At 64.1% G+C, this 230686-nt stretch carries 178 protein-coding genes, 5 tRNA genes, 11 pseudogenes and 2 riboswitches (1 of these 196 only partly in view); of the genes and pseudogenes, 128 read left to right on the top strand and 66 right to left on the bottom strand.

Features of this window, described 5'->3' with window-relative positions; translation table 11 throughout:
• Together guaB and CKV91_RS09105 are read left to right on the top strand one after the other, a co-directional pair.
• Positions 1 to 194 carry the 3' portion of an IMP dehydrogenase gene (gene guaB / locus CKV91_RS09110; protein WP_021104251.1) on the top strand. The gene continues 1312 nt to the left of window position 1, outside the view, so the window shows 194 of its 1506 coding nt (coding positions 1313–1506); the start codon falls outside the window, past its left edge; its stop codon occupies positions 192 to 194.
• 94 nt (positions 195 to 288) lie between these two features.
• Positions 289 to 1392: a GuaB3 family IMP dehydrogenase-related protein gene (locus CKV91_RS09105; RefSeq protein ID WP_023034259.1), complete on the top strand. Its 1104-nt coding sequence runs from the start codon at positions 289 to 291 to the stop codon at positions 1390 to 1392.
• Between the two features lie 8 nt (positions 1393 to 1400).
• Here the strand turns inward: CKV91_RS09105 and cysE are convergent, their stop codons facing one another.
• Complete coding sequence (gene cysE, locus CKV91_RS09100; RefSeq protein ID WP_231933866.1) at positions 1401 to 1892, bottom strand: serine O-acetyltransferase; 492 nt, start codon at positions 1890 to 1892, stop codon at positions 1401 to 1403.
• Between the two features lie 298 nt (positions 1893 to 2190).
• On the opposite strand from cysE, the gene guaA reads away from it, so the two are divergent.
• Complete coding sequence (gene guaA, locus CKV91_RS09095; protein ID WP_021104254.1) at positions 2191 to 3744, top strand: glutamine-hydrolyzing GMP synthase; 1554 nt, start codon at positions 2191 to 2193, stop codon at positions 3742 to 3744.
• A gap of 150 nt (positions 3745 to 3894) precedes the next feature.
• Here the strand turns inward: guaA and CKV91_RS09090 are convergent, their stop codons facing one another.
• From CKV91_RS09090 to CKV91_RS09445, 6 genes are all read right to left on the bottom strand, one after another.
• The gene (locus CKV91_RS09090; protein ID WP_021104255.1) at positions 3895 to 4167 is read right to left on the bottom strand and encodes a PspC domain-containing protein; all 273 of its coding nucleotides are present in this window, start codon (positions 4165 to 4167) and stop codon (positions 3895 to 3897) included.
• Between the two features lie 184 nt (positions 4168 to 4351).
• Entirely contained in the window at positions 4352 to 4615 is a 264-nt protein-coding gene (locus CKV91_RS09085) for a GlsB/YeaQ/YmgE family stress response membrane protein (RefSeq protein WP_021104256.1), read from the bottom strand.
• Between the two features lie 237 nt (positions 4616 to 4852).
• Positions 4853 to 5512, bottom strand: coding sequence for a methionine ABC transporter permease (locus CKV91_RS09080; RefSeq protein ID WP_021105742.1), 660 nt, complete (start codon positions 5510 to 5512; stop codon positions 4853 to 4855).
• Positions 5505 to 6563: a methionine ABC transporter ATP-binding protein gene (locus CKV91_RS09075; protein ID WP_021104259.1), complete on the bottom strand. Its 1059-nt coding sequence runs from the start codon at positions 6561 to 6563 to the stop codon at positions 5505 to 5507. Before CKV91_RS09075 ends, CKV91_RS09080 begins: the two co-directional genes overlap by 8 nt.
• Before the next feature lie 121 nt (positions 6564 to 6684).
• A complete protein-coding gene (locus CKV91_RS09070; protein ID WP_021104260.1) occupies positions 6685 to 7626 on the bottom strand; it encodes a MetQ/NlpA family ABC transporter substrate-binding protein in 942 nt (313 codons plus the stop codon).
• A 243-nt stretch (positions 7627 to 7869) separates the two neighbouring features.
• Positions 7870 to 8019, bottom strand: a complete 150-nt coding sequence (locus tag CKV91_RS09445) for a hypothetical protein (RefSeq protein ID WP_155942656.1) — start codon at positions 8017 to 8019, stop codon at positions 7870 to 7872.
• Positions 8004 to 8115, bottom strand: a riboswitch (SAM riboswitch). It overlaps the preceding gene by 16 nt.
• Before the next feature lie 455 nt (positions 8116 to 8570).
• On the opposite strand from CKV91_RS09445, the gene pcrA reads away from it, so the two are divergent.
• On the top strand, positions 8571 to 11012 hold the full coding sequence (pcrA, locus tag CKV91_RS09065) for a DNA helicase PcrA (protein ID WP_021105741.1): 2442 nt from the start codon (positions 8571 to 8573) through the stop codon (positions 11010 to 11012).
• Positions 11013 to 11109: 97 nt separating this feature from the next.
• Here the strand turns inward: pcrA and CKV91_RS09060 are convergent, their stop codons facing one another.
• A complete protein-coding gene (locus CKV91_RS09060) occupies positions 11110 to 12261 on the bottom strand; it encodes a M23 family metallopeptidase (RefSeq protein ID WP_021104263.1) in 1152 nt (383 codons plus the stop codon).
• A gap of 474 nt (positions 12262 to 12735) precedes the next feature.
• Between CKV91_RS09060 and sucC the strand changes: the two genes are divergently transcribed.
• Positions 12736 to 13911, top strand: a complete 1176-nt coding sequence (gene sucC / locus CKV91_RS09055; protein ID WP_021104264.1) for an ADP-forming succinate--CoA ligase subunit beta — start codon at positions 12736 to 12738, stop codon at positions 13909 to 13911.
• A 2-nt stretch (positions 13912 to 13913) separates the two neighbouring features.
• Positions 13914 to 14807, top strand: coding sequence for a succinate--CoA ligase subunit alpha (sucD, locus tag CKV91_RS09050; RefSeq protein WP_021105740.1), 894 nt, complete (start codon positions 13914 to 13916; stop codon positions 14805 to 14807).
• 622 nt (positions 14808 to 15429) lie between these two features.
• On the opposite strand, the gene CKV91_RS09045 is transcribed toward sucD, so the two are convergent.
• Positions 15430 to 17292 carry a hypothetical protein gene (locus CKV91_RS09045; RefSeq protein WP_157738780.1) on the bottom strand — a complete coding sequence of 621 codons (1863 nt, stop codon included), beginning with the start codon at positions 17290 to 17292 and terminating at the stop codon, positions 15430 to 15432.
• A gap of 113 nt (positions 17293 to 17405) precedes the next feature.
• Here CKV91_RS09045 and CKV91_RS09040 point away from each other — a divergent pair, with 113 nt between their 5' ends.
• The 7 genes and pseudogenes from CKV91_RS09040 (at position 17406) to purH (ending at position 25951) form a co-directional block, all read left to right on the top strand.
• A complete protein-coding gene (locus CKV91_RS09040; RefSeq protein ID WP_155944895.1) occupies positions 17406 to 19304 on the top strand; it encodes a cell division protein PerM in 1899 nt (632 codons plus the stop codon).
• 288 nt (positions 19305 to 19592) lie between these two features.
• Positions 19593 to 19721, top strand: a riboswitch (FMN riboswitch).
• Between the two features lie 258 nt (positions 19722 to 19979).
• A pseudogene (gene ribD, locus CKV91_RS09035) lies at positions 19980 to 20957 on the top strand (bifunctional diaminohydroxyphosphoribosylaminopyrimidine deaminase/5-amino-6-(5-phosphoribosylamino)uracil reductase RibD); the annotation flags it as partial.
• Between the two features lie 124 nt (positions 20958 to 21081).
• Positions 21082 to 21711 carry a riboflavin synthase gene (locus CKV91_RS09030; protein ID WP_036957489.1) on the top strand — a complete coding sequence of 210 codons (630 nt, stop codon included), beginning with the start codon at positions 21082 to 21084 and terminating at the stop codon, positions 21709 to 21711.
• The gene (gene ribB, locus CKV91_RS09025; RefSeq protein ID WP_021104271.1) at positions 21708 to 23027 is read left to right on the top strand and encodes a 3,4-dihydroxy-2-butanone-4-phosphate synthase; all 1320 of its coding nucleotides are present in this window, start codon (positions 21708 to 21710) and stop codon (positions 23025 to 23027) included. The genes CKV91_RS09030 and ribB overlap by 4 nt, the downstream gene beginning before the upstream one ends.
• Positions 23024 to 23521 (top strand): 6,7-dimethyl-8-ribityllumazine synthase, encoded by a 498-nt coding sequence (ribH, locus tag CKV91_RS09020; RefSeq protein ID WP_021104272.1) that lies wholly within the window; start codon positions 23024 to 23026, stop codon positions 23519 to 23521. Before ribB ends, ribH begins: the two co-directional genes overlap by 4 nt.
• A gap of 259 nt (positions 23522 to 23780) precedes the next feature.
• Complete coding sequence (gene purN, locus CKV91_RS09015; RefSeq protein WP_021104273.1) at positions 23781 to 24347, top strand: phosphoribosylglycinamide formyltransferase; 567 nt, start codon at positions 23781 to 23783, stop codon at positions 24345 to 24347.
• 56 nt (positions 24348 to 24403) lie between these two features.
• Positions 24404 to 25951 (top strand): bifunctional phosphoribosylaminoimidazolecarboxamide formyltransferase/IMP cyclohydrolase, encoded by a 1548-nt coding sequence (gene purH / locus CKV91_RS09010; protein ID WP_021104274.1) that lies wholly within the window; start codon positions 24404 to 24406, stop codon positions 25949 to 25951.
• A gap of 97 nt (positions 25952 to 26048) precedes the next feature.
• Here purH and CKV91_RS09900 read toward each other — a convergent pair whose 3' ends face one another.
• Together CKV91_RS09900 and CKV91_RS09000 are read right to left on the bottom strand one after the other, a co-directional pair.
• Positions 26049 to 26630, bottom strand: coding sequence for a hypothetical protein (locus CKV91_RS09900; protein WP_231933752.1), 582 nt, complete (start codon positions 26628 to 26630; stop codon positions 26049 to 26051).
• Between the two features lie 134 nt (positions 26631 to 26764).
• Entirely contained in the window at positions 26765 to 29185 is a 2421-nt protein-coding gene (locus tag CKV91_RS09000; protein ID WP_157738778.1) for an alkaline phosphatase family protein, read from the bottom strand.
• 99 nt (positions 29186 to 29284) lie between these two features.
• Here CKV91_RS09000 and CKV91_RS08995 point away from each other — a divergent pair, with 99 nt between their 5' ends.
• Both CKV91_RS08995 and CKV91_RS08990 read left to right on the top strand, forming a co-directional pair.
• Positions 29285 to 30442 (top strand): hypothetical protein, encoded by a 1158-nt coding sequence (locus tag CKV91_RS08995; RefSeq protein WP_155944894.1) that lies wholly within the window; start codon positions 29285 to 29287, stop codon positions 30440 to 30442.
• 69 nt (positions 30443 to 30511) lie between these two features.
• On the top strand, positions 30512 to 30946 hold the full coding sequence (locus tag CKV91_RS08990) for a response regulator (RefSeq protein ID WP_411430993.1): 435 nt from the start codon (positions 30512 to 30514) through the stop codon (positions 30944 to 30946).
• 390 nt (positions 30947 to 31336) lie between these two features.
• Here the strand turns inward: CKV91_RS08990 and CKV91_RS08985 are convergent, their stop codons facing one another.
• From CKV91_RS08985 to CKV91_RS08975, 3 genes are all read right to left on the bottom strand, one after another.
• Positions 31337 to 32032: an A24 family peptidase gene (locus CKV91_RS08985; protein WP_021105729.1), complete on the bottom strand. Its 696-nt coding sequence runs from the start codon at positions 32030 to 32032 to the stop codon at positions 31337 to 31339.
• Between the two features lie 3 nt (positions 32033 to 32035).
• The gene (locus tag CKV91_RS08980) at positions 32036 to 32500 is read right to left on the bottom strand and encodes a hypothetical protein (protein ID WP_021105728.1); all 465 of its coding nucleotides are present in this window, start codon (positions 32498 to 32500) and stop codon (positions 32036 to 32038) included.
• A gap of 348 nt (positions 32501 to 32848) precedes the next feature.
• The gene (locus CKV91_RS08975; protein ID WP_021105727.1) at positions 32849 to 33991 is read right to left on the bottom strand and encodes a sunset domain-containing protein; all 1143 of its coding nucleotides are present in this window, start codon (positions 33989 to 33991) and stop codon (positions 32849 to 32851) included.
• Between the two features lie 155 nt (positions 33992 to 34146).
• Here CKV91_RS08975 and CKV91_RS08970 point away from each other — a divergent pair, with 155 nt between their 5' ends.
• A complete protein-coding gene (locus CKV91_RS08970; protein ID WP_021105726.1) occupies positions 34147 to 34659 on the top strand; it encodes a peptidylprolyl isomerase in 513 nt (170 codons plus the stop codon).
• Between the two features lie 90 nt (positions 34660 to 34749).
• Here CKV91_RS08970 and CKV91_RS08965 read toward each other — a convergent pair whose 3' ends face one another.
• Positions 34750 to 36498, bottom strand: coding sequence for a DEDD exonuclease domain-containing protein (locus tag CKV91_RS08965; protein ID WP_065860464.1), 1749 nt, complete (start codon positions 36496 to 36498; stop codon positions 34750 to 34752).
• 217 nt (positions 36499 to 36715) lie between these two features.
• On the opposite strand from CKV91_RS08965, the gene CKV91_RS08960 reads away from it, so the two are divergent.
• From CKV91_RS08960 to CKV91_RS08940, 5 genes and pseudogenes are all read left to right on the top strand, one after another.
• A complete protein-coding gene (locus CKV91_RS08960; RefSeq protein ID WP_021104286.1) occupies positions 36716 to 37744 on the top strand; it encodes an ROK family glucokinase in 1029 nt (342 codons plus the stop codon).
• Between the two features lie 126 nt (positions 37745 to 37870).
• Positions 37871 to 38611 (top strand): annotated as a pseudogene (locus CKV91_RS08955) (lysophospholipid acyltransferase family protein); the annotation flags it as partial.
• Positions 38612 to 38838: 227 nt separating this feature from the next.
• Complete coding sequence (locus CKV91_RS08950; RefSeq protein WP_152332742.1) at positions 38839 to 39486, top strand: lysophospholipid acyltransferase family protein; 648 nt, start codon at positions 38839 to 38841, stop codon at positions 39484 to 39486.
• 264 nt (positions 39487 to 39750) lie between these two features.
• Positions 39751 to 40920 (top strand): 3-deoxy-7-phosphoheptulonate synthase, encoded by a 1170-nt coding sequence (locus CKV91_RS08945; RefSeq protein WP_051167265.1) that lies wholly within the window; start codon positions 39751 to 39753, stop codon positions 40918 to 40920.
• Positions 40921 to 41061: 141 nt separating this feature from the next.
• The gene (locus CKV91_RS08940; RefSeq protein WP_021104290.1) at positions 41062 to 41709 is read left to right on the top strand and encodes an MBL fold metallo-hydrolase; all 648 of its coding nucleotides are present in this window, start codon (positions 41062 to 41064) and stop codon (positions 41707 to 41709) included.
• 134 nt (positions 41710 to 41843) lie between these two features.
• On the opposite strand, the gene CKV91_RS08935 is transcribed toward CKV91_RS08940, so the two are convergent.
• The 4 genes and pseudogenes from CKV91_RS08935 to CKV91_RS08920 all read right to left on the bottom strand — a co-directional run bounded on the left by CKV91_RS08935 (position 41844) and on the right by CKV91_RS08920 (position 48959).
• Positions 41844 to 42755 carry a DMT family transporter gene (locus CKV91_RS08935; protein ID WP_036978029.1) on the bottom strand — a complete coding sequence of 304 codons (912 nt, stop codon included), beginning with the start codon at positions 42753 to 42755 and terminating at the stop codon, positions 41844 to 41846.
• 968 nt (positions 42756 to 43723) lie between these two features.
• Positions 43724 to 44821 (bottom strand): annotated as a pseudogene (locus CKV91_RS09895) (protein kinase domain-containing protein); the annotation flags it as partial.
• 524 nt (positions 44822 to 45345) lie between these two features.
• Positions 45346 to 46449: a polyprenyl synthetase family protein gene (locus tag CKV91_RS08925; protein WP_021104293.1), complete on the bottom strand. Its 1104-nt coding sequence runs from the start codon at positions 46447 to 46449 to the stop codon at positions 45346 to 45348.
• Between the two features lie 287 nt (positions 46450 to 46736).
• Positions 46737 to 48959 carry a HelD family protein gene (locus tag CKV91_RS08920; RefSeq protein WP_197691392.1) on the bottom strand — a complete coding sequence of 741 codons (2223 nt, stop codon included), beginning with the start codon at positions 48957 to 48959 and terminating at the stop codon, positions 46737 to 46739.
• A 450-nt stretch (positions 48960 to 49409) separates the two neighbouring features.
• On the opposite strand from CKV91_RS08920, the gene CKV91_RS08915 reads away from it, so the two are divergent.
• Positions 49410 to 49829 (top strand): Hsp20/alpha crystallin family protein, encoded by a 420-nt coding sequence (locus CKV91_RS08915; protein WP_021105719.1) that lies wholly within the window; start codon positions 49410 to 49412, stop codon positions 49827 to 49829.
• Between the two features lie 283 nt (positions 49830 to 50112).
• Here the strand turns inward: CKV91_RS08915 and gcvP are convergent, their stop codons facing one another.
• From gcvP to gcvT, 3 genes are all read right to left on the bottom strand, one after another.
• Positions 50113 to 53121, bottom strand: a complete 3009-nt coding sequence (gcvP, locus tag CKV91_RS08910; protein WP_021105718.1) for an aminomethyl-transferring glycine dehydrogenase — start codon at positions 53119 to 53121, stop codon at positions 50113 to 50115.
• Between the two features lie 44 nt (positions 53122 to 53165).
• On the bottom strand, positions 53166 to 53540 hold the full coding sequence (gene gcvH, locus CKV91_RS08905; protein ID WP_021105717.1) for a glycine cleavage system protein GcvH: 375 nt from the start codon (positions 53538 to 53540) through the stop codon (positions 53166 to 53168).
• A gap of 184 nt (positions 53541 to 53724) precedes the next feature.
• A complete protein-coding gene (gene gcvT, locus CKV91_RS08900; RefSeq protein WP_021104300.1) occupies positions 53725 to 54852 on the bottom strand; it encodes a glycine cleavage system aminomethyltransferase GcvT in 1128 nt (375 codons plus the stop codon).
• A gap of 271 nt (positions 54853 to 55123) precedes the next feature.
• Here gcvT and CKV91_RS08895 point away from each other — a divergent pair, with 271 nt between their 5' ends.
• On the top strand, positions 55124 to 55591 hold the full coding sequence (locus CKV91_RS08895) for a DUF3040 domain-containing protein (RefSeq protein WP_065860468.1): 468 nt from the start codon (positions 55124 to 55126) through the stop codon (positions 55589 to 55591).
• A gap of 387 nt (positions 55592 to 55978) precedes the next feature.
• Here the strand turns inward: CKV91_RS08895 and CKV91_RS08890 are convergent, their stop codons facing one another.
• The 3 genes from CKV91_RS08890 to CKV91_RS08880 are packed head-to-tail and all read right to left on the bottom strand — an operon-like array spanning position 55979 to position 60451.
• Positions 55979 to 58234, bottom strand: a complete 2256-nt coding sequence (locus CKV91_RS08890; RefSeq protein ID WP_095141029.1) for a transglutaminase TgpA family protein — start codon at positions 58232 to 58234, stop codon at positions 55979 to 55981.
• Complete coding sequence (locus tag CKV91_RS08885; RefSeq protein ID WP_065860469.1) at positions 58231 to 59526, bottom strand: DUF58 domain-containing protein; 1296 nt, start codon at positions 59524 to 59526, stop codon at positions 58231 to 58233. The genes CKV91_RS08890 and CKV91_RS08885 overlap by 4 nt, the downstream gene beginning before the upstream one ends.
• A 4-nt stretch (positions 59527 to 59530) precedes the next feature.
• On the bottom strand, positions 59531 to 60451 hold the full coding sequence (locus CKV91_RS08880; protein ID WP_036903176.1) for an AAA family ATPase: 921 nt from the start codon (positions 60449 to 60451) through the stop codon (positions 59531 to 59533).
• 211 nt (positions 60452 to 60662) lie between these two features.
• On the opposite strand from CKV91_RS08880, the gene mraZ reads away from it, so the two are divergent.
• The 20 genes from mraZ to pyk all read left to right on the top strand — a co-directional run bounded on the left by mraZ (position 60663) and on the right by pyk (position 82730).
• Positions 60663 to 61091, top strand: a complete 429-nt coding sequence (gene mraZ, locus CKV91_RS08875; RefSeq protein ID WP_023034219.1) for a division/cell wall cluster transcriptional repressor MraZ — start codon at positions 60663 to 60665, stop codon at positions 61089 to 61091.
• A 472-nt stretch (positions 61092 to 61563) separates the two neighbouring features.
• The gene (gene rsmH / locus CKV91_RS08870; protein WP_231933865.1) at positions 61564 to 62517 is read left to right on the top strand and encodes a 16S rRNA (cytosine(1402)-N(4))-methyltransferase RsmH; all 954 of its coding nucleotides are present in this window, start codon (positions 61564 to 61566) and stop codon (positions 62515 to 62517) included.
• On the top strand, positions 62514 to 62987 hold the full coding sequence (gene ftsL, locus CKV91_RS08865; RefSeq protein ID WP_065860470.1) for a cell division protein FtsL: 474 nt from the start codon (positions 62514 to 62516) through the stop codon (positions 62985 to 62987). Before rsmH ends, ftsL begins: the two co-directional genes overlap by 4 nt.
• 122 nt (positions 62988 to 63109) lie before the next feature.
• Positions 63110 to 64927 carry a peptidoglycan D,D-transpeptidase FtsI family protein gene (locus CKV91_RS08860; protein WP_065860590.1) on the top strand — a complete coding sequence of 606 codons (1818 nt, stop codon included), beginning with the start codon at positions 63110 to 63112 and terminating at the stop codon, positions 64925 to 64927.
• A gap of 83 nt (positions 64928 to 65010) precedes the next feature.
• Positions 65011 to 66555: a UDP-N-acetylmuramoyl-L-alanyl-D-glutamate--2,6-diaminopimelate ligase gene (locus CKV91_RS08855; protein ID WP_095141112.1), complete on the top strand. Its 1545-nt coding sequence runs from the start codon at positions 65011 to 65013 to the stop codon at positions 66553 to 66555.
• Positions 66552 to 68021 (top strand): UDP-N-acetylmuramoyl-tripeptide--D-alanyl-D-alanine ligase, encoded by a 1470-nt coding sequence (locus CKV91_RS08850; RefSeq protein WP_021105713.1) that lies wholly within the window; start codon positions 66552 to 66554, stop codon positions 68019 to 68021. The genes CKV91_RS08855 and CKV91_RS08850 overlap by 4 nt, the downstream gene beginning before the upstream one ends.
• The gene (gene mraY, locus CKV91_RS08845; protein ID WP_021105712.1) at positions 68018 to 69103 is read left to right on the top strand and encodes a phospho-N-acetylmuramoyl-pentapeptide-transferase; all 1086 of its coding nucleotides are present in this window, start codon (positions 68018 to 68020) and stop codon (positions 69101 to 69103) included. Before CKV91_RS08850 ends, mraY begins: the two co-directional genes overlap by 4 nt.
• Positions 69085 to 70587, top strand: a complete 1503-nt coding sequence (gene murD / locus CKV91_RS08840; protein ID WP_036957488.1) for a UDP-N-acetylmuramoyl-L-alanine--D-glutamate ligase — start codon at positions 69085 to 69087, stop codon at positions 70585 to 70587. The genes mraY and murD overlap by 19 nt, the downstream gene beginning before the upstream one ends.
• Before the next feature lie 134 nt (positions 70588 to 70721).
• Positions 70722 to 71894, top strand: a complete 1173-nt coding sequence (ftsW, locus tag CKV91_RS08835) for a putative lipid II flippase FtsW (protein ID WP_036978061.1) — start codon at positions 70722 to 70724, stop codon at positions 71892 to 71894.
• 34 nt (positions 71895 to 71928) lie between these two features.
• A complete protein-coding gene (gene murG / locus CKV91_RS08830; RefSeq protein WP_021104316.1) occupies positions 71929 to 73044 on the top strand; it encodes an undecaprenyldiphospho-muramoylpentapeptide beta-N-acetylglucosaminyltransferase in 1116 nt (371 codons plus the stop codon).
• Positions 73041 to 74456, top strand: a complete 1416-nt coding sequence (gene murC / locus CKV91_RS08825) for a UDP-N-acetylmuramate--L-alanine ligase (RefSeq protein ID WP_021104317.1) — start codon at positions 73041 to 73043, stop codon at positions 74454 to 74456. The genes murG and murC overlap by 4 nt, the downstream gene beginning before the upstream one ends.
• The gene (locus CKV91_RS08820; RefSeq protein ID WP_021104318.1) at positions 74453 to 75172 is read left to right on the top strand and encodes a cell division protein FtsQ/DivIB; all 720 of its coding nucleotides are present in this window, start codon (positions 74453 to 74455) and stop codon (positions 75170 to 75172) included. Before murC ends, CKV91_RS08820 begins: the two co-directional genes overlap by 4 nt.
• A 299-nt stretch (positions 75173 to 75471) precedes the next feature.
• The gene (gene ftsZ / locus CKV91_RS08815; RefSeq protein WP_021104319.1) at positions 75472 to 76644 is read left to right on the top strand and encodes a cell division protein FtsZ; all 1173 of its coding nucleotides are present in this window, start codon (positions 75472 to 75474) and stop codon (positions 76642 to 76644) included.
• A 349-nt stretch (positions 76645 to 76993) separates the two neighbouring features.
• Positions 76994 to 77503: a cell division protein SepF gene (locus CKV91_RS08810; RefSeq protein ID WP_021104320.1), complete on the top strand. Its 510-nt coding sequence runs from the start codon at positions 76994 to 76996 to the stop codon at positions 77501 to 77503.
• 59 nt (positions 77504 to 77562) lie between these two features.
• Positions 77563 to 77850, top strand: a complete 288-nt coding sequence (locus CKV91_RS08805) for a YggT family protein (protein ID WP_021104321.1) — start codon at positions 77563 to 77565, stop codon at positions 77848 to 77850.
• Between the two features lie 93 nt (positions 77851 to 77943).
• Positions 77944 to 78930, top strand: a complete 987-nt coding sequence (locus CKV91_RS08800; RefSeq protein WP_065860471.1) for a DivIVA domain-containing protein — start codon at positions 77944 to 77946, stop codon at positions 78928 to 78930.
• 243 nt (positions 78931 to 79173) lie between these two features.
• Positions 79174 to 79596 carry a TraR/DksA family transcriptional regulator gene (locus CKV91_RS08795; RefSeq protein WP_036978071.1) on the top strand — a complete coding sequence of 141 codons (423 nt, stop codon included), beginning with the start codon at positions 79174 to 79176 and terminating at the stop codon, positions 79594 to 79596.
• The gene (locus tag CKV91_RS08790; protein WP_051167270.1) at positions 79569 to 80177 is read left to right on the top strand and encodes a signal peptidase II; all 609 of its coding nucleotides are present in this window, start codon (positions 79569 to 79571) and stop codon (positions 80175 to 80177) included. Before CKV91_RS08795 ends, CKV91_RS08790 begins: the two co-directional genes overlap by 28 nt.
• Positions 80146 to 81069: an RluA family pseudouridine synthase gene (locus tag CKV91_RS08785; RefSeq protein WP_021104326.1), complete on the top strand. Its 924-nt coding sequence runs from the start codon at positions 80146 to 80148 to the stop codon at positions 81067 to 81069. The genes CKV91_RS08790 and CKV91_RS08785 overlap by 32 nt, the downstream gene beginning before the upstream one ends.
• Before the next feature lie 284 nt (positions 81070 to 81353).
• Positions 81354 to 82730: a pyruvate kinase gene (gene pyk / locus CKV91_RS08780; RefSeq protein WP_036978068.1), complete on the top strand. Its 1377-nt coding sequence runs from the start codon at positions 81354 to 81356 to the stop codon at positions 82728 to 82730.
• 964 nt (positions 82731 to 83694) lie between these two features.
• On the opposite strand, the gene CKV91_RS08775 is transcribed toward pyk, so the two are convergent.
• Positions 83695 to 83780: transfer RNA gene (locus CKV91_RS08775), tRNA-Leu, on the bottom strand.
• A 308-nt stretch (positions 83781 to 84088) separates the two neighbouring features.
• On the opposite strand from CKV91_RS08775, the gene CKV91_RS08770 reads away from it, so the two are divergent.
• The gene (locus CKV91_RS08770; protein ID WP_021104328.1) at positions 84089 to 84715 is read left to right on the top strand and encodes an ANTAR domain-containing response regulator; all 627 of its coding nucleotides are present in this window, start codon (positions 84089 to 84091) and stop codon (positions 84713 to 84715) included.
• A 15-nt stretch (positions 84716 to 84730) separates the two neighbouring features.
• Here CKV91_RS08770 and CKV91_RS08765 read toward each other — a convergent pair whose 3' ends face one another.
• Positions 84731 to 85153 carry a PaaI family thioesterase gene (locus tag CKV91_RS08765; protein WP_021104329.1) on the bottom strand — a complete coding sequence of 141 codons (423 nt, stop codon included), beginning with the start codon at positions 85151 to 85153 and terminating at the stop codon, positions 84731 to 84733.
• A 1756-nt stretch (positions 85154 to 86909) separates the two neighbouring features.
• Here CKV91_RS08765 and polA point away from each other — a divergent pair.
• On the top strand, positions 86910 to 89579 hold the full coding sequence (gene polA, locus CKV91_RS08760) for a DNA polymerase I (RefSeq protein ID WP_021104330.1): 2670 nt from the start codon (positions 86910 to 86912) through the stop codon (positions 89577 to 89579).
• 469 nt (positions 89580 to 90048) lie between these two features.
• Here the strand turns inward: polA and CKV91_RS08755 are convergent, their stop codons facing one another.
• Both CKV91_RS08755 and CKV91_RS08750 read right to left on the bottom strand, forming a co-directional pair.
• Positions 90049 to 90873: an endonuclease domain-containing protein gene (locus tag CKV91_RS08755; protein ID WP_021104331.1), complete on the bottom strand. Its 825-nt coding sequence runs from the start codon at positions 90871 to 90873 to the stop codon at positions 90049 to 90051.
• 819 nt (positions 90874 to 91692) lie between these two features.
• Entirely contained in the window at positions 91693 to 94536 is a 2844-nt protein-coding gene (locus tag CKV91_RS08750) for an FAD-binding and (Fe-S)-binding domain-containing protein (protein ID WP_065860473.1), read from the bottom strand.
• 656 nt (positions 94537 to 95192) lie between these two features.
• Here CKV91_RS08750 and rpsA point away from each other — a divergent pair.
• The 4 genes from rpsA (at position 95193) to CKV91_RS08725 (ending at position 101984) form a co-directional block, all read left to right on the top strand.
• Positions 95193 to 96695: a 30S ribosomal protein S1 gene (gene rpsA, locus CKV91_RS08745; protein WP_021104333.1), complete on the top strand. Its 1503-nt coding sequence runs from the start codon at positions 95193 to 95195 to the stop codon at positions 96693 to 96695.
• 962 nt (positions 96696 to 97657) lie between these two features.
• Entirely contained in the window at positions 97658 to 98275 is a 618-nt protein-coding gene (gene coaE / locus CKV91_RS08735; protein ID WP_021105704.1) for a dephospho-CoA kinase, read from the top strand.
• Between the two features lie 47 nt (positions 98276 to 98322).
• A complete protein-coding gene (gene uvrB / locus CKV91_RS08730) occupies positions 98323 to 100422 on the top strand; it encodes an excinuclease ABC subunit UvrB (RefSeq protein ID WP_021104335.1) in 2100 nt (699 codons plus the stop codon).
• Between the two features lie 575 nt (positions 100423 to 100997).
• Entirely contained in the window at positions 100998 to 101984 is a 987-nt protein-coding gene (locus tag CKV91_RS08725) for a TerC/Alx family metal homeostasis membrane protein (RefSeq protein ID WP_021104336.1), read from the top strand.
• Positions 101985 to 102131: 147 nt separating this feature from the next.
• Here CKV91_RS08725 and CKV91_RS08720 read toward each other — a convergent pair whose 3' ends face one another.
• Positions 102132 to 102773: a maleylpyruvate isomerase family mycothiol-dependent enzyme gene (locus tag CKV91_RS08720; RefSeq protein WP_036957482.1), complete on the bottom strand. Its 642-nt coding sequence runs from the start codon at positions 102771 to 102773 to the stop codon at positions 102132 to 102134.
• A 1666-nt stretch (positions 102774 to 104439) separates the two neighbouring features.
• Here CKV91_RS08720 and uvrA point away from each other — a divergent pair.
• Positions 104440 to 107274 (top strand): annotated as a pseudogene (uvrA, locus tag CKV91_RS08715) (excinuclease ABC subunit UvrA); the annotation flags it as partial.
• A gap of 499 nt (positions 107275 to 107773) precedes the next feature.
• Here uvrA and CKV91_RS08710 read toward each other — a convergent pair.
• Positions 107774 to 108520, bottom strand: a complete 747-nt coding sequence (locus CKV91_RS08710; protein ID WP_065860474.1) for a histidine phosphatase family protein — start codon at positions 108518 to 108520, stop codon at positions 107774 to 107776.
• Between the two features lie 276 nt (positions 108521 to 108796).
• On the opposite strand from CKV91_RS08710, the pseudogene CKV91_RS08705 reads away from it, so the two are divergent.
• The 19 genes and pseudogenes from CKV91_RS08705 to metG form a co-directional block, all read left to right on the top strand.
• Positions 108797 to 110186 (top strand): annotated as a pseudogene (locus CKV91_RS08705) (hypothetical protein); the annotation flags it as partial.
• A gap of 372 nt (positions 110187 to 110558) precedes the next feature.
• A complete protein-coding gene (locus tag CKV91_RS08700; protein ID WP_065860476.1) occupies positions 110559 to 110744 on the top strand; it encodes a hypothetical protein in 186 nt (61 codons plus the stop codon).
• Between the two features lie 10 nt (positions 110745 to 110754).
• Positions 110755 to 111600, top strand: a complete 846-nt coding sequence (locus CKV91_RS08695) for a hypothetical protein (RefSeq protein WP_157738776.1) — start codon at positions 110755 to 110757, stop codon at positions 111598 to 111600.
• Between the two features lie 307 nt (positions 111601 to 111907).
• Positions 111908 to 113914: an excinuclease ABC subunit UvrC gene (gene uvrC, locus CKV91_RS08690; protein WP_021104346.1), complete on the top strand. Its 2007-nt coding sequence runs from the start codon at positions 111908 to 111910 to the stop codon at positions 113912 to 113914.
• A 118-nt stretch (positions 113915 to 114032) separates the two neighbouring features.
• Positions 114033 to 114929 (top strand): RNase adapter RapZ, encoded by an 897-nt coding sequence (gene rapZ / locus CKV91_RS08685; RefSeq protein WP_021104347.1) that lies wholly within the window; start codon positions 114033 to 114035, stop codon positions 114927 to 114929.
• A gap of 101 nt (positions 114930 to 115030) precedes the next feature.
• Positions 115031 to 115978 (top strand): gluconeogenesis factor YvcK family protein, encoded by a 948-nt coding sequence (locus CKV91_RS08680; RefSeq protein ID WP_036957477.1) that lies wholly within the window; start codon positions 115031 to 115033, stop codon positions 115976 to 115978.
• Between the two features lie 122 nt (positions 115979 to 116100).
• Positions 116101 to 117084, top strand: coding sequence for a DNA-binding protein WhiA (gene whiA / locus CKV91_RS08675; RefSeq protein ID WP_021104350.1), 984 nt, complete (start codon positions 116101 to 116103; stop codon positions 117082 to 117084).
• Between the two features lie 181 nt (positions 117085 to 117265).
• Positions 117266 to 118273, top strand: coding sequence for a type I glyceraldehyde-3-phosphate dehydrogenase (gene gap, locus CKV91_RS08670; protein WP_021104351.1), 1008 nt, complete (start codon positions 117266 to 117268; stop codon positions 118271 to 118273).
• Positions 118274 to 118558: 285 nt separating this feature from the next.
• Positions 118559 to 119767 (top strand): phosphoglycerate kinase, encoded by a 1209-nt coding sequence (locus CKV91_RS08665; protein WP_065860478.1) that lies wholly within the window; start codon positions 118559 to 118561, stop codon positions 119765 to 119767.
• A complete protein-coding gene (gene tpiA, locus CKV91_RS08660) occupies positions 119767 to 120546 on the top strand; it encodes a triose-phosphate isomerase (protein WP_021104353.1) in 780 nt (259 codons plus the stop codon). The genes CKV91_RS08665 and tpiA overlap by 1 nt, the downstream gene beginning before the upstream one ends.
• Before the next feature lie 273 nt (positions 120547 to 120819).
• On the top strand, positions 120820 to 121077 hold the full coding sequence (secG, locus tag CKV91_RS08655) for a preprotein translocase subunit SecG (RefSeq protein WP_021104354.1): 258 nt from the start codon (positions 120820 to 120822) through the stop codon (positions 121075 to 121077).
• Positions 121078 to 121375: 298 nt separating this feature from the next.
• A complete protein-coding gene (locus CKV91_RS08650) occupies positions 121376 to 121684 on the top strand; it encodes an RNA polymerase-binding protein RbpA (RefSeq protein WP_231933864.1) in 309 nt (102 codons plus the stop codon).
• Complete coding sequence (locus tag CKV91_RS08645; RefSeq protein WP_394370466.1) at positions 121681 to 123141, top strand: bifunctional folylpolyglutamate synthase/dihydrofolate synthase; 1461 nt, start codon at positions 121681 to 121683, stop codon at positions 123139 to 123141. Before CKV91_RS08650 ends, CKV91_RS08645 begins: the two co-directional genes overlap by 4 nt.
• 550 nt (positions 123142 to 123691) lie before the next feature.
• Entirely contained in the window at positions 123692 to 124117 is a 426-nt protein-coding gene (gene ndk, locus CKV91_RS08640; RefSeq protein WP_065860481.1) for a nucleoside-diphosphate kinase, read from the top strand.
• 378 nt (positions 124118 to 124495) lie between these two features.
• Entirely contained in the window at positions 124496 to 126442 is a 1947-nt protein-coding gene (locus tag CKV91_RS08635) for a TIGR03960 family B12-binding radical SAM protein (protein WP_411791886.1), read from the top strand.
• Positions 126443 to 127078: 636 nt separating this feature from the next.
• A complete protein-coding gene (locus CKV91_RS08630; protein WP_036957462.1) occupies positions 127079 to 127843 on the top strand; it encodes a TIGR03936 family radical SAM-associated protein in 765 nt (254 codons plus the stop codon).
• Between the two features lie 2098 nt (positions 127844 to 129941).
• Complete coding sequence (locus CKV91_RS08625) at positions 129942 to 132494, top strand: Rne/Rng family ribonuclease (protein WP_231933863.1); 2553 nt, start codon at positions 129942 to 129944, stop codon at positions 132492 to 132494.
• Between the two features lie 530 nt (positions 132495 to 133024).
• A pseudogene (locus CKV91_RS10130) lies at positions 133025 to 133484 on the top strand (ribonuclease H family protein); the annotation flags it as partial.
• 1237 nt (positions 133485 to 134721) lie between these two features.
• On the top strand, positions 134722 to 136512 hold the full coding sequence (gene metG / locus CKV91_RS08615; protein WP_021104363.1) for a methionine--tRNA ligase: 1791 nt from the start codon (positions 134722 to 134724) through the stop codon (positions 136510 to 136512).
• Between the two features lie 250 nt (positions 136513 to 136762).
• Here metG and ortB read toward each other — a convergent pair whose 3' ends face one another.
• Both ortB and ortA read right to left on the bottom strand, forming a co-directional pair.
• On the bottom strand, positions 136763 to 138169 hold the full coding sequence (ortB, locus tag CKV91_RS08610) for a 2-amino-4-oxopentanoate thiolase subunit OrtB (protein WP_036957474.1): 1407 nt from the start codon (positions 138167 to 138169) through the stop codon (positions 136763 to 136765).
• A gap of 1 nt (position 138170) precedes the next feature.
• Complete coding sequence (gene ortA / locus CKV91_RS08605) at positions 138171 to 138503, bottom strand: 2-amino-4-oxopentanoate thiolase subunit OrtA (RefSeq protein WP_231933746.1); 333 nt, start codon at positions 138501 to 138503, stop codon at positions 138171 to 138173.
• A gap of 165 nt (positions 138504 to 138668) precedes the next feature.
• Between ortA and CKV91_RS08600 the strand changes: the two genes are divergently transcribed.
• From CKV91_RS08600 to bioD, 3 genes are all read left to right on the top strand, one after another.
• Positions 138669 to 139154, top strand: coding sequence for an Lrp/AsnC family transcriptional regulator (locus CKV91_RS08600; protein WP_036957461.1), 486 nt, complete (start codon positions 138669 to 138671; stop codon positions 139152 to 139154).
• Positions 139155 to 139507: 353 nt separating this feature from the next.
• A complete protein-coding gene (locus CKV91_RS08595) occupies positions 139508 to 140824 on the top strand; it encodes an adenosylmethionine--8-amino-7-oxononanoate transaminase (protein ID WP_036957460.1) in 1317 nt (438 codons plus the stop codon).
• Positions 140825 to 140941: 117 nt separating this feature from the next.
• On the top strand, positions 140942 to 141619 hold the full coding sequence (gene bioD / locus CKV91_RS08590; RefSeq protein ID WP_021104370.1) for a dethiobiotin synthase: 678 nt from the start codon (positions 140942 to 140944) through the stop codon (positions 141617 to 141619).
• A gap of 196 nt (positions 141620 to 141815) precedes the next feature.
• On the opposite strand, the gene CKV91_RS08585 is transcribed toward bioD, so the two are convergent.
• The 5 genes from CKV91_RS08585 to CKV91_RS08565 form a co-directional block, all read right to left on the bottom strand.
• The gene (locus tag CKV91_RS08585) at positions 141816 to 142412 is read right to left on the bottom strand and encodes a uridine kinase family protein (protein ID WP_021105691.1); all 597 of its coding nucleotides are present in this window, start codon (positions 142410 to 142412) and stop codon (positions 141816 to 141818) included.
• 246 nt (positions 142413 to 142658) lie between these two features.
• Positions 142659 to 144320, bottom strand: coding sequence for a phospho-sugar mutase (locus CKV91_RS08580; protein ID WP_065860482.1), 1662 nt, complete (start codon positions 144318 to 144320; stop codon positions 142659 to 142661).
• Between the two features lie 32 nt (positions 144321 to 144352).
• Positions 144353 to 145162 (bottom strand): purine-nucleoside phosphorylase, encoded by an 810-nt coding sequence (locus CKV91_RS08575; protein ID WP_021105689.1) that lies wholly within the window; start codon positions 145160 to 145162, stop codon positions 144353 to 144355.
• 61 nt (positions 145163 to 145223) lie between these two features.
• Positions 145224 to 145946 (bottom strand): hypothetical protein, encoded by a 723-nt coding sequence (locus CKV91_RS08570; protein WP_021105688.1) that lies wholly within the window; start codon positions 145944 to 145946, stop codon positions 145224 to 145226.
• 38 nt (positions 145947 to 145984) lie between these two features.
• On the bottom strand, positions 145985 to 147760 hold the full coding sequence (locus CKV91_RS08565) for an ATP-binding protein (RefSeq protein ID WP_021104376.1): 1776 nt from the start codon (positions 147758 to 147760) through the stop codon (positions 145985 to 145987).
• 91 nt (positions 147761 to 147851) lie between these two features.
• Between CKV91_RS08565 and CKV91_RS09885 the strand changes: the two are divergent.
• From CKV91_RS09885 to CKV91_RS08540, 5 genes and pseudogenes are all read left to right on the top strand, one after another.
• Positions 147852 to 147941 (top strand): annotated as a pseudogene (locus CKV91_RS09885) (NUDIX hydrolase); the annotation flags it as partial.
• A gap of 117 nt (positions 147942 to 148058) precedes the next feature.
• A pseudogene (locus CKV91_RS08555) lies at positions 148059 to 148539 on the top strand (NUDIX domain-containing protein).
• Between the two features lie 111 nt (positions 148540 to 148650).
• Complete coding sequence (locus CKV91_RS08550) at positions 148651 to 149454, top strand: hydroxymethylpyrimidine/phosphomethylpyrimidine kinase (RefSeq protein ID WP_021104379.1); 804 nt, start codon at positions 148651 to 148653, stop codon at positions 149452 to 149454.
• A 204-nt stretch (positions 149455 to 149658) separates the two neighbouring features.
• Positions 149659 to 150879 carry an arginine deiminase gene (locus CKV91_RS08545; RefSeq protein ID WP_021105687.1) on the top strand — a complete coding sequence of 407 codons (1221 nt, stop codon included), beginning with the start codon at positions 149659 to 149661 and terminating at the stop codon, positions 150877 to 150879.
• A 782-nt stretch (positions 150880 to 151661) separates the two neighbouring features.
• Positions 151662 to 151904 (top strand): hypothetical protein, encoded by a 243-nt coding sequence (locus tag CKV91_RS08540; protein WP_157738774.1) that lies wholly within the window; start codon positions 151662 to 151664, stop codon positions 151902 to 151904.
• A 539-nt stretch (positions 151905 to 152443) separates the two neighbouring features.
• Here the strand turns inward: CKV91_RS08540 and CKV91_RS08535 are convergent.
• From CKV91_RS08535 to CKV91_RS08525, 3 genes are read right to left on the bottom strand one after another with little or no spacing between them, the layout of a single operon-like run.
• Positions 152444 to 153058: a Maf family protein gene (locus CKV91_RS08535; RefSeq protein WP_021104382.1), complete on the bottom strand. Its 615-nt coding sequence runs from the start codon at positions 153056 to 153058 to the stop codon at positions 152444 to 152446.
• A complete protein-coding gene (locus CKV91_RS08530) occupies positions 153058 to 153288 on the bottom strand; it encodes an acyl-CoA carboxylase epsilon subunit (RefSeq protein WP_021105685.1) in 231 nt (76 codons plus the stop codon). The genes CKV91_RS08535 and CKV91_RS08530 overlap by 1 nt, the downstream gene beginning before the upstream one ends.
• Positions 153285 to 154862, bottom strand: coding sequence for an acyl-CoA carboxylase subunit beta (locus tag CKV91_RS08525; protein WP_021105684.1), 1578 nt, complete (start codon positions 154860 to 154862; stop codon positions 153285 to 153287). The genes CKV91_RS08530 and CKV91_RS08525 overlap by 4 nt, the downstream gene beginning before the upstream one ends.
• A gap of 1028 nt (positions 154863 to 155890) precedes the next feature.
• Here CKV91_RS08525 and CKV91_RS09880 point away from each other — a divergent pair.
• Together CKV91_RS09880 and CKV91_RS09875 are read left to right on the top strand one after the other, a co-directional pair.
• Positions 155891 to 156166 (top strand): annotated as a pseudogene (locus CKV91_RS09880) (biotin--[acetyl-CoA-carboxylase] ligase); the annotation flags it as partial.
• 348 nt (positions 156167 to 156514) lie between these two features.
• Positions 156515 to 156955, top strand: a pseudogene (locus CKV91_RS09875) (biotin--[acetyl-CoA-carboxylase] ligase); the annotation flags it as partial.
• Between the two features lie 151 nt (positions 156956 to 157106).
• Here the strand turns inward: CKV91_RS09875 and CKV91_RS08510 are convergent.
• The 3 genes from CKV91_RS08510 to CKV91_RS08500 all read right to left on the bottom strand — a co-directional run bounded on the left by CKV91_RS08510 (position 157107) and on the right by CKV91_RS08500 (position 160202).
• Positions 157107 to 157751: an ABC transporter ATP-binding protein gene (locus CKV91_RS08510; protein WP_036957467.1), complete on the bottom strand. Its 645-nt coding sequence runs from the start codon at positions 157749 to 157751 to the stop codon at positions 157107 to 157109.
• Positions 157752 to 157753: 2 nt separating this feature from the next.
• A complete protein-coding gene (locus CKV91_RS08505; protein ID WP_021105682.1) occupies positions 157754 to 159787 on the bottom strand; it encodes a hypothetical protein in 2034 nt (677 codons plus the stop codon).
• A gap of 112 nt (positions 159788 to 159899) precedes the next feature.
• Complete coding sequence (locus CKV91_RS08500) at positions 159900 to 160202, bottom strand: lactococcin 972 family bacteriocin (protein ID WP_021104389.1); 303 nt, start codon at positions 160200 to 160202, stop codon at positions 159900 to 159902.
• Positions 160203 to 160480: 278 nt separating this feature from the next.
• Here CKV91_RS08500 and CKV91_RS08495 point away from each other — a divergent pair, with 278 nt between their 5' ends.
• The 3 genes from CKV91_RS08495 to purE all read left to right on the top strand — a co-directional run bounded on the left by CKV91_RS08495 (position 160481) and on the right by purE (position 163291).
• Complete coding sequence (locus CKV91_RS08495) at positions 160481 to 161197, top strand: Type 1 glutamine amidotransferase-like domain-containing protein (protein WP_021105681.1); 717 nt, start codon at positions 160481 to 160483, stop codon at positions 161195 to 161197.
• Positions 161198 to 161520: 323 nt separating this feature from the next.
• Positions 161521 to 162732, top strand: coding sequence for a 5-(carboxyamino)imidazole ribonucleotide synthase (locus CKV91_RS08490; protein ID WP_411430990.1), 1212 nt, complete (start codon positions 161521 to 161523; stop codon positions 162730 to 162732).
• 85 nt (positions 162733 to 162817) lie between these two features.
• The gene (gene purE / locus CKV91_RS08485; RefSeq protein WP_036957465.1) at positions 162818 to 163291 is read left to right on the top strand and encodes a 5-(carboxyamino)imidazole ribonucleotide mutase; all 474 of its coding nucleotides are present in this window, start codon (positions 162818 to 162820) and stop codon (positions 163289 to 163291) included.
• 430 nt (positions 163292 to 163721) lie between these two features.
• Here the strand turns inward: purE and CKV91_RS10150 are convergent, their stop codons facing one another.
• Positions 163722 to 165146: an LCP family glycopolymer transferase gene (locus CKV91_RS10150; protein WP_459208475.1), complete on the bottom strand. Its 1425-nt coding sequence runs from the start codon at positions 165144 to 165146 to the stop codon at positions 163722 to 163724.
• 267 nt (positions 165147 to 165413) lie between these two features.
• On the opposite strand from CKV91_RS10150, the gene CKV91_RS08475 reads away from it, so the two are divergent.
• Positions 165414 to 166433: a glycosyltransferase family 2 protein gene (locus tag CKV91_RS08475; protein ID WP_036957447.1), complete on the top strand. Its 1020-nt coding sequence runs from the start codon at positions 165414 to 165416 to the stop codon at positions 166431 to 166433.
• 47 nt (positions 166434 to 166480) lie between these two features.
• Here CKV91_RS08475 and CKV91_RS08470 read toward each other — a convergent pair whose 3' ends face one another.
• Positions 166481 to 167269, bottom strand: coding sequence for a TIGR03089 family protein (locus CKV91_RS08470; protein WP_155944889.1), 789 nt, complete (start codon positions 167267 to 167269; stop codon positions 166481 to 166483).
• A gap of 68 nt (positions 167270 to 167337) precedes the next feature.
• Between CKV91_RS08470 and CKV91_RS08465 the strand changes: the two genes are divergently transcribed.
• The 3 genes from CKV91_RS08465 to CKV91_RS08455 all read left to right on the top strand — a co-directional run bounded on the left by CKV91_RS08465 (position 167338) and on the right by CKV91_RS08455 (position 169539).
• Positions 167338 to 168414 (top strand): mannose-1-phosphate guanylyltransferase, encoded by a 1077-nt coding sequence (locus tag CKV91_RS08465; protein WP_021104396.1) that lies wholly within the window; start codon positions 167338 to 167340, stop codon positions 168412 to 168414.
• The gene (locus tag CKV91_RS08460; RefSeq protein ID WP_021104397.1) at positions 168411 to 169121 is read left to right on the top strand and encodes a hypothetical protein; all 711 of its coding nucleotides are present in this window, start codon (positions 168411 to 168413) and stop codon (positions 169119 to 169121) included. The genes CKV91_RS08465 and CKV91_RS08460 overlap by 4 nt, the downstream gene beginning before the upstream one ends.
• A 205-nt stretch (positions 169122 to 169326) precedes the next feature.
• Positions 169327 to 169539: a WhiB family transcriptional regulator gene (locus tag CKV91_RS08455; RefSeq protein WP_197691390.1), complete on the top strand. Its 213-nt coding sequence runs from the start codon at positions 169327 to 169329 to the stop codon at positions 169537 to 169539.
• A 135-nt stretch (positions 169540 to 169674) separates the two neighbouring features.
• On the opposite strand, the gene CKV91_RS08450 is transcribed toward CKV91_RS08455, so the two are convergent.
• Positions 169675 to 170100, bottom strand: a complete 426-nt coding sequence (locus CKV91_RS08450; protein ID WP_036957446.1) for a metallopeptidase family protein — start codon at positions 170098 to 170100, stop codon at positions 169675 to 169677.
• 152 nt (positions 170101 to 170252) lie between these two features.
• Here CKV91_RS08450 and CKV91_RS08445 point away from each other — a divergent pair, with 152 nt between their 5' ends.
• Genes CKV91_RS08445 through aroQ form a run of 4 tightly spaced genes read left to right on the top strand, consistent with a single transcriptional unit; the run spans position 170253 to position 172442 of the window.
• On the top strand, positions 170253 to 170612 hold the full coding sequence (locus CKV91_RS08445; RefSeq protein ID WP_021105674.1) for a DUF3499 domain-containing protein: 360 nt from the start codon (positions 170253 to 170255) through the stop codon (positions 170610 to 170612).
• Between the two features lie 38 nt (positions 170613 to 170650).
• Positions 170651 to 170932 (top strand): Trm112 family protein, encoded by a 282-nt coding sequence (locus CKV91_RS08440; protein WP_021105673.1) that lies wholly within the window; start codon positions 170651 to 170653, stop codon positions 170930 to 170932.
• 8 nt (positions 170933 to 170940) lie between these two features.
• Positions 170941 to 172005 carry a phosphoheptose isomerase family protein gene (locus CKV91_RS08435; RefSeq protein WP_021105672.1) on the top strand — a complete coding sequence of 355 codons (1065 nt, stop codon included), beginning with the start codon at positions 170941 to 170943 and terminating at the stop codon, positions 172003 to 172005.
• Positions 172002 to 172442 carry a type II 3-dehydroquinate dehydratase gene (aroQ, locus tag CKV91_RS08430; protein WP_036957444.1) on the top strand — a complete coding sequence of 147 codons (441 nt, stop codon included), beginning with the start codon at positions 172002 to 172004 and terminating at the stop codon, positions 172440 to 172442. Before CKV91_RS08435 ends, aroQ begins: the two co-directional genes overlap by 4 nt.
• A gap of 185 nt (positions 172443 to 172627) precedes the next feature.
• Here the strand turns inward: aroQ and CKV91_RS08425 are convergent, their stop codons facing one another.
• Positions 172628 to 172876, bottom strand: coding sequence for a DUF3039 domain-containing protein (locus CKV91_RS08425; protein ID WP_021105670.1), 249 nt, complete (start codon positions 172874 to 172876; stop codon positions 172628 to 172630).
• A gap of 97 nt (positions 172877 to 172973) precedes the next feature.
• Between CKV91_RS08425 and CKV91_RS08420 the strand changes: the two genes are divergently transcribed.
• Both CKV91_RS08420 and malQ read left to right on the top strand, forming a co-directional pair.
• Entirely contained in the window at positions 172974 to 173888 is a 915-nt protein-coding gene (locus CKV91_RS08420) for an RDD family protein (RefSeq protein ID WP_021104406.1), read from the top strand.
• 83 nt (positions 173889 to 173971) lie between these two features.
• A complete protein-coding gene (malQ, locus tag CKV91_RS08415) occupies positions 173972 to 176122 on the top strand; it encodes a 4-alpha-glucanotransferase (protein WP_021105669.1) in 2151 nt (716 codons plus the stop codon).
• Between the two features lie 210 nt (positions 176123 to 176332).
• Here malQ and CKV91_RS08410 read toward each other — a convergent pair whose 3' ends face one another.
• Complete coding sequence (locus CKV91_RS08410) at positions 176333 to 176608, bottom strand: HU family DNA-binding protein (protein ID WP_021104408.1); 276 nt, start codon at positions 176606 to 176608, stop codon at positions 176333 to 176335.
• 179 nt (positions 176609 to 176787) lie between these two features.
• Positions 176788 to 178122, bottom strand: a complete 1335-nt coding sequence (locus CKV91_RS08405) for a nicotinate phosphoribosyltransferase (protein ID WP_021105668.1) — start codon at positions 178120 to 178122, stop codon at positions 176788 to 176790.
• Positions 178123 to 178274: 152 nt separating this feature from the next.
• Between CKV91_RS08405 and clpS the strand changes: the two genes are divergently transcribed.
• Together clpS and CKV91_RS08395 are read left to right on the top strand one after the other, a co-directional pair.
• Complete coding sequence (gene clpS / locus CKV91_RS08400) at positions 178275 to 178568, top strand: ATP-dependent Clp protease adapter ClpS (RefSeq protein WP_021104410.1); 294 nt, start codon at positions 178275 to 178277, stop codon at positions 178566 to 178568.
• Between the two features lie 67 nt (positions 178569 to 178635).
• Positions 178636 to 179313, top strand: a complete 678-nt coding sequence (locus tag CKV91_RS08395; protein WP_155944888.1) for a DUF2017 family protein — start codon at positions 178636 to 178638, stop codon at positions 179311 to 179313.
• A gap of 147 nt (positions 179314 to 179460) precedes the next feature.
• Here CKV91_RS08395 and CKV91_RS08390 read toward each other — a convergent pair whose 3' ends face one another.
• The 3 genes from CKV91_RS08390 to CKV91_RS10025 form a co-directional block, all read right to left on the bottom strand.
• Positions 179461 to 180051: a NifU family protein gene (locus tag CKV91_RS08390; protein WP_021105665.1), complete on the bottom strand. Its 591-nt coding sequence runs from the start codon at positions 180049 to 180051 to the stop codon at positions 179461 to 179463.
• A complete protein-coding gene (gene feoB, locus CKV91_RS08385) occupies positions 180051 to 181937 on the bottom strand; it encodes a ferrous iron transport protein B (RefSeq protein WP_065860593.1) in 1887 nt (628 codons plus the stop codon). The genes CKV91_RS08390 and feoB overlap by 1 nt, the downstream gene beginning before the upstream one ends.
• 235 nt (positions 181938 to 182172) lie before the next feature.
• Positions 182173 to 182493: a FeoA family protein gene (locus CKV91_RS10025; protein ID WP_023034128.1), complete on the bottom strand. Its 321-nt coding sequence runs from the start codon at positions 182491 to 182493 to the stop codon at positions 182173 to 182175.
• Between the two features lie 242 nt (positions 182494 to 182735).
• Here CKV91_RS10025 and murI point away from each other — a divergent pair, with 242 nt between their 5' ends.
• From murI to CKV91_RS08245, 25 genes are all read left to right on the top strand, one after another.
• Positions 182736 to 183569 carry a glutamate racemase gene (gene murI / locus CKV91_RS08375; RefSeq protein WP_065860595.1) on the top strand — a complete coding sequence of 278 codons (834 nt, stop codon included), beginning with the start codon at positions 182736 to 182738 and terminating at the stop codon, positions 183567 to 183569.
• A 184-nt stretch (positions 183570 to 183753) separates the two neighbouring features.
• Positions 183754 to 184512, top strand: a complete 759-nt coding sequence (rph, locus tag CKV91_RS08370) for a ribonuclease PH (RefSeq protein ID WP_065860596.1) — start codon at positions 183754 to 183756, stop codon at positions 184510 to 184512.
• Complete coding sequence (gene rdgB / locus CKV91_RS08365; protein WP_065860485.1) at positions 184509 to 185123, top strand: RdgB/HAM1 family non-canonical purine NTP pyrophosphatase; 615 nt, start codon at positions 184509 to 184511, stop codon at positions 185121 to 185123. Before rph ends, rdgB begins: the two co-directional genes overlap by 4 nt.
• Before the next feature lies 1 nt (position 185124).
• Positions 185125 to 185937 carry a thymidylate synthase gene (locus CKV91_RS08360; RefSeq protein WP_065860486.1) on the top strand — a complete coding sequence of 271 codons (813 nt, stop codon included), beginning with the start codon at positions 185125 to 185127 and terminating at the stop codon, positions 185935 to 185937.
• 21 nt (positions 185938 to 185958) lie between these two features.
• Positions 185959 to 186432, top strand: a complete 474-nt coding sequence (locus CKV91_RS08355; RefSeq protein WP_016665918.1) for a dihydrofolate reductase — start codon at positions 185959 to 185961, stop codon at positions 186430 to 186432.
• Positions 186429 to 187841 carry a DNA polymerase IV gene (locus tag CKV91_RS08350; protein WP_065860487.1) on the top strand — a complete coding sequence of 471 codons (1413 nt, stop codon included), beginning with the start codon at positions 186429 to 186431 and terminating at the stop codon, positions 187839 to 187841. The genes CKV91_RS08355 and CKV91_RS08350 overlap by 4 nt, the downstream gene beginning before the upstream one ends.
• 346 nt (positions 187842 to 188187) lie before the next feature.
• Positions 188188 to 189108 carry a prenyltransferase/squalene oxidase repeat-containing protein gene (locus CKV91_RS08345; protein WP_065860488.1) on the top strand — a complete coding sequence of 307 codons (921 nt, stop codon included), beginning with the start codon at positions 188188 to 188190 and terminating at the stop codon, positions 189106 to 189108.
• Positions 189109 to 190565: 1457 nt separating this feature from the next.
• Positions 190566 to 190775 carry a hypothetical protein gene (locus CKV91_RS09865; protein ID WP_231933744.1) on the top strand — a complete coding sequence of 70 codons (210 nt, stop codon included), beginning with the start codon at positions 190566 to 190568 and terminating at the stop codon, positions 190773 to 190775.
• Positions 190776 to 190860: 85 nt separating this feature from the next.
• Positions 190861 to 192645 carry a hypothetical protein gene (locus CKV91_RS09860; protein WP_231933869.1) on the top strand — a complete coding sequence of 595 codons (1785 nt, stop codon included), beginning with the start codon at positions 190861 to 190863 and terminating at the stop codon, positions 192643 to 192645.
• Positions 192646 to 192705: 60 nt separating this feature from the next.
• Entirely contained in the window at positions 192706 to 193260 is a 555-nt protein-coding gene (locus tag CKV91_RS08320) for a hypothetical protein (protein WP_065860490.1), read from the top strand.
• Between the two features lie 232 nt (positions 193261 to 193492).
• Positions 193493 to 194389: a hypothetical protein gene (locus CKV91_RS08315; protein ID WP_231933742.1), complete on the top strand. Its 897-nt coding sequence runs from the start codon at positions 193493 to 193495 to the stop codon at positions 194387 to 194389.
• Positions 194386 to 195402: an energy-coupling factor transporter transmembrane component T family protein gene (locus CKV91_RS08310; RefSeq protein WP_065860492.1), complete on the top strand. Its 1017-nt coding sequence runs from the start codon at positions 194386 to 194388 to the stop codon at positions 195400 to 195402. The genes CKV91_RS08315 and CKV91_RS08310 overlap by 4 nt, the downstream gene beginning before the upstream one ends.
• Positions 195389 to 196861: an ATP-binding cassette domain-containing protein gene (locus tag CKV91_RS09600; protein ID WP_157738772.1), complete on the top strand. Its 1473-nt coding sequence runs from the start codon at positions 195389 to 195391 to the stop codon at positions 196859 to 196861. Before CKV91_RS08310 ends, CKV91_RS09600 begins: the two co-directional genes overlap by 14 nt.
• Complete coding sequence (locus CKV91_RS08300; RefSeq protein ID WP_065860493.1) at positions 196845 to 197732, top strand: ECF transporter S component family protein; 888 nt, start codon at positions 196845 to 196847, stop codon at positions 197730 to 197732. Before CKV91_RS09600 ends, CKV91_RS08300 begins: the two co-directional genes overlap by 17 nt.
• Positions 197733 to 197746: 14 nt before the next feature.
• Positions 197747 to 198862 (top strand): AAA family ATPase, encoded by a 1116-nt coding sequence (locus CKV91_RS08295; RefSeq protein WP_411791890.1) that lies wholly within the window; start codon positions 197747 to 197749, stop codon positions 198860 to 198862.
• Between the two features lie 2 nt (positions 198863 to 198864).
• The gene (locus CKV91_RS08290) at positions 198865 to 199752 is read left to right on the top strand and encodes a DUF58 domain-containing protein (protein ID WP_065860494.1); all 888 of its coding nucleotides are present in this window, start codon (positions 198865 to 198867) and stop codon (positions 199750 to 199752) included.
• Entirely contained in the window at positions 199736 to 200242 is a 507-nt protein-coding gene (locus tag CKV91_RS08285; protein ID WP_016665906.1) for a hypothetical protein, read from the top strand. Before CKV91_RS08290 ends, CKV91_RS08285 begins: the two co-directional genes overlap by 17 nt.
• Positions 200233 to 201204 (top strand): vWA domain-containing protein, encoded by a 972-nt coding sequence (locus CKV91_RS08280; protein WP_065860495.1) that lies wholly within the window; start codon positions 200233 to 200235, stop codon positions 201202 to 201204. The genes CKV91_RS08285 and CKV91_RS08280 overlap by 10 nt, the downstream gene beginning before the upstream one ends.
• Positions 201201 to 202151, top strand: coding sequence for a VWA domain-containing protein (locus CKV91_RS08275; protein WP_065860496.1), 951 nt, complete (start codon positions 201201 to 201203; stop codon positions 202149 to 202151). Before CKV91_RS08280 ends, CKV91_RS08275 begins: the two co-directional genes overlap by 4 nt.
• Positions 202148 to 202957, top strand: a complete 810-nt coding sequence (locus CKV91_RS08270; protein WP_231933740.1) for a tetratricopeptide repeat protein — start codon at positions 202148 to 202150, stop codon at positions 202955 to 202957. Before CKV91_RS08275 ends, CKV91_RS08270 begins: the two co-directional genes overlap by 4 nt.
• Positions 202958 to 203289: 332 nt before the next feature.
• The gene (locus CKV91_RS08265; protein ID WP_065860600.1) at positions 203290 to 205464 is read left to right on the top strand and encodes a PKD domain-containing protein; all 2175 of its coding nucleotides are present in this window, start codon (positions 203290 to 203292) and stop codon (positions 205462 to 205464) included.
• Positions 205461 to 206018, top strand: a complete 558-nt coding sequence (locus tag CKV91_RS08260; RefSeq protein WP_065860497.1) for an adhesin — start codon at positions 205461 to 205463, stop codon at positions 206016 to 206018. Before CKV91_RS08265 ends, CKV91_RS08260 begins: the two co-directional genes overlap by 4 nt.
• Positions 206019 to 206211: 193 nt before the next feature.
• Positions 206212 to 206784, top strand: coding sequence for a hypothetical protein (locus CKV91_RS08255; RefSeq protein ID WP_065860498.1), 573 nt, complete (start codon positions 206212 to 206214; stop codon positions 206782 to 206784).
• A gap of 316 nt (positions 206785 to 207100) precedes the next feature.
• Positions 207101 to 207679: a hypothetical protein gene (locus CKV91_RS08250; protein WP_065860499.1), complete on the top strand. Its 579-nt coding sequence runs from the start codon at positions 207101 to 207103 to the stop codon at positions 207677 to 207679.
• 45 nt (positions 207680 to 207724) lie between these two features.
• Entirely contained in the window at positions 207725 to 208306 is a 582-nt protein-coding gene (locus CKV91_RS08245; protein ID WP_065860500.1) for a hypothetical protein, read from the top strand.
• 37 nt (positions 208307 to 208343) lie between these two features.
• On the opposite strand, the gene CKV91_RS08240 is transcribed toward CKV91_RS08245, so the two are convergent.
• Positions 208344 to 210257 carry an alpha/beta hydrolase gene (locus tag CKV91_RS08240; protein WP_065860601.1) on the bottom strand — a complete coding sequence of 638 codons (1914 nt, stop codon included), beginning with the start codon at positions 210255 to 210257 and terminating at the stop codon, positions 208344 to 208346.
• Between the two features lie 162 nt (positions 210258 to 210419).
• Between CKV91_RS08240 and dcuC the strand changes: the two genes are divergently transcribed.
• Positions 210420 to 211787, top strand: a complete 1368-nt coding sequence (gene dcuC / locus CKV91_RS08235; RefSeq protein ID WP_065860501.1) for a C4-dicarboxylate transporter DcuC — start codon at positions 210420 to 210422, stop codon at positions 211785 to 211787.
• A gap of 66 nt (positions 211788 to 211853) precedes the next feature.
• Positions 211854 to 212717 (top strand): MurR/RpiR family transcriptional regulator, encoded by an 864-nt coding sequence (locus tag CKV91_RS08230; RefSeq protein ID WP_065860502.1) that lies wholly within the window; start codon positions 211854 to 211856, stop codon positions 212715 to 212717.
• Here CKV91_RS08230 and CKV91_RS08225 read toward each other — a convergent pair.
• The 4 genes and pseudogenes from CKV91_RS08225 to CKV91_RS08215 all read right to left on the bottom strand — a co-directional run bounded on the left by CKV91_RS08225 (position 212707) and on the right by CKV91_RS08215 (position 215617).
• Positions 212707 to 213867, bottom strand: a complete 1161-nt coding sequence (locus CKV91_RS08225; RefSeq protein WP_231933861.1) for a lyase family protein — start codon at positions 213865 to 213867, stop codon at positions 212707 to 212709. The two genes, CKV91_RS08230 and CKV91_RS08225, sit on opposite strands and share 11 nt — an antisense overlap.
• Positions 213868 to 214071, bottom strand: a pseudogene (locus CKV91_RS09855) (lyase family protein); the annotation flags it as partial.
• Positions 214072 to 214994: 923 nt separating this feature from the next.
• Positions 214995 to 215079, bottom strand: a tRNA-Leu gene (locus CKV91_RS08220).
• Between the two features lie 52 nt (positions 215080 to 215131).
• Positions 215132 to 215617 carry a peroxiredoxin gene (locus CKV91_RS08215; protein WP_065860504.1) on the bottom strand — a complete coding sequence of 162 codons (486 nt, stop codon included), beginning with the start codon at positions 215615 to 215617 and terminating at the stop codon, positions 215132 to 215134.
• A gap of 88 nt (positions 215618 to 215705) precedes the next feature.
• Between CKV91_RS08215 and CKV91_RS08210 the strand changes: the two genes are divergently transcribed.
• On the top strand, positions 215706 to 216245 hold the full coding sequence (locus tag CKV91_RS08210) for a DUF3618 domain-containing protein (protein ID WP_065860505.1): 540 nt from the start codon (positions 215706 to 215708) through the stop codon (positions 216243 to 216245).
• A 199-nt stretch (positions 216246 to 216444) separates the two neighbouring features.
• Here CKV91_RS08210 and CKV91_RS08205 read toward each other — a convergent pair whose 3' ends face one another.
• The 6 genes from CKV91_RS08205 to CKV91_RS08180 form a co-directional block, all read right to left on the bottom strand.
• Positions 216445 to 217347 (bottom strand): carbohydrate ABC transporter permease, encoded by a 903-nt coding sequence (locus tag CKV91_RS08205; RefSeq protein WP_410171443.1) that lies wholly within the window; start codon positions 217345 to 217347, stop codon positions 216445 to 216447.
• A complete protein-coding gene (locus CKV91_RS08200; RefSeq protein WP_023034101.1) occupies positions 217344 to 218378 on the bottom strand; it encodes a carbohydrate ABC transporter permease in 1035 nt (344 codons plus the stop codon). The genes CKV91_RS08205 and CKV91_RS08200 overlap by 4 nt, the downstream gene beginning before the upstream one ends.
• A gap of 95 nt (positions 218379 to 218473) precedes the next feature.
• Complete coding sequence (locus CKV91_RS08195; protein ID WP_065860506.1) at positions 218474 to 219784, bottom strand: ABC transporter substrate-binding protein; 1311 nt, start codon at positions 219782 to 219784, stop codon at positions 218474 to 218476.
• A 336-nt stretch (positions 219785 to 220120) separates the two neighbouring features.
• Positions 220121 to 220193: transfer RNA gene (locus CKV91_RS08190), tRNA-Lys, on the bottom strand.
• 111 nt (positions 220194 to 220304) lie between these two features.
• Entirely contained in the window at positions 220305 to 221033 is a 729-nt protein-coding gene (locus CKV91_RS08185) for a type 1 glutamine amidotransferase (RefSeq protein ID WP_021104604.1), read from the bottom strand.
• A complete protein-coding gene (locus CKV91_RS08180) occupies positions 221030 to 222184 on the bottom strand; it encodes a Mur ligase family protein (protein WP_036903075.1) in 1155 nt (384 codons plus the stop codon). Before CKV91_RS08180 ends, CKV91_RS08185 begins: the two co-directional genes overlap by 4 nt.
• A gap of 443 nt (positions 222185 to 222627) precedes the next feature.
• Between CKV91_RS08180 and CKV91_RS08175 the strand changes: the two genes are divergently transcribed.
• Positions 222628 to 223197: a hypothetical protein gene (locus CKV91_RS08175; protein WP_065860603.1), complete on the top strand. Its 570-nt coding sequence runs from the start codon at positions 222628 to 222630 to the stop codon at positions 223195 to 223197.
• 267 nt (positions 223198 to 223464) lie between these two features.
• Here the strand turns inward: CKV91_RS08175 and CKV91_RS08170 are convergent.
• Both CKV91_RS08170 and orn read right to left on the bottom strand, forming a co-directional pair.
• Positions 223465 to 223537: transfer RNA gene (locus tag CKV91_RS08170), tRNA-His, on the bottom strand.
• A gap of 321 nt (positions 223538 to 223858) precedes the next feature.
• Positions 223859 to 224464 (bottom strand): oligoribonuclease, encoded by a 606-nt coding sequence (gene orn / locus CKV91_RS08165; RefSeq protein WP_065860507.1) that lies wholly within the window; start codon positions 224462 to 224464, stop codon positions 223859 to 223861.
• A 176-nt stretch (positions 224465 to 224640) separates the two neighbouring features.
• Here orn and CKV91_RS08160 point away from each other — a divergent pair.
• From CKV91_RS08160 to CKV91_RS08140, 5 genes are all read left to right on the top strand, one after another.
• A tRNA-Arg gene (locus CKV91_RS08160) sits at positions 224641 to 224716 on the top strand.
• 117 nt (positions 224717 to 224833) lie between these two features.
• Positions 224834 to 226147, top strand: coding sequence for a PrsW family intramembrane metalloprotease (locus tag CKV91_RS08155; RefSeq protein ID WP_095141108.1), 1314 nt, complete (start codon positions 224834 to 224836; stop codon positions 226145 to 226147).
• A gap of 274 nt (positions 226148 to 226421) precedes the next feature.
• Entirely contained in the window at positions 226422 to 228281 is a 1860-nt protein-coding gene (locus CKV91_RS08150; RefSeq protein WP_095141020.1) for a GTPase family protein, read from the top strand.
• Complete coding sequence (locus CKV91_RS08145) at positions 228281 to 229915, top strand: GTPase (RefSeq protein ID WP_065860510.1); 1635 nt, start codon at positions 228281 to 228283, stop codon at positions 229913 to 229915. Before CKV91_RS08150 ends, CKV91_RS08145 begins: the two co-directional genes overlap by 1 nt.
• Positions 229916 to 230109: 194 nt before the next feature.
• Entirely contained in the window at positions 230110 to 230595 is a 486-nt protein-coding gene (locus CKV91_RS08140; protein WP_065860511.1) for a single-stranded DNA-binding protein, read from the top strand.
• Positions 230596 to 230686 lie beyond the last annotated feature (91 nt).

The raw sequence follows: 230686 nt of genomic DNA, 5'->3' as shown, positions 1-230686 counted from the left end.
GTGGTCCGCTGGGTTCGGTCGTCTACCAGCTGGTCGGCGGTCTGCGCCAGGCGATGTTCTACACCGGATCGGAGACGGTCGACGACCTGCACCGCAACGGACACTTCGTGCGCATCACCTCGGCGGGACTGCGGGAGTCCCATCCGCACGACATCCAGATGATCGCAGAGGCCCCCAACTACTCCGGACGGTGAAGTGTGCACGTCAGACGATGACGCCCCCCCGGAACCTGACTGAGAACGACCAGCAACATGGCCTCCACCGAGGGGCCCGGCAAACAGAGGAATCATGTACGACTTCGAACGAAGCAAACGCGCCACGCACGCATACGGACTCGACGACATCGCGATCGTGCCATCCCGCCGCACTCGCGACACGGACCGGGTGAACCTGGACTGGAAGATCGACGCCCTCACCTTCGACTTCCCGATCATGGCCGCCCCGATGGACTCGGTGATGAGTCCGAGCACCGTCATCGAGTTCGGGAAACTGGGCGGACTGGGGGTGCTCAACCTCGAAGGCCTGTGGACCCGCTACGAGGACCCGCAGCCGCTGTTCGACGAGCTTGCCGAGATGGGGGACGACGTACGCACCACCCGCCGCATGCAGGAGATCTACTCCGAGCCCATCAAACCCGAACTCATCAAGGCCCGCATCGGTGAGATCCGCGCGGCGGACGTCCCGGTCGCCGCCGCCCTCTCACCCAAGAACACGGCTCGGTTCGCCGACACCGTTGTCGCGTCGGGAGTGGACTTCTTCGTCATCCGCGGCACGACGGTCTCCGCCGAGCACGTCTCCGACAGCCCCGACGTGCTCGACCTGCGAAAGTTCATCTACGAGCTGGACGTGCCGGTCATCGTCGGTGGCTGTGCCTCCTACCAGACGGCCCTGCACCTCATGCGTACCGGTGCGGCCGGAGTGCTCGTCGGCTTCGGTGGCGGCGCAGCACACACCACCCGTCAGGTGCTGGGCGTCGAGGTGCCGATGGCCTCGGCCATCGCCGACGTGGCGGAGGCGCGTCGTGACTACATGGACGAGTCGGGCGGTCGCTACGTCCACCTCATCGCCGACGGTTCGGTAGGACGATCCGGCGACATCGCCAAGGCCATTGCCTGCGGTGCCGACGCCGTCATGGTCGGTTCCCCGCTGGCCCGCGCCACCGAGGCCCCCGGCAAGGGCTGGCACTGGGGTGCCGAGGCCTGGCACGGGTCCCTGCCGCGTGGTGAGCGGGTGCACTTCGACACCGTCGGAACCCTGGAGGAGGTCGTCACGGGCCCTTCGCACATTCCCGACGGGACGATGAACCTCGTCGGTGGTCTGCGTCAGGCCATGGCGACCACCGGCTACTCCGACGTCAAGGAGTTCCAGCGCATCGAGCTGGTCGTGCGCTGAAAGTGCCCTCAGGCGACGACGTCACCCTTGTGCACCGCAGGTGACCCCACGACGACGGTGCCCGGAGGCACGTCCTTGACGACCAGGGCGTTGGCCCCGATCCTGGCGTCGTCGCCCACCGTGATGTTGCCGATGATCTTGGCTCCGGCACCCAACAGCACCCGGTCGCCGATCGTCGGGTGGCGCTTGACCTGGCCACGGGAGCGTCCCCCCAGGGTCACCTGGTGGTACATGAGCACGTCGTCGCCCACGACCGCCGTCTCGCCGATGACGACTCCCATGCCGTGATCGATGAAGAAGCGCCGACCGATCGTCGCCCCGGGATGGATCTCGATTCCGGTGATGCTCCGGCTCACCTGCGACATGATCCGGGCCAGGGGACGCAGCAGGGGGTATCGCACCCAGATGGCATGGGCCACGCGATGTGCCCAGATGGCATGGACACCTTGATAGCTCAGTGCCACCAGAACCTTGGAGGTGGCTGCCGGGTCCTCGCGCATGGCTGCGTCGAGGTCTTCGGACAGACGACTGAGAACGCGTCTGATGGGCTCGAGTCGGTTGGTCACTGGATCACCTGGGTCCTTCCGGGCATCGCTGCAATGGGATGACGAGGTCGGCTGACGAATTGGCAGGTCATGGGCAGGCCTTCGCCCACACGAACCTTATACGGCATTCATCGAGAAGGAACATTACGTCCGTCCCGCGAGCCTGCGTCGCCACGAGTGTGTCTCCCGCGAGCGTGTGCCCATGGCGAGGGGGAATGTGAGCAAACGGCCGTCACCCCATACAATTCGCGATATGGAACAACCCCACGACCTCGTGCTCGTCGTCGACTACGGCGCCCAGTACTCCCAGCTCATCGCCCGACGCGTTCGTGAGGCGTCGGTGTATTCCGAGATCGTCCCGCACACCATGCCGGTGGACGACATGCTCGCCAAGAACCCCACGGCGGTGATCCTCTCCGGCGGACCTTCCTCGGTGTACGCCGACAACGCCCCGAGCGTGGATGCTGCCCTCTTCACGGCCGGGGTGCCGGTGATGGGCATCTGCTACGGTTTCCAGCTCATGGCCCAGGGACTCGGCGGCGAGGTGGCCCACACCGGAACCTCCGAGTACGGACGCACCAGTCTGACCATCGACGACTCCGGATGTCTGCTCGCCCAGATTCCACACAGCATCAATGTGTGGATGAGCCACGGCGACTCGGTGACCCGCGCCCCCGAGGGCTTCCGGGTGCTGGCCAGCACCGCTGGGGCCCCGGTGGCTGCCTTCGAGAACCTTGACCGCAAACTCGTCGGTGTGCAGTGGCACCCCGAGGTGCACCACAGCGAGTCCGGCCAGGACGTCCTGGAGCACTTCCTCCGCGACGTCGCAGGGTGCCGTGCCGACTGGACTGCCGCCAACATCGTGGACGAGCAGGTGGCCAGGATCCGGGAACAGGTGGGGGATCGACGGGTCATCTGCGCACTTTCCGGCGGCGTCGACTCCGCCGTGGCCGCCGCGTTGGTGCAGCGAGCCGTCGGTGACCAGCTCACCTGCGTCTTCGTCGACCATGGACTGCTGCGCCAGGGGGAGGCCGACCAGGTGAAGAACGAGTTCGTCGCCTCCACCGGTGCCGAGCTCGTCGTCGCCGACGAGGAGGAGAGGTTCCTCACCGCTCTGGACGGGGTGAGTGAGCCCGAGCGCAAACGCAAGATCATCGGGCGCGAGTTCATTCGTACCTTTGAGGACGTCGCCCGTCGTCTCAACGACGACGAACCGATCGACTTCCTCGTCCAGGGCACCCTGTACCCCGACGTCGTCGAGTCCGGCGGCGGTGAGGGGGCCGCCAACATCAAGAGTCACCACAATGTCGGTGGGCTTCCCGAGGACCTGCAGTTCTCGCTGGTGGAGCCATTGCGCACCCTGTTCAAGGACGAGGTGCGCGCCGTGGGCCTGGAGCTCGGTCTGCCCGAGCAGATCGTCTGGCGTCAGCCGTTCCCCGGGCCGGGGCTGGCCATCCGCATCATCGGTGAGGTGACCAAGGATCGGCTGGAACTGTTGCGCACCGCCGACGCCATTGCCCGTGAGGAACTCACGGCTGCTGGCCTGGACCGTGACATCTGGCAGTGTCCCGTGGTCCTGCTGGCCGACGTCCACTCCGTCGGGGTGCAGGGTGACGGCCGTACCTACGGTTCACCGATCGTCCTGCGCCCGATCACCAGTGAGGACGCCATGACCGCCGACTGGGCGCGGGTGCCCTACGACGTCCTGGAGCGTATCTCCACAGGTATCACCAACGCCTGCCCGCAGGTCAACCGTGTCGTCCTCGACGTCACCAGCAAGCCGCCGGCGACGATCGAGTGGGAGTGACCGGTGGGGTAGCCCCTTGTCTCCACCCGACTCCTGTCACTATTACCCGGATCGGTGACGACAGGAGCCACCTGGGCCATATTGATGAAGGTTGGGCCCCTGCCACATGGCAGGGGCCCACAGGTGTCAGCTGTCATTCGTGGGTGTGGATCAGCGATGGTCCTGGTAGGGATCGAAGACGTTGGGGTTGGCTGTGCCGTTGCTCCACTGCTGGTTGTTCCACTGGTTTCGTGGTGGCATGTTCTCGTCGGACGGCATGATCATCCAGGCGATGAGGTAGAGAATTGGTCCGGCACCGGCGAACAGCACCAGAGCAGCAGTGATGATCCGCACCAGGGTGACGTCATAGCCGTAGGTGTCGGCGATCCCGGCACACACCCCGCCGACCATCTTGTTACTGGTGTTCCTGACAAGTTTGCTCATGGGCGTGCATTCCTTCCGACGCGGCTGCAGTCTTGGCATTCATGATACCCGGGTGCCGAAGGGGACGTCTGCTGCGCAGTGCGGCAACAAGTAGTGGTGCCCAGGTGATTCCGGTCGGACAGCACGAGAGCCGGTGACCAGAAAGGTCTGGTCGCCGGCTCTGCGGTCAAAGATCAGAGGTGTGTCAGGAGGCCTTGTTCTTGGTGATGGCCCCGTAGATCCATAGCACGATGAGCGAGCCGACGATGGACAGCAACCACGTCTTGAGGCTCCAGAACCTGTCGAGCTGAACGTGGAAGATGGCCTTGCCGATGAAGCCGCCGAGCATGGCGCCGACAACACCGAGGATGAGGGTGGCGAACCATCCGCCTCCCTGCTCTCCGGGCATGATGGCTTTGGCGATGGCTCCGGCAATGAGTCCGAGGACGATCCATGCAATGATTCCCATGCGTATTACCATACTTGGCTCAGATCAAGGCAGCGGCTTTGTTGCCACTGTCAGGAGACATATTTCTTCGGTGGCGCAAAATTGCACCAACAATGAGCGAACGGGAATATCCTGCCCCGCGTTGGAAAAGGCATCACGGTGTGGATCGGTGGAGGGGACTGCGTTCCGTCAACATATTGACACAGTGGCAGTGGCGCCGGTGACCGAGCCGTCACCGACGCCATCGCGCCCGGGTTCTCACCGACGCAGGGCTCGGCGAGCCAACCAGTTGCCCAGGAATTGTGCGAACTGCACGAGGATGATGATCGTGACGACGGCAACCAGGGTCACCGACCAGTCGAACTTCTGGTAGCCGTAGGTGATGGCGAACTGACCCAGACCGCCACCACCAATGGCACCGGCAATTGCCGTCATGTCGACAATGGCGATGAGCACGTAGGTGTAGCCCAGGATGAGCGGCCCCAACGCCTCCCGCACGACGACGTCGAAGAGGATGCGCCACGGCCCGGTCCCCATGGATCGAGCCGCCTCGACGACCCCGGGATCCACCGTCACGAGATTCTGCTCGACGATACGGCTCATGGCGAAAGTGGCGGCGATGCACAGCGGGAAGGTGGCCGCCTGCACACCGATCGTGGTGCCGATGACCTTGAGGGTGAGTGGGGCGATCGCCGTCATGAAGATGATGAACGGGATCGGACGGATGATGTTGACGATGACGTTGAGCACGAGGTTCACCGGACGGTTGGCCAGCACACCGTTGCGACGCGTCGCATAGAGGAAGATGCCCAGCACCAGACCGAGGAGTCCACCGATGAGCAGGGTCACCAGAGCCATGAAGAGAGTCTGACCGATGGACTCGAGGTAGATCGGCTTGAGGTAGGTCCAGTCAGTCATGGATGTCAGCCTCCTGTGCGGGGGTGGAGCGTGCTGTGTGGCTGATCGCCGAGAGTTCGTCGGTGGCCCTGGCAACGTCGTCGTCGGGGCCAGTGAGGGCAACGGTGTAATTGCCCAGGGCGCCGTCGCGGGTCTCGATGACGCCACCGTGGACGATCTTGAAGCTCACGCCGTCGGCCAGCTTGGCCAGGGTTGCGCCGAACACTGCGCCATCCACGGAGGTGACGTCGACCAGCTTTGCGCCGGGATTCTCCTCGCGCAGTCTCGCGGCCTGCTGCTCGGTGGGATGTTGTCCCACGATCGTCGAGACGAATCGGCGGGTTGTCTCGGACTGTGGTTGGGCGAAGATCTCACCAGTGGTTCCGGTCTCCACCAGGTGGCCGTGGTCGAGCACCGCCACGTTCTGGGCGATGCTGCGCACGACCTCCATCTCATGGGTGATGACGACGATCGTCACCCCCATTCGTTCGTTGACCTCTTGCAGCAGCTGCAGCACGTCGGCAGTCGTCTCTGGGTCCAGGGCAGAGGTGGATTCGTCGGCCAGCAGGATGGACGGGCGGGTGGCCAGGGCGCGTGCGATGCCCACCCGCTGTTTCTGACCACCGGAGAGCTGGTCAGGATGCACCCAAGCCTTGTCGATGAGCCCGACGAAGTTGAGCAGCTCGGTGACCCTGGCCTTCTCGTCGGCCTTCTTCCAGCCAGCGAGCTTGAGGGGGTAGGCGACGTTGTCGTAGATGGTGCGGGAGTTGAAGAGGTTGAACTGCTGGAACACCATCCCTATGTCGGCACGCAGGGGGCGTAGTTTCTTCTCCGTCAGGCCGGAGATGTCGGTTCCGTCGACGATCACCGAACCGGAGGAAGGGTGCTCCAGGCCATTGATGAGTCGCACCAGGGTGGACTTGCCGGCTCCAGAGTGGCCGATGACTGCCGAGATCGTTGCGCGACCGATGTCCAGGCTGATGTCCTCAAGAGCCTGAACAGTGCCCGAACGGGTCTGGAAGATCTTCGACACGTGGTCAAATCTGATGTGTACGTCGTGTGCGGCAGTCATGGATTCTTCTCCAACTGGGGCGAGTCCGGGGGCAGTTCCTGCTCGTGGTTGCCCGGACGCGCCAAGGTGGGGTGGGCAGACGCGATGACGGCACCGATGGTGGATCGGTGCCGTCAAGGAGTCACTTCCTGGCTTTTTTGATGTCAGCCTGCAGGCCGTCCGTGATGTGCTGCAGTTCGGCCTGGCTGCGATCTTTCACGAGCACCGCGGAGTTGTTGGAGTCCTTGAGGACGGCCTTGGCAACCTCGGGGTCGTGCCAGATCTTGATGGCCTTGAGCAGCGTCTCGTTGTTCTTGTCCTCGGGGCGGGCAGCGAAGACGTTGATGTAGGGAGCAGCGTTGTCCGACTTGGCAGAGTCGGCGAACAGTGCAGCCTTGGGGTCGATGCCGGCGTCGTTGGCGAAGTTGTTGTTGATGACGGCGCCGTCCACCGAGGGCAGCGAGGTGACGGTCTGTGCGGCATCCACCGGGGTCACCTTGACCTTGGAGGCCGAGGCATCGATGTCGGCGGGAGTCGACAGGGGAGAGCCACCATCGTTGAGCTTGATGAGACCTGCCGACTGCAGTAGCAGCAGGGCGCGTCCTTGGTTGGTGGCGTCATTGGGGATCGCGATGTTGCCGCCCGAAGGGATCTGGGAGAGCTTGTCGTGGGTCTTGGAGTGCAGCCCGAGCGGGACGATGTAGGTGGCCTCCAGCGGGATGAGGCTGTCGTTGTTCTCGACGTTGTAGTTGGCGAGGAAGAAGATGTGCTGGAAGTAGTTGAGATCCAGCTGTTTCTGCGACAGTGCCCGGTTGGGCTGATTGTAGTCGTTGAAGGTGACGGGCTCGATGTTGATGCCCTGCTCGGCGGCCTTCTTCTTGTAGATGGGCCAGAATGAGGCGCCTGCCTCGGTGGTACCGATCCTCACCGTGGGGTTGGCGGACTCGTCGGCGTTGGACCTGCCCTTCGTCGTCCAGGTGATGATGCCGGCGATGAGCGCGATGGCGACGATGATGACGCCAATGACGACGCCCTTGGACGGGCGATTGTTGGGCTTGTCGGGGAGTGGCTGGGCGGTGGTCATGGTGATGCTCCTGAAATGATGTGCCTGGTGCGTCCCGGATCGATCCGGACAATGACGACGAATGAGGCGTGAAGTGAGACGAGGATTGTGCGTGGGTCGGATGCTCCGACTCGGTATCGTCCTTATGAACTCAGGCCATGATCGACGCACCGGGCCATCGAGGACATCTCGACGGGGGGCGTCAAAGTGACGATCTGGCCGCTGGCTCCGTGGTCCCGCTGGAGTGGACGACGATGTATCCGTTCAGCGGGTGCCGGTCATTCGTGACGGGCGCATCATCATGGCGGACATCTCGACGGCGCACTGGTGGGCGTCTGCGAGGTGGCGAAGGATCGCTGCCATGGTTCCTGCTCCTGTGTATGAGGTGCTCTTGAGCACTGTCGCGCTTGTCATGCCTTCCTGACACAACCAGGTCGTCACACGGGGCACCCTGCTCTCGCGAGGGGTTGCCGTCCGGCAAGCCGTGGCTTGTCGCCGGATCTCAAGACCTTGATGGCAGATTATGGGGCAGTGTCGACGATGTCAACCCGCCCGAGTCGGCATGATGGCATGAACGAGATGCCACGCTGCGTCCTGCGTCGTGCGGTCCTCATGCCGTGGTGAGAACTCTCACCTCGTCCGAGGCTCTGCGGAATGTGGTCGGTGATGATGTCCACGCCCTGATTTCTGCGGTCACATCCGTGCGGGAGGACAGCTGGGCCTGGCGGGTGTGTCCGCCTGGAGGGCGCATTCCGCGGTACTGAATTGTCTCACCCTTGCGCATAGAGTTACTGACCATGAGTGAGCCTGATCTGTCTGCCTTCTTCGCCCCCCGGCCCTCTGCGGAGTCGGCCCATCCCGGGGGCGACCAGTCAGGTCCGGGGCGGGATGGGCTGGATCGGTACAGAGCTAATCGATATGGGGCCGATCGCCCTGTCGATGCTGATCGTCCTGTCGATCCGGGGATGCTGCCCTCCGACGTGGCACGTACTGGCATGGGTCGAGCAGTGGATGCCCATGAACTCCTGGACGACCTCAACCCACCCCAGCGGGAAGCCGTGTTGCACTCGGGTTCGCCGGTGCTCGTCGTCGCTGGTGCTGGTTCCGGCAAGACGCGGGTGCTCACTCGTCGGATCGCCCACCTGGTCACTCAGCGTGGGGTGCACCCGGGGTCGATCCTTGCCATCACCTTCACCAACAAGGCCGCTGCCGAGATGAAGGGGCGGGTGGTGGACCTCGTCGGGAACCGTGCTCGAGCCATGTGGGTGTCCACCTTCCACTCCAGCGCGGTGCGTATCCTGCGTTCGGACGCCGACAAGTTGGGACTGTCGCGGAATTTCTCCATCTATGACGACACCGACGCCAAACGACTCATTTCCCTGGTTGCGCGAGATTCCAATGTCGATCCAAAGAAATTCAAGCCGCGTACCATCCTCAACTGGATCTCGAACCAGAAGAACGAACTCACGACCCCATCTGAGGCGGCGGAAGCGGCGCAGACCGGGAACGATGAACTCTACGCGTCATTCTATATGGAGTATCAGCGTCGTCTCCACGATGCCAATGCACTCGACTTCGACGATCTCATCATGAAGACGGTCATCCTGCTGCGTCAGTTCCCCGAGGTGCGGGAACATTACCGACGCCGCTTCCGGCACGTCCTCGTCGACGAGTACCAGGACACCAACACCGCCCAGTACCAGATGATTCGTGCCCTGTGTGCCGATGAACCGGAGCACGCCAGTGGGTCTGAGGAGGATGCGAGGCGTCACGTGGCTCCCCCCGAACTCATGGTGGTGGGCGACTCGGACCAGTCGATCTATGCATTTCGCGGTGCCACGATTCGCAACATTCTTGATTTCGAGAAGGATTTTCCAGGGGCCCGAACGATTCTCCTGGAGCAGAACTATCGCTCCACCCAGAACATTCTCTCGGCTGCGAACTCCCTCATCCAGAAGAACACCGGACGTCCGGCGAAGAACCTGTGGACCGACCAGGGTGACGGTGCGGCGATCACTGGGTACGTTGCCGACACCGAGCATGACGAGGCTTCCTGGATCGCCGGACGCATCGACGATCTCGTTGACCAGGGACGTACCAGCTATGGTGAGGTCGCGGTGTTCTACCGCACCAACGCCCAGTCCCGCGCCTTGGAGGACGTGTTCATCCGCACCGGTCTGCCCTACCGCGTGGTTGGCGGAGTGCGGTTCTACGAACGCAAGGAGGTGCGAGACGCCGTCTCGTACCTGCGGGCCATTGCCAACAAAGCCGACGACGTCTCGGTACGTCGCATCCTCAACGTTCCCAGACGAGGTATCGGAGCTCGTGCCGAAGCTGCTCTGGAACTCTTCGCCACTGCCCGTCGCATCTCGTTCAGTGAGGCCATCGAGCGGGTGGACGAGATCGACGGCCTGGCCACCCGTTCCGCAAACCAGGTCCGAGCGTTCGGAGAGCTCATGGCCCGACATCGGGCGATGATGGATCAAGGAGCACGAGCAGACGAGATCACTGCCTCGATCCTCGAGGAGTCCGGCTACACCGTCGAGTTGGAGAACTCCAAGGATCCCCAGGACGAGACTCGTCTGGAGAACCTCGTCGAGTTGGTCTCGGTGGCCGAGGAATTCGTTGCGCGGGCTCACACAGCCGACGTGCCCGATGAGGACGCCGTTGCCGGTGAGGTGGATGATCTCGTCCTTGACGGTGACGATTCCCTGCCCGCCTTCCTGGAGCAGATCAGCCTGGTCGCCGATGCCGATCAGATCCCGGCCGAAGGGGATGGCGTCGTCACCCTCATGACCCTGCACACGGCCAAGGGGTTGGAATTCGACACCGTGTTCCTCACCGGTTTCGAGGACGGCCTGTTCCCGCACGAGCAGTCCCTTGCCGATCCCACACAGCTGCAGGAGGAACGACGACTGGCCTACGTGGGGATCACCAGGGCTCGCAAACAGCTGTTCATCTCCCGGGCCGTGGTACGTACCATGTGGGGATCACCCCGATACAACCCGGAAAGTCGATTCGTCGATGAGATCCCGGGACGGCTCTTCACCTGGGAGCGGGTGGTGGATGCCGCGGGTTGGCAGACCCAGGCTGGTGAGACCACCCGGAGGTCCCGAGACCGGCTCTCCGACGGGGGATTCGGTGCCGGTGCCGCTCATCGCTCCAATCGTGGGGGAGCGCGTGATGATGGGGGCTGGTCGATTGGCTCCGGCAAGGGGGCTGCGCATGGTCTGGGCAGGCCGGAACTGTCACTGCAGGTCGGTGACAAGGTGCTGCACACCAAGTGGGGTTTGGGAACCGTCACCGCGACATCGGGGCACGGCGCGAACGCCAAGGCCGACGTCGATTTCGGCTCGGTGGGTGTCAAACGGTTGGCCCTGAAGTTCGCCCCGATCGAGAAGCTCTGAATCCGCGTGAGGGGAAGGAGGAAGCCCCCCGTGCCAATTCGGTAGCGAGGGGCTTCGGTTCAGGGGGTGCGATCCACGGATCGCCACAGATGGACCGTCACAACTTGGCGCCCAGGCTCCGCAGGAATCCCAAGGCGTCCTTGGCGGAGTAGACGTCTCCGGGGGTGGTGCCAGCGGGATAGTACTCGTAGTGCAGATGACATCCGAAGGCGCGCCCGGTCTCGCCGACGGCTCCGATGTGCTGGCCTGCCTTGACGGCCTGACCGGGATGGACGTCCACCGATGACAGGTGGGCATGCAGGGTGGACCCACCGTTGGCGTGGTGGATGACGATGTTGTTCCCGGCCCAGCTGCCGCCGGTTGGTTGACCGACGATCCCGGAGGTTGCGGCAACAACGGGCGTGCCGCAGGAAGCGACGAAATCCGTGCCGGTGTGGTAGCGGGCCCATGAACCGACCTCGCCGAACCGGGCACCGATGTGGTACATGCCGGCGGGGATGGGGGTGGTGGCACCGCCACTGGTGGCGACAGAGGTGGCGGCGTCGTCATCGGCCTTCTTGCCATCCGTGGCCGGAGTCTTGGACTTGTCGGCGGCCTGCTGTTGTTTCTGTCGTGCGGCTTCCTCGCGCATCCGCTTCTCGGCGGCCTTCTTCTCGGCAGCGATCTTGGCGGCATTGGCCCGGACGTCCTTGATGGCGGCGTCCAACTCGTCGGCGCGCACCTTCTCGGAGACCTCGGTGGCACTGCCCATGACGTCCTTGGTGGAATGTGTCATCGATTCATGGCGTTGAGCGGACATGGAACGGTTCATCGCACGATCCAGCTCAGTGCGCACTGCGCTGCGGGAGACGGTTGAACCATGTCCGTCGAGGGCGGCCAGTCCGCCGTCCTTGGTGTGTGCCGTGGGGTTGGTGAGGGACTTGTCGTCGGAGACGCTGCCCGGACGGGCGCCAGCTGCCTGTGGTTCCGGGATGGCCTTGGAGTCGTCGGGTCGAGTGGTGTCCACCATCATGGAGTTGGCATTGGTCACCGAGGAGTGTGCCGAGCTGTTGATCCAGATTCCCCCGACGGAGATGAGCCCCAGTGCTGCGACGGCCACGGCGGCGATCCCACGACGGGCATGCGGGTGGTCGCCGTGTTGATCGGTGAACGGGGTGTGACTCTGTGCGGCATCCCCGCCCCTGGGAGTGCTTGGCAGGTGGGTGTTCTGCTGTGACTTCTCACGCCAATGTGTTGGTGCGATCTTCACTGGACTCCCTCTGCTCCTGGGAGGCGTGCGTCGTGGACGCCCGGCCGCCGCTGTGCCATGAACCTGTCGTTGCCAAAGTCTAGCCGGACTCGCCGGAGATGGCTTCTTTCATTTCTGAGAAAACTTATCATCTCTCAGGAAAGCCCACAATGAGAGCGGTCACTTCTCCCAACTGGTGGGACGTGCCTGGCTGGACATTCCTTGATTGAGGGCCGCAAGGTTCCCTCCGGGGGCTCGCAGGGTGTCAGGTGGATCAGGTGGTCACCGCACGGATCCACGTACGGGTTCACGGCAGGGGGCAACGACTGCCGATGCGCTACACGTACGTCAGGAAATTCAGGAACAAGAATGCACGTTTGTTCTCGATGACGATAGGCTACTGCCAGACGTCGGACGACGACCTGCTGTACGGTTCCTGTTGTCCGGCAAAGACCTACCGGAGAGCGGTGGGCCACCTCGCAGAGTGGAGAGATTGTGGACCTGTATGAATACCAAGCCCGCGACTTGTTCGAGAAGCACGGAGTTCCGGTGCTTCGCGGGATCGTGGCAGAGAATCCGGAGCAAGCATCCCAGGCCGCAGCTGAACTCGGTACTTCCGTTGTCGCTGTCAAGGCCCAGGTGAAGATCGGTGGCCGTGGCAAGGCTGGCGGTGTGAAGATCGCCAAGTCGCCCGAGGAGGCCGCCCAGCACGCCGAGAAGATCCTTGGCATGGACATCAAGGGTCACACCGTGCACAAGGTGATGATCGCCGAGGGTGCCGACATCGCCGAGGAGTACTACTTCTCGATCCTGCTGGATCGCAGCGAGCGTCGTTACCTTGTCATGTGCTCCCGTGAGGGTGGTATGGACATCGAGACCTTGGCCAAGGAGCGCCCCGAGGCCCTGGCCAAGGTGCCCGTCGACCCGATCGAGGGGATCGATGAGGCCGTGGCCGGCACGATCCTCACCGAGGCCGGGTTCCCGGCCGAGGAGCATGCAGCCATCGTCCCGGCCATCGTCAAGTTGTGGGAGACCTACCGCGACGAGGACGCCACCCTCGTCGAGGTCAACCCGCTCATCAAGACCAAGGACGGCAAGGTCCTGGCCATCGACGCCAAGATGACCGTCGACGACAACGCCTCGTTCCGCCAGCCGGACCACGCCGCTCTCGTCGACCGAGCCACCACCGACCCGTTGGAGCTGCGTGCCAAGGAGCTTGGGCTCAACTACGTCAAGCTCGACGGCAACGTCGGTGTCATCGGGAACGGTGCCGGTCTGGTCATGAGCACCTTGGACGTCACCGCCTACGCCGGTGAGGAGTTCCCCGGCTCGCCCAAGCCAGCCAACTTCCTCGACATCGGCGGTGGTGCCTCTGCCGAGGTCATGGCCAATGGCCTGGACGTCATCCTCTCCGACCCGCAGGTGCGCAGCGTCTTCGTCAACATCTTCGGTGGCATCACCGCCTGCGACCAGGTGGCCAAGGGCGTCAAGGGTGCCTTGGAGAAGCTCGGTGACCAGGCGTCCAAGCCGCTCGTCGTACGTCTGGACGGCAATGCCGTCGAGGAGGGCCGCGCCATCCTGTCCGAATACAACCACCCGCTCGTGACCATGGTCGAGACCATGGACGAGGCCGCCCGCAAGGCCGCCGAGCTCGCATCGAAGGAGGCCTGATCGTGGCCATCATTCTGGATGAGAACGCCAAGATCATCGTTCAGGGCATGACCGGCTCTGAGGGCATGAAGCACACCCAACGCATGATCGACTCCGGGTCGCAGATCGTGGGTGGCACCAACCCTCGCAAGGCGGGCCAGAAGGTCGAGTTCCGTGACGGCGTCAGCGTGCCGGTGTTCGGCACCGTCAAGGAGGCCATGGCCGCCACCGGCGCCAATGTGTCGGTGATCTTCGTGCCGGCCAAGTTCACCAAGAGTGCCGTCATGGAGTCCATCGAGGCCGAGATTCCGTTGGTGGTGTGCATCACCGAGGGGGTGCCCGTCAAGGACACGGCAGAGTTCTTCACGGCTGCCCAGCGGTCCGGCAAGACTCGCATCATCGGACCGAACTGCCCGGGCATCATCAGTCCCGGCAAGTCCAATGCCGGCATCGTCCCCGCCGACATCACCGGACCGGGACGGGTGGGTCTGGTCTCCAAGTCCGGAACCCTCACCTATCAGCTCATGTACGAGGTGCGTGACCTGGGCATCTCCACGGCCATCGGCATCGGTGGAGACCCGGTCATCGGCACCACGCACATCGACGCGCTGAAGTACTTCGAGGAGGATCCCGAGACCGACGTCATCGTCATGATCGGCGAGATCGGTGGCGACGCCGAGGAGCGTGCCGCCAAGTACATCAGTGAGCACGTCAGCAAGCCGGTCGTCGGCTACATCGCCGGCTTCACCGCCCCGAAGGGCAAGACGATGGGCCACGCCGGTGCCATCGTCTCGGGCTCCTCGGGCACCGCTGCTGCCAAGAAGGAGGCCTTGGAGGCTGCTGGCGTGCGCGTCGGCAAGACGCCGACCGAGACCGCCAAGCTGGCTCACGAGGCGATGGCGTCGCTCAAGAAGTGAGACAACTCGTCGACTGAACTGTCAAGGGGCGGGGCACAGGTGAGCATCTGTACCCCGCCCCTTCGTCGTGGTCGAGGCCATGGGTTTCCTCGACTCGCCACGAGGACTCCCGGTGAGCATGTCGGCTGGGTGGCTGGTTCCGGGACACCTGGCTCCGGGGCGCCTCACGCGAGGCGCCCCGGCTGCGGAACTGCCGGGACGCGAGTGTCTCGTGGCTGGTAGGTTTTCCGGATCCTGGGCGGCGGGGAGCTGCATGAGTGGACATGGATGGGTGCCGGATGCGCAAGGCCGTTCGGCACGTGCTGCGTCTGCGTGGGGCCGTCGGTCAGCGCTCGCCCAGGGTCGTTGAGTACACGCCGTGCGGGGTCGTCTGTCACCGCTTGCCCAGGACCGTCGCTCGGTCTTGCCGTGCAGGGCTGCCCAAGCACTCGTCGTGCAGACCGTTCGTTCAACCGTGCTGCGTGGGGTCGTTCGTCAGCGTCGTCGCGCGAGGAATACCCTCTGCCACGCAGGGGACCGGTCAGCACTTGCTACGCGGGGTACTTGCTGTGCTGGGCCGTCAGTGCTCGTCCGGACAGTCCGCTCAGCTCTTGTCGTGCGGGGCCGTCTGCTCAAGGATCGCTCAACGCACCTGACTGGCTCGTTGGGCAGCACGCAGACCGAGCTTGGCCCACTCGTCGGCGGGGAATCCGAATGCCTTGGTGGTGTTGGCCAGTAGGTAGGTCACCTTGTTGTTCACCGAGGCAATGGCCACCTGGTAACGAATCTCCTTGCCTGATCCCGCGTCAGCGGTGATGGTGAAGGTGCGACCGGACACTGCCTTGCCATTGGCTCCCGGACCCTTGACCTCCTTGGCGTCGGAGACCTTGGCAGTGCTCAAGTTCTTGGAACACCGGGAGATGGAGTCGCCAATTTTCTTGGCGGAGGCGCTGGCTGCCGAGGAGTCCTTGAAGGTGAGATTCACCTCGTCCACACCGAAGCCCTGCGGGGCAGCGGAGTCCTGGTAGAGCAGGTAGGTGCGCTGATTCCTTGCCGTCGGACCGGAGAACGTCGCCAGAGTGACGCCTTCGCACTGGGTCCCCTTCGTCGTCACCGACCCGATGGGAGTGGTCGACCACTCCCCGGCGTCCGGGGTGATGCGAGGCAGGTCCGAGGTGATGAGCCAGCCAGCGTCACCGGCGACTGGAGGTACGGCATCGGCAGTCTCCACCGCATCTGTCGGACAGGTGCCACCGCTGAGGTCGCAGGACTTGGTCGCTGCTGCGGTCAACGCCTTGCCGACCTTCGCCGCCGGGACCGCCGAGTCGACGTTTGCCACGTCCAGAGCCTCGATGACTGTGCCCATCCTCATGAGCACGACGGTGCGGTACTGCGACTTCACGCCCTGGTAGGCGATCGTCACCGACTGCGACTGATCCCCCATGTGCTGGAAGGTGGCCGCGGAGACGATGTGCGCTGGCACCGAGGAACACGAGGCCAGTGAGGCCAGCTCAGCCTGATAGGCAGCCTGGGCGGCAGCGTCGTTGGCATAGGAGTCGATGCGGTGCAGTGCGGCAGTGGCCGTTTTCGAATTCGTGGACAGGGCTCGTTGCCAGGTGCTCACCGAGCGAGGGTGATTGGTGTCTCGCACCACACACGAGATGGCGTTGGAGTCGCTGGCGGAGACCTTGTCCGTCGTCGATGCCACCGTCCATGTGTCATCGGTGATGTTCTTGGCGTCCTCGGCGGTGAGAAGCCCCTTGTCGGACAGACGCGTCACCGTACGTGACGACTGGCTGGACGTGGATGTGCCTGTCACACCGGGTGCTGGTTGCTGATCCCTGTTCTTGTGGTGCACCAGGGCGATCCCCGTGAAGATGATGGCCAGGACGAGCAGCCCCACCAGCGCCCAGAGCCACCAGTTGATCTTGTGCCTGCCGACGATCAGCTCGTCGTCCTCATGGCTCGTGCCGTCAGAGACCTTGGCTGCACTGCGGTCGGTGTGATGATCGTTGTCGTCGCTGCGACGGGGGCCTTTCGAGGCGCGGTTGGGCTCGGAACGCTTCTGCTGATCCGAATCGGTGCGCACCGGGTCCGTGCTGGCACGTCTGCTCGAGGTGTCGCGGCGGGAGCTGGTGCGGTGTGCCGCTGCTGCGGCCTCCAGCGCCGTCGTCGTGAGGGAGCGGGTGTCGGTGATCTCCGAGGCCGACTCGGGGTCATTGAACGTCACACGGGGGATGATGCCGGTCTGGGGATCGCCGTGTTGACGGAATGCAGCGTGGCGGTCGATGCTCCCAGACGTCTCGGCGGATTCGGATTTCGCGGTGGCGTCGTCTGTGAAGAAGCCTCGTCGGGCTCGACGAGCGCCGCGCCCACGTGGTGCGGAGTCCGCCTTGCCAGACTCGGCTAGGCTATCGTCACTGTCAGCGAACCGGCGTGTGCTACCGGCAGGAAAATCCTCGGAGGAAAGGGCGCGGCGTGGCCGGTTGTTCACTTCGTCGCTCACTCCTGTACACCTCCGAAATCGATGGTTGCAGCAACGTGTACCCGGTGAGTTTACATGTTTGTATGGAGTGCTGAACATGTCGTCGTCGGACCAGACCAGGAAGGAAGTCCACAATGCCCAGGTCACGTGAGTCCGCATCGGCAGATGGTTCACGAAAGTCTGCGACGACAGGTCATCGCTCTGGCTCGGATCCCCGCCGGGAGCCCCGGGTGGACCTTGCGGTGTCGTCATCGACGACGTCGGCCAAGGAGCCTGACTCGGTGCGGTGGCCCTGGCCGGTGACGACGATTGTCGGAGTGCTGTTGGTGCTCGTCGGACAGTGGGCGGTGCTGGCCGGTCTCATCACCCCGGCATGGATGAGGACGGGTCGAAGCGGGTTCACCGAGGTGCTCGTGGGAGCTGGGAAGCTCTGGCTCACTGCCCAAGGCGTTCCGCACGACCTGGTGGGCATCCATGTGGCCGTGATCCCGCTGGGGCTCACCCTCGTCATGATCGTCTCCGAGACCGCCGTGGTACGTCGCGCGGCGCGCTCGATGTCAGCAAGCCTGCGGGCCCGGCACCAGCGAGTCGTCCGGCGCAATGTCGGTGAACTCGCTGCCCTGGCGGCAACGGTGCATGTGGCGGTGGCCACCGGTGTCGGCGTCTGGGTCGGTCCCGGGTCCTGGTTGCGGCTCATCATCGCTGCATTGCTCGTCGGGACGTTCTGCGGACTCCTCGGAGCGTGCTGGGGCGCGCGACGCAACCCCTTGGATCGCGTGGCCCCCCGCGTCCGTGACGTGGTTCTCGGAATCGGCGTCACCGTGATCACGTGCCTTGCCCTCGCCGCCCTGTTGCTGGGGTTGGCCCTCATGGTTCATGCCCCGACCTTCCTGGACATGGAATCGGCGTTGGGAGCCCGCGGCGCAGATGGGGTCGGCATGATTCTCATCCATGTGGCCTGGCTGCCCGTCATCGTCGTCTGGGCGCTGGCGTGGACGCTGGGGGTGGGGGTGTTCCTGGGATCGGGAACCGTGACCTCGGCGCTCGTCACACATGTCACGGTGGTGCCTGCCGTCCCGATCCTGGCGGCAACCCCCCAGTCGGACCAGGCGATGACCTGGTGGACATTGTGGATGCTTGCCCCGATCCTCTCAGCCGTGGTGGGAGCGGTGTTCGTCCTCCGAGGACGCGACGAAGCGTATGGGACGACCACTCGGCACGGCCTGGCGACGGGAGTTGGAGCTGGGCTGGTGCTCTGTGTGCTCGCCGTGCTCTCGACCGGATCGTTGGGCACTGGGAATCTCGCTCGACTGGGCCCGAACCTCATGCAGTTCCTGGCCCACTGCGTCGGTCTCCTGGGGGCAAGTGGTGCCATCACGGGGTTCGCCATCGGGTCGTGGCGGTGGCACCACGATCCGAGCAACCATCGGATCAGCGATGCCCAGGCTGCATGGATCGAACCTGCGGAGCTGGACGAGGCTGGCCAGGACACGATGGAGCCCACGAATCATGATCTGAACCGGCAGGAGGAGACCGACGGGCCGGAACGCGGTGAGGAGGGTCAGGGCCCCGAGAATCCGAACCGGAACGATCACGAGCCCGAGACCCTGGAACCAACTGAGCGTGTCCATGCCATCGGTTCCTGGCGTGGATGGTTCCACCACCTACCCTCGTGGCTGCGAAGGCAGAAGACGCATTCGGGCACACGGGACGGATCGGACGACCAGATGGCCGAGGAGTATCAGGAAACGGTCCAGATGGACCGATCCTCCGCACACCGCGATCACGCGGCCTGCGATGATGAGACACGTCGGGTTCACCAAGCGGGTGATGGCTCCGAGTGCGCTGGCGAGAATGCCCCTGCCCATACCACGGGGGCCAGCCATGCCACGGCGACCAGCTCGCACTCCATCCCGCGTCCGGGGGCGACCGACGCCCCTGTGAGCCCAGAGGGCACGGAGGTATCCGAGGACACCGCCGGGGGCGAGGAGGACGAGCCGACCATCCAGGTGGATCGGCCGCCACGCCGCTGATCCTGCCGGTCCCTGATCCCTCCTGTCTCGTCCTGTCAGCCCCCGGTCCTTCCCACTTCCTTCCTCCAGCTCCTGACCTCTCATCCAGTGCCATGTACGAGGGCTGAGGAGGCCGTCGCTGTGCAGCCCGTGGTAAATCTGTTGCTCTGTGCCAGAACTGCCATGATGGGTGTGTCCGGATCGGGTGCCCCACCGAGATCGCCACGTGGAATCGCCGCGTGGGCTGAGCCATGTTCTTCTCCCGTGGTGGACGTCCATGCCGCGCAGGGGCATACTTGTTGCCAAGCACACGTGCTCCGGGGTCGGTGAAAATCCGAACCGGCGGTGACAGTCCGCGACCCGCGAGGTTCGTCCTTGCGGTTGAATCGGTGAAACTCCGATACCGACGGTGACAGTCCGGATGGGAGGAAGCACGAGACGCCGCACTGGCAGCGGATGCCGTGCCATCAGCGAGTGATGGCACGATTCGCCCGCACCTGTGGCGCGTCTGATGGCGGTCTCTCGTCACACCCTCGGAACGCTGACAACCACGGTGTCGCAGGGGGACTCATGACGCACTTCGACAGTGACCACGTCGATGACGACGGTGAACGCTGGGACGAGCCCGATGTGAAACGATGTCAGCTGCGCTACGAGGACCGTGCGGACACCGATGGCGCCGACTGGACGAGACCCATGGATCGGGCACTTGAACTTGCCGCCCGAGGGCCCGGGAGCAGCAGGTGCAACCCCAATCCCCGAGTGGGCTGCGTCATCGTCAGTGACGGCACAGTCGTCGGGGAGGGGTATCACCACGGGGCGGGCACTGTCCATGCCGAGGTCGAGGCCCTGCGCGACGCCGGGGATGCCGCGCGTGGTGCAACTGCCGTCGTCACCCTGGAACCGTGCAACCACACCGGACGTACCGGTCCATGCACCGAGGCGCTCATCGCGGCAGGTGTGAAGCGCGTCGTCATCGCCCAGCGGGATCCCAACCCGCAGGCGCGCGGGGGAGTGCAGCGACTGCAGGATGCGGGGGTCGAGGTCGTAGCCGGGGTCCGAAGCGATGACGCCCTGCTGCTCAACACCGACTACACCTTCGACATGGAGCATGGTCGGCCCTGGGTGGTGTGGAAGATCGCGTCGACCCTGGACGGGTACGTCGCGGCCGCCGACGGGACGAGCAAGTGGATCACCTCCGAGCAGACCAGGCAGCAGACCCATGAGATGCGTACCGATTATGGTGCCATCGTCGTGGGTACCGGCACGGTTCTGGCGGATGACCCGCACCTCATCGGCCGTGCTCCCGGGGCCGGCCAGAAGTACGACGGCCCCCTGCGCGTCGTGGTGGGGACCCGGGAGCTGCCGTCCGAACTCAAGGTTTTCGACGACATCGCCCCCACCCTCGTCATGCCGACCCATGACCCCGCGGCGGTGCTCACGGCACTGCACGACCGGGGCATCCATCGGGTGTTGTTGGAAGGTGGTCCGACCCTCGCTGCAGCATTCCTGGCAGCCGACCTCGTCGATGAGATCGATGCCTACGTGGCCCCGGTGCTTCTGGGCGCCGGGAAACCAGCCGTGGGACCGTTCGGGGCCATGACCCTGGCGCAGGCTCGTCGGTTCCACCGTCTGGGGTCAGGCGATGCCGGCCCCGACGTGCAGATCATCGCCACGCGACGTGTCGAGCCGTGGATGGTCGCTGCTCGACGGGTCAAGGATCGAAGGGCGACACGTACCAGTGGCCAGGATCACGGGAACATACACGATCTCGGGAACACGAGGAGAAGAGGAACAGGTGTTCACAGGAATTGTTGAGGAAGTGGGCCGGGTGGCCCGTCTGGAAGCCAGGGGGGACAGCGCCGTCCTCACGGTTGCCGGCCCCCACACCGCCGTTGGAGTGCGGGCGGGGGACTCGGTGTGCGTCAACGGAGTGTGTCTCACCGTCACCGGCCACACCGACGAGCAGATGAGTTTCGACATCATGGCCGAGACCCTCGAATGGACCTGTCTGGGCCAACTCGTCGCCGGCGACGAGGTCAATCTCGAGCCGGCGATGCGTGCCGACGGACGATTCGGCGGTCACGTCGTGCAGGGCCACGTGGATGGCACGGCGCAGCTCGTCAGGCGTGCCGATGCCGAACACTGGCGAGTGTTGCGCTTCGGCCTGGCTCCAGAACTCGCCCAGTACGTCGCCATGAAGGGAGCAGTCGCCGTCCACGGGGTGTCGTTGACGGTGAGCGCGGTGAGCGGCCCTGTTGCCGAGCCCTGGTTCGAGGTGAGTCTCATCCCGACCACCTTGGCCAACACCGTCCTGGGCAGCCTGGCCACCGGAGACGTCGTCAACATCGAGACCGACGTCCTGGCCCGCTATGCCCAGAATCTCGCAGATTTCGCGCAGTACCGGACACGAGGAGATCACCGATGACGTTTGCGACGATTGAGCATGTACTGGAGCAGCTGCGTTCCGGGCGTCCGGTGCTCGTCCTGGACGACGAGGATCGGGAGAACGAGGGGGACGCCATCCTTGCCGCCGAGCTCGCCAGTCCGCAATGGGTGGGATGGATGGTGCGGCACACCTCTGGGTACCTGTGCGCCCCGATGGAGGACACCCGCGCCGACCGACTCGGCCTGCCACTCATGTGGTCGGCGAACACCGATCCGCTGCGCACCCGCTACACCGTGTCGGTGGATGTCTCGACCTCGACCACCGGGATCAGCTCGGTGGAACGGGCCGCCACGACTCGCGCTCTGGCCGACCCACGTACCACCTCCGCCGATCTCATTCGCCCCGGCCACGTCCTGCCGCTGCGTGCGCGGGACGGGGGTGTGCTCACCCGTCGTGGCCACACCGAGGCCGCCGTAGACCTCACCCGGCTGGCCGGTCTGCAGGCCGTGGGGCTCATCGGCGAGATCGTCCACGACGACGGCACCTGCGCCCGTACCCCAGACGTCCTGGCTCTGGGGCAGGCCGAGGGCCTCGACGTCATCACCATCGAGTCGCTGGCGAACTGGCGTCGATCCCATGAGGAACAGCCATCCACCACGACGCCAGGCAGCAGCACGACCCGGGTGAGTCCCACGGTGAGTGCCCAGTTGCCCACTCGTCATGGCGTGTTCACCATGACCGGTTACCACGATCAGCTCACCGGCGCCGAACACGTCCTGCTCGTGGCCCAGCGCGGTCTGGGGGACGAGCGTCAGCCACTGGTGCGGGTGCACTCGGAGTGCCTCACCGGCGACGCCTTCGGCTCCTTGCGGTGTGACTGCGGGGAGCAGCTGCAGACTGCGATGCAGACGGTCTCCGATCACGGTGGTGCCGTCATCCTGCTACGTGGCCAGGAAGGACGCGGTGTTGGGCTGCTGAGCAAGATCGCCGCCTACCACGTCCAGGACAGCGGGCTCGACACGGTCGATGCTCAGACCACCCTGGGGCTGCCGGTCGACGCCCGGGAGTACGGCGCTGCAGTGGCCATCCTGCGCGATCAGGGCATTGACGCGGTACGGCTGCTCACGAACAATCCCGACAAGGTGACGGGTCTGCGTGCCGGCGGCATCACCGTCGAGCAGGTGGGGCTGCAGATCGACCCACACACCCACGACATCGACTATCTGCGTACCAAACGTGACCGGATGGGCCATCTGCTCACCCTGCCTGCCGAGCCCGACAATGCCCTCACTGCCACAGCCGATCCGGACGACACCGATGTGCCAGACGGCCCCACCGACAAGGAGATCTCATGAGCACCCGAACCAGTTTCTCCGGGCCTGCCGCCCCAGACCTCACCGGACTGCGCGGTGATGGGCTCAAGGTGGCCATCGTCGCCGCCCAGTGGCATCAGGAGATCATGGATGCCCTCGTCGACGGGGCCACCCGCGGTCTGGCTGAATCTGGGATCGACGAGCCGCGGGTCGTGCGCGTGCCGGGCACCTTCGAGCTGCCCGTGGTGTGCTCCCGACTTGCCTCCTCCATGATGTTCGACGCCCTGGTCGCCCTGGGGGTCGTCATCCGCGGCGGAACCCCGCATTTCGACTACGTCTGTCAGGCGGCGACGAGCGGCATCACCCAGGTGTGCGTCAACACAGGTGTGCCGATTGGGTTCGGGGTGCTCACCTGTGATGACGAGCAGCAGGCCGTCGACCGAGCTGGTCTCCCGGAGTCGCGGGAGGACAAGGGGTTCGAGGCGGCACAGGCTGCGATTGCCACCCACCAGGCGATTCGGTCCATCGGCTGCTGAGCGATCTGATAAGTGGTGGTTGCCACGGGTCGACGGGAGGCGGCAGTTTGGCCCGAGCCCTGGCCCGCGCTCCCGGGGCCAGGAGGGGATGAGCCCAGAATGCAGAACAGACCACGTCCTGGTCTGCGTTTTCCGGGGATCCGGCGTCCTGCCCCACGGTCTGAGCCTCTCGGACTCGCTGGCCCTCGGGACGGTGACGATTCGGTACCGACGCTGGACAGGCAGGCACTGATCCGACGTCATTCGATAGGATGTGGGAGTGACATTGCGCGTTGTCGTCCTCATTTCCGGAAGTGGCACGCTTCTGCAGGCCCTCATCGACTCCTGCCATCACCGCGATGTCGAGATCGTCGCGGTGGGCTCCGAGATGCCCGATGCGTACGGCCTGCAGCGAGCCCGCGAGGCTGGTGTCGACGTGTTCGTCGAGCCGCTGGCCAAGGGTGATGACCGTGCCGCCTGGGATCGGCGTCTCACCGACGACGTCGCACGCTACGAGCCCGATCTCGTCGTGTGTGCCGGGTTCATGAAACTGCTCGGACCGACCTTCCTGGATGCCTTCGGAGGTCGCACGATCAACTCCCATCCGGCCCTGCTGCCGTCGTTCCCCGGAATCCACGGCCCCCGAGACGCCCTGAACTACGGCGTCAAGATCACCGGGACGACGATCTTCATGGTCGACGCCGGCGTCGACACCGGAAGGATCCTCGCCCAGCGTGCCGTCCCGGTGCTGGACGACGACACCGTGGAGACCCTGCACGAACGCATCAAGGTCCAGGAGCGCGAACTTCTCGTCGACGTCGTGCAAGACCTTGCCCACCACCAATGACCTCACCAGCCCGGCCACACGCCGGGCTGTCATTTTTCACATCGAAAGGAAGATTCGTGGATCGTCAACCCATCCGCCGTGCCTTGGTGTCCGTCTTCGACAAAACCGGCATCGAACAGCTTGCCACCATGCTCGACAAGGCAGGTGTGGACGTCGTCTCGACCGGGTCGACGGCCAAGGCCCTCACCGACGCCGGTCTCAAGGTCACCGAGGTGAGCACCGTCACCGGATTCCCTGAATGTCTGGATGGACGGGTCAAGACGCTCCACCCGCGCATCCACGCCGGGATCCTTGCCGATCGCAGACTGCACTCCCACCGCGACCAGCTCGCCGAGCTCGGTGTGGAGCCCTTCGACCTCGTCGTGTGCAACCTGTACCCCTTCTCCCAGACCGTTGCCTCGGGAGCCGGTTTCGACGACTGCATCGAGAAGATCGACATCGGCGGGCCGTCCATGGTGCGGGCTGCCGCCAAGAACCATGCCTGCGTGGCCGTCCTCACCTCCCCGGCACAGTACGAGGACCTGCAGCACGCCCTTGACGAGGGGGGCTTCACTGCGGCCGAGCGTCGCGTGCTGGCCGCCAAGGCCTTCGCCCACACGGCCTCCTATGACGTCGCCGTCGCTTCCTGGTTCGCGCGTCAGGACGGGGTGGCCACCGACGGGGTGCCCACCTTCGTGGGGACCACCGGCGAGCTCAAGGAGAAACTGCGCTACGGCGAGAACTCCCACCAGAGCGCCGCCGTCTATCTTGGTGACGGCGAACCTGGTCTGGCTGGTGCCAAACAGCTGCACGGCAAGGCCATGAGCTACAACAACTACGTCGACACCAACTCCGCCCGTCGTGCCGCGCACGACTTCGAGGAGCCCTGCGTGGCCGTCATCAAGCACTCCAACCCGTGCGGTATCGCCACCGGTGTCGACATTGCCGAGGCGCATCGCAAGGCACATGCCTGCGATCCGCTGTCGGCCTTCGGTGGTGTCATCGCCACCAACCGCCCGGTGAGCGTCGAGATGGCCAACCAGGTCAAGGAGATCTTCACCGAGGTCGTCATTGCCCCCGGATACGAGGACGGTGCGCTCGAGATCCTCTCGGGAAAGAAGAACATTCGTCTGCTGCAGTGCCCGGCACCGCGAATCGGTGGTCACGAGCTGCGTGAGATCGACGGTGGCCTGCTCATGATGGAGACCGACGTCTTCCAGTCCGACGGCGACGACCCGGCCAACTGGAAACTCGCAGCCGGGGAGGCCGTCGACGAGCAGACCTTGGCCGACCTCGCCTTTGCCTGGCGGGCCTGCCGCTCGGTGAAGTCCAATGCCATCCTGCTGGCCCACGACGGCGCCTCGGTGGGTGTGGGCATGGGACAGGTGAACCGGGTGGACTCCTGCAAACTTGCCGTGGACCGGGCAGGGGAGCGTGCCGCTGGATCGGTGGCCGCCTCCGACGCCTTCTTCCCGTTCGCCGATGGACCCCAGGTGCTCATCGATGGCGGTGTTCGTGCCATCGTCGAGCCCGGTGGCTCCATCCGCGACGACCAGACCATCGAGGCATGCCAGAAGGCTGGGGTGCCGCTGTACTTCACCGGAACCCGCCACTTCTTCCACTGATCGGCAGCCGACGCCACATGGCAGTGCGAACATGACTGTGGGCCCCGACTGGGGCCCACAGGTGTTGTTGATGGTGGGGGACTGCTGCCCGGAGCCGTCAGTCCAGCTCGGCGATGTAGTCCCACAGGGCCACGACGTGCTTGCCGTCGGGAGCCCACCGCACCATGCCGTCCCCAGACGGTACGACGGCATGCATCTTCACCGAGGTCGTCCTGCCGGCCTTGATGGTCCTGGGCAGTGGATCACCCTTCGGGCTCATGGTGTGGAAGGCCCCGGTGCCGTCCTGGATGTTGAACTGGGCGGGTGACAGCGGGATGTCCTTCGTCACCTCGCTGAAGGTGACCTGCCAGGTGAGGTCGGCGGATTCCTCCCCGGCCTTGGTGTCCCCACTGGGGGGCTCTGGGCCCAGGACGACCACCTTGGCCGAGACCCCGGGATCCAGCTGGGCCACCAGAGGCATGCCTTGGTACGACATGGCTGGTTCCTTGGCGCTACCGGTGGGAATGCCCTGGGGCGTGTGACCGGGCAGGAAACTGGGCATGGTCTGAGAGGAGAGCTGCTCGGCGGCGCTGGACGAGTTCGGCTGGGCCTCCTCGTTCTCGTGCTGGGAGCAGGCTGTCAGTCCGAACGTCGCAGTTGCGACGATGACCACCGGGACGATGAGGCGAGTGCGGGTCATGGGTCCTTCCTTGTGTGGCACCGGTGTCCTCCCCGCGTGGTCGGGGGAGGACACCGGTTGCGTGATGCCGTCACTGACGGCCACCTGACTCGGATGATGTCACAGACGACTGGGGCCAGGCGATGGGTGATGTGTCACTGGCCGGTGCGAGGCAGCGCAGGCTTGCCGGCCACGGCAGGAGCATCATGCTGCACCACGGACGTGCCGGGCTTGCCGGCAGGGCCGTGCGGTGTGGCCGACGAGCGGGTGGGCTTGGTGGTCGGTGTGGCCGAGCTACTGGGCGTGGCGGTCGGAGTCGGAGCAGTGCTCTGCGACGGGCTCGGCTCGGTGCTGGCGCTGGGGCTGGGCTCCTCGGAGACATTGTTGAAGATCTCCGAGCCGAACGGCATGAGGCCAGCCTGGGCGGCGTAACCAAGGTGTCCCATGCCATCCAGACCACCGGAGACGGTGCCAGCCGGGAGCTTGTCGTTGTTGGTGCCCTGCGACACCTGGAAGATGTCCTCCATCGTCCGCAGCCACGAGTAGTGGTTGTAGTGCGTGTGGGAGACGGTCCCGGGCTTGATGAGCGGGGAGATGAGCACCGAACCGGTGATACCGCCGCCGGGGGTGGCGTCCTGGGCGTTGAAGGTGGCCAGCGGGGACTCGCCCTCGTTGAGGTGACCGGGGATGCCGGTGGCCGACATGGTGATCTCGCTCACCTCACCGGTCGTCTTGAGCGGCTTGTCATTCTTGTCGACGAGGATGAAGGAGCTTTCGGTGATGGGGTCGGAGGACTTCTCGACCTGCTGCGGACCCTCGTTCTTCACGGCTCCGATGTAGGCCCCCTCGGGGATACCCGTACCGGTGACCTTGCGACCCAGATCCTTGACCGTGACCGGGGCGTAGACCGAGCTCACGCCGGCCTCGGCCTTGGCCTCGACGGTCTTGGCCTTGCCATAGCCCCAGCCGGCTCCGGTGTTCTTGGCACCCTTGACACAGTTGGAGGCGTCGGCGTTGACGAGGTCCTTGTCCTGCTCACAGGACGGCGGACGAGTGATGTAACCGTTGTCACCGGGGCCGGGGAACTTCTGGTTGCCGTGCTCGTCGGTCTCCATCGGGGTGTTGGGGCCGGTCGGCTCCCAGTCGACGTCCACACCGTTGATGTTCTGTCCGGCGGCGTCGGCAGCCACGAAGTTCTTCCCCATTCCGGACGGGTTGGGGAAGGTGTTGGGGGCGTACTTCTTGTAGCCCTCGGAGAGCTCGGTCATCGACGGGCTGGAGTACTTGTAGAGCATGTTGCCCGAGGCGTCCTTGGCGACCTTGGAGTCGTCGGTGGCGTTGTTGAAGCTCATGTTCGTGAACGGTGGGTTCGCCTCGTCGAAGGTGACGTCGATGAGACCGCCGTCCTTGAAGGCGTCGGACTTCTCGATGAGTGGGATGTAGTACTTCAGCCACAGGTCGGCGGCGTAGAGACCACCGATGTGGTTCTTCGGCGGGGTGCTCAGCGGCTTGGAGTAGTCCGGCTCGCCGTTCTCGTCGAACAGACCGGAGAGGTTGTTGCCCTTGCAGGTGGCGTCGTGGGCGTCGGAGCAGTTGTTCGGGGTGATCCAGTTGAACGCTGGCACCTGGTCGGCCGGCTTGGCCAGATCGGCCAGCAGCCCCTTGTTCGGGTCCTCGACGGACTGGATGTGGTTCTCGTCGGTCATGGTTCCGCCGTCCACCGGACTGGTGAGAGCGTCCTTGCCGGAGTTGTCGTTGCCGACGATCGAGTGGAACCACGGGAAGGGGAAGTGCTTGGCGACGTACTGGTCGTTCTCCTGGGCACCGGTGAACGAGGAGATGCCCTTGGCCTTGTCGTCGTCGGAAGGCTTCATCGACTTCGGGTTGTGCGAGGGGTCGTTCTCGCGGGAGCCGGGAGCGCCACCCAGGGCGTCCTCTCGGCCGGCCTGGGCATGCAGGTCCTGGGCGTATCCCTTCCAGGTCACGCCGGCGGCGTCGAACTGGTTGAAGAGGGTGGGAGTCTTTCGGGGGTAGGTGCAGCCGTTCTCGCCGTCCGGGGCGTTGGGGCCGGCCAGCGACATGACCTGACCGTAGTTGTCGTCGGGGCCGAAGGGCTTGCCCTTGTGCTTGGTGATGATCGACTCGTTGGAGCCCAGATCGGTGTTGGAGATGTCGCAGTCGGCCTGCAGGTCGAAGGACGTGGCCTGGCCGGAGACCAGGGAGGTGTAGTTGTCCTGGGAGTAGTGGCCGGTGCCGTAGTAGTGGGTGAGCAGGGCCCCCTGGGAGGGCAGTGTCTTCCACAGGTAGGAGTTCTGGTTGAGTCCGGTGAAGGTGGCGTCGTAGGACTTGTTCTCCAGGATGATCAACCACACGTGCTTGACGTCACCGGGCTTGAGCCCGGTCGTCGTGATGCGCTTGTGGCCGGTGGTGGAGGCCGCAGCAGGGGTCGCTGCGGGAGCAGGCTTGGTGGGTGATGGTGTCTGGGCCGCGCTGGCAGGGGTGACGAGACCGAAGGCCATGAGGCCCGCAGTCACGGCCGCTTCGGCAGCGGTGATGCGGTGATGTGTCGTGCGCATGACTTTGTTCTATCGGCACCGATGGCAATGCCAGTTTCGCGAAAGTGAACGAGAGGTGAAGAAAGTCTGAAGATTTGGTTTTCCGGATATCCTGACCGAGTGCGAGCTGGATCAGTGCAATCGGTCGCCCTGGGTCGGCAGGCATTCTCCCTCGTCGCCCGGCACTGTCGTGACGCCGGAGCCAGCCATGTCATCCTGCCCGAGTACTGCTGCCAGACGATGGTCACCCCGTGGCAGCTGGAGGGCATGGCGGTGAGTCGGGTGCGCTGTGGTGCCGACCTGCTCATGGACGCCCAACATCTTGCCGAGACGGTGGAGCGGCTGCATTCCGATGCCCGCCGTCCGGTCATCGTGCACTGCCGTACCTACGGAAACGTCGAGTCCCCACAGCTGCACAAGGTGCTGACCGAGGCCGGCCGGAACGGCGCAGGTCTCGTCATCGACACCACGCACAGTTTTCTGGACGACCCTCCCGATCGGCTGCGTGCCGTGCAGCGTGCTGCGTGCCACCTCGGCGGGCTGGGGGAGCCTGGGGTGACGGGTCCGTGTGATGAGAACCGTGCGGGTCGGGCAGGAGAGCATGGCGGCGTCACGTTCGATCGGAATCCGGCACCCCGGGGTCATGACGGCCTGCGACTGGAGGGGTCTGGTGGCCCGCAGCCGGAGGCGTCTGTTTGCCCAGTGGGGTGTCTTGAGGTGGCGAGCACCCGCAAGCTGCTGCCGGTGACCGAGTTCGCCTGGGTGGCGGGTGTGGGCCTGGGCCCGGATCACACCGGAACACATCTCGACGGCATCGGACCACGGACCCAGCTGGATGAGGACTTCACCGCTGCTCGGCAGCGTTTCCTCACCGACCCCGGCGTGGACACCTTCGAGTGCGCCGAGGACCTTGCCGACGAGGCTTGGCGGCCCGTTCGTCCAGCTCGACGTGCATCGAGGGCATTCGCCACCTTTGACCTGGCAGGGTGTGCACGCCGGATTCGTCGAACCCGACAACGCGTTCTGGACGCCCTGCCGGCAGTGGAGGTCGTCAACCCTGCCGCCACCTGCCCGCTCATCGTGCGAACTCGGCGGGCCGATGCCCTTGCCGATGACCTGCACGATCATGGCATCGTCGGCCCGTTGCACTGGGACCGTCCAGAGCATCTGCCCGCAGACACGCGATGGCCCACCGACCTGCTCTGCCTGCCAGTCGTCATGACCGATGCCCAGATCGAGGTGGTGGCACGGCATGTGCGCAGCTGCAACCGTGGCTGATTGCCGTGTTTCTGCCGAGTGAAGCGATATCATGAGCCTGATACGTGCTGAGCAGATGGGCACAGCACCATGTTGGCCGCAACCCGACGAGGACGAGGGATGAGCGAAAAGAAGACCGCAGCAGACACTCTCCGGGTACTCGTGTACTCCGACGACCGCAACGTGCGCCAGGAGATTCGGCTCGCGTTGGGCACGTCCATCGCCGCTGATCTGCCCCCGGTCGAGATGACGGAGACCGCCACCCAGAAGGCTGTCATGGCCGCTGTCGACACCGGGCAGTACGACGTCGTCATTGCCGATGGGGAGGCAGTTCCCTCCGGTGGCATGGGAGTGACCCATCAGATGAAGGACGAGGTGGACGACTGCCCGCCCGTCGTGCTGCTCGTGGCTCGCGAGGCCGATGCTTGGCTTGCGAGTTGGTCACGCGCCGATGCCATCTCCACCCACCCCGTCGACCCCATCGGCCTGCCACAGACCGTCGCCACCGTGGTGCGGGCTGCCTGACCGGAGAGATCAGCGGGCTGCCGAAGACAGGGGGCCGACCGTCTCGTGGCTGGTTGATCGCCGTCTCGGTTTGATCCCCCGTTGCCACGTACCTCGTTGCCACGTGCGGTATCGGCTCGGTGGCAGTGTCTGCCCCCGAGTCACGTGTTCGCGCCCCGGAGTGGGGTCCGGGCGGATTCCCCGTGCAGATCTGGTCCGTCGCGCATCGTCCTTGGTTCGTCGCGCGTTGTCGCGATGCGGCGGTATGCGCGTCCTCTGACCAGACGGATCAGGCTGGTGGTACTGAGTATGACCGTGTGAGGGCGTGACCGTGTGAGGGCACGACGGGGTGCGGGCAGGCAGTGCGGGACATGACAGCATGGGGCAGTGGCGGGCCTGGGCGGTTCCGGGTCAGGCCCGGACGGTGAGCAGCCCGATCCATGGACCGATCCACAGCGCTGGACCGTAGGCAATGGCGGCTCCCCACACCGAGGGGTGACGGCGTCGCCACCATGTGACGCCCACGGACATCACCGCGCCGACCAGGGTGGCACCCAGCAGACTCGTCATGACTGCATCTGCCCCCAGACTTGCCGCCACGGCGCCCATCCCGGCGGCAAGACGTACGTCCCCGTACCCCAGTGAGCCGCTGAAACGCCACAGCAACCAGAAGGGCAGAGCTGCTCCGACGGCTCCCAGAGCCATGAAGAGAAGCATGGGGAGAAGATCGTGCACCCCTGGGGCAACGATCCCAGCAGCCACCAGGGTGCCGAGCGCTGCCTGCCCCACGCAACCGAACCAGAGCCGTCTGGGTAGAAAAGTGGTGCGAACGTCGACGCTGACCAGGGCCGTGACGGACCCGCCCCACACCCACCACAGCGGAAGACACCACCGTGGGGCTGCTGCGCTAGCGGCACCTGCCATCCCGGCCACCAGGCACGTCGTTCCGACGAATCCGGGGGCTCGCAGATCACAGTACCTCGGTTTGACGGCGAGGACCTCGGCTCCGACCTCAGTCTCGCTGGGCTCGGGCAGACGTGGGACGACGAGGACGGCGTGCACCAGTGCCAGGAGTGTGCAGATGACTGAACTGATGAGGCTGATCATGCGTCAGGCCGCGTCGGTGAGCACGGCGACGTGAGGTGAACCCGTCGCCGGGGCATTGATCCTGGCGGGGATCTGGAGACGCTCGCATGCCGCCATGGCGCGCAACCTGACCATGAGCGTACAGGTGGTGGAGTCGCCATTGGCAAGCCCCTGGACGGTGCGATGATGCGCTCCCAGGAAGCCGGCGATGTGATCCATCGACCAGCCGTTGGTGCACAGCATGTGTATTCGGCGACGGGTGCTCGTCGCATCGACGAGCGTGGTGGTGGTCGCAAAGATGTGTTCGGGGCGGATGCCGATGAGTCGAGTGGCATCGATCGAACGAATTCGTCTGATCGGGGCACCCACGCCCACGAGGCGGGCGATGGTGCGGCTCGAGACGCCGGAGAGCACGGCGATCACTCGCCAGGGGACGGCAGTCTGCGCCACGAGCCATCGGACGTGGGCGGCGAAGACTTGTGCCGGCACCCAGGAATTCATGTCTGATGTCAGACGGATGGTGGCGGCAGTGGTGGGTCGACAAGATTGGGGAGTGAGGGATGATGGCGGCACAGCAGTCTCCGATCGACACACGTGGCAGGGGTGAATGCCTTCATCCTGCGTGTCTGGGCAGGTGGAGCACAGGCGTATCGGTGATCTCTCGATGAAACTTGGATGACGGTTCTGCACCGCAGAGGAAACATCCCTAGTCAGCTGTGAGCGCAAAAATCCCGTGAGCCGTGTCAGCGACACGACCCACGGGATGCGATTGCCCGGCAGACGTCAGGTCGGTGACTCGACTCGATCAGTCACGACGTGCCGGTCGGATCGGTCGACTCACCGCTGGGCCCGGGTGAACCCGGCCTTCTTGGCAGCCTCTTCGGTGGTGAACCAGACGTCGGCAATGGTGCGGTCGTAACCACCGGAGCCGGGCACGTGGTACTTCTTGGAGCGCTCGTTGCCCTTGATGATGAAGCCTTCCGGCGGGTTGTCGCCCACATAGGAGTCAACGGACGTGTCCTGCGTGGACTCGGCCTTGGGATCCTCGGCAACCAGTGCGGCCACGGGTTCTGGCGAGGTGTCGGCAACGGACCTTGCCGCAGACTTGGAACCAGTTGCCGGCTTCTCGGGCTTGGCCACTGGCTTGCTGGCGCCGTGGTTCGACTTGTGGCCCTGGGCCGGTGCGCCCTCAGCCGTCATCTCGGTGGCGGAGTTGCCCTCGGTGACGGTGTCTGGGGCAGTGGCCGGAGCGTCATCCTTCGGCGACGTCGAGGCATCATCCTTGCAGTCGCAGGAGGATCCCTTGGCGTCGGAGCAGCACGAGGCGGCATCGTCCTTGGAGAATGCCGTCGGTGCCTTCGGGGTCCACGAGTAGGTCTCAGTGGGTTCATGGGCAGTCCAACCGTCGTCGGAACTGGTGAGGAACTTGCGGGCGGCATAGATTCCGACCCCCACTGCGGACACGACGGAACCCCAGCACAGGAACTTCTTGAACCCGCCGTGCTTCTTCTCACTCTTCTCAGGCTCGAGGGACTCGCCACGAATAGCTGCCACGGCTGCCTTTCGGCGCTGTCTGGCCTCCTGGGTCATGGGGTGTTCGGAGACCTGGGAGGCCTTTTCCTCGAGTCCGGGGAGGATGTCCTCCTGAAAGGAGTCGTAGGCCTGGTGAAATTTCTCTGACGCCACCTCCTTGGCATTCTCCAAGGTGGGACCCATGTTCTTCTGGGCCTCGGAGAGAGCCTTGCCACCCAGCTCCTTGGCCTGTTCGGTCAGCGGCGCGAGTTTCTCACCAGCAGCCTTCGCCCATGGTGCGATCTTCTCCGAAGCCTGAGATGCCAGTGGGCCGGCTTTCTCCTGGGCGGCGGTCAGATATGCGGCAGCTGCCTCCAACGCCTGAGCCCTCTGCTCCTTGAACGACGAGGAGAGGTTGCTGGCGGCGGCCTTGTCGGCGGCGGCCTTCGCCTTCTTGTTGCGGGACACGTTTCCTCCATCAATAGGGGTCAAGCTCGTGATCGAGCACAATCCACGGTATCCCGCGTTCCAGGCATCTGTAGCGTTTGGCCGAAAATTCCCGACTGCCCACGTCGATGGGTAGGGTGAAGAGGAAAGATTCATCTTCCACGAAAGGCAGCACGGTGGCTTCCACTGCGACTCTGCACACCAACCACGGTGACATCACCCTCAATCTCTTCGAAGACCAGGCCCCCAAGACGGTGGCCAATTTCGTCGGGCTCGCCAATGGCACCAAGGAGTACCTTGACCCACGCACCGGCCAACCCACCACCGGAAAGTTCTATGACGGGCTGGTCTTCCACCGCGTCATCGATGGATTCATGATCCAGGGCGGCTGCCCGCTGGGTACCGGAACTGGTGGCCCCGGTTACCAGTTCGCCGACGAGTTCCATCCCGATCTCAACTTCGGCAAGCCCTACCTGCTGGCCATGGCCAATGCCGGTCCGGGCACCAATGGCTCCCAGTTCTTCATCACCGTCGCCCCGACCCCACACCTCAACCGTCGGCACACCATCTTCGGTGAGGTTGCCGACGAGGAGTCCCGCAAGGTCGTCGACGAGATCGCCGCCGTGCGCACCGGTCGGATGGATCGCCCGGTCGACCCGGTCGTCATCGAGTCCGTCGAGATCGCCTGACTCCTGCCTCACACGTCCCAGCCCCTGCCAGCCCTTGCGGCTCCAGCCCCTGTCAGCCTCGTGGCGCATGCCACGATCTGTCAGGTGGCGTCATGCCACGATCGGTCGGCAGGTGGCTGGGACGCCGTGCGTCTCGGTACGAAGGCTGCGCACTTGGGCGGCCAGCGCCTGGGCGTCGACGTAGATGTGCGCCGGCCAGGACCAGTCACCGTCGATGTCGACCAGACGCACTCCCTCCTCCTCGAACCACGAGGCGATGAGCTCGGCTTCCTCGACAGTGCAGGCTGGCAGACCGCTCACCGGTGGCGGCAGGACGGTCTGGGCAGCGGTGACGATCGCATCGATGGCGGGCATGGGGTTGCCGCCCACCCGGACCCGTCCGGCACCGGCCAGTCGGCCGTATCGCACGACATGGACGTGCCAGAAGTCGTCGACCCGCTGGGCAGCGACGATCTGGGGGCACCGTGCCAGCGATGCCAGCCGCGCCCCGCGTCGTCCCACCCGCAACAGGGTCAGTGCACGATCGGTGCGAGCTCCGGCCTCCTCGAAACGATCGGCATCGGCGAGTTCGGCTATGCGCGCTGCGTGTCCAGTGGCAGCTGCCGTGACGTCGCGGGTCATGATCCGGGTGGCGAGCTCGACGATCTCCTGGTAGCTGGCACGATCCGGGTGCAGACACGGAGCCGGGCACCTTCCCATCTCGGCCAGGGGACAGCCGTGCGGATGCGAACTCAACGCCCCGGTGCACTCGCGCAGCGGGGCGATCTCTCGCAACGCTCGACAGGCATCGACGGCGTCGTCACGCCGGGTGAACGGTCCCCAGTACACCCGGCCGGGCTGGGTGGTGGATCGCACGATCGACAGTCTCGGGAAGGCCTCGTCGGTGAGCGTCACCCAGGACACCTTGTTCTGGCGTTGGGAACGACGGTTGTACCGAGGGCTGTGGGCATCGATGAGGCGCAGTTCCACCACCCCGGCCTCCAGTGGCGTGGTACAGGTCTGGTGACCCACCGCGGTGGACAGCCGGACCATCTCGTCCATGCGGGAACGATGCTCCGAGGCCGTGAAATAGGTTGACACCCTGCGGCGCAGATTCACCGACTTTCCCACGTAGAGCACTTCGTCGGGGTGCCCGGGCTCCTCACGGTGGAACCAGTACACCCCGGGCTCCTCGGGCAGGTCCTTTGCCCACACCCGCTTGGCCCGACGCTGCCTGCTCACGTGATGGGTGAACTCGAGGACGTCCTCCAGGGTCGTCACCCCAAGGTTCCCGATCCGCTCCAGCAGCCCGTGCAGCACGTCGACGGTGGCACGGGCATCGTCCAGGGCACGGTGGTCCGGTGAGGTCTGGGCATGGAAGAGGGTGGCCAGCGAGCCCAACCTGTAGCTGCGTACCTCCTCGCGGTGCAGTGTCATACGCGCCAAGGTGAGGGTGTCCACCACCTGGTGACCCGGCCAGGGATGGTCATGGGCCTGGTAGGCGCGTCGGAGGAAACCGACGTCGAAACGGGCGTTGTGCGCGACGAGCACCGTTGAGTGGCTGAACTCGATCCAGCTGGGCAGCACTGCGCCGATTCGTGGGGCGGTGCTCACCATGGCGTCGGTGATACCGGTGAGCACCTGCACCGAGGCTGGAATGTGCTCACCCGGGTTGACGAAGGTCTGGAACTCGCCCTGCACCACACCACCACGCACCTTCACAGCGCCGATCTCCGTGATCGCGTCGTCGGTGGACAGTCCCGTCGTCTCCAGGTCGACGACGCAGAACGTCACCTCGGACAGCGGCGTGCCGAGGTCGTCGAACGAGGGTTGCAGGTGTGCTGATGAGGAATCTGGCATGGTGACGAGGGCGGTGTGTCGGGGTCATGGATTCGGTGCGGCGACGTATGGGATACGGCCTCAGATCAAGTGTAGAATATGTGTTCGATCGTTTCGAGGTCTGGCCTGCGAGTCGCACGAGTTTTCGGGGGAATGGTACAAGTCATCGGAATCGACGCCCAAGCGGTTCGGGACGAGCGATTAAGCTGTGCACCACACACAGGAAAGTGGGGAAGCAGTGCTCAGTATCGGAGTCGACATCGGGGGGACGAAGGTTGCCGCCGGCGTCGTGGACGAGGACGGTGAGATCCTGCGTCATCTGGTGCGTCCGACGCCGTCACGTAGTCCGGAAGCCGTCGAGAACGCCATCGTCGAGGCCGTGGACTCCCTGTCGGACGGGCTGCCCGTGAGATCGGTGGGCATCGGTGCCGCTGGGTGGGTGGACACCGAGCAGGCCCTGGTGCGATTCTCCCCACACCTGGCCTGGCGCAACGAGCCGTTGCGAGATCGTCTCTGCGAGCGGATCGACCTGCCGGTCATCGTCGACAACGACGCCAATGCGGCTGCCTGGGCGGAGTACGAGTTCGGGGCGGGACGTGACTCCCGGGTCATGACGTGCATCACCCTGGGAACCGGTATCGGTGGGGCGCTGGTCATCAATGGCCGGGTGTTTCGCGGCCGTTACGGCATGGCCGGTGAGTTCGGCCACATGGCGGTGGTACCCGATGGGCACTGGTGCCCGTGCGGAAACCGCGGGTGCTGGGAGCAGTACGCCTCGGGAAACTCCCTGGTGCGTGATGCCAAGGCCCTGCTGGCCGAGGGCTCCCCAGAGGCATTGAGCCTGCTGCACTACGTGCCCGACAAGGATCCGGCACATCTCGTCGGACCGGATGTGAGTCGCGCGGCGGTGGATGGCAACCAAGTGGCCATCGAGCTCATCGCCGACGTGGGGACCTGGCTCGGGCGAGGCATGGCGAGTCTGGCAGCTGCGCTGGACCCAGACCTTTTCGTCATCGGTGGGGGAGTCAGCGCTGCCGGGGATCTGCTCCTCGACCCAGCGCGGGCTGCCTTCGGACGTGCCCTCACCGGCCGTGGGTATCGTCCGGTTGCCGGGGTGGAGCGGGCTCGGTTCGGCAACGACGCCGGTCTCATCGGGGCTGCCGACCTGGCTCGGCACTCCATCACCGACCCGCCCGGCGCTGCGCGCGGGTTCTGGCCACAGCGGCGCTCCCGTCACCGACGCCGTATGTTCTCCGCACGTCGCTGAGATGCGGGGCGACCGGCAGCGAGGACATCGAGACACTCGCCCGATCGGATGATCGGGGGCCTGTTGCGACCATGCCCGTGGGGTGAAGTCGCTATCGTGTGTGATGAAACGGTGAGAGGAGGCCACATGTGGTATCAGTTCTTCAAGTACACACTGTTCGCTCCGGGCACGCGGCTGGTCTGTCGTCCGTGGGTCGTCGGTGAGGAGAACATACCGACTGATGGCGGTGCCATCCTGGCGAGCAACCACCTGGGGGTGCTCGATCCGTTGATCGTGGCCTCGATGATTGACCGCCCGATCACCTATCCTGCCAAGAAGGAACTCTTCGATCCCTCCGGTGGCCCGGGCAAGCGGATCGTCGCATGGTTCATGCATGCCGTCGATCAGGTGCCACTGGACCGTTCCGGGGGCCGTGGCTCCCTCACCGCCATGGATCCGGTGCTGGAGAGGCTGCAGGAAGGTGGCCTGGTGGGCATCTTCCCGGAAGGTACTCGTTCAGCAGATGACCGTATGTTCAAGGCGAAGACGGGTGTCGCCCGCCTTGCCCTGACCGCCAAGGTCCCGGTGATACCAGTGGGGGTCGCCGGGTCACAGACGAGCAGAACGGTGTGCGGCATTCCCCTGTGCTCGCGCCCGGGGCTCATCTTCGGCAAGTCGCTGGACTTCTCCGACTACTCCGACCGGGTTGGTGAGACGGCGGTGCTGCGCTGGGTGACCAACGAGATCATGGACGCCGTGGCCGAGCTCACCGGTCAGGAATATGTCGACGTCTTCGCGACGCGCGTCAAATACGGAAACCTCCGGGGCAAGGACCTCACGCCGTGGGTACGTGATCGTCCGGGCCATGTGGCACCACCCGCCCCCAGGAAGGATCGACAACGCGCCACCAGCGCGGCTGAAGTCGAGACCCAGCCCGGCATCGACGGCACCTCTTCCACGGCATCCCAGCCGCTATCCGTCCTGACGGATCTGCACTGAAGAGACCGCCGATGAATCCCCTTCGACGCTGGCTCAGTGGTGGAACATCCGTCAGGCTCCAGGGCGCGGACCTGCCAGACGGCCCCTTCATCCTGGCTGTCCACCATTCACGCAGGATGGACGTCGTCGCGGTTTCCTCTGCACTGCGCGCCCACACCAGCACCCGGCTCTGGTTGGGCTTGGTGACTCGTGCGCATCCGTACCCGTGGAGCACCCGGGTGCGGGCAAAGGCATTCTCCATGTTGCAGGCCGGGCGAGCAGTCGTCGCCTTCCCCGAGGTGGCGACGGCCCCTGGCAAGGCGGTGTACAAGGCCGACATCGGGGTCGCCGATCTGGCCCTGCACGCCAAGGTCCCGGTGGTCCCCGGATACCTCGACCACGAGGGATCATGTCTGGTGGTGGGCGAGGCCCTGGACTTTCGTCGGCACTGGGACACTCGGGGGAGCAGGCCCATCGTGCGGGCCATGGCCGACGAGATCATGATCGCCATCGCCGAGCTGAGCGGCCTTCCCTACCGCGACCTACCAGCTTCGTCGGTACGAGCCCAACGAGCAGCGGATCGTGCCGATCGAGCTGCGGCACGTGAACGGGAACGTCGACTGCGCGCCGAGCGGGAACGGGAGGAGGCCCTGGCAGAGGAACGCGAACTGGCGGCAGCAACCATGGATGCCAGGCGAGCCGCCCGCCTGCATGCATTGGAGGCTGCGATGGCCGACCGTGCGGCTCAGGGGGCCGGTCGCGAGATTCATGGTGAGGACGAGTGACCCGTTCGTTCCGAAGACCTGCGTGCCATACCTCGCAGACGCTTCGGTGACCGCGCCCGAGACACCGATCATGCCTGACTCGTCGGCAAAGGACCTCGGCACCCCGGTGCCACCGCCCTCTCGCAGGTCTGGCCGATGAGCCCGTCAGCCGAAACGACCGCGCTGCCAGCTGAACCGCTGCTCGTGGACTCGTCGTGCGACCCGTCAAGTGACTACACTCCCGTCGTGCCCACACCTGTTCCGACCCTCGAGAGTCTGCGCGCCATGCCGGTGGAGCAGCAACCCAGGTACTCGGACCCCCAGCAACGCCGTCGGGTCGTGCAGCGCCTGCGTGCCCTTGCGCCACTGGTTCGTGCCCGGCAGTGTGACGAGCTGCGTTCCCGTCTGGCCGACGTCGCCGGAGGACATGCCTTCCTGCTGCAGGGAGGTGACTGCGCGGAGACCTTCGCAGGGGTGCGTGCCGACAACATCGGCAACAAGGTGCGGGTGCTGTCGTCGATGGCCGCGGTGATGGCCGATGCTGCCGGCGTTCCCGTGGTTACCGTGGGACGGATCGCAGGCCAGTACGCCAAACCGCGCTCGCGACGCACCGAGACTCGGGACGGCGTCGAGCTGCCGAGCTACCGGGGAGACGCCGTCAACGGATTCGAGTTCACGGCCCGGGCTCGCCAGCATGACCCCGAGCGTCTGGAGCGGATGTATCGTGCCGCCGCTGCGACCCTCGAACTCGTGGCGGGCACTGGGCGTCACCTGCGTGTCTGGGCGAGTCACGAGGCCCTCCTGCTGGACTACGAACATTCCCTGACGCGTGTCGACGAGCACTCCCAGCTGCCCTACGACCTGTCTGGTCACCTGGTGTGGCTGGGGGAGCGGACCCGTCGACTGGACGGGGCCCACGTCGCCTTCCTCCAGTCGGTGCACAACCCGGTGGGGGTGAAGCTGGGACCCTCCGCCACTGCTCAGCAGGCCGTCGCCTTGGCCGAGGCGCTCGACCCGCGACACACCCCCGGCCGGCTCACCGTCATCACCCGGATGGGGGCCGGACGGGTACGTCGGCTGCTTCCCCCGATCATCAGGGCCGTCGAGGCCACCGGTCGGTCGGTGGTGTGGTGCTGTGATCCCATGCACGGCAACACCTTCGAGACCGCCAATGGCTACAAGACGAGGTCGTTCCACGACATCTGTGCCGAGGTCAACGGCTTCTTCGACGTCCACGAGGAGCTGGGCACCAGACCTGGTGGGGTGCACGTCGAGCTCACCGGCGACGATGTCACGGAATGTCTGGGCGGTACCGACGCCTTGGCCGAGTCGGATCTGGGGAATCGGTACGAGACGGTCTGTGACCCGCGCCTCAACCGCAACCAGTCGATGGAGCTTGCCCAGCTGGTCGCCGACCGATTGACGCGCAGTCACGGCTCGCACGCCCAAGGATGACCAATGCCACAATGCCACAGGTGCCCATCTGCGGGGTGGGCCGCCAGGACGGTCTCTGGTGGGAGCGTCACTCGATGCGGATTCGGCGGATCTTGACCGAAACCCGGGGTGTGGTCAGGCCGACGATGACACACTGGGGGCATGAAGATTTCCCACCTCGGTCACTCATGTGTTCTCGTCGAAGCCGCTGGAGCCCGGATCCTCATCGACCCCGGTGACGGGTCGCAGGCATGGCACGACCTGACCGATCTGGATGTCATCCTGGTGACCCACCGTCACCCCGACCATGTGGACCCGGCCCACATCAAGGACTTGGTCAATGCCAATTCCTCGGCGATCTGCCGTGCCGAGGCCGGGGCGTGCACCACCGTGCCAGAGCTGGATGCCGACCCGATCGCGCCCGGTGACGTGCTCGAACTCGGTGACGTGCGCATCGAGGCGGTTGGTGGGCGGCACGCCACGATCCACCGTGACCTGGAGCCGATCGGCAATGTCGGCTACCTCATCGGCGAAGGCTTGGGGACGATCCTCTACCACCCCGGTGACGAGCTCGACGAGATGCCACGTGGGGTGGATGTGTTGGCCGTGCCGATCCAGGCACCGTGGGCAGCCATGAAGGAGACGATCGACTTCACCCGAGGTGTCGGTGCCCGGCATGCCTTCATGATCCACGACGCCCTGCTCAGCGAGCGTGGCTGGAATCTCATGTACGGCATGCATTCCCAACTCACCGACACGCAGTTCCACGACCTGCGTGGTGGACAGCCGTGGGAGGTGCCCCAGGACTGAACGTGGACGTCACGCCCCTGTGGGCGAGACGTGGTTGCCGTCGTCTGGGATGTCGGGAGGCCCGAGGATGCGTTCTCGGGCCTCATCCGTGTTGTAAGTGTGCGTGCGACCGGTGGGTCTGAGGCCAGGTCGTGTCAGATCAGGCGGTCCAGGGACGGACGTGGTGCCCTGATGTCGGGCTGGGCCGGGGACGGGATGGTGGATGTGGTCGGGGCGAAGGTGCCACGTCTACGCCCGGCAGGCCGCACGACCAGGAACATGGCAGCCATGATGGCGATCGCACCGAGAATCATCTGACCGGTGAAGACCTCTCCGGCGATCCCCACCGCGAAGACGGCACTCCACATGGGCTCGGTGCACATGATGACTGCTGACCGGGTGGCGTCGACGCGGGTCTGGGCCCAGCTCTGCAGGAAGACCGTCACCGTGCCGCAGATGATGCCGAGGTAGGCGATGGCGGTCCAGTCGCTGATCCCCGAGGGCAGGATGATTCCGCCGGGGGCTGCGAACAGTGTTGCCATGACGGCAATGGTGAGGGTTTGGTACAGCCCCAGCGATGCGACGTTGTTGGGTGTTGCGAACTTACCGGTGGCCACGATGTGGCTGGCGTAGGCGACGGCCCCGAGGAAGGTGAGCAGTTCACCGGTACCCAGACCGGTACTCAAGGCAGAAGGATCGATCGCCAGCGAACCAAGCCCCACGGTGGCGAACCCCACGGCCACCCAGACCGGTTTGGTGACCTTTCTGCCCAGGAACAGGGCAGCCAGCAGCGGAGTGATGACGACGTACAGGCCCGTGATGAACCCATTGACCGATGCCGTCGTACCCGTCAGTCCGAGAGCCTGCAGAATCTGGCCAGCGCCGAAGAGGAAGCCGAGGACGACTCCGCTGCGAATCGTCTTCCATGAGGCCTTCCACGCCTTGGGAAAGACGATGCCGAAGGCCAGCGCAGCCATGATGAAACGGCTCGACAGCAACGAAGCCGGGTCCATGTGGGCATAGGCGTTCTTCATGACGATGAGGGTGGAACCCCACAGCATCGCCATGAGCAGGAGAGCCGCGTATGCCAGACGCGATGAACGGAATCCGACCATGGCCACATGGTAACAAAAGAATCTTTGGAGAACAAACCGATGTTCCTTGGTTTATTGCGTCATGAAGCGATTTGATCGAACAAATGACACTGAAGCTTCGAGAAAACCGAAAATCCTTTGGACATCACGCGGTTTCTGGTGTGGTTCCTCAGCAGTCTGCTGGGTACGTGTTCCGATGGGTCTCACCCATTGCACTGCGGGAAACATGCGTGAGTTGCCTTGTCGGGGGGACCCTCGACGTGTGTACGTGGCAGAACTCGCCGTGTGACCCTGGAGATGACGTGTGGACCCGTGGGGTGGGTGTGCGGTCAGTGCAACATCAGGAGTGCGAACAGGACGAGCACCACGATGGTCACCGTGGTCACGGGATGATGGTGCCGTGATGGCTGACCAGCGGTGCTCGCCTGCTTGATGTTTCTGCTCGATGCCGAGGAGGCTGACGCCGTCCGCGAGCCGGAGCGCTGATCCACCGGCATGACGGAGGATGAGGAAGCCCGGCCCAGGGGCCGTCCCGTGACGTTGCTCGAGACGACAGGTGTGCCACCCGTCATGGTCGCGGTACGGGCGCCATGGCGCGTCCGCTGCCAGCTTGCCCTCGTCCCCGGCTGCGCACCCTGGTACCAGGAGGCCCTGGTGGTTGTGGCACCAGTGGTGGGACGCCCATGGTTCTGGTTCGACCCCATCCTCTGACCGGAAGGTCGGGCCGGGTGGCCGTGGCGGTGCACCCGGGTGGGGTCCGTCGGCGGAGCGTAATCGTGGTGCGTCGCCGTACCCGGATGTGGGCCACGTGCCGATGCGTCCCTGGCGCCACGCGCGGTGCTGCGGGGGCGTCTGCGATCACTGCCACGCCGAGTTGCCGCCGTCTGCTCGCCTGGTGACCTGGTGCCACTGCGCAGATCGACATCGCCATGACTGCCCTCGTGGGTTCCGTGACTCGTCCGATACTCGGCGTGCGGCGTCTGGACGGAGCTGTTGGGTCGTCGAGGCTGCCCTATCGATGCCGGGGAGATGCTCCGGCCGGGTGCCACGGCCGATGGATCCCTGCCCGGTCCGGTCGTCGTTCGGGAGGAGCGCGGTGTGGCACCTGGGGTACGTCGGGCATGTGAGGTGTGTGTCATCAAGGCCTGCAGACTGGGATCCGTGGTGCCGGTACGGATGCTGTGTCGGGCGCGGCGTACCAGATCCAGCAGATGGCGGCCGTTCTCCGGCCGGCCCCGTGGGTCCCTGCAGGTGCAGGCCAGTACGAGGGCATCGACGAGCTCCGGGACGGGCTGACGATTCTGGTTCCTCGAGTGCTCCGACAGGTAGGACGAGGGGGTCGGGACGTCCTGTCTCACATGCGCCAGGGCAGTGCTGAACGGGGAGTCACCCACCAAGGGCTTGTCGCCGGTGAGCATCTCGAACAGCACGATTCCGGTGGAGTAGACGTCGGAACGCTCATCGGCGGGAATCCCCTCCACGAGCTCGGGCGGAATGTAGCTGGGGGTGCCCATGAGCTGACCATTGTCGATGGACATCGTCTGGGCGCCGATGGCACGAGACAACCCGAAATCGGCCACCTTGATCCGCCCGCGGTCCGAGATGAGTACGTTCTCGGGCTTGACGTCGCGATGCAACAGCCCGTCGGTGTGTGCGCTGGCCAGGGCGCACGAGATCGACTCGAGGTATTCCAGGGCGAGGTGGGCGGGCAGGGGGGCCTGCCGGGTGATGACATGGCGCAGGGTGCAGCCCGGCACGTACTCCATGACGATGAAGGGGCGATCGTCCTCGACGCCCTGGTCGAACACACTGACGATGTGGGGGCTCACCAGTCGGGCGGCGGACTGCGCCTCGGTGTCGAAGCGTCGGATCAGCTCCTCGTCATGGTTCTCGTGCATGAGCTTGATGGCGACCACGCGACGTAGCCGACGGTCCTGGGCACGGTAGACGGTGGCCATGCCGCCTCGTGCGATTTTGGACATGATCTCGTAGCGGCCCTCAAGAACACGACCCACGTAGGGGTCGGTACTCATGGTCATGCTCACGATGCGCCTCACACACGGTCGGGGAAGAAGGCCGTGCCAGCCTGTGGTTGAGTGTACGTCGGTTGGGTGACGGGCAATCGGGGCGACGCGGAGATCCGTCGAACTCGCCCGGAAAACCGACTCCCCGGACGGTCCGTCGGTACGGGTCAGTTAGCCAGCACACAAGGGCAACCACTGTACTCCGCCTCGTCCCCCGTGGGGGCACGGCAGGTCGATGATGGGGGTCGGGATGGCCAGCACCCTCCGGGGTCGGTCATCCTCCCGGATCCGGGGATCAGGATTGGTGGGTCTTCCGGGCCCGAGGCCCAGCGTTGGTGGTATTCCGGGCCCGAGGCCCGGGGGGCTGGGCGCCATCAGGGGCGAATTCTTCAATCCCGGGATCCGTGCCGGGGTGGTCTCCCCGACCAGCCATTCTGGTTGGGGCCCGGTTGTCCGGGGCCCAGCGCCGGGGTGGTCCCTCGGGGTGTGAGGAGTATTTCAGTCACGGGCAGCCGGTGAATGCCTGCGCTGAAGCAATCTCAGGCTGCCCGGTCAACGGCCGCCCTGGCCAGGGCGCGCAGGCCAGCCCTGCCCTCGTCCGTCATGTCGGTGGCATCCAGCACGGCCAGGGCTTGCGTCAGGCCGGTGTGGATCGTCTCCTCCACGGCAGCTCGGGCCCCGCACTGCTCAATGATCCTTCGCGCGGTGTGCACGTCGTCGTCCTCCAGATCGGCACGGCCCAGCATGGCCGTCAGGGTGGCGGCATCGTCCGGAGTGGCCTGGGACAGGGTATGGGCCACCAGGACCGTGCGCTTGCCCTCGCGAAGATCATCTCCTGCGGGCTTGCCGGTGACCTGCTCGTCACCGAAGACCCCGAGCAGGTCGTCGCGGTACTGAAATGCTCGTCCCAGAGGCGAGCCGAACTGCTGCAACGCCGTCAGCAACACAGTGGGGGATTCCTTCGTGGTGCTCAGGGCGACGCCGAGCTGCGCCGGTCGCACGACGGTGTAGGAGGCCGACTTGTACTCGACCACCCGGCCGACGAGATCGAGCATGGATTCACTGGTGGTGCCGGCCATACCGGCCTGGGCGGTGACGTCGAGCATCTGCCCACAGTTCACCTCGGTACGCACCGCGGCCAGGATCGGTGCGGCTGCGGTCATCGCACTGGTGGGAAGCGCAGCGGTGGTGAACATCTCGGCACTCCACACCGTGAGCAGATCGCCCAGCAGCAGGGCGACGTCTCGTCCGTACTCCTCCGGCGCCCCCATTCCGTGGTTCTGGCGGTGCGCAGCCTCGAATCGGCGATGGGCCGAGGGCAGGCCCCGTCGGGTGTCCGAGTGGTCCATGATGTCGTCGTGCACCAAGGCCGAGACGTGCAACAACTCCAAACTGGCCGCAGCCTGCATGAGGGCCTGTGGATCGCGTGGTTGACCTGCGGCAGCCACGTACCCCCAATAGCAGAAGGCCGGGCGCAGACGTTTTCCGCCAGCCGTGTAGTCGCGGGCCGCCTGCAGCACCGGGGTCAGTTCGGTGCCGATCGACGCCAGGACGGATTCCTGACCGTCGAGAAAGGACGTGAGTGCGCAGGAGACGGCGTGACGCAGGTCGGCTCCGGCCGGGTCGGACGGGTCGAAAGTCATGACTTCACCCTATCGGCCCCAGCGCACTCGTTGGTCCAGTACGGCATCGGCTCCCGTCGGTCGGTTCCGGAAGACCGTGGTTGCCCCCGAGGCGGCGGCCACGGGGGCTTGGACCACGGTTGGTGTGAGCGGTGACGGCCGGGCTCGGGTCCCACAACAGGTCGTGCGGCCACGGGATTCGGACGGTTGGGGTGGGCGTGTGGTGCCACCCATCACCAGTACGTCATCGACCGATGTGGCACGAGGCTCCGGTGCGTGGGGGCACGTGCGTGGGGCTCTGCGCCTGCTCATCCCTGCCACAGGGCCTGCTGCCAGAGCTCGGTGCTCACCGACTGGCCGTTCGAGTCCGTCACCCCCAGGACGACGAGTCGTTGGGTCGCTCTGGTGAGGGCCACGTAGAGCACGCGCACCCCTCCGGGAGACTGGGCGACGATCTGCTCGGGATCGACGACGAGAGCCGCGTCGTACTCCAACCCCTTGGCCTGCATGGTCGTCACGACGAGCAGTCGATCGTCCTGCCGGGCAGTGTGCACGGCGTCTGTCTCGGGCAACTGATGCAGTGTCTCCTCGACATGGTCTGCCAGTGCCGGCGGCACGACGATGCCCACCGTGCCGTCCACCTGGCTCAGCAGGATCCTCGTCTGCTCCAGCAGCTCCTCGTCCAGCTGGGCCTGGGACGTGGTGGTGCGCACCGGGTCGACGCCGGTGGAGCGCACCGCCTCGGGCAGATCGGCATCCGGCTGGGCGGTGACGATCACTCGGGCAGCGAGGTCGAAGACCTCGGCGGGGGACCGGTAGTTCTTCGACAGTCGGAAGGTGCGCAACGGGGCGCTGCCCACCAAGGCGTCGATGGCGGCCTGGGTCTCCTCGGGGAACGGGTAGGCCGATTGGGCTGGGTCGCCGACGATCGTCCACGAGGACTGTGGACCGCGTCTGCGCAGCATGAGCCACTGCATCGGTGTGATGTCCTGGGCCTCGTCGACGAGGACGTGGGCAAAGGTGTCATGAAGTTCGGTCTCGTCGGTCTCACGACGGTCGGTGAGGATGTCGGAGATCGTCACCAGTTCGTCGACCGACTGCGCACCACTGAGGAAGATCGGTTCGGAGATGTCCGGGTCGACCGGGGCCGGGCCCATGATCGCTGCGAGATGATCCAGCAGGGCGATGTCGGCAATGCTCCATGCCCGCCGCCCCTCGTCATCGGCTGGCGGGATGGATGCGGTGAGAATCCCCCGATCCTCCGGTGACCAGTCCGGGGCCACCTCGGCAGTGACCTCGTCGTGCTCCAACCGGGCCAGTACCTGGGGGGCGGACAGTGGTGGCCACCACGCATTGAGGAACATGCGGTAGGAGGCCTGCGAGGTGACGAGCTCGTCGAAGTCCTCCCGCGACAGGTCGTACCTGGCGATCGTGTCGGCGGGCATGAGGTTCCACAGCTGGTCGAGCAGGGACTGCTCGACCGAGTGACGGGCCAGGTTGTAGGGCTGACGTCCCAGGATGTGCGAGCGAGTGGTGCGCAACCGTTGCGCTGGAATCGTCAGTACCTCGGCCTTGACGGTGACGCGCAGTCGCTGTTCCCGTGGATCGGCGGTCATCGGCAGACTCACCAGTCGTTCGAGGACGTCGACCATGCGCAGACTGCCCTTGATGGTGGCTGCCCGGGACTCGTCGAGGCGATCGGAGCTGAACCCCAGGACGTCGGAGGCCACCTGCCCCATGGAGTGCAGGGTCACCGAGTCCTCCCCCAGGCTGGGCAGCACCCGCTCGATGTAGTTCATGAACACCGAGCTGGGGCCGACGACGAGCACGCCGCCGTTCTCCAGTCGGGTGCGGTGGGAGTACAGCAGATAGGCGGCGCGGTGCAGGGCGACGACGGTTTTCCCGGTGCCGGGACCGCCAGTGATCATCGTCACCCCCTGGTAGGGGGCTCGAATGGCCTCGTCCTGTTCGGCCTGGATCGTGGCGACGATGGAGTGCATCTTCGTGTCACGAGCCCGACTGAGCGCCGCCATGAGGGCGCCCTCACCAATGATCGGCAGGTGGGACGGGTTCTCGGTGTCGATGAGGTCGTCCTCGATGCCGAGCACCTTCTCGTCACGACATCGCAGCACTCGGCGTCGAACGACCCCCATGGGATCCGACGAGGTGGCACGGTAGAACGGCTCGGCGGCGCGGGCCCGCCAGTCGATGACCAAGGGTTCGTAGTCGGCGTCGCGTACCCCGATGCGACCGATGTGGCGTACCTCGGCGTCGTCGGCAAGGTCCAGGCGGCCGAAGACCAGTCCTTCGTGCTCGGAGTTGAGGATGGACAGTCGACGTGCGGCGTTGAAGGCGAAGGCGTCGCGTTCGAACATCGCCGTGCCGTCCTCCTCGCGCACCCAGGTGGTGCGGTCGGAGCGATAGATGTCGTTGCTGGCCCGGGCCATCCTGTGGGCCTTGGCCTCGTCCACCTCGAGTTGGGCGTGGACGCGATCGACGTGCTCCTGCTCGATCGCCATCTCCCGCTTCACGACGTCCTCGGTGGGGAGGTCGGGGGGAGTGGGGGTGTGTCCGGCAGGGGCGTTCGACATCTTCTGGGATGGGTCAGCGTGCAAGATCGATCCTCGAGCAGCGGGTCTCTCGAGTACGCGGGCTCGAGAGTCTTTCTGGGTGAGGACACATTTTATGTCGCCGTCAGGTGCTCTGTCAGCCGGAGCCGCAGCTCCGTGTCGGGAAGGGTCTGGGTCACGCACGATGCCAGCTGTCTTCAGCGGGTTGCTGCACTGCCCTGTGCCGGGAAGGGCCTGGGAGTCCTTCTCAGGGGGCATGTCTGTGAAGATCCCGACCGATGACACACCAGCGCCAAGAGATTGAGTCGATCTGACTCAACTTTCACTTGTGTTTTCTGGAACGGTGTCTAAAGTTGAGTGCGTAAGGCTCAAGAGGGCCGCGAACCAACAGTTCCACATGGAGGAAAAATCATGAACCGCACCTTTGACCCGTTCCACGACATCGACCGTCTCTTCGCCGAGGCTGCTCGGACGCCGGCTTCGGTGGCCATGCCGATGGATCTCTACCGGGACGGGGACAAGTACGTTGCCGCCATCGACCTGCCCGGTGTCGATCCGGCAAGCATCGACATCGACGTTGAGGAGGGCACCCTCACCATTCGTGCCGAGCGTCGCTCCCATGCCGGCGAGGATGCCCAGTGGCTGTCCCGTGAGCGCGCCGTCGGCACCTTTGCCCGTCGTCTCAACCTGGGCAGTGGACTGGCCACCGACCGCATCAGCGCCGACTACTCCGACGGCGTCCTCAGCCTGACGATCCCGGTCGCCGAGGCTGCCAAGCCACGCAAGATCCAGGTGCAGCACGGCACCAGTGGTACCAACGAGATCGCATGATGAAGTAGGAGGACGATCCTGCCCTCGTGGTGACTGAGCCATCGAGGGCACAGATCGTCCGAGGGCAGGAGAGTTCTGTCCCAGAGAGATTCGGGGCCCCCAACCTGTTGGGTCGGGGCCCCGAATCATGTCCTGCTCGGTGTCATGTCCTCTCGGCTCGAGCGGTTCGGTCCAGTCGGGACTCGGCCAGCCGTGTCCGGTCCAGCTCACCTGTTCGTCGTCGATTCGTCAGCCGATTCCGACCGGCTCAGCGACAACCCGACCTGAGCGGCAACCCTCATCGCTACTCGGCGGCAGCCGACTCGAAAGCCTCCGGTGGTGGACAGGTGCACACCAGGTGGCGGTCTCCGTAGGCATTGTCGACCCGCCCCACCGGCGGCCAGTACTTGGCCTGGATACGGGTGATCTGGCCCATGTGCATCCCGGTCGTCGTGCCATGTTCCCGGGTGGCGATCACCCCGGGGTACACCGCGAGTCGACGCGAGTACGGGTGGTCCCATGCATCGACCAGTCGACATGCCGGGTGCGGTGCGTTGACCAGCGGGTTGTCGTCGGCGGGCCACACCCCGGCCTGCACCTTGCGGGCCTCGTCGACGATGGCGAGCATGGCGTCACAGAAGCGATCCACCTCGGCCAGGTCCTCCGACTCGGTCGGCTCGACCATGAGGGTGCCTGCCACCGGGAAACTCATGGTCGGGGCGTGGAAACCGTAGTCGATGAGACGTTTGGCGACGTCGTCCACCGTGATTCCCGTCTCGTGGGTGAGTGAGCGCAGGTCCAGGATGCACTCGTGGGCGACGAGGTCGTTGCTGCCGGTGTAGAGGATCGGCACCGCGTCGCGCAGCCGATGGGCGATGTAGTTGGCGTTGAGCACGGCCTGCCCGGTGGCCTCGCGCAGTCCCTCCAGCCCCATGAGACGGATGTAGGCCCACGAGATGGGCAGTACCGATGCCGAACCGTAGGGGGATGCCGAGACGGCCAGTCCGTCGTGGGTGATCGTCCCACCATCGGCAGTGGGGTGCTGGGTGCGGGTCATCTGCCGGTGGCCGGGCAGGAAGGCTGCCAGGTGGGCCTTGGCAGCCACCGGGCCGACGCCCGGCCCGCCGCCACCATGGGGGATGGCAAAGGTCTTGTGCAGGTTGAGGTGCGAGACGTCACCGCCGATCTCGCCGGGACGCGCCACCCCGAGCAGGGCGTTGAGGTTGGCCCCGTCGATGTAGACCTGGCCGCCGGCCGCGTGCACCATCTCGCAGATCTGGCGCACCCCCGGCTCGTAGACGCCGTGCGTGGAGGGATAGGTGATCATGATCGCGGCGAGCTGGTCACGGTGCTCGTCGATCTTGGCGGCAAGATCGTCCAGATCGACGTTCCCGCCGTCGTCGGAGGCCACGACGACAACCTTCATCCCGGCCAGCGCTGCCGAGGCGGCATTGGTGCCGTGTGCCGAGGAGGGCACCAAGCAGACGTTGCGCTGGCCGTCGCCGCGGGAACGGTGGTAGCCACGAATGGCCTGCAGACCGGCGTACTCTCCCTGGGAACCGGCATTGGGCTGCAGACTCACCGTGTCGTACCCGGTGAGCTGGGCCAGCCAGGTCTCCAACTGGTCGATCATCTGCAGCGTCCCCTCGGCGTCCTCGGCAGGCACGAGCGGGTGCAGACCGGCGAACTGTGGCCAGGAGATGGCTTCCATCTCTATGGCGGCGTTGAGCTTGAGGGTGCACGAACCCAGCGGGATCATGCCACGGTCCAGGGCGAAGTCGCGGTCGGCGAGCCGCTTGAGGTAACGCATCATGGCCGTCTCGGAGCCGAAGCTCGTGAACACCGGGTGGGTGAGGTACTCGGTGGTGCGCACCAAGGACTGCGGCCACCCCGAGCTGGCGCTGTCACCAGAGGAGGTGGTGGAGTCGTTGCCGGTGGCTGGAGCGCAGTCAGATCCACTGGGCAGGCCAGTACCACTCAGCAGACTGGCCAGGGCGGCGATGTCGTCGTCGGTCACGGTCTCGTCCAGCGAGATGCCCAGTGTGTCGTCGTCAACGAGGTCCAGGGTGAACCCCGCTTCGCGACAACGGCTCCACAGCTCACCGGCTCGTGTCGGCACATTGACCCGGATGGTGTCGAAAAAGGCTGCCGTGGTGACGGTGAGGCCGCCTGCTCGCAGGGCGTCGGCCAGTCGGACCGTGCGCCCGTGCACCTCGGTGGCGATCCGACGCAGCCCGGCTGGGCCATGCCAGACGGCGTACATGCCGGCCATGACGGCAAGCAGCACCTGGGCGGTGCAGATGTTGGAGGTGGCACGGTCGCGTCGGATGTGCTGCTCGCGGGTCTGCAGGGCCAGCCGATAGGCCGGGTTGCCGTCCGTATCGACCGAGGTGCCCACCAGACGACCGGGAATCTGACGTTCCAGGCCCTTGCGCACGGCCATGAAACCGGCGCTCGGACCACCGAACCCCATCGGTACCCCGAACCGTTGCGAGGAACCGATGGCGACATCAGCTCCCAGATCACCCGGAGCACTCACCACGGCCAGGCTCAACAGGTCACACTCGGCCACGGCAATGCCCTTGGCCTGCCTGACGGCGGCGAAGACCTCCGAGGGATCCCACAACTCGCCGGTGGCATCGGGGTAGGCAGCGAGCGCCCCGAAGCAGCCGACCTCGACGGCTGGCTGCCACTGGGAACGGTCACGCAGGTCGACGGCGACGATGTCGATGCCCAGGCTGGTGGCGCGGCCAGCCATGACCTCACGCACCTGATCGAAGATCTCGCTGTGGACCAGGAAACGATTCGTCTTGTTCCGGCTGGCTCGACGTGCCAGTAGCATCGCCTCGGCGGCGGCCGTGGCCTCGTCGAGCAGGGAGGAGTTCGCCACCGGAAGGGCAGTGAGGTCCGCGATCATCTGTTGGAAGACGATGAGCGCCTCCAGCCGTCCCTGGGAGATCTCGGCCTGGTAGGGGGTGTACGAGGTGTACCAGGTTGGATTCTCCAGGATGTTGCGACGGATCACCGCAGGGGTGATCGTGCCGTGATAGCCGCGCCCGATGAGAGCCTTGGTGAGGTGGTTGTGCGAGGCCATCCGACGTAGTTCGGCAGCCACAGACTGTTCGTCGGCAGCCGGCGGGATCGACGGGGTCTCCACCGGCACCAGGATGGTGCTCGGTGCTGCCCGGGCGATCAGGTCGTCAAGGTTGTCGGCACCGACGGCCTTGAGCATGGCCGCCTGGTCCCGGCCGACGACACCGAGGTGCCGTGAGACGAAGTCGTGTGTCGGACGGGACGATTCGGAGTCAGACATGTTTTTCCTCACTTCAGCGTGCAGCCCCAAGGATGTGCGTGAACTCAGGCTTCCCTGGTGAGCTCGTCGTAGGCGGTCTTGTCGAGCAGGCCGTCCGGAATCTCGGTGACCTTCACCTTGAACAGCCAGGCTGCGCCGAACGGATCGGAGTTGACGAGTTCGGGGGAGTCGACGATCTCCTCGTTGGTCTCGGTGACCGAACCGGGTACTGGGCAGAACAGGTCGGAGACCGACTTGGTGGACTCCACCTCGCCGACGACGCCGTTCGCCTCGACCTCGGTGCCCACCTCGGGCAGGTCGACGTAGACGACGTCGCCCAGGGCCTGTGCGGCATAGGTGGTGATGCCGACGGTGGCGATGTCACCGTCCACGGCGACCCACTCGTGGTCCTTGGAGTAGCGAAGATCGGTCAGTTCCATGATGTTCTCCTCTGGATGGGAAAGGTGTGGTTCGAGAAAGGTGTGGTCCGGTGGGATGCTCACCACCCCTGAAGGTACCGGACCAGATCTGACACTGCTGGGTCAATCCCTGCTACCCGATCAGGTTGACGTCTCATCAGCTCCTGAGATCCTGTCAGGTGTGAGCCCCATCGGGGCTGGGACCTCATCGGGATCGTGTGTAGAACGGAAGATCGACGACCGTCATGGGCAGCGGTTTGCCCCGCACATCTGCATTGAGCTCGGTGCCGACCTCTGCCTGACTCGCCTCGACGTAGGCCAGGGCGATGGGGTGGCCAAGAGTGGGGGAGAGGATCCCGGAGGTCACGATGCCCACCTCGGTGCCTGCGGCGTCCTTGACGGCGTACCCCGCACGAGCAGCACGGCGCCCCTCACCTGCCAGACCGACAAGCACGCGGTCACCGGACTCGTCTCGGGCCTCCAGGGCGGAACGTCCGACGAAGTCGCTCTCCTTCTTGAAGCTCACGACCCTGCCGAGCCCTGCCTGGGAGGGGAAGGTCTGCGTGGTGAGCTCATGGCCGTACAGTGGCATCCCGGCCTCCAGGCGCAGGGTGTCGCGGCAGGCCAGACCACACGGCACGACGCCCTCGCCGCCAGCGTTCTGCAGGCTGGTCCACAGGGCTTCGGCCTGTGCATTTGGCACGTAGAGCTCGAATCCGTCCTCCCCGGTGTAGCCGGTACGGGCCACCATGATCGCGGCACCCTGCCACGTGCCGGTGAGCACCCGGTAGTACCTGAGGTCACGGACCTCGTCCGGGGCGAGGCTGGTGTCTGCCCGGCCCAGCGTCCGGAGCAGGATCTCGGCCGATGCCGGCCCCTGCAGGGCGATGAGGGCAGTGCTGGCCGACTCGTCGGTGACGGTGACGTCGAATCCGCTGCAGCGTTCGGTGATGGCAGCCAGGTCGGTGGTGACATTGGCGGCATTGGGGATGACGACGTACTCGTCGTCGGCAACGTGATAGGTGACGAGGTCGTCTGCGATGGTGCCCTGCTCGGTGAGGAGCAGGGAGTACTTGGCGCGCCCCATGCTCACGCTGGAGAGCTTGCCGGCCAAGGCGTGGTCCAAGGCCTCACCAGCCTGCGGACCGGCAACCCGGACCTCTCCCATGTGCGACAGGTCGAAGAGTCCCGCGCTGGTGCGCACTGCTCGGTGCTCGGCGAGGTCTGATGTGTAGCGCACTGGCATTCGCCAGCCAGCGAAATTGGTGAAGCTGGCACCGAGCTTCTCGTGCAGCCCCTCCAACGGGGTGCACAGCAACTGTTCTGCAGCCATGGATCCTCCTCATGGTGTCGCTCGTCCTTGGCAAGGGACGATGGGATGCTGTGTCGGGTCTCTCCGCCATGGAGTTCGTCCGGGCATGAGTATGCCATGACAGTCCTTGTGCATGGGCACATGTGGCGAGAGAGCCCCGACGAGGCACCGGTGGTTCCATCACGTGAAAGACGGAACTACACTTGGAGCACTGAGCCAAGGCTCGCCCCTCACCGGGTGAGCGCAGGAATTGGCATCAATGGGTCAAGGCCGTCCCCCCAGGAGGTTCGACGTGGCACTGTCAGCAGAGGAACGCAGGCGTCTCGCCGAGCTCGAGAAGTCACTGGCCCAGGACGATCCGACGTTCACACAGCACTTTCAGAGTGAATCGCGCATCCAGCGCAGGTCATCGCGCAGCAGGTCGCGACGGCGCAGCGCACACCCGGCAGTTCGAGTGGGCGGTGTGCTCGTCGGTCTGACCCTGCTCGTCATCGGGGTCGCCGTGCCGTTCGCCTCGAAGATCACTGGTCCAGTGGTGAGCGTTGCCGGGTTCGTCGTCATGTTCGTGTGCGTCCTGTGGGGCTCTGGTCTGGACGTGGACAGAGACTCTGGACATGCCGGCACCACGACCTCCCGATCTCGCAGGGGGAATGGATCGGACGGCCGAAGCGGGCAAGGAAAACCTGGCAAGCCGGTCAAGGGATCCTTCACACGGCGTATGGAGGATCGCTGGCAGCGCCGTTCCCACGGCGAGCTGTGAACCTCCACGCCGGTCTCACGGCGAACTGTGAACGAACCCCCGTGACTGTGGCAAGTCCCGTGGCGTGAGTCCTGGAGTCTGACCCCTGGCCCCAGGGTCACCCGCCGCAGGTGCGTACCGACCCGGTGCCGCACAGGTCTGGGTCCTGGCTCCGGAGGAGCTCACCCAGCAAACCATGAGGCTCACTCGGCAGGGGTGAGCTCCCGGCTGACGTGTCCCGTGGTCCGGGCACGGACAAGGACGAATTCCCGGACAGCTCACACCGGGGCCTCGGGTGGGATGCTCGTGGCGTGGCCGACGGCGCGCAGGGACCGAGGCCTCGCATCCGGAAAACTTGGGTGGGTCGAGTACCGTGGCAGGTGGCCGGTGCGGGTCACACCACCTGACTCACCTGTGGCGGCCTCGGACGAGGGAGGCTGGCATCCACACCGCCAGCCAGTGTGGCCGGCGACTCGGCTGCTGGGCCAGAGCGTCGCGTACGGTCTCGACGTCGTCGACGACCTTGTCCCGGTCCCGTTCATCGAGGTCGATCGACGGGGCGTACCGGGCCCGCTCGTCCAGCAGACACAGCCGTTCCAGTGCGCCACGAGCCTGCTCGGGCAGTTCACCGGTCATCTCTAGGCACTGCTGACGACTCGTGGCGTGGGCCAACGGCAGGCCGTGGTCGATCCAGCATGCCTGCACCTCCTGCCAGGCACCGCGGGCGAACGCGTCGGGGGTGTCGCGATGCAGACGCCATCGACGCACCACCATGCGCGTGAGCATCGGCACGCACAGCAGCACCATGACGACCAGGATCCAGACGATCACGGTCCATGGCACGCCACTGCCGTGATCGCTGTCGTGGCTCGTGGCGTCCGGGGAGGGAGCAGGGGAGGCCTGGGACGGGGCCGAGGTCGAGGTCGAGGGTGACCTGTTCGCCTCGGGGCTCTGCGGAGCGGCCGAGGGGGCGGCACGTCTGGGATTCTCCACCGTCCAGGCGGGAGGTTGGGCCACTGCAGCAGTGGGCTCGAAGCGCACCCACCCATAGTTCTGGAAGTACAGCTCTGGCCAGGCATGCATCTGCGATGCCTTGACGAGCCGCTGTGATCCGTTCTGTGAACCGGGCAGGAATCCCACCGACACTCGAGAGGGAATCCCTTCGATGCGTGCCATGAGAGCCATGGCGGAGGCGAAGTGGATGCAGTATCCCGAGTGAGTGTCGGTGAGGAAATTCGTGAGCACATTGTAGCCGGTGCCCGGTGGTGCCGTCGTGGAGTAGTGGAATCGCCGGGTGTCCCGCAGCCAGGCCTGGATCGCCGTGGCCTGGGCGACTGCGTTCTTCCTGGATCCAGTGATCGAGTGGGTGAGCGAGATGATCTGTTCGGGTACGTCGTCGGGCAGTGCGTACAGATCGGGATCATCGGGTGTGCCGGCTGCCGTCTTCTCGAAGGTGAACGCGTCCGGCTCGGGTTCGGTGGCCTGCACCGAGTAGTTGAGTCCTCGGGTGGCCTCTGCCCGGTTGGTTGCCGTGGAGACGATCGCCAAGGTCTGTGGATCCCACGACCATGTGTTGGTGCCGACGCTGCTGGACAGGGGGGCGTATGGCGCTGGGAGGTACTCCGAGTCGAGGTGACGGATGGTGACGTCGATCTTGTGGGTGCTGCTCGGGCCAGTGAGTCCCGGAACCGACTGGGGCTGTTCCTTGGTGAGGTCGGTGGGGTTGAGATGCCATCCGCTGGCATCAAGCTTCGTCAGTGAGGCGATGCGCAGATATTCCCCGTCCTTGGCCTGGGAGGTGTAGCTCAGTACGGGTGCGGACGAGGGGTCGTTGAGGTTCTTCTGCAGGTCCAGGGTGGGATCCGTCAACTGGATCGGTCCCTCGCCGTGCGGGCGGGGCGTGACGATCTCGACATGACCGAAGGTGGGTAACGCCGAACCGATGACCAGGGACAGGGCCAGTGCCGGAATGGCAAAGACCGTTCCCATGCCGGCAAGTGCTCCCGAGGCTCCGCGCAGTCGAGCCGTGGGAGCGGAGTCGTGGGTGACATTGCGGGTCCACTGCCTGCTGTCGATCAGTTGATCGGCAAGAAGGATGAGCAGGTAGGCGCTGGCCATGGCCACGAAGGTCCACCACGGCGCGTCCCGGGTGTCCGTGATCGCCGGAATGAGGTACATCGACAGCAAGGCGGCGAGCGACCATGCGGCGTTCGCGAGGCTGATGACGAGCAGATCGGCCAGCACGCTCACCAACCCGATGACGACGGTGAGGATCCAGCGCACCCCCGGATCGGGAGGCAGGGGAGCAGGTGAGACGCGCAGTACCGTACTGGTGTGGATGAACAGTTCCTTGAGCGCTGGCAGCCAGGCTCCTGCGATGCCCAGGGATCGTGTCGCCGACAACCCGGCCCCGTAGCTCATCGCCAGCACACCCAACAGTTGCCACAGGTGGATGACACCGGCAGGTGTGTTGAATCGGCGGGACACGGCGGAGATGGCTTCCACGATGATCGTGACTGCTGCCATGACGACCCACAGGAGTGCGTCGTCGATGATGGGGAGGAAGCACAGGGAGCCGAGCATGATCGCCACACAGATGACGATGGGCATGACGACGACGCGTGTCCGCGTCGCGGAATTGGATGTGGTGGAGCGATCCGTCATCGGGCGTCCTCCTGGGGATCGAAGGTCGACCAGGTCTGGGAAATGCTGCTGCGGTTGGTGGCACGAACCACTCGCCACCCGTGAGCCTCCAACTGGGTCACGGCCTTCTCGTGCTCATCGGCCTCCTCGGCCGTGCACCGGAATCGGCGGGCGGTGAAGGAGTCGGTGTCCATGACGATGGCCAGGGCCAGCGGACGGCCCACTCGTACCCGGGTGAGACGCTCCACGTCGTCCAAGGTGAGACGCGCCAGGATCGCGATGATCGTCTCGCTGGAGTCTCCGCCACTGATGCTGGTGATGCCACCGTCCAGGGTGCTCGAGCCCGAGACCTGCACCATGGTGAGGGCAGTCAGTGAGTTCTGGCGTGCCGTGACGACCGATCCTCCCGTGGTGGTCAGCAGTGGCTGGTCGGCATCACACAGCCGTACTCGGTATCCCGCAGAGATCATGTGATCGGCGATGGAGGCCCCAGCCGACACCATCCACTCGAAGGAGGCCTTCGGACCGCTGCCGGTATGGCGTGCGGCACGTGAGTCCAGCAGCAGAGCGATGGAGGGGTCCCAGGCCTGTTCCTCGCGACGCACCATGAGATTGTCATGGCGGGCACTGGAGCGCCAGTGCACACGGCGTAGGTCGTCCCCCTGGCGGTACTCACGCACCAGGATGTCATCCTGGCCCTGGGCACCGACCTTGCGGGGGGTGGAGGACCCCGACCTGCCGGCTCCGGCCAGTGAGTTGAGCGGGGCGAGGGGATGCACCTTGGGGGTGACCATGAGGTGGTTGACGGTGCGGAAGGAATGGTCGGCGTAGGCCGTCCGGAACGGGTCGCAGGTGCGCACCAGCAGAGGCCCCACGCCGTAGTAGCCGCGAGCCTGCCCCTCCAGCCAGTACTGGACGGTACGCCGCCAGCTTGCCGACAGGGTGTGGATGGCGAATCGGGGCGCGTCGCCCAGGGCGCGCGGAGTGGTTTCCTCGAATCGCAGGATCCCCACTGGCAGCCCAGCCCTGCGCACCAAGGTCGTCGTCACCTCGGCACGTTCGTCGATGGCGATCGTTGCCGGTTCGATACGACGCTGACAGCTCATGTGCAGCTGGGTGGCGGCGACCAGCACCATTCCGAGCACGGGAAGGAGCACCAACAACATCCCGACCCATGCCAGGTCCGGCTGCCCCATCCCCAACGATGCGATGGTGATGACGACGCCGCTGACGAGGAAGACCCAGCCTCGCGTCGTGACGCTGAAGGGGATGCCCGATGGGTCGGAGGGTGTGCGTGATGGGATCCGTCCCACGACGTCAGGCCTGTTCTGGGACGGGGGTGGAGGTGAGGATCTGCGAGACGATGTCCACCGGGCTGATCCCGTCCAGCTGGGCTCGGGTGGACGGCAGCAGACGGTGTGCCAGCACCGGGATGGCCATGGCCTGCACGTCGTCGGGGATGACGTAGTCGCGCCCGGCCAGGGCTGCCTTGGCCCGCGCCGTGCGGATGAGGTGCAGGCTGGCACGGGGGGAGGCGCCCAGTCGTACGGCATCGTGGGAGCGGGTCGCCGCCACGATGTTGACGAGGTAGTCCTTGACGACATCGGCCACGTAGACGGAGCCCACGACATCGATGAGCTCGGTGATCCTCTCACCGTGGGTCACCGGGTACAGCTCGTCCAGCGGATTGTGTGCACCGTGGCGCTCCAACATCTCCAACTCGGAGTCACGCGACGGGTAGCCCATGGTGATGCGCGTCATGAAGCGGTCGCGCTGCGCCTCGGGGAGCGGATAGGTGCCCTCCATCTCGATGGGGTTCTGGGTGGCGACAACCATGAAGGGGCGCCTCAGCTCGTGGGTGACGCCATCGGCGGACACCTGGCGCTCGGCCATGGCCTCCAGCAGGGCGGACTGGGTCTTGGGTGAGGCACGGTTGATCTCGTCGGCCACGACGACGTTGGCGAAGATCCCCCCGGGCTTGAACTCGAACTCGCGGGTCTGCTGGTTGAACACGGACACGCCGGTGATGTCGGCGGGCAGCAGGTCGGGAGTGAACTGCATCCGGTGCACGGTGCAGTCGATCGAGCGTCCCAGGGCGCGTGCCAGCATCGTCTTGCCCACTCCGGGGACATCCTCCAGCAGCAGGTGGCCGCCGGCCAGCAGGGTCACCAGAGCGGTCTCGATCTGTTCGGTCTTTCCATCAATGACGCTGGAAATTGCGGCCGTGACGTCATCCATCACGGTCACGAGGTCCTGCACCGACTCGGTCACTGTCCTTCTCCTCTTCCGGCACGTCCGACCACCAGATCCTACCCGCGCTCCGGGATGCGTCCACCTGTGTCTGATTTCTTCTCCCATCTGGACGGGGGATAGGTGAAAGTGGTGCGTAGTGGAGTATGGTGGAGGCAAGTGGAGCGAACTGGCGCGATCGTGAGCAAGGAGGTGCCCGGTGTTCCTGGGTACGTACACTCCCAAGCTCGACGAGAAGGGTCGGTTCTTCCTGCCGGCGAAGTTCCGGGAAGAGCTGGATGAGGGCCTGGTCATCACCCGTGGCCAGGAGCACTGCCTCGCGGTGTACCCCATGTCTACCTTCGTGGAGATGACCCGAGAGATCGCCAAGGGGTCGGTCAGCGTGAAGAAGGTTCGTGACTACCAGCGCATGCTGGCGGCCGGGGCCAGCGACACTGCTGCCGACAAGCAGGGACGAGTGATGGTTCCACCCATGCTTCGGCGCTACGCCGGGCTGGGAAAGGAGATCGTCATCGTCGGTGCGATCACCCGAATCGAGATCTGGGACGCCGCCAGGTGGGAGGAGTACTCCACTGCTCAGGAGGCTGATTTCGCTCAGATGAACGAGGAGGTCTTTGCCGACGAGTGAGCCCTCACCATCGCGGTGGGGTCGAACCGACGGTGCGGTGTTCGAGTCGCGGGCAGTGGCTCCGGGCTGACGGACTGGTTCTGACGCATCTTCCCCTGCGTCAGAGTCACTGCAGGCCGGAACCTCCGTTCACGACTCGCATGGCCGTGCTGGCGTCGTCCACCGTGGCTCGACGACAGGGGTGGGGGCTCGGTGACAGGGGTGGATCGAGTGTGACGGGCTGAAGGATCGTGTTGACGGGCCGGAGCGAGTGACAGGGAGGACGACGATGAGTGGTCAGGCAGACCCCAGTCTCGACAGCAGTACCAGTCCTGACGTCGTCGCCGGCTCCGACCCACGCGCTGCCGTACGTCCGCACACCCCCGAGGCATGCGCCACGCCCTCCAGCCCAGATCCAAGTACCGGCGTGGACCACGCAGTCACCGGGAGCGTCGGCAACGACATCGATCCAGCGCAACTGCACGTCTCCGTCATGAGGGATCGCATCGTCGAGCTGCTCTCCACCTCCCTCCACCGTGCCGAGCAGGGCTATCTGGCCGGAGACCGGAGCCGCCCGGTGCATGTCGACGGGACCCTGGGCATGGGCGGTCATGCCGAGGCCATCCTGGCCAGCTGTCCGCACACCGTCCTGGTCGGCATCGACCGCGACACCCAGGCCCTGGACCTGGCCCGACGCCGATTGGAACGTTTCGGTGAGCGTGTCACACTCGTCCATGCCGTCCACGACGAGCTTGCCGAGGTGCTCGACGACCTCGGCCACCCCAACGCCGACTCGATCCTGCTCGATCTCGGGCTGTCCAGCCTGCAGATCGACCGGACCGAGCGCGGATTCGCCTACTCGGTCGACGCGCCACTCGACATGCGCATGGACCAGAGCGACGGGCCGACTGCAGCCGAGCTCCTCAACACCGCGGATGCGGACGAGCTCACCCGGATCCTGCGTGGGTGGGGTCAGGAGAAGTTCACCGATCGGATCGTCCGGGCCATCGTCGCTGCCCGTGCCGCAGAGCCCATCACCACATCCGGTCAGCTCGTGAGGATCATCACCGAGGCCATTCCCGTGGCTGCTCGTCATCAGGGTGGGCACCCAGCCAAACGGACCTTCCAGGCCCTGCGCATCGCCGTCAATCACGAGATGGCCACCTTGGACCGAGTCATTCCCGAGGCCCTGGAACGACTTGCGGTGGGGGGACGTTTCGCCGTGCTCGCGTACCACTCCCTGGAGGATCGCCCGGTCAAGGACGCCTTCCGCTCGGCAGCCAGCGACTCCGCCCCGCCAGGTCTGCCCATCGTCCCGGAATCCATGCAACCCAGATTCACCCTCGTCACCCGCGGCGCCGAACGCCCCGACGAGGACGAGCTTGCCTGCAACCCCCGATCTGCCTCCGCACGCCTGCGCGTCATCGAAAGGACCAAGCCAGCATGAGCGCCGAGTACGCCCCCACGCCGTCCCGGCAGCGCTCCGGACCGGTTCGAATCCTGCGTGGACTGCCGCAGACAGCTGCTCGCACCTCCACCCTGCCGTTCATCGTTGCCATGGCCGTCATCCTGGCCGTGGGAATCGTTGCCGCCCTGGTGCTCAACACCCAGATCCAGGACCAGTCGGTGCGTATCAGCCAGCAGAACACCCGGATCGCCGAACTGTCCCACCAGGAGTCGGCACTGTCGGCACAGGTGGATCGACTGCGCTCCCCGGCCCACTTGCAGGTTGCAGCACAAGAGCTGGGCATGGTCCCGAACCCGTATCCTGTCTTCGTGGATCTGCGTAGCGGGAAGATCGTGGGGAAGGCCACCCCAGTCGTGGGTGACGAGGTGCCAGGCGTCACTGGTTCGTCCAGGCAGGCCAAACTCGTCGTCCCCGATGCCAAGTCGGGTTCGGGAGCTGCTCAGCGGTGAACCAGCGACCAGGCACTGCCGGACATCACAGGCGTGGCCCTCGTCGCGAACCGGCGAGACCCACGTCACGTCGAGGGAATCCGCGTTCCACGTCTCGTGACTCCACCTCTGAGCCGGGAGTCATCCATCGGTTCTTCCACGAGGGCAGACCAGGCGGCCAACGAGGTCGTCTGGTCATCACCCTGGCCATCCTCCTGCTGAGCTTTGCGATCTTCATCGGACGTGCGGTGTATCTGCAGGCGATCCAGGCGCCCAAGATGGCTCAGCGTGCTGCCGACCGCATGCGCTACACCCACGACCTGCTGCCCGACCGGGGTGCCATCACCGACCGCAATGGTTCTGCCCTGGCCAGGTCGGAGTCGGCCGTGCTCGTCTTCGTCGATCCGCAGATGATCAGCAGGAACGGTGTGGACGAGCGGGCCGAGATGAGTCGCTCCCAACAGGCCAAGGCAGCTGCCGCCCCCAAGGCCGTCGCCAAGATCCTCGCCAAGCACCTGGGTGGGTACCCGGAGGACTATCGGGAGGCACTCACCAAGAAAGACAAGTCAGGCAGACTCAGCCGATACTCCATCGTCAAGCACCAGGTGCCCAGCTACACCTTCGACCAGATCAAGGCCGAGATGAAGGACGGCGGCTGGTACGGCGTCTTCTCCTCCAACGACCCGGTACGCAGCTACCCCTCGGGAACCTTGGCCGCCAGCCTCATCGGATTCGTCAACACGGAAGGGCGTGGGTCTGCAGGCCTGGAGTACTCCCTCGACAAGAAGCTCACCGGAACCAAGGGCAAGGAGTCCTACGAGGCCTCCACCTACGGACGCATCCCGCTGGGCCACGAGACGCTCATCCCGGCCACAAATGGCAATTCCTACACCCTCACCCTCGACGCCCAGCTGCAGCTGTCGGTGCAGAACGCCCTGGAGGCGCAGATGCATGCCAGCAAGGCAGAATCGGGGCAGGCCATCGTCATGGACGTCAAGACCGGTGAGGTGCTGGCCATGGCATCGGCCCCCGGATTCGACCCCAAGGATTACGGCAGGGCCAAGGCCAACCAGTTGCGCAACCATGCCATTGCCGACAACTACGAGCCCGGATCGGTGCAGAAGGTCATCACCATGGCAGCCCTGGCCGACCAGGGAATCGTCAATGCCGACACCCATGTCGTCGTGCCCAGGACGCTCCCCTCAGGTGGTTCGCACATCAAAGACGCCTTCGACCACGACACGCTGCACCTCACTGCCCGCGGGGTCATCGCGAAGTCGTCCAACATCGGCACCACCCTCCTCACCCGGCAGACCGACAAGTCCACCCTCACGAAGTACCTCCAGGCCTTCAACCTGGGCAAGCCCACCGGAATCGAGTTGCCGGGGGAAGCCACCGGCTCGATTCCTCCCGCCTCGATGGCCGATTACACCCGTGACCAGGTGTCCTTCGGTCAGGGCATGTCGGTCACCTCGATACAGGAGGCTGCCGCCGTGGCCGCCGTCGTCAATGGCGGGGTCTACCATCAGCCGCGAATTCTCAAGTCTGGGGTGGACGGCAACGGCGAGACCGTCGAGATTCCCACCGGGAAGGCTCATCGAGTGATCTCCCGGCAGGCCTCGTCCACCGTCATGGACATGATGGAGTCGGTTGTCACCCTGGCACCGGACCGACAGGTGCCCGGCTACCGGACGGCAGGCAAGACGGGTACCGCCGAACGCATCGACCCGTCGTGTCACTGCTACCGGGGATACACTGCCTCCTACGTCACCGTGGGGCCGGTCGAGGACCCCCGTATTCTCACCTACGTCGTCATCAACAATCCCAGCAAGGGGAGCCACCAGGGATCCGGCATCGCCCTGCCCGTGGGCCGTCAGATCATGTCGGTGGCCCTGCCTCAGTTCGGGGTGCCTCCGTCCAGGACCAAGGCACCCAAGAAACCTTTGGAGTACACGCCGTGAACGATTCAGTCCTTCTGCGTCCCGAGGAGCCCATCCAGCTGGCATGGTCAGACCTGCTGGCGGCAGTGGGCCCGCACCGCGTCATGGGACCACACCCCGATGAGGTCTGCGGGATCACCTTGGATTCTCGCCAGGTGCATCCCGGCGACCTCTACGTCGCACTGCCCGGAACCAGGTCACACGGAGCTCGATTCGCCGACCAGGCACGACGGGCCGGGGCGGTTGCCATCCTCACCGATGCCCAGGGAGTCAGCCTCATGGCGGGTCAGGGGGCAGACAGCGATGACCAGGGCACCAACCGTGCAGGCACTCCCGGTGCCAGCGGTGGTGATCTCGCCGTGATCGTCGTCGACGATCCTCGTTCGGCGATGGCAGCAGCAGCCGCTCGCATCTTCGGTGATCCCTCCCGATCCATGACGATGTTCGGGATCACCGGCACCAATGGCAAGACGACGACGGCCTTCCTCGTGGAGGCCGGGTTGCGCGCGGCACGGCGTCATCCCGGCACGATCGGCACCATCGGTTACCGGATCGACGGGGCCGAGCTGCCCAGCGGTCGCACCACCGTCACCACGCCCGAGTCGCCCGACCTGCAGGCCCTGCTGCGTGTCATGGCCGACCGGGGTGCCACCGACGTCGTCATGGAGGTCTCCTCGCACGCCCTGGCCCTGCACCGGGTGGACGCGACGGTCTTCGACGTCGCCGCCTTCACGAATCTGGGGCGCGACCACCTCGACTTCCACAAGACCCTCGACAACTACTTCGAGGCCAAGGCCCGACTCTTCACCCCGCAGCTGGCCCGTACCGCCGTCATCAACGTCGACGACCCCCGTGGCCAGGAGCTGGCTCGTCGGTGCGCGGAGAACGGGGTGCGGGTCGTCAGCACATCGGTGGCGATGCAATCCGACTACCGGGTGATCTCGTGGACCCCGGACACGCAGCTCGGCTCCCGGGTGGAGGTCCGCACCCCCTCGGGAATGCGGACCATGCGGCTTGGCATCCCGGGTGAGTACAACGTACGCAACGCCGTCATGGCCCTGGCCATGCTTGAGGCCAGCGGACTGAGTTTCGACGAGGTCGTCGATGGTCTGCAGGATGCCCAGGTTCCCGGACGGATGGAACGAGTCCCCCTGGGCGAGGGTGCCCCGGGGGTGCTCGTCGACTTCGCCCACACCCCCCAGGCGATCTCCTCGGCCCTGGCCGGTGCGCGCGAGGGGATCCAGCACAACGGCAGTGCGGGACGCGTCATCTGTGTCGTGGGTGCCGGTGGCGACCGAGACGCAGCCAAACGAGCCCCGATGGGGCAGGCAGCCGCCGAGGAGGCCGACGTCGTCGTCGTCACCGACGACAATCCACGCACCGAGGACCCAGCCAGCATTCGTGCGGCGGTGGTGGCCGGTGCCCAGCAGGTGGGTTCCGCCGAGGTCATCAACGGCGGATCGCGTCGTGAGGCCATCCGACGTGCCCTGGAGCTCGCCACCCCGCGTGATCTCGTCTGCCTGCTCGGCAAGGGCCATGAGACTGGCCAGCAGGTCGGTGAGGAAACCCTACCCTTCGACGATCGAACCGTTGCCGCAGAACAGTGGGCGCAACTGAGGTCCGACAAACATTCTGGAGATGTCGCATGAGGACAACCACAGTCGAACAGGTCGCACGGGACATCGGCGGGCAGCTGGTGGGTGATCCCAGGCGGGAGGTGGGTCCCGACGTCGTCATCGACAGCCGGAAGGCATGTCCGGGAAGCCTCTTCGTCGCTTTCCGGGGCCAGCGGGTCGACGGGCACGATTTCGCCGATGCCGCTGCGCGCTCAGGTGCAGCGGCCGTCCTAGCCGAACATGTCACCGATGCCGACCTGCCGCACGTCGTCGTCCCCGATCCCCAGCAGGGGTTGGCCAGACTCGCAGCCTCCGTCGTCTCCCAAGAGCGGTCCCGAGGCATGATAGCCATCGACCTCACCGGGTCCTCGGGCAAGACGAGCACCAAGGACCTCCTGGCCCAGGTGCTGGAGGACGAGGGCCCCACGGTGTCACCGATCGGCTCGTTCAACAACGAGATCGGGGTACCCCTCACGGCCTGTGCCGTGGAGAGGGACACCGCATTCCTCGTCTCCGAGATGGGGGCACGTGGTAGTGGCCACATCAGTCGGCTCACCAACGTCGTTCCCCCGGACGTCGCCATGGTGCTCAACGTGGGCACCGCCCATCTGGGTGAGTTCGGCAGTCAGGACGCCATCGCCCGGGCCAAGGGCGAGATCCTCGAGGCACTGCGGCCGGACTGTTGGGCCGTGCTCAACGCAGCCGATCCCCGGGTGGCGGCGATGACCGAGCGCACCGGAGCCAACGTGGCCTGGTTCGGCGTGGGCGAGGAGCATCGTCACGCCGAGGCCGAGATCGAGGTGTGGGCCACCGACCTGGCTGCCGATGACCTCGACCGCTACACCTTCAAGATCCACCTGCGCATCGAGGGACGGCACAGTGCTCATCGGGTGAGTCTGCGCACCATGGGGGAGCACCAGGTGTCCAATGCCGTGGCGGCAGCCGCGGCGGCCTCCTGCGCGCTCACCCGGGCCTCCAACCGCAAGGCCGATCCAGAGCGTATTGCGCGCTCGCTGAGCCAGGCGACGACTCGCTCGCCACTGCGCATGCAGATCGAGGAGCGCTCCGACGGTCTGGTGCTCGTCAACGACTGCTACAACGCCAATCCCGACTCGATGACGGCCGCACTGCGTACCGTCGGAGACATCCTCACCAGACGTGCCGACAGTGATCCGCACACCCGTGGAGTGGCGGTGCTGGGCGACATGCTCGAACTTGGCGAGCAGTCGGCACAGCGTCACCGCGACGTCGGTGAACTCGCGGTGGGTCGAGGATTCGACGAGATCCTGTGCATCGGACAGTACGCCGAGGACCTTGCTGCCGGAGCCATCTCTGCTGGCGGTCGGGCCCGCGTCGTCACCGCAGACGAGGCTGCCGACGCCGTGGGGTGGAGCGGGCATGACGTCGTCCTGGTCAAGGCGTCACGTGGCTTGGAGCTGGAGCGGGTGTCTGAGGGAATTCTTGCCGACGACGTGCACGAGCAGGGGGCCCAGCAGTGAAGACGATCCTCCTGGCCGGTGCCGTGGCCATGCTCGGCCCCTTGGTTGGCACTCGGTGGTTCGTGAAGTTCCTGGCCGCCCACGGCTACGGGCAGTACATCCGTGACGATGGCCCCACCACCCACCGCACCAAGAAGGGCACCCCCACCATGGGCGGTGCCGTCATCATCGTCTCGGTGCTGCTGTCGTACACCATTGCGCATCTGGTGACGATGACCGCCCCGAGCATCTCGGCCCTGTTGGTGCTGTGGCTGTTCGCCGGGATGGGGTTCATCGGTTTCCTCGACGACTGGACCAAGATCTCCAAACAGAGATCCCTGGGTCTCAAACCTCGGGGAAAGCTCATCGGGCAGGCGATCGTGGCGATCGTCTTCGGTGTCGGTGTGCTGTTCTTCCCCGACAGGAACGGCGTCACCCCGGGGTCTCCGGCGATCTCGTTCCTGCGTGACCTGCCGTGGGCCCAGCTGCCGGTCTGGCTCGCCGTCATCTGGATCATCATCCTCATCGCGGGTACGTCCAACGGCGTCAATCTCACCGATGGCCTGGACGGACTGGCGACCGGATCGGCAGCCATGGTCTTCGGTGCCTACACCTTGTTGAGTGTCTGGCAGTTCAACCAGTGGTGCTCGCATTCCCCCGCAGGTCTGTCGCGGTGCTACGAGGTGCGCGATCCCTATGACATTGCAGTGGTGGCCCTGGCCCTGGCGGGGGCGTGTTTCGGGTTTCTGTGGTGGAACGCCAAACCGGCGAAGATCTTCCTCGGTGACACCGGATCGTTGGCCCTGGGCGGTGCGGTGGCTGGACTGGCCGTCGTGTCGCGCACCGAGCTGCTGCTCGTCATCATCGGAGGGCTGTTCGTCGTGGAGACCCTCTCGGTGATGCTGCAGGTGGGGGTCTTCAAGATCACCGCGAAACGTACCGGGCAGGGCAGACGAATCTTCAAGATGGCGCCACTACACCACCACTTCGAGATGAAGGGATGGGAGGAGGTCACCGTCGTGATCCGGTTCTGGATCATCTGTGGTCTCTTCGTGGCAGCAGGCATGGGAATCTTCTACGGCGAATGGGTGGCAGGACAGTGAGTGGAGTGAATCTTGACCGGGCCGACCGGCTCTTCGACTGGTCGAGTGTGCAGGTGGTCATTGCTGGTCTGGGGGTGTCTGGTTTCGCAGCTGCCGATGCGCTGCTCGACCTAGACGCCTCGGTGCTCGTCCTGGACGATCGCGATGACGACGACCATCGGGACAAGGCCAATCTGCTGGAGGTCCTGGGCGCCTCGGTGCGGCTGGGGGCCGGATCGACGGCGCAGCTGCCGCCCGGGACCGATCTCGTCATCGTCTCGCCGGGATGGCGTCCAACCCAACCGCTCATCGCCCAGGCCCTGGCTGCCGATGTGCCGGTGTGGGGTGAACCGGAGCTTGCCTGGCGTCTCATGCATCCCGACCGCGTCGTGCCCTGGCTGGGCATCACCGGTACCAATGGCAAGACGACGACCACCCAGATGACCGAGTCGATGCTCATCGCTGGTGGATACAAGGCTGCTGCGGTGGGCAACATCGGGCGGCCGATCCTCGAGGCCATGGCCGACGAGGTGGACTACGACGTCTTCGCCGTGGAACTCTCGAGCTTCCAGCTGCACTGGTCGCCGTCGCTGGCGCTGCACTCGGCAGCCGTGCTCAACCTGCACGAGGACCATCTGGAGTGGTACGCCCATGCCGACGACCCCTACGCGGCCTACGGTGCCGACAAGGCGCGCATCTTCCACCAGGTGACGCACTCCTGCGTCTACAATCACGACGACCCGGCCACCGAGAAGATGGTGGAGGAGGCCGACGTCGTCGAGGGTGCCCGAGCCATCGGCTTTCGCAACGGGATCCCCGGTCTCTCGATGATCGGTGTGGTGGACGACATGATCGTCGACCGAGCCTTCATCGCCGAGCGGCACAGCTCGGCCCTGCCACTGGCCAGGGTTGCCGACGTCCAGCCAGCTGCCCCGCACAATGTGGAGAATGCCTTGGCCGCTGCTGCACTCACCCGGTCCTTCGGGGTGAGCCCGCAGGCAGTGGCCCAGGGGCTGCAGAACCTGCACCTGGGCGGGCACCGCATCGAGACCGTCCACCAGGGCGGTGACATCACCTGGGTCGACGACTCCAAGGCCACCAATCCGCACGCCGCGAACTCCTCCATGCGAGCATTCGAGTCGATCGTGTGGATCGCTGGCGGCCAGGCCAAGGACACCTCCTTCGACACCCTCGTCCAGACCCACGCCAACCGACTGCGTGGAGTCGTCGTGCTGGGTGTGGACCGGCAGCGCATTGCCGAGAGCCTTGCCGAACATGCTCCCGATGTGCCGGTCGTCGTCCTGGACACCATGGATCGCACCGTCATGGACGAGGCCGTCACCCAGGCGGCGCGCATGGCCCGCCCCGGCGACACCGTGCTGCTGGCTCCCGGGTGCGCCAGTCGGGACATCTGGACCGGCTACGACGTACGTGGGGACGACTTCGCCCGTGCTGCCTGTGCCCTCGGCCCGGCGCGTGCGGACGACGAGCCGGAGAGTCGGTGACGATGAGTCACACGACGGACGGTGCGGTGATGGGGAACATGACTGGCAACCGACGCCATTCCAACGCCATCGCGCGATGGTACCGATGGATGAGGCTGGACAACGGATCTGCGCGCTCAGATGGCAGGAAACCCTTGCTCGCCCAGCCCATGCTCGACTACCTCGTGCTGCTCGTCGTCACCCTGCTGCTGTTGGGCATTGGCACCCTCATGAGTCTGTCCTCGTCATCGGTGTACGCACAGATGCTTGGCAACAGTCCTTACTACTTCGCCAAACGACAACTCGGTTTCCTGGCCATCGGCATCATTGCCGGATTGGTCTTTGGCAGGTTCAGCGAGGAGTTCCTACGCCGGACGGCCGGGATCGTCTGGGTGGTGGTCGGTCTCATGCTGGTCGCGACCTTGTTCGTGGGAGACGATGCCGGGAAGGGAAACCGCTCCTGGTTGTCGGTGGGGCCGGTGGGGGTGCAGCCCTCGGAGTTCGCCAAGTTCTCCCTGGTGCTCATCGGCGCGGCCTATCTTGCCCGACACCGGGAGACGATTGGCGAGGTCAAGGATTTCTTCTGGTTCCTCGTCATCCAGGGAAGCGTCATCCTCATGGTGCTCGTCCAAGGGGACCTTGGTACGGCGCTCATCCTTGCGGCGATCGTCCTCGTGCAGATGTGGGTCTGCGGGATGCCGGTGCGTCACATCCTCACCCTGCTGGCCGTAGGCGCCGTGGGGGTCGTGGCGATGATCGTTCAGGCTCCCTACCGGATGCAGCGCATCGTGACCTTCCTGGACCCCTCCAGCGACAGCACCACCTCGGACCAGCCATTGGCGGCAACCTATGCCCTGGCCACCGGTGGTCTGGGCGGGGTTGGCATCGGGGCGTCCAAACAGAAGTGGGGCGGGCTCTACGACGGTGCCCAGAACGACTTCGTCTTCGCCGTGCTCGGTGAGGAGCTCGGGCTGGTGGGCACCGTGACGGTCATCGTCCTCTTCGCCCTGCTCTGCTGGGCGGGGATTCGGGTTGCGGTGCGTTCCCAGTCGCAGTTCCTGCGCATTGCCGCCGCGACGATCACGGCGTGGATCGGCGTCCAGGCGCTCATCAACATGGCTGTTTCCCTGACATTGGCGCCGGTCATCGGCGTGCCCCTACCATTCATCTCGGTCGGAGGGTCAGCATTGGTGTCGAACCTGGCGGCAATGGGTGTTCTGCTCTCGTGCGCACGCCGGGAACCAGCGGCTCAGCGGTACCTGGATGCCACCCGCCGCAGGAAACCACCGAGGGTGACATCGGTGGTCGACGATTCCGGCAGCAACTGAACCTGCGATGGGCAGGAAGGGGAAGGACTGACACATGGTCAACGTGGTACTGGCAGGTGGTGGCACTGCTGGACACACCTCACCACTCATCGCGACCGCACAGCAGCTGGCAACGATCGCGCAGGTCGATCAGGTGTCGTGCATCGGGACTCCCAAGGGCTTGGAGGGGCGAGTCATTCCCGATGCCGGATTGCAGATCGACATGATTCCCCCCGTGCCGCTGCCGCGCAAGTTTTCCGTCGATCTGGTCAAGGTGCCCGCGCGCCTGGTTGGGGCCGTGCGACGTGCTGGTGAGGTGCTGGACGCACGCGAGGCCGACGTCGTCGTCGGCTTCGGCGGGTACGTCTCCATGCCCGCCTACCTGGCTGCCCGGTCGCGACACATTCCGGTCGTCGTCCATGAGCAGAATGCGGTACCGGGGCTCGCCAACAAGGTCGCCGCTCGCTTCGCAGCCGGGGTGTACACGGCGTTCCCCGACACCCCACTGCCGGGTGCTGAGTTCATCGGTATGCCGTTGCGGGACAATGTCGCTGAGCTCGCGAGTCTGGACGAACGGGATCGAGCTGACCGTCGACGCCGCACCCGCAAGGAGTTCGGGCTGGACGAGGACCGCCCGACCTTGCTGGTCTCCGGAGGCTCCCAGGGTGCGGTCTCGGTGAACACCGCGGTCGTCCAAGCCCGTGGCCAGCTGCTCGCCGACGGAGTACAGGTGCTGCACGTGCTGGGTCCCAGGAACGTGGCGGACGCCCGCACCCACACCGATGACAGTACCGGTGCCCGATGGGTGCCGGTGGTCTACGTCGACGACATGGCCCGAGCCTACGCAGCAGCCGATCTCATGGTCGCTCGCTCGGGTGCTGGCACGGTCGTCGAGACGGCGGTGTGTGGTCTTCCCACGATCTACGTCCCCCTGCCACACGGCAATGGTGAGCAGGCCCGCAATGCCTCCTCGGTCGTGGCCGCCGGTGGGGGAGTGCTCATCAGGGACGATGAGCTGAATGTCACTCGTCTCATGCGTGAGGTGGCACGGATCCACCACCCTGACGAACTGGCCCGGATGTCCATGGCCGGACGCGACCTCATGTCCACCCAGGCAGCACAGAACCTTGCCCAGGCGGTTGTCTCGGCAGCGACGAGGAGGAAGAAGTGACCCTTCGCGAGCCCGTCCACCTGGAGGATCCGCGCACCATCGGTCCGGTGCACTTCATCGCCATTGGTGGAGCCGGCATGAGTGGTGTGGCGCGAGTATACGCCGAGCTGGGGGCGGAGGTGTCGGGGTCCGACCAGGTGAACTCGACCCGTCTGGAGTCGCTCAAGGCCATGGGTGTGCACACCTGGGTGGGGCACGATCCCTCCCACGTCCACGGGGCACGCACGGTTGTGGTGTCCTCGGCCATTCACGACGACAACCCGGAACTGCTCGAGGCTCGTCGACTCGGTCTGCGGATCTGGCATCGCAGCGCCGCCCTGGCAGCACTCATGCTCGACCATCAGGGCGTGTCGGTGGCCGGTACCCACGGTAAGACGACGACCAGCGCCATCATCGCCAGCATCCTCACCGACGCCGGCATGGATCCGTCCTACGTCATCGGCTCCCCGTTGGCCACCAGTGGACGCTCGGCACATCTGGGACGAGGGGATGCCTTCGTCGTCGAGGCCGACGAGTCCGACGGGTCCTTCCTGCAGTACCCCAGCCAGATCGTCATCGTCACCAATGTGGAGGCCGACCACCTCGACAACTGGGGCACCCCACAGCGTTACTTCGACGGATTCGTCACGATGGCCACCCGTCCGCAGGTGAGGTACGTCATCGTCTGTGTCGACGATCCGGGGGCCGCCGAACTGGCTCGCCGACTGGAGGAGACCGGGACGGTGCAGGTCGTCACCTACGGGGAGTCGGAGGACGCCGAGGTACGTCTCACCGACGTCGTACTGGACGGCACCACGAGTTGTGCGACGATCTCACATGGCCGCACCACGAGTCGTCTGGAACTTAATGTTCCCGGCCAGTACAACCTGTCCAATGCTGCTGCAGCGTACTGCGCGGTCAGCCTGTTGGGTGTCCCAGAGGCAGATGTCCTGGCCGGAACGAGGAATTTCACCGGGACGCTGCGTCGGTTCCAGCTGCTGGGACGCAGGGGCGGGGTGTCGGTCTTCGACGACTACGCCCACCATCCCACCGAGATCCGCGCCACCCTGGGGGCTGCTCGCCGGGTCGCCGAGCAGGGCAGGGTCGTCGCGTGCTTCCAGCCACACCTGTTCACCCGAACCCGGGATTTCGCCGATGGGTTCGGCGCCGCCCTCACCCTGGCCGACGAGGTCTTCGTCACCGACGTCTACCCGGCCAGGGAGGAGTCCATCGCCGGGGTGAGCGGTCGACTCGTCCACGATGCCGTGCTCTCCCACGGTGGGTCGAGCTGCTATGTCGCAGACAAGGCGATGTTGCCCGAGGTGCTGACCGGCCGGGTGCGCCCCGGCGACCTCGTCATCACGCTGGGAGCTGGTGACATCAGCCTCATCGGGCCGCTGCTGCTCCCGTTGTTGCAGGACACCGACGCATGAGCCGCTCGATCACCGACATCACCGGGGCGATCGACGTCAAACGACACCGGCGACAGCGGCGTCGGAGAACTGCCGTCGTGGTTACCGTGGGGATTGCCGTTCTCGTGGCCGTGGCAGTGGTCGTGGTACGTCACAGCACGGTGTTCGCGGTCGAGCACGTCGACGTCACCGGCGTCAGGATGCTCAAGGCCGACCAGGTACGCGACGCTGCCAGCATTTCCCCCGGAACTCCGCTGGCCAGGGTTGATGTGGATCATGTGGCTTCGTCCGTGGCGGCGATGCCGGACGTTGCTGACGTGACGGTGAGCAGGCACTGGCCGCGCACGGTGCAGATCGCCGTCACCGAGCGACGTCCCGTGTACCAGGTGAGCGGTCATGGCGGTTTCACCTGGGTGGACGAGCATGGGCAGATGTTTCATCAGTCCGCCACCAGGAGTTCCCAGCTGCTCGTCGTGAGGTTGGATGCGTCCAAGCCGCGAATGCGTACCGATGCCGCCACCGTTGCCTCGTCATTGAGCAAGGAGATTCGTGCCCAGACCGATCACATCGAGGTCCGAGGTACCGATTCCATCCAGATTCACCTTGCCAAGGGAGGTACCATCGTCTGGGGATCGGCGGATGAGTCTGCGCTGAAGTCCAAGGTGGCGACGGCAATGCTCAACGTCAAGGCCAAGGTTTACGACGTCTCGAGCCCGCAACGGCCCACGTCGAGGTAGATCCTGCCTTCCAGGCCGCCCCAGTGGCGGGTGGCTCGGGTGTGCACGTGTTCTGCTCTCCGGAGAAGGATTGCTCGGCATCAGTGGCGCTCAAGCTCCTCTCGCGGCGGGCACGTCATGCGTCCGTGACATCGGATCTGAGTGATTGCCCCCGATGGTTCAATGGGTGCGGCAGGAGGGTATGGGCGCTCCCGGCCAGGTCTCAACCCGTGGTTGAGACTCCCTATTTTTGTTGGACACCAGCCGGTGGTGGTCAATAACCTTTCAAGAAGATCGGCTCTCTACGAATTGAGGTTCCAGTGGCAAGTCAAACCACCGCGGTCATCAGAGTCGTTGGCGTGGGCGGCGGCGGCTGCAATGCCGTCAATCGCATGATTGAAGCTGGTCTCAAGGGCGTCGAGTTCATCGCCGTCAACACGGATGCGCAGGCTCTTCTCAACAGCAGCGATGCTGACGTCAAACTTGACATCGGGCGAGAACTCACTCGGGGTCTGGGTGCCGGAGCCGATCCTGACAAGGGCCGACAGGCCGCCGAGGACCACTCCGAGGAGATCGAGGAGTGTCTCAAGGGCGCCGACATGGTCTTCGTGACGGCAGGTGAAGGCGGTGGCACGGGTACTGGAGCTGCCCCGGTCGTCGCCAAGATCGCCCGTTCGCTGGGAGCTCTCACCATCGGTGTGGTCACCCGCCCGTTCAGCTTCGAGGGTCATCGACGTTCGACCCAGGCCGATGAGGGCGTCAACCGTCTGTCGGAGGAGGTCGACACCCTCATCGTCATCCCCAACGACCGTCTGTTGTCGATGGCCGATCAGAAGGTCACCATCACCGACGCCTTCCGGGTCGCCGACCAGGTGCTCATGCAGGGCGTCTCGGGCATCACCGACCTCATCACGACGCCGGGCCAGATCAACCTCGACTTCGCCGACGTCAAGGCCGTCATGTCGAATGCCGGCTCGGCCCTCATGGGTATCGGGCATGCCTCGGGTGAGGACCGTGCTCGGATGGCAGCCGAGATGGCCATCTCCTCCCCGTTGCTCGAGGTCTCGGTCGATGGAGCACATGGGGTGCTCATGTCGATCGCCGGTGGCTCCGATCTGGGGCTGTTCGAGGTGGCTTCGGCAGCCAGCCTCATCGAGGAGGCGGTCGACGACGAGGCCAACATCATCTTCGGTACCATCATCGACGACACCTTGGGCGACGAGATCCGCATCACCGTCATCGCAGCTGGTTTCGATTCCGGTCAGCCGCCGCGCAAGCAACCCGGTATCAGTGCCCGTCCGGGGCTCAAGAACAGGTCCACCGGTCAGCAGTCGCGGCCATCGACTGGATCCGGCACCACGGCAATCGCCCGTCCGGTCCCGCAGCACGCCGAGGAGCAGGATTCCCACAGTGCCCAGGAGGGCTCGAACACACAGCGGTCCACTCCTCCCGTCGCCGAGGACGATCTGGACATTCCAGACTTCATGAAGTGACTCGACCCTCGGGGTTTTCGTGGCGTGACTGTCGCTCGTGGACCAGCCCCATGTGGTCATCCCAGAACGTCAGGCATTGTGGACATGATCCGCATACCTGGCGTTCCGTCCTGCCGGTGTCGTGGGACAACTGCTGGGAATGGGCAGATGGAGCGGCCAGTGTGGCTCCGTGGAGTGATGTGACCCGGTGGGGCGATCGGTGTGTCAAGGACGGCACTATGATGGTGAAAACTGCCCCCGCTGTTTCCCGTGGGATAGTGTTTGCGTGTCACTGTCATCGGGTTCGCCTCGACCGTGGCACCCTGATGAGTGACGTATTCTCGATTCGTGGTGTTGTGAAGGAGAGCTCATGGCTGGGTTCGGCAGGAAGCTTGCCTCATACGTCGGTCTGGTGGACGACGCGCGATACGATGATGATCTTCGCGACGAGGAGTTGACCGAAGAGGTCTACTCCGATGATGGGTACGAGCCTTCCCAGCTGACCTCGATGCCGTCCGGCGATCCTCAAGAACCCATGTCTGCCTCTCCGCATCGTGAACAGGAGCGTCCCATGGTCGTCGATGAACCTTCCATCGCAGACATCAATCGGATCCTCACGGTTCATCCGCGAAACTACAACGAGGCCCGCCTCATCGGTGAGCAGTACCGGGACGGTGTTCCGGTCATCATGAACCTCACCGAGATGGATGATTCCGACGCCAAACGGTTGGTCGACTTCGCGGCTGGTCTCATCTTCGGTCTGCGTGGAACGATCGAGCGAGTCACCAGCAAGGTCTTCCTGCTGTGCCCGCACAATGTCAATGTCGCACCGGAGGACAAGGCTCGGATTGCGGGCGAAGGGTTCTTCAACCAGTCCTAAAGGCTGAACTCGACGTTCAGGGTTTGAGTCGAGGCATTGAGCAGTTTTGTGAGACGTCGATGACGGTCGTTGGAAAAATTCTCTACATCATTCTCCAGATTTACCTGGTACTTCTCATCGCACGAATGATCATGTCGTGGGTACCTCTGGCCTCCCGGGATTTTCAGCCCCGTGGCTGGATCGCAGTGCTTTTCGAAGCGGTCTACACCGTCACCGATCCACCCATCAGATTCTTTGACAAACGAATCCCAGTACTGCGTATTGGTGCAGTTGGTATCAGTCTGGGCTTCATCATCGTCTTCATTCTGGTGTCGATTGCGCAGTCTCTCGTCATCAGGTTCATGTGACGCTGTGAACTTCAGGGGGGTAGCCTTGACACAGCTTCGTGGTGGAGCAAATCCGTCACGGCCACGTCCGTTCCCGAGTTCTTGGAGTGCACAATGACGCTGACCCTCGACGAGGTGCGCAGGATCCGATTCCCGATGGCCCGTCGTCCAGGCGATGGCTACCGAGCCGCCGAAGTTGATGACTTTGTCGATCGCGTTGACGCAACCTTCGCTGCGATGACGGACGAGAGCGAGCGTCTCAAGGCTCAGCTCGAGGCCCTCAAGTCCAGTGATGACCGCAGCCAATACGACGAGCCCGATTCCGAGCTTGCTGAGGAGATTGAGCGTCTCAAGGCTCAGCTCGAGGAGGCTCGTGCCGCGCAACGAAGCCGGGGAGACGAGGCTCGCACCGTCAAACGGTACGAGTCCGAGCTCACCCAGCTGCGCAACGAGAATGCACGCCTGAACTCGCAGCTGTCCGATGCTCGCCGTGAGCTTGCCACGGCACGTTCGGCCACCGAGGCTCCTGCTACGTCGCAGCTCGTGGGTGATGGCAAGGTTGAGCGGATCGAGGTCACCACCTCTGCCCAGGCCTCACCTGCCGTTGCGCGAATGATCGAGCTGTCCACTGCTTCCGCCGAGCGAGTGGTTTCCGAGGCCCAGGACGAGGCGAATCGCAAGATTGCCGTCGCCGAGCGCAAGGTTCACGAGCTCACCGTCGATGCCCAGACTCGCGCCGAGCGCATCGAGTCGGCTGCTCGTGTCAACTCCGAGAAGCTTGAGTCCGATGCCAAGGCCAATGCCGATCAGGTGAACATCGATGCCGCGAACCGTCGCGACGACCTGTTCCGTCAGCTCGAGTCCGAGCGTGACGTCCTGCTGGCCCGGGTCGACCGGCTGCGTGAGTTCGAGTCCAACTACCGTCAAGCTTTCGTCTCCCAGCTGCGCACCCAGGCTGATCGTATGGACCAGGCCGCTTTCGAGCCGTCCGAGACCCCACACCTGCTCGAGCCCGACCACCGTGTCGAGCGCGGCGCCTCGGCGACCCCGCGTCTGGATGCGCTCATCGGGCGCGGCCAGCGTGACGGGTCCAACAACTGAGGCTCATGCGTAATTGATGATCAGCGGCGATGCGCTGATCTGCTTCGGGGTTCCCCAGATGGTTGGGGAACCCCTTGGTGTCGTGTGGGCGAAGCCCACATGAACATCCTGTGACATGAGGGTCCATGTTCGGGATTGCCATCATGGCCGAGTACTATTTGCCATCAGTCGTGGAGCAGTGTTGACCGCTTCGCGAAGTCCTGGGTTCCCCAGGACCCCTGATGTCGATCAATGGAGGTCACCATGTCTGAGCATGATGTGGCGGCGATTGCCAAGTCCTTGCCCGTGCGAGACGGGGATGAGCCGTGGACCGTGGAAGAGGTCAGCGAGATCATCGACACTCTCGAACACGATGTTGAGAGAATGGCTCGTTCGCTGGCCAAGTCCGATGAGGACCTGGCCAGTCTCATACAGGAAGGTAGTGATGGGGCTGGCAAGGACACCATCGATGTTGGCTCCTCGCAGTTCGAGCGGGACCAGGAAATGTCGCTGAACCAGAATGCACGTACCGTCTTCGAGCAGTCCCGAACGGCCATCAATGCTCTGGAGGAGGGCACCTACGGCACCTGCGAGAGCTGCGGCAACCCGATAGGAAAGGCCAGGTTGTCCGCCTTCCCACGCGCCACGATGTGTGTGCGGTGCAAGCAACGCGAAGAGCGACATTGAGTCACGAGCTCAGTGGTCATTGCCTGTCGGTGTGGCGGGCCACGGCGGCCGCAATCGCCGTGGGTGGTCTGGCCCTTGACCAGGTCACCAAGGCGCTTGCGGAGCGCCACCTGGATCCTCTCAATCCGCCGAGCTGTCTCGGCGGATTCCTCAAGCTGCAACTCATCCACAACTCCGGTGCCGCGTTCTCCATGGGGTCTGGGGCGACGATGGCCATCTCGATCTTCGCAGTCATCGCCCTGACAGCCGTCCTGGTGTGGGTGATGCCGGGGGCACGGCACCGATGGTCACTCATCTCATGCGGAATGGTGCTGGCCGGTATCAGCGGCAACCTCGTCGACCGGATCTGGCGAGCTCCCGGGCCGCTGCGTGGTCATGTCGTCGATTTCATCTCGCTGCCGCACTTCGCAATCTTCAATGTGGCGGACGTCTTCATCACCGTGACCGCGGTGCTCGCCGTCGTCATGAGCATCTTTGGGCACGATGACACTTCTGGTTCTGGGGTTGCCGACGCCAGAACCTCCGATCGAGCCGGTGAGGAGGCAACCCATGAGCATCCTGCTCGTTCCCGAAGGCGTTGACGGGGATCGAATCGACGCCGCTGCTGCCCGGATGACCGGAGCCTCGCGCAGTCGGGTGGTCGATCTCATCGCCGAGTCCAAGGTGCTGCTCGACGGGGTCGCCGTCACCAAGGCGTCGACCCGAGTTCGATCCGGCCAGATGCTCGACATCGATCTCTCCGATCCAGCTCCGAGAGCCACCGTCGTCCCCACGTTCGTTGCGGACATGAGGATCGTTCACGACGACGCCGACGTCGTCGTGGTGGACAAACCTGCTGGCGTGGCGGCGCACCCCTCGTTGGGTTGGGACGGGCCGAGCGTCGTCGAGCACCTTGCCGCAGCCGGATTCGGGATATCCACCAGCGGCGCCCCGGAACGTCAGGGGATCGTGCAGCGTCTCGACGTGGGAACCTCCGGTCTCATGGTGCTGGCCAAGAGTGAGCACGCCTACACCGTGCTCAAACAGGCCTTCCGGGACCGTACCCCGGAAAAGATCTACCTCGCTCTCGTCCAGGGGCTGCCCGACCCCGTTGTCGGCACCATTGACGCTCCCATTGGACGACATCGCGGCCACGACTGGAAGATGGCCGTCGTCGAGGGCGGTCGGCACAGCGTCACCCATTACGAGACCGTTGAGGCCTTCCGGCACGCCAGCCTGCAACGAATTCATCTCGAGACGGGACGTACCCACCAGATCCGGGTGCACATGGCAGCGGTGCACCACCCGTGCTGCGGTGATCCGCTCTACGGTGCCGATCCGGTGCTCGCACGCCGACTCGGGTTGGATCGTCAGTGGCTGCATGCCGCACAGCTGTCGTTCACCCATCCGGGCACGGGGGACTGGGTGACGTTCCGCTCCGAGCTTCCCGATGACCTACAGCACGCCCTGGACGTCGTCCGTGCGGAATCCTGAACCCTGGCGTCCGTGATCCCCGCGGTGCCGTACGTCAGGTCACGTGGGTATCTGGTGCTCATTGGGCTTGCCGAGTCCTTTGATCCGCGCGCCGGTGCTCCTTGAGTGGGCTTCTGGTGCCCAGAGGAGCTGCCCATCCGTTCAACGAAATTGATGATTGGATGCACGGTTGATGCTCGCAGTGCCCCGAGATGTGACCTATTGGACAGGACCTATAAAGTTGAGGCGTGCGTAGAGCCAAGATTGTAAATACCCTCGGACCAGCTGTTCACTCTCACGACGGCATGAAGGAGCTCATGGAAGCGGGCATGAACGTCGCCCGTCTCAACATGAGCCATGGCACCCACGAGGAGCACCAGGATCGCCTGGATCTCGTCCGCTCCGTCGCCGACGAGCTGGATCTCAACGTTGCTGCCCTTGCCGACCTCCAGGGCCCCAAGATTCGTACCGGTGTTTTCGAGAAGGCTGAAGGCGCCTCGAACGGAAAGATCGACCTGGAGGTTGGTGACAAGTTCACCATCACCACCGATGACATCGTGGGCAACCAGGAGCGCGTCTCCACCACCTTCAAGGGACTGCCCGGTGACTGCCACCCCGGCGATGTCATCCTCATCGACGACGGCAAGACCGTCCTGCAGGTCGACTCCGTCGAGGGCAACGACGTCAACTGCCACTGCACCGTCGCCGGCCCGGTCGGCGACCACAAGGGCATCAACCTGCCTGGCGTTGCCGTCTCCATTCCCGCCCTCACCGAGAAGGACGAGGCCGATCTGCGTTGGGCCCTCAAGGCCGGCATCGACTTGGTCGCCCTGTCCTTCGTGCGTCACGGCTCCGACATCGACCGTGTCCACGAGATCATGGACGAGGAGGGACGTCACACCCCGGTCGTCGCCAAGCTCGAGAAGCCGCAGGCCATCGAGAACCTCGACGCGATCATCGACGCCTTCGACGCCGTCATGGTTGCCCGTGGCGACCTCGCCGTCGAGTGCCCGCTCGAGGAGGTGCCGCTGGTTCAGAAGCGCATCATCGAGAAGGCCCGTCTGCAGGCCAAGCCGGTCATCGTTGCCACCCAGATGCTCGAGTCGATGATCCACGCCCCGCGCCCGACCCGCGCCGAGGCTGCCGACGTCGCCAACGCCATCCTGGACGGTGCCGACGGAGTCATGACCTCTGCTGAGACCTCCGTTGGTGACTTCCCCGGCGAGACCGTGCGCACCATGGCCAAGATCGTGGAGTCCACCGAGTCCAACGGCATCGAGAAGATCGCCGACATCGACTGGGACCCGCACACCACTGGCGGCATCATTTCCAAGGCTGCCGTGGAGATTGCCGAGCGTATGCAGGCTCGCTACATCGTGGCCTTCACCAAGTCCGGTGACACCGCTCGCCGTATTTCGCGGCTGCGTTCGCGCACCCCGATGATCGTCTTCACCAACGACGAGAAGACCCCCAAGCACCTGGCCTGGAGCTGGGGTTCCAACGCGGTCATGGCTCCGAGCTTCGACAACCCCGAGGAGCTGTTCGGCTGGGTCAACACCTACCTGCGTGAGCACGGTCTCGTCCCGGTGGGCGAGCGTGTGGTCGTCGTCGCCGGTTCGCCGATGCGCGTTCCCGGCAAGACCAACACCATCCGCGTGCTGCGTATCCGTGAGGACGCCTGAGTTCTTTGCTCTGGTCATCAGGTATCGGGGGGCATGCCTTGATGCCTGATGATCCGGTCCTCGACAACGTCTCCGCTGTCTCGAACCACTGAGTTCTGCGTGACGGTGGGCTCGTGTAGCCCAGCGTCCGGCAAGGACATGAACGTCAATGACTGTGTGGGGTCCCGAATCATACGATTCGGGACCCCTGCATGTTTTTGCACGTGTTTCTGGTTCGGGACCCACCTGATTTTTGATTCGGCACCCTCGCATGTTTTTGGGTTCGGGGCTTCATATGTTTCAGGTGTTTCGTGGTGAGGCGCTCGCGGTGGGGAGTGTCCCATGGCCACCGAGGGCCCGGCCGTGTGGGATCAGGGTTTCCTGATCACAGACCCTGCACCGGTGGAGGGAAGCCATGGCGGGGCTCCTGCTCATCTCGCCCTGCGGTCGTCCCTTCGTTTAGTAACGCGGGTCAATGCCCTGCGCTTCTGCCTATCTCGCCTTGGCCCACCGCCCCGCGCGGTTGTATCGGGGGCGTCCCATGCTCCCAGGGTATCGGCCGTGTGTGGGATCAGGATTTGCAGCTCAGGTACTCGGTGGATGGGAGCCCTACCTGCGCTCCGGCTCATTTCTCCCTGCCGCCCGTTTCCTCGTTCAGCGACGGGGCCAGCGTCCTGTGTTCCTGCTCATCCCGCCCTGCTGTCGTTCCCGCGTTTGCTGCCGCCATCCTTCAGCAACGCAGGTTAACGTTCTGTGCTCCTGCCCATCTGGCGTACTGTTCCGCGTGGCCGTTGTCGGAGAGGGGGAATTCACCGTTTCGTAGTGGTGGCTGTCGCTGGGGTGAGTCAGGGTTTTCGTGGGCGTCACTGGAGCGCAGCCAGAAGTACTGGTGGCACTGAGCTCGGTGGGTACACCGGTGGTCAATACAGCCTGAGAAAGGTGGTGCATCCTGAGGGATCGAGCGGCCCCGACAAGCTTCGTCATCTGGTGCCCGGGAGGGGAGTCGAACCCCTACGCCCTCACGGACAGCGCATTTTGAGTGCGCCGCGTCTACCATTCCGCCACCCGGGCCAGCTCGCTCATTGTGGCACAAAACTCGCCTCGGAGCACATCATGCTCATGTAGTGCTCCCACGCGGTCTCATGAGAGGGTGGTTGGCTCCTTGTGGGCCACTCCGGACTCAGATGTGGGCCTCGGCGGCGGGAAAACGTCGGTTGAGGGGCATTGTGTGACGAAGTCAGGGCAATGCCACGACCATCTGTGCCATCATGTCAGTGGCAGGATACCTGCTCGGCCTGGTGGGTCTGGCCGGCATCCTGGCCATGGCGTCGCGCTAGGATAGCAGGCGTTGTCAACGTCAGACATGCAAGGAAATCAACGTGGGTAACTCAACAAGCTCCGACAAGCGGGTATCTGACATCAATGCGGAGAGTGCTCGTCCCCGAGTCATCGTGGCGGAAGATGAGGCCCTCATTCGCCTGGATCTGGTGGAGCTGCTCGAGGATCAGGGTTACGAGGTGGTGGCCCAGGCCAGTGATGGTGAGGAGGCCGTCTCACTGGCGCGTGAGCTGGAGCCCGATCTCGTCGTCATGGACGTCAAAATGCCCAAGATGGACGGAATCACCGCAGCAGACAAGATCGCCGAGGAACGTATCTGCGCCGTCGTCATGCTCACCGCCTTCTCCCAGCGCGATCTCATCGAGCGTGCCAAGGAAGCCGGGGCAATGGCCTACGTCGTCAAGCCCTTCGATGTGTCAGACGTCGTACCCGCGATCGAGATCGCTCTTGCTCGATTCCAGGAGATCCGTGCTGTTGAAGACGAGATCGCCGACCTTGAGGAGCGTCTTGAGTCCCGCAAGCTCGTCGACCAGGCCAAGGGGATGCTCCAGTCCAGCTTGGGCCTCACTGAGCCAGAAGCCTTCCGTTGGATCCAGAAGACTGCCATGGACCTGCGTAAGTCCATGCGTGAGGTTGCCCAAGGGGTCATCGACCACGGGCGCAAGTGACGGCGGTGTTCGTGTTCAGTCGAGGTCGATGATTTGGCAGCTCACCCGTCCCACCGCGCAGATCCGTCCCAGATCATCGACAATCTCCACCGCGTGAGTCGTGGTACGCCGTCCCAGGTGCATGGCCGTGGCGGTCGCCGTCATGTGCTCTCCCTTGGGGGCGCGCATGTGGGAGACATTGAGCTCGGTTCCCACTGCGCCTTTGCCGCTTTGATGTGCAAAGAACATGGCGGCCAAGGAGCCGGCCGTTTCCACCAGCACTCCTGACCCACCGCCGTGCCACAGTCCGAGTGGCTGGGTGTTGCCGGCCAAGGGTGCCTTGATGACGCAACGCTCTGGTGAGAGCTCAATCACCTCGACGCCGAGCTTGTCGTCGAGCGGGCTCACCAGGTCGGTGAGCCATGTGGGGAGTCCGGATTCCTTGGATGCGTAACTCATGTGACGTAGCTTGCCACGTTGGCGAGCGAAGTAGCACCCCCTCCTGCCCCGCTGTGTCATTCGCTCTCGACTCGACGCGGCGGTCAGGGTTTGGCTCGGCTGCCCCACCTTTCAACTTCCTGTTCGCAGTCGTGCTCCCGACTGTCTGCTTTCTCCTGCTGCGGTCAGGTGACGTGGGTCACATTGCTCGGTGGCGCTGATCGAAGCTGTAGTCCTCTCCTCCAGCATGTCGTTGTGCACGCCAAGGACACGCAGTCACATTGCTTGGCGCGTCGATGTCGAAGCTGTGGTGGCTCTTCCCTTGGCTACGCACCCGTCAGCGGGTCGCTCCTCTGCTGCTTTCCCTTGGTAGTCACCCTCCGTTCTTCCCCGGTATCTGCTTTCGGTGGTGGGGGTGGTTGGAGCAGGATCGTCAAGTCTTGTCCCCCGCGGTATTCACTTTCGTCTTTCTTGGTGGTCACGTGCTCGTTCCTCGGGCAGTCTTCTTCGTCTTTTCCCAGCGGCTAGGTCCCGCTCCCGGCAGGCTCCTCTCACCCTCCCGCCCCAGTAGCCTCCCCTCGCCTGCGGACATGGTGCTTGCCTCTCCTTGACGCGTCGTCCCTCTGTCTTAACGGCCATGCCTGTTTCAGGCAGTCATCTCCACTTTTTCTAGTGGTACGCGCTTACCTCTCTCGGAGTAGTTCTTTCTCGCCTCCTGTCCGTGGCCAAGTGGTCACCTTCGCAGCTACCCCGTCTTTTTCTGGTGACATGCGTGTGCTCCCCCCTGATAGCCACCACTCGCCACCTTTCCTTGTGGTCACACGTTCACCTCTCTTTTCCGTGGCCGGGGGAGCGGTAGTCGTTGCCAGCATCGAGTGAGTGACATCCTCTGGGCGATCTGTGGAGAAATGGTTGCGAAAGGCCGTGGATGTCACCCTGCTTTGCAGTGGGGCGACTCATGAACAGAAATACCACGCCGTCGTCGCCGATCCAGCTCACAGATGCATGTTTCATGCCTGATGTTTAAAGGACCTACGTGTCTGTGAAGGCTCCACCAGAGCGCCGTGGGGCCGCGTGGGCCGTCGTTGCCGGGAGATCGTGTGGTTCGCCATTGTCGTGAGCTGTGAGGGGCTGTGGGCATCCCCCTTGCCATGGTTTTCCACGGAACTCGTGTAGGGTGGGGAACCGCCTCTGAACGTGTGAAAGTAATGGGGACGTAAGCCCGCTCTCCAGCAGTTGGTCACGCTTCATGCCCGTGGAGGCCAGCTCGGGCACGTCTGCCCGGCACGCACGAGGAACACCAGGCTTCCGCATCTGCGGGGCCGGCTCCATTCAATAACGACAGCACCCCTGCTTCTCCGTCCGGAGAGCTCACAGTGTGCAACTGGTCAGCAGTCTGGTTCGTCACGCTCACGTTCGGTGGTGCAGCCTAAACCTGACCGAAGCCTCCTTGACCAGGTCAGGCCTCCTCGGTCAGGTTGTGTGAGGAAGTGAAACCGAGCCCCGTCATGACACCATTGCGTCCGCCGTGTCAGGCCTGTGTGGCAAATTGGTTGCCACAGCCGAGGTTTACCACCAGTCGTGGCAGCTCAAGGTTCTCACAACCAATTTGCCACGCGGGCTCGTGGTACCGGTGATTTTCGGTCGGGGTTGGTCAATGGGGCAGGTGGTTCCTCAGGACAAACCGGTCCGTTCTCCAGCGCCAGCAGCGATGACGACGGGCGCACACATCAGTGCTGGGAGAAAACCGCGTCTTTCATCGCCTAGAGTCGTACACATGAGCCAACGCCCCACCCTGTTGATTGTCGACGGCCACTCGATGGCATTTCGCGCGTTCTTCGCCTTGCCGGTGGAGAACTTCACCACGCGTACCGGCCAGCACACCAACGCGGTGCATGGCTTCGTCTCCATGCTCACTCGGCTCATCAAGGATGAGGAGCCGAGTCACATAGCGGTGGCCTTCGATCTCCCCGGCGGTACCTTCCGCACTGAGCAGTACCAGGACTACAAGGGTGGTCGGGCGGCCACTCCGCCGGAATTTCCCGGGCAGGTTGAGCTCATCAAGGAGGTTCTCGACGCGCTCAACATCACTCATCTCTCGGTGCCCGGTTATGAGGCCGACGACATTCTTGCGACCCTGGCCACCTCGGCCAGCGCGGCAGACATGGACACCCTCGTCGTCTCTGGGGATCGGGATGCCATGCAGCTTGTCACTGACCAGGTCACTGTTCTCTATCCCAAGCAGGGCGTCTCCAGGTTGGAGCGTATGACCCCGCAGGCCGTTGAGGAGAAGTACCTCGTCTCCCCGGAACGGTATCCGGAACTGGCTGCTCTGGTGGGTGAGCATGCCGACAATCTGCCCGGCGTTCCCGGGGTCGGTCCCAAAACTGCTGCGAAGTGGCTCGCGGCGTACGACGGTCTCGACAACCTCCTGGCGGACGCAGATTCGGTCAAGGGCAAGGCTGGTGCCTCGTTCCGTGACCATCTCGACGACGTCAGGCGCAACCGTCGTCTCAATGCTCTGGTGCGGGATCTGGAGCTGGAGGTTGGCCTTGACGATCTGGCCCGACGTAGTTGGGATCAGCAGGCCACACGCCAGCTCTTCGACTCCTTGGAGTTCCGCTCACTGTGGGATCGCGTCAAGGCCATGGAAGGCACCGACGGGGCGCAGGACAGTGCGCAAACTGTGGATGTCACCGTCCAGGTGCCAGGGGAGGGCGAGCTCGACTCGTGGTTGCAAGCCCATCGAGATGTTCGACTCGGCGTGGACGCCACCGGGACGTGGATCTGTGGAGCCGACGACGTCACTGGTGTCGTCATAGGGTCACCGCAACAGGAAGCCGTCAGACTGGACCTCACTGATCTCCGCCCGGCAGATGAGAAGGCCTTCGCCGATTGGCTCGCTGACCCCCACTGCCCCAAGGTCATGCATGCCGCCAAGAACCAGATCGAAGCCTTCGCCGCACGTGGGATGGTTGTTGGCGGTCTCAGCTGTGACACCGAGTTGGCTGCCTACCTGCTGCACCCGGATCGGCGCAAGTATCAACTTGACGATCTGGTTCTTGAGTATCTCGATCTTGAACTCGTCCCGACCCACGACCAACCCAGTCAGGGCACACTCGACTTCGACGACGATGCCACGGTTGAACTGTCTGCGCGTCAAGCAGTACTCATCGCTCGGTTGGCCGACGTCCTCGAGCAGGAACTCGACAATCGTAGCGAGCTCGGCCTGCTCCACGATCTTGAGTTGCCTGTTCAACGCAGCCTGATCGCCATGGAACAGGCTGGTGTTGCCGTCGACACCGATGTGCTGGGCGGGTTGCGCGCTGACTTCGACTCCCGGGTTCGCAAAGCCGAGGAACTGGCTTGGCAGGCAGCGGGGGAGCAGGTGAATCTCGGTTCGCCGAAGCAGCTGCAGGCTGTTCTCTTCGACCGTCTCGACATGCCCAAGACGCGCAGGACCAAATCCGGTTACACCACTGACGCCGCTGCCCTGGAGGGGCTGTTCAAGAAGACCCAGCACCCCTTCCTTGCACATCTGTTGGCCCACCGCGAGGCGATCCGCATGCGGCAGACCATTGACGGGCTGCTCAAGTCCATTGCCGACGACGGACGAATCCACACCACCTATCAGCAGACGGTTGCTGCCACCGGTCGACTGTCGAGTACCGACCCCAACCTTCAGAACATCCCCATGCGCACCGAGGAAGGGCGACGTATCCGGGAAGGATTCGTCGTGGGTGAGGGATACGCATCGCTCATGAGTGCCGACTACTCCCAGATCGAGATGCGCATCATGGCCCATGCCTGCGGGGACGAGTCGCTCATCGAGGCATTCGCCTCTGGTCTGGACTTTCACACGGTGACGGCTTCGCACGTCTTCCGGGTGCCGATCGAGAACGTCACCGCGGCCCAACGTTCCAAGGTCAAGGCCATGAACTACGGCTTGGCGTATGGGCTGAGCGACTATGGGCTCTCGCAGCGACTCGACGTTCCGGTGGCGGAGGCTCGTGAACTCATGGACGACTACTTCAGCCGGTTCGGCAAGGTGCAGCAGTACCTCAACCAGGTCGTCGACCAGGCCCGTAGGGATGGGTGGACCTCGACTCTGTTGGGCCGCCGGCGCTATCTACCCGATCTCAACTCGTCGAATCGGCAGCGTCGCGAGATGGCCGAACGTGCCGCCCTCAACGCGCCGATCCAAGGCACAGCTGCCGACCTCATGAAGTTGGCCATGCTCGCCACCGATCAAGGACTTGCTGAGCACGGGCTTCGTTCCCGTGTGCTGCTGCAGATCCACGACGAGCTCGTCCTCGAGGTTGCCCCGGGGGAGGAACAACGGGTGCGTGAGGTCGTCACCGACGCGATGGGTGGCGCCATGGATCTGGCGGTGCCACTGACTGTCGCGATTGGCGTTGGGCGGTCCTGGTTCGACGCGGCGCACTGAATGAGATGACATCGTTGAGCGTGCCACGGACATTCCAGATGTTCCCCTGATCCAGATGATCCCCTGAGTTGTCTGGGGAATCTCCGCGTGGGTGCCCATGGCATCTTTTTCGATACTCGGCTCCCGTGGTGCTTTGCATGGGCATGTGAGTGCTGGACGTGGTGTCCGGGGCTGGGACTCCTGGCGGTCTGGCGCGCATGCTCTTTCCGTGCTGCCACGCAAGGCCTTCGCGTCGATGAGCAGATACCACCGTGGGGGTGTGCGCTCCTGCACGGTGCATCTTTTGCCGCTGCTGTGGTGTTCCTGTGCGTTGATGGGGTGGTTGCCATGTGGAGTGTCAGATGAGGCGGTTGGCAACACGATTACCACGGGTGGTCGTGGGAACAGGGGCGCGGTGTGTCTTGGTCAGTTTCTCGATTCGGGGTGGCCATCCCGAATCATTTCGCAGATCGCTCTTTGACAAGCGATCTTAGATTGAGTCGAGACCAGTCATGATGTGGCGGAGCTGTGGTTCGGTGTAGTGGCGCGTGGGCTTGTGACGAATGTGGAGGTGGGTGGTGATCCAGTCGAGGACGAAGTGCGGGTGGTGGCGCAGCATGGTGGGTGTGATGTGGAGAATCTTCCAGCCGTGTTGCTCGAGGTGAGCAGTGCGCATCATGGTGTGTTCGTAGCCATCGATGGTGCCGTGGATGGTGCGGCCATCAATCTCTGTGGCGAGTTTCTCAGCGTTGAAGGCTTGGTCAAGGTAATAGATGCGGTTCCCGGCGTGGATTTCGTGGTTGGATTTGTGGCCGGTGATGCCGGTGGCTCTGAGCAGTCGTGCCATGTGAAGTTCGGGGATGGACCAGGCGTTGAGGGCGATATCGGCCAAGGCTTGGTCGACCTGGGTTTTGGGATATCGGCCGGTGAGGCTTTTTCGGGCTGCACGGCAGGAACCAGGTGAGACGAGGCGCTGCCGGAGCGCTTCACAGACCCAGTCCCAGTTCCCATGGATGGCGAGGATGAGGACGCAGACTTCTGGTGTGGTGAGGCGGATGTGTTCGCGATAGGTGATGAATCGATCGGGGATGTGCCAGCGGTGCACGGTGATTCCTGGTCGGCTCAGATGCCGGGTGAGTGAACATGCCTCGATGCTGGTGATGCCGGTGAAGTCGAGCACGTGGTGGGTGTTGGGCGCTGTCATGCCGTGCATGATGAGGGCAGCTTTCCCGGTGAGGATGGTGTTGGGGTCCCAGAGCCAGAGAGCTCGGATGAGGGTGGTGGGGTCGTGGGCCAGTGCTGCGGCGGCTATCACACCTGGTAGCACACGTACTGCGTCTCCGCGAGCGACGGTTCGGTCGGCTTGGCCTCGGTATGGTGAATTGCGGCGGACACGGGCCACGCCGGTGTGATTGAGGTGGTCGTACAAGGTTGTCACGTCTGTGGTTGTTGTGGCCGGGGCTGATTTCCGGCGTGTTTGCCATTCCTTGTGGACAGTGATCGGGCGAGAAGACTGAGTTGTTGTGGATATTTTGTTCGGCACGACCGGGAATGCCATTTGCCGTGGTAGGTCCTGCGGTTGCCACCACGATCACCACAGCGGCCGGCGGAGAAGTGCGAGACACAAGGGCGTGGGAACCGGCGATGGGCCGGTGGTGGGTGGTGAGGAGGCCCGTGGAGTCGGAGCTGACCGTGACAGGTGTGAGCCGGAATTGATGGCTCTGAAGCCGCTTGGACAAGGGACACTGACCGGAAAGGTTTGGGAAGGGGATGTTGACCGGAATGGTTCGGGCAGTACCGGGACTCTTGTAGCCAATGCAGGACGATGAGGATGAATCTGGAGTAGTCCTCGGGGTACTGAGCGGGACTCTGAGATGGCGTGATGGTCCTGGAGGGGAGCGGAGCCGTGGAGAGTGATGGGGCCAGAGGCAGAGATGCAGCGGCGAGTGGAGTCGATCAGTCGCGCGGGCAGACCAAGGAAATGGTGCAGGTGTGCTCGTGCAGATATCGGTCACGCCACGAAGGATGAGAAGAGATGGATGCGAGGAGGTGACAAGGAAAAACGGAGCAGGAAATGAGAACCCAGAAGGTGGCTCCCGACCCACCCGGTCGGGAGCCACCGCATGGACGCCGGTCAGGCTGGGGCGAATTCCACCATCCGCTCCGCCAGCACCGAGAGCACGTGACGCCACGATTTACCGGTTGCCCGCTGCATACCGATCTCGCAGGTGCGGTTGGCCGAGAGATACACGTCGAACTCGCGGGCGCGCAGCTGCGCTGTTTCTCGGGCGGTGGCCGACTCGGTGAGTTCGGGGTGCAGCATTCCACGATCACCTGCGAATCCGCAGCATCCCCAGTCATCGGCGACGACCACGTCATCGGCGATGGCCTGTGCGCAGCGGTACAGCGCGTCATTCCAAGACATGCGCGTGGACGAGCAGGTGGGGTGCAGCGCAGCCGAGCGCAGTTTCGGCAGGTCGGGAAGCACGGGAAGCAGCTCGTCGGCGATGTACTGCACGGCGTCGACGATCCGGATCCCGGTGACTCCCTCGTACTCGAGCTCGTGGACGAATCCCTCGGAGCAACTCACCGCATCCGAGATGACGGTGAGTTCGCCGCCATGGGTGGCCTCCTGCATGATGTCGACGACTCTGCGACGCATGGTCGCGTAGCCGATTGTCATGCCCTTTGACTTCCACGGTGTGCCACAACAGACCGCTTCGATGCCCTGGGGCACGGTGACGCCGACCCCTGCTGTAGCGAGCAACGACAACACGGAGAACTCGAGGGTCTCCTCCTGGGGCACGGCGGATCCGAACATCGTGTTGACGCATGCAGGTAGGTAGACGACCTCGGGGCGTCCCACAGGCCCGCGACGGTGGCCTGACGATCGCCGCCGACCGCCCGCGGGCAACTCCTTCGACAGGAGCGGTACCCGGTCGGCCCCCACGATCGATCGCGCCGCACCGAGTACGGTGTTGGTTGCTCGGGTCGGAATGGGGTGTACTGCATCCATTCCCAGGCTGGCAGCACTGACGAATGGCCCCCATCCCTTGGCTGCGATGTCCCAGACGCCCTGCCAGGCCGGCGAATTGCCTTCAGCGCGCAGTCGGCGTACCAGGTCGCCGGTGTTGATGTGCAACGGACAGTTTGTCTGGCACATCCCGTCCACGGCGCACGTCTGGATCACCGGGTATTGTTCGTCGGCGCTCAGCTGCGCGGCGAGTTCCTCGTCACCATCGGCGTGTGCCTGGGCGATCGCCCGCTGCACGACGATACGTTGACGAGGTGTGAGGGTGAGGTCACGTGACGGGCAGACGGGTTCGCAGTACCCGCATTCGACGCACCGGTCCACCTCTTCCTGGACGGTCGGGCTGAGCTTGATGTCCTTGAGGTGCAGCTGCGGATCATCGGTGATGATCGTTCCCGGGTTGAGCATCTGATCTGGGTCGGCGGCGTTCTTGAGTTTGACCATGACGTTGTAGAGCTCGGGTCCGTACTGCCGCTCGACGAAGGGCGCCATGATGCGTCCGGTACCATGCTCGGCCTTGAGCGTCCCTTCGGCGGCCAGGACCAGATCGACCATGTCCTCGGTGAATCGTTCGTAACGATCCAGGCCCTTCCTGTCGCGGAAGTCCTCGACGACGAGGAAGTGGATGTTGCCGTCCTTGGCGTGGCCGAAGATGATTGAGCCGGGGTAGCCGTGCTTGCCGAACAGGTGCTGGAGGTCTCCACACACCCCGGCGAGGCTTTCCACCGGAACGGCGATGTCCTCCAGGAGCGGCGTCTGACCGGATTTTCGGGTGCCCGCGATCTTGGTGTAGAGCCCGTTGCGCAGGTTCCAGATCGGTCCGCGGGTGGCAGGGTCGCCGGTGAATTCCGGCTCGTTGACGAGATCGAGGGTGTCGATGACGGCGTTGCCACGCTCCTCCGCCTCACGACGCGACTGTTCGTCGGCGCAGTGGTACTCAACGAGCAGAGCCGCGTCGTCACCACCCGGTGACGGTGGCACGATGTGGCCGTCACGTGGATCACGCCTGCACAGTTCGAGGGAGGCGGAGTCCATCAGTTCGGTGACGGTGACCCCGGACTCCAGCAGAGCGGGTAGGGCCGTGGTGGCGCTTTCCAGAGTGGGGAAGTGCAACAGGGCGGTGGAGATCTGAGGCATGACCGGCAGCGTCCGCATGACTGCCGATGCGATGAATCCCAAGGTGCCTTCCGATCCGATCATGAGGTGGGAGAGGATCTGGGACGGTGAGTCATGGTCGAGGAAGGAGTTGAGACCGTAGCCCATGGTGTTCTTCATCGAGAACAGGTGGCGGATCCGTTCTGCATGTTCTGGGCGGCGACACGTCTCGCGCAGTCGTAGCAGGGTTTCGACGAGCTCGGGTTCGGTACTGCAGAGTTTGTCGTCGGCGTCGGGATCGGCGGTGTCGAGGACCGTGCCACTGGCCAGGACGATCACCATGGATTCCAACGTCTGGTACGAGTTGGCGATCGTGCCGCAGCTCATGCCCGAGGAATTGTCGGCGAGGACTCCGCCCACGGTGCAGGCCACGGACGAGGCCGGGTCGGGGCCAAGCTTGCGTTGATACCGTGCCAAGGCGGTGTTGACGGCACGTATCGTTGCCCCGGGCTGGACTCTCACCCGTCGGCCCTCGTCAAGGACCTCGATCCCGCGGAAGGCGCGACGGGTGTCGACCATGATTCCGTCGGTGAGTCCTTGGCCAGACAGGCTCGTCCCACCGGAGCGGAATGTGAGGCTGACCTTGTGACGACGTGCGGCAGTCATGGCGCAGGCAACGTCGTCGGCGGTGGTGGCACGCACCAGCGCTCCGGGCGTGAGCAGGTAGTGGGAGGCGTCAGCCGCGACGGCGGAGAGGTCGAGCAGGTCTGCACTGACCTGCTTGGATCCGATTGAGTCCTGCAGCTGGCGGATGAGCCCATCGGGCAGAATGGACTGCTGAGTACGTTTCATACCAGCACCTTAGTAGGGGAAGCTTGTCCCGGTGGCTGGTTGCAGACAGGACATGGACGCGATCTGGAGCACCGGCGATGCGCGGGAGGCCTCCGGCTCATGAGAGGCATTGGCGGGGTGAGAACGGGACTGGATTCGTTGCGTGCGAGGACGCCACGATGCATCCTCGTGTGGCGTGAGTTGTGCTGGGCCCGCCCGGGTTGAGGACTTACGGTCCTGCCGGCCACATCACATTCGTCGTGGGGTCACCGTTGAGGTCATCCGGCCACCGTGTCGTCGGCCCTGTCATGAGCGGGTTGCAGACCCACCCCTCTTGGTGCCGCTCGATCACTCGACTGTTGTTTCAGCGAGCATCTGCACCCGTCGGATGGGGATCCACCCATGGCGTGGAATGGGTTGCGGTTCCTGGCTGGATGCTCCGAATGGGAGGGTCCTTGGCAGATGGGGGGTCCTTGGGCAGGGGTGAAAATCGCCGGTACGGGCGGGGCGCGAGCCACTACGGACCAGGTTGACCCTCTCCCGCGGAGGGCTGTAAAATGCCCAAATGTCATCGCTGTGCGCTCTCGGACAGAGGGGGGCGCCGCGGGCCTCATGTTTTCGAGCATGACCCAAGGGGTGGCACCACACATCCACGCAACCAACCGGAGTCCTACTACATGACCTCCTCCACTGAGGCCTCCACCTCGAATTCGGTCGACAACGACCAGCAGACTGCCGCCACCGCCACCGAGAACAACTCGGTCACCGTTGACGACCTGGGCAGCACCGAAGCCTTCATGGCTGCGGTTGACGCCACCATCAAGTACTTCAACGACGGTGACATCGTCACCGGAACCGTCGTCAAGGTCGACCGTGACGAGGTCCTCCTCGACATCGGTTACAAGACCGAGGGCGTCATCCCCTCCAAGGAGCTGTCGATCAAGCATGACGTCGATCCATTCGACGTCGTCAAGGTCGGTGACGAGATCGAGGCCTTGGTCCAGCAGAAAGAGGACAAGGAAGGCCGCCTCATCCTCTCCAAGAAGCGTGCTCAGTACGAGCGTGCCTGGGGCAGCATTGAGAAGATCAAGGACGAGGAGGGTGTCGTCTCCGGTACCGTCATCGAGGTCGTCAAGGGCGGCCTGATCGTCGACATCGGTCTGCGTGGCTTCCTGCCGGCCTCCTTGGTCGAGATGCGTCGTGTTCGTGACCTCCAGCCCTACGTCGGCGAGGAGATCGAGGCCAAGATCATCGAGCTCGACAAGAACCGCAACAACGTGGTTCTGTCGCGTCGTGCCTGGCTCGAGCAGACCCAGTCCGAGGTTCGCCACAACTTCCTGCAGCAGCTGCAGAAGGGGCAGATCCGCAAGGGCGTCGTCTCCTCCATCGTCAACTTCGGTGCCTTCGTCGACCTCGGTGGGGTTGACGGCCTGGTCCACGTCTCCGAGCTGTCCTGGAAGCACATCGACCACCCGGGTGAGGTCGTCGAGGTCGGTCAGCCGGTCACCGTTGAGGTGCTGGACGTCGACATGGATCGCGAGCGCGTCTCCCTGTCGCTCAAAGCCACCCAGGAAGATCCGTGGCAGGCCTTCGCCCGGCTGCACCAGATCGGCCAGATCGTTCCCGGCAAGGTCACCAAGCTCGTCCCGTTCGGTGCCTTCGTCCGTGTCGAGGACGGCATCGAAGGCCTGGTTCACGTCTCCGAGCTCGCCGAGCGTCACGTGGAGATCCCCGAGCAGGTTGTCTCGGTCAACGACGACGTCATGGTCAAGATCATCGACATCGATTTGGACCGCCGCCGCATCTCGCTGTCGCTCAAGCAGGCCAACGAGGGTATGGACACCACCTCCGACGAGTTCGACCCCTCGCTGTACGGCATGACCGCCTCCTACGACGAGAACGGCAACTACATCTACCCCGAGGGCTTCGATCCGGAGACCAACGAGTGGAGGCCCGGCTACGACGAGCAGCGCATCGCCTGGGAGCAGCAGTACGCCGAGGCCCAGGCTCGCTGGGAGGCCCACAAGAAGCAGGTCATCGCTGCCGAGGAGGCTGAGCGTGAGGCTGCCGTGGAACAGCCTGCCTCCGCCACGTCCTACACTTCGCAGGCTCCGACCGAGGGTTCGCTTGCCTCTGACGAGGCTCTGCAGGCCCTGCGTGACAAGCTCACCAACGGCTGAGTTTTTCCTGAGCACTACTGCTGACGCGTCCCCCCTCACCCGCCGTGGTGAAGGGGACGCGTTGTTTGTCGCGCAGTTTTCACAGTGCACTCCTTGCGCAGAAGGCACGTGGACAGTACGGGCAGCATGAAGCCGAGACCGCAAATGCGTTCCCCACGCAGAGGACACGTGTCTCGACGTGGTGCATGATCTGGCCACCATGAAAGGTTGACTCATTCGCGGAGTGTTGATGCGAATCGCTGTTAGCACGAATCGTTCGGAAAACTCGCAAGGCTCGGTATGAGGGGTTGCCCCTTCACGGAGTGTTGGCGTACCGAGCGCCTTGACCAACGACGAGCCAAAAAGACCAGCTGTGGCGGATGGGTGACGGGATCCCCGGGAAAACTGCTCGGCGGATTTCCCGTACTGTTCGTAGAGCTTCCGTTCCGCGTCTGACTGCCGAGTTGGCACTGAGTTCACTTCGCTCTGGCGGCAGCCGAGTTGACGTTGAGTTCGTTCCGCGTCTGACAGTCAAGTTGGTGCTGAGTCCGCTCTGTGCTGAGCTGGCGCTGAGTCCGGTTTCGGTCGGCGGCAGCTGAGCTGGCTCTGCGAGCTTCCTCCTGCTCATAGAGCTTCCGGATATGCACACACCGAGCCACACGACAGCCGCAGAGCTTCCTCCTGCTCACAGGGCTTCCCCTGCCGTGGGGGCGAATCTCTGTGTGGTAATCGTGGTCGAGAACGATGAAGATGCTACTGCGCGTGGCAGAACATGGGGATGCGAACCGGATGTGCACACGCCTGACGAATGCAGCGAGATATTTCAGTGGCCCTCGCCAGGATCATGACCTGTGGAATTCTGGGTACCTGAGATCTCAGCTTTCCGTGCCGCGTCAGCAGAGGGAGAGAGTCAACGGCCTGCCCGATGCAGATGCCCACGATGACGCGCCCATGGTCGACCACGTTCATGACACAATGGGTTGGTGAGCTTCGCACCAGTCTCTGCACCACGCCGCCGTCGTATCGCGCTCACCGGGGGCATTGCGTCTGGCAAAACCACGGTGGCTCAGCTCCTCGCCAAGCGTGGGGCTCTTGTCCTCGACTACGACCAGCTCTCCCGCGACGTTGTCGCGCCCGGTGGCACAGGACTGTCCCGGGTGGCTGCCGAGTTCGGCCCTGAGGTCCTCAACGAGGACGGTAGCTTGAATCGAGCGGCCCTGGCTGAGGTGGTCTTTTCCGATGCACAAGGACGGCAACGGCTGGAAGCCATTCTGCATCCACTCGTCACAGCCCGGGCAGATGAACTTGAGGCACAGGCCCCAGCAGACCAACTCGTCATCCACGACGTTCCGCTGCTGGTCGAAGCAGGGCTTGCTGACAGGTTTGACGTCATCATCGTCACTGATCTTGACCCTCATGAGCAGGTGAAACGTGCCCAGCTCCGGGACGGCTCATCCGCACAGCAGGTATCCAGGCGAATGGCTGCCCAGGCGAGCCGGGCTGAGCGTCTCGCGGTGGCTGACCATGTCATCGACGCCTCGGGGGCGCTGGAGGAATTGGACGCCAAGGTTGATCGGCTGTGGGCTGAGTTGGTGACGTGACGTCGGCTGGCATGGGAAATGGCTTGGCAGCGGCATAGCCTTGGATCATGCGTCCTGTCAACGAGATCACCCGCCGAATCGCCCCAATGCACGTCGTGAGCGAATTCCAGCCTTCCGGTGACCAGCCCAAGGCCATCAACGAGCTGGAGCGGCGCCTCAAGGAGGGGGAACAGGACGTCGTGCTGCTGGGTGCCACCGGCACCGGCAAGACAGCCACCGTCGCATGGCTCGCGGAGCGGGTGCAGCGCCCGATGCTCGTCATGCAGCCCAACAAGACCCTGGCAGCGCAGTTCGCCCAGGAGCTGCGCGGATTCTTCCCGGACAACGCCGTCGAGTACTTCGTGTCGTACTACGACTACTACCAACCAGAGGCGTATGTACCGCAGACCGACACCTACATCGAGAAGGACTCCAACATCAACGATGAGGTGGAGCGACTGCGACACTCTGCGACCACGTCGCTGCTCACCCGTCGCGACGTCATCGTCGTCTCCACGGTGTCGGCCATCTATGGTTTGGGCACCCCGTCGGAGTACGTGGAGCGGATGATCACCTTGGAGGTTGGTCAGGAGTGGGACCGACGGGAGTTGTTGTCCGAACTCATCACCAACCAGTACGTTCGCAACGACATCTCTTCCGAACGCGGCACGTTCCGAGTCCAAGGTGACACCATCGAGATCTTCCCGGTGTATGAGGAGAACGCAGTACGTATCGAATTCTTTGGCGATGAGATCGAAGCGCTCACCACGATGCATCCCATCACCGGCGAGGTGCTGCACGAGGACGACATCGTCTACGTCTTCCCCGCGAGCCACTATGCTGCTGGTCCGGAACGCATGGAGCGAGCGATGAAATCGATCGAGGCCGAGTTGTCTGAGCGTCTGAGGATCCTGGAGCGTGATGGCAAGCTCCTGGAGGCGCAACGCCTCAAGATGCGTACCACCTATGACCTTGAGATGATGCACCAGATTGGTTCGTGCTCCGGGATCGAGAACTACTCGCGGCACATTGACGGACGCGGCCCCGGTACCGCCCCGAACTGTCTGCTCGACTATTTCCCGGAGGATTTCCTTCTTGTCGTTGATGAATCGCATGTGACGATTCCTCAGATCGGCGGTATGTACGAAGGTGACATGAGCCGCAAACGCACCCTTGTCGAGCACGGTTTTCGCCTGCCCAGCGCCATGGACAATCGTCCGCTCAAATTTGACGAGTTCGTCCAGCGTATTGGTCAGACGGTGTATCTCTCGGCAACTCCGGGTAGCTACGAGACGGAGCGTGCCAACGGCCAGGTGGAGCAGATCATCCGTCCCACTGGCTTGGTGGATCCGGAGATCATCGTCAAGCCGACCAATGGTCAGATCGACGATCTCATGGGCTTGATCAAGGAACGTGCCGAGCGTGACGAGCGAGTCCTCGTGACGACATTGACGAAGAAGATGGCGGAGGATCTCACCGATTATCTCATGGAACATGGAGTACGTACTCGATATCTTCATTCTGAGATCGAGACCTTGAAACGCATCGAGTTGCTCAAGCAACTGCGTATGGGTGAGTACGACGTGCTGGTGGGTATCAACCTGTTGCGTGAGGGACTCGACCTTCCCGAGGTGTCACTCGTTGCCATTCTGGACGCCGACAAGGAGGGGTTCCTGCGTTCGGATCGGTCGCTCATCCAGACCATCGGTCGCGCAGCCCGAAACGTCAATGGCCAGGTCGTCATGTACGCAGACACGATCACTGAGTCGATGCGGTTTGCCATTGACGAGACGAATCGCCGTCGCGAAATCCAACTGGCCTACAACAAGGAGCACGGCATCGATCCGACTCCGCTGCGCAAGAAGATCGGTGACATCACCGAGATGTTGGCTCGTGAGGAGGCCGACACCGATGAACTCGTGGCCCGGTTCGACTACGGCAAGGGGCATCGTGGCTACGACTCGATGATCACCGATGAGCAACGGGCACATCGGCAGTTGGACAGCGGGAAGATGAGCGAGCAGGAGCTTGGCGACCTCATCGTGGAGCTCACCGCGCAGATGCGTGACGCTGCTGGCGAGCTCAAGTTCGAGGTGGCGGCACGTCTACGTGACGAGGTCGCTGACCTCAAGAAGGATCTACGCCAGATGGTGGAGGCCAACCGCTGAGTTGAGGGCACCGGTCGGTGGGAGGCCCTTGGGTGTCCCCATATTTTCTACCGACCGCTGCATGAGGCGTTGAAGCCTCGGTTCTGAACCTATGTGATGCCATGGCTCGGACTCGGCGCGTGGTATTTCTGTTACGGATGGCGTGTGCTGCCACGTCTCGTGGCATGAACGTGATGTGGGAACGGATTTTCCACGCTCCGTCCAGCGGCCACGCACCAGTTGCTGGGGGTGGCTTGCGCTACGCAGGAGGGGGGTGGCTTGCGCTACGCAGGAGGGGGTGGCTTGTGCTACGCAGGAGATGCCTCACGGGATCCAGGGCGAAAGGATCCGGCGATCTCAGGGATCGTCGGGGTGGGGGAATCGGCCGTACATGTCGCGCAGGGCTTTTCTGCAACAGAAAAACAAGGTGACAGAGCGGGCCACGGGATGCCACACTGGTAACTCCTGAGGGGGAGTAGTCTGCGAATGCTGTGGTCGTCACCACGGTCGCGCCATCGCGATCCGGCCACCCGACTCCGAGTGTGACTTGGAGTGGACGAGACCTTCGGACCTTCCCACGCACGTCAGGAGGGCCGATGCCTGTCCACTCGTACACTTGGATCATCACCGTCGCCGTCATGCTCGGTCTGCTCATCTTTGATGTGCTCCTCATGAAACGGCACCCACACAAACCATCTGCCAAGGAATGCAGCATCTGGGTCAGTGTTTACATCGGACTTGCGGTGCTCTTCGGGATGGGTGTCTGGATGCTCGCTGGTAGATCGTGGGGGCGTCAGTTCTATGCGGTGTGGATAACTGAATACAGTCTGTCTCTGGACAATTTGTTCATCTTCATCATTCTCATGAGCAAGTTGAAGGTTCCGGAGAAGTTGCAGCAATTCGCATTGCTGTGTGGGATCATTCTTGCCTTGGTCTTCCGTGGCGTTTTCATTGCACTTGGCAAGGCCGTCCTTGACGCCTGGGCCTGGGTGTTCTTCGTCTTCGGACTGTTCCTGCTGTACTCGGCGATCAGCCTTGTCAGGGAGTACTTCTCCAAGGAAGGCAATGGGGAGGACGCTCCCGACAACGCCCTCATGAGATGGGTGAAACGGCGCGTTCCGACAACTGGCGATTATCGTGGCACGGCATTCTTCGTCCGTGAGGGTGGAAAGCGACTCGCGACCTCAATGCTCACCGTCGCCGTCGCCTTGGGTAGCACAGACCTGCTCTTCGCCCTGGACTCCATTCCGGCAAGCTATGGATTGACGAATGAGCCCTACCTCATTTTCACGGCAAACGTCTTTGCTCTCATGGGGCTTCGTCAACTGTATTTCCTGTTGGGGAATCTGCTCAACAGACTGGTTTTCCTGCAGCTGGGGTTGGCAGTCATTCTGGGGTTCATTTCTCTCAAACTTGTTGGGCATGCCATGAACCATTACGGGCTCGATGATAAATGGTTGGGGTTCTCCGCAGAGGTGTCGGAAGGTGTCTCACTGGGCGTCATCATTGGTACCCTCATCGTCACGACAGTGGTGTCGCTGACGTACTCGCGCCTGCACCCGGGAGCGAGTGGGCGAGACTGAGGTGAGTGTCAGGAGGACAACTGGCTGAAGGTTCCTCATGAATTGAGGGTGGAGACGCGCACTCAGTCAGACTGATTACTGTTCGTACAGCCATCTTGAGCTGTACCCATGAATTCACGTGACCATACTCGGCAGGAGCGTTTCCCTTCAGCTCAGCAGCGGGATCACCAGGTGCTCGGCCCCGGTGAGAGAACTCGAATTGTCACGTCCGGACAACCACCCGGCGAGCTCGGCGTCTGAGCCATGCACTGTTGTGGCAAAACCGTTTGAACCGATGCGGTCGGTGTAACCGGAGTCTGACACGATGCGCAGCGCCGGAACGTCTGCACGGTTGTGGAGTCGGAAACACACCCATTGCAGCAGTATGCGAGCGCTGAGGTCGTCAAGACTGCGCAGATCAAAGTCAATGTCCAAATCGACGTGGTGCAGCACGACCTCCGCCAGGCGGACGGAAGGAAGTTCGTGGGCATGGACGAGTATCCCCGGGCCGAGGATCACTGGTGTGGCGGGGTCCACAGGATCAAGTGCGTCAAAGATCTCGTGGAGTTCGCCTGCTGCTGTGTCCATGTCGATCTGCAGTTCGACTCCCGGACGCTCCGACCCGCGCTCGATCTCAGAGATGCGATTTTCGCGTGATTCGTACAGGGGACCGGGTTGCTCACCGTTGACGAGTGCTGAGGCCACTCGACCCAGGGCTTGGGCACCTCGTGCCAAATGCGTTGCGACATGCGCGCGTGTCCACCCCGGTAGCAGACTGGGAGACTGCCATTGCTCATCGGAAATGTCCATGGTGGCACCGAGCAGTCGCTGGGTGGCATCCCTTTTCGCTTGGCGGACCTCGGACATGGGTGCATCAATGCGTAACCCCGATGAGTGCGTCTGCGAGGTGGTCATGACTCGACCATATATTGTCTGATCTGCTGAAACGATCCTCCCTCGGTTCAGCAGGGTTGGAGCGACACTATCCACTCATGCGGGTCGTGGCTGGGCGTGGAATTGTGGTGGGCGAGTGCGTCTGCTGCCACATGGGGTGGCAGGTGGGACGCTCTGAAACCCGTTGGCCATAGCGGCAGCAGTTGCCGGACTCCACTTTCAGATCGATGCGCTCCAGGTGTCCCAACACGGGGGCTCATGGGCAATTGGGGTAGATGCACTGACTCCGGGGGAGCTGCCGCGGGGGCCTCGTGACGTCCTTGTGGCGTGCAGCCTTCATGGCCTCGGCATCTTCCGGCGAGCTGTGGCTTTTCTGTTGCGCGTCGTGGGTGCTGCCACGAGAGATGGTAGATGGTTGCGTTGTGAACAGGATTTCCACGAAGCCTGTTCCCCTCCAAGCACGGTTTGGGCCATGTACGGATTGGACGCATCGGCAGTAGACCCGGCGGCCTATTCGGGTCTGCCTCCCTCCGTGCCCAGTCTGATCGAAGACATGGCTTGGCGTGTCTGTCATGGGGTGAGAAACGAGTAGCACCGGGACGTGAAAACGGGGATGTGAAAGCTGTGAGCTGTGGTAAATCCGTTGTGAAGTGAAAGTGCTGCCACGTGGGGCAGCAGATGTGATCGGCGGGAACGAGATTTCCACGGAGGGGATTGGTCACGGTCGACCACGCAGGCTTGCGGGTCTGGATCCGTGTGGGACTGAAATCTGCGACAACCTGGTCGACGCACGCCCGTCCTACCAGCTGGGATCCGTACGGATCTGGAATCTGCAATGGGGAGGAAGGTCGCGCCTGAGATGGGGGGAAGGGCGCACCTGATGTCATGGTGTCGGCCTGGTGCCATGGTGTTGGGGGAGTGTGGGGACGCCACGGTGAAGTTGCTGTGGTTTTCCTGTTGCAGATTGCGGTTGGTGCCACATGGGTGGTAGCTGAGCTCAGAGGAAACAGGTTTTCCACGGAAGCGGGCATATTGCTCGGGGTCAACTTGGGATTTGCCGAGGTGACTGTGGAGTTGTGAAGAGGTCGCATCGTTCGAGGACGGTTCGGACCCGCCGAAGCGGCCATGGAGCCGGAGGCGCGCTTATCGTACGAGGTCGACTTGGGCCCGCCGAGGTGGCGGCGGAGCTCCGGGGAAACAGGTTTTCCACGGAAGCGGGCATGTTGTTCAGGATCGGCTTGGGGCCTGCTGGGATGGTTGTGGGGTCGTGAAGCGGGCATATCGTTCGAAGTCGGCCTGGGTTTCGCCGAGACGGCTGCGGGGCCGTGAAGCGGCGTGCCGTTCGGGGCCGGCACTTCCAGCCTGCTGCAGGACCTCACCCTTGCGGACTCGGAAGTGGTCCTCACCAAGGCTGGTCTGCCGTCGCCGGACGAACCTCACCCTTGTGAGTTCGGAAGTGATTGAGATGGTGCGGTTCTGAGCAGACCTGGCCCTTGAGGACTCGACGCCATGAGAGAACGCCTCCCAGCGCGCTCGGCGGATCTGTGAGGATTACCTCGCCCCTCCCGTAACATGGCTGGACGTGAGTGGTGATCGAATAGTCGTGCGGGGAGCCCGGGAACACAATCTGCGCAATGTCAACGTGGAGCTTCCTCGGGACCAGCTCATCGTCTTCACTGGCCTCAGCGGGTCGGGCAAGTCATCCCTGGCCTTCGACACGATCTTCGCCGAGGGTCAGCGCCGCTACGTCGAGTCCCTGTCGGCATATGCACGTCAGTTCCTCGGTCAGATGGACAAGCCCGACGTCGACTTCATCGAGGGGCTGTCCCCGGCGGTGTCCATCGACCAGAAGTCGACCTCACGCAACCCGCGCTCCACGGTGGGCACCATCACCGAGATCCACGACTACCTGCGTCTGTTGTGGGCGCGCATTGGTGTGCCGCACTGCCCCATCTGTGGCGAACCCATCGCCAAACAGACCCCGCAGCAGGTCGTCGACCGGCTGTTCACCGTCGACGAACGCACCAAGTTCCAGGTGCTCGCCCCAGTGGTACGTGGCCGCAAGGGGGAGTACGTCGAACTGTTCCGCCAGCTCACCACCGACGGTTTCACTCGTGTGCGGGTGGACGGCACGGTGTACCGGCTGGGCGAGGTGCCGGCCCTGGACAAGAAACGCAAGCACGACATCGACGTGGTCGTCGACCGGCTCGTCGTCAAGCCCTCGATCAAGCAGCGGCTCACCGAGTCGGTGGAGACCGCCATGCGGTTGGCGAGTGGCGTTGTCGCCGTCGATTTCGTCGATCGTCCCGAGGACGCCCCGGACCGGGAACGGCGGTTCTCGGAGAATCTGGCCTGCCCCAATGGCCACGACGTCGAGATGGATGAACTGGAGCCGAGGCAGTTCTCGTTCAACGGCCCGTGGGGTGCCTGCCCGGTGTGCTCCGGGCTGGGAACGACCCAGGACGTCGACCCGGAGCTCGTCGTCCCCGATTCCCAGGTGAGTCTGGTGGACGGGGCCGTAGCGCCGTGGGCGACCCCCCAGGTGGCCAGACACTTCAGACACGTCTTCGAGGGGTTGGGTGCCGATCACGACTTCGACCCGACCCTGCCGTGGGCCGAGCTGCCCGCGAAGGTGCGCAAACTCGTCCTGGAGGGTGATGGCGACCCGGTCATGGTGACCTACCGCAACCGATTCGGGCGGGTGCGTTCGTTCTCGCAGAACTACGAGGGCGTGCTGCACTACGTGCGCCGCCGCTACGACGAGGCCGAAACGGACTCGGCCCGGTCGCGGTGGGGGCAGTACCTGCGCGAACATCCCTGCCCGGCCTGCGACGGCAAACGCCTCAAACCATCCAGCCTGGCGGTGACGGTGGACGGGCACTCCATCGCCGATGTCGCCGACCTGTCGGTGGGCAAGGCGTCGGAATTCTTCGACGCCCTCACCCTCAGCGAGCGTGACGCCATGATCTCGGCGCGAGTGGTCAAGGAGGTGCGCGCCAGGCTGCGTTTCCTCGTCGACGTCGGCCTGGACTACCTCACCCTGTCGCGCTCGGCGGGGTCGCTGTCGGGCGGTGAGGCCCAGCGGATCCGGCTCGCCACCCAGATCGGCTCGGGCCTGGTGGGTGTGCTCTACGTGCTCGACGAGCCGTCCATCGGGCTGCACCAGCGCGACAACCGTCGTCTCATCGACACCCTCGTGCGGCTGCGAGACATGGGCAACACGCTCATCGTCGTCGAGCATGACGAGGAGACGATCCGCGAGGCCGACTGGGTGGTCGACGTCGGCCCGGGGGCCGGTGAGCACGGCGGCAAGGTCGTCGTGAATGGCCCGGTCAAGCAGCTGCTCGCCAGCAAGGAATCCCTCACCGGGGCCTATCTGGCAGGTAGACGGTCGATCCCGGTGCCGCAGGAGCGTCGTCCTCGCACCGGCCGTGATCTCGTCGTCAAGGGGGCACGTCAGAACAACCTCAAGAACATTGACGTCACCTTCCCGCTGGGACAGTTCGTCGTCGTCACCGGCGTGAGTGGCTCGGGCAAGTCGACGCTCGTCAACCAGATCCTCTACACCTCGTTGGCCAGTCGTCTGCACGGGTCGCGCACGGTTCCGGGCAGGCACGACACCGTGACCGGCATTGACGAGATCGACAAGGTGATCCACGTCGACCAGTCGCCGATCGGGCGCACACCGCGCTCCAACCCGGCCACCTACACCGGGGTGTTCGACAAGATTCGTGCACTGTTCGCCCAGACTCCCGAGGCGAAGATACGCGGCTACCAGCAGGGGCGGTTCTCGTTCAACATCAAGGGTGGACGCTGTGAGAACTGCCAGGGTGAAGGCACCATCAAGATCGAGATGAACTTCCTGCCCGACGTCTACGTCCCCTGTGAGGTGTGTCACGGCGCGCGCTACAACCGCGAGACGCTGGAGGTGCACTACAAGGGCAAGACGATCGCCGACGTGCTCGACATGCCGATCGAGGAGGCAGCGGAGTTCTTCGAACCGATCAAGTCCATCCACCGGCACCTCAAGACCCTTGTCGAGGTGGGGTTGGGATACGTGCGGCTGGGGCAGCCTGCGACCACCCTGTCCGGCGGTGAGGCGCAGCGCGTCAAACTGGCCTCCGAGCTGCAGCGACGCTCGACGGGTCGTACCCTCTACGTCCTCGACGAGCCCACCACCGGGCTGCACTTCGAGGACATCAACAAGCTGCTCAAGGTGCTCGGCCGGCTCGTCGAGCAGGGCAACTCGGTGATCGTCATCGAGCACAATCTGGACGTCATCAAGACGGCTGACTGGATCATCGACATGGGTCCCGGCGGGGGCGACGGCGGTGGCACCGTCGTGGCGCAGGGCAGCCCGGAGGAGGTTGCGGCCTGTCCCGACTCGTTCACCGGGCAGTTCCTGGCGGAGATTCTCTGAGGGGTGGGCCACCCCAGGTGCGTGGGGTGGACGCTACCCCAGACGCAAGAACCACAAAGTCCTTATACTCTGCTGCAGGCGCGTGGGGTAGCCCATAACGACAACGTCCAGCCCGATCCCCGGTGCATCACACCTTGGCTGCAGGTGCGTGAGGTGGGCAGCGGATGGGCCAATCACGCAGTGGATGGTGGTCCTCACCGCCTACCCCTCTGGGGGAGTGGAGCCGGGAACCGGTGATGCTGCCGTGGTGGATGAGTCGCTCCTACCCCTCCAGGGGAGGGGAGTTTTCCCGTGCGTGACAGGACGGGGCCGCCAGAGCGGCGTCGGTCACATCCCAAGGTTGCGTGGGTCGTACCCCACGGTCGCGTGACAAGGGGCCAGAGTGGCATCGGTCACACCCCAAGACCTCAGCCTTCCCATGTGTGACAAGCAGCAGGCTTTTGCCCTTGGTTCCAAAGAGAGCTTCAGGGCCTGAAGGTGGCAGGTGGGGGTGCTCTCAGCGGGTGCCGGGATTTCCGGTGGCGCTGGCTCGTGCGCCATGCACCATGCCGGCGACGACGAGGTGATCGACTCGGTTGATCCAGTGCACTTCACAGGAATTGGGATGAATCTCGATCATCGAGGTGGACGTGTTGGCCAGGTTGAACCACCACGGTTCGGTGCCGGTGGGGTAGTCGGCCAGCTGGGCGGCGCGCTGCGGGGCGATGATCGTCTCCAGGGTGAGTGCCCCGATGGCGCCGTGCCCCACCCAGGCGACGACGTCGTCATCGGCGTGGGCACTGATGAGCCATGACGCGATCCGGTTGGCCCGCTCGACGGCATGGGCCGGGGTCTCGATGTCGTCGTGGTACCAGCCGTCCTCGGTGATGTCGGGATCGAGGACGGCACGCGGGCTGTGCGCCGCAAGTACGGAGCGCGACGAGCCGGGATGTGCCCGGGGACCGTCCGAGGTGATCTGCACCGGGCCGGGGCGCTCGTGCAGCATGCTCTTGACGCCGATCGGAAGATCGAGGGCGTCGGCCATCGGTGCGGCGGTCTGCAGGGTGCGGCTCATGGGGGAGCAGTAGATGTGCGTCGGGCGCGGATCGACGCCGGGAATCCAGTCGGCGAGCGCGTGGGCCTGACGGTGCCCGAGTTCGGTGAGTTCCGGGTCGGGCAGACGACCGGTGGTGTAGGCGTTTCCTCCTTGGTTGGCGAGGGCGTTGTTGGTGGACTGTCCGTGGCGGATGAGGAGAAGATGCACGGCATCAGCCTACTGGTGAGCTGCGCCCACGGTCATCAATGAGTGGGAGCAATTTCAACGTACACTGATATAGCTCATCGACGATATTGATAATGTGGGCTGTGTATCTGGGAATCTGCCAGACTGTATCTGGCGATGATGAATGCGGGAGGGTGTTCGATGGCCACTGCTAGGGAAGATGAATCGACGAGCACGATACGTGACACGGGCAAGACGTGGCGTAAGGTGACATTCTCTGTAATCGTTCCTTATCGGTCTGACTGGGTAACTGAGCCGATAGAATCCAGCCATGGAAGACCATCTAAAGATGAAACTAATAAGTTTTTCAAGCCTCTTATAAACCATGAGTCTCATGAGAATTCTAAAGGTCTTCAAACCGCTCTAAAGTATGCTAATAGTCAGGGCAGCTATTTTTTCTCAAAAAGGATCAAGGCAGCGGTAAATATTTCTCATTACGCATTCTATGGACACGAAGACAAAGAGAAAGTATTGTCCGAAATCCGCGAAGCGGAATACCTCTCGGACGGGTGTAAGATTCCCCAAAACCTTCGCTATGTGGGCTTGGAGCGTCGAGAATACGATGATCTCCTTGGATCAGTTGCCGGCGGTGAAGCATTTTGTTACGCTGTTCTTCACTTTCTAATTGATGATGCAACGGATATTGAAGTAGCTGAAGTCGCTGAGTGGTTGAAACGTCCTAAATGGTATGGCGAGAAATATCTGACTAGCTTGCTTGATAATGCGGGCATAGGAAAATGCAAATACAGCAAAGGTGGTTTTTCTTGTGAGAAAAAGAATTGGGATGAACCTGAACAAAATAAACGGCATAATAGTGACAGCAGAAGCAATCCATCCTTCAATTACAATCGTATTTTTGTTCTAACTTTCGCGGAAGTGGATCCATGCGGGTTGAAGCGCCCGTCCTGCTTCGATCATCACGAGTCCTGGACTCCCACGCAGGCGTGGTTGTACGAGTTGGCAACTGGTGGAATCGGGATCTACAGCGGAATGCCACCGAGCGATACCAGCGATGCTGCACGTGATGGCATGTTCTGCTTCGGCGCGACCTGGGGCAGAATAGAGGAATCCGGTATAGCGCTTCTCGCCCAACCGGTACTGTGCGAGGAAGCTAATCTTATTCATGCCGTTAAATTGTGTCTGCTGTGTCATAGCAGGATGCTTGACATCATCATCCTCTGCTTGCGGCAACGTATCTACCTCGACCGCAATGCCGAGAGCGAGGCGCGCGTCCTGGCGGGAAAGAGTCGTTGGGGTGACGAAGAGTTTGCCCAACTGCTCGACCGTGAGCAGTCAGTGGCTGCTTTTCTCAATGGACTGTGGTTCACGGAGGTTCCCGGTCGTCGTGAGGCCACCCTCGTCATGAAGGAGTTCCAGAAAGTTCTCGGCACACCCGCCCTGCTCACGGAACTGCGAGACGAGCAGGAATCCTTAGTACGAGTTGTCGAGGTGCAACGGCGAATTGACAACGTTGCCAGGGAGAAGAACAGGAAGGAACAGGAGCGTCGTCGGGAGGAGCGGGAGAAGGATGCCGAGAATAAGTTGGAAATCATCGTTCTGTGCTTGACTGTCATTTCTACTGTTCTAGCTCTTGCGGCCCTTTTCTCTGATCCGAGCATACTTCTCTGTATTGTCGGGTTTGCAATAGCTGCAATACTTGCGGCTATTGCCACTGTTGTTGTTCGAGAAAAGCAAAAATCTGTTACTCGAAACCCGAAAAAAGAGACGAAATAGATTAGATAAATACCAGGGCTCTGATACTTCTCTTCGAATATTTTGATGGATATTTCCGATAGGGATGATGCTCCGTCACGCGCGTGATGTCCTCTGAATCTTTCCAGATCATCTTGTCTGGATGGCATGTCCCACCATTTGGGCTCCTGTCGGCTAGCGAGACTATAGGCGTGGACAGTCAAACCTGGCCCCTGCGCATTGGCTCACGTATCGGCAGTTAGTGTTTTGCCATGAAGCGTTGCAAGGTTGTTGCCGCTGGTGCTGCTGCGGCTCTCGTGTTGACGGCGTGTGGTTCGTCGAAGGATTCATCTATGCAGGTGACGTCATCTGCTTCCACGGTGCCGGCGTCTGCGCTGGCATCCTCTTCTTCTGTGGGGGCGTCTGCCTCGGTGACGACTTCTGCCACTCCAACGCCTACGCTTACTCCCACTCCGACCCCGACTCCGCACAAGCCGGATGCGACGAAGGCTGATCTGGAATCGATGGAGATTCCGAGTGATTGCACTGTCTCTGCAGATGCGCGACTGTCCAACGGCGAGTTCCATGACAAGAAAAATCATATTGATGTGAGGCTTGTCGGCAAGCCGGCTTCCGTGGATATTGATGGGGATCGGATCAAGGAACAGGTTTCCTTCCTGAACTGCTACACGGGAGGAAATGCGCCTTTGCCAGATTTTCTCGTTGTCGTGGGTCGCGGTGGACGTCTCATCGCTTCCAAAGGGCTGGAATCCTTGAATACTGCGGCTGTACATGGATTCAATGGAAAAACGGTGACTGCCGATGGTCACGACATCAGATTTACCGCAGACATCACTGGTGTTCCCATGTCAGGTATTGCCAAGGTGAAAGGCAGCCAATTGATCTTCGACATGGATCCCGGTTCGTGGAAGAGTGCCAACTTCACCATGCAAGGTTATGGCCCAGCCAAAGTTGGCTCTCGGATCAAAAACATGCCGGGGGCACGGTATGATGACTCGTGCGGTATCGTCAGGGTTCCGGGCAGGCCACGCAATTTGGACATCGTTCCCGATGACAGTGGCACCGTCATCAAACATGTCGGCACCAGGGATCCGAGGTTCCACACACGATCCGGTGCTCACGTCGGTATGTCCGAGAAGCAACTGCGCAAGATCTATGGCTCAGCTCTGAAACCAGTCATAGTTGGTGCACAATCACCCGAGGATGGTTTGGCCATCAGCAGTGGTGGACACTCTATGGCCTTCTGGTTGGACTACGAAGATCGCCATGTCACGACCATCTACGTCTCGGACGGCCCAGCAGGTCCTGTCAGCTTTTGTGATGTTGGCTATGAAGAAGATGAATCCTGACCTATTCGTTGGTGGTACTTTTTCACTGTCACCATCACGCTTGCTCCAGCTGGGGGAGCAGGTACCGTAGACCTCTGCTCGCTGATGTCGTGACCGTGGGGAGGCGTGAACATGCGTGATGCCAGCGCGCCCACCCCGGTTTGCCTCGCAACTGGGTCGCGTGGATCGCGTCCAATGTGTCTGGGTACGGTGGAGTCCGATCCTGCGGAGCAGCTCCCAGCGATCCCGGGACCGGCTGTACCGAGTCCAGTGTGGTGGGGGCCAGCACCTCTGAACGTGATGGTCCCCACCTCGGCAGGGCCGACCCGTGGCTGATCCGTCCACCTACCGGCCCGCCCCCGGGACGATTCCCACCCAGCCCGGCGTCTACCGATTCAGCGACGAGCACGGTCAGGTCATCTACGTCGGCAAGGCGAAGAACCTGCGCAACCGTCTCAACTCGTACTTCCAGGACATCTCGGCCCTGCACCCGCGCACCCAGCGGATGGTCACCACCGCCGCCCACGTGCAGTGGACCGTCGTGCAGAACGAGTTGGAGTCCCTGCAGCTCGAGTACACGTGGATCAAGGAGTTCGACCCGCGGTTCAACGTCATGTACCGCGACGACAAGTCGTACCCGTGGCTGTGCATCACGTGGAGCGATGAGTTCCCACGCGTGTTCGTCGGCCGCGGCAAACGCCGCAAGGGATGGCGCTACTTCGGCCCGTTCGGCCAGGCGTGGGCCATTCGCGACACCATGGAGACCCTGCTGCGCGTCTTCCCGATGCGTTCGTGCTCCACCGGCGTGTTCAACCGGGCCCGCTCCCAGGGGCGCCCCTGCCTGCTGGGCTACATCGGCAAGTGCTCGGCTCCCTGTGTGGACCGGATCGGCCCCGACGAGCATCGCGCCATCGTCGAGGACTTCTGCTCCTTCATGGCCGGGCGCACCGCGCCGATCCTGCGACGCATCCGCACCGAGATGGACGAGGCCGCCGAGAACCTTGAATTCGAGCGGGCCGCCGTGCTGCGCGACTCGTTGGACTCGCTCACCAAGGCCATGGAACGCAACGCCATCGTGCTCACCGACGGCACCGATGCCGACGTCATCGCCCTGGCGGTGGACCCCTTGGAGGTGGGGGTGAAGATCTTCCACGTGCGCAACGGGCGAGTTCGTGGCGAACGCGGCTGGGTGGCCGATCGTGCCGACAACGCCGAGCCTGCCGAGCTCATGGAGGAGTTCCTGCTGCAGCTCTACGGGCTGGATCCCGACGGTACCTCCGGCCAGATCCGCGACGACGGGCTGGGCCCGGCGATCCCCAAGGAGGTCCTCGTCTCGGTCGAACCGAGTTCCCTGGAGGGCCTGGGCGAACTGCTCACGAACCTGCGCGGCTCCAAGGTGAACCTGCGCGTGCCGATGCGTGGCGACAAACGCACCCTCATGGACACCGTCACCCGCAACGCCCAGGAGGTGCTCGAACAGCACAAGCTCAAACGCTCCTCCGACCTCGCCACCCGCACCCGTGCCCTGGAGGAGATCCAGGAGGCGCTCGGGTTGGACCGTGCCCCGCTGCGCATGGAGTCCTATGACATCTCCCACATTCAGGGCACGAATGTCGTGGGTTCCATGGTCGTCTTCGAGGACGGCATGCCGCGCAAGTCGGAATATCGCCGGTTCGTCATCAAGAGTTTCGACGGCTCGGACGACTTCGCCGCCATGCACGAGGTGCTCTCACGGCGCCTTCGTCGTCTGCTGGAGGACCGGGAACAGATGGCTGCCGCCGCCGAACCCGACGGCGAGGTCACCGGTACGCTCGTCGATCCCACGACCGGCGCTCCACGCAAGTTCGCCTACGCCCCGCACCTCATCGTCGTCGACGGGGGTGCCCCTCAGGTGCATGCCGCCCAGCAGGTGCTCGAGGAGTTCGGACTGGACGACGAGGTCGCCCTGTGTGGCCTCGCCAAGCGCCTTGAGGAGGTGTGGCTGCCCGACGAGGAGTGGCCGGTCATCCTGCCACGGACCTCGGAGGGGCTCTACCTGCTGCAGCGGTTGCGCGACGAGGCCCACCGGTTCGCCATCACCTTTCACCGATCCAAACGATCCAAGGCGATGGTCGAGTCCGTCCTGGACGACGTGCCTGGGCTGGGGGAGGTGCGTCGCAAGGCCCTGCTCAAGAAATTCTCCTCGGTGCGGGCGCTGCGTCGCGCCAGCGTCGAGGAGATTGCCGAGCTGCCCGGGTTCGGCCCCAAACTTGCCACCCAGGTCGTCACGGCCCTGCAGGGTGAGCAGACGCCGACCGGCGTCAACACTGCCACCGGCGAGGTGATCGAGGAGTGAACGACATCTCACCGTTCACTGCTCGCTCATCATGATGGGTTCTGCGCAGACCGGGAAGATCCGTGACGGGCATGATCCCATGGACATGGCAGCACATGATCCTCTCGGACTGCCTACGATGGACACCGTGACCACTACGACGAATCCCGACGGCTCCCGGCCACCCCAACGTGTCGCCGTCATCACCGGCATGTCCGGGGCGGGCAGACGCACTGCGGCCCACGCCATGGAGGACCTGGGCTGGTACGTCGTCGACAACCTGCCGCCGACGATGCTGACTGCCCTGTGTGACGAGGTCGACAGCCACGGCATTCGACTTCTGGCCGTGGTGGCCGACGTGCGTACCCGCAGTCTCTTCGATTCCCTGGGAGATGCCCTCTCACAACTGCGTGACCGGGGCATCGATCCAGAGATTCTCTTTCTGGAGGCCACCGACGAGACGATCGTCAAACGTCAGGAGTCCAGCCGTCGCCCCCTGCCACTGCAGCGTGGCGGGCACCTGCTGGAGGCCATCGCCCTGGAACGGCGAATGCTCTCCACCTTGCGCGCCGACGCCGACCTCGTCATCGACACCTCGGGAATCACCACCCGCCAGCTGGCCCAGCGCATCGACCACGCCTTCGCCGTCGACGAGACGACCGGGCTGGCCTACCAAGTGATGTCCTTCGGCTTCAAACGTGGGGTCCCGGTGGACGCCGATCTCGTCTTCGACGTGCGCTTCCTGCCCAACCCGTTCTGGGTGCCGGAGCTGCGCCCCAAGACTGGCCTGTCCCCGGACGTGTCCTCCTACGTCCTGGCGCAACCGGGAGCCGTGGACTTCGTTGCCGGAGTGGACCAGCTGCTCACCGGTATGGAGGACGGCTATCTTCGGGAGGGGAAGAAACAGGTGACGGTGGCCATCGGCTGCACCGGTGGCAAACACCGCAGTACCGCGATCACCGAGGAACTGGCGGCCAGACTACGGTCTCGAGGACGACGCACCGCCGTCCTGCATCGAGATCTGGGGAGGGAATGACGATGACGTCGCAGTTTTATCCCGAGTACGACGACAACGCCGCCTACGGGGGCAACGGATATGAAGGCAATGACTACGGGCCGATCGGTGCCGCGACTCCGATGTATCGACCAGCCGTCACCGCATTCGGTGGCGGGCACGGTCTGGCGGCCTCGCTGCGTGCCATGCGCCGCATCACCGATCGCATCACCGCCGTCGTGACGGTGGCCGACAACGGCGGATCGTCCGGACGCCTGCGTGAGGAGTTCGACTGTCTACCGCCTGGTGACCTGCGTCAGGCGCTGGCCGCGTTGTGTGCCGATGACTTCGTGGGGCGTACCTGGGCCCAGGTGATGCAGTCTCGGTTCCGTGGTGACGGACCGCTGGCGGGGCATGCCATCGGCAATCTGCTCATTGCCGGGCTGTGGCAGGAGCTGGATGATCCGGTCGCGGGCCTGGACATGGTGGGTCAGCTGCTCGGCACCCGGGGTCGTGTGCTGCCGATGTCGCTCATGCCCCTGGACATCACTGCCGAGGTCGTCGGCCTGGACCCGAACCGTCCCGACGAGATGTACAGTCTCACCGGCCAGTCGACCATCGCCAAGACGAGCGCCGAGGTGATCGAGGTGCACCTCGACCCGCCCGACCCGCCGGCCAGCCCGTCGGTGCTGGAGGCCATCGAGACCTCCGACGTGCTCGTACTGGGCCCCGGATCGTGGTTCACCTCGGTGATGCCACACCTGCTCGTGCCACAGATCGTCGAGGCCATCATGGATTCCGACGCCCTCAAGATCCTCACCCTCAATGTTGCCGGGGCCGACGAGACCAACGGTTTCAGCCCTGCACGGCACTTGGAGGTGTTGGCCGAGCATGAGCCGCGTATTAGGTTCGATGTCGTCCTCGCCGACCGCTCCTTCGCACGGAGCGATCCACATCTGGGGACGTTCGCGCGCAACCTGGGAGCACGGATCGTCGAGGCCGATCTGGCCATGCACGACGGTTCGGCCCGTCATGACCCGTTGCGGCTGGCCTCGGCCTACGCAGAGGTCATGGGGGTGCACATCCGGTGACACGCTTTCGGCGCATTCGCTGACGTCGTGAGGCTCGGGGAGCCTCGAATCACCGTGCCAGCCCCGGCTGGCATCTGGACGAGGATCTAGGTCGTGGATCCAGACTAAGGAAAGGCGCCATCATGGCTCTCACCACGGACATCAAGGTGGAACTGGCTCATGTCGAGACGGTGAAGGCATGCTGCCGGTGTGCTGAGATCACCGCGATGCTGCGTTTCGCGGGGCGGGTACAGGTGGTGCGTGGGCACGTCGTCGTCGAGGCCGAGTTCGACACTCGCCAGGCTGCCGACCGCTTTGCGGAAGCCATTCGGGATACCTTCAACCTCCAGTGCGACATGATCGTCATCGGCCCCTCGGAGTCGACGAGAAATACCCGGTATCTTCTGCGGATGGTGCGAGGTGGAGCCGAGCTTGCTCGACTGACCGGACTCGTGGATCGGGCGGGTAGGCCGGTGCGAGGGTTGCCGGCGTCAACCGTCGGATCTGGGAAATGCTGTCAGGCAGCCATCTGGCGTGGCGCCTTCCTGGGCAATGGGACATTGACGCATTCCAGTCAGTCCATCTGCCTCGAAGTGCTCTCACCCAGCCCGGAGGCGGCCCTGGCCTTGGTTGGTTCGGCTCGCAGACTGAACGTGCCAGCAAAGACTCGTCGCACGCGTCACGTGGATCGAGCCGTCGTCCGAGACGCCGATGCCATCTCGACGCTGTTCACCGTCATGGGGGCCGTCGAGGGGGTCCGTGCCTGGCGCGAGAGCCTGGCTGCGCAGGAATCCCACGTTGGTGTGAACCGACTGGCGAACTTCGATGACGCCAATTCCCGCCGATCCGCACAGGCGGCCCAGACGGCCTCACTGCGCGTTCGTCGTGCCCTGGAAATACTGGGTGACGACGTCCCGGAGCATTTGCTCAAGGCAGGAGAGCTCCGTCTGGAGCACAAGGACGCCAGCCTGGAGGAACTGGGGCAGTTCCACGTGCCACCCCTGACGAAGGACGCCATCGCGGGACGAATCCGTCGCCTGCTGGCAATGGCCGACAAGGAGGCCAGGTCGCGCAATCTGCCCACCACCGCCGATGCCGCATCGGCAGAGCGTGGACGCGGCCACTGACCCGTGCCGCCCGGTTGTGAGATGAGGCATTCCCCAATGGCAGAGGTTCCGGCGGTGCCGGTGCCGATCAGCACGTGTGTTCACCATGAGGGCCATGCGCCCACAGATTTTGAACAGCGGCTATTGTTGGACATGTCCAAGTGCAGTCAAAGCACACACCTCATCCGGAGGAGATCACTTAATGACCGTCAAGGTTGGTATCAATGGATTCGGCCGCATTGGCCGCAACTTCTTCCGCGCTCTCAAGGATCAGGGCGCTGACCTCGAGGTCGTCGCCGTCAACGACCTCACCGACACCAAGACCCTGGCCCACCTCCTGAAGTACGACTCCATCTTGGGCCGTTTCCCCGGAGAGGTCAGCTACGACGAGGACTCCATCACCGTCGACGGCAAGCAGATCAAGGTCCTCGGCGAGCGTGACCCGAAGAACCTCCCTTGGAAGGATCTCGGCGTTGACATCGCCGTCGAGTCCACCGGTCTGTTCACCGATGGCACCAAGGCTCAGGCCCACATCGAGGCTGGCGCCAAGAAGGTCGTCATCTCCGCTCCCGGCAAGAACGTTGACGGCACCTTCGTCATGGGCGTCAACGACGGCGACTACGACAATGCGAAGCACAACATCATCTCCAACGCTTCCTGCACCACCAACTGCCTGGCTCCGCTGGCCAAGGTCCTGAATGACGAGTTCGGCATCGAGCACGGCATCATGACCACCGTTCACGCCTACACCGGTGACCAGCGTCTGCAGGACGCCCCCCACAAGGATCTGCGTCGCGCCCGTGCCGCCGCCCTCAACATGATCCCCACCAAGACCGGTGCCGCCCAGGCCGTGTCGCTGGTCCTGCCGGAGCTCAAGGGCAAGTTCGACGGTCTCGCCGTCCGCGTCCCCACCCCGACCGGCTCCCTGACCGATCTCACCTTCCAGGCTTCCAAGGAGGTTTCCGTCGAGGCCGTCCAGGCCGCCGTGAAGAAGGCCGCCGAGGGCCCGCTCAAGGGCATCCTGGCCTACACCGAGGACCCGATCGTCTCCACCGACATCATGGGTGACTCGCACTCCAGCATCTTCGACGCCACCGAGACCAAGGTCATCGGCAACCTCGTCAAGGTGCTCTCCTGGTACGACAACGAGTGGGGCTACTCCAACCGCTTGGTCGACCTGACCGAGCTCGTCGCCTCCAAGCTGGCCTGAGACATCCCGACAACACTGCGGATGTGATCTCAAGACGGCCCCGTGCCCCACGTGGGCGCGGGGCCGTCGCCATCTCCCGGCCGACGCGGCACGATCCGTTGCGGCGCATGGCTCCCGGCACCGGGGAAACCGAACTGTTGCCCCGCACGTCCTGCCCATGTGCCAGCTCGCACCTGAGGATCATTGGCGCCTCGTGATCCGTGAGGCCACGCATCACGTGAAACGGCGCGATCCGGCCGGGCCACCGCACACCACCTTCCACCAATCCGATCTGAAAGGACTGTCATGAAGTCTGTTGACGATCTGGGTGACCTGCGCGGCAAGCGCGTCGTCATCCGTTGCGATTTCAACGTGCCGCTCGACGGCGACAAGATCACTGACGACGGCCGCATCAAGGCCGCTCTGCCCACCCTGACCCAGCTTCACGAGGCTGGCGCCCGCGTCACCGTGCTGGCTCACCTGGGACGCCCCAAGGGCGAGGTCAACCCCAAGTTCTCCCTGGCCCCGGTCGCCAAGCGTCTGGGCGAGCTCATGAACCTCGACGTCAAGCTTGCCGAGGATGTCGTGGGTCCCTCCGCCCAGGAGCTGTCCAAGTCGCTTGCCGACGGAGACATCTGCCTGGTCGAGAACGTCCGCTTCGAGCCTGGTGAGACCAGCAAGGACGCCGCCGAGCGTCTTGACCTCGCCAAGAAGTACGCCGAGTTCGGTGAGTACTACGTCTCCAACGGCTTCGGCGTCGTGCACCGCAAGCAGGCCTCGGTCTACGACCTGTCCAAGCTGCTGCCCAACGCCGCTGGTTCCCTGGTGGCCAAGGAGGTTGAGGTCCTCGAGGGTCTTACCGCCGAGCCCAAGCGTCCGTTCGTCGTCGTCCTCGGTGGCGCCAAGGTCGCCGACAAGCTCGCCGTCATCGACAATCTGCTCAAGGTTGCCGACACCCTCGTCATTGGCGGCGGCATGCTCTTCACCTTCCTCAAGGCTCAGGGCTACGAGGTTGGCAAGTCGCTGGTCGACGACGCCTCCATCGAGACCTGCAAGAAGTACCTCGAGCAGGCCGAGGCCACCAGCAAGCAGATCCTGCTTCCCACCGACGTGCGCGTCGCCTCCGACGTGGACTTCGACGCCCACACCGTGGGTCAGGTCGACGTCGTCCCCGTCGACGCCATCCCGGCCGACAAGATGGGCCTGGACATCGGCCCCGAGACCGAGAAGGCCTACGCCGCTGCCATCGAGCAGGCCACCAGCGTCTTCTGGAACGGCCCGATGGGCGTCTTCGAGATCAAGGGCCTGGAGCAGGGCACCAAGACCGTTGCCGAGGCCCTCACCAAGGTTGACGGCCTGTCGGTGGTCGGTGGTGGCGACTCCGCCTCCGCCGTGCGCGCCCTCGGCTTCGACGATGACCAGTTCGGTCACATCTCGACCGGTGGTGGTGCCTCCCTCGAGCTCATGGAGGGCAAGGAACTTCCCGGAATCGCTGTCCTGAAGGAGAACAACTGATGACTCGCACCCCGATTCTCGCTGGCAACTGGAAGATGAACGTGAACCACCTGGACGCGGTGACCCTCGTCCAGGACCTGGGTCAGGCTCTCGCTGAGGCCGGCTACGACAAGTCCAAGGCCGAGGCCGTCGTCATCCCGCCGTTCACCGACATCCGCTCAGTGCAGGTGCTCATCGACGGCGACAAGCTGCCGATCACCTACGGTGCCCAGGACATCTCCGCCCACGACGACGGTGCCTACACCGGTGAGGTGTCTGGCACCATGCTCTCCAAGCTCGGCTGCAGCTACGTTGTCGTCGGCCACTCCGAGCGTCGTGAGTACCACGAGGAGTCCGACGAGCTCGTCAACGCCAAGGCCAAGAAGATCATCGAGGCCGGCATGACGCCGATCATCTGCTGTGGTGAGCCCTTGGACGTCCGCAAGGCGGGCAAGCACGTCGAGCACACCGTCGGCCAGATCAAGGCCGATCTCGACGGCATCAGCGCGGCTGACGTCGCCAAGCTCGTCATTGCCTACGAGCCCATCTGGGCCATCGGCACCGGCGAGACCGCCACCGCCGACGATGCACAGGAGGTCTGCGGAGCCATCCGCAAGGCCGTCGCCGAGATGTACGACGAGGCCACCGCCGAGTCCGTGCGGATCCAGTACGGCGGCTCTGTGAAGCCGGGCAATGTCGTGGAGATCATGAGCAAGCCCGATGTGGACGGTGCCCTCGTGGGCGGCGCCTCCCTCAAGGCTGCCGATTTCGCCAAGATCGTGACGTTCTACGCTGCCTGACAAGGCACAATGGCCTGATTGCGGCGCCTCCCTCGACTGGGGGAGGCGCCGCAACTGCGTCCAACCACGTTCACCTGCTCCCGAGGATCCCCATCGCAGGTTTTCCCACGTGGTGTGCCGCGGTGACCAGCTCTCCGCAGCTGCGACGAGTGCCCTGCACCGACGTGAACTCAAGTTCCAGCGGCCTCGTCAGTCGCTGGGGGACGGTTGTTCGGCGGCCATGATGTGCTGGGTGTGAGTATTGGCGCTCAGTGGGTTACCCTTGACCCCGTGATGTCCGTCCCACTTGTTACCTGGCCGATCATGACGCTGTCGATCATCCTGTGCATTCTCAGCATCATCCTCACCCTGTCCGTGCTGCTCCACAAGAGTCGAGGCGGTGGCCTGTCCGACCTCTTCGGTGGCGGTGTGTCCACGTCCATGGGTGGTACCTCGGTCGCCGAGCGAAACCTGGACCGCATCACCATCATCGTTGGTCTGATCTGGGTGGCCTGCATCATCGGGCTGCTGTTCCTGTACCGCTACAGCTGAGGTGGTGGCACGGCGATTCCCCCTGTCCTGTCATGGGTCGAGGGGTCGCTGTCACGCGAAGCCTGGCACCAGCGTGGATCCTGCCATGAGTCGATCATCAGTTTCTGCGCATGATGCTTCCCAGATGGTCAGGATCACTCGATCGTGTCCTGGCCATGCCCACAGCCTGCCGGTTGGCCTTGTGAACTGTTTTTTCCGTCCTCGAGGGGCGGTTTTCGTCATGTCTTCATCGTTGTTGAGGAGAATCTGAATGTCTGATGGAAACGCCATTCGTGGTAGCAGAGTCGGAGCAGGGCCAGTGGGTGAGGCCGAGAGAGGCGAAGCTGCTGCTCGGGAATACGTCTCGTACTACTGCGCCAACCATCACGTCATCCGTCCGGCCTTCTCCGTCGATGCCGAGATCCCGGACGAGTGGGACTGCCCGCGATGTGGACTGCCCGCCAACCGGAATGCCGAGAACCCGCCTGCACGTCCGCACACCATCCCCTACAAGACACATCTGGCCTACGTCAAGGAACGTCGCAGTGATGACGAGGCCGCCACGATCCTCTCGGAGGCCTTGACAAATCTGCGCGAGCGCCGCGCCAATGGTGAGGTGATCTATTGATGGACCACGCGGATCTGGTGGCACAGCTCGAGGCGCGATGGCCGGAGAACCGGATCGGTCCGGGGCTCGGCCGTGAGGAGGCCCTCCTCGACCTGTTGGGCAATCCCCAGCGTTCCTGCCCGGTGATCCACATCGCCGGCACCAACGGCAAGGGTTCGACTGCGCTCATGGTCGAGTCCCTGCTGCGTGCTGCCGGGTTGCGGGTGGGACGTTACGCGTCCCCACACCTGGTCGACGTCAATGAGCGGATCTGCATCGACGGAGCGCCCATCAGCGACGAGGTGTTCGACCAGACCTGGGAACAGATCGAGCCGATGGTCCACATGGTCGACGAACAGCAGGTCAACGGCATCCAGATGACATTCTTCGAGGTCATCACGGCGATGGCCTTCGCCGCCTTCGCCGATGCCCCGGTGGACGTCATGGTCGTCGAGGTTGGTCTGGGCGGCCGCTGGGACGCGACGAATGTGGCCGACGGCGACGTCTGCGTCATCTGCCCGGTGGCGATGGATCACATGCACATCCTGGGTGACAGCTTGGAGAAGATTGCCTCGGAGAAGGCGGGAATCATCAAGTCTGGGTCGGTGCCGGTCATTGCTGGTCAGAAACCGGAGGCGGCCCCCGTCCTGTTGGCGCAGTGCCAGCAGGTGGGTGCCCGACCGGTGCTCGAGGGGCCAGACTTCGGTCTGCTGGGGCGTCGTGGGGCAGTCGGTGGCCAGGTGTTGCGTCTGCAGACAGCTTCCGGGCCGTTGGGGGAGTTGTACCTGCCCCTGTTCGGGGAGCACATGGCACGCAACGCTGCCCTCGCCGTTGCCGCCGCCGAGGCGCTCACCGGGCCGCTCAAGCCCGACATCATCGAGCAGGGTCTGGCACAGGTGAGTGCCCCGGCCCGTCTGGAACTGGTGCGACGGGCCCCAGCCATCGTCCTGGACACCTTCCACAACCCGCATGGTGCCGATTCGGCCCTTGCCGGTCTCACTCAATCCTTCGACTTCCACCCCCTCGTCGCCGTGTTCGCAGCGATGCGTGACAAGGATGTCGCAGGAGTTCTTGAGCGGATGTCGCAGGACGTCAACCACGTCGTGCTCACCGGTCTTCCCGGAGATCGTGCCTACCACGCCGCCGAGCTGGCGGACCTGGCGTCCGAACACTGGGCAGCCGACGAGGTGACGCTCACCGAGAACACTGCCGAGGCGTTGGAGCAGGCGATCCACGTGGCGGATGCTGCCGGACCCTCGGCAGGCATCCTGGTGGCCGGCTCCGTGGTGCTCGCGGGGGAGGCCCGTCACATCCTGTTGCCCGATGGCGTCAACCACGTCTCGACAGCTCCCACGGCAGTGGTGGAATCCCCCGAGCTCTCCGAAGTGCAGATCGAGCAGATGGAGGGTGAACCCCTCGACGTTCCCGACGAGGTCGGGGAGAACCAGTGGGACGGCACCGATCTGAATGACGAATGAGGTCTGCCGGCAGGGGCTACTGAGTCCTGCTGACACGGCAGGCCAGGGGGCACTGAGCTCTGCTGGCAGGAAGGCCGGGTTCTGTTGGCAGGAAGGCCGGGGCCACTGACGGCGTTGCCGGACGGGTCCAGGCTCCGTCGAAGGTGCGTGCATCGGCCATCGGTCAGGTCCTCAGGGGAATCCCCGCCGGCACCCCCGATGCCCTCGTCATCGATCCTGACGGAGTTTTTCGCAGGGTTGGGGGTCTCACGTCGGTCCGGGCGCGGCCCGTCTTAAGCGCGTGTCCCTGCGACTCTGAACCCTCATCCCGATGATTCGTGCTCCGGGATGCTGGGACGATCGACCAGTGCCCCCCAGACGATCACCTGTCGCCAGGCGATCAACCGGTGCGCCCGACGGCGGGGGTTTGTGGGCCGGTCGAGTGGACCCGACAGCGGGGGATACAGGGATCGGTCGAGTGCGCCCCTGGTTCTGCGTCGTGACTGCAGCGAGGTGTTGCCCGACGATGGAGGATCGGCCTTCAGCATGGATTTGCTATAGAGTCGAGGCCATGAGCGAGATTCAGAGAACTTTGGTGCTCATCAAGCCCGACGCAGTGCAGCGTCATCTCATCGGCGAGATCATCGGGCGTTACGAGCGCAAGGGATTGACCATCGTCGCGATGGAGCAGCGTGCCGTCAGCAAGGACTTGGCACGCAAGCACTACGCCGAGCACGAACGCAAGTCGTACTTTGACGAGCTCGTCGACTTCCTCTCCTCGGGCCCGTTGGTGTCCTTGGTGCTTGAGGGGCGCGAGGCGGTTTCCGCAGTGCGTGCCATGCACGGCAAGACCGACGGGGCCCAGGCTGCTCCTGGGACGGTTCGTGGTGACTTCGGACTGTCGACTCGGTGGAATCTGGTGCACGCGTCGGACAGCGAGAAATCCGCTGCTCGCGAGATCAATCTGTGGTTTCCCGAGGTGTCGGTTCACGCCTGAGCCAGCTCATCGGACCGTGCCCGGCGCTACGAGGACGTAGGGCCGTCGAGCCACGTCCGACCCGTTCCGGTTCATGCCTGTCCGGTCATGCCTGGGGCTGGGAACGGTGCCTGCCACCCAGCCCCGCTTTTCCGGAACGTGATCGACGCACGACGCCCTTGCGTGGCTGCCCTGAGCCGTCATGGACGAGGACTGCCGGTGAGGGCTGTCATGGATGAGGGACATCGCTCGGCTCCACCATTCCTGGTGTGACCAACTCGGGTGGAGCTCGTCCTGGTTCTGCTCCCGGATTCCGGCGCGGCAGGCATGGATTTCGCGCTCGGCCAAGTCACACGTGGGCATGTGATCGGGAACAGCGCACCCGCCTACCATGTGCGGGTGAACATCGACTCCGCCCCTGATCTATTGCCCACGCTCGAGCAGTTGCTGACACGCGTCAGCAAGCCCATCCAGTACGTGGGCGGGGAGAAGAACAGCATCGTCAAGCCGTGGGGGTCTGCCCAGGTGCGGTGGACCCTCATGTACCCCGACGCCTACGAGGTGGGCCAGCCCAACCAGGGGTTGGCGATCCTCTACGAGGTGCTCAACGAGCATGACTGGATCCTGGCCGAACGCGCCTTCTCCGTCTGGCCGGATCTCGCCAACCTCATGCGTGCCAGCGACGTCCCGGCGTTCACCTTGGACGGTCACCGGCCACTACGAGCCTTCGACGTCGTGGGAATGTCACTGTCGACGGAGCTGTGCTACACCAACGTGCTCAACGCCCTGGACCTGGCCCAGATCCCGGTGCACCAGGCGGATCGCACCATGGCCGACCCGCTCGTCCTCATCGGGGGTCATGCCTCGTTCAACCCCGAGCCCCTGGCCGACTTCATCGACGGCGCGATTCTGGGCGATGGCGAGGAGGCCCTCGTCACCATCAGCGAAGTCATCCGTGACTGGAAGGACGAGGGCTGCCTTGGTGGCCGGGACGAGATCCTTGCCCGGCTGGCCGCTGACGCCGGAGTGTACGTGCCGTCGTTCTACGACGTCGAGTACCTGCCGGACGGCCCGATTCGCCGCGTTACCCCCAATCGCCCCGAGGCGCCGTTCATGGTGAGCAAGCACACGGTGATGGACCTCGACGAGTGGCCGTACCCCAAACACCCCATCGTCCCCACCGCCGAGACCGTCCACGAACGGTACTCCGCTGAGATCTTTCGGGGATGCAGTCGGGGATGCCGATTCTGCCAGGCAGGCATGATCACACGTCCGGTACGGGAACGCTCGATCGACACGATCGGCTCCATGGTGGCCTGTGGACTGGCCGAGACCGGATTCGACGAGGTCGGCCTGCTCAGCCTGTCCAGCGCGGACCACTCCGAGATCACCGAGATCACCGAACAGCTCGCCGACCGTTACGAGGGCACGAACATCTCGCTGTCACTGCCGAGCACCCGCGTCGACGCCTTCAACATCGATCTGGCCAACGAACTGTCGCGCAACGGGCGCCGATCCGGGCTCACCTTCGCTCCCGAGGGCGGTTCGGAGCGGATGCGCAAGGTCATCAACAAGCAGGTCACCGAGCAGGACCTCATCGACACCGTGGCCACGGCCTTCAGCCACGGATGGCGTCAGGTGAAGCTGTACTTCATGTGTGGGCTGCCCACCGAGACCGACGAGGACGTCTTGGGCATCAAGGACATGGCCGTGCACGTCATCGAGGCCGGTCGCAAGGCCTCGGGACGCAAGGACATCCGGTGCACGATCAGCATTGGCGGGTTCATCCCCAAACCGCACACCCCGTTCCAGTGGGCGGCCCAGGCCCCGGCAGAGGTCATCGACGAACGTCTGGCACTGCTCAAGGAGACCATTCGCTCCGACCGACGCTTTGGCCGCTCCATCGGCATGCGATACCACGACGGACGTCCGGGGATGATCGAGGGACTGCTCTCACGCGGGGACCGCCGGGTGGGACGCGTCATCGAAGCGGTGTGGCGAGACGGTGGCATCTTCGACGGGTGGAACGAGCACTTCTCCTACGAGCGGTGGGTGGAGTGTTGTCAACGCGAACTGGAACCCCTGGGGGTGTCGCTGGACTGGTACACCACCCGGGAACGTGACTACGAGGAGGTGCTTCCCTGGGATCACCTCGACGCCGGGCTGGATCGGGACTGGTTGTGGGACGACTGGCAGGATGCTCTTGACGAGGTCGGTGTGGATGACTGCCGGTGGTCACCGTGCTACGACTGCGGAGTCTGCCCACAGATGGACACCGAGATCCAGATCGGTCCGTCCGGACGTTCCCTCCTGCCATTGTCGGTGGCGCCGACGAACCTGGCGTGACGGCTGAGGCGAGTCTGCTCGCGAAACCGGTCAATCTCTGCCGGTCGGGTCCGGGTGGCTGGTGTGAGAGTTTCTGTCACAGGACTGTGGCTCATCAATGTCATGGTGTCCCTTGGGGCGGCTTGCCGCAGGTGTGGCGTGTCCGGGTCGGGTTCGTTGTTGTGGTTTCTCTCGGGGAGTGTGACGGGGTCGGGTCGAGCTCGTCTGTCGTGGTGCGGGTCACCCGCAGGCCCGGGACTGCACGGCGTGTCTTGGCGATTCCTCGTGCCGAGGGCGGATTCGGCAATACAGGACGAGACCAGCTGGCGATTCGGGCGGAATGGTGGCACCTGACCGCTGGGCAGCGAATACCGAGCCAGTGGTGCAGCGCGTTGTGCAAAGCTGCTGTGCGGCACCGACACCGCGCCGGTCCTAGGGATCTTCTCGTGGCGAGACTTGGTCGAAGGGGTTTTCGCTGGGAAATCCCACGGGCGGCCCTGATCAGCTTTCACACAGCGCCAGTCCAGCGTTTGTCTGCCCGGCGTCCCCTTGCTCTGTCACGGTGCCTTCTGCGAGAGCATGAGAGCCTTGGGTTTCGCAGCCCTGCAGAGTTTCCTCCACCCGCATTTTTACCGATCCGTTTTGAAAGGCCCCATCATGGCTCACAGGAATCAACGTCAACCCGAGCAGCTCGCCCCACCGGTTCAGCGGATGCGATTGCGGTATGCCAAGCGATCCGTGGCACGGTTCACGAGTCATCGGGATTTTGCCCGGTCCTTCGAGCGAGTGCTGCTACGAGCTCGTATTCCCATGGCGCTGTCATCCGGATTCAATCCGCACCCACGTATTTCCTATGCCAATGCGTCCCCGACCGGAGCAGCCAGCGAGGCGGAGTACCTGGAGATTGCGCTGTGGGAGGTGTGTGACCCGGAAATGGTGAAGGACGCTCTCAATGCTGAGATGCCCACGGGCATGGAGGTGTTGGAAGTTGTCGAGTCGGATCGAGTGGCATGGACCGAGGTGCTTACTGCCTCTGCGTGGACTGTGCATGTGCCACACAGCACCGATCCCGCTGCTGTGTCGTCTGCTGTGGACGCATTGCTGGCCTCCCCCACCTGGGTGGTGCAACGTATGACGAAGTCTGGGTTGCGCGATTTCGATGTGCGTGGCGCACTTATCGGGCTGGGCGCTGATGGCGATCTGGTGCGGATGATGATCCGTCACCAGACTCCGTTGGTGCGCCCCGATGACGTCATGGGAGCGCTGGAATCGCAGATCGACGGTTTTGATCGTCAGGAGTGTCTGTTCACACGGTTGTATCAGGGACGCGTCGGGCTGCTCGAGGACGGCACGGCAGACGAACGAGGGCTGAAGACTGCGCTGATTGACGCTTTCGACGGGCGAGCCGTTCAAGTGTGGTGATCACAGAGATCTGGGTCGGGGTCAGGATTCGGTTCGAGGCCAGCTCAGGGTGGCGAAGGCGTCGGGAAACATGACGGGTGAGTCGGGAAACATAGGGGGAGCGCGGCTGTGGTGATCGTGCGTCAAAGGCCGGGCAGTGCCACAGAAGGTGGCATGACTGACTCGCCCGACCAAGTTTGCCATGTCTCCATCCACTGCCCACTGCAGGCGCCGACATACACCGCCCACAACAATCGCCACGCACCATTGGCCACAACAGTTACTGCGCATCATCGGCCACAAACAGTCACTGCGCACCATCGGTCGGGGCTCGCCTGCCCAGAGTTGCCACGCCTGAAGCCCATACCCATCACGACCCGGTGCTCAGGCTCGGCCCAGGTTTGATACCACTCGCGAGCGTGGTGAATGGGTTGCAGGGGCTCATTCGTGCAACGTGTCGTGGCACAACGGATGTTCTCAACCATGATTACCACGGCGATTTCTGGCACTTCGTACCCGGTGCGGTTTGGCTGAGGTGTGTGCAGTGTAGTTCTGGGGCAGTCGTGTGTGACGTGGCTTGGCCATGTGTGACGTGGTTTGGCGAAGGATTGTCTCACCTGGCGCAAAACGACCCCGAAGGTGTTCGTCAGCTGGAGGGTGCCGGGGTTGGGGGTCGTTGACCGAAGTCGAGGTCGGTCTGACCCGGCGTGTGGTAATCGTGCGCTGGAGATGGACTGGTGCCACATCTCATGGCACGGAGAGCGTCCGCAGCCACGATTGCCATGGCCAAGTCCGCACCAGCCGCGTTCGAGTCACGCGGTAAGGGCAGTACTGGCTTGAGTGGGTGGGGCCGGTGGAATCGGTGTGGCTTTCAGTGGCCCGTTACTCAGGGGAATCCCATGGGGTGGGGTAGTGGTTGCCGATGGCCCGGCAATAGCCCATGTTTCAGGGGGAATCCCGCTCAAGGTGTGGCAATCATGCGGCTATCGGTGAACCGCGCCATGCCTCGTGGATCCAGCCAGGTCCCGAGCCCAGGCGGTGCCGGTGCGAGTTGTCATTGTGAGCTGAATGTTTCGACCTTCGCTGCCGTCTTGGGCTATGACGCCTACTGACAAGGGCGGTGGTTCCTACCGACAAGAATGCCATGTCTTCGATTCTGGGCGACAACGATCCAGAACCCGTGGTAATCGTGTTGCACACGATGTCCTGTACCAGCTCCCGTTGCACGGGGAGGCTGGCGTTGCACATTTGCCACAAGGTGGGTTCTTCTTGCCACCCGAACAACTGCTGAAGTGATGCGTGGCATGGCCGTCAGTGGTTCTCTGTGGCATACTTGGCCGCAGGTGACGGGGCACCGCCCCATCCGGGACCGTGGTCTTTACCGCGACGCGTGCTGCGACCGCGGGAGATAGCAGTCGTCCGGATCCACCGACAGCTTTTGCATCTCCGCCCATCCGCACTGTCATTGACGCGACGTTATGGGCGTGGTGCACACGATCATGCCGAAAGGCAGAGGAGAGCACGCATGCTCAATGACGAAAATTCCATGACCGCTTCCGGGTCTGCACAGTCGGAATCGACGACTGAACTGCCCAACACAGGCACGGTTCCCGAGAAGTCAGCAACTCGCCGTCACCGTGCTGCCACCCGAGCAGCGGGCGCCCCTACGGAGTCGAGTGCTGATGAGTCGAGCGCCTCGGTGCCAGTCACGACTGCCGCTGGTTCCGGCGGTGCCGTGGTGACTTCGGCCGCCGAGACCGTTGATCTTCCTCGTCCCCCGGCCGGACGACGCCGTTCCACCCGCTCTGCTGCAGCCGCTGAGCAGGCCTCGAAAGAGGATGCGAATGTCACGGTGAAAGACTTCCAGCCTGCAGTTTCAGCGCCTGCCGAGGCTCAGGAGCAGCTCCCTGTCCAGCCTGTGAGCGACCATGAGTCAGGTTCGGGTGACTCCGCTGCCGATGACCTCCCTGATGGTGATCTTGGTGGCGAGGAATCCGAATCCACCAGTGCCACTTCTGGCGAGTCCAGCACCAGCGAGACCGAAAGATCTGCCCCGACCCGTCGTGCTCGACGCCGCTCCACATCGAGGTCGAGGAGCCGTGGTACTGGTTCCCGCGCCATGACGACGGCCAGCCCCCAGGATGACGTCGTCACTCCCGAACAGACCGGATCAGCCGACGCTGAGGAACACGTCACCACCGAGACGGGCAGTGAGACCACCCCGGCCACCGAGGCAGACGACTTGCCGCGTCCGCCTGCTGGACGCCGCGCTTCGCGTTCCGCCACGGCTGCGCACGAGAAGACCAGTACGCGAGCGCGAAACAAGGACACTGCCGTCGAGGAGACTGATTCCGGTGCGCCCGAATCCAGTCCCGACACTTTGAACTCCACCGATTCCCGGCGAGCCACGTCCGAGGAGTCCACGCCAGCTCGCCGTACCCGTCGCCGTCGTTCCGCGAACCGGCGTGTCACTGAGCCAAAGGCAGAATCGGATTTCGCCGACATCGACGCTGCCCTGACCAAGGCCGAGGAGCAGGCCCAGTCCCGCAAGACGGCTGAGCAAGAAGCAGACGCGGAGCAGCGCTCCACCAGCGACATCCTCGACAACCTGGCTGCCGAGATCGGTGGTGGGGAGGCAGACGGATCGGCTCGCCGGACCACTCGTCGCCGGGCTGCCCGCCCGTCCTCCTCGTCGCGCGGTACTGATTCCTCCCGTGGTACCGAACGTGTTCGCAAGGCCGATCGCCGGTCGGACGCCCATGACGCTGAGGATCATGAGGATTCTGCTGCCGCGGAACATCAGAGCACTGGAAAGACGACGTCCTCCACAGAGGATTCCAGCCAGACCACTGAGTCTGGTGAGGGGACGACGCGTCGTCGCCGTCGCCGCGGCGGACGTCGTCGGCATCCCGCCGAGGCGGAGAGCGGCGCTGACAACTCCTCGTCGGACAAGGGCAATGAGGAGAACCGCTCGTCTGACGATGGATCTGAGAAATCCAGCAGCGAACCAACCAAGTCCAACGACGCGGATCGTTCCGATCACGAGGGCGGCTCGACTCGCAGGCGTCGTCGTCGCCGTCGTCGTGGTGAGGACACCAGTGGCTCCGACGACGATCCGAACAATGTTGTCATCAAGGTGCGCGAGCCTCGTTCGCGTCGATCTGTCTCCGACGAGGTCTCCGGCATCGAGGGATCCACTCGGGTGGAGGCCAAGAAACAGCGTCGCCGGGAGGGACGTGCCGCCGGACGGCGTCGCAATGTCGTGCTCACCGAGGCCGAGTTCCTCGCTCGTCGGGAGTCCGTGGATCGCAAGATGGTCATCCGTCAGTCCGAGGAGTACTCCCAGCTTGCCGTGCTCGAGGACGGGGTGCTCGTGGAGCACTACGTCGATCGGGCCTCGGCCACCTCGGCCATCGGCAACGTCTACCTCGGCAAGGTGCAAAGTGTCCTGCCGTCGATGGAGGCTGCCTTCGTCGACATTGGACGGCGCCGCAATGCCGTCATCTACGCCGGTGAGATCGAGTGGGAGAAATACGGCGAGGTGGGCAAGGAGCACCGCATCGAACAGGTGCTCAAGACGGGCGACCCGATCTTGGTGCAGGTGACCAAGGACCCGGTCGGGGCCAAGGGAGCTCGGCTGACCAGTCACATCTCGTTGCCGGGTCGTTACGTCGTCTACTCTCCGGACGGCAAGCTCTCGGGCATCAGCCGAAAGCTGTTCGACTCCGAACGAAAGAGACTGCGCAAGATCGTTGATGCGACGATGCCCTCCGAGGCATCGGTGATCGTGCGTACTGCCGCTGAAGGTGTCAGCGAGGAAGACCTCACCCGCGACATCAACCGGCTCAAGGCCCAGTGGGAGGTCATCGAGCGCAAGGCGGGCACCAGTCATGCACCGCAGATGCTCTACAGTGAGCCGGATCTCACGGTGCGCATCATTCGCGACCTGTTCAACGAGGATTTCTCCGAACTCATCGTTGCCGGAAATGGCGGTTCCGACGATGCCTACGAGACGATCAAGGCGTACGTGGACCACGTGGCCCCATCCCTTGAGAAGCGTCTGACCAGGTGGGACACCCAGTCCCAGGGGGACCTGTTCCAGAAGTACCGGATCGATGAGCAGGTGGCCAAGGGCCTGGAGCGGAAGGTCTTCCTGCCATCCGGTGGTTCGCTGGTCATCGACCGCACCGAGGCCATGACCGTCATCGACGTCAACACTGGCAAGTTCACCGGATCGGCGGGCAACCTGGAGGCCACCGTGACGGCGAACAACTTGGAGGCGGCCGAGGAGATCGTGCGTCAGCTGCGGCTACGCGACATCGGCGGAATCATCGTCATCGACTTCATCGACATGGTGCTGCCCGCCAACCGTGAGCTGTTGGTGCGCCGTCTCATCGAGTGCTTGGGACGCGATCGCACCCGCCATCAGGTGTCCGAGGTGACGTCCCTGGGCTTGGTGCAGATGACGCGCAAGAAGATCGGAACCGGCTTGGCCGAGGCCTTCACCGAGGAGTGCTCCTCCTGTGGCGGTCGTGGATACGTTCGACACGACAAGCCCGTGAACTCCCAGGCCCCGGCAGACGGTGGTGAACGCTCCGCACGAGGCCGTCGTACCTCGGGCGGGCGCAAGAGCTCCAAGAGGAAGTCGCAGCGCAAGAGTCACGAGAACTGAGTTCGGCCCGAGCCAGTCAGACGAGGCCGGAAGCAGTGTGAATCAGCGTTTGGTCTGATGAGTTGGCGGCGGGGTGATCGCTCCGCCGCCAACCTCTGATGCCACCCCATATGTCTTTCCTGCTGCGCCTTCTGCGATCCCACTGAGGCTGCGGCGATGGAGGGTCGTGATGCATCCGCAGGATCGCTTGGCTCGAGTTGTTCGCTTGTGTTTTTCGAGGGTAGAGACGTGCTGCAGGTCGGAGACAACTGACGATTCCACGCATGAATCAATCGTCCGCACCGGGCTGGACTCTGCTGGGTCGCGTCCCACACCACACGACGTGCATCGTCTCGATCGACTCTGTGGGCACGAGACCGTGGATCACGGCCGTCCGGGCAGTGAGCGTCTTTCCCGGATGGCTGGTAGGAGTTTTCGGGGCTGGGCTGCCGCGTGCCGTCTGAGCCAATTCGTGACACCATGTTCAGGCACTGGTCGGTGCCACATCACAGAGAGCCCCGCTGGCAGCGGGCATACGAAGGAGTTCGTCGTTGATCACTGCAGCAGCTGACGGGTCGAGTCTGCACAATCCTGGCCCTGCTGGGTGGGCGTGGTACATCGACGATGCCACCTGGGCTGCCGGTGGCTGGCCGAAGGGCACCAACAACATGGGGGAGCTCACCGCGGTGCTGGATCTGTTGCGCGCCACTCGCGACGCTGGTGAGGAGCTCACGGTTCTGTGTGACTCGCAGTACGCCATCAACTGCTGCACCAAGTGGATGGCGGGATGGAAACGTAAGGGATGGCGCAAGGCTGACGGCAAACCCGTGCTCAACAAGGAGATTCTGCAGGAGCTCGATACCGAGCTCGCAGGCCGGCAGGTGCATTTCCAGTGGGTCAAGGGGCACGCTGGTCATGCCATGAACGAAGCCGCCGACTCCCGTGCCCGCGCTGCTGCAACGGCCTATCGCGACGGAACCTCGGTGGATCATGGCCCTGGATTCGGGCACGCCCCTGCCGCGGAGGCCGCCGCAGGCGGCGCAGACGACACACAGAATGTTTTCTGCGCCCCACAACGCCACTCTGCCGGCAATGTGTGTGGGGAGGATGACCAGGAGGCTCCATGCCGGGCAGCTGCCCCCACGGCGACTCAGCTCGAAGCCACGTCATCGCGTGACGTCACCTCGGCCTCCGCCGGTGATATCCCGTCCATCGAGCCCTTCCAGGACGGCCTTTTTGAGTTGGATGCCCCCAGTGCCCTTGTCAGTACCTTGGCAGATCTGCAGAGCCGTCTCGTCGACTCCAACCCAGCTTGCCGTCAACAGGCCATGGTCGAGCTGTTGTCCGATGACTTCATCGGTCATGCTGCAGACGGCAAGGTTCGCAGCAAGGCGCGTCTGATTGCCATGGATCGCTCCATCAAGTCTCGTACCACCACCCAGATCGACATCCTGGGCATCACCGAACCAGCTGACGGGGTGGCTCTGGTGCGATGGAGGTCGCGAACCGGGGCACGTGCAGAACTTCATGCCAGCTTGTGGCGTCTCAGCGGGCAGCATGGGGACGGTCAGTGGCAGATCGTCTTCAGTCAGGCGACGGCGATCTGACCTCGACCACGGGACGATGCAATCGGCATCATCCCGTGGTCGTTGCGCAGTCACTCGAGGTGGCCCACCATCGGTGCCTGCCTGTCGACTTCGCACGATCTGCGGCAGTCGACGTTGCCGCCCGCGAAGTGACTGCTGCCTCGGCAAGGGGACTGACGGTCCTCAAGACCGTGGCTCCCCGCGGCTGTGGCAATCATGGTTGCGGAACGGGTTTGTGCCACGTGGCGTAGCAGCTCGGGGTGGTGCAAACACATCTGCCACCGGGCCCCGTCACACGACCCCGGTTCATGGTGGGAAACGGGTTGCCGTAGCCACATTTGCCACACAGACACGCAGAGGCGAGAGCCCTGGCGGCCAGGAGGCCGCCCAATCCCGTGGTTTACCCGGTCTCGAGGTGGGTCTGGACGGTCTCGTGTCATGGCTCAGCGGCGACGGACCCGTTGGCTGCTCGCAGCAGTGCGGTAATCGTGTCAGATGGGGCGGCTTGTGCCACGTGGTGTGGCAGTTCGGGGCAGTGCAGACACATCTTCCACAGGAGTCCGGTCCATGGTGGAGCGGCAGAGACAGCAGTGACCATATTTGTCACGCAAGGTGGTGAGCCATGTCGTGACGGCAGTGTCATTGCCGATAGAGTTGGTCCTATGTGTGCCAATGTTCTTGCCGCCGTTGCCTGGCCTTACGCGAATGGGCCTCGCCACATCGGTCATGTTTCAGGATTCGGTGTTCCCTCTGACGTCTTCGCGAGGTTCATGCGAATGTCGGGTCACCGTGTCCTCATGGTCTCCGGCTCGGACTGCCACGGCACCGCGATTTCGGTCAAGGCCGATCAGATGGGACTCACGGCCCAGCAGTGCGCCGAGAAGTTCCACCACATCATCGCTGAGGATCTGCAGGGTCTGGGCCTGTCGTATGATCTCTACACCTCGACGATGACGCTCAATCACGCGCACGTCACCCAGGAAATCTTCACGACTCTTTACAAGAACGGCTATCTCGTCAAGAAGTCGGAGATGGGGGCCTTCGAGCCATCCACCGGACGTACCCTGCCGGATCGTTACATCGAAGGCACCTGCCCAATCTGCGGTTATGACGACGCCCGTGGCGACCAGTGTGACAACTGTGGACGTCAGCTGGACCCGGCAGATCTCGTCGAACCGCGCTCCAAGACCACCGGTGCGGCCCCCGAGTTTCGTGAGACTGAGCATTTCTTCCTCGATCTTCCTGCCCTGGCCGAGGAGCTCACCCGGTGGATCAACACTCGCACCGACTGGCGCCCCAATGTCCTCAAGTTCTCCCACAACCTGCTCGAGGAACTGCGTCCACGCGCCATCACCCGCGACCTCGACTGGGGGGTGCGCGTGCCGGTCGAGGGCTGGCAGGACAATCCCATGAAGTCCATCTATGTGTGGTTCGACGCCGTCATCGGCTACCTGTCAGCCTCCATCGAATGGGCCCGGCTCTCCGGCGACCCGCAGGCGTGGAAGGACTTCTGGCAGGACCCGGAGGCCCTGTCGTACTACTTCATGGGCAAGGACAACATCGTCTTCCACTCGGTGATCTGGCCCGGCATCCTGCTGGGCATCAATGGTGAGGGCGAGCGGGGTGGTGCCCCATCGCCCGAGATCGGCACTCTCAACCTGCCCACCGAGGTGGTTTCCAGCGAGTTCCTCACCATGAGCGGCTCCAAGGTGTCCAACTCGCGCGGTGCGACGATCTTCGTCGGAGACTTCCTGCGTGACTTCGGCCCAGATGCGCTGCGCTACTTCATTGCTGTGGCGGGCCCGGAGAACCAGGACACCGACTTCACCTGGGAGGAGTTCATCCGCCGGGTGAACTTCGAGCTGGCCAACGAGTGGGGCAACCTCGTCAACCGCTCGATCTCCATGGCCCACAAGAACGTGGGATCCATCCCGCCTGCCGGGAAACTCACCGACGCCGACCGCGCCCTGCTTGACGAGTCCCTCAAGGCCTTCGAGACGGTGGGCGACTTGCTGGAGCATGCCAAGTTCAAGGCAGCCATCACCGAGGTCATGCGTGTCGTCAGCCTGGCGAACGCCTACATCAGCGATCAGGAGCCGTGGAAACTCAAGGACGACCCACAACGTCGCAGCACCGTGCTGCACGTGGCCCTGCAGGTGGTCAACGACTGCAACACGATGTTCACGCCGTTCCTGCCACACTCTGCCCAGAAGGTCTTCGAAGCCCTGGGTGGGGACGGGGTATGGGCTGCCCAGCCCGAGCTGGTCGAGGTGGACGACGGTGGCGACACCCATCCAGTGCTGCGCGGTGACTACGCCAGAGAGCAGGCCCACTGGGGGCGCGACGAGATCGAGGTGGGACGCCCCCTGGCCAAGCCCACCCCGATCTTCCGCAAGTTGGACGCCAAACTCGCCGAGACGGGCCCGGAATGGGCGCCGATCAGCAGGGATTGAGGCGGCGCAGTTGCCGTGAGTAGGGGCGTACCCTGCACACGGCATTGAACTGTGTGGTCATCAGATGCGAAGCTGACGGTTTCATGTCTGTGCGGCAGCAAAAACTGCGCGTGGTTTGAAGAACACGCCTGAACCAATCACCAATCCGACCACGAGGACCGTGGCTTGGAACAGGCCAATCTGGCGCTTGAGAGTCGCATTTACTGCTGTCTCACCCCGCGCTGGGCGTGAGGCATGGGCGGTGGACATGTCACACCTCAACCCCGTTGTCGCGCAGGGCGGCCAGTACCAGGTCCCGATCGCTCTGGGTCTCGTCGATGAGGAACTGGATGTCCTCCTCGGTGGCGCTGGTCGCCTTGACGTGTCGCACCATCTGCTTGACGTAGCTTCGGCGCAGCCGATCCAGGTCGGCCCATCGAGTGACGAGGCGGGACGGGTGGTCCGGCATGACGATTGTCCGTCCGGGCACCTCGGTCTCCGGGTCGCCGAGTGAGACCTCGATGCCGTTGTGTTTGGCGAACGACAGCTGAGCGAGCGGATGCTTGCCAGCGCCGGTGTACTCCGTCTCCTGGACGACGATGGCTTGGTCGGAGGGGAGCGTCTTGGCCAGAGCGAACGCCGCAGCCAAGGAGGTGTTGCCAGCCGGCCCGCGTTCCATGCCCTCGAGCTGGGCCAGCAACTCGGTCATGTAGAACACCTCGCCCTGCTTGACGTACAGGTAGCCGTCCATGTAGCGCAGCGGGCGGGCTGCCGAGCGTGGTACGTCGGAGTGATCGGGATTCGTGGCGTAGGGCACACCGAACCCGGTGTGCCCGGTGGTGAACGACTTGAGGTTGAAGTCGTGGTCGGAGGCCATGTGCAGCCCCGAGAGGTCGACCGATGCGCCATACACCTTGGTGTCTGATGCCCCTGCCTTGCGCAGTCCGCGTGCGGTGCCGGTGAGGTTTCCTCCGCCTGCGTTCGTTGCGATCACGACGTCGGGAGCGCGTCCGATGAGGGACTGGCACTGTTCCACGATCTCCAGACCCAGAGTCTCCACACCGGCGATGCCAAAGGCCGAGTACAGCGAGGCATTGAAGAATCCAGTCTCCTCGAGAACCTTGAGATAGCTGTAGAACAGCTCCGGGCCGACCGAGAGCTGCAACACCTCGGCGCCTAGGGACTCACACTTGCGCTGCTTCTCGAGGATTTCGGGCTGCCCCACCTTGTGGGAGTCGTAGCATTCCTGCACGATGATGCATGGCAGATTCGCCATCGCAGCCTGGCTGGCGACGGCAGCCCCGTAGTTGCCGGAGGTCGCTGACATGACGCCGGGGAAACCAAGTTGCTTGGCCTGGAGCACCGACATCGACGCCCGACGATCCTTGAACGAGCCAGACGGATTGCACTGCTCATCCTTGACGAGGATGCGGGCACCAAGTCCCGGCCCTGAGACCGCGCGGGCAAGGGCGGTGAGGTTGCGCAGCTCGAGCAGTGGGGTGTCGCCCACTCCCACCCGGCGTTGCGCAGCGCGCACGTCGTCCAGGGTGAGGCCGGTGTCCCCCATGAGACGCTCGTAGTCGAAGGCGATGTTTCCCGACTCATACGTCGAGTAGTCAACGCCGAGTGCCTTCTTCATGATTTCGCCGTTGCGAGCCATGACGGCGTCGTAACTCATGTCACGCATTGTCGTTCTCCTTGATGATGTGCCTGGCCTGCGGACCGATACCGAGTAGTTCGGGGACGGTGGCGTCACCGAATCCGTAGTCGTAACCAGGGTTGACGGCCAACAATGTTCCGCTGGTGGTGCGCCCGCAGGTCGTGGTGATGCTGACCCGGTCGCCGATGTGGGCGGATTCCTCGTCAAGGAATCCCTTCACCCACGACTCGAACGGGACCTTCTGCGTGTCCTGCGGAAGATGGGCGGTGCGTTGCTCGGGGGTGAGCACGATGTCGTGGATCTGTACCCAGTCTCCCCTGCGGGCACTGTGCATTGTCTCAAGGCTGCTCATCGGTGAACTCTGCCTTTCATTGCGTACGGTGGGGTGGCCGAGGAGGCCAGTGAGCCAAGTACACCGCCGCCGAAATGGCTGGTCAAGGACGATCCTGTGCCGCCACGGTGCGATAATTTCTTGTGGGAACGACACAGCGTGGTTGTCGGAAGGTGTGATGCCGTCATGGGCAAGAAATTGCAACTGGACGAGATTGATCGCGAAATAGTGTTGCAATTACGCAAGGATGGCCGAATGTCGAATGCCGACCTCGCCAGGCACGTCAGCCTGAGCGCACCGGCGTGCCTGCGACGGGTCAAGCATCTCGAGGACTCCGGGGTGATTCGGGGGTATCGTGCCGTCATCGACCCGGCGGCATTCGGTCATTCCCTGGAGGTGTTCGTCTGGGTGGACCTCGACGCGAGCAATCGGGAGGCAATGCTCGCCTTCGAGGACCGGGTGAGCCAGATGGAGGAGGTCGTCGAGTGCCATCGGGTTTTCGGGCGGCCCGATTTCTTCATGCGAGTGCTCGTGCGTGACCCGGCCGACTACGAGGATTTCCTCACCAACAAACTCATCGGTGTGCCCTTGGTGCTGCGGGTCACCTCCACCCCCTCCCTGAAGAAGATCAAGACGGAGGATCATGGCTGGAGTGAGGGGGCACTGGGCTGAGCGGGCCTTGGCCTGACCCGGTCAAGGTCCGGGCGAGGTGCTGCGGGTCACTGATGACTCCCTGGGCTGTCTGGGGGGCACCCGCGATCAGAGTCCCGACCAGCCGGAGCAGTGGCAGGTACTGATGGTTTCCCGGGTCGCCTGCGGAGAGGCGATCTTCCGGCGCCATCCTGTCAGCGGGCTCGACCTCCTGTACTCCTGACGTAGGGATAGGCAGACCCGTGTCGTCTGGTCCGTGGGGGCTCGACTTCCTGCATCCCTGACGTGAGGACAGATCGACTCGTGTCGTCCAGTCAGCGGAGCTCGACCCCTCTCGTCGCCATGCCAGCGACAAGGTACTACCATGTTTCTCCGTGGGTGAATTGAACACTGTTAAAGACTTCGTCGGGTATGACCAGGATCACGTCTGGCATCCCTACGGGCCCATGCCGGCCGCCATGCGACACCGACTCGTCGATGACGCCGAGGGCGTGTATCTCACGATGCATGACGACCCGGCCGCCGAGCCGACCCAGCTCATTGACGCCATGAGTTCGTGGTGGGCAGCCTGCCACGGGCATCGGCACCCCGCCCTCGTTGCTGCCGCGCACCGTCAGATCGATCGGATGCCGCACGTCATGTTCGGCGGTCTCACCCACCGTCCGGCCATCGAGCTGGCCAGCCGACTGGTCGAGATCACCGACGACCCCCTCACCAAGGTGTTCTTCGCCGACTCGGGATCGGTCGCCGTCGAGGTGGCCATCAAGATGGCCCTGCAGTACCAGCGTGGCATCGGGCACCCGGAACGACGTCGACTGCTCACCTGGCGCTCGGGTTACCACGGTGACACCTTCCAGGCGATGAGTGTGTGCGACCCCCAGGGAGGCATGCATTCGCTGTGGACCGGAGTGCTCACCGAACAGGTCTTCGCCCCGGCACCCCCGGTGATCGGGACCTCTGCCGACGAGTGCTCACGCTACCTCGAGCATCTCGAGAGTCTCATTGACGAGTCCATCGCCGCCATCGTCATCGAGCCGGTCGTCCAGGGCGCCGGGGGCATGCGTGTCCACGACCCGCACCTCGTCACGAGACTGCGGGAGATCTGCGATCGACACGGTGTTGTGCTGCTGGCCGACGAGATCGCCACCGGATTTGGACGCACCGGCACCCTTTTCGCCACCCAGGCGGCTGGCGTCACCCCCGACATCATGTGTGTCGGCAAGGCGCTCACTGGTGGATTCATGACCCTCTCCGCCGTGCTCACCACCGACGAGGTGGCCGCTGCCATCTCCAGCCCCGACGGGGGAGGGGCGCTCATGCACGGACCGACCTTCATGGGCAACCCACTGGCATGTGCCGTCGCCAACGCCTCGGTGGGGCTCATCCAGGACGGTGACTGGCGCACGAGTGTGCCGCGCATCGAGACCGAGCTCATGACAGGCCTCGCTGGGGCGAAGGACGTTTCCCATGTGGCCGACGTGCGGGTACGTGGAGCCATCGGAGTCATCGAGATGGACCACGACGTCGACATGGAGGCCACCACCCAGGCCGCCATCGATCACGGCGTCTGGCTGCGACCGTTCGGGCGGCTCATCTACGCCATGCCGCCCTACATCTGTACCAGTGAGCAGATCGCCACCATCACCGGGGCCATGACTGCCGCGGCACGAGCTGCGGGCGGTCATGACTGAGAGCCAGCGCTGAGCATCGTTCGTCCATGAACATCGTTGACGCGCATCAGGGTTCCGTTCGGAACGGCCCCTCGGAACCGACTCCTCACAACACTTGGATCCCAGGAAGGACACCTCATGGCCATCGTCGTCATCACAGGAACCAACACCGACGTCGGCAAGACGTACACGACGGCATCCGTCGCGCGGTCCGCCATTGAGCAGGGGGCGCGCGTCACCGTGTGCAAGCCCGCTCAGACCGGAGAACCGGCCGGTAGCGGCGACCTCTCGACCGTCCAGAAGCTGCTTGGCGCTGACGCCGTGCACGACTACGTCGAGTTCGCTCGCTACCCCGAACCGTTGGCACCCAACATCTCGGCCCGCCGCGCCGGGATGGCCCAACTCGACCTTGACGAGACGGTTCGAAGGATCCGTGAGCTCGATGCTCCCGGCGAACTCGTGCTCGTCGAGGGAGCCGGCGGACTGCTGGTGCGTATCGCCGATGAGTGGACCATCGCCGACCTCGCAGCAAAACTCTGCGCACCGATCCTCGTCGTCACCTCCACCGGACTGGGATCGCTCAACTGCGCCGAGCTCACCGTCGAGGCCGCCCAGCGCCGTGGCATCACGGTGCTGGGGCTCATCGGCGGCATCTACCCGGACGACCCTGACCTTGTCACCCGACTCAACGTCGAGGAGTTCGAGGAGGTCTGTGGGGTGCCGCTGCTCGGACTGGTCCCCCAGGGACAGGCGGCCCTGGCCGATGACTCCCGAGTCGTTCAGATGCTCAGCGGGCTGCTCGCTACGACGAAATAGGCAGACCGACGGCGGCACGCCAGGGCTGACAGGAGCCTTCTGCAGGCAGTGTCAGTCCCCGCAGTCGTCGCGTGCTGGTCTCTGCTGACGGTGGTGTGTCGGTCGTGCCTGCAGTCGTGGGCGGGACCGGTGCCATTTGATGGACTGGTGCCATTGAGGTGCGGTCACAAGGTGGCTCAGGGCTGGCCGTCGTGTCTCAGGGGCGGTCATCGTCGGCGACGATCCGACCGACGAGCCGGGCGGCTCCAGCCATGCCCATGGGCCGAAAACCTGCAGCGATGGCATGGGCACGGATCTCCGGCTCGGCTGTGCGCAGCGCCCAGCCCCGCCTGAGGAGCACCTTGGGTGGTTTGCGGTGCTCCTTGAGGTCACGCAACAGGCGATGTGCGAAGTTGAGGTTGCGCGGCCGATCCAGCCAGATCGGCACCACGGTGAACCCGGCTCCTCGACAGGGCTGCAGCAGATGGGTGGCGAAGATGCCCTCGGCGACGATCGCCCGGTGGCCGGTGACGTCGACGACGTGCGTACCCTCCGCCTGCGAGGTGGACAGGTTGTACCTCGGAACCCGTGCTCGCCCAGTGGTGGCCAGGCTGTGCAGAACCGTGACGGCAGCATCCACATTCCACGAGGAGACGTCATCCCAGTCGATCATGCCGTGCCGTCGCGGCAAGCCGGGGGAGTCGGCGTCGCGATAGAAGTCGTCGAGCCGTAGCTGTGGAAGATCGGAGACACGGGCGAGTCGGGACTTGCCCGACCCCGAGGGACCGGCCAGGAGAATGATGGTGCGCGCCACGAGGTGGATCCTATCGGGTTCTGGCAGGGTGTGTTCTCATCGCCGTTGACGACCCGTGGGCACGGTCGAGGGTCGGGGTCGGTGACGATCCATGACATGCGGATTCCCGGTGACGGAATCTGGCCACAGGCTTGGGGCCCCAAGGGTAGGGGTCGCCGTCAAATGCGGAACACCCAACAAGCCCGCACAGGCTTGGGGCCCCAAGGGCGAGGGGACTGCTTGGGACCCCGTCGTCGATGCCGTGCCTCAGGACTGCAGCCCCAGGGCTGCTGACATCTCGGCACGCAGGCGCACCATCTGCTCGTCCACCCTGGTCTTGGCGGCGGCGAGATCGTCGGTGTCGCTGCTGCGCACCTCCAGGTACACCTTGAGCTTCGGCTCGGTGCCCGAGGGGCGAGCCACGACGTGCACCCGCTCCCCGGAGAGCTCGATGGCGTTCTGCTCCGGCAGCCCGGAGTCGTTGTTCGGGTCGAGGAGGTCGCGCACGCTCACCGGCTCGTCGAGCAGGGTGTCCGGTGGGGTGGCGCGCAGCGTGTCCATCGCATCGGAGATGATCGACATGTCGGTGACGCGCACTGCGAGCTGGGAGGTGCGGAACAGTCCGATCCGACGCCAGATCTCGTCGAGTCGGTCGTTGATCGTCTGCCCGTTGGCCTTGAGCTCACCGACGAGTCGCAGAATCCTCGCCAAGGCAGTGATACCGTCCTTGTCGGGCACCCTGGCCGGATCACAGCAGTAGCCGATGGCCTCCTCGTAGCCGAAGGCGAGACCCGGCACCCGACCGATCCACTTGAAGCCGGTGAGCGTCGTGCGGTGCTGCTTGCCAGCGGCGGATGCCAGGGTGGCCAGGGCGGTGGAGGAGACGATGGAATTGGCGTAGACGCCGTCCACCCCGCGACGCAGGGCGTCGTCGCCCAGCAGGGTGCCCAGCTCGTCGCCGGTGAGCATGCGCCACTGCCCGTCGATGACGGCAGCCGCTGCGCAGCGGTCGGCGTCCGGGTCGGAGGCGATGACCACGTCGGCGTCCTGGCAGCGGGCACGGTCCAGGGCCAGGTCCAGGGCTTCGGGCTCCTCCGGGTTGGGGAAGGAGACGGTCGGGAAGTCCGGGTCGGGCTCCAGCTGCTCACTCACCCCGATGAACTCGGGAAGCTCAGCCTGCTCGACCAGACGACGCACCACGCGGGTACCCACCCCGTGCATGGCGGTGTAGACCCAGGTGACGTCGTCCGGCACGGTACTGGCCAGCTCGACGGCCCGTGAGACGTAGGCGCCGATGAGATCGTCGCCCACGAGCTCGATGTCGTCACCGCGGGCGATGTCGCCGACTGGACGGGTGGAGACCGCCTCGATCTGCTCGGCAATCCGGGAGTCGGTGGGTGGGACGATCTGTGAGCCGTCACCTAGGTACACCTTGTAGCCGTTGTCGGCAGGAGGATTGTGCGAGGCCGTCACCATGACCCCGGCAACCGCCCCGTAATGGCCGATGCCGAAAGCCGTCACCGGGGTGGGGATGGGCGAGTCGGCCAGCAGAACGTGGAACCCGGCACCAGCCATGATCTCGGCGGTGTCGCGGGCGAAGACGTCGGAGTTGTGCCGGGCGTCGAAGCCAACCACGACCGAACCGTTGGTGTGGCCGTTGGCGTGCAGCCAGGCGGCGAAACCGGCCGCGGTGCGCTGCACGACGACACGATTCATCCGGGCGGGCCCCGGCCCCAGGGCGGCACGCAGCCCAGCCGTGCCAAAGGTGAGTGGTCCAGAGAACTGCGCCTCGATTCGGCCTATGGCCTCCGGATCGCCATCCTTGGCGGCGCGGAGTTGGGTGGAGAGTTCAGCGCGGGTGGTCTCGTCGGGATCCTGGTCGATCCAGGCGGTGACCTCGTCGATGCGCTGCGGAGTCAGAGACGTCATGGCAGTACCTTTCGCGAAGTTCATGGGGTGGGTCACAGTTCGACCGCGATGCGCGACAGCAGCGTGGCCAGCCGTGGGGCAGCGGCTCGTCCGGCGGCGACGACCTCGGCGTGGTCCAGTGGCTCTGGGCTCACCCCGGCAGCCAGGTTCGTCACCAGGGACAACCCCAGCAGGTCCAGTCCGGCCTCACGGGCAGCAATGGCCTCCAGGGCCGTGGACATACCGACGAGATCGGCTCCGATGATTCCTGCCATCCGCACCTCGGCGGGAGTTTCGTAGCTGGGACCGTGGAACTGGGCGTAGACGCCGGTGGGGATCGACGTGTCGATCTGCTGCACCTTCTGCACGAGTTCGGGCGTCCACGTCGTCGTCATGTCGATGAAGGTGGCACCACGCAGAGGTGTGGCGCCGGTGAGGTTGATGTGGTCGCGGATGGCGACGACGGTTCCGGGCTCCCAACTCGGGTTGAGCCCACCACAGCCGTTGGTGAGCACCATGGTTCCCGCGCCCAGCGCAGCCACGGTACGCACCCCGTGCACGACCGGCTCCACCCCACGCCCCTCGTAGAGGTGGGTGCGGCCGGTGAGGACGACGGCGATCCTGCCGGTCGACACCCGGATGGCCAGCAGATCACCGCCATGACCGGTGACGACCGGGGCGCTGAACCCGGGAATCTCGGTCAGCGACAGCGAGCCGATGATCTCACCGAGGTGGTCGGCGCCGGCGGACCAGCCAGAACCCAGGACCAGACCGATGTCTGCTCTGTCGATACCGAGACGCTCCCGAATGGTCCGTGCGGCCAGCTCGGCCGTCGCCGTCGGGTCGGAGAAGTCATGATGCATGGGGATACTCCATTGGGTGCTGGTGGTCATGGGTGGGACGGTCATCTGTGGTCGAGGGGTGTCAGTCGTCGAAGGAGTTGAAGATCGCTCCCAGGATCCCCAGGCCCAGCGCTCCCATGGCGATGCCTCCGGCAGTGCTGTCGCGGAACTGGTGGAAATAGCCCTTGGCCCACATGCTGTAGTCCTCGTCCTGCCAGTAGGGCACCTGGTTGCCATTGAGCGCTACGGTGCGGATCCACGGTGCCTGCCCCTGTTCGATCCGGCTGGCATCGGCGGCGCAGGCTGGAACTGCCCGGGCTGCTCCGCCGTCCGGGGTCCACATGACGTCACGCACCGATGGGCCGTGGGAGGGATCGAAGAAGCACGGCGGTCGAAGTTGTGGCACCGGGTCGCCGGCAGCACGGGCACGTACACACATGACGGCGTGCCGGCCCTCCTGCAGGGCCTCGGTGACCAACGGAACGACTTGGGTGGAATGGTCCTGCGACAGGAGGTCCTTGGCCCGGTCGTAGCAGTCCAGGGCGTGTGACCAGTCCGATGTGGCCTCGGGGCTGAGGTCGTCAACCGGCAGATCGGCGTCCAGGCTGCGCAGCTCCTCCCCGAACTCGGTGACGTCGTCCTCGGTGGCGCGACGGATCCGACCGATCTGCAGCTCACGCTGCTCGACGTTCTGCCGTTCGATCTCGCGGGCCTGACGCTGGGAGCGTGCCAGAGCAGCGAAGGTCGTCACCATCCCGACCACGAAGAGGACGAGGAGCAACGCCGGACCGAGCGAGATGATCATGACGTCCAATATGCCTGTGAGCATCGCGGGTGACAAGATCAGTCGGCGTCGACGATTTCGCAGATGACCTCACCCGAGGCGACCGTGGCACCGGGCTCGGCAATGAGGTTGCGCACCACACCAGAGCGATGAGCCACCAGCGGCTGCTCCATCTTCATGGCCTCCAGCACGGCAACCTGGTCACCCTCGTTCACCTGCTCGCCCTCCACGACACCCACCTTGACGATGGTGCCCTGCATGGGGCTGGCCAGGGTGTTGCCCGAGGGAGGCGCCGGCCGGTGACCGCCACGCGAACGGCGGGTGGGGCGCTTGGAGCGACTTGTCGCCCCGGGGCGGGGGGCCTGCAGGGAGGCAGGTATCCGCACCTCGACGCGCTTGCCGTTGACCTCGACGACGACGTCGCGCGGCGGGTCGGTCTCCTCGGGATTGCCGAGCTCACCCACGTAGGGCTCGATCTCACCGGAGAACTCCGACTCGATCCAGTCGGTGAAGACGCCGAAATGACCGTCCTCGGCAGTGAAGGCGGGATCGCGCACGACCACGCGAGCGAATGGGATGACGCTGGGCATCCCCTCGATCTCCATCTCGTCCAGGGCACGCCGGGCCCGCTGCAGGGCCTGCTTGCGGGTGGCACCGGTGATGATGAGCTTGCCGATGAGCGAGTCGAAGGCCCCCGGAACCGTCATGCCGGAGTGGTACCCCTCGTCAACACGCACTCCGGGGCCGGTCGGTGGACGCCACACGGTGAGGGTGCCGGGGCCGGGCATGAAGCCGCGTCCGGGATCCTCGGCGTTGACGCGAAACTCGAAGGAGTGCCCACGAAGCGCTGGGTCGTGGTCTTTCAGGCGCTCGCCCTCGGCGACCCGGAACATCTCCTGGACGAGGTCCACCCCGGAGACCTCCTCGGAGACCGGGTGCTCCACCTGCAGACGGGTGTTGACCTCCAGAAAGCTGATGACGCCGTCCTGGCCGACGAGGAACTCGCAGGTGCCGGCCCCGACGTATCCGGCCTCCTTGAGGATGTCCTTGGAGGACTGGTAGAGACGTTCCTGCTGCTCCTGGCTGAGGAATGGCGCCGGTGCCTCCTCGACGAGTTTCTGGTGGCGACGCTGCAGGGAGCAGTCCCGGGTCGAGATGATCTGCACGGTGCCGTACTGGTCGGCGAGGCACTGGGTCTCCACGTGACGAGGACGATCCAGATAGCGCTCCACGAAGCATTCGCCGCGTCCGAACGCGGTCACGGCCTCGCGCACCGCCGACTCGTAGAGATCGGCCACCTCGTCCATCTCGCGGGCCACCTTGAGGCCACGTCCGCCGCCGCCGAAGGCTGCCTTGATGGCGATGGGCAGGCCGTGGGTGCGAGCGAACTCGACGACCTCGTCGGCGCTGTCCACCGGGTCGGCGGTGCCGGGGACCAGTGGTGCCCCGACCTTCTGGGCGATGTGTCGGGCTTGGACCTTGTCACCGAGCTTGCGGATCGCCTCGGGTGGCGGCCCGATCCAGATGAGACCCGCATCGATGACGGCCTGTGCGAAGTCGGCGTTCTCGGAGAGGAATCCGTAGCCGGGATGGATGGCGTCCACCTCGGCCTGCTTGGCCACGGTGAGGATCTTGTCGACGTCAAGATACGTCTGGGCCGGAGTGGTGCCGTTGAGGGCGTAGGCCTCGTCGGCCAGCTTCACGAAGAGATTGTCGGCATCGGAGTCGGCATAGACGGCGATGCTGGTCTTCCCGGCGTCACGTGCGGCGCGGATGATTCGCACGGCGATCTCGCCACGGTTCGCGATGAGGACGCGTCGAATGACTTTCGTCACCAGATCCTCCCATTCCTTGAGCAGTGAGGTTGTGCCCCCAGTGTATTGGCAATATCCAGGCGGGGGCGACGAGCTGTCCTAAAGTGAGACCGTGCCCACGCCGCAGTTCATCCTTGACCTTCGCCAGCAGATCGGACACGACCCGCTGTGGCTGATCGGTGCGACCGGAGTGATCTGGCGCGACGTGCAGGACGAGTCGTACGACATGGGGAGCTGCCCGGCCCACACCGGGGGAAACGTCCTAGGTCGTGTCGCATCAGATGACGGAGGCAGCAGTTCGGGGGTTTCGGGATGCGTCATGTCGGACGAGCCAGACCGCGAAGTGTTGAATGACTCGGATCGGGCCGCGCAGCCAGGAGTTGTGTGGGCAGAGCAGGAGGAGCGGGGGGAGTACGTCGCTGCAGATCCTGCTGGTACGGCGGGCCGATTCGGGAGCATGGACGCCGGTGTGCGGCATCGTCGAGCCGGGGGAGCGGCCGGATCACACCATCGTGCGGGAAGCCCTGGAGGAGGCCCAGGTGCACGTCGTCGTCGATCGGTACCTGGCCGTGGACGTTGACGATCCCCTCACCTATCCCAACGGGGACCAGTGTCAGTTCCTCAACCATGTGTTCTCCTGTCGTTGGGTCGACGGGCAGGCACGGGTGGGAGACGACGAGTCGAGCCAGGTGCGCTGGTTCGACATCGACGAGCTTCCAGCGCTCAGTGTGCGACATCGAGCGGCAGTCGAACTGGCGTTGGCCCCGCCCCGGGGCGCTGTCCTTGGGCTGTTGCACTGACCCGCTGGCATCCGTGCGAATTGGGACCCCAGACGAAATCCAGGACTTCGCCAAGCCGGAGGTTGCGCTGACCTGACTGACATTCGTGCGAATTGGGGCCACAATGGGTAGGTGACGAAAATTGCGCTTGCCATTGCAGGGTCGGAGGCCACCGGTGGCGCCGGTGCCCAGACCGACATCAAGACCTTCCACCAGCTGGGTGTCTACGGATGCACCGCGTTGACGTGCATCGTCTCGTTCGACCCGGCCAATGACTTCGGGCACCGTTTCGTGCAGATCGACCCGCAGGTGATTCACGACCAGATCGAGGCCTCGGTGGGGGTGCACTCCCAGATCGACGCCGTGAAGATCGGCATGCTGGGCACCCCGACCACCATTGGTGCCGTCGCCGATGCGCTCAAGACCTATCAATTCCCCCAGGTGGTCCTCGACCCGGTGCTCATCTGCAAGGGTCAGGAGCCCGGAGCGGCCCTCGATACCGACAACGCCCTGCGCGAGCAGGTGCTGCCACTAGCCGACCTCGTCACCCCCAACCTCTTCGAGACCCAGGTGCTCGCCGGGGTGGACGAGATCACCACGGTTGACCAGCTCAAGGACGCGGCTCGCCGTATCCATGACCACGGGGTTCCGGCGGTCCTGGCCAAGGCCGGTACGTTGCTGGGAACCGGTACTGCCCTGGACGTCTTCTACGACGGTCAGACGATGGAGGTGCTCGAGGTTCCTGCGGTCGGCAGTGAACGGGTTTCCGGGGCCGGTTGCACTCTGGCCGCCGCCATCACTGCAGAGCTGGCCAAGGGGGCCGAGCCACTGCAGGCATGTCGTACCGCAAAGCAGGTCGTCGTCTCGGCGATCGAGAACCGGATGCATGGCAAGGCTCCCTTCGACTACGCCTACCAGGGCTGCTACACCGGCTGAGCCGTCACGTGGCGTCAATTCCGCTGTTCAGTTGTGTCTGCGTTGCTGTGTCATGGGGCCACGATAGGTGACTCAGGTGGCTGGACCAGAGTTTTCCACAAGGCAACAGGATCAGGGAAAGCTTGTGGAAAACTGCCGGATGAGCTCGGAGCGCACCGAAAACCAATACAGTGACATCACATTCATCTCGGCAAGGATGGCGTCATGACAGACCACAGGCATGAGGTTCGCTCCGAAGTCGGCCGGCTGCGGACAGTACTACTGCACCGACCGGGTGACGAACTGCGCCGGCTCACCCCGCGCAATTCCGACAGCCTCCTCTTCGACGGATTGCCCTGGGTGGACCAGGCTCAACGGGACCATGACCTCTTCGCACAGATGCTGCGTGATCGTGGCGTCGAGGTGCTGCTACTCCACGAACTTCTCGAACAGACCCTGGAACTTCCCGAGGCTCGGACCAGGGCCGTCGACGACACCTTCGGAGATCTGCGCTACGGCGACACCCTGCGTCGCTACCTGCGGCAGCGAGCTGCGGAGCTGTCCAGCCATGATCTGGCCTCGGTGCTCATGTCGGGTGTGTCGGCACATGATTTCGCCAAGCTCGATCTCACCCTGCCGACGTGCTTGGTGACGTCATTGCTCAACGATGAGGACTTCGTCGTCGACCCACTGCCCAATCTGCTGTTCACCAGGGACTCCAGTGTCTGGATCGGTGAGTATCCAGCCGTCACCTCACTGACGATGCCGGCTCGCCGCCGCGAGACCCAACTCACCGAACTCATCTACACCTTCCATCCACGATTCGCTGGGACGCAGCATGCCCACGGCTGGCGTGACGAGAATCTCGAGGGTGGCGACGTCATGCATCTTGCACCGGGCGTCATGGCCGTGGGGGTGGGGGAGCGTACCTCCTCAGCAGGTGCCGAACGCATTGCGCGCACTGCCCTCAAGCTTGGTGCCGCTCACACCGTGCTCGCCGTACCGATACATCAACAACGAGCCACCATGCACCTTGACACCGTGTGCACCATGGTCGACACCGATGCCGTCGTCATGTATCCCCAGGTCGCCGATGAGTTGCAGGCCCTGCCCATGACGGCTGACGGGGACGAGATCGTGGTGGGATCGCCCCAACCATTCCTCGTCGCTGCTGCCGAGGCGATGGGGATCGATCGACTGCGGGTCATCGACACCGGCCTGGACCCGGTCACTGCCGAGCGTGAGCAGTGGGATGACGGGAACAACACGCTGGCGCTGGCCCCGCGAGTGGTCGTCGCCTACAACCGCAATGTCGAGACCAATCGTCGTCTGGAAGCTGCTGGCGTCGACGTGCTCACCATCCCCGGTTCGGAGTTGGGGTCGGGTCGTGGCGGCCCACGATGCATGAGCTGCCCGATACTGCGAGAGCCGTTGCCACAGAGTTGAGATGAGGCCCGTTTCGCAGGTTGGGGTGAGGGCATTGCCACCGGCTGCTCGGGTACCGTGGGCTCACCCGTGTCTCGCTCGGGCAATGGTGATCTCGTGCTCCACGCTGGCGGTGGGCTCGGAGCCGGTGGTGACTGGGGTGCGGCTGGCTCGACGGGCGAGGTGTTTTGCGTGGGGAGTCCAGCCTTGGCCCCCGGTGACTGGAGATGCGGCTGGCAGATGGACGAGGTGCTCTTTCGGAGGAGTCCAGCCACGGCCCCAAACAGTGGTTCCGGTTGGCGGAGGAAAAGACAGTCGTCGACAGGTGGCGGAGAGCAGGTTGCGGTGGGTCTTTTGCGATGACGCGGTTCGACACAACGGTCCCTACGGTCCCCGGTACAGTGGCCGGCGTGGTGAGAGCTGGTGGGGTGAGGATCGGCACGCTGGTACCAGTGGTGGTACTGGCGTGCGTCCTGCTTGCCGCATGCTCCGACACTGCGGTTACCGGCCCGACACCAGCGGTGCTGGGCCCCACTCCTGCGACACGACAGACCGAGGGTCTCCCTGCTTCAGCGGGCCATACCGTCCGGACCACGGAATCCCCCGAATCCGATACCTCCCGCGCCGTGCAGAGCGATGCGAGTCCCGCAAACCCGAATTCCGCGGAGGAACGGTCACCACGGCTAGCGTCACCCAGTGCTGCGGGAGTGCCCGGGAACACGCCTGCGACGCCGGCATTCTCGGTGCCGCCGGTGAGCGGTCTGGATGCTTTTGGCCTCACCCATGGCCCACGCGGTTTTCAATTGCCCATTCGGACGGTGGCGGTGCACGTCGTCGACAATCCCAACAACGTCACCCTTGTCATAGACCCGAGCCAGGGGAAGCAGACCTATCAGTTCCTCATCCACCGGCTGGCATCCATGGGGATGACAATCACCGCCAATGGCAACAACTCCTTGATCTTCCATGGGAGAGGCTGGACCGGGGCCTACACGGCCTCCGCAGATGCGGCCGCCCTCACCCTGCGCACCGGCCCGGTGGGCTGAAGGATGGGCAGCAACCTGATCTTGTACCATCCTGCCGGCCCGGTGGGCTGAACCTTTCTGCTCATTCTGGGTGGTGGTGAGGGGCTGTGTCGGCGGTTGCTCGGAAGGTGGGGGCGCTGCCTGTCCTGGATGGCGGTGGACCCGATCATGACCATCCACGTCCCAGGCCATCCTCTCTGCCCATTCTGGATGGCGGTGAGGGGCAATGCCAACGGTTGTCCGGAAGGTGGGGGCGCTGCCTGTCCTGGATGAGGCGAGCCGGACCATGGCTCTCTACCCCCGGACCATCCCTCTGTCCAGCCTGCATGGGGATGAGTGCTGTGGGGCGAGCTCAAGCCCACGGAGCGCTGTGCGGCAATTACATGCAGTTGCTCACTCGGTGAACAGCGTTGATGGGAAACGTCGACCTGCCACGATCTGGGAGTGGGGGCGCAGAGGATCCTCTGGGGAGCTCGTCCCGGAGCCTCCATCCAACCCCCAGTGCTCTCGCCCAGTCACTCAGTGTTCTCGCCCAGTTGTGGCTGCGTGATTCGGGCCTGTCACGCCTCGGAGCTCTGCCACAAGCTCTGCCAAGGCACGTCGAGGTCGAGGAGAATTTGACGCAGCAGCGGCAGCGAGATTCCGGTGACATTGTGCGGGTCACCGACGATCCGGGTGATGAACGGTGCCCCCAGCCCGTCCATCATGACTCCGCCCGCCACCTGGGTGGCTTGGCCGGTCTCGGCGTAGGCGTCGATCTCCTCGTCGGTGAGGTCGGCGAACGTCAGTGCGGTGGAAGCTGCCCGAGTGGCGCTGCGCTCACCGCGATCGTCCCGCACGATGACGTGGTGGCCAGTCACCAGCATCCCGCTTTGACGACGCATCTGGTGCCACCATCGCTTGACACGCTCGATGGATCCGGGCTTGCCGTGGATGCGCCCCTCCATCTGCAGCACCGAGTCACAGCCGATGATGATCATCGGACTGTCCATCTCCACGTGGTCAGCGACTGTTCGAGCCTTGAGCTGGGCCAACCGACAGGTCAACTCAAGCGCCGTCTCACCAGGTAGAGGGTTTTCCTCCACTCCGGAGACAATGGTCCGCGGGTCCAGTCCTGCCAGACGCAGCTGGGTGAGGCGGGCGCTGGAACCCGATGCCAGGATGAGCTGATGCATCAGTACCGCCGTAGGGATCCGCGCCATGCCGCCTGGCCGGGCAGGAACGGTTCGCGGATCGGTCGCCAGTACGATTTCCACCCGAATGCCATGACGCTCTGCTCGGGGGCGTGGGGGTTGCCGACAGGTTGGAGAACGGCTGCCAGTACCGCCACCAAGGCCCCCAGCTCCTCATCGGTGAGCTGTGCCTTGGAGACGCTGATCGTCGGTTTCGTCTCGTCGGCGGTCACAGTGGAATGTTCCCATGCTTCTTGGGAGGCAGGGCCTCACGCTTGGAGCGCAGCATGCGCACCGCTCGGATGACCGAGGCGCGGGTCTCGTGAGGATGGATGACGAGATCCACCCAGCCACGTTCAGCAGCCTGGTACGGATTCGACAAGGTCGTCTCGTACTCGTCAACCAGTTCCTGACGACGGGTTTCAGGATCCTTGGCGCGAGCCAACTCCTTGCGGTGCAGAATGTTGACCGCACCATCGGCGCCCATGACGGCGATCTGGGCGGTCGGCCAAGCGAGGTTGAAGTCGGAGCCCAGGTGCTTGGAGCCCATGACGATGTACGCACCGCCGTAGGCCTTGCGGGTGACAACCGTCACCAGTGGCACGGTGGCCTCGGCGTAGGCATAGATCAGCTTCGCCCCACGGCGAATGATTCCGGCGTGCTCCTGGCCCACTCCCGGCAGGAATCCCGGCGTGTCGACGAAGGTGAGGATCGGAATGTTGAACGAGTCGCAGGTGCGCAGGAATCGGGACGCCTTCTCCGAGGCATCGATGTCCAAGGTGCCGGCATTGACCAGCGGCTGGTTGGCGATGATGCCGATGGCCTGTCCCTCGATGCGGCCGAACCCACACAACACGTTGGGGGCGAACAGTTCGTGCACCTCCAGGAAGGTGTCCTCGTCAAGCACCGAGGTGATGACCTCGTGCATGTCGTAGGGACGGTTTGCCTCGTCCGGGATGAGGACGTCCAGCTCGCGATCGTGGTCGGTGATCGTGAGGTCGGACTCCTCATCGTCGTCGTAGACCGGCGGATCCTCGAGGTTGTTCTGTGGCAGGTAGGTGAGCAGATCGCGCACGTACTCCAACGCGTCGTCCTCGTTGGCGGCCAGATAGTGCGAGTTGCCCGAGACCTGGGAGTGGGTGCGGGCCCCGCCCAGTTCCTCCAGGGAGACGTCCTCGCCGGTGACGGCCTTGACGACGGCTGGGCCGGTGATGAACATCTGGGAGCTCTGGTCGACCATGACGATGAAGTCGGTGAGGGCGGGGGAGTACACCTGCCCGCCGGCCGCCGCTCCCATGATGATCGAGATCTGTGGGATGACGCCCGAGGCGCGGGTGTTGCGCTTGAAGATGTCACCGAATCTGGCCAGGGAGGCCACACCTTCCTGGATGCGCGCCCCGCCACCTTCGTTGATGCCGATGAGCGGGCAGCCGGTCTTCACGGCGAGGTCGATGATCTTGCAGATCTTCTCGCCATTCACCTCACCCAGTGATCCACCGAAAATCGTCACGTCTTGGCTGAACACACACACCGGACGACCATGGATGGTTCCCATTCCGGTGACGACGCCGTCGGTGTAGGGACGGTTCCGCTCCATTCCGAAATTGGTCGAACGGTGTCGGGCGAACTCGTCCACCTCGGTGAAGCTGCCCTCGTCGAGCAGGCGCAGGACGCGTTCCCGGGCGGTCATCTTGCCCTTGGCCCGCTGCTTGTCGATGGCTGCGGCCGGGGCGGCGTTGACGGCCTCATCGATCCGGCGTCCCAGATCGGCGATCTTGCCGGCAGTCGTGTGGATGTCGATCTCCATGACACAGAGCCTACCCAGATTGTCGAGTTCTGGGCGGATCAGTCGTCATCTGGGAAAGGTTGCGGTTCTCCGTCAGAAGGTGCGCGGGAGCCAGGTCACGGAATCGTGCCTGCGGATGGCCCCGAGCGCTGAGCCTGGACTGGCCCCAGATGTTGGGCCGGATGGGGCCCCAGATGTTGGGCCCGGGTGCGGCGAATGGCCTGAGCGCGGTGAGGTGAGCCTGGGGGCGACGAGATGCGATCATGTCGCATGAGTGAGCCCATCACCAGGTCCGTGGATTTCTGGTTCATGAGTGGGGGCGTTGCCATCGGGAGTGGCAGGTGGGGTGGTTTCGCGCAGGATTGCCACGGGGCGCAGGTTGCCGAGTACGGCTGCAGGAAGCGTAATGGGCATTACTCGTTGTACGAGTGTGGAGCGTTGCAATCGTGAAGGCCATCAATGACGCCTCGCTGGATTGCCGCGGTATGGGTGTGGAGCGTTGCCGCAGATGGCAACCGGGGGATCCAGTGCAGATGTGCCACGTGTCCTTGTCGGCGGGTGAAAGCAGTGGTCAGGTCTATGACGGCTGTGGAATGAGTGACTGACTCATCGCTCCCTCCTGCCCATCGCGGAAGTCAGGTCCGTGGAGGCTGCGGGACGATTTTCAGGATCGCTGGAAGGTTTTGGGTGTCAGCAGATCTCGGGTGTTGCGGGGCAGAAGGGAACATCCCTGGCGCGTGGCACATGTGTTGGTGAGTGGGGGTGATGCCGCCGTGCGTGGCAGATGGAGCGGTTCCGTGCAGGATTGCCACACCGGCTGCAGAAGTACAGGGCACTCCCGCGTGGTCCTGGCGGGGTTGCGTGACTGCGCGCCATCTGAGCGGCTGTGGTATTCGTGTTCCTGATGTCGGGCATAGCCTTGGTACGTGCCTGCAACTGCTTTTCCCGACGCCCGAGCCATCACGGCCCTCGCTCCCGACACCATGTTCACCCGCCCGGGATCAGGCGGGGTGACGTGCATCGACTCCACCGAGTCGACGAACACCGACATGGCCGAGTTCGTCAAGGTTGGCGGCACCCTGCCCCGGATGCTGGTGGCGAGCCACCAGGACTCTGGACGTGGCAGGTTCGACCGGCGTTGGCAGGATGTGCCGGGCACCGCAGTTGCAATGTCGGCTCTGGTACCGGCGGATCGACCCGCGGAGGACTGGGGCTGGCTCTCCCTGATCTGCGGGCTTGCGATGGTCGAGACCATCGAGGAGGTCACCGGAGCCACCCGCGACCGGGTCACCCTCAAATGGCCCAATGACGTACTCCTCGACCAGGGCAGCACGTGCATGTCTGCTCTGCCTGACAACCCTGCGCCGAGTGTGATCCAGCGGGATGGTTCTGCCCAGGAAATGGCTCAGCAGGGGGATCCTGTCCTGCAGGATGATCCCACTCTCAAAAGGAAAAGCTGTGGCGATGCTGGGCATGATGACGCAGACCGGTGTGCCAGCCTGAACCCGGGGGTGGGTGAGGACACGGAGCACCGCCGCGTTGACGCCGACGGTTCCAGACAAGACCTGCCTCGTACCCATCAATGTGGTGACTCGGTGGGCACGGCGTATGCCGGTGCTGCGAAGCACACTGCTGGTTCCGGTGACGTGGGGACCACGTCTACCAGGAACGGCGACACGGGGCACGGTGGCAAGGTGTGTGGCATCCTCTGTGAACGCGTCGAAGGCCCAGCGGGCACCCACGCGATCCTGGGAATCGGGCTCAACGTCTCCATGGACTCCTCGGAACTTCCGGTGCCGACGGCCACGTCGTTACGACTGTGCGGGTTGTGTGAGGACAAGAACCTCCTCATCGCCACTCTGTTGCGTCGGTTGGACGACCACGTCACCGACTGGCTGCGTACCGGGAACGTCCGTCAGGCCTACCGAGACCGTTGCGACACCGTGGGCCAGCAGGTGCGTCTCACCTTCGACACCGAACTCATTGGTGGCGGGGACACGGTTCTGGACGGGATCGGCGTGGACGTGGACGACACCGGTGCGATCATCGTGGCGACCCCCGAGGGCAGGAAGGCGTTCGCTGCCGGCGACGTCACCCACCTGCGTCCACGCTGATCTTCCCCCCAGACCTGGTTGCCCACATCAGGTTGTCGGTTCAGTCGGTTTGGGGCTGGTGAGATCTGGATGGCCTGTTACGGGACCACGGTGATGAGTCAGGTCTCGTGTCTGCGGTGCCCGCCTGCCTGCCCGACACGGTCTCTGCTCGTCAATCCTTATCCTTGTGCGTCAGATCGAGGAGTTCATCGCATCGTTGCCGGGCCGACGGATCGTGGGTGGCGATGACGACGGTGGCGCCTCTGCTGGCCATCGACTCGAGGTGGTCCAGAACGATTCGGGCGTTGTCGGAGTCCAGTGCTCCGGTGGGTTCGTCAGCCAGAACAAGCCGAGGTGAGTAGACCAGCAGCCGAGCGACGGCTACGCGCTGTTGTTCACCGCCGGACAACGTGGAGATTGCGGTACGTTGCTGTCCTTCCAACCCCACGGCTTCCAATGCCGAGGAGATCAACTTCTTGTCTTCGCGTCCGTGTCCATGGTGGGGTGCCGCAATGGCGAGATTCGCTTCGACGGTGGCTTCTTCAACGAGGGCATAGTTCTGAAAGACATATCCCAGTGTCTCTCGACGTAGGGCCCTACGTTGTCGGACCGATGCCGCTGTGAGGCACACGTCTCCGAATCTGATTGAACCTGAGGTCGGCTTCTCGAGCAGTCCCATGCAGTTGAGCAGAGTTGATTTCCCCGCCCCGGAGGGTCCGACGAGTCCGATGACTGCCCCATTCGGGAATGAGGCGGTGATGCCTGACCACAGGATTCGTTCTCCAAATGCCTTGGTGAGATTGTTGATGGCGAGCATGATCACAGTCCTCGGTGTGCGTTGCGAATCACGGTGCGGTGAGCGATGGTGAGGGTCACGATGAAGCCTCCTGTCGTCACAAGGGCAAGAATGAGGACAGGTGCGAAATCGAGTGCAGCGAGGTGCGGGGCAGGCATGTCCGCTGTTGCCATGCCAGCCATGGCGAACTCCTGGGCCTGTTGCCGGGCATGGATGAGTGCAGAGGCAGGCAGCCAACACATGATGGCAACCAGCAGTGCTGCTTCGATGATGATCAGGTCGCGATGGGTCGTCGTGGCCCGCCAACCATTCATGGTGCGGATAAAGGTGCGCATACGATGGCGCGTCACGTGGGTCGTGGTGGCGGCGATGCCGGCCATAATGACCACTGCCCAGATGATGATGTTTGCCATGGCGAGGGTGGCCAGTTCAGTGTTTTTCGCATTGAGTTCACCGCGAGCATGGGTGAGTACTGGCACAATGCTCTGGACATGTTTGGCGACCTGCGGGTTTTCGGTGAGATCTCGCTGAGCTGTATCGGGGTCTGTGACGAGTGCCTCCTCCTTCTCCAGACTGGAGTAGCTGGCCAGTGAACCGTTGGGGACAACGACGACGATGGCATCGTGCACGAAGGCCGAGGTGACGTCGGTGGATGACTCGCTGTCGGCATCGTGTTGCGCAGGCATGAAGGTGAAGACGTCGTGATCGACGGGAATCCTCGTCACTCGCGTCTTGGATCTGGTGGCCAGCAGCCCGCCACCCTCAGCGTCCAGGAGATTGCTGGTGATCATGTGGGAAACTTCACTTCGTTCGTCCCAGTTGTCGGCAGGTATGGCGACGGTGACGTCATGGTTCGTAGTGACGTTCCCTGGCAGTGGGTAGTGCCTCAGGTATGTCGAATTGACGATGACGACCGGGTGTGTGGGGAGGATTTGGTCATCTCGGTGTGCGATCATGAGCTGGCCGCGTTGGTCCAGCCGTTTCATCCACTGACCATCCACCCGCATGGCAGCTTCCATGTCGGGCTGGTCGAAGGTGTTTCCGAAGGTTATGACGGAAGCATTGCCCAAGGACTCAAGTGGTTCTTGGGTTTCTCTGAGGTGTCGGGTCTCCATTCCGAGCAGGACGAGCTGTGAGCCCAAGGAAAGTGCCGTGACCACGGCAAGGACACGCACGAGGTACGAAGCTCCTACGATCCATCCGGCGGGCAGTTCCCCCTTGAGGGCACCGAGGATCTCAGTTCTCGAAATGAGTGCAAGCGTCACAAGGTGGATGACGATTCCTGTTGCGAAGAATATGGCGCAGAAGACGAGTGACTGAAGCGCGAACTGTGTGATTCCTCCGGACCCCGCTGCTGCAAGGCTGATGCATGTTGCTGCCAGCACGACAACGCCACTCAGTGCCCACGTCACCAGGGCTGGCTGCAGCTGTGACCATGCAGTTGAGATGTTGGACCACCCATGCAGCCGCTGGATTGCGTATTGCCGCGAGTGCAGCACGGTCACTGCGATGGATGCAGCCACGACGACGAGCAGGGCGGCATCCTGCACGGCTGTACCACCGGACGTGATCGGTCGTAGGAGAGGCGAGTCGTCAAGAGGCGTGACCTGGGTCTGCACACCGTGATCACCAAAGAACTGGACAGCAGCGGAGGGGTCGTCCGACCCGAAGAGCACCCATACGCCGTTGATTCCGCGTATACCGGCTTCCTGCAATGGCTTCACCTGAGTCGGGAGGCTGCGAGCGAACCCATACCGAGAGGCTTCGAGAGTCGGTGCAGCAGGGTCATGAGCGCTGATGAAGATGTCCCTGCCTCCGCGCAGGCCGCGTGAGGAGTCCTCGGCAACTCTCGCAATGGTCATGTGATGTGCCTGTGCGAAGTCGTCGAGCTCGGCATACAGCTGCGTCGGGTTCGTATCTTGCCATTTTCCGACATTCACATGGACCGTGGCGGTGAGTGGATCTGATTGAGTTGTTGCTGCCATGACCTGCCATGCCAACAGGGCACTCACGACCCACATGAGCACCAGCATGGCAGCTGTGAGTTTGCGGGTCATGGGTGCCTCCAAGGTTGGGAAACGGGATGGGAGTGGATTCCTACATCAGGCAAGCGGTGATGAGATGGCCAGTTGAAACTTGCCTGCGAAACTCATCGTGATGATCGGGAGATCATGATCCGCAGTGTCCAAGTCCCCAGTAGGCATAGTCACGGTGTCCTTTCTTCGGGTCGGCGCGTTCCGAGGTACGTGCCCACTTGGTGCGAGCTGCTTCGTGACACGAGTACTCACTCCAGTAATTGATGGTGCTGGAGTGGTGGTATCTCGTCGGGTGAAGATAATTGGAGTAGACCTGCGTTCCCTTGCCATCGAAGCCATAGCTCCAGATACCACCGCCAGCACTGGTGGTGGTGGCGAATGCCGGTGCAGCTGTACAGATGAGCAACGCGGCACCGGCGCATGCGGTGGTTGCCATTTTCCTGATGTTCATTCCTGGTCACTTCTCTTTGCTCGTGAAAACAAATCCCAAAGATACGGCCGCACAACCCATGCTGATATGGGGTTAGGTGCTCGTCAAGCATCGTGGAGAGATGTTCAGGGTAGGTTCATCCAAGTAGCCCCTACCATTCACCGAGCTGGCTCAGATCTGATCTGGCGGGGACCTTGCCGTACCGTCGACAATCACTGGACTCAGAGCGCGACGCTGAGCCCTTTCGGCGCAGCCCTGCGGAATCATTGCCTAAGCTATGGGCCATGACGACCCACATCCTTGCCATGGGTGGTGGCGGTTTCTCGATGTCTCGGCACGGAGAGCCCACCGCCATCGACCGCCACCTGCTCGACCTGTCGGGAAAGTCCTCCCCATTGGTGTGTTTCGCACCGACGGCTTCGGCCGACGACCCGGTCTACGTCAACCGGTTCCTCGCCGCTTATTCCGAGCTGGGGGCACGCACCATGGTGCTCACCTTGTGGCAGGGGGCCAATGAGTCGGTGGAGCGGTTGGCCGAGGCCGACGTCGTGGTCGTGGGAGCCGGGTCGGTCGCCAACCTCGTCGCCCTGTGGCACACCCACGGGGTGGACGTCGCCCTGCGTCACAAGATCGGCAAGGGTGAGGATCTCGTCCTGGGCGGGGTGTCGGCTGGCGCATCGTGCTGGTTCCAGGGGTGCGTCACCGACGCCTTCGGGCCGATTCGGGCCTGGCGTGGCGGGCTGGGACTGCTCGACGGGTCGTTCTGTCCGCACTTCGACCGCAAGGAGAATCGTGCGGAGGTCTATGCCCAGGCAGTGGCCTCGGGCGTACTGCCTGCCGGGTACGCCGTCGACGACGGCGCTGCCGTGCGGTTCATCGACGGCGAGTTCGCCGAGGTGGTCGCCGAACGTGAGGAGGCCACGGTGGGGCGCATCGCCACCACCCAGGAGCCTGCCTCCTCGGGCATCTACCGGGAGGAGCTCGCACCCCGTCTGCTGTGACCCCAGTTGCTGTGTTTCTTGTCTGATGCGAACCATTTCGCTCCCGGAACCGGGCCGTGGGTGGCAGATTTTGCAGCGGTTTCCAGCCCCGGTGAGACACCCCTTGAACCCATGGGCACTACGGCGTGGTGCCGCCGAAAATCCCGGCCGGCACCGGTCGCCTCCTTGAGCGTGTGGACATTGCCCACGCCTCGCCTGGGGGTGAGGTCTGGCCACCGGGCACCTCCTGAGCTCACGGGGCATTACCGAGCCGCCAGTGCGGCCAGCGAGGTGGTGTTGGTCATCTCGTGAGCTCACGGGCATCAGTCAGTGCTCTTGGGCCCATGAAGCAGTGTTGGGCGTCCCCCGAGCCCATGGGCACTACGATGGCATGTGTGACGTACACCATAGGGATTGTCGGGGGCGGGCAGCTGGCCCGCATGATGCATCAGGCGTCCATCGGGCTGGGCATTCGCACGAGACTGCTGGCGACCTCGCCGCAGGAGTCCGCGGCCCAGGTGATGAACGACGTCGTCGTCGGATCACACCTGGACGAGGAGGCGGTGCTGGCCTTCGCCAAGGACTGCGACGCCGTGACGTTCGACCACGAGCACGTGCCCACCGAACTGGTGCGCCGCATGGAGGAGACCGGGGTGGCAGTACGCCCTGGTGCCGATGCCCAGGTGCACGCCCAGGACAAGGCGGTCATGCGCCAGTTCATGGAACGTGCCGGGTTCCCCAACCCGCGCTGGCAGGTTTGTGACTCCCACGAGGCCTTCGTCGACTTCGCCGGGAAGATCGGGTGGCCGGTCATCGCCAAGACCTCTCGCGGCGGCTACGACGGCAAGGGAGTCTGGAAGGTCGACGGGCCGGACGGCGTGGCCACCCCGTTCCAGGCGATGGGTGGCCTGGCCGACGGCCACCAACCCATCCGCATCATCGCCGAGGAGCTCGTCGACTTCACCCGGGAGCTCTCGGCCATCGTCGTACGCTCCCCATCGGGGCAGGGAGTGGCCTACCCGATCAGCGAGACGATCCAGCGCGACGGCATCTGCGTGGAGACGATCACCCCGGCCCCGCGCATGTCGGAGACCCGACAGGCCGAGATCCAGGCCATGGCCCTCGACATCGCCGGTCGACTCGGTGTGGTCGGTGTGCTGGCCGTCGAACTCATGGAGCGCGCCGACGGATCGGTCGTCGTCAACGAGCTGGCCATGCGACCCCACAACACCGGGCACTGGACGATCGACGGAGCCGCGACGAGCCAGTTCGAGAATCATCTGCGCGCCGTGCTCGACCTGCCGCTGGGCGATCCCTCGCTCACCGCCCCTGCCGTCGTCATGGCCAATGTGCTCGGCGGCTCGGAGGACGACCTCACCGGCGCCCTGCAGCACTGCTTCGCCCGCGATCCCGGCCTGCGGGTGGAGCTCTACGGCAAGGACGTGCGTCCGGGGCGCAAGGTGGGCCACGTCACCTGTGTGGGGGACGGCGTGGACGAGGTCGCGCGCCGTGCGCGGCATGCCGCTGGATATCTGATGGGAGACCACAATGCCTGACAACACCGTTCCACCCGACACCGCGCCACTGACCTCTGAGGGCTCTGGTGCTCCCGAGAAGTCCGGTGCACGAGTGTCCATCATCATGGGGTCGGACTCCGACTGGCCGACGATGCAGCCCGCCGCCGAGGTGCTCGACGAGTTCGGCGTGCCCTACGAGGCCGACGTCGTCTCGGCCCATCGCATGCCCGAGGAGATGGTGAGGTTCGGGCGTGCCGCCCACACTCGTGGCATCGAGGTCATCATCGCTGGTGCCGGTGGCGCTGCCCATCTGCCCGGCATGGTGGCTGCCCTCACCCCGCTGCCGGTGATCGGGGTGCCGGTGCCGCTGGCCCACCTGGACGGTATGGACTCGCTGCTGTCCATCGTCCAGATGCCCGGTGGGGTGCCGGTGGCCACGGTCGGCGTCGGCAATGCGAAGAACGCCGGTCTGCTCGCGGTGCGCATGCTTGCCGCCGGGGACGACGAGCTCATCGGCAGGATGCTCGACTACCAGCAGGCCCTGCGTGATCGCGCCACCGCCAAGGGCGAGATCGTCCGGACGCACTCCACGGTCTGATTCGGCAAGGTCTGAAGGGGCCGGTTCTGGTCTGGCGATCCGGAGCTCCACGGCCCGGGGCAGGGCCCACGACGGGGTTCCACCCGGATCCGCTCGTCGGTGTGGTCCTGCAGGTCACCTGGTCCAGTCGTCACGTCTCCTCGGCCAGCCACGCCCCCGGTCACTTGGTCCAGTCGTCACGTGTCCCTGTCCTCGCATGGCCCCGTCTCCGTCACGTGTCTCGGCGTGCCTCGCCACGCCGAGGCTTTTTCAGGAGAGGGGCTGGTTTGTGGTGGGACCGCTCCGCAGCCAGCCTCAGCAGGGGGTTTCCAAAGGGCGTGGACGCAGTATGGCAAGGAGAAGCCGCAACCACGTCCCAGCAGGGGTGTCCACTGAAATGGCCTCGTCCGGGGCCAGCTCTGCAGGCACCTCAGCGGAACTGGTAGACACCTCAGCGGAAGGAGTCCGCATTCGAGGTGTCGCCAGTCTTCATCATCTCGAAGAGCCGCAGGGCGCGTTCCCGGTCCCACAGCACCGATGACCCTGCTGCGGTCTGGGCGTCGGGATTGGCTACCGGGACGGTGAGCTTCATCCCGTCGGAGCCGGACAGACGCATGAGGGAGCGAGCCGTGACGACGGATGTCTTGAGTGAGGTGTCCTCCCCACGGCGCACGGTGGAGGCGCCGGCGTTGACAACCTTCCAGTAACGCACCGGATTGATGAAGGTCCACGGTGACATGGCCTTGTGAGCCACCTGCGAGGCCACCTCCTGCTGACGTTTGACTCGCCCGAGGTCACCCAACGGGTCAGCCTTGCGCATACGTACGTATCCCAGCGCCGAGATGCCGTCCAGGTTCTGGCACCCGGCTGGCAGATCGGTGTGGGAGTCGCGGTCCTTCATGGGCTTGTCGAGGCAGACGTCCGCTCCGCCCACGGCGTCCACCATGTTGACGAAACCACCGAAGCCGATCTCCATGTAGCCGTCCAGACGTACCCCGGTGACCTGTTCCACGGTCTCGGTGAGCAGCGGTGCCCCGCCGATGGCGTAGGCGGCGTTGAGCTTGTTGCGGCCGTGTCCTGGAATGGGGACGTAGGAGTCACGAGGTAGGGAGACGAGGATCGTCCTGCCCTTCGGGGGCCGGTACAGCAGCAGCATCGTGTCGGTGCGGGTTCCCTCGGCAGTGCCGGTGCCCAGCTGTTTCTGCTGCTTCTCGGTGAGGTTGTCGCGCTGATCGGTGCCCACCAGGAGCACGGCTGTGCCCGGTTGGGGGGCGGGGCGTTCCCCACTGGGGGTGGCGTCGACCTTCTGGCCCTCCAGGAGGGCGTATGCCGGTACACCGACCAGCCAGATGATCCACAGGACGAGCAGGGTCGTGATCTTCTTGGCGAAGGAGTGTTTGTGTCGCGTTGGTGTGGCCTTCCTGCGGTGAGACGAAGGTGAGTGGGCAGACTGGGCTGATCGGGCAGACTGGGCTGATCGGGCAGACTGGGCTGATCGGGCAGACTGGGCTGATCGGGCAGACTGGGCTGAGCGTGACGCGACGGTTGCCGTCCCACTGCGGGACCGGGATCTCGCCGGTCGGGTGCCACCAGAACGCGTGCCGGCGTCACGACGTCGCCGACGTTGATCGGTACGGAAGGTGTCATGGCTGTCGGTGTCGCCACGGCGAACCGGATCATCGGTGTGGGGTCGGGAATCGGTCGCGTACCGGCCGCCACGGGTTTCACCGCCCCGGGGACGCCTCGTGCTGCGGTGTCGTCCCGCACTGTTCTCGTCGCCAGCACGGCGCGACCCCGTGGTACGGGAGTTCTCCGAACTGCCGTACAACCAGTTCATGTCATCCTGGTGGGAGTGGTTGTCGCGCGGTGTTGGCATGCAGACAACCGTATCCATCACTGTGCGCGAAAAGAATCGTGACCGGCCGTGTGAGGCGCACAAAACCGACAGGAAAGCTCATCACAGCGACGGAGTTCTGCGCTGCTGCCTCAGTGTCAGGACGGTGGCTCCCGTGCCAGGACCATGGCTCCGCAGCGCCAGGACAGTGAGTGTTGATGCCGGTGTCGGGCATGATGATCCCTGAGTGCCTGGCTGTACCGGATCGTCGTCACGGACTTTCATGGCGGAGCTGGCACAATGAACCACATGGCCTCCAATTTCGCACCGCCTGTGTCCATCGTCGTGCCCGTGCGCAACGAGCAGAGATTTCTGGCGTCCTCCGTCGCCGGAATCGTCGGTCAGGGCTATCCCGGTCCGATGGAGATCATTCTCGTCGTCGCGCCCAGCGAGGACGACACCGAACGGATCGCTGAGCGGCTTGCCGACGGCGACGAGCGGATTCGGGTCATCGCGAACCCGCAGGGCACGACACCCAGGGCCATGAACCTGGGAGTGGCGGCCAGCAGGTACGACATCATCGTGCGGGTCGACGCTCACGGTGAGCTCGGTCCGGAGTACATCGCCACCGCTGTGGAGTTGCTGGAGCGTACCGGTGCCGCCAATGTCGGGGGGATCATGGACGCCCAGGGGACGACTGACTTCGAGAAGGCGGTGGCTGCGGCCTACACGTCCCGACTTGGGTTGGGGGGCGGCTCCTTCCATCTCAAGAACTCACCGGAAGGTCCTGCCGACACTGTTTTTCTGGGGGTGTATCGCAAGACCGACCTGCTGGCGGTCGGCGGCTTCGACCCCAGCTTCGACCGGGCACAGGACTGGGAACTCAACTATCGGCTGCGTCACAGCGGACGCGAGGTGTGGTTCAGCCCTCGTCTGAAGGTGACCTATCGGCCTCGCTCGGATGTGAAATCCCTTGCCACCCAGTTCTTTCACACCGGGCAGTGGCGTCGTCAGGTCATACGGACCCATCGGGACTCGGCGAGCCTGCGATACCTGGCTGCTCCCGTGACGGTCGTGGCGTGCGCGGTCGGGGCCATCGGGGGAGTGGCTGGGATCGTGCGTTCGGCCCTGAAGGGGCGGCCCAGTCCTCTGGTGGCGGGTTTTGCCGTGCCAGCCGGATACCTCGGTGCCATGACGGCCGGCAGCCTGCTGCTCAAGCAGCCCCTCACCTCTGCGGTACGAGCACGATTGCCGCTCGTGCTCACCGTCATGCACATGAGCTGGGGGGCCGGTTTCATCGTGGGGCTACCCGCACCTCGAACGCAATGAAGTGACCCCGCACCTCGGGTGCAGCGAGTCGTAGCGGGGAGGCTGCGTCACCGGGCGATGACTCGAGCGTGTTCCCGTACTGCTGTGTCGTGACAGGTGGGGTCGGTCGATGCCGTGTCGTCCTCGACGGAGTCGATGAGCACCAGGGAGCCCCCACCCACCAGACACCGCGCGGTGACCCATGCCACCTGTGTGTCAGTGGGGTGGGCCAGCAGGACACGATCACCGATCGGGGCGGTGTCATGCGTGCTCGGCTCGTCCGCCCCTGGCGGCTGCGTCGCAGCGCCCAGGACAAGGTGTGGATCTGCATCTGCTGGTGGCAGGGCATCCGGCATGGCCATGCAGTCGGCGTGGTCAATGGCTGCAGGTGCGAGGTCGTCACACGGACCGCCCCACGGTTTGAGCGAGCACTGGACGAGCGTCGACGCAGGCACCTGCGCTGCCGACGTCCGGTGACACTGTGCCAAGTCTTGCCTCGGACCAGTGACAAGGGCATCAACCGGGTCATCGTCTGGTTCGGCACCCAGCAGGACGTGCCATCCGGCCCACCAGCTGGACATGAACCAGATCGGTGCGATCCAGTGCCCGGGATGCTGAGTCACGGCGTCAAGTGCCACACGGTCCCCGCGACCGATGCCCTCGTCGGTCATGAGGGTCACGGTCTTGGCCACCCAGGTGCACAGCGTCTTCCCCGACAGGTCAAGACGTGAATCGCCGTTGACCCAGGTGACGAACGGGTCGGGATTGTGGACCTGGCGTGCAATGGCTGCAGCCAGCTTCGTGCCGGTGAACCCGCAGCCATCCTCGGCGCCGGACTGCTCGATGCTGGTGTTCATGGCAGCCATCATGCCGTGCTCGGCCCGGCGTTGCGAGAATCGACGCAATTCGTCGCTAGCCTTGAGGCATGCGCTACGTCCTCATCATCGCTGGTGGATCCGGTACCCGACTGTGGCCGTTGTCACGTCAGGGTGAACCCAAGCAGTTGCTCGACCTCATCGACGGGATGAGTCTGTTGCGAATGGCCTTCGAACGGGTGCGCGGTGTCGTCCCGGACGAGAACGTCTTCGTGTGCACCGGGCAGGCCTATGCCGACGTCGTCTCCGACATCCTTCCCGAGGTGCCGGGCAGCAACATCCTCGGGGAACCCGTGGGGCGGGATTCCCTCAACGCCGTGACGTGGCCGGCTGCCGTCATCGCCGACTCCGACCCGGACGCCGTCATTGCCACCGTCACCGCCGATCACATCATCCGCCCGGTGAGTGGATTTCGCGCCGCCCTGAACCACGGCTTCGAGATCGCCGAGACCGATTCCTCGGCCCTGGTGACCTTCGGTGTCATTCCCACCGAGCCGAACACCGGTTTCGGATATCTGCACCGGGGCAACCCCATTGACGAGGATCGCCGCGCCTTCGAGGTGCGTGAATTCGTCGAGAAACCCAATGCGGAGCTGGCGCGCAGCTACTTCGACTCCGGGGAGTTCTGGTGGAACTCCGGGATGTTCGTCTGGCGAGCCACAACTCTGCTCGACGTCGTCTCCCAGCTCAAACCGGCCACTGCCCGTCAGGCTGGTCAGCTCGTGCGCGAGCCAGAGTCCCTGCAGGAGGTCTACCCTCAGATGGAGAAGATCTCGGTGGACTTCGCCGTCATGGAGCCGGTCTCAGCGGGTCGAGCCGGATGCCATGTCGTTGCCGTGCCGCTGGCCATCCAGTGGTATGACGTCGGCTCCTTCGAGACCCTTGCCCCGCACCTTCCCGACGACGGCAGGGGAAACCATGCCACCGGGGCCACGGTTTCCATCGATTCCGAGGCGAATCTGCTCATCAACACCCGATCCGACGCGGTACTCGCCGTGGCTGGGCTGCATGCCATGGCCGTGGTGACCACCGATCGGGCCACACTCGTCGTTCCGCTGGCCGACAGCCAGCGGGTCAAGGAGCTCGTCGCCGTGGTGGCCGAGGAGTGTGGACGGGACTACGCATGAACCCACTTGTCGAGAAGTTGTTGCGGGTACGTGAACCGCTGGCCTGGGTGCTCACCGCCCTTGGCACGGGGTTCACGATCATCTTCCTGGTGGATTTCTGCGGAGCGCTGATCCAGGGCGAGGACACCGTCTTCGAAGTCGCTCGTCGCTCCTCCGGTGGCTCACTGGGGTTGACCATCATGTTGGCCATGGTGGCTGCCGTGTGGTGGTGCCGCCTGCAGGCTCCGGTGGTGACCAGGTCAACGGTCATCGCCAAGGTCGCCGCCATCGTCGTCGCCGTGGGTGCGGGCTGCGACCTCATCCTGGCGATTCTGGCATGTGTGCATGCTCCCGGTCGAACCCTTGGCGTGGCCCTGGGGTTCATCGGGTCCCTCATGGTGGTGACGGTCAAGGTGCTGGCGATCATTGCCCTCATCGTGGCGGCATCACCACTCAGCCACGGTGAGCAAAGCGGTGAGACCACACGACCTCGCCCGGTGCCTGCTGGATCGGAACAGGACGATCCTGCTGGCTCCAGTGGGGAGGATGAGCGCAACACACCGGTGTGGACGACCGATGAGGCCGCTGGAGCCTCGTGGGCAAAGGCATCCGACGCTGCGCAGGGGGCCCAAGCCTCCACCTGGGGGACGTCCGGGCAGGCACTGGACTGGTCCCAGCATCGGAACCAGGATTCGCAGGGCCAGCACGATGACTCCCGCCAGCCCTGACATCAGCGACCGGGGTGCTCTTATCAGAAATTGGGGCACCGACAGGGGAGTCTCACGAGTTCACGGAATGAATGACAGATGAATGACAGTCGTGTAACTTGGTGAACGAGCAGATCTCAGCGCGACTGCCTTCCCCCTTTCCAGAGGAGATCTCTTCATGCCCACCAATGTCCTGGTGTCGCTGCCCGACGGCGACGACGAAGAAATGTCGTGGCAGGAGCGCGCCCTGTGCGCTCAGACCGATCCGGAGGCGTTCTTCCCCGAGAAGGGTGGTTCCACTCGCGAGGCCAAACGAATCTGTGAGTCCTGCGAGGTGCGTGACGAGTGCCTGTCGTACGCACTGGAGAACGATGAACGGTTCGGCATCTGGGGCGGCATGTCGGAGATGGAGCGGCGCAGGTTGCGGCGTCGCGCCTGAGCGATCGAGCGATCATTCACGCGATGCACGCTGCACCCTGAGCAGGCGACAGCTGCAGCTATTCCAATAATGGACGTCAGCGGCGTCGCCCTGCCCCACATGATCATCTCACGGTGGACCCGTGTCTGGGGGACCTCAGATCATGCCATCCTCGTGGGGATCGATGACCGAGACCGGAAAGCCGGTGAGTGCCGACAACTGCTCCACGAGGGTGCGGTGCACGAGGATCGCCAGCCCCGGGCGGGTGGCGGCGCGCAGTTCCAGCGGACGACGGTAGAGCACGACCTTGGCCGGGGAACGTCCGTCCGGGTCCTGCGCACTGGCCAGGGGGACGCGCCCTTGGGTCCATTCGGTGGCGCCCGGGACGTCCTCGATCCCAATGATCACCTGACTGAGCACGCCGGGGCAGCTCTCGAGGATGCGCTGGGCCGATTGTGCAACACACAGCTGGAAGAACTCGTTGCGGGTGGGTCGCAGACGCCTGGTCACCCCACCATGTTCCCGCGGTAGGACGACTGGCCCGCGTGGCCCACGGCCGTGACGATCTCGTCGGGTGCTCATACGGACAACGATAGGTCACCGCAGCCATCCACAGTGGGTTCGGCGAGCCGAACCTCGCACCCCTCGGCCAGTCCTCCGAGCTGTCCCGCGGCACCGGCGTAGCCTCAACCATCGTGAGACTGTGTGTGCGAAGCGGATGTCGGCGGCGAGCAGTGGCCACCCTGACCTATGTCTATGCCGAGTCCTCGGCAGTCCTGGGCCCGCTGTCCCCGGAGCAGCATCCGGGCGGCTACGACCTGTGCAGCGAACACAGTGGTGAACTCACGGTCCCCAAGGGGTGGGAACTCATTCGTCTCCCCGGTGTCGACGGCACCGAGGATGAGCACGAACCCGACGACATCATGGCCCTGGCCCGAGCCGTGCGCGAGATCGGCATGCTCGACGACGAGATCGTCCCCACCAGCGGCGACGCAACGGCAGAGTCCCACGGCGTGCCCAACATGGCTGGGGTGACCGTCCTGGGACGACGAGGTCACCTCGCAGTCATCGCCGACCGCGACTCCGTGCGCTAACGTGAGTGCAGCGCAACAGCTCTCGAGAGGTGACGACGATGCTCCGGTCCACCAAGACCACTCAGCCCACCCAGATTCCCCAGACGCCTGAGGCCCTTGACCTGGCTCCCCAGTTCCTCGAGGTGGTGGCCTGCCCCTCGTGCCATTCCACCTTCGCCCTCGACTACGACAGTGGTGAACTGGTCTGCTCCTCACCTTCCTGCGGACTGGCCTTCGAGGTGCATGACGGAGTCCCGGACCTGCGTATCGACGCTGCTCGTCGTCCCGAGACCGGGGAGGACGACGAACCCACCCGCATCAGTTCGATTCGTCCTGAGTGAGGGCGGCGGTGAAGGCGATCTTTGACGACTCGCGACTCGAGTCACGTGATCTCTCGGCCGGGGCCGAGAGTCTGCTACGTCGTCTGGCCGGTGAAGGAGCACGAATCCGTCGGGTCGGTGCTCAGATCGATGGTATTGGCTCTGCCGTGGAGCACATCGGTACTCCGCGTGGCGTGCTCGTCGTGGGTGCGGAGGCACGCTTCATCCGTGCCGTGCTCGAACCGCTGTGCCCGGTTCCGATCGTTGCGTGGTCCCTGCCACACCTGCCCGCCTGGGTGGGGCCCCTGGACCTCGTCGTCGATGTCGATCAGCAGGAAGTTCCATGGGGTGAAGCTGCGTCTCTCGCCGAACCCTCGTACACCGTTGGTGCCGTGAGAGAGGCAGCCAGACGTGGAGCTGCCATCCTGGTGGCGACTGCGGAGGATTCCCCAGCCTGGCGCACGGCAGGCGGGGCAAGCGTTCGGGTGCCGGTTTGCGGTGATGATCCGTTGGCTGCTGCTGTCGCCGTTCTGGCGGTGCTGGGACATCTCGGGTTGGGGCCCCAGACCGACCCGAACCAGGTGGGGCGAGCCGCCGACATGATTGCGGAGGAGTCCTCCCCGTTCCGGGAGATGCCCTTCAACCGTGCCAAGGAGCTGGCCTGTGCCATGGCCGACGCCACACCACTGTTGTGGGGTGGATCCGTGTTGGCGGCCCGATCGGCACGACGCGTTGCCGAGGCGCTCCGAAGAGCCACTGGGGAGCCTGCCCTGTGTGCCGACGCCGCCGAGCTGCTCCCGGTGATCTGCTCGTCCGATCCACGCGATCCGTTCAGCGATCCCGAGGTGGACGGTCCGCAACAACGTCCGGTGCTGTTGGTCATGGACGACCACGTCCCGGATCCACGCCGTGCCGGCCTTGAGGAGGTCGCACAACGGTTTGACGTGCCGGTGCACGCCATCGACCTTCCGCTCGGGGTGGACGAGGACTCCGATCCGGTCCGCACATACGTCACCCTGCTCATGCAGGGACGCTACATGGCAGCATATGTGGCGTTGGGGCTGGGCCGTCTCGACGACGTGGTGCAGCTGTGAGCAGAATGGTCTGGGTGCTCAACGGCCCCAATCTTGGCCGGCTCGGCCGGCGTCAACCTGAGATCTACGGGTCGATGAGCCATGACGAACTCGTCGACCATGTGCAGCACACTGCGGACCGGCTCGGGCTGGACGTGGTGGTGCGCCAGACCGACTCGGAGGCGCAGATGATCGGGTGGCTCCACGAGGCCGCCGATCGGAGGATCCCGGTCGTCATCAATCCGGCGGCGTGGAGCCACTACAACATCGCCATTGCCGATGCCGTGGCACAGGTGGAGGCCCCGGTCATCGAGGTGCATCTGAGCAACACGGCGAGGCGCGAGGAGTTCCGACACCACAGCGTCGTGTCGGCCTACGTCACCGGTAGCATCACCGGGCTGGGAATCTCCGGGTACGACCTGGCACTGCGCTACTTGGCCTCAGGCGACGCCATCTGACCTCACACGACGCCATCTGACACAGTGGGACGACCGGCCTTTTCAGTCGGGGTTGGCAGGCCGTGCTGCACGCCGATCCGTACTGCACGTTGATGGTGTCGTGCGCTGGCCCCTGCGCATCGGAACGGCCCGGCGCATCGGAATCGGGACGGTGCCCAGCTGCCAAGGGCCCAGTTCCCCAGGACTCAGTTCCCAGGGTTCATCGACTCCCAGATCTCCTTGCAGTCCGGGCAGACCGGGAACTTGTCCGGGTTGCGGCTGGGTACCCACACCTTGCCGCACAGGGCGACGACCGGTGTGCCGTTGACGATGGCATCGGTGAGTTTGGCCTTGGGGACGTAGTGCGAGAAGCGCTCTGCGTCACCGTCCTCGAAGCTCGGCTGGGTCTTCTCCTCGACTGCGCTCTGGGAACCGGGTGCCAGTTGGGTACTCATGCCCCCATGATAAGGCAGTGGCGAAACCACCACCGAACCTCGCCATGAGCTGTCCCGGGATCGTGGATCATCCAGTTTTCCGTGGGATAGTGGTGGGGTGAGCAATGACCGATTCAGCACCGGAGCGCCCCATCGACGTGCCGACGACGACAGCACCGGCCGAGCTCAAAGCGGTGGATCCTCCTCGGCATCCTCGTCGGGCCAGGCGAACCTGCCCCCGATGGGGTGGTACCCCGATCCAGCGGGTGGCCCGGGGGAGCGATACTGGGACGGCACGTCGTGGACGCGCAACCTGCGTGATGCACCAGAACCGCAGCCCGCGACGATGCCGGAGTCACTGGCCGCCCTGCAACCAGCAGCACCCAGGCGCGTCCAGGATGGTCGGCCCACACCTGCCCAGCAGCAGGTGCCGTCATCTCGCCCCGATCCCCGTCCCAGCAGGTGGGGGAGCACCGAGGACGGGTTCGAGCTCGCCGGGTGGTGGCGCAGGGTGGCGGCCACGATCATCGACTTCGTCATCATCGCCGTGGTCGTCATGGCGAGTCTCAACCATGAGGTCACCGATGCCGCCCACGAGTACGCCAGATTCATGCAGTGGGCCAACGACCAGGTGGCTGCCGGGAAGACTCCCACGCTGAATCCGCAGCAGATCGCCAGTCAATTCCACTTCATCGATCCCATGACGACCTTGATCACCGCATACGTCATTGCCCAAGCGGTGTACCAGTTCATCATGCTCTCGGCCTGTGCAGCGTCGGTCGGTCAGCTCGTCATGCGTATGAGAGTCATCCCCAACGGTCAGGGGCGTTCCCATCGACGACTACCGGTGCTGCGTGCACTGGCTCGAGCGCTGGGGTGGTCACTGGTGGAGATGTTCAACCAGTTCCTCATCGTCCTCACGCCAATCAGCTACCTCATGCCGCTGTTCCAGCGACGTCGCCAGACCCTGCACGACCTCATCGCCGGTACCCAGGTCATCACGGTGCCGCGGCACGACGACCCGAACCATTGACCCAGTACCGGAGGTTTCGCGGTCCCGCCACCTGCTGGGAAGAGCCCGCACCCCACCACCGACCGACCCGAGGAGAAAGCGTCATGGCCCTGTCAGATCCCGCGCTCGGTGAACTCGCCGATCGATTCGGCATCTCGACACAGTTCTACGACTGGAAGGGACGACACACGCAGGTCGGTGAGCAGACCGTCATTGCCATCCTCGCCGAGTTCGGCGTCGACGCATCCACCCCGGAGCGTGCGCGTGCGGTGGCGCAACGGGTGCGTGATGACCACTGGCGACGCATCGTGCAGCCCTGTGTTGTCCTGCGTGCAGGGCAGGAAGGTCGGGTCGACGTCCATGTGCCGGCCGGTGCGCCGGTGAGCCTGCGAATCGTCGGTGAGGACGGCAACGACCACCTGCCCTGGCAGGTGGACAACTGGAACCCGGATCGTCCGATCGACGGGCGGATGATCGGCGAGGCCACCTTCGGCATTCCGGGAAACCTGCCACTGGGCTACCACGAACTCATCGTCACGATCGGCACACACGACGCCGATGGCAGTGAGGCGGACGGCGGGATCCACGCGACGGCCACCTCCACCATCATCGTCACCCCCAACCGGGTGGGGCTGCCTCGTCGCATGGGTGCGTCGCGCGTGTGGGGATATGCAGCGCAGCTGTACTCGGTGCGATCCCACCACTCGTGGGGGCTGGGTGATCTCACCGACCTGGCAGATCTGTGCACGTGGTCGGCCAGCCAGGGGGCGGGATACCTGCTCACCAACCCGTTGCATGCCGCCGAGGTGGCCGGACGGATGGAGCCCTCACCGTACCTGCCCAGCAGCCGGCTGTTCGTCAATCCGATCTACATCCGCCCCGAACTCATCGCCGAGTACCACGACCTCAACCAGTACGATGCCTCCATCATCGAGTCGTTGCGCACGACGACCCTTGACGACGATCCCCAGGCCCTGTTGGATCGCGATCGCACCTGGCAGGCCAAGTCGCAGGCCCTGGAGCTCATCCACCGAGTCGACATGTCTGCGTCGCGTCGGATGGCCTTCACCGCGTTCCGGGTGGCTCGGGGACGACGTCTGGAGGACTTCGCCACATGGTGCCTGCTCTCCGAGTTGCATGGTTCCGACTGGCACGACTGGCCCGCCGAGCTGCACGATCCCCACGGGGCTGCCGTGGCTCGGGTGCGCCGCGAACATGCCGACCGGATCGACTTTCACATGTGGTTGCAATGGATCGCCGACCAGCAGCTCTCGACGGTCCAGTCGTCCGGCACGGATGCCGGGATGCCGGTCGGGCTCATCTGTGACCTTGCCGTCGGGGTCAACGGATCGGGTGCCGATGCATGGATGCTCAACGGACTGTTCGCCCGTGAGATGAACGTTGGAGCCCCACCGGACCCGTTCAACCAGGCCGGCCAGGACTGGGGGCAACCGCCAATGCGTCCGGACGTGCTGGAGCAGATGGCCTACGCGCCACTGCGTGAGATGGTCTCGAGCGCCCTGCGTCACGCCGGCGGTGTCCGTATCGACCACATCATGGGGCTGTTCCGTCTGTGGTGGGTGCCCAGGGGGCTGGGCCCACGGCACGGAGCCTACGTACGGTACAACCATGAGGCCATGGTGGGCGTCGTGGCCCTGGAGGCGTACCGGGCCGGTGCGCTGGTCATCGGTGAGGACCTGGGCACGGTCGAGCCGTGGGTGCGGGACCATCTCGCTTCCCGGGGGATCCTGGGGACGTCGATCATGTGGTTCGAGACCGGCCCGGACGGTCGTCCCAAGCAGCCGCAGCAGTGGCGGGAACATGCCATGAGCTCGGTGACCTCCCACGACCTGCCACCCACGAGCAGTTATCTGCGCGGTGACCACGTCGAGCTGCGCGACCGGCTGGGGCTGCTCACCGAGTCGGTGGACGAGGAGCGTGAGAATGCACGGCGAGAGCGCGAGACGTGGCTTGCCAGTCTCAGACAGCAGGGCGTCCTGGAAGCCGATGAGGACGATCCGGAACAGGTGACTCTCGCCATGCACACCCTGCTCACCCGTACCCCGTCGAAGGTCATCAATGCGACCCTCACCGATGCCGTGGGGGACCCGCGCACCCAGAACCTTCCGGGCACCGAGGACGAGTACCCCAATTGGCGGGTGCCCCTGTCGGGGCCGGATGGCGAACCGGTGTACCTGGAGGATCTCTACTCCAGTGATCGGGCGGCCCGCATGGCCAAGGTGCTACGCGGCTGAAATGCCTTCAGCCGGCCGGGAGCCGCGGGACATGGCCGGCTCGATCTGGGTGAGGAGGGGCGTCCGGTGATGAGCGCCGTCGCTCACCGGTACGGCCCAGATGAGTGTGCCGGACGCAGCAGGTGTGGCGCAGACAAGAAGGGCTGCCCGACGAGGGGCAGCCCTGCGTTGGGGCCCAGCCCATCGGGCAGCCCTGGTGTCGAGCTCAGATCACTCGGCGACGGCCTTCTTCAAGGTGCTGGACGCCGAGATCTTCACGGCCCGGTGGGCCGGGATGGTCATGGCCTCGCCGGTGCGCGGGTTGCGACCGTTGCGGGCGGGACGCTCGACAGCCTCGGCGGTGAACAGGCCGGGCAGCTGGACCTTGTCACCGGAGGCAAGGGCCTCGGTGATGACATTGGTGAGGGCCTTGACGACGTCGTTGGTCTGAGCCTCGGTGAGTGAGGACTTCTTCGCGATGGCCTTGATGAGCTCGGACTTGGTCATGTGATCTCCTAGAACGTCTGATGACTTGGAGGTGGTCGACCGGGGTGGCCGAACCGTTGCAGGACTTGCTCCTCTGTCTGAGAGCCTAATCAACCCAAAATGCAATTCTCAAGCGAATGGGCCTGTAATCAGGGATTTTTGCCGGTTGTGACCAGTTTGGCCGGTGGCTCGATGGTCGATCACTCCAACGATGCGCCCAGTACGGCATCCGGGCCCTCGCCATGCACCATGACGGTGGGGATGGCCTGTTCACCACGCGAGATGCGTCGACCAGACATCGGCAGTTCCTCGACGGAGCGACGGTGACGTTCCCGTGCCCTGGCCAACGGTTCGGCCCCGACGATCTGCCCGTCCCTCACGAGTTCGACGAGCAGGTCGCGATCCAACCCGGCGGTGGCGACCGGCGTGTCGACGCCGATAATCTCCACCTGGGCGATTCCCTCGTCGTCGCGACGACGTACCGCGTACTTGCGGCCTCCCACCGTCGACTTGTGGGCCGACTTCTTGGCCACCGGCACCAGCGGTGAGTCGGGGTTCTCGTCGGTGGCTCGTGCCACCATCTTGTAGACGAACGAGCAGGTCGGTTCGCCCGATCCGGTGACCACCGAGGTGCCGACCCCGTAGCCGTCCACCGGGGCACCGCGCAGCGCGGCGATCTGCCACTCGTCGAGGTCGGAGGTGACGATGACCCGGGTCGACGTCGCGCCCAGGTCGTCGAGCAGGTCGCGTACCTGCCGGGCGACGATGGTGAGGTCCCCGGAGTCGATGCGCACCGCACCGAGCTCACCGTCGGTGAGCCGCACCGCCTCACGCACACCCGCCTCGATGTCGTAGGTGTCCACCAGCAGGGTCGTGTCGCGCCCGTAGGCGGCCAGCTGGGCGGTGAAGGCGTCGGACTCGTTGTCGTGCAACAGGGTGAAGGCGTGTGCCGCGGTGCCGGAGGTGGGCACCCCGTAGCGGTATCCGGCAGCCAGGTTGGAGGTGGGCCCGAAACCAGCGATCCAGGCGGCCCGAGCCGCTGCCACGGCAGACTCCTCGTGGGTGCGGCGCGACCCCATCTCGATGATCGGGCGTCCCTCGGCCATGAGCGTCATGCGGGACGCCGCCGAGGCGACCGCGGAGTCGTGGTTGTAGATGGACAGCAGCAGGGTCTCCAACAGGCACGCCTCGGCGAAGGTGCCCTCGACGGTGAGCAGTGGTGAACCGGGGAAGTAGAGGTCTCCCTCGGCATATCCGCTGATGGAGCCGGAGAAGTGGTAGTCCTTGAGCCAGTCGGCCATCTGGGCGCCAACCACTCCGGTGCGGGTGAGGAAATCCACCTCGTCCGGGTCGAAGTGGAAGGTGGCGAGGGCCTCCAGGGCACGTCCGGTACCGGCGACGACACCGTAGCGTCGGCCGGGTGGCAGCTGGCGCGGGAAGAGTTCGAAGACACAGCGGCGAAAGGCCGTGCCCGAGCGCATTGCGGCCTCGACCATCGTCAGTTCGTAGTGGTCGGTGAGCAGTGAGGTGGACATGCCGTCAGACTAGTCGGTACGGCACACGGTCCTTCCGAAGGGCACCGAGGTTGTTCCAGCCGCGAGACGTCGTTGCGTCTGGACTGCCAGGATTCCACGTCATCTCGGGCGATGGTTCGCGTCCGGGCTCGTCATTGGGGGACAATGGGGGCATGCCTCTGGCCTTTCCCAGCATCCGAGTACGGCAACAGCCCCAGCACGACCTCGAGCGGGACCATGAATGGGTGACGATCGTGTGGGACGACCCGGTCAACCTCATGAGCTACGTCACCATGGTCTTCATGCGCCATTTCGGGTACAGCCGTGACAAGGCTGACCAGCTCATGCTCGCCGTTCATCACGAGGGGCGAGCGGTGGTCTCGCGCGGCACGAGGGAGAAGATGGAGGCCGACGTCGTCGCCATGCATCGCTATGGGCTGCGCGCAACGATGAGCAACGGGGAGTGAATCGGTGAAGGCACAACGACGGTTTGGTCACACGTGGTTGCTCTGGCTCGAACCCGAGGAGAACCACGTGCTGAATCTGGCCGTGGACGGTTTCCGTGCGATTCTGCTCGGGTCGGACGACTCGACGTCCGGCTCCGTCATGGAGCTCAACGATCTCACGTGGCCTGATGAATTGATGGGACCTGGTGAATTGATGGGGTCCGGTGGGTTCATGGGGCCGGGCAGTCTGCTCCCGGATGATCCGGCACACGTCAATGATTCCGTGCACGGGGGTGCACGACCCGGCGAGGTGCGTGACGGCGAGGGTCCGGACGACCCGGCAGGCCCGGACGATCCGTTCCAGTTGTGGGAACGGCAAATGACACAGGCTGAGGGCCGTGCCATCGGAGGTCTCCATCAGGACGCCTTTCCCGACGATCCGGAACAGAACGAACGTTTCCACCGACGTCATGACGATGAGCTGCGCAACGAACACCTCGCCGATCTCGACGCCGTCCAGCGGGACCTGCGTGCCCTGGCGGACGGCCCCCTCAAGATCAACGACGAGGTCCTGCTGCGCTGGATACGTACCTTTTCCACCGCCCGGGTGGGGATCGCCCAGTGGCTGGGCATCGTTGACGAGACCAGCGCCAGCATGGTTGAGGAATCGGCGGCGCAGGGAATCCTCGCTCCCCAGTACGGGGTCTACGAGTGGCTGGGCTACGTCACCGAGTTCCTCGTCGAGATGTTGCAGCAGGACGGCTGAGATTCTCAGGTTCCACGGCCAGGGCCCCATTCTCGAATCTCAGCCCGGGTCCCGGCATGTCGCGCTCCAGCGTATGTGTATCAGTGTGATCTGCGCCCCGTTGACTTGGGTTCCAGCTGTTCTGCTCCAGGAGATCAGATGGTGCCGTCAGCCGTGGTTGATCCGTCCGGGCGCAAACGAGAGTGGCAGTGGACGTGCCGCGACTGGTCCGCCCACCTCGACGACCTCCCGCAGATCGGGGAACCGGCGTCTCAGTTGATGTTCGAGACGCTGGTGCATGGTGATGGCAGCCGCCGGACAGCCTCGGCAGGCCCCGCTCATGCGTACCGACACCACACCCTTGTTCACCGACACGAGCTCGATGGACCCGCCATGCGCCCGGGCAATCTCCCCGATCGGTCCGTCGATGAGTTCGGTGGCGAACATGGCCAGGGCGGCATCGTCGTCGAGTTCCCGGGAGTCGTCACCACCCTGCCACCTGGCGGTCTCGGACAGGGCCCGCCCCAGCGCCGACCGCACCGCCGACCCATCCTGCTGCCAGGAGCGTCCCGCCGCCAGGGTGACGAGCAGCGAGTCGGTGCGTGCCGTGACCTTCTGCACCACCCCGGTGAGCTCGTCCAGTCCGGGAGCCGAGCTCACCGTCCCCACGAATGGCAGTCTGCGGTGCGAGACCACCCAGCGCAGGGTCTGTGAATCCGGGGTGGACTCGGGGTGGATGGCGACGACCTGCTCGGCCATCACATGACCACTCGGGTGATGATGGCGGCCAGTGACGATCCCACCCATGCCAACACGAACATGTACCCGAAGGCGATGGCGGGCCACTTCCAGCCCCCGGACTCGCGTTTGAGAATGCCGATCGTGGCGACGCACTGCAGGGCGAAGGCGAAGAAGATGAGCATGGCGATCGTCGTGTCGGGTGTGAAGACCTTCTCACCCTGGTGTGGTCCGTCGGTGTAGGTCCACTTCTGCACCGACTCGCTCACCGAGACGTCGTCCTCGGGATCGGAGGCCGAGGCGACCTGACCCAGGGTGGACACGGCGACCTCGCGAGCTGCCATCGACCCGATGAGGGAGATGTTGACGCGCCAGTCGAAGCCCTGTGGGGCGAAGACCGGCTCGATGGCCTTGCCGACCTTGGCTGCGGCGGAGTGTTCCATGTTGTACGCGGTGGCAGCCACCTCGTCACTCGGATCGACCCCGGCAGCCGTCATCTCGGCGTCACTGCGCAGCGGGAAGGTCGTCAGTGCCCAGATGACGATGGTTGCCCCCATGATGATCGTCCCGGCCTTGCGCAGGAAGGCCTTGGTGGGCTCCCACATCGCCATGCCCACCGAACGCGGGGTGGGGATGCGGTACGGCGGCATCTCCATGTAGAACGGCAGCAGGGTGCCGGAGCGGTCGGTGATCTTCTTCACGACTCGGGCGGCAAGCATCGCCGAGAGGGCACCGAGCAGATACATGCCGAACAGCACCAGGCCACGCACACTCACCGGCCCCAGGCTCGACCCGGCAGGCACGAGGATGCCCACGAGCAGGACGTACACCGGCAGACGTGCCGAACAGGTGGCCAGGGGAGCGCTGAGCATCGTGGCGATGCGGTCCTTGGCCGACGGGATCGTTCGGGTGGCCATGATGCCCGGGATGGCGCAGGCGAACGAGGAGAGCATGGCGACGAAGGCCCGCCCCTCCAGCCCGGCTCGGCTCATGACCTTGTCCATGAGGAATGCGGCACGCGACATGTACCCCACCGCGTCCAGCAGGGCCAGCAGCAGGTACATGAGCAGGATCTGCGGCACGAAGGTGAGTACCGCCCCGACGCCGCCGAGGATGCCGTCGCCCAGCAGACTGGCCAGGATCGGGTTGCCGACATGCTCGCCCACCAGGGAGGCGAGCCAGTCGAAGAATCCTTCCACGGCGTCCTGCAGCGGTGCGGCCCAGGCGAACAGGGCCTGGAAGAACAGGAACATCACGGCGAAGAAGACGATCGTGCCCCACACCGGGTGCAGCAGCACCTTGTCGATGCGCTCGGTGCGAGAGTCCGGGTCGGGGTCCTCGTAACCAGCGGTGTCGAGCACGGAGTCCACCCACCCGGCCAGTTCGGAGGACCTGCTCGGGGGGTCGAGTGGTGGACGACCCCAGTCGTGCCAAGTCGTCAGCAGGTTGCGCAGCTCGCCGATGCCGATGCCTCGGTTGGCGACGACGGCAACCACCGGCACACCGAGAGCCTGGCTGAGGGCTGTCACGTCGAGGGATCCCTGACGGCGGCGCAGCTCGTCGGTCATGGTGACGACGACGGCGGTCGGCAGATGGCGTGGCAGCACCTCGGCGAGCAGCAGCAGGGAGCGGCGCAGGGCGGTGGCGTCGGCGACGACGACAAGGGCGTCCGGGGCGCTCACCTGGTCCATCCTGCCATCCAGGACGTCCACGACGACCTGCTCGTCGGGGGAGATGGGGCTCAGGGAGTAGGTGCCGGGCAGATCCTCGATGGCGAAGGTGTGGTCGTGGATCCTGGCGACGCCTTCGCTGCGCGAGACCGTCACGCCGGGATAGTTGCCGGTCTTGGCGTGCAGTCCGGTGAGCTGGTTGAAGATGGATGTCTTGCCGCCGTTGGGCGAGCCGATGAGGGCGATGCGGGTGGCGCCGTCGGGGGCTTGCTCGGTGGCAGGTGAGTGGCAGGTCATTTCTGTTTGGGGCATGGTGAATCCACGGTCGGTGCCTCACGGCAGGTGAATGGGAAAGGCGACGAGTGATGCACGCGGTCGTCGTGTCATGACATTGACACGCGGGTGGTGCGTGCTGCGGGCTCGGGCGTCGTGTCGCAGCCGACGCCGTCGGCTCGAGGTGGGCCGAGACAGGTCAGGTGAGATCGCAGGTCTGGTCGCTGTCGACCTCGACCATGATCATGTCGGCCTGCGCGCGGCGCAGACACATGTTGACGTGACACACCTGGAACACCATCGGACCACCCATCGGTGCCTGACGCGTCTTGGAGATGGTGCGTCCGGTGCCGAATCCGAGCAGCTGCAGACGGTGGCAGATGGCTGGATCGCAGGATCCATCCATGGCGCAGATCGTCCCGTGCTCACCGGGACGCAGGCTGCTCAGCGGCACGACCTTCGTCGGTTGGGCAGGTGTGTCGATCGGAGTGATCGGCGTCTCGAGTACCTGTGCGACCATCGTGTTCTCCTCCTGAACGAAGCCGGGGCCCTCCCGGTGATGATCACAATAACTTAGGTAAGGCTTACATGCCACCCCGGGGTGGATTTTTGTGAGGAAAACATGACAAAAATTTTTCTCGAGGTCGGCGATAGGCTCTGCTCGTGACGAATTCCGAGGTGAGGGCTGCAACGAACCATGCCCGTGAGGTACGTAGTGGTGCAGACACCGAGGCGACTGGCGGCGACGCACCGGCCGAACTCGTGACTGCCCCCATCGGCATCTTCGACTCCGGATTCGGTGGCCTGACGGTGGCCCGGGCAGTCGTCGACCTCGTCCCCAACGAGGACATCGTCTACCTGGGCGACACCTCTCGAGCCCCCTATGGGGAGAAGAGGATTGCCCAGGTGCGCGAGTACGCCCTGCAGTGCCTGGACCGACTCGTCGGTCACGGTGTGAAGGCCCTGCTCATCGCCTGCAACACGGCTTCCTCGGCGGTGCTGCGTGATGCTCGGGAGCGCTATGACGTACCAGTCATCGACGTCATCACCCCAGCGGCCCGACGTGCCTCACAGGCCACCCGCAACGGGAGGATCGGGGTCATCTGCACCGAGGCCACGGCTCGCTCCCAGGCCTACGACGACGCCTTGGCGGCGGTGCCGGACATCACGGTGACCACCCAGGCCTGCCCCAGATTCGTCGAGTTCGTCGAGGACGGGGTGACCTCGGGGCCAGAACTCGAACAGGTGGCCCGAAGCTACCTGGCCTCGATCCAGGCCGCGGGTTGCGACACGCTCATCCTGGGCTGCACCCACTACCCGCTGCTCGCCGGGCTCATCTCCTACATCCTGGGTGACGAGGTGACCCTCATCTCGAGCTCCGAGGAGTGCGCTCGGGCCTGTTACGCCCGGGCTCGGCAGGAGCAGATCCTGCACTCGAAGCCGCGCGAGGCGAACAGGTACTTCCTCACCACCGGCAATGCCGAACGATTCGAGCGGCTGGGGCGACGGCTCATGTCGGGATTCGTTCACGACGTGCGCAATGTCGGGGTGGAAACGGTTCTCGGGGATCACACCGTGGTGCGCAGGCAGGGCTGAGCGCTCGTCCTTCTCCACTGCTGCAGTCTGCGTGCCTCGCGTTCCACGCCTCGTGGTGCGCTGGATCGTGAGGGTGCCGGGCCATGACGTCGCAGTGATCCGGATGGGACGTCAGACGCCTCGGCGTCCATCGCCCACGAAAAACTGTCTCACCTGGTCGGTTAAGGTGGTGTGCGTGAATGAGCTGCAGAACCACAACCCCCAGAATGCAGACGCCGCTCCCCGAGTCGATGGACGGTCACTTGACCAGTTGCGTGAGGTCACCATCAAGCGCAACTGGCTCTGTCAGGCCGAGGGATCGGTGCTGGTGAGTTTCGGTCGCACCACCGTGCTGTGCAATGCGTCGGTCACCGAGGGTGTGCCGCGCTGGCGCAAGGGATCGGGTCTGGGCTGGGTGACGGCGGAGTACGAGATGCTGCCGCGCGCCACCAACGAGCGCTCCGCTCGGGAGTCCCGCAAGGGCAAGGTCGGCGGGCGCACCCACGAGATCTCCCGGCTGGTCGGACGGTCCCTGCGCGCCGTCGTCGACGACAAGGCGCTGGGTGAGAACACCATCATCCTCGACTGCGACGTGTTGCAGGCCGATGGCGGCACTCGCACCGCCTCGATCACCGGCGCCTACGTCGCCCTGGTCGATGCCGTGAACTGGCTGCGGGAACGCGGCAGTCTGGCCGGGGAACCCATCACCGGATCGGTGCAGGCCATCTCGGTGGGAGTCGTCGGTGGCACCCCGATGCTCGACCTTGCCTACGAGGAGGACTCCCGAGCCGACACCGACATGAATGTCGTCATGAGCGGTACCGGCGACTTCGTCGAGATCCAGGGCACCGCCGAGGGAGCTCCGTTCAACCGTGATCTGCTCAACCAACTGCTCGACCTCGCCGCTGGTGGTTGTGCCACCCTCAAACAGGTCCAGTCCGAGGCCCTGGGGGTGAGTCTGTGAGCCGCATCGTGTTGGCCTCCAACAACCCCAGGAAGCTGGTCGAGCTGCGTCGCACCTTCGAGTCGACCGGCACCCCGGTCGAGGTCGTCGGTCTGTCGGAGGTGAGCGACGCTCCGGCTCCCGCCGAGACCGGCACCACCTTCGTCGAGAACGCCCTCATCAAGGCGCGCGCCGCCGCCCGTGACACCGGCCTGCCGGCCCTGGCCGACGACTCCGGCCTCGAGGTCGACGCCCTCAACCGGATGCCGGGCATCCGTTCGGCACGCTGGTCGGGGCCGCAGGCCACCGACGAGCGCAACCTTCGACTGCTGCTCGAGCAGACCTTCGACCTTGCCCCCGAGCGCCGTCGTGGCCGTTTCGTGTGTGCGATGGCCTTCGTCGACCCCGACGGCATCGAGATCACCAAGGTCGCCACCATGGAGGGGCGGATCATCTCCGAGGCCAGAGGAGCCAATGGGTTCGGCTACGACCCGATGTTCGTTCCCGACGCGCAGCCCGGCAACCTCACCAGTGCCGAGATGACCGCCGAGGACAAGGACGCCATCAGCCATCGTGGCCAGGCGGTGCGAGCCATCGTCCCGGCCGTCGTCGCCCACCTGGAAGGCCACTGAGATGCAGGTGTACCTCGACCTCCTGCAGCGCATCCTCACCGAGGGAGTGCGTCGCCCCGACCGCACCGGCACCGGCACCCTCAGCGTCTTCGGCCACCAGATGACCTTCGACCTGCGCGAGGGTTTCCCGCTGGTGACGACGAAGAAGATCTACACCCGCAGCGTCTTCGGGGAACTGTTGTGGTTCCTGCGCGGGGACACCAACATCGGCTGGCTGCACGAGAACAACATCCACATCTGGGACGAGTGGGCCGACGAGGACGGCGACCTCGGCCCGGTCTACGGCCACCAGTGGCGTTCCTGGCCCGACACCGATGGCGAGGCGATCGACCAGATCGCCCGGGTCATCGAGCAGATCCGCACCAGCCCGTGGTCGCGTCGGCACATCGTCTCGGCGTGGAACGTGGCCGAGGTCGACCAGATGGCCCTGCCACCGTGTCACACCCTGTTCCAGTTCTACGTCACCCCAGACGAGCGGGGGGAGCCCACCTGGCTGAGCTGTCAGCTCTACCAGCGCTCCGGCGACACCTTCCTGGGGGTGCCCTTCAACATCGCCTCCTATGCCCTGCTCACCCACCTGGTCGCCTCGGTGACCGGTCTCAAGCCGCTGCGGTTCGTCCACACCCTGGGTGACGCCCACCTCTACCTCAACCACCTCGACCAGGTTCACGAGCAGTTGCAGCACCAGCCCCGCAGTTCACCGCAGCTCACCGTCAACCCGCAGGTGCGTGAGATCGACGGGTTCGAGCTCTCCGACATCAAGCTCACGGGGTACGACCCCTACCCGGCCATTCCCGCACCGATCGCCGTCTGACCGGCTCGTCAGGAGGATTCCATGAAGGTCGTCGCCATCGCTGCCGTCGCCGACAACGGCGTCATCGGCTCCGGACAGGACATGCTGTGGCACATCAGCGCGGACTTCCGCCGTTTCAAGAAAGTGACGATGGGACACACCCTGGTGTTCGGCAGGCGCACCTTCGAGCAGGTCGGGAGGTTGCCGGGGCGTCGCCACATCATCTGCACCCACGACCGGCAGTGGTCGGCCGACGGAGTGGACGCCGCCGCCAGCCCGCGTGAGGCCGTCGAGATGGCCCGGGACGCCGGTGAGACGATCTGCTACATCGCCGGTGGCGGCCAGATCTACGCCGATGCCCTCGACCTGTGCGACGAGCTCGACATCACCGAGGTGCATCGCAGTCCTGAGGGGTCGGCGCGGTTCCCGACCATCGATCCCGCGGTGTGGGCCGAGACCCGGCGTGAACCCCGTGACGGATTCGACTTCGTCGGTTACCGCCGCGTGACGTCGTGAGGCCGACGGCGTCGATCCTCCATCTGGACATGGACGCCTTCTTCGCCTCGGTGGAGCAACGCGACAAGCCCTCCCTGCGCGGCAAACCGGTCATCGTCGGCGGGGTCGGCGGCCGGGGAGTGGTGGCGACGGCCTCCTACGAGGCCCGGGTGTTCGGAGTCCACTCCGCGATGGCCGGGGCACAGGCCCGCCGGCTGGCACCGCATGCCGCGTTCCTGTCCGGGCGCTTCGAGGCCTACCGGGAGTCGAGCAGGGTCGTCATGGCAACCTTGCGGGAGCTCTCCCCGTTGGTCGAGCCTCTCAGCCTGGACGAGGCCTTCGTCGATCTGGAAGCGGGGGCAGTGCCCGTTGACGACCTCGACGCCCTGCGCCAGATGGCTACCGAGCTGCGGGCCAGGGTGGCCGAGCGCACCGAGGGGCTGAGCTGCTCGGTGGGGATCGGATCGAGCAAGTTCATGGCCAAGGTGGCCTCCGAGATGGCCAAACCGTCGCGGGGGCATGCCGATCAGGTCGCCTTGGTCGCTCCCGGAACCGAGGCCGAGACCATCGCACCCTTACCGGCACGGGCCATTCCCGGCGTCGGACCGGTGACCGCAGAACGTTTGGAGACACTCGGGTTTCGCACCATCGGTGACGTCCGGGCCGCCCGTCAGGCGGAGCTGGTGCACGAGTTGGGGCAGGCCGCCGGGGCGAGCCTGTTCGCCCTGGCACGGGCTCAGGACGATCGCCCGGTGAGCGTCAGCCGGATCGCCAAGTCCATCTCGGTGGAGGACACCTTCGAACACGACCTCACCGATCGCCGGGAATGCCGGGAAATCGTCGAGCGGCACGCCGGGCTGGTGTGTGGTCGGTTGAAGCGATCCGGCCATTTCGCCCGCACCGTGACGCTCAAGGCGAAGATGGCCGACTTCACGGTGTGGTCGCGGTCGGTGACGTTGAGCGGGTCCACCGACTCACCGGAGCGGATCGCCCGCCTGGCGGTGCGCATGCTCGACTCCCTCGACCTGCGCGAGGGAGTGCGACTGCTGGGCGTCGGGGTGTCGAACTTCACCACCTCGGCCCAGGAGGAGCTGTTCGACCTGGACGGTGAGGGCCAGCTGCGTGACGACCCCGTGGTCAGCGAGGGCGTCCCACTGATCCAGCCAGGGCCGTTCGGGCGGCGGCGATCCTTCGACGGCAGACGGTGGCCGCCGGGCGCCGACGTGGTTCACGACGAGTACGGCCGCGGCTGGGTGTGGGGATCGGGCCACGGCGTCGTCACGTGCCGGTTCGAGCACCGCGGCAGCCCGATCGGCAGGGTGCGGTCGATTCCCGAGGACGACGCGGCTCTGCACCCGGCGCACCCCCTGGGCCTGGCATGGCAGCCGCCGGAGGAGAGGACCTCATCGGGGGACGAGCCCTCCCACTGATCTCGCGAGGCGGATGCTCACAAGCCCGACTCCCGTGGTGGATGCCTGTGTCGATGAGCGTTTTGTGAGCGTTTGGGGGGGGGTGGGTATGGCATCTGTCGGGACGGGTGTATCTTTTTCTCTGTCAGCCCAATGGGTGGGTTGATACCCAGGTGATGTGGGGAAGTCGGTGGGAATCCGGCGCTGTCCCGCAACCGTGACCACATCTTGTGTGGAAGTCGGAGTACCAGATCACCGCGGGGATTGGTTTCCTGTTCCGTCGAGGGTTACGGATCGACACCGACGCATGTCACGCCTGTGCTGCCCCGTGGCTCCCCTCGGAACGCTCCACGATCAAGGAGTGGCCATGGCAGTAGAAGCAACGACGACGTGCAAGCGTGTGGTGGGCCCGGTGGTGGCTGCCGCACTGATGATAGGTGCAGTGGGGGTGACGGCGGCCCCTGCCCAGGCAGCTCAGACGTCTGGGCCCGCCGACTATGCCACCCAGGCCGGCAGGGCGGCCGACTACATCGATGGCCACAGTGCCGATCTGACCAAGGACAAGTTGGGGCCGCAGTTGGATGGGGCTCTGGCGTTGGTGGCAGCTGGCAGGAAGGATTCGCCTACCGTCGCCAATGTCAAGGACACCATCAAGACCCAGGGGCCGAGTTACTGCACTGACTCGAATGTGGGTGGGTGTGCGAAGGTGACGATCACCCTGCTGGCTCTTGGTGAGTCGACCACCTATAACGGGTTCGACTACGCCAAACCGGTGACCAAGGCGTCCCAGTTCAAGGAGTACCCGACGAATCAGGCGTTGGACATGATCGCTCTGGAGCGGTTGGGCAAACCGATCCCCAAGGCCCTGCTCGACAAGGTGACCGAGTATGCGACCACGGCTCCCCAGTGGGATGATCCGGACACCGATGGTCTCACGCTCACGGCCTTGTCGCATGTGCAGGCCCCGGACAAGCAGAAGGCTGTCACGAGTCTTGTCAAGCGTCTTGACGCCGACAAGCAGGATGGTGCATGGGGTTCCAAGGGCAAGGGCCCGAATGTGAACACCACCGCGTGGGTGGCACCAGGACTGTACCGTGCTGGCGATGCGGATCACAAGGCGCAGGCGGTGGCCGGCCAGACGTGGCTCGTGAAGCAGCAGCAGGCTGACGGATCATTCCCCGGGTACTCCCCGTTGATGGCGACGACGCAGGCGGTTCCCGCGCTGCGTGGTCTGCAGTCCTATGACAATGTGGGTGCCAATCAGGCCAAGACGATGCAGGTCCACTGATCGGTGATGGTCCAGGTCATCTGTGACCGGATGCGTGTGGGGAGGGTAGTCCCACTACCCTCCCCACACGGTTCATTCTTCTTCGGTCACGGGGCTGGTGGATTTGAGTTGTTGGCACTGGAGGATTGATGAATCGGCGGCGCTGGTGTGCGTTGATGTTGGTGGCCAGTGTGGTGTGTGGGGTTATGGGTCCTGAGGTGGCGGTGGCGGATATGGATGAGAACCATGCCTCCGCCGGGCAGGGAACGTGGCCTGAGAAGCATCAACGTTCCGTGAGTTCTAGTGGGGGCAGCGAGCTTCCGGAGGGGACGTGGCGGGACGGATGGTGCCGACGTGGTGAGCAAGGGTACACGGTCGTTATTGATTATTCCCATGAGCCTCCAGAAAGGCGTGGGGTGCTCACCGCCGCGCATACCCGTGAGTTTGGTCCCACTGCTGCTGATGGTTGGATTGTTCGCTGCTACGAAGGACCACTGAAATACAAAAACACCAAATCTAAAGACTACAATAAGCCGGTGATTTACAATAATGAAGATTGGGATGCGGTTATAGGATTAGTGGGTTTACCCATCAGCTCGTTTAGTGATGGTTATCACTATCCGCCGGGTACTTATTGGCCACGTACTGATGGGCACCCGTTTCAGGTTCTTGGTTTGAGGGCATTTGCAGGGGGTCGGGAGGACGGTCTTATTCATCAGTGGAATGGTGGGGTGTGGATTCGCCCGGATGCTAAGGGTGGCTGGTCAGGTGAATGGCCGAAGTCGGGAATTCTGAAGCGTGGGCCGTGGCCTTCGAGCAGAGACAACCGGCTACTTCCTGTCGATGGTGGTGGTGGGATCGTGGATCCGCCGCCGGCTGGGTCGATCATGTATGTGGCTTTCGGGGATTTCGGGGTTGAGGAGGGTTGCGAGCATGGCGCTAAGATGATGAATGAGCAGGCTCCTTATATATGTTTGGGGGATGCGGCGCTGCATCCCCAAGTTTACCAGAATCCTAAGACGGGTCAGCCGTGTCCGGGGTGGACGTTGACGCCGCAGTTCTCGGATGGGACTGTGAATGGGTGTGTGCCGAAGAATCCTCGACCGCGGCCTTCTGTTCCCACGGGTGGTCCCACGCGGGATCCGGGGTCGGGGAACGGGCCGCATCCGCACAGGCCGCGGCATACTCGTAGGCCGACTCCTCCTGTCAGGCCGCATCCTGGCCAGCACCGTGCAGGTGTGGGCGGGGCCCCTGGTCGCGATGGCACTCCTCACCATGGAGCCTTCCATCGGAACGCTCACAAGGATGTTCATGCGGGTGATCGGGTGAGCTCGCAGGTGCGCAAGGCTGCGCGCACGCCTTCCCCATCGGCTCCTCCGTCCGCGTCTGCCTCGCCGTCTGGCACACCGTCCGCGTCCCCGTCGCCCTCGGTGTCTCCATCCGCCACATCGTCTCCGTCTGTCTCGGCTGGGGTGGTGGTGTCGCCGTCTCCTGGTGATGGTCGGGTGTGGGGTTCTGAGCAGCAGGGTCCCTCGGCCTCGGATGGTGCTCGTCGTCGGGTACCTGGCTGGGCATGGGGTGCCGGTGCAGGTGTGCTGGTGGCTGCCGGTGTCGTGGCGTGGTGGATGACGCGGGGTAGGCGTCGTGACCGTGAGGACGACGAGGTGGGTACCGACCTGTTCGAGTGAGGCGTCCGCACGGCGGGACGCATGTTTGTTGTTCGATGAAGACTGCCACACGTGAAGGGCATGTGTGGATGAGAAAGGTGAATCAATGGGCAAGACGATGATGAGGTGGGTGACGGGGGGTCTGGCTGCCGTGATGGCGGCTGGCGGTCTCGTCGTGCCTGCATGGGCCGATGACGATGATGTGAAGCAGATTCCGACGGCGTCGGCGGATCAGTGGCATCCGGGGTGGTGTGCCAAGGGTGAGGAGGGGTACTCGGTTCTCATCGATTTCGCAGCGCTGAATCCGAAGGATCGCGGTGATCTCGCCCCGACCGCATCGAAGCTCACCGACGCCCATGCCAAGGACGGCTGGCTGGTGCGTTGCCACAAGGGCCTGGAACCGATCAAGACTGTCGAGGGTGACAGTCCAGAGAACTGGCGGTATCCGGTGTACTGGGCTGCGGCGGTGGGGATTCCCGGGATGGTGAACACCCACCGTAAGGATACTGAGTGGGAGCACCGCTTTTTGGGGATTACCCCTTGGTATGGCATGACCTCGAATGACGAGCGAATTGATACGGGAACATTGGCGGTGGTGCCTGACAAGAACGGCACCCTGCCGTCATGGCCGGAAAACGCTAAAAGGGGTCATGACTATCCCGGTAAGCCGAACTCGAATTATTATGGGATGATCCAGAAGCCGGTGAAGGGAATGGCCGTGGCCGTCACTGCTTTCCCTCTTGGATACAAAAATACCGTTAATGAATATTTCGCTGGTGACGACCCGAATCGGTCCGAGCACCGGCCCCAGTACGGCGAGGCCCCCGCACCGACTCCGGAGCCGACGGTGAGCCCCACGCCGACGGCTGGGCCGACTGCGGATCCGACTCTGACGCCACTCCCGACTCCGGACCCGGAACCCAGCGAGACCACCGATCCAACCCCCGAGCCGGAGCAGATTCCGACGGCATCGACGGATCAGTGGCATCCGGGCTGGTGCGCCAAGGATGAGGAGGGGTACTCGGTTCTCATCGACATGGCGGCGTTGGATCCGAAGGACCGGGGTGATTTGAATCCGGCCACGACCACGTACACCGACGCCCACGTCAAGGACGGCTGGCTGGTGCGTTGCCACAAGGGCCTGGAGCCGCTCAAGTACGCTCCAAGTGGCGAGTGGGGCGCAAAGTTCAAGGCGGCGAACTGGGCTGCGAGTGTGGGTATCCCCGGGACACGGGACCTCAATGGGTGGTACCACTTCCTGGGGATCACTCCCAACGGGGATGAGACCTCGGACGGTGACTGGATCTTGGCGGGTGCGTTGACGGTGGTGCCCGACAAGGACGGCATCCTGCCGCCGTGGCCGGAAAAGGTTGTGGAGGGGGAGCCCTATCCGGGTGCACCGATCAATGATCCTGACGTGTTCCCGTCGATGACGGACAAGCCGGTGAAGGGGATGGCCGTGGTCATTGGCTTCGAGCCTGATGGGCACACGGACGATCCGAATGATCCTGACAAGAAGTTCTATTTCGCCGGCGACAACCCGAACCGACCCGAGCACCGGCCCCAGTACGCCGACGCTCCCGCACCGACTCCAGAGCCGACTCCGACTGTGGTGCCGACCCCGACGGTGAGTCCCACGCCGACGGTGTCCCCGACCGGCACCCCGGCCCCGACCGGTACCGTCACGCCGACCCTGACGCCATTGCCCACCCCGGACACGAACCCCAGTGGGACCACCACCCCTGCTCCGAATGCGTCTGTGAATCCTCCCGATTCGACGGTGCGGCCGGTGGATGGCCGAGATGGTCGCGGTGACGCGGAGATACCTGCAGTCCCGGGGCCAGATGGCGGGTCACTGGCTGCTCCCGCACTGCCCGCCACCGGAGCCTGACCAGGCGATGGTGGGGGGACACCCGTAAACGTGTCATCTGTTGTGAAAGGAAGAGATGCAATGATGACAGAGAAGAAGATGGGAATGTCGACGATGAGCCGACGGATCGCCGGCTCGCTGGTTGCTGTGCTGCTGGCCGCTGGTGCCGTGACCGGGACGGGGGCGGCCCAGGCGGCTGGGCCAGCCTCCGGACCGGGATGGCATGATGGGGCCTGCGCTGCCAATGAGGGGCAGACGGTCGTCGTGGACTTCAAGGATGATCCGAGCCACCAGAAGCCGGCTGTGGAGGGCAACTGGCCAGCTGGTGCGAAGGACTCGCGGATTTTGGTGCGGTGCAATGTGGGTGGCACCTGGGCTAATCCCAAGGGTGATGCCCGGACCGAGCCGCTCAAGGCGGTGGGAATCACCTATTCCCCGGAGGGGGGTTTCATCGACACGGTCAATGGTGTTCACGACGATCAGGGCAAGAATGCCTACTGGATGTTCTCTTGGGCCAGTGAGTCCAACAAGAACTGGGATCTGGGGGCCCCGCCGAAGCAAGGCGTTGGCACGTGGGTGGGCGTGACCTTGGGCGGAAACAGGATTCCGTCGATCAATCCCCCCGTCAAGAAGTAAGTGAGTAGTGAAGGGGATCGGCGAGGTCTGGGGGTCTCGCCGATCCCCTTCCGTCATGCCAAAGGTTGCACGGTTGGGGTTGCAGAGGGGATGGATTGTGAAGGCCCGTAGAACGGTATCGTGGGTGGCTGCTGTGGTGACTGCTGGTGTGGCAACTTGGTGGCCGGTTGCGGCACATGCGGATGCTGGTGTCTCGGGCCGGCTATGTGCTGATCCCAATTATGAGTGCACCGTGAGCGTGTATGGAGGTGATGCACGGGAGGTGTCCTATTCGGGGGTCGACGTGACTGGAAAGCCGGGCACCCGGGTGCGGTTGGCGGCCTATTACGTGCGCACCGACGATCACGGCAAGCTGACCAAGCTGGAACGCTTCGTCGTGGGAGACAAGCCGGTGGTCGTCGGGGACACCGGGATCGTGGGCACCAGACTCGGGTTCCCCACCGTTCAGGATGATCCGGCGAAGATTCCCAGCGCATGGGTTTTCGTAGGCCCCGATGATGTGACCATGGACAACCTCGACAGGGCGGCAGGCAGCTTCGTGCCCTACGGAACGTTGAAACCGACTGTGTTGGGGGACGGCTGGGGACTGGAGAAACCCGTGGGGCAGACGATCGGGGTACGCACCGTCGGGTCGATGCTGACGGGGACGTACCAGATCGAGTACCAGGACGATGCGGGACACTGGGTGAACGTGACCAAGGCCCGGAAAACTAATCCTGATGAGCCTTTTTGCAGTGGCAGCCTTGGGGCGGAGGCGCGTTTCGATAGCCCCGACACGGCCCAGGTGTGTATGGACGACCCCTCCAAGCCGGTCGACATCGGCTACCAGCTGCCACGCGGGATGAGGCATCACCGCTACAAGATGCGGATGACCTCCTATGGCGGTGACGGGTTGATCGTGGTCCACAGCTGGGACGTCGTTCCCTCGGACCACCCCGTGCAGGCCCCCTACAAGGGCACGTTCCGTGAACCGCGCCACAGGGGCGCGTCGAGTCTGGCAGGAGCCGAGGAGAGGCATCCGAGCAACCGAATCGTGCAGGGGGCCGTTGGTGCAGGAGCCGTGGTGGCCGCAGCGGCGATGGCCGGTGCCGGATGGCGAGGACGCCGAATCATGAGAGGACGAGCATGAAACGCGTGCATCCCCTGACGGCCCTGCTGTGGGTCGTCTCGCTGGTGGCCGTGGCGTGGATGGCAGATCAACTCGTGGTGTCACTGACGGCTCTGGTGGCGCTGTGCGTGGTCGCGACGGTGGCAGGTGGTCCCCGACGAGCCGTGTGGCGGCCTGTCCGCGAGATCTGCGTGGTGCTGGTCGTCATCTGGGCACTGCTCCTGGCCGGTGTGCTGGGTCATGTGGCGACCACCGGCGGCATCGTGGTGACGTTGCCGTCCATCCTGATCGGCAGCCAGCAGATCGGAGGTGTCGTCCACGTCGGCCCGACGCTGAACGCCGCCAATCATGCCGTGCAGGCGTGTGTGGCAGTGGTTGCCGGGGCGGTGCTGGTGCAGTTGCGTCCCGCCCACGACTGGCTCGACCTGGCCATGTGCTGGCTGGGCCGGGGAGCGCGGGTGGTGGCTCCGGGGATGTGCATGGCAGAGGGTGTCTCGGTGGCGGTGGCCGATCGGGTCCGGCTGCGCCGCGGCGGCCTGCGCACCTCGCGTCTGCAGGCCTTGGTCGACGGCATCGATCGTGGCCGCGAGATCGAGGATCGATGGGAGGAGGCCCGGCTTGTGAGATCGCCCTGGTCCTGGTGTCGGGTGCTGGGGGTGGCCGGCACACTCGTCGTGCTGCTGGCGTGCGTCCGTCAGGCCATGACGGGCTGGACGCTGTGGCAGGTTGCCGCCGTGGACCCATACTGGGACCGTGCCCTGATGACTGTTGCCGGTCTGTGGGCGCTGGCTGGTTTGGTGGTGCTCATGGTGCACGGGCTGCCCGGGGTGGGGCGGCTGCGACTGGTGGACGTCGCCCTCGTCCTTGCGGCCATCGCAACGGTCGTGGCATGGCTGGTTCGGGGGTGGACGGGGGATGCTGCTGCGTTGGCGACGCCCAGCGGGATGCCCGTTGTGCTGTGTGTCGCCGTGGTGCTCGGTGCGGTCGCCGTGACGGTCACCTTCAACGCTGGAGGTCGACGTGCTCGAGGTTGAGTCGATGTGTGTGGACGTCTCGCGGGTCGGCCGGATCTTGGACGACGTCAGTGTGTGGGCAGGGCAGGGAGTCACCCTCGTCACGGGCCGCAGTGGCTGCGGATCGACGACCCTGTTGCGTCTCGTCGCAGGGTACCGGGATCGGCAGGTGGTGCGCCGACGGGGCGTGGTTCGACTGTCTGGGCGGCGGATCGACCAGATGAGTCGTGCCGAGCTGCGTCCCCTCCTGACGATGGTGGGGCACCGTCCGCTGGGAGGCGTGATCGACCTCGAGGGTCTCGGAGCCCATGACGTCGAGCTGCGCAGCGTCATCGAGGAGTTGGGGCTCACCCGGTGGTGCGGCACACCAGCGGCACGGATGCCGGCCTGCGTGGCGGCCCGCATGGCACTGGTCGAGGGCATCGCCTCCGAGGCGCCGGTGCTGCTGCTGGACCAGGTGTTGGCACCCATGACGTCGATGTGGCGGTCTCGTGCCGCCTCCTGCATCGCCCGTGTGGCCCGGGCGGGTCGGATCGTCGTGTGGGCCGAACATGCCCTGGAACACGCCCTGGGAGTGGCCGACAGCGTCGTGGAGATCGTCGACGGACACGTCCAGCAGACGGCTGCCCCGTCGTGGTCGTCCAGCCAGCTGCCCCCGACGCCCCTGCAGCAGATTGCTGTCCGATCGGGTGAGCAGTTCTTCACCGATCCGGCCCAGGCCCGCGATCTTCTCGCCGCGGAGGCGGTCACCGCGATGTCTTGTGCCCACCCGCAACAGTCCGAGGGGCCGATACTCACCCGCGTGGACCCGGCGGACCTGCGGCTGTCCGGCAGATTGGTTGACGTGCGTGCCGGTCAGGTGCTGGGGGTCGTGTCCCACGACCCGGTCCAGGCGCATCGGGTGGCACGTCGTCTGGCTGCCACGGTGAACCCGTCTGGTCCCGACGATCGTCTGCTGCACACCCTGCTGCGTCAGACGAGTGTGCGGCGAGCCTGCGAGCTGGTCGACCGCCGATCCGATCGCCCGATCGGGACGAGCATGGAGCTGGCCGACGAGGTGCTGGGGCCGGTGGGTGCGCGTCGCGGTGTCGAGCACGGCGAGGGCCAGCAACGTCTGCTGGCCGACGTGCTGGCGTGCGCAGGCGGTGAGGTCGTGCTGTGGATCGACCCGGGATGGGCGGTCGACGCCGCCAGCGGTGATCGTCTGGTGAAGGCGGTGCGGCAGCGGGGGGCGGCCGTGATCATGGCGTGTCGGGACGTCGACCTGGTGGCCCGATGGTGCGATCGGGTGCTGGTCGTCGATGAGCACGAGGTCGTCGCCGACGGACGCCCCGGCTCCGTGGTGGACGATCTTCCGTGCCCACCCCAGGTGGCCCAGGTGTTCCCCGGCTGTCACGTCGTCAGGGCGACCGATCTGACCCTGGTCCCGGGGGCCGATGCCGTTGCGGAGGGAGGTTGGGCCCATGCGCAACTGGTGTAGTGGAGTCGTCACGGCGATACTGGCTGTGGTGACCGGGATGTGGCTCGCCATCCCGCTCATCGACTCGATGCGAGCGGGGACTCGACAGCAGGCCACCGTCGAGGCCCAGGCGATGACCGTGTTCCTCACGGCCGGTCTCGTGCTGCTGGCGGTGTGTCGATGGATCGATGACGGCCGTCGGGTCTGGCGGGTCGGGCTGCTGGTGTGCCTCGTCGTGGTGAATTCGCTGGTGCGGGTGACGATGTCGCCGCGGGTGTTCGGTGTGGAGCCGGTGTTCATCCTGCCCTTCCTGGTCGGGGTGTCGGCAGGGCCGTCGGCGGGATTCCTCGTGGGAGCCGGATCATGTCTGGTCTCCAGCATGCTGGTGGGCACGGTTGACGCGCCGCTGCCCGGACAGATGCTGGCGTGGGGGCTCACCGGGCTCATCGGCTCGGTGCTGGTGCGGGTGCCGGCCAGACCGGCATGGTTGGTCTCGTGGCCACTCGCCGTGCTGTGCGGCCCCGTGCTGGGCGTGATGCTCAACCTCATCGGCTGGCCCACCGACGAGGCCGGTACTGTCGGGCAGGACGGGTCCGACGCCTTCGTGACCGGCCTGTCGAGCACGCAGACGATCCAACGGCTCGTGCGCTACTCGGTGCGCACCTCAATGGGGATCGACCTCACCCGTGGCGTGTGCACCCTGCTCGGCGTCATCATCATCGGCCTGCCGACGATCCGGGCGCTGCGCACCGCCTGGGGCAGTCCCGACCGGCGCACCGACGAGGCCCCGGCGACCCGCAGCACACCGATCAGTTCCGAGGCACTCGAGCGACGAGAACAGGCAAGGACAAGGACGAAGGCATGGTTCACGGACCAGGAGGACACAGCGTGAGCGCAGAGACGACCATGAACATGGGCTGGATGGCAAGGAACCGTCCCCGCCGCGGCGAACCCGACGGACGTGGCGAGTTCGGCAGGCACGGTGGGCTCGGAGGAAACGGCACGCCCGTCGCGAGGGGCGAGTCCAGCACGACGGGGTCGAGGATCGACCCTGCAGAGGTGGACCGGGCACGTCGTCTCGTCGAGACGATCTCGCGAGCCTTCGACTCCAAGGTCGTGGGTCAGGAGGCATTGCGCACGGCACTGCTCGTCGGACTCATCGGCGGGGGTCACGTGCTGCTGGAATCGGTGCCGGGCCTGGCCAAGACGCTGGCGGCCTCCACCCTGGCCTCCACCGTCGATGCCAGTTTCTCGCGCGTGCAGTGCACCCCCGACCTGCTGCCCAGCGACATCATCGGCACCCAGGTGTTCAACCCCGGCAGCAGCACGTTCACCACCGAGCTGGGCCCGGTGCATGCCAACGTCGTGCTGCTGGACGAGATCAACAGGTCCAGCGCCAAGACGCAGGCCGCCATGCTCGAGGCCATGCAGGAGAGGCAGGCGACGATCGGGGGCAAGACGTACCCCATGCCCGACCCGTTCCTCGTGCTGGCGACCCAGAACCCCATCGACGAGGAGGGCACCTACGTGCTGCCCCAGGCACAGATGGACCGTTTCCTGCTCAAGGTGATCGTCGACTATCCCTCACCGGCCGACGAGGTGGAGATGTTGCGTCGCCTCAAGTCCGGCGCGCTCGAGTCACGCACCGTGTCTGCGGTGGTGAGCCGCAACGACGTGCTGTGGCTGCAGGGCCTGTCGCGCCGTGTCCACGTGGACGAGTCCCTGCTGCACTACATCGTCCAGATCGTCCATGCGACCCGGCACGCCGGCGACTACCTTCCCCAGGAGCAGGCCCGCTACCTGGAGTACGGCGCCAGCCCACGTGCCACGATCGCATTCGTCGAGGCAGCCTGCGCCCACGCACTCATGCACGGACGTGACCACGTGATCCCCGACGACGTGCGGGCGATGCGCCACATGATCCTTCGTCATCGGCTCATCCTCACCTTCGAGGCCGTCGCCACCCAGGTACCCGTCGAGGAGATCATCGACGGCATCTTCGGCGCCGTGCCCACTCCCTGACCATGGCGTATCTCACAGCTGTCCAAGGACGCCTGGGGCTGTACCCGAGACGTCTGGTCATGGGTCTGCTCGACGGCCAGTACGCGTCGATGACCACGGGGCGCAGCATGGACTTCGACGACCTGCGCTCCTACGTGCCCGGTGACGACGTCAAGGACATCGACTGGAAGTCCTCGGCGCGTGCCGGGGAGCTGCTCATCAAGAGCTATCGGGCCGAGCGCAGGCACACCCTCGCGTTCGTCGTGCCGACCGGTGGATCGCTGGCCAGTGCCGCCACGCTCACCCACTCCAAGATCGACGTGGTGCTTGCCACGATCGGGGTGCTGGCATGGGTGGCGTGCCACCAGGGCGACTACGTCACCGTCGTGGCCCCCGGTCAGGACGGTCCGAGCGTGGCGCGACCGTCGTACCGGGACACACAGATCGAGCACATGCTCGCCGGGCTCGACGCCGGATGTCGTCTGGAGGCACCCGATCCCGATCTGGTGGAGCTGCTCGACCTGACCGCCTCGGGGCTGCGTCGTCGCTGCATCGTCGTTGTCGTGCTGGACGACTGGGATCCCCGTCCTGCAGACGTGGATGCCTTGGCGAGTCTGTGTGCCCGTCACGAGGTGCTCGCCATCGAGGTGTCCGATCTCGACCTCACCGATCCGGCCCTGGCCGCCGTGCCAACCCGTGACCAGGCAAGTGGCCAGCCCGTACCGGGATTCGTGGCCCGGGACCGGCAGGTGCGTGAGCAGGCCGTGGCCGCCCGACAGGAGCGAGCCAGGCGCCGCGGCCACACCCTGGACCGGCTCGGCATCATCCACGAGTCCGTTGCCGACGTGGACGACTCGATTGCCGCGATCGTCCGACTCCTCGAGAGGATGCGTCATGCCTCCCGTCACTAGTGCCTCACCAGGGCTGTTGCCCGTGCTGGACCTGTACCCGCCCGTCTCACACGACTCGAGATGGTGGTGGGTGGTCCTTGGCTGCCTGGTCGCAGCCGCAGCCGTGCTGTGGGGGTGTCGCCGCGTCCTGACGAGAATCGACGTCGCAGCCACGGCAGAGGGACCGGCAACGCTGGAGACGATCCGTGCCACGGCACTACGAGATCTCGATGCCGCCGCCGACGCCTGTCGACGTGGTGAGCCAGACCGTGCCGTGTGCCGAGACATCAGCATGGCCCTGCGCAGGTTCGCCGCGCTCGCCTGCGACAGCGACCTGGACTACGAGGGGTTGGACGAACTCTCTCGCCATGCCGAGGAGGACCCGCGGCTCGATCCGGTCGTCGCGGTCGTCGAACGGTGCTATGCGGTGGAGTTCGACCCGAAGGGCCACGGCGTCGATACCGACGAGCTGCTGGCCGATGCCGTGAGGACGGTGCGCTCATGGACCTGATGTGGTGGTGGATGTGGCCGATCGTCGTCGTCGCGGTCGCCATGACGGTTCTCATCGGGCTGGTGCTGCGTCGTCACGAGAGCATCGAGCGACTTGCAGTGGCACATGTCGACCGACTGCGTGCCCTTCCCGCCTACCGGGATCACGCCCGGCGACGCGTTCGCTGTCTGGTGGTCGAGATGGTGTGCTGGGCGGTGGCGGCCTGTGGAGTCGGTCTGGTGGCCGCCAGATTGCAGGGGATCGACGATGACGATCGTCAGATACGTACCCGTGATGTCATGCTGTGCCTCGACGTGTCCGGCTCGATGGAGGGGGTGGATCGTCAGGTCATCAACACCTACATCCAGCTGGCCGATCGCATCACCGACGACCGGATCGGATTCGTCATGTTCGACTCCTCGTCGGTGACGGTGTTTCCCCTCACCCACGACCGGGACATCGTCAAGACTGGATTGAAACAGGCCAGGGACCAGCTCGACCGGGCCGACCTCCCCTCCGGGGTACGTTACGGTCCGGGCGGGTCGCTGGTCGGTGATGGCCTGGCCTCCTGTCTCAGCAGGTTCGACCAGCTCGATCAGCCCCGGTCTCGAAACGTCGTACTCGCCACCGACAACATGAACGCCGGCCCCTCGGTCTACACCCTGCCCCAGGCCATCGACCTGGCGGTGAAACGCCACATCATGGTTTTCGGCATCGTCCCCGAGAACACCGATCTCGATGCCCGGGCGGCCGGTGACGAGTTGCACCAGCAGGTACTGCGTACCCACGGCCAGACCCTGACGATCCCCTCCGACGGGCAGGCCGATACGGCAGACATCGCCCACCGCATCCAGTCACAGGCCAAGAAGGCGGTCATGGCCATGGCCACTCACCGTTCCTACGACAGGCCCTGGCCGGGGGCGCTCATGGTCGGCATCGGGACGCTCGGTGCCTTGGTTGCTCGGCGGCGGGAGGAACGATGAGTTTTCACCCACATCCCCTCACCGTGGGGTTTGCCGTTCTCCTGCTCGTCGTCGCCGTGTGGTTCGGGGTGCGCAGTCGTCACACCCGCGGCAGGATCGCCACGATGGTGCTGGACATCGTGCTGGCCGTGCTCGTCGGACTCATCGGGATGCACCCCGTGATCGGTGAGTCCGGACGGGAGAACTCCACCGTGGACGCCGACATCGTCCTCATGGTCGACACAACTACCTCGATGGCGGCCCGCGACCACGGGAGCAAGACGCGTCTTTCCGGGGCGATTCGCGACATCGCGCAGCTCGCCTCGGTCTTCGGCGGTGCCCGGTTCACGCTCGTCACCTTCGACAACGAGGCCCGGGTGGCGGTGGCCTCGACCACCGACACCGGCACGATCGTCTCCGCAGCGAACTCCCTCACTTGGCGTGAGGACACCAAGGGCACCGGCACCGACATCGGCGTGGGGGTGCCTGCCGCCGTCGAAGCCCTGCGGAAGGCCCGAGAATCGGCGCCTCAGGCCACCAGGATGGTCTTCTACCTGGGCGACGGGGAACAGACGGCCACCAAGGCCCCCGGCTCCTTCGCAGCACTCAAACCTCTGGTGACCAGCGGTGCCGTCTACGGTTACGGCACCGCCAAGGGGGCACCGATGGCCCGCTCGGCCTTCGACTCCAGCGACGTCACCTACCACGGTCGCAAGGCCATCTCCCATGCCGACCACGCCACGCTGACCACCGCCGCTCGTCAGGCGGGTCTGTCGTTCGCCGCCCGGTCACCGGGCAGGACGCTCACTCCGCCCCAGGTGTCGCTGAACCGCACCAGCCATGAGGAGCAGATGAGCGCGGGCATGGACCTGGCGTGGATCCTCGGCCTCGTCGCTGCCGCCGACGTCGCCGCCCAACTGACCATGAGCGCCCGCCGACTGCGCCGGGCACGAAAGGACGTCCCATGAGAGGTTCCGGCCGCACCCGTCAGACCGATCCGCGACACTCCCGGCGGGACGTGATGAGCCACGGGCAGGCTCGTCGGGCACGCCGGGCTACCATCGGGATGACGGCGCTGCTCGTCGCCGTTCTCGTGCTCACCGCATGTCGACTCGCCGCCACCTTGGTGTGTGACCGGCTCGGCAGCGGAGCCTTCACCTCCCAACAGTACGACCAGGCCGAGCGCTATTTCGGGGCGAACATGAGGCTCAACGTCACCGAGCCGTGGATCGCCAGCTACGACCGCGGCACTGCCCGAGCAGCCGAGAGCAACTACGCCGACGCCGAGGATGACCTTCGCACCGCACTCGACAAGGCACCGCAGGAGTACAGGTGCCGGGTGGGCATGAACCTGGTGTGGACGATGGAGGAATCGGCGACGATGCAGAACCTCAACCGTGGCACGGCCAAGGCCGGCACGTTGAGGGAGGCCAAGGACATTGCGCAACGGCTCAGGTGCCAGGGCAGAACCACTGCACCCCAGTCCCACACCCGGCAGACCTCGGACGACCAGAGGACCGAACAGTCCACGACGATGAAACGCCTCGATGAGGAGATGAAACAGGACATGCAGGGTTCTCAGTCGCAGGACAAGGAATCGTCGCGTAGGAATGATTCCGAGCAGCAGCGGGAGAAGGACCTGTCGACGAAAAACCAGCAGGCCCTCAATGAGCAGAAGCGGGACACCCAGAACGACGGGTCATCCCAGAAGACGTCAAGTGGCCCCACGGCGCCGCCGCCGTCCGGGGGAGTTCCGGACCGGAAGGGCTGGTGAGATCCTGGCGGTGAGGGGAGCTTTCCCAGTGCGTGTGGGGTATCATGTTCGCTGTCAGCCTGATAGGGGGTTGATGCCCGGGTGGTGTGGGGAAGTCGGTGGGAGTCCGGCGCTGTCCCGCAACCGTGACCACATTTCGTGTGTGGAAGTCGGAGTACCAGATCATCTGTGGGGAGTGGTTTCTGGTTCCGTCTGGGGTTACGGATCGACACCGACGCATGTCACGCCTGTGCTGCCCCGTGAACCTGTCGGAACGTGCTTTCGAGGGGGAGCGCATGGCCGTGGTGGGGATGTGTAGGCGTGTGGTGGGCCCGGTGGTGGCTGCCGCACTGATGGTAGGCGCAGTGGGGGCGGTTCCTGCCCAGGCAGCTCAGGCGTCTGGGCCTGCCGACTATGCCACCCAGGCCAGCAAGGCGGCCGACTACATCGATGGCCACAGTGCCGACCTGATGAAGGGCGGTTTGGATTCGCAGTTGGATGGGGCGTTGGCGTTGGTGGCTGCTGGCAGGAAGGGTTCGCCTACCGTCGCCAAGGTCAAGGACAACATCAAGGCCCAGGGGCCGAGTTACTGCACTGACGCGAATGTGGGTGGATGTGCGAAGGTGACGATCACCTTGCTGGCTCTTGGTGAGTCGACCACCTATGGCGGGGTTGACTACTCTCAACGAGTGACGTCACTGCCGGCCTCGGCACTCACTGAGCATCCTTTTCATCAGGCGTTGGACATGATTGCCCTGGAGCGGTTGGGCAAACCCATCCCGCAGAACCTGCTCAAGTCGGTCACCGATTATGCGTCCACGACTCGCAAGCCCAAGTGGGATGACCCGGATACTGACGGTCTCATGCTTACGGCTTTGTCGCATGTGACGGCTCCGGGGCAGCAGGCGGCTGTCACGAGTCTTGTCAAGCATCTCGACGACGACCGGCAAGGTGACGGGTGGGGCTGGCCTGATTACGGTGCGAGTGTGCGTGCGACCACGCGGGTGGCACCGGGACTGTACCGGGCCGGGGATGCCGCCCACAGGGCGCAGGCCGTGGCCGGCCAGACATGGCTTGCCGCCCAGCAGCAGTCCGACGGATCATTCTCCGACGGATCATTCCCGGCATACTACTCCCCGATGCTGGCGACGATACAGGCGATACCGGTGCTGCGTGGTCTGCAATCCTTCGACACCATCGGGACCCACCAGCCCCGCAAGCTGGTGACAATGACCGTCCTGGGCGACTCGTACTCGGCAGGCAACGGAACCCTGAAAGATGGGTATCCGGCCGATGGATCATATCGCAGCCCCAAGAACTACGGTTCGGTACTCACCGGCATGCTCAACCAGAAAAACACGGACACAACCTACCAACTCGACGTGAAAGCCTGGAGCGGCGCCCAGATCGCCACCGGAGACCACAACATCATCAGCCAAGCCGATACCATGAATCCCCACACCGGCGTGATCCTCATGACCGCCGGAGGCAACGACCTCAACTTCGCTGACGTTGCCGATATGTGTCTTGCTGAGAGACAGAAGCTGGGCGGGTGCCCCGGGATGGTTGATACGGCTCGCAAGAAACTTGGTACCACGATGGCGAAGACGACAAGCCTGTTGACGCACATACAAAGGCGACTGGCGGATCCGGCTCACACCCGTGTCATCCTGATCGGATACCCCTACCTCGTCCCCGCCGGATACGATCATCCCTTCGCGGATGTGCCTGCGACTCAGGTACGCGCCGCCGAGGACGAATTCCGCACCAGGCAGGCCGCCACCATCAAGGCCTGGAACACGTCTCATGACCTCAAAGTGACCTACGCCCCCACCACCAGCCTGTTCAACACCCACGAACCCTACCCATTTGTCAGATGGCCCCAGAACCCGTATCGGTGGATCAACGGCATTCTCGAAACTGCAGGAAAACGCGGAGACGACGGGGAAACCCATGCAGATGTAGTATCGCCTTTCGGCGAGTATAAGCTAAATTTTTTTCATCCGAATGTGATTGGTCATGAACAGATTGCGAGGATGGTTCATGATGTGGTCCTGTCGCCCAGGGCCGCGACACGGAGCGTGGGAGCGGGGACTGGCGGTGGGATTCCCCTCGACCAGTTGGGGACGGTACCTGGGGTGCGGATGCGCGCTGACGTGATTGGGCAAAATCTGGTACGTGCAGGTGAACCCTTCGAGTTGGACGCCTCCTCGTCCTACACCTCGATCGGACGCATCCGACGTTGGCAGTGGGACCTTGACGGGGACGGACACTACGAGATTGATAGTGCCACCCCCGAGATCACCCGCACCTTAAAGCAGCTGGGAAGGTATCGGGCACACCTACGCATCACCGACACCACCGGTACCAGTGACACTCTCACCTTCCCCATCGAGGTGACCCGTGATGGTGATGGTGTCCCCGATGCCCGGGATAACTGCCCCACCATCGCTAACCCGGAGCAAGTTGACTCCGACCACGATGGCGTAGGAGACGCCTGCGACCCCCACACCAAGGCACCACGATGACCACCCACAACAGCACAACCAGGGAACAGTACCGTCGCGCGCCCCTCAACGGCCTCATCATCGGCACCATCGTCGGAGTTGTCTGGCCTACGGTATTCGTGATACTTCGTGTGCGAGAAACGCTAGTTTTCGTTCCCGAGGCGTACCCCCCCATATTTACCATGTCGCTCATTTTCCCTCTGGTTGGGTGGCTCACAGGATTGTGGGAACGGAAGATGTACGCGTGCGATGACCCGGAGAAACGGAGAATCAAAACCAAAATCATAGGTGCTGTCATGGCAACTTTCGCTGGCATGCTCATATTCTCGACTCACCTTGTTCTTGTAGATAATGACCTTCTCCTCAACATGGAGGCCGCAGTACACCCGCTTCCGTTAGCAGTGTTCCCTTGCGCCGGACTGATCCTCAGTAATATCGGAATCAGACTCAAGAACAGTAAAGCCCCTTTTATTCTCAGCATGAGCATTGCTTCAGTGGTCATACTTTTCATAACCATGACGGTGTGGTTTTATGTTTTCAGCATTACGAAACTATCCTTGTCCTCCCATTCTTGATCCTCTGCACTGTTTCGGTGAGATGTGCCGGTGGATGTAGCCGCGCGGGCACGATTCTTAATCGGTAGCACTAGTTTCAGGGAGCTCTTCTTACCACAGAAACCACGGTGCTCCCATTACCAGACAGCCACTCAGCGGCCAGCGAGAGCCAGACCAAGACTTAACACCACCAAGTCCTCCAGGGAAGACAACGATGACCACCCACAACAACACAACCGAACAGCAATACCGCTGCGCCCCTGTTGAAGGCCTTGCCATAGGTGCCATCACCGGAGCCGTCTGCGCGGCCGTGTTCCTCTTGGCTTTCGAGGGAACGGAGTTCAATCTCGCAATATTGGCGGTCGCCTTGGGATTGGTGTTGTCGTTTTCTCTACTCGGATGGATTGACGGTCTGTGCGAAAGAAGCATCACTTCGCACAGATCCTTGTCCGCGCAGCAGCGTGACATCAAGATGCTCTATGCTGTTACCACGATCTTGATCGGGGTCATCCCGGCCATCGCCTTCTATTCCATCAGCACGGATCGGAATCCGATGAGCGTACCCCATAACGCAGCTTTCAGTTGGAAGGCGTTGGTTCTGTACGTGCTGCCGCTGATCCCATTCCCCCTCGCTGGTTGGACCCTTGGTGTCATCCGGGTGAGCAACGATAGCCGCAGAGTCATTCCAACGATGACTCTCATGGTGCTTGTGCTGCTGTCTCTGTGTGTGGGGTTTTGGCTTTTTTTCAGCTTGTACCTTCATATGTTATTCTTTTTTGCACCCTGAATGGTCTCTCTGTATGACGACAAGCGTCATGAGCGTTTAGCTCGGCTGTGAGCATATGTGTTATCATGACAATATCTGGTGAAACTGCGTCCCATCGAACTGGATACCTGCTGCGTATCTTCCAGTAACACAGCTCCTCCTTAACAGGTCTGAAATTGGCGTGCAAGCGTCTCAGAAAATCGAACCAAAACCCTCGGAAAGAATCTGATGAGATGTTTCTGATAGCCACAGCTGCCGTAGCGAGAATCGCTGCGGCACTGGCCCTGACACCCTCGCCATCGACCTTCAGCCTCGCCAGCGCAACCGAGGCACAGCGATGACGACATGTGAGAACGGAGCGCAGCAGCAGTACCGTCGCGCGCCCCTCAACGGCCTCATCATCGGCACCATCGTCGGAGCCGTCTGGGCAGTTGAGTTTTTACTACCTTTCCTATTTCCGATGGGCGAGTATTCACGGAACATCAAAATGGCCTTTATTGCCCTGACCCTACCTGTGTTTGGATGGATAACTGGCTTGTGGGGCAGAACAGCCTACAGTTGCGCAACCCCGGCGAAAAAGAAACGTAGAGTCAAGATGGCCGGCATCGTCATGACAACCACCATCGGGGTACTTATGTCCATCACTTATTACAGTCTTGTTGCGGGCATAGGAACTTTGGAGGTACCAGATCATGCCACTTTCAGTTGCAAAGCTTTTGTTATGTTCCTGGCTCCCTTGATCGTGTTTCCCATTACCGGATTGGGGCTCAGTATTGCGAGAATTAATACTCCAAGTGATCGCCACTCGGTAATCTCAAAAATGAGCGCCTGGGTTGCTCTTGGTCTATATCTTTCTACAGCAGCTTGGTTCGCAATCAGCTTATTTTTAAATACATTATTCTTTTTTGAGTTCTAAATACATTCCCACGACGCGTTACTCGTCTGACGTTAAGGCACCACGATGACCACCCACAAAGACACAACTGAACAGCAGTACCATCGCGCACCTCTCAACGGCCTCATCATCGGAGTCATCGCTGGAGTCTGCTGGGTTGTCGTGCTGCGGATTCCCGATGTTCTTCCGGTGAGTGATGGTTCGGGGAACGTGAGGTTGGATCTTGTCGCAATTGCGTTTCCCGTACTGGGATGGGTTTCTGGCCTGTGGGGGAGGAAGGTTCTTCCCTGTGGGAACCCGGCTGACAGGGGGCGCAGGGCTCTGGCGATCGGTGTTGTCATGTCCACCCTCCTCGGGATTCTGCTGACGATCGTCTACCACGGTTTCGTACCGAAGCCGAAATACATGAAGATGCCAGCTGGCACCGCCCTCAGCGGCAGGGCCTTCGTCGTCTATTTGATTCCCTTGGCGGTATTCATCCTTGCAGGATGGGTTCTGGGGAAAACGCGAGAACATATTTACACGAATGGCGGATCGGTAATCCTGCGAATGGGTTTCATGGCTGTTCTTGTTCTGATGTGCTCCGTGATTCTCTGGAGCCAACTTGTCTGGTTGCTGATACTCCTCATCTTCCCTTGGATCCTGTGAGCTGTCTCAGTCCGTGGATCCGTTGTGCCTCGTCGTCTCAGAACATCGGGATGTACGCCACAGATCCACCCAAGGCCATGAGGGCGAAGATCGTGGTGGTGACGATCGGTCCGAGCCACACCCTGCCCGTGGCGTGGTAGAAGGCCCGGTTGAACAGCGGCAGCACCACCATCATGGGGAGCAGGGACTGCAGCATGTTGACGTAGAGCCAGTTCGTCGTCCAGAACACCGTCCCGGTCGAGAAGAAGGTGACGTACTGGATGACGAAGATGGCCGCCAAGCCGATGGAATTGGCCAGCGCAATGATGAGCCAGTTGACCCAGCGACGTTGGTTGTTGAATCGCATTGAGGTGTTGACTCGCAACGAGTTCGAGAAGAAGAACAGGAACAGGGCGGGCACGTAGGCCAGTCCGATGAGGAACCAGCGCTTCGTCAGGGGGCGGGCAGCTACCACGAAGAGTCGGTAGTCAACATGGAAGAAGCCGTAGACGGCGGCCAGGATCGTGTAGAAGATGACAATGACGAACAGGGCCAGCGCCAAGGTGCGTCCGGTCTGGGCCCAGTTCATCCGAACTCCCCAGCTCTTGGCCTCCTCGACACCGTGCTTCTTCGAGATGGAGTGACTGATCCACAGCAGGATGAGCCCCAGCAATCCGTTGACGAGGGACCACAGCACGACGGCGTTGACCATACGGCCGGGGAAGAACCAGCCGTTCTGCTTGTTCGCCGCGGCCGAGAAGACGTGCTGGCTGGCCACGGACAACGGGATGAAGGTCACGCACGCCACGGCGGCCGAGATGACGAAGATCGTCCAGAACATCACGGCTCCCCTGCCCTTGGGCTTCGGCGGGGCAGGCGAAACCTCGGTACTGGCTCCGGCGAACCACGGGATCGTCAACAGCAACTTCGTCAACGGGACGAGCATGACCAGCGCTGCGATGAGGGAGAGGCCGTTGAAGAGTTCCTTGAGCCACCAGATCTGATTGGTGGTGCTCATCTCGTGCGGAGCGCCAATCGTGTCGTCGAAGAACTGGATCATCGACCCTATGGCACTGGGAGTCAGTGGCTGGAAGGGGTGGATGGTGTGGTCGTTGTATGCCACGCGGTAGGTTCGATCGGCAGCTGACCCATAGCCTTTCCCGATGACCACATGATTGACGTGCTGTGACTTCGGCAGGCCCGAGTTGATGACCGCGATGGCTTCCGGGGCATTGCGCAGGTCGCCATTGTGGTTCTTGTTGCGGTAGCCGCCCTCGTCGTACAGAGCGTATCCAATACCGACATTGGACCGAACGTTCTTGAACTTCTTGGCGTCCAGCTTCTGCAACCAGCCGGAGATGAAAACGGAACGAATAGGGTTGAGCTTCTCGGCCTTCTCCCGCTCCTCCTTCGTGATCGTGGTGCCACCAGGGGAGTCCGGAGACTTCGCCTTCTTGAGGGCTTTGACCTCCTTGGCGCCGTATTCGGCAGCCATGCGACGCACCTGGGAACCGCCAGCAGAGTGGCCGGTGATACCGATCTTGGTCTTGTCGACGTAGTTGAGGGTGTCGGTTCGCGAGACGTAATCAATGGCCGGCTGGATGCTGGGGTCATCACTGTGAGGAGGTTGGGACGTCGATTCGCCTTGGTTGTAGGGGTCGACGACAAGGGTGACGTATCCACGCCGGGCCAGCTCCAAGGAGTAGGAGATCTGGGTTTCCTTGGTGCGCTGGAACCCTGGTGTCACGATGATGAGAGGGGCCTTGCGCTCTGCTGTTGCGGTGTCGGGTCGGAAAAGATCGGCACTGGCCACTGCTCCGTCCTTACCGGGGATCATGAGGCCTTGGACACTGATGTGGCCGCCGCCAGTCTGGACGAGGCTTGATCCGACAGCTCCAACCACGATGAGTAGGAGACAGATAAGGACATGTACCGCTGATCGTGATCGTCGCATCGCGGTTGCTGAGTGCATCATTGCTCCTTGTTGTTGGTTCCTGTGGGCACGGACTGCACAGGAGGCGGCAGTGCCATCGAAAGCGGCGTCGCCAGCTGAGGCAATGTTAGTATTGTTTCTGTCAACGTTGATGACGTAGTTAAAGTTTCATAACGGTGATGGGTTGACGAAGGAGTCATCATGACAGCTGTGCTGGCGGTGTGTGCACTGCTCGTGACGGTTGCGGCCGGTTGGTTGCTGGTCAAGAGATACAAGCCAGTGCTGGTTTTGCTTGGAGCCGGACTGTTGCTGCTGCTCATCAGGGTGATTCTCAGGCCTTCGGTTCCGCTGCTGGAAGGCAAGGAGAGTTCTGGCAGCGTCTGGTTCGACATCGTCGGGATGATCGAATCCATCGCGAAGGATCAGCTCACTGGCGTTGGACTCATCATCATGGCCGCTGGTGGATTCTCGGCCTACATGAACCGTATTGGGGCCACCGAGGCGCTGGTGCGTATCGTCATTGGGCCTGTCACCAGGCTCAAGCAGCCCTATCTCATCCTGGTGTTCACCTACGTCCTGGGGCAGCTGCTCTTCATGGTCATCCCGAGCGCCGCGGGCCTGGCCATGTTGCTCGTCGTCATCATGATGCCGATCATCACCGCTTCCGGGGCCAGCGCCGCAGCTGGTGCCGCAGTCATCGCCACGACGAGTGCCCTGCCCATCGGGCCTGCCACTGGCACGGAGATCCTGGCCGCCCACACGGTGGGACTCTCCCCGGCGGTGTACTTCGTCCGCGATCAGCTTCCGGTTGCGATCCCCACGGTTGTTGCAGTGGCCATCACCCATTTCTTCGTCCAGCGTCGCCTGGATCGCAGGGGTGGCGACGACAGTGCCGAGCATCGCGACGAGGATCGTGCGGCAGCTCGCCAGGCTCCCAAGTGGTTTGCCATCTTCTTGTTGCTGCCGATCATCCTGCTCATCGTCTTCAGCCCGTTGGCTGTGAAATCCGTGCAGCTGTCGACCGTGTCGGCATTCCTGCTGGTGTGGCTGGTGACCATCCTCGTCGAGCTGATACGCAACCACGATCGCTCGGAGGTTCTGGGTGACGCCAACGCCATGTTCGTCGGAATGGGCAATATGTTCGCCAAGGTCGTCTCCCTCATCATCGGTGCCCAGCTGTTCGCCGAAGGTCTCAAGCAGGCTGGAGTTATCAAACTCCTGGTGAATGGTGCCGAGGGCGTTGGTCTCCCACTGTGGGGCATGGCAGTCCTGTTCAGTGTGGTCGTCGGTGTGGTGACCTTCCTCACCGGATCCGGGGTGGGGTCCTTCACGGCATTCGCCTCCCTGGCCCCAGGCATTGCCAAGGGGCTCGGTGGTAGCGCGGCAAGTATCGTCAATCCGATGCAGTTCTGTGGTGGGCTGTTTCGCTCGGTCTCACCAATCTCCGGGGTGGTCATCACGGTGGCTGGTGCCGCGGGCATCTCGCCGATGGCGGTGGTGCGTCGCACGGCACTTCCGATGCTGGTGGGTTTCATCGTCATGATGATCTCGAGTCTGGTGCTCATCTGAGCACCGGTAGGGTGAAGCCCGCCACGAGATTTCGTGGTGACGGACGCGTGTACAGGGGGCGCCACGATGGCGGAGGAATCCGGGGATCTGTATGGACGACTTGCAGCCTTGCAGGAGCTGACTCCGACGGAGAGTGTGATTGCCCAGTACTTCGAGGACGACTTTCCCCATCTGGCTCTGGAGAACCTTGACGAGATCAGTGCGGCCGCCGACGTCTCGACGGCATCGGTGACGCGGTTCGTTCGCAAACTGGGATATGCCAGTTTCCGCGATTTCTCACGATGCCTGCGTGAGGAGGTGGCAGCGAACTTTGATCTGCCCAGTGACCGCGCCACCAGGAGTCCTGAGTCTGACGCGCCGGGTGCGATGTGGCGCTCGAAGATGGAGGCTGCTCGACGCAGTATCGACGTTGGCCTGGGGGCGTTGGACGGCGAAGCCTTCGATCGTGTCGTTGAGGTGTTGAAGGATGACTCGCGGCCGGTGTACCTCGTGGCAGCCGCCACCGGGCACACACTGCTGGATTACTTCAGCCTGCTGGTGCGCTACTACCGGCCCCATGTCATCCTGCTGGAATCGACCGACCGCATGGCGCACCAGCTCATTGATCTGCCCAGCAACGCAATCCTGTTGGCGTCCGTCTTCGACCGGCACTCCCGGATGGTCGAATCCGTGCTACGGATGTTCCACGAGCGCGACATGACCACCATCCTGCTCACGAATCGTTCCTCGACCCCGATGCGTCGATACGCCGAGCACGTCCTGCTGGTGGCCTCGGAGTCGTCGACCGCCTTCCGGTCGCGCGTCTGCTATCTCATCCTGCTGGAATCCCTGGTGGCGGCCCTGGCCCCGACCGATCCAGACGTCGAGCGGGGCAGGGTCAGAGCCATGCAAGGGTTGTTCGACGACCTCGGGGTGTTCATCACCCCATGACGTCGTTGCCGGTGTGGGGCCGGTCCCCGGCAATGAGGTGGGAGAGCTTGGCGGACAGACCGGTGTAGCGAGACGGGTCGGACAGCTCGTCAAGATCGAGACCTGACAGTTTCTCGGCAACGTGCGGATGCGCGTCGATGAAGTCGTGCAGGCTGATTCCATTGGCTCGATGGGCAGCGGAGAATTCCTGCAGCAGGTCGTGGGCCTCCTCGTGGCCGAGGCGTGGGGCAAGCTCCATCATGATGCCTTCGCTGACGAGCAGGATTCCTTCTCGATGAACGTTGGCGGCAAGCTGGTCGACGTTGAAGTCCAGTGCGTTCAACAGTGTCAACAGCTTCTGTCCGGCCCCGTCGACTGCCGCCAGGATTCGGGGAACCGCGTCGCGCTCGACCTCGAGTTGTCGGTGGTCCCGCTCGAAGTCACCGGGCGGGTTGGTGAGCACGGTGGCTGCCGCACCGGCAGCCATACGAGCTGCGGCAGTGATTTTCATGGTGGAGAACGGATTGCGTTTCTGAGGCATGGTGCTCGATCCGGAGAGATGCGGATCAAGGGCCTCGGCCGCTTCCCGAAGGTCGGTGCGCTGCATGTTGTAGAGGTCCTCGGCGATCTTGGCCAGAACCTGGGCATGGATGGCCAGGTTGCAGGAGAGCTCCGTGAGGGCGTCTCGGGATGCATGCCAGGCGATGAGCTCGCAGGTGAGCCCGAGATCTCGGGCGATCTCGGTGGCGACCGTTGCGCCGTGCGGCCCCATCGAAGCATATGTGCCTGCTGCACCGGAGAACTGCACGAGAAGGCAACGGTGCCGGGTCTGCGTCATGCGCTCACGGGATCGCTCGAGATCGGCGGTCCATCTGGCGAATCTCATGCCGAGAGTGGTGGGAACGGCATGTTGACCATTGGTGCGTGCCACCATGATGGTCTCCGCATGCCTGTCGGCCAGCAGTCGCGTGATTTTCAGAAGGTCATTGGTGCAGGAATCGATGAGATCGAGCGAGTCACGGATCTGCAGGTTTCGAGCGGTGTCGAGAATGTCCTGGGTCGTGGCCCCGAAATGGACCCATCGGCGGGTCGTCTCGTCAAGGGTCTGCCGAAGGCAGTCAAGTCCTAGGGCAAAGGGATTTCCTGCCGTCCCAGAGAAAATTCGTTCCATGACGGCATCCGTGGCCTTCGCCTGCTGGGTGATTCGGGTTCCGGTTCCCTCGGGGATCATTCCCAGCTTCGTCTGCACGCGAGCCAGTGCTGCCTCGACGTCGTACCAGCTCTGTACCGTTGATCGCTCGGACCAGATGGTGTCCATTGCCTCGGTCACGTAGCCACGGCGGGTGATCTGGCTGTCGAAGGCCCCGAACGCCATTGTTTTCAACCTTTCATTTAAAGAATCTTGTGTAAAAAATATTACATCTCTTCAGGAGCTACGCCACGATGACAGCCGAGGGCAGTGACTCAGCTCAGCTGCTGTGGCAATCCTGGGTTGAACTGGATCCCATACCACGGCACGTGGCACGGGGGAGCGTCTAGCACAGGATGACCACTGATGCCCTGGTGTCGGTAAATGCCTAGGCGTGGTGGGGGATGCTCTGGCGTGACGATCCGGCAAGGGGGTGGGGCACTGCCCTGCTCGTGCCTTTGTGGCAATCATGTGTGGGAGTGGGGGTTGTGCCACGCCACGTGGCAGGTGAGGTCGTTCGGTGCAGGATTGCCACGGTGGCTCCCCTGTTCCCTGCTCCCGATTCGGTGAGTGTGGGTCCGGTGCGGCGGGTGTGGGGTGCGCGCTCGAGCGCTGGGTCAGTTTTTGACTGTGCGGGGTTCGTGCATGGCACCTCATCGAGTGACGTGTGGCAAGCATGGTGCTGAACGGGGTGGCTGCTACGTCTCGTGGTAGCGCGTGCTGGTATGTGCAGGATCGCCACGGCGAGCCGGGGACCAATGACCTGGCAGGTGCGCGGGAGACACGTGCTCCCGGGAAAACGGCGCGTGGCAATCGTGTTCGTGATCCTGGCGGTTGCCACGTCTCGTGGCAATCGGCACCCGCTCGCGCCGGAAATCCACACGTGGAACGATCCATTGGCCCGGACTGTCATGCGGTGTCGTGTACAACCGCTCCTGCCGCGGGATCGGTCACACATCCGATTGTGCTTTGCTCCTAGGGGCGATTCGCTGAGGCATGGAAAGTATGGTTTGGCTGCCCGGGCAACCTCAGTGCATGTCTGCCACGGGGAGGCTCGTGAAAATGCTCGGTGACAAAATCATTTCACCGTGTCACCGGGCTGATTGTGCTGGTGCCGGAGAAGGGACTTGAACCCTCACGCCTTGCGGCACAGGAACCTAAATCCTGCGTGTCTGCCAATTCCACCACTCCGGCAACGGGACATCGCGGTCCCGGAACCAAGGAACACTCGATCCGACGGTGCGGGTCAGTCGCTGATCTCCAGCTCCCGGCGCAGCTTGTCGACGTGACCCTTGGCGCGAACATTGTACTGTGCCTCGGCAACGGTGCAATTGCCGTCCGCATCGACGTCCACGACGAAGGTGGAACGGATGACACCGACGATCTCCTTGCCGTAGACGTTCTTGGGTCCGTAGGCACCGTATGCCTTCATGACCTCCTTGGACTCGTCGGAGAGCAGGGTCAGCGTCAGGGACTCCTTGGTGACGAACTCCTGCAGCTTGTCAACGGGATCGGGGGAGATGCCCAACACGTCGTAGCCTGCGGCGGTGAAGTCGTCCAGGTGGGCGGTGAAGTCAACTGCCTGTGTGGTACACCCGGGCGTCATCGCAGCAGGGTAGAAGTACACGATGACCTTGCGGTTGCGCAGCTCGGAGAGGGTGACCTTCGTGCCGTCCGCGGCAGGCAGAGTGAAGTCGGGGGCGGAATATCCGGGCTCTAGATGCGTGCTCATGACGTCCACGATATAGGCTGAGAGCTCAGGGAGGCGGGTTTGTCCGTCCGTACTGGAAATATCCGCAGCATCGAGCAAGGGGGGCCAGATGGCCAGCAAGGAAAAGGACACTCGCACCGCCGAGCAGATTAGGCAGGATCTCAACGCCGCAAGGTCGCGAGTTTCTCAGACCGTTGAGGACGCCACCCAGCAGTTCCATCCCAAGACCCTCAAGAACGACGCTGTCGACGATGCCAAGAGTTTTGCACAGCGACAGTTCGACCAGGCCAAGGGGCAGGTCAAGGACGAGAACGGCTGGCGCGGGGACCGACTCATCCTCGTCGGTGGTGTCGTCGTCGGTGGCCTCGTGCTGCTGACCGCTGCTCGCGCGATCGTCGGGAAGGCCACCGGCGCCACCACCCGACGCAAGTTGGAGAAGCAGCAGCTCAAGAATGCCAAGCGGGCCGCCAAGGAAAGCAAGGCCGCACGCAAGGCTGCCGCCAAGCGCAACCGGCATCGTGGAAAGAAGGACGTCGCCCAAGTCGTCGACCTGAACGGCGATGAGTCCAAGTTCAGCAGTCTTGCCGAGTCCCTGTTGCGTCAGGCATCCGTGCTGCGTGCCGAAGCCGCCGCCGAGAACAAGGACTGAGTTCCGTACCCAGGGCACCTTGGTGTGAGCGACGTCGCAGAGTTCCTCAGACGCGCCACTCCGGTGCCCACATGTGCGCCTTTCTCGTGGAAGTGTGCATGTCCGGCGCCGTGGCCTGAGGATTTTGTTTGCGTCAGCTGATGGGCCCTGCCACCACAGATGGTGGCAGGGCCCATGGTTTTCTCTCGACAGTGCGGTGTCATGACTTCAGTCCACCGGCGGACAGCCCCTCAACGATCCGACGCTGGAAGATGAGCACCATGATGACCAGGGGGATCGTCATGATGACGCCGGCAGCCATCTGTGTGCCGAATGGGGTGTTGAACTGTGAGGATCCGGTGAACTTCGACAGCATCACCGTCGCCGGCTGCATCTTCGGGTCGTTGATCATCGTCACGGCGACGAGGAACTCGTTCCATGCGCCGATGAAGACGATGATGGCGGTGGTGAAGATTCCCGGGGTGGCCAGCGGCAGGATGATCTTGCGAAATGCCTGCGGTGGGGTGCAGCCGTCAACCATGGCGGACTGCTCGAGTTCGTCGGGCATCTGCTTGAAGAACGTCGTGAGGTTCCACACCGCCAGCGGCAGTGAGAACGACAGATCCGGGATGATCATCGCCTGATAGGTGTTGATCCAATGCCATGCCGAGAAGTTCTTCAGCAGCGGCACGATGATCGCCACCAGCGGGAACATCGACGTCGCGATGACCAGGACGAGGAACGCCCCCTTGCCTCGAAACTCCAGACGAGCCAGCGCATAGGACGCAAAGGTCGCAATGAGCAGCGCAACGATCGTCACACTGATGGAGACGATGGCGGAGTTGCCCAGGGCGCGCAGGAAGTTGTTCCCGGGGGCGAAGACGGCTCGGTAGTTCTCCAACGAGGCATGTCGCGGCCACCATGTGTTCTCGAAGATTTCCTTGTCGGGCCGCAACGAGGACACCAGCATCCAGTAGAACGGCGCCAGGCAGTAGATGATGATGAGGGCGATCCCGATGGCCGAGAAGACCTTTCCGGCACCGCCGCGTTTCTTCCCGGTCATGCCTGTGTCGCCACCCGGTTGCGTGAGGATTGCGTTCGCATCAGCTGTCGTGGTGCTCATGCCGAGACTCCTTTCCCATCAGCACGACGTCCGGCAGCCTTGCGCTCCCGACGTGTGGTGGGGCTGCCACCGTTGACGAAGCTGGACGCCCTGACCTTGTGATGACGCTCCTGCCTGCCCGACCCGGTGATGTCGGCTCCCAGAATCTTGATGAATGCGAAGACGATGATGAACACGTAGAGGAACAGCAGCAGTGCATATGCTGCCGCGGCGCCGTAGCGCAGGTTGGAGGCCTCGTCCTGAACGAGCATGGAGAGCGTCTCCACCGAATTCTTGCGTGGGCCGACGAGGATGTACGGCAGGTCGAACATGCGCAGCGCGTCCAGGGTGCGGAACAGAACGGCGACGACGAGGGCCGGCTTGACCAGGGGCAGGGTGATGGAGGTGAACCGTTTCCACACCCCAGCGCCGTCCATCTTGGCCGCCTCGTAGACCTCCTCGGGAATCACCTGCAGACCAGCCAGGGTGAGCAGGCCGATGTAGGGGGCCGTCTTCCACACGTCAGCGATGATGATGGACCACTTGGCCGACCAATCACCCGAGGCCCACATGATGTGCTGGCCCAGGATGGCGTTGGCGACGCCGTTCTGGTTGAAGATCCACCCCCACAGGATCGCCGAGACGGCGGTGGGGATGGCCCACGGGACGAGGATCGCGGCACGCACCACACCTCGTCCAGCCATCGCCTTGTGCATGATGAGGGCCATGATGACGCCCAGTGCGGTCTCGAGGAGCACGGTCACCACACCGAAGAGCGTGGTGTTGAGGAAGGCATTCCAGAACCGGTCACCTCCTCCGGTGAAGATGTCGGCATAGTTGCGCAGACCGACGAACGGCTCGGTGTCGTTGACGAATCCGGTCTGGGGGTCCAGGCCGGGCTGGCCATGCAGGGACTGGTACAACGACTGGAAGACCGGTACGACGATGACGATCGTCAGGACGAGCAGTGTGGGTGCGATGAGGAGCAGGGCCAGACGCTCTTGGGACCGGGCTCGTGCCGATCGTTTTCGTGGTGCAGTTGTTGAGGACATGGGTGGCCTTTCCGGAGGCATGATCGCTGGCAGGGGAACCAGACGCGTGTGCAGCGTGGGGCAGCTCGAGGGAGCCGCCCCTGGGCACGTGTCACTCAGTTCTTGATGATGGACTTCAGCGAGTCGTTGAGTGTGGCGACGACGTCCTCTGCGTTGCCGCCATCCTTGATTGCTGGGTAGACGGCGTCCTGGACGGCAGCTGTGACGTCACCGTAGTTGACCACACGCGGGCGTCCCTTGGCCTTGTCCAGGGAGGCTTTGAGCGGCGGCAGGTAGGGCAGTTCCTTGACGTTGGCCTTGTCGGAGTACAACGAGCCGAGGATCGGGGCATTGCTGAGCTTGTCGACGTTGTACTGCTGGGTCTCCTTGCTGGTCCACCATGTGATGAACTTCAGTGCCGTGGCCTTGTTCCTGCAGTTCGTGGAGATTGCGCAGTTGTGGCCTCCCAGGGTGGCGACGTACTTGTTGCCGTCGATGGATGGCATGGGGGCGACGTCGAACTTGTCGGTGCCGAGGTTCTTGACGTTGTTGGAGTACTGGTAGGGCCACTGGCGGTAGAACAGCAGTTTGCCGGACTCGAAGGCGCCGCGGCCGTCCTCCTCCTTCCACTCCAGCGCCTCCTTGGGGATGACGTTGCTCTTGAAGGCGTCGATGACGAACTGGATGGCCTTGACGTTCTTGTCGTGGTACGTGGAGTCGCCCAGCACGACCTTGCTCTGATCGTCGACGATGGCTCCGCCCATGGTGTGGATGAACTCGGAGATGTTGCAGGTGAGGCCTTCGTACTTGTTCCACTGGCCGCCGATCCCGCCGATGTCGGCATGGCCGGGCAGTTTGCGTACGGCCTCGATGGCGCTGAGCAGTTCGTCCCATGTCGTGGGGGCCTTCTTGACGCCAGCCTGGTCGAGCAGGTCCTTGCGGTAGTAGAGCAGGGAGGCATCGGTGACGTAGGGCATGCCGTACATGTTGTCGCGGTACAGGCCGGTCTCCCACACGCTGGGGATGATGTCGGAATTCTTCAACTTGTCAGCCGGCAGTTGCATGACCCATCGATTGGCGGCGAACTCGGCGACCCAGACGAGGTCCAGGGAGATGACGTCGTAGGCGTCCGACTTGGTCTGGGCACTGTTGACCAACGAGCTGCGCTGTTGATCGGCCTCGGAGGACAGCTCGATGAGGGTGACCTTCTCGTCGGGATATTTCCTGTTCCACTCGTCCAGACGTTTCTGGACCATGCCGCTGGAGAAGTCCTTGCCCTGGGCGTAGTTGATGGGGCCGGTGCCGGAGAAGTCCTGGGAGTCGGCGGCACTGCCGGAATCGGAATCGTTGGAGCAGGCGGCCAGGGCGCCCAGTGCCAGGGCACTCAGGGATCCTTGAAGAAATGCTCGGCGAGAATGGCTCGTCATGTTCGTTTTCCTCCTTTGGAAAGCTCGAAGCTGGCGCAGCTGCTGCGCCGTCTCATCACCTCGCCGGAGTACTGGCGGGGCGATGAGCTTTGCCACTGCACAGAAAGATACTCCAGGTGGCTGGGTTGTGTGGCAGTTGTTTCGTACACCTTTGTGATTGCCTGTGCGGCATTTGAAGACGTTGCTCGATGAACCGATCACTCGATGGTGATGGGACTTGATACGGGCGCAGGATCGGCGACGATTCATGACGGGACATGAGCGTCATCGCTCGATTCACGGAGTGCGTGATGAAAGCGAAGGCCCCAATCCATGTGGATTGGGGCCTTCGGTGAGTGCGCCGCCAGGGACTCGAACCCTGAACCCGCTGATTAAGAGTCAGCTGCTCTGCCAATTGAGCTAGCAGCGCTCACGAGGAGGAACATTACCGAACTTCATCGTGTTTGCAAAATCGAGGTGGCAACCGGGTGTACATGGATGTACCTCCAGGACGCCAGAAGCTCCGTGAAAGCCGCTATGACTAGGGCTTTCCTGCGCGTGCCGAGCGAATTCGGCGTTCCCGCAGCTGCTCGATCTCAGGCTTGTCCAGGGGCTCCAGGGTGGTGCCCAGTGATCGCTCCAGGAGAAAATCTGCCAGCTCGGGGTTGCGAGCCAGGATCGGTCCATGCGGGTAGGTGCCGATGACATTGCCCTGAATGGCACCCTCGGTGGTCCTGTCCCCGTTGCCCCACCCGATCTCGACGTCGGCCAGGGCCGTGGCGTCCGTTCCCAGGGTGGTCCACCCGCCGTGGTTCTCGAATCCGGTGACGAGTGATTCGGTGCCGTCGGGCTTCGTCCAGTGATGCAGCACCTCGCCCACGGCTCGTTGTGGTCCGCGACGGGTCTGGACGTCGAGAAGGCCGAGACCCTCGATGATCTCGTCGTGCGCGCCGATGGTGAACGAGGAGCCGCAGATCTGGTAGCCAGCGCACACGGCGAAGAGCACGGCTCCACGATCCAAGGCGGTGAACAGTCCGCCATCTGCCTTGAGTTGGCGCACAGCGGTGATCTGGGCGGTGTCCTCGCCGCCGCCGAGCAGGTAGAGGTCTGCGTCCGTGGGGACCGGCTCGCCGGGTTCGATCATCAGCAGTTCGGCGTCCAGGCCACGCCACTGGAGACGTTTCTGGCACACCACGGCATTGCCGTGATCGCCGTAGATGCCCAGCAGTGACTGGTACAGCAGGACGATCCTGGGGTGGTCGAGGCTCATATGTGTTCTCCCATCCGGCGTAGTTTCTGGAACGGGGTGTAGGTGGCCAGCACGTCGATGGGGTGGGGCTGGTCCCATCGTCCTTGCAGCAGAGGACAGACGAAGACGTCTGACAGGTCCTCGATGACGACGTGGTCGACCCCGGCGTACTCCAGTCGTACTCCCAGGTCCAAGGCCCGTGGTCCGGTGCAGATCACCGTTCGCCCGGCCAGCTGCTCATAGTCGACGTCCCACAGCCAGGAGACGTCCTTGCCATCGGCCGCGACGGCGTCAATGGCGAGGATCAGGGGATCGGAGGTTGCCAGGGGCAGCGACTCCGTCCATCCTGCCGGGTTCTTCGACAGCATGAGGCGGACCAGGACGTCGTTGATGCTGGTCGTGGCATAGCGACCAGCCGGCGAGGAGACCTCGCGCATCCCCAGCAGGGCATCGTAGGGGTCCACTCCCATCTCCGTTGCGGCGGCAAGTGCACAGGTTGCATTGGCAAGGTTGAATGATCCGGGAACGCTGATCTCGAGTTCATACTCGTGGCCGTCCTTGCGCATGGCCTTCCGGTCGTCCACCCACCAGTCGGCCTCGGGCTGGTGCAGCCCGCACTCCTCGCAGCGCCAACCGTTGTCGTCGTGCAGGAGGATCGATCCGCACTGCGGGCACAGCACCGAATCGGCCGTCCAGCGCGGTTTCGTGTCCACCCACACCGTCCGGTGTGCTGCCTGGGCGGCCCACACGATGAGTGGGTCGGCGGCATTGGCGACGACGGTGGGGCCTTCCTCGCCTGCCTCCTCCAGGGCTTCGCGCCATTCTCTCCCCAGGAAGGTCAGCTCATGATTGCGATCGAGTTGGTCGCGGCTGAAATTGAGCAGGACCAGGACACGCGGGTGACCTTGGCGCACCACGTCGGCGACGACTCGTTCGTCGACTTCCAGAATGGCATTTCGTGCCTCCGGGGCCTGCCCCAGGGCAGAGACGATCCCAGCATGCAGATTGGCCCCGTCGGCGTTGGTGACGATGTCATCGGGTTCGATGCCGCGGCTCGCGTGAACCGCGGCGGTGAGGAAATGGGTCGTCGTCGTCTTGCCGTTGGTGCCGGTGACGGCCGCGATCTGGCGTGGCGCGATGAGCTCGGGGAATGCCTGTGGAGCCAGGGCCAGTGTGACCTTTCCCCTGATCGAGGATCCTGAACCCTTGCCGGCAAGACGGGAGGCTGATGCCGCGAGTCGTCCGATCACCAGCGCAGCGCGTAGCCGGAAGGACAGGCTTGGTTGCGGCGGCGCCTGAATCTGGGTGCTTGTCATGAGGTCCATCATCGCAGGCTTGCCGGCTTCATGAATACTCACGTCATGGGTCTGGTGGTTTGGCGGCTTCGTGAAGCGGAAAAGTGTCTCAGGACAGTGGTCATGATGAAGGCTCTCCGGGTGGGTCGAAATGGAGGAAGTGGGTGGCGCCGGGGCTTTGACGCTGTTCATCATACCATGAGATCGAATACATGTTTGACATTTTCGAATAAAAGTTCGATCATGGGGTCATGGCGATCACAGAGCTGTCGGACAACGAGCTGTTGGTACCCCATGTTCCTGCGCTGAGACGTGACCTCATGCTGGAGGGGGATGTCACCGGGCATCCGGTGCATCCTCTGCTACGTCCTCTGTTTCCGGGAGGACTGCGTTCGGAGGCTTACAGCCTCGATGGCGCATCGGACGTGGGCCTGGGGTTGCTCGTCAATGGATGGTGCGGAGTTGTCGGGATGCCGGAGTTGCGAGGTGCCCAGGTGCGACGGTGGGGGGTTGATGCGTCACGACTGGTCATGGTTTCGAGCTCTCGTGGCTGGTTGGCCACCGTCGCTGCTCTCGTGGAGGAGCTGGACGTGATCTATGCCTGTGCGCCGCCCGCCATGTCACTGGAGGCCTCTCGCAGGCTCGCCACCAGACTCAGGGCCCGTCAGTCCACCTTGGTCATCTGCGGGGAGTGGTCCAGCGCGGTCACACACATTGATGTGCGCACCATCGGATGGCGGAAATCGCAACAAGCAGGTCATTCTTCAACGATCCACGAGGTGGAGGTGAGCGTCACGCGGCACCATTGGTCACGGTCGGTGGTACTGGCTCGTGATGACCGCGGAGTGCATGGGATCTCGTCGGAACTGGTCGGAGGGATCCCGTCATGATGGGGAAACCCTTGCATGACCAGGTGGCGAGATGTGGCTGGCCAGGTCATTGTGGCTGGTCAGGCCATGACGGTTCATGGGGCCTGAGGCCGAGGATGATCCGCGGTGTGTACTGGCGATCGGTGTGGATCGGCGATCCGGGGGATGAGTTCGGAAGGGGGTCGGGATCAGATGGGATGGGCCCAAAAGGGATGGGTCCAGATGGGGTGCGGGTGAGCGGACATGCAAAATCCGCGCCGCCCACATGGACGACGCGGATTACCTCGGGGTGGCTAACGGGACTTGAACCCGCGACCCCCTGGACCACAACCAGGTGCTCTACCGACTGAGCTATAGCCACCATGTTCCCGGGTGACCGGGCAACCCCGGTAGCGTAGCGAATTCAGCTCGTGTTGTGCAAGTCGCAGAATCGTCACGCAGCCGAGGCGCAGCGGGGGAGTGGGTTTCCCGGCGTCCCCGTTCGGAGTGGGATCGTTTCGAGTGCGCCCGGGGTGTGCTCGAGGGGCTCAGCCGGCCCGGGGTGTGCTCAATGGGGCCCGGCTGCTGCACCCGGATCAGTGTCCGGCTGAACAGGGACCCGTGTTTGGCTGAACGGAACCAGACCGAGTCGGTGTCCCGATCCCGCTCATGCCACTCCGGAACATTCGTCCGGGTCGCTGTCTCAGTGTCCCGCTCCGGTGAGCAGGCCCTGGTACTTGGCGGCAATCTCCTTGCACTGTTGCGAGTCCGGTCCAGGGGCCGCAACCATGACCGCCTCGCGCCAGAACATGAGTTCCTCGATCGACTCCTGGATGTCGGCAAGGGCCCGGTGATTTCCCTGCTTGGCCGGGGTGTGCTTGAAAGCGGTCGGGTACCAGCGACGTGCGAGTTCCTTGATCGAGGAGACGTCAACATTGCGGTAGTGGACGTAGGCCTCCAGCTCGGGCATGTCCTTGGCCAGGAAGGATCGATCCGTACCGATCGTGTTCCCGGCCAACGGAGCCTTGCGCGGTTCCTTGACGTGGCTGGTGATGTAGTCCATCACCTGCTGCTGAGCGTCTGCCATCGTCGCCCCGGAATCGAGCTCGTCGAGCAGACCCGAGTGGGTGTGCATTCCCCGGACGAAATCGTTCATGTGCTCCAGCCACTGCGGTTCCGGCTTGATGACGACGTCAACTCCCTCGCCCAGTACGTTGAGCTGACTGTCGGTGACGAGCGCCGCCACCTCGATCAGTCCGTCATGGGCCAGATCCAGCCCGGTCATCTCACAGTCAATCCACACCAACATGTCATTCACATGGTCCAGACTAGTTGGTGTGGCTGATTCACGGCGTGGCGCAGGAGCCGATCTCGTGACGTCGGGGATTGCTGGGATACGCGGCAGGGCTGCTGGGAAGCGATGTGGAGGATCGCGGAGGACCAGCGAGGACGGTGTCACGAAAAGTCGATACACTTGACGAGCCGGGCCCGGTAGCTCAGCGGATAGAGCAGCAGCCTTCTAATCTGTCGCGCGTGGGTTCGATTCCCACCCGGGCCGCCACATGACATGCACGACGTGGCACCCCCGCGGTCCATCGTGCACCAGACCATGACCGCCCAGTACGTCCAGCACGTCACGGTGCCGAGCGTCTCGCACACAGCTTGTAGGGTGGGGGCCATGTCTGGCCTGGATCCTGTGCAACCCCGCGACGCCTGGTGGCGTCGTGTCCTGGGCAACCCGTGGACGTGGGCCGTCGTCGTCATGATCGTCCTGTCGATCCTCACACTCGGCGACACGTATTCACTCCTCAGCCGCGACACCACCGTGGAGGTCGAGGGCAAACAACTCGTCTCGCCGGGAATCACCGATCTGTCCTTCAAGAAGGCCATCCACTATGCCTGGCCCACCGCAGCGGTGTGGTCGGCGCTGTTCATCCTGCTCGACCGATACCGCACCAAGCATTTCCCGATCTGGTTCATCGCGTTCTCCTGGGGTGGCTCGGTTGCCTGCTGGGCAAGCATGTACGTCAACACGTGGATGGCCTCGATGCTCTCCGTCGACGGCGGTGTCGACCCGTCTGCCGGAGCTGGCCCGGCAATCTTCTCCGCACCCTTCGTCGAGGAGTTCTTCAAGGCCACGATCCTCTTCATCCTTGCTGCCGTCATCGGCCCCACGTTGACCTCGGCCGTTCAGACCGTGAGCCTGGCCGGATTGTCGGCCATCGGTTTCGCCTTCGTCGAGAACATCGTCTACTACGCTCGAGCCGACAACTACGCCAGCGTCACCATCGACGCAGGAGATCCCGAGGCCGCCCTGAGACAGATGGTCGTACTGCGAGGTGCGCTCACCTCATTCGGCCACCCACTTTTCACCTCGATGACTGCTCTGGGCCTGGCCTTCGGTCTGCGAGCCCGCAGTCGCATCGTGCGCGTCATGGCGCCACTCACCGGTTTCGTCATGGCCGTCATGGGGCACATGGCCTTCAACGGGCTGTCCTCGACCCGCAATCTCGATGAGCTTCGACCGTACTGGTGGGTCAGCGTGACCATCGTCATGATCTTCATCCTCGGCCTGGTACTTCGGTTGGTGGCGGAAGGACGCATGATCGCCCGTCGCCTCGATGATTACGCCGTCATGGGATGGCTTCCCGCGCGAGTCGGAGAGGTCGTCTCCGTTCTGCATCGACGCTGGTGGATCAGTGCCGTCGCCCTGAGTCACGGAATCAGATGCTGGTGGCAGACCTTGACGTATCTACGGCGCACCACCGAACTTGCCTATCTGCGGGATGCGGAGGTTCGTGGCCTTGCAGCGAACTCGACGGCACGGCAGGCCCGTCTGCTCGCCGAGATCCGGGGGCTCTCGGCGATGGCCGTCACCGAATCACGCGGTGCCCGGCTCGTCAAACCACATCTGCCACGGTGGCTGGTGGAGTACTTCCATCCGTCCTCGGGCACGTCGATTCCGGCCATGGGTCGCGAATCGGCCCGGTGAAACCTCACCTCGAGCTGCTGAGGGTGATTCCGGTTTCCGGACCAAGCACGTTTCCTGATCACGGCGCGAGGCCATGTGTGCGGAGGACGAGGTGCAATGACGCCTCGTCAAAGACGGTGATTCGGCGCGAGGTCATGTGCGCAGGGGCGAGGACCGGGACAGAACGTCGCTTCGCCCCGTTCCTCGCAAGGAGAATCGGGGGAGGAGAATCAGAACAGACCCGATACCCTTGGGTACAAGGATCCCCACGCTGATTCTCGTGAAGGTTGTGACGATGGGTACCCAGGAACTGTTGGCCGAGCTGAGCGGGTTGCGCTCCGATCTGGACCAGGTGCGCTTCCCTCTTGACCTGCCACAGGTCGAGACGGCTCGTGCCTCGGCCGAGTCGATTCGTCATCAACTCGATGACTACGTCATCTCGCGTCTGGAGACCATCGACGCCCCGCTGCTGGCCGTCGTGGGAGGGTCGACTGGTGCGGGAAAGTCCACCCTGGTGAACTCCCTGGTGGGTCGGCCGGTCTCCACCCCCGGGGTCATCCGCCCCACGACGATCTCACCGGTACTCGTCCACCATCCTGATGACGCCCAGTGGTTCACCGACAGAAGGATCCTGCCGGGGCTGGTGCGCACCGAACAGTCCACTGGCGACTCGACCAGCGTCCATCTCGTCGCCGAACCCTCCCTGCCACGTGGCCTGGCCCTGCTCGATGCCCCAGACATCGATTCCGTCGTCGCCGCCAATCGTCACCTGGCTGCCCAGCTCCTGCAGGCCGCCGACCTGTGGCTCTTCGTCACCTCCGCCGCGCGATACGCCGACGCCGTTCCGTGGGACTTCCTGCACGAGGCCGCCGGACGCCATGCTGCCGTCGCCGTCGTCTGTGATCGGGTGCCACCGGCAGCCATGCGAGAGGTGCCAGCGCATCTGGGCCAGCTCATGACCTCCCGCGGTCTTGCCGAGTCGCCGCTGTTCGCCATCCCCGAGACCGTCACCGATTCCGAGGGGATGTTGCCCGACCAGGCCATCGCCCCGATTCGCTCGTTCCTGGCCGGGCTCGCCGCCGACCAGGATCAACGTCGTGGCGTCGTCCTGCAGACCCTTGCCGGATCGATTCGGTCCATGTGCGAACGAACCCCACAGATCGCCGACCACCTCGACGACCAGGCCCTCACCCCGCAGCGGTTGCGTACCGACGCCGCCAACCAGTTCGACGAGGCACGGCGCCAGATCTCGGTGCAGTCGGCCGACGGCACCCTGTTGCGCGGTGAGGTGCTGGCACGCTGGCACGAGTTCGTCGGCACCGGTCAGTTCATGCGCGCCATGGAGGAGAAGGTGTCATGGTTGCGCGACCGCGTCGTCGGTGCGATCCGGGGTACGCCGCCCGAGGCCGACAAGGTGAGTGTCGCCGTCGAGTCCGGTCTGGCCGCGCTGGTGCGCTCCGAGACCGATGCCGCAGCAGAACGTGCCGTCGGTGCGTGGGACTCCTCACCAGCTGGCCGCGCCGTCCTGCAGTACTCCTCCGACCAACTGGGACGGGTACAGCCCGATTTCGACGACCGCGTGGAGCGGGTCATCCGTGACTGGCAGGGTGACGTCATGGAGCTGGTCGCGGGGGAGGGGATGAACAAGCGCTCCCGAGCCAGGTTCATGGCCCTGGGCGTCAACGGTGTCTCGGTGGCCCTCATGATGCTCGTCTTCGTCCACACCGGCGGGCTCTCGGGTGCCGAGGCCGGTATCGCTGGTGGGTCAGCGGTCGTCGCCCAGCGACTGCTCGAGGCGATCTTCGGTGACGACGCGGTACGCAAGCTTGCCGACATGTCCAAGGATGCGCTCGACGAGAGGGTTGCCCAGGTCGTCGATGCCGAGGCGGCACGCTTCGACGATGCCTTGGCGGACTTCGACGTGCCCACCCAGGTGGCGGACCAGCTTCGGTCCCGGGTGGCCGCGATCATCGACGTGCTCACCAGCGCAGACCTCGACGTGTCCCCTTCCACGGCTCAGCTGGGTACCGCGCCTGACTCGACACAGTCCGCTACCCCCATTGCTCGTTCCCGACAGGAGGAGACACGCCCCGAGCTCCCAGACTCCCGGGTGCCCGAGGACCAGGATGGGCGCACACGTGAGGAGGAGCGCTGATGGCCTTTCGACGCCGGGACCTCACCGATGAGGTCCGAGATCTCGACCGAGCGGTCGATCTGTGCCGAGGGCGCATCGATGATGACGTGCAACGACGTGCCCAGGCGGTCACCCACCACGCAGATCAGCGTCTCGCCTTGTCAGGGGGCTACACGGTGGTGGCCTTGGCAGGAGCGACGGGGTCGGGCAAGTCCAGCACCTTCAACGCGCTTGCCGGCCATGAGTTCGCCGAACCGGGGATTCGTCGTCCAACGACCTCACAGGCGCTGGCCGCCTACTGGTCCGACGTACCACCGACGCAGTTCCTCGACTGGCTCCAGGTGACACGCCGGGTCCAGGTGCCCGAGAGGGGCGCGTTCGACGGGCTCGTCCTGCTCGATCTTCCCGATCACGATTCCACCGAGGTATCGCACCAACTGGAGGTTGACCGTCTCATCACGATGGTCGATCTCATGGTGTGGGTCGTCGACCCGCAGAAGTACGCCGATGCCGCCCTGCATGACGGATACCTGCGTGGTCTGTCCAGCCACAGCGCGGTGATGACGGTGGTGCTCAACCAGATCGATCGACTCACCGGCGAGCAACGCACCTCATGCATTCGTGACCTGCGCCGCATCCTGGACGACGAGGGGCTGATCAAAACCGAGATCCTGCCGGTGTCCACGGTGACCGGGGAAGGCATGGATCAGCTGCGCCAGCACCTTGCCGAGGCGGTGTCGAGCCGGACTGCCATGGCGAACCGGCTCGAGGCCGACATCTCTCGGGTGGCCCAGCAGATGCGTGGTCAGGTCGGCGATGGCGGTGCCACGACCGTGTCTGGTCGGCAGGCCGACGAGCTGCTGGACTCCCTGTGCCTGGCTGGCGGTGTTGACGTGGTCGTCGATGCCGTCACCGATGCCACTCGGCGCCGGGGAATCGCTGCCACCGGGTGGCCTGTCGTGTCCTGGTTGGTGAAGTTGCGTCCGGACCCACTGCGCAGGCTGCACCTCACGGCGGGCAGCAGCTCGGATCGGGGGAGGCGCAGGACGATGCGGGCAGCCAGGAAAGACATCGAGCCTATCGACGTGCAACGTACCGCACTGCCGTCGCGATCCGGGGTGGCCTCGGCCAAGGTCGACAATGCCCTGCGTGCCATGTCCGACGACGTCAGCCTTGGCCTGCCTCAAGGCTGGGCGCAATCGGTGCGCCGTGCAACGACTGCGCATCGCGACGATCTGGCCGATGAGGTTGACCGGGCGATTGCCACCACCGATCTGGGCATGGGTGAGGGACTCTGGTGGCACCAGATCATTCGTGTGCTGCAGTGGCTCCTCATCATCATGGTGGTCGTGGGCCTGGGATGGCTTCTTGTCGATCTGGTCCTGGCATATCTGCAGATGCCTCCCCTTCCCGCAGTGAGGTGGCACCGATTCCCGATGCCCACGTGCCTGGTCGTGGCAGGAGCTGCTTGCGGTGTGGTCGTGGGGCTGGTGAGCCGGGCTGCGGTGGAGGTGTCGGCACGGCATCGCGGCCACACGGTGCGGGCGCGCCTTGTCGATTCCGTCGAGGAGGTCGCCGAGCGGCTCGTCATTGCCCCGGTGGAGGATGAGTTGCATCGGCGCAACGAGGCTCGAGGGGTACTCAGGAAACTGTGAGTCATGGCGGGAAGGCCCCACAACATATGACCCGTGCAGCAGGTGGCCTGTGCAGCGGGTGATACGTGCAGCAGCTGAGGCTGGTTGTCCACAACCGCCGTGCTGCGAACCGTCCGCTGTCCACAGATGTGAGTGCCCGTGTCCGGTTCTCGCTCGCCACCACGACAACTGGTGATGAGTGGAGAGGAGCTCACATGGATGCCAATGTCTCGTTCAGTGGAAACCTGGGTACCGACGTCGACTACGTCGAGGGGAGGGGATGGTGTGCCGCGCGTTTTCGCGTGGCGCACACTCCCAGGCGTCTGGTCGATGGAACATGGGTCGACGGCAACACCACATGGTTGACGGTACGTACCAGCGGTCGGCTGGCTAGGAATTGCCGCGACAGTCTCGTCAAGGGTGACCCCATCATCGTCTCAGGGCGTCTGCGCACCAAGGTGTGGCGCGATTCCGACGACAAGGAACACGAGAGTCTGGCCATCGTCGCCTCATCGGTGGGGCACGATCTGGCTCGCGGATGTTCTGAATTTCGACGTGTGACGCGTGATGGCTCCAGCAGTGCCTCGGATGTCGCCAGGACTGCGACCGACGGTACGGATGGTGGAATCACGATGTTGGACAGTGCGAGGACCGGTGAGCAGGAGATGGCTCCCTCGTCGCTCATGGCTGCGGCGAGCTGAGACCATCGGGGCGCTGCCAGGTACTCGTGGTCCAGGGGTGAGGCTTCGGGACGTACCAACGTCAGTAGTGGTGTGAATGGCACTGGTGTGG

Source organism: Cutibacterium granulosum (assembly GCF_900186975.1).
Lineage (GTDB): Bacteria > Actinomycetota > Actinomycetes > Propionibacteriales > Propionibacteriaceae > Cutibacterium > Cutibacterium granulosum.
Note: the sequence above shows the minus strand (reverse complement) of the source record. Positions and strands in the feature narration are given on the sequence as shown.

What these genes read in the sequence shown, in the direction of transcription:
- CKV91_RS09105 (WP_023034259.1), top strand. Translation starts at nt 289, where the DNA reads ATGTACGACTTCGAACGAAGCAAACGCGCCACGCACGCATACGGACTC.
- cysE (WP_231933866.1), bottom strand. Translation starts at nt 1,892, where the DNA reads ATGCGCGAGGACCCGGCAGCCACCTCCAAGGTTCTGGTGGCACTGAGC.
- guaA (WP_021104254.1), top strand. Translation starts at nt 2,191, where the DNA reads ATGGAACAACCCCACGACCTCGTGCTCGTCGTCGACTACGGCGCCCAG.
- CKV91_RS09090 (WP_021104255.1), bottom strand. Translation starts at nt 4,167, where the DNA reads ATGAGCAAACTTGTCAGGAACACCAGTAACAAGATGGTCGGCGGGGTG.
- CKV91_RS09085 (WP_021104256.1), bottom strand. Translation starts at nt 4,615, where the DNA reads ATGGGAATCATTGCATGGATCGTCCTCGGACTCATTGCCGGAGCCATC.
- CKV91_RS09080 (WP_021105742.1), bottom strand. Translation starts at nt 5,512, where the DNA reads ATGACTGACTGGACCTACCTCAAGCCGATCTACCTCGAGTCCATCGGT.
- CKV91_RS09075 (WP_021104259.1), bottom strand. Translation starts at nt 6,563, where the DNA reads ATGACTGCCGCACACGACGTACACATCAGATTTGACCACGTGTCGAAG.
- CKV91_RS09070 (WP_021104260.1), bottom strand. Translation starts at nt 7,626, where the DNA reads ATGACCACCGCCCAGCCACTCCCCGACAAGCCCAACAATCGCCCGTCC.
- CKV91_RS09445 (WP_155942656.1), bottom strand. Translation starts at nt 8,019, where the DNA reads ATGACAAGCGCGACAGTGCTCAAGAGCACCTCATACACAGGAGCAGGA.
- pcrA (WP_021105741.1), top strand. Translation starts at nt 8,571, where the DNA reads ATGCTGCCCTCCGACGTGGCACGTACTGGCATGGGTCGAGCAGTGGAT.
- CKV91_RS09040 (WP_155944895.1), top strand. Translation starts at nt 17,406, where the DNA reads ATGCCCAGGTCACGTGAGTCCGCATCGGCAGATGGTTCACGAAAGTCT.
- ribB (WP_021104271.1), top strand. Translation starts at nt 21,708, where the DNA reads ATGACGTTTGCGACGATTGAGCATGTACTGGAGCAGCTGCGTTCCGGG.
- ribH (WP_021104272.1), top strand. Translation starts at nt 23,024, where the DNA reads ATGAGCACCCGAACCAGTTTCTCCGGGCCTGCCGCCCCAGACCTCACC.
- CKV91_RS09900 (WP_231933752.1), bottom strand. Translation starts at nt 26,630, where the DNA reads ATGACCCGCACTCGCCTCATCGTCCCGGTGGTCATCGTCGCAACTGCG.
- CKV91_RS09000 (WP_157738778.1), bottom strand. Translation starts at nt 29,185, where the DNA reads ATGCGCACGACACATCACCGCATCACCGCTGCCGAAGCGGCCGTGACT.
- CKV91_RS08990 (WP_411430993.1), top strand. Translation starts at nt 30,512, where the DNA reads ATGTTGGCCGCAACCCGACGAGGACGAGGGATGAGCGAAAAGAAGACC.
- CKV91_RS08985 (WP_021105729.1), bottom strand. Translation starts at nt 32,032, where the DNA reads ATGATCAGCCTCATCAGTTCAGTCATCTGCACACTCCTGGCACTGGTG.
- CKV91_RS08965 (WP_065860464.1), bottom strand. Translation starts at nt 36,498, where the DNA reads ATGCCAGATTCCTCATCAGCACACCTGCAACCCTCGTTCGACGACCTC.
- CKV91_RS08950 (WP_152332742.1), top strand. Translation starts at nt 38,839, where the DNA reads ATGGACGTCGTCGCGGTTTCCTCTGCACTGCGCGCCCACACCAGCACC.
- CKV91_RS08945 (WP_051167265.1), top strand. Translation starts at nt 39,751, where the DNA reads ATGCCGGTGGAGCAGCAACCCAGGTACTCGGACCCCCAGCAACGCCGT.
- CKV91_RS08940 (WP_021104290.1), top strand. Translation starts at nt 41,062, where the DNA reads ATGAAGATTTCCCACCTCGGTCACTCATGTGTTCTCGTCGAAGCCGCT.
- CKV91_RS08935 (WP_036978029.1), bottom strand. Translation starts at nt 42,755, where the DNA reads ATGGCGATGCTGTGGGGTTCCACCCTCATCGTCATGAAGAACGCCTAT.
- CKV91_RS08925 (WP_021104293.1), bottom strand. Translation starts at nt 46,449, where the DNA reads ATGACTTTCGACCCGTCCGACCCGGCCGGAGCCGACCTGCGTCACGCC.
- CKV91_RS08915 (WP_021105719.1), top strand. Translation starts at nt 49,410, where the DNA reads ATGAACCGCACCTTTGACCCGTTCCACGACATCGACCGTCTCTTCGCC.
- gcvP (WP_021105718.1), bottom strand. Translation starts at nt 53,121, where the DNA reads ATGTCTGACTCCGAATCGTCCCGTCCGACACACGACTTCGTCTCACGG.
- gcvH (WP_021105717.1), bottom strand. Translation starts at nt 53,540, where the DNA reads ATGGAACTGACCGATCTTCGCTACTCCAAGGACCACGAGTGGGTCGCC.
- gcvT (WP_021104300.1), bottom strand. Translation starts at nt 54,852, where the DNA reads ATGGCTGCAGAACAGTTGCTGTGCACCCCGTTGGAGGGGCTGCACGAG.
- CKV91_RS08890 (WP_095141029.1), bottom strand. Translation starts at nt 58,234, where the DNA reads ATGACGGATCGCTCCACCACATCCAATTCCGCGACGCGGACACGCGTC.
- CKV91_RS08880 (WP_036903176.1), bottom strand. Translation starts at nt 60,451, where the DNA reads ATGGATGACGTCACGGCCGCAATTTCCAGCGTCATTGATGGAAAGACC.
- rsmH (WP_231933865.1), top strand. Translation starts at nt 61,564, where the DNA reads ATGAGGGATCGCATCGTCGAGCTGCTCTCCACCTCCCTCCACCGTGCC.
- ftsL (WP_065860470.1), top strand. Translation starts at nt 62,514, where the DNA reads ATGAGCGCCGAGTACGCCCCCACGCCGTCCCGGCAGCGCTCCGGACCG.
- CKV91_RS08855 (WP_095141112.1), top strand. Translation starts at nt 65,011, where the DNA reads ATGGGACCACACCCCGATGAGGTCTGCGGGATCACCTTGGATTCTCGC.
- CKV91_RS08850 (WP_021105713.1), top strand. Translation starts at nt 66,552, where the DNA reads ATGAGGACAACCACAGTCGAACAGGTCGCACGGGACATCGGCGGGCAG.
- murD (WP_036957488.1), top strand. Translation starts at nt 69,085, where the DNA reads ATGGGTGGCAGGACAGTGAGTGGAGTGAATCTTGACCGGGCCGACCGG.
- murG (WP_021104316.1), top strand. Translation starts at nt 71,929, where the DNA reads ATGGTCAACGTGGTACTGGCAGGTGGTGGCACTGCTGGACACACCTCA.
- CKV91_RS08820 (WP_021104318.1), top strand. Translation starts at nt 74,453, where the DNA reads ATGAGCCGCTCGATCACCGACATCACCGGGGCGATCGACGTCAAACGA.
- CKV91_RS08810 (WP_021104320.1), top strand. Translation starts at nt 76,994, where the DNA reads ATGGCTGGGTTCGGCAGGAAGCTTGCCTCATACGTCGGTCTGGTGGAC.
- CKV91_RS08805 (WP_021104321.1), top strand. Translation starts at nt 77,563, where the DNA reads ATGACGGTCGTTGGAAAAATTCTCTACATCATTCTCCAGATTTACCTG.
- CKV91_RS08800 (WP_065860471.1), top strand. Translation starts at nt 77,944, where the DNA reads ATGACGCTGACCCTCGACGAGGTGCGCAGGATCCGATTCCCGATGGCC.
- CKV91_RS08795 (WP_036978071.1), top strand. Translation starts at nt 79,174, where the DNA reads ATGTCTGAGCATGATGTGGCGGCGATTGCCAAGTCCTTGCCCGTGCGA.
- CKV91_RS08785 (WP_021104326.1), top strand. Translation starts at nt 80,146, where the DNA reads ATGAGCATCCTGCTCGTTCCCGAAGGCGTTGACGGGGATCGAATCGAC.
- pyk (WP_036978068.1), top strand. Translation starts at nt 81,354, where the DNA reads ATGAAGGAGCTCATGGAAGCGGGCATGAACGTCGCCCGTCTCAACATG.
- CKV91_RS08765 (WP_021104329.1), bottom strand. Translation starts at nt 85,153, where the DNA reads ATGAGTTACGCATCCAAGGAATCCGGACTCCCCACATGGCTCACCGAC.
- polA (WP_021104330.1), top strand. Translation starts at nt 86,910, where the DNA reads ATGAGCCAACGCCCCACCCTGTTGATTGTCGACGGCCACTCGATGGCA.
- CKV91_RS08750 (WP_065860473.1), bottom strand. Translation starts at nt 94,536, where the DNA reads ATGAAACGTACTCAGCAGTCCATTCTGCCCGATGGGCTCATCCGCCAG.
- rpsA (WP_021104333.1), top strand. Translation starts at nt 95,193, where the DNA reads ATGACCTCCTCCACTGAGGCCTCCACCTCGAATTCGGTCGACAACGAC.
- uvrB (WP_021104335.1), top strand. Translation starts at nt 98,323, where the DNA reads ATGCGTCCTGTCAACGAGATCACCCGCCGAATCGCCCCAATGCACGTC.
- CKV91_RS08725 (WP_021104336.1), top strand. Translation starts at nt 100,998, where the DNA reads ATGCCTGTCCACTCGTACACTTGGATCATCACCGTCGCCGTCATGCTC.
- CKV91_RS08720 (WP_036957482.1), bottom strand. Translation starts at nt 102,773, where the DNA reads ATGGACATTTCCGATGAGCAATGGCAGTCTCCCAGTCTGCTACCGGGG.
- CKV91_RS08695 (WP_157738776.1), top strand. Translation starts at nt 110,755, where the DNA reads ATGGAGATTCCGAGTGATTGCACTGTCTCTGCAGATGCGCGACTGTCC.
- rapZ (WP_021104347.1), top strand. Translation starts at nt 114,033, where the DNA reads ATGGACACCGTGACCACTACGACGAATCCCGACGGCTCCCGGCCACCC.
- CKV91_RS08680 (WP_036957477.1), top strand. Translation starts at nt 115,031, where the DNA reads ATGTATCGACCAGCCGTCACCGCATTCGGTGGCGGGCACGGTCTGGCG.
- whiA (WP_021104350.1), top strand. Translation starts at nt 116,101, where the DNA reads ATGGCTCTCACCACGGACATCAAGGTGGAACTGGCTCATGTCGAGACG.
- gap (WP_021104351.1), top strand. Translation starts at nt 117,266, where the DNA reads ATGACCGTCAAGGTTGGTATCAATGGATTCGGCCGCATTGGCCGCAAC.
- CKV91_RS08665 (WP_065860478.1), top strand. Translation starts at nt 118,559, where the DNA reads ATGAAGTCTGTTGACGATCTGGGTGACCTGCGCGGCAAGCGCGTCGTC.
- tpiA (WP_021104353.1), top strand. Translation starts at nt 119,767, where the DNA reads ATGACTCGCACCCCGATTCTCGCTGGCAACTGGAAGATGAACGTGAAC.
- secG (WP_021104354.1), top strand. Translation starts at nt 120,820, where the DNA reads ATGTCCGTCCCACTTGTTACCTGGCCGATCATGACGCTGTCGATCATC.
- ndk (WP_065860481.1), top strand. Translation starts at nt 123,692, where the DNA reads ATGAGCGAGATTCAGAGAACTTTGGTGCTCATCAAGCCCGACGCAGTG.
- CKV91_RS08630 (WP_036957462.1), top strand. Translation starts at nt 127,079, where the DNA reads ATGGCTCACAGGAATCAACGTCAACCCGAGCAGCTCGCCCCACCGGTT.
- CKV91_RS08625 (WP_231933863.1), top strand. Translation starts at nt 129,942, where the DNA reads ATGACGACGGCCAGCCCCCAGGATGACGTCGTCACTCCCGAACAGACC.
- metG (WP_021104363.1), top strand. Translation starts at nt 134,722, where the DNA reads ATGTGTGCCAATGTTCTTGCCGCCGTTGCCTGGCCTTACGCGAATGGG.
- ortB (WP_036957474.1), bottom strand. Translation starts at nt 138,169, where the DNA reads ATGAGTTACGACGCCGTCATGGCTCGCAACGGCGAAATCATGAAGAAG.
- ortA (WP_231933746.1), bottom strand. Translation starts at nt 138,503, where the DNA reads ATGAGCAGCCTTGAGACAATGCACAGTGCCCGCAGGGGAGACTGGGTA.
- CKV91_RS08600 (WP_036957461.1), top strand. Translation starts at nt 138,669, where the DNA reads ATGGGCAAGAAATTGCAACTGGACGAGATTGATCGCGAAATAGTGTTG.
- bioD (WP_021104370.1), top strand. Translation starts at nt 140,942, where the DNA reads ATGGCCATCGTCGTCATCACAGGAACCAACACCGACGTCGGCAAGACG.
- CKV91_RS08580 (WP_065860482.1), bottom strand. Translation starts at nt 144,320, where the DNA reads ATGACGTCTCTGACTCCGCAGCGCATCGACGAGGTCACCGCCTGGATC.
- CKV91_RS08575 (WP_021105689.1), bottom strand. Translation starts at nt 145,162, where the DNA reads ATGCATCATGACTTCTCCGACCCGACGGCGACGGCCGAGCTGGCCGCA.
- CKV91_RS08570 (WP_021105688.1), bottom strand. Translation starts at nt 145,946, where the DNA reads ATGATCATCTCGCTCGGTCCGGCGTTGCTCCTCGTCCTCTTCGTGGTC.
- CKV91_RS08545 (WP_021105687.1), top strand. Translation starts at nt 149,659, where the DNA reads ATGACAGACCACAGGCATGAGGTTCGCTCCGAAGTCGGCCGGCTGCGG.
- CKV91_RS08535 (WP_021104382.1), bottom strand. Translation starts at nt 153,058, where the DNA reads ATGCATCAGCTCATCCTGGCATCGGGTTCCAGCGCCCGCCTCACCCAG.
- CKV91_RS08525 (WP_021105684.1), bottom strand. Translation starts at nt 154,862, where the DNA reads ATGGAGATCGACATCCACACGACTGCCGGCAAGATCGCCGATCTGGGA.
- CKV91_RS08510 (WP_036957467.1), bottom strand. Translation starts at nt 157,751, where the DNA reads ATGCTCGCCATCAACAATCTCACCAAGGCATTTGGAGAACGAATCCTG.
- CKV91_RS08505 (WP_021105682.1), bottom strand. Translation starts at nt 159,787, where the DNA reads ATGACCCGCAAACTCACAGCTGCCATGCTGGTGCTCATGTGGGTCGTG.
- CKV91_RS08500 (WP_021104389.1), bottom strand. Translation starts at nt 160,202, where the DNA reads ATGGCAACCACCGCATGCGCCGGTGCCGCGTTGCTCATCTGTACAGCT.
- CKV91_RS08495 (WP_021105681.1), top strand. Translation starts at nt 160,481, where the DNA reads ATGACGACCCACATCCTTGCCATGGGTGGTGGCGGTTTCTCGATGTCT.
- CKV91_RS08490 (WP_411430990.1), top strand. Translation starts at nt 161,521, where the DNA reads ATGAAGCAGTGTTGGGCGTCCCCCGAGCCCATGGGCACTACGATGGCA.
- purE (WP_036957465.1), top strand. Translation starts at nt 162,818, where the DNA reads ATGGGGTCGGACTCCGACTGGCCGACGATGCAGCCCGCCGCCGAGGTG.
- CKV91_RS10150 (WP_459208475.1), bottom strand. Translation starts at nt 165,146, where the DNA reads ATGCCAACACCGCGCGACAACCACTCCCACCAGGATGACATGAACTGG.
- CKV91_RS08475 (WP_036957447.1), top strand. Translation starts at nt 165,414, where the DNA reads ATGGCCTCCAATTTCGCACCGCCTGTGTCCATCGTCGTGCCCGTGCGC.
- CKV91_RS08470 (WP_155944889.1), bottom strand. Translation starts at nt 167,269, where the DNA reads ATGAACACCAGCATCGAGCAGTCCGGCGCCGAGGATGGCTGCGGGTTC.
- CKV91_RS08465 (WP_021104396.1), top strand. Translation starts at nt 167,338, where the DNA reads ATGCGCTACGTCCTCATCATCGCTGGTGGATCCGGTACCCGACTGTGG.
- CKV91_RS08460 (WP_021104397.1), top strand. Translation starts at nt 168,411, where the DNA reads ATGAACCCACTTGTCGAGAAGTTGTTGCGGGTACGTGAACCGCTGGCC.
- CKV91_RS08455 (WP_197691390.1), top strand. Translation starts at nt 169,327, where the DNA reads ATGTCGTGGCAGGAGCGCGCCCTGTGCGCTCAGACCGATCCGGAGGCG.
- CKV91_RS08450 (WP_036957446.1), bottom strand. Translation starts at nt 170,100, where the DNA reads ATGAGCACCCGACGAGATCGTCACGGCCGTGGGCCACGCGGGCCAGTC.
- CKV91_RS08440 (WP_021105673.1), top strand. Translation starts at nt 170,651, where the DNA reads ATGCTCCGGTCCACCAAGACCACTCAGCCCACCCAGATTCCCCAGACG.
- CKV91_RS08425 (WP_021105670.1), bottom strand. Translation starts at nt 172,876, where the DNA reads ATGAGTACCCAACTGGCACCCGGTTCCCAGAGCGCAGTCGAGGAGAAG.
- malQ (WP_021105669.1), top strand. Translation starts at nt 173,972, where the DNA reads ATGGCCCTGTCAGATCCCGCGCTCGGTGAACTCGCCGATCGATTCGGC.
- CKV91_RS08410 (WP_021104408.1), bottom strand. Translation starts at nt 176,608, where the DNA reads ATGACCAAGTCCGAGCTCATCAAGGCCATCGCGAAGAAGTCCTCACTC.
- CKV91_RS08405 (WP_021105668.1), bottom strand. Translation starts at nt 178,122, where the DNA reads ATGTCCACCTCACTGCTCACCGACCACTACGAACTGACGATGGTCGAG.
- clpS (WP_021104410.1), top strand. Translation starts at nt 178,275, where the DNA reads ATGCCTCTGGCCTTTCCCAGCATCCGAGTACGGCAACAGCCCCAGCAC.
- CKV91_RS08390 (WP_021105665.1), bottom strand. Translation starts at nt 180,051, where the DNA reads ATGGCCGAGCAGGTCGTCGCCATCCACCCCGAGTCCACCCCGGATTCA.
- CKV91_RS10025 (WP_023034128.1), bottom strand. Translation starts at nt 182,493, where the DNA reads ATGGTCGCACAGGTACTCGAGACGCCGATCACTCCGATCGACACACCT.
- CKV91_RS08360 (WP_065860486.1), top strand. Translation starts at nt 185,125, where the DNA reads ATGCAGGTGTACCTCGACCTCCTGCAGCGCATCCTCACCGAGGGAGTG.
- CKV91_RS08355 (WP_016665918.1), top strand. Translation starts at nt 185,959, where the DNA reads ATGAAGGTCGTCGCCATCGCTGCCGTCGCCGACAACGGCGTCATCGGC.
- CKV91_RS08345 (WP_065860488.1), top strand. Translation starts at nt 188,188, where the DNA reads ATGGCAGTAGAAGCAACGACGACGTGCAAGCGTGTGGTGGGCCCGGTG.
- CKV91_RS09860 (WP_231933869.1), top strand. Translation starts at nt 190,861, where the DNA reads ATGGGCAAGACGATGATGAGGTGGGTGACGGGGGGTCTGGCTGCCGTG.
- CKV91_RS08320 (WP_065860490.1), top strand. Translation starts at nt 192,706, where the DNA reads ATGATGACAGAGAAGAAGATGGGAATGTCGACGATGAGCCGACGGATC.
- CKV91_RS08310 (WP_065860492.1), top strand. Translation starts at nt 194,386, where the DNA reads ATGAAACGCGTGCATCCCCTGACGGCCCTGCTGTGGGTCGTCTCGCTG.
- CKV91_RS08300 (WP_065860493.1), top strand. Translation starts at nt 196,845, where the DNA reads ATGCGCAACTGGTGTAGTGGAGTCGTCACGGCGATACTGGCTGTGGTG.
- CKV91_RS08295 (WP_411791890.1), top strand. Translation starts at nt 197,747, where the DNA reads ATGAACATGGGCTGGATGGCAAGGAACCGTCCCCGCCGCGGCGAACCC.
- CKV91_RS08290 (WP_065860494.1), top strand. Translation starts at nt 198,865, where the DNA reads ATGGCGTATCTCACAGCTGTCCAAGGACGCCTGGGGCTGTACCCGAGA.
- CKV91_RS08285 (WP_016665906.1), top strand. Translation starts at nt 199,736, where the DNA reads ATGCCTCCCGTCACTAGTGCCTCACCAGGGCTGTTGCCCGTGCTGGAC.
- CKV91_RS08280 (WP_065860495.1), top strand. Translation starts at nt 200,233, where the DNA reads ATGGACCTGATGTGGTGGTGGATGTGGCCGATCGTCGTCGTCGCGGTC.
- CKV91_RS08275 (WP_065860496.1), top strand. Translation starts at nt 201,201, where the DNA reads ATGAGTTTTCACCCACATCCCCTCACCGTGGGGTTTGCCGTTCTCCTG.
- CKV91_RS08270 (WP_231933740.1), top strand. Translation starts at nt 202,148, where the DNA reads ATGAGAGGTTCCGGCCGCACCCGTCAGACCGATCCGCGACACTCCCGG.
- CKV91_RS08265 (WP_065860600.1), top strand. Translation starts at nt 203,290, where the DNA reads ATGGTAGGCGCAGTGGGGGCGGTTCCTGCCCAGGCAGCTCAGGCGTCT.
- CKV91_RS08260 (WP_065860497.1), top strand. Translation starts at nt 205,461, where the DNA reads ATGACCACCCACAACAGCACAACCAGGGAACAGTACCGTCGCGCGCCC.
- CKV91_RS08255 (WP_065860498.1), top strand. Translation starts at nt 206,212, where the DNA reads ATGACCACCCACAACAACACAACCGAACAGCAATACCGCTGCGCCCCT.
- CKV91_RS08250 (WP_065860499.1), top strand. Translation starts at nt 207,101, where the DNA reads ATGACGACATGTGAGAACGGAGCGCAGCAGCAGTACCGTCGCGCGCCC.
- CKV91_RS08245 (WP_065860500.1), top strand. Translation starts at nt 207,725, where the DNA reads ATGACCACCCACAAAGACACAACTGAACAGCAGTACCATCGCGCACCT.
- CKV91_RS08240 (WP_065860601.1), bottom strand. Translation starts at nt 210,257, where the DNA reads ATGCACTCAGCAACCGCGATGCGACGATCACGATCAGCGGTACATGTC.
- dcuC (WP_065860501.1), top strand. Translation starts at nt 210,420, where the DNA reads ATGACAGCTGTGCTGGCGGTGTGTGCACTGCTCGTGACGGTTGCGGCC.
- CKV91_RS08230 (WP_065860502.1), top strand. Translation starts at nt 211,854, where the DNA reads ATGGCGGAGGAATCCGGGGATCTGTATGGACGACTTGCAGCCTTGCAG.
- CKV91_RS08225 (WP_231933861.1), bottom strand. Translation starts at nt 213,867, where the DNA reads ATGGAACGAATTTTCTCTGGGACGGCAGGAAATCCCTTTGCCCTAGGA.
- CKV91_RS08215 (WP_065860504.1), bottom strand. Translation starts at nt 215,617, where the DNA reads ATGAGCACGCATCTAGAGCCCGGATATTCCGCCCCCGACTTCACTCTG.
- CKV91_RS08210 (WP_065860505.1), top strand. Translation starts at nt 215,706, where the DNA reads ATGGCCAGCAAGGAAAAGGACACTCGCACCGCCGAGCAGATTAGGCAG.
- CKV91_RS08205 (WP_410171443.1), bottom strand. Translation starts at nt 217,347, where the DNA reads ATGAGCACCACGACAGCTGATGCGAACGCAATCCTCACGCAACCGGGT.
- CKV91_RS08200 (WP_023034101.1), bottom strand. Translation starts at nt 218,378, where the DNA reads ATGTCCTCAACAACTGCACCACGAAAACGATCGGCACGAGCCCGGTCC.
- CKV91_RS08195 (WP_065860506.1), bottom strand. Translation starts at nt 219,784, where the DNA reads ATGACGAGCCATTCTCGCCGAGCATTTCTTCAAGGATCCCTGAGTGCC.
- CKV91_RS08185 (WP_021104604.1), bottom strand. Translation starts at nt 221,033, where the DNA reads ATGAGCCTCGACCACCCCAGGATCGTCCTGCTGTACCAGTCACTGCTG.
- CKV91_RS08175 (WP_065860603.1), top strand. Translation starts at nt 222,628, where the DNA reads ATGCTGGAGGGGGATGTCACCGGGCATCCGGTGCATCCTCTGCTACGT.
- orn (WP_065860507.1), bottom strand. Translation starts at nt 224,464, where the DNA reads ATGTTGGTGTGGATTGACTGTGAGATGACCGGGCTGGATCTGGCCCAT.
- CKV91_RS08155 (WP_095141108.1), top strand. Translation starts at nt 224,834, where the DNA reads ATGTCTGGCCTGGATCCTGTGCAACCCCGCGACGCCTGGTGGCGTCGT.
- CKV91_RS08150 (WP_095141020.1), top strand. Translation starts at nt 226,422, where the DNA reads ATGGGTACCCAGGAACTGTTGGCCGAGCTGAGCGGGTTGCGCTCCGAT.
- CKV91_RS08145 (WP_065860510.1), top strand. Translation starts at nt 228,281, where the DNA reads ATGGCCTTTCGACGCCGGGACCTCACCGATGAGGTCCGAGATCTCGAC.
- CKV91_RS08140 (WP_065860511.1), top strand. Translation starts at nt 230,110, where the DNA reads ATGGATGCCAATGTCTCGTTCAGTGGAAACCTGGGTACCGACGTCGAC.